This window comes from Pelagibacterium lentulum (assembly GCF_003992625.1).
Classification (GTDB): Bacteria; Pseudomonadota; Alphaproteobacteria; order Rhizobiales; family Devosiaceae; genus Pelagibacterium; species Pelagibacterium lentulum.
Genome location: NZ_RZMW01000043.1, coordinates 57,672 through 224,473 on the forward strand (window position 1 = coordinate 57,672; position 166,802 = coordinate 224,473).

Annotated in this window: 158 protein-coding genes, 2 other RNA genes and 4 pseudogenes; 44 read left to right on the forward strand and 120 right to left on the reverse strand. The window is 57.6% G+C overall.

The features are described from left to right. Positions 1-86 precede the first annotated feature (86 nt). The 8 genes from msrA to EO133_RS17240 all read right to left on the reverse strand — a co-directional run bounded on the left by msrA (position 87) and on the right by EO133_RS17240 (position 6,832). Entirely contained in the window at positions 87-713 is a 627-nt protein-coding gene (msrA, locus tag EO133_RS17205; RefSeq protein ID WP_244640706.1) for a peptide-methionine (S)-S-oxide reductase MsrA, read from the reverse strand. A 56-nt stretch (positions 714-769) separates the two neighbouring features. Further along, positions 770-1,228: a GNAT family N-acetyltransferase gene (locus tag EO133_RS17210; protein ID WP_127073894.1), complete on the reverse strand. Its 459-nt coding sequence runs from the start codon at positions 1,226-1,228 to the stop codon at positions 770-772. Beyond that, on the reverse strand, positions 1,225-2,793 hold the full coding sequence (locus EO133_RS17215) for a 2-isopropylmalate synthase (protein ID WP_127073895.1): 1,569 nt from the start codon (positions 2,791-2,793) through the stop codon (positions 1,225-1,227). The genes EO133_RS17210 and EO133_RS17215 overlap by 4 nt, the downstream gene beginning before the upstream one ends. Before the next feature lie 369 nt (positions 2,794-3,162). Beyond that, entirely contained in the window at positions 3,163-3,588 is a 426-nt protein-coding gene (locus EO133_RS17220) for a hypothetical protein (protein WP_127073896.1), read from the reverse strand. A gap of 33 nt (positions 3,589-3,621) precedes the next feature. Then, positions 3,622-4,551 (reverse strand): PhzF family phenazine biosynthesis protein, encoded by a 930-nt coding sequence (locus EO133_RS17225; protein ID WP_244640705.1) that lies wholly within the window; start codon positions 4,549-4,551, stop codon positions 3,622-3,624. Beyond that, the gene (locus EO133_RS17230) at positions 4,526-5,032 is read right to left on the reverse strand and encodes a heme-degrading domain-containing protein (protein WP_127073897.1); all 507 of its coding nucleotides are present in this window, start codon (positions 5,030-5,032) and stop codon (positions 4,526-4,528) included. Before EO133_RS17230 ends, EO133_RS17225 begins: the two co-directional genes overlap by 26 nt. 114 nt (positions 5,033-5,146) lie before the next feature. After that, positions 5,147-6,166: a ketol-acid reductoisomerase gene (ilvC, locus tag EO133_RS17235; RefSeq protein ID WP_127073898.1), complete on the reverse strand. Its 1,020-nt coding sequence runs from the start codon at positions 6,164-6,166 to the stop codon at positions 5,147-5,149. A gap of 36 nt (positions 6,167-6,202) precedes the next feature. Continuing rightward, complete coding sequence (locus tag EO133_RS17240; protein WP_127073899.1) at positions 6,203-6,832, reverse strand: TetR/AcrR family transcriptional regulator C-terminal domain-containing protein; 630 nt, start codon at positions 6,830-6,832, stop codon at positions 6,203-6,205. Between the two features lie 251 nt (positions 6,833-7,083). On the opposite strand from EO133_RS17240, the gene EO133_RS17245 reads away from it, so the two are divergent. Continuing rightward, a complete protein-coding gene (locus EO133_RS17245; RefSeq protein ID WP_127073900.1) occupies positions 7,084-7,488 on the forward strand; it encodes a hypothetical protein in 405 nt (134 codons plus the stop codon). A 67-nt stretch (positions 7,489-7,555) separates the two neighbouring features. On the opposite strand, the gene EO133_RS17250 is transcribed toward EO133_RS17245, so the two are convergent. From EO133_RS17250 to EO133_RS17290, 9 genes are all read right to left on the reverse strand, one after another. Beyond that, complete coding sequence (locus EO133_RS17250; RefSeq protein ID WP_127073901.1) at positions 7,556-8,077, reverse strand: hypothetical protein; 522 nt, start codon at positions 8,075-8,077, stop codon at positions 7,556-7,558. Positions 8,078-8,169: 92 nt separating this feature from the next. After that, positions 8,170-8,778, reverse strand: coding sequence for an NADPH-dependent FMN reductase (locus tag EO133_RS17255; protein WP_127073902.1), 609 nt, complete (start codon positions 8,776-8,778; stop codon positions 8,170-8,172). Positions 8,779-9,025: 247 nt separating this feature from the next. Next, on the reverse strand, positions 9,026-9,553 hold the full coding sequence (locus EO133_RS17260; protein WP_127073903.1) for a DUF3833 family protein: 528 nt from the start codon (positions 9,551-9,553) through the stop codon (positions 9,026-9,028). Between the two features lie 9 nt (positions 9,554-9,562). Beyond that, positions 9,563-9,946, reverse strand: a complete 384-nt coding sequence (locus EO133_RS17265) for a hypothetical protein (protein WP_127073904.1) — start codon at positions 9,944-9,946, stop codon at positions 9,563-9,565. 95 nt (positions 9,947-10,041) lie between these two features. After that, on the reverse strand, positions 10,042-10,785 hold the full coding sequence (locus tag EO133_RS17270) for a pyridoxine 5'-phosphate synthase (protein ID WP_127073905.1): 744 nt from the start codon (positions 10,783-10,785) through the stop codon (positions 10,042-10,044). A 100-nt stretch (positions 10,786-10,885) separates the two neighbouring features. Next, positions 10,886-11,773, reverse strand: a complete 888-nt coding sequence (locus EO133_RS17275) for a DMT family transporter (protein WP_127073906.1) — start codon at positions 11,771-11,773, stop codon at positions 10,886-10,888. A gap of 5 nt (positions 11,774-11,778) precedes the next feature. Beyond that, a complete protein-coding gene (gene ilvN / locus EO133_RS17280; RefSeq protein ID WP_127073907.1) occupies positions 11,779-12,333 on the reverse strand; it encodes an acetolactate synthase small subunit in 555 nt (184 codons plus the stop codon). A 23-nt stretch (positions 12,334-12,356) separates the two neighbouring features. Then, a complete protein-coding gene (locus EO133_RS17285; RefSeq protein ID WP_127073908.1) occupies positions 12,357-14,117 on the reverse strand; it encodes an acetolactate synthase 3 large subunit in 1,761 nt (586 codons plus the stop codon). 307 nt (positions 14,118-14,424) lie between these two features. Then, on the reverse strand, positions 14,425-14,694 hold the full coding sequence (locus EO133_RS17290; RefSeq protein ID WP_127073909.1) for a glycine zipper domain-containing protein: 270 nt from the start codon (positions 14,692-14,694) through the stop codon (positions 14,425-14,427). A 381-nt stretch (positions 14,695-15,075) separates the two neighbouring features. Here EO133_RS17290 and EO133_RS17295 point away from each other — a divergent pair, with 381 nt between their 5' ends. After that, positions 15,076-16,422 (forward strand): MATE family efflux transporter, encoded by a 1,347-nt coding sequence (locus EO133_RS17295; RefSeq protein ID WP_244640701.1) that lies wholly within the window; start codon positions 15,076-15,078, stop codon positions 16,420-16,422. Between the two features lie 6 nt (positions 16,423-16,428). Here the strand turns inward: EO133_RS17295 and pncB are convergent, their stop codons facing one another. Both pncB and pncA read right to left on the reverse strand, forming a co-directional pair. Then, entirely contained in the window at positions 16,429-17,739 is a 1,311-nt protein-coding gene (gene pncB, locus EO133_RS17300) for a nicotinate phosphoribosyltransferase (RefSeq protein WP_127073911.1), read from the reverse strand. Further along, positions 17,736-18,335, reverse strand: a complete 600-nt coding sequence (gene pncA, locus EO133_RS17305) for a bifunctional nicotinamidase/pyrazinamidase (protein ID WP_127073912.1) — start codon at positions 18,333-18,335, stop codon at positions 17,736-17,738. Before pncA ends, pncB begins: the two co-directional genes overlap by 4 nt. A gap of 141 nt (positions 18,336-18,476) precedes the next feature. Here pncA and EO133_RS17310 point away from each other — a divergent pair, with 141 nt between their 5' ends. Next, entirely contained in the window at positions 18,477-18,965 is a 489-nt protein-coding gene (locus EO133_RS17310) for a YbaK/EbsC family protein (protein WP_244640699.1), read from the forward strand. Positions 18,966-18,987: 22 nt separating this feature from the next. After that, the gene (locus tag EO133_RS17315; protein ID WP_127073913.1) at positions 18,988-19,932 is read left to right on the forward strand and encodes a calcium/sodium antiporter; all 945 of its coding nucleotides are present in this window, start codon (positions 18,988-18,990) and stop codon (positions 19,930-19,932) included. Positions 19,933-19,936: 4 nt separating this feature from the next. Here the strand turns inward: EO133_RS17315 and miaA are convergent, their stop codons facing one another. Then, complete coding sequence (miaA, locus tag EO133_RS17320) at positions 19,937-20,830, reverse strand: tRNA (adenosine(37)-N6)-dimethylallyltransferase MiaA (protein ID WP_127073914.1); 894 nt, start codon at positions 20,828-20,830, stop codon at positions 19,937-19,939. Positions 20,831-20,840: 10 nt separating this feature from the next. Between miaA and serB the strand changes: the two genes are divergently transcribed. From serB to EO133_RS17335, 3 genes are read left to right on the forward strand one after another with little or no spacing between them, the layout of a single operon-like run. After that, entirely contained in the window at positions 20,841-21,716 is an 876-nt protein-coding gene (serB, locus tag EO133_RS17325; protein WP_127073915.1) for a phosphoserine phosphatase SerB, read from the forward strand. Then, a complete protein-coding gene (locus EO133_RS17330) occupies positions 21,713-22,255 on the forward strand; it encodes a GNAT family N-acetyltransferase (protein WP_127073916.1) in 543 nt (180 codons plus the stop codon). Before serB ends, EO133_RS17330 begins: the two co-directional genes overlap by 4 nt. Positions 22,256-22,312: 57 nt before the next feature. Then, the gene (locus tag EO133_RS17335; protein WP_127073917.1) at positions 22,313-22,708 is read left to right on the forward strand and encodes a GFA family protein; all 396 of its coding nucleotides are present in this window, start codon (positions 22,313-22,315) and stop codon (positions 22,706-22,708) included. A 6-nt stretch (positions 22,709-22,714) separates the two neighbouring features. On the opposite strand, the gene EO133_RS17340 is transcribed toward EO133_RS17335, so the two are convergent. From EO133_RS17340 to EO133_RS17375, 8 genes are all read right to left on the reverse strand, one after another. Next, a complete protein-coding gene (locus EO133_RS17340) occupies positions 22,715-22,900 on the reverse strand; it encodes a DUF2065 domain-containing protein (protein WP_127073918.1) in 186 nt (61 codons plus the stop codon). Between the two features lie 74 nt (positions 22,901-22,974). Beyond that, positions 22,975-24,084, reverse strand: a complete 1,110-nt coding sequence (hflC, locus tag EO133_RS17345) for a protease modulator HflC (RefSeq protein ID WP_127073919.1) — start codon at positions 24,082-24,084, stop codon at positions 22,975-22,977. Then, positions 24,084-25,202, reverse strand: a complete 1,119-nt coding sequence (gene hflK / locus EO133_RS17350) for an FtsH protease activity modulator HflK (RefSeq protein WP_127073920.1) — start codon at positions 25,200-25,202, stop codon at positions 24,084-24,086. The genes hflC and hflK overlap by 1 nt, the downstream gene beginning before the upstream one ends. Before the next feature lie 158 nt (positions 25,203-25,360). Then, positions 25,361-26,137: a phosphodiester glycosidase family protein gene (locus EO133_RS17355; protein WP_127074037.1), complete on the reverse strand. Its 777-nt coding sequence runs from the start codon at positions 26,135-26,137 to the stop codon at positions 25,361-25,363. A 31-nt stretch (positions 26,138-26,168) separates the two neighbouring features. Further along, a complete protein-coding gene (locus EO133_RS17360) occupies positions 26,169-26,681 on the reverse strand; it encodes a dihydrofolate reductase (protein ID WP_127073921.1) in 513 nt (170 codons plus the stop codon). Further along, positions 26,678-27,157: a GNAT family N-acetyltransferase gene (locus tag EO133_RS17365; protein WP_127073922.1), complete on the reverse strand. Its 480-nt coding sequence runs from the start codon at positions 27,155-27,157 to the stop codon at positions 26,678-26,680. Before EO133_RS17365 ends, EO133_RS17360 begins: the two co-directional genes overlap by 4 nt. A 13-nt stretch (positions 27,158-27,170) precedes the next feature. Then, the gene (locus EO133_RS17370) at positions 27,171-27,521 is read right to left on the reverse strand and encodes a nucleoside triphosphate pyrophosphohydrolase family protein (RefSeq protein ID WP_244640698.1); all 351 of its coding nucleotides are present in this window, start codon (positions 27,519-27,521) and stop codon (positions 27,171-27,173) included. After that, the gene (locus EO133_RS17375; RefSeq protein ID WP_127073923.1) at positions 27,518-28,312 is read right to left on the reverse strand and encodes a thymidylate synthase; all 795 of its coding nucleotides are present in this window, start codon (positions 28,310-28,312) and stop codon (positions 27,518-27,520) included. The genes EO133_RS17370 and EO133_RS17375 overlap by 4 nt, the downstream gene beginning before the upstream one ends. A gap of 91 nt (positions 28,313-28,403) precedes the next feature. Here EO133_RS17375 and ssrA point away from each other — a divergent pair. The 3 genes from ssrA to EO133_RS17390 all read left to right on the forward strand — a co-directional run bounded on the left by ssrA (position 28,404) and on the right by EO133_RS17390 (position 29,630). After that, positions 28,404-28,761: a transfer-messenger RNA gene (gene ssrA, locus EO133_RS17380) on the forward strand. Between the two features lie 149 nt (positions 28,762-28,910). Then, on the forward strand, positions 28,911-29,414 hold the full coding sequence (locus tag EO133_RS17385; protein ID WP_127073924.1) for an SspB family protein: 504 nt from the start codon (positions 28,911-28,913) through the stop codon (positions 29,412-29,414). 9 nt (positions 29,415-29,423) lie between these two features. Next, positions 29,424-29,630 carry a ribbon-helix-helix domain-containing protein gene (locus EO133_RS17390; RefSeq protein WP_127073925.1) on the forward strand — a complete coding sequence of 69 codons (207 nt, stop codon included), beginning with the start codon at positions 29,424-29,426 and terminating at the stop codon, positions 29,628-29,630. A 2-nt stretch (positions 29,631-29,632) separates the two neighbouring features. Here the strand turns inward: EO133_RS17390 and EO133_RS17395 are convergent, their stop codons facing one another. Beyond that, the gene (locus tag EO133_RS17395) at positions 29,633-33,310 is read right to left on the reverse strand and encodes an AsmA family protein (RefSeq protein ID WP_280516105.1); all 3,678 of its coding nucleotides are present in this window, start codon (positions 33,308-33,310) and stop codon (positions 29,633-29,635) included. A 219-nt stretch (positions 33,311-33,529) separates the two neighbouring features. Here EO133_RS17395 and EO133_RS17400 point away from each other — a divergent pair, with 219 nt between their 5' ends. The 4 genes from EO133_RS17400 to EO133_RS17410 all read left to right on the forward strand — a co-directional run bounded on the left by EO133_RS17400 (position 33,530) and on the right by EO133_RS17410 (position 37,131). Beyond that, complete coding sequence (locus EO133_RS17400; RefSeq protein ID WP_127073927.1) at positions 33,530-35,857, forward strand: ATP-dependent helicase; 2,328 nt, start codon at positions 33,530-33,532, stop codon at positions 35,855-35,857. 111 nt (positions 35,858-35,968) lie between these two features. Further along, positions 35,969-36,193, forward strand: a complete 225-nt coding sequence (locus EO133_RS17405; protein ID WP_127073928.1) for a DUF3072 domain-containing protein — start codon at positions 35,969-35,971, stop codon at positions 36,191-36,193. Between the two features lie 78 nt (positions 36,194-36,271). After that, positions 36,272-36,439, forward strand: a complete 168-nt coding sequence (locus EO133_RS20340; protein WP_164735074.1) for a hypothetical protein — start codon at positions 36,272-36,274, stop codon at positions 36,437-36,439. Continuing rightward, complete coding sequence (locus EO133_RS17410) at positions 36,436-37,131, forward strand: HAD family hydrolase (protein WP_127073929.1); 696 nt, start codon at positions 36,436-36,438, stop codon at positions 37,129-37,131. Before EO133_RS20340 ends, EO133_RS17410 begins: the two co-directional genes overlap by 4 nt. Here the strand turns inward: EO133_RS17410 and EO133_RS17415 are convergent. Continuing rightward, the gene (locus EO133_RS17415; RefSeq protein WP_244640697.1) at positions 37,128-37,985 is read right to left on the reverse strand and encodes an AraC family transcriptional regulator; all 858 of its coding nucleotides are present in this window, start codon (positions 37,983-37,985) and stop codon (positions 37,128-37,130) included. The two genes, EO133_RS17410 and EO133_RS17415, sit on opposite strands and share 4 nt — an antisense overlap. 535 nt (positions 37,986-38,520) lie before the next feature. Here EO133_RS17415 and EO133_RS17420 point away from each other — a divergent pair. Further along, positions 38,521-39,390 carry a 50S ribosomal protein L11 methyltransferase gene (locus tag EO133_RS17420; protein ID WP_164735075.1) on the forward strand — a complete coding sequence of 290 codons (870 nt, stop codon included), beginning with the start codon at positions 38,521-38,523 and terminating at the stop codon, positions 39,388-39,390. Between the two features lie 79 nt (positions 39,391-39,469). Here EO133_RS17420 and EO133_RS20345 read toward each other — a convergent pair whose 3' ends face one another. After that, a complete protein-coding gene (locus EO133_RS20345; RefSeq protein WP_164735076.1) occupies positions 39,470-39,613 on the reverse strand; it encodes a hypothetical protein in 144 nt (47 codons plus the stop codon). Between the two features lie 156 nt (positions 39,614-39,769). On the opposite strand from EO133_RS20345, the gene EO133_RS17425 reads away from it, so the two are divergent. Then, the gene (locus tag EO133_RS17425) at positions 39,770-41,596 is read left to right on the forward strand and encodes an aminopeptidase P family protein (RefSeq protein ID WP_164735077.1); all 1,827 of its coding nucleotides are present in this window, start codon (positions 39,770-39,772) and stop codon (positions 41,594-41,596) included. A 40-nt stretch (positions 41,597-41,636) separates the two neighbouring features. Here EO133_RS17425 and EO133_RS17430 read toward each other — a convergent pair whose 3' ends face one another. From EO133_RS17430 to ftsZ, 6 genes are all read right to left on the reverse strand, one after another. Beyond that, positions 41,637-42,896: a hypothetical protein gene (locus EO133_RS17430; protein ID WP_127073932.1), complete on the reverse strand. Its 1,260-nt coding sequence runs from the start codon at positions 42,894-42,896 to the stop codon at positions 41,637-41,639. An 11-nt stretch (positions 42,897-42,907) separates the two neighbouring features. Further along, on the reverse strand, positions 42,908-45,016 hold the full coding sequence (gene ligA, locus EO133_RS17435) for an NAD-dependent DNA ligase LigA (RefSeq protein WP_127073933.1): 2,109 nt from the start codon (positions 45,014-45,016) through the stop codon (positions 42,908-42,910). Continuing rightward, the gene (gene recN / locus EO133_RS17440) at positions 45,013-46,686 is read right to left on the reverse strand and encodes a DNA repair protein RecN (protein WP_127073934.1); all 1,674 of its coding nucleotides are present in this window, start codon (positions 46,684-46,686) and stop codon (positions 45,013-45,015) included. Before recN ends, ligA begins: the two co-directional genes overlap by 4 nt. Positions 46,687-46,916: 230 nt before the next feature. Further along, the gene (locus EO133_RS17445; RefSeq protein WP_164735078.1) at positions 46,917-47,711 is read right to left on the reverse strand and encodes an outer membrane protein assembly factor BamD; all 795 of its coding nucleotides are present in this window, start codon (positions 47,709-47,711) and stop codon (positions 46,917-46,919) included. Between the two features lie 138 nt (positions 47,712-47,849). After that, the gene (lpxC, locus tag EO133_RS17450; RefSeq protein ID WP_127073936.1) at positions 47,850-48,806 is read right to left on the reverse strand and encodes a UDP-3-O-acyl-N-acetylglucosamine deacetylase; all 957 of its coding nucleotides are present in this window, start codon (positions 48,804-48,806) and stop codon (positions 47,850-47,852) included. A gap of 112 nt (positions 48,807-48,918) precedes the next feature. Beyond that, the gene (ftsZ, locus tag EO133_RS17455) at positions 48,919-50,619 is read right to left on the reverse strand and encodes a cell division protein FtsZ (RefSeq protein WP_127073937.1); all 1,701 of its coding nucleotides are present in this window, start codon (positions 50,617-50,619) and stop codon (positions 48,919-48,921) included. A 239-nt stretch (positions 50,620-50,858) separates the two neighbouring features. Here ftsZ and EO133_RS17460 point away from each other — a divergent pair, with 239 nt between their 5' ends. Further along, complete coding sequence (locus EO133_RS17460; protein ID WP_127073938.1) at positions 50,859-51,320, forward strand: VOC family protein; 462 nt, start codon at positions 50,859-50,861, stop codon at positions 51,318-51,320. Between the two features lie 150 nt (positions 51,321-51,470). Here the strand turns inward: EO133_RS17460 and EO133_RS17465 are convergent, their stop codons facing one another. Next, positions 51,471-52,859: an FAD-binding oxidoreductase gene (locus tag EO133_RS17465; protein ID WP_127073939.1), complete on the reverse strand. Its 1,389-nt coding sequence runs from the start codon at positions 52,857-52,859 to the stop codon at positions 51,471-51,473. 126 nt (positions 52,860-52,985) lie between these two features. On the opposite strand from EO133_RS17465, the gene EO133_RS17470 reads away from it, so the two are divergent. Beyond that, positions 52,986-54,062 carry a GlxA family transcriptional regulator gene (locus tag EO133_RS17470; RefSeq protein WP_164735079.1) on the forward strand — a complete coding sequence of 359 codons (1,077 nt, stop codon included), beginning with the start codon at positions 52,986-52,988 and terminating at the stop codon, positions 54,060-54,062. An 84-nt stretch (positions 54,063-54,146) separates the two neighbouring features. Here the strand turns inward: EO133_RS17470 and EO133_RS17475 are convergent, their stop codons facing one another. Beyond that, a complete protein-coding gene (locus EO133_RS17475; protein ID WP_127073941.1) occupies positions 54,147-54,992 on the reverse strand; it encodes an AraC family transcriptional regulator in 846 nt (281 codons plus the stop codon). A 78-nt stretch (positions 54,993-55,070) separates the two neighbouring features. On the opposite strand from EO133_RS17475, the gene EO133_RS17480 reads away from it, so the two are divergent. Next, positions 55,071-56,006 carry a phytanoyl-CoA dioxygenase family protein gene (locus EO133_RS17480; RefSeq protein ID WP_127073942.1) on the forward strand — a complete coding sequence of 312 codons (936 nt, stop codon included), beginning with the start codon at positions 55,071-55,073 and terminating at the stop codon, positions 56,004-56,006. A 15-nt stretch (positions 56,007-56,021) separates the two neighbouring features. On the opposite strand, the gene ftsA is transcribed toward EO133_RS17480, so the two are convergent. The 20 genes from ftsA to EO133_RS17580 form a co-directional block, all read right to left on the reverse strand. Beyond that, the gene (ftsA, locus tag EO133_RS17485) at positions 56,022-57,338 is read right to left on the reverse strand and encodes a cell division protein FtsA (RefSeq protein WP_127073943.1); all 1,317 of its coding nucleotides are present in this window, start codon (positions 57,336-57,338) and stop codon (positions 56,022-56,024) included. Further along, positions 57,338-58,309 carry a cell division protein FtsQ/DivIB gene (locus EO133_RS17490; RefSeq protein ID WP_127073944.1) on the reverse strand — a complete coding sequence of 324 codons (972 nt, stop codon included), beginning with the start codon at positions 58,307-58,309 and terminating at the stop codon, positions 57,338-57,340. Before EO133_RS17490 ends, ftsA begins: the two co-directional genes overlap by 1 nt. Then, positions 58,297-59,217 carry a D-alanine--D-alanine ligase gene (locus tag EO133_RS17495; protein WP_127073945.1) on the reverse strand — a complete coding sequence of 307 codons (921 nt, stop codon included), beginning with the start codon at positions 59,215-59,217 and terminating at the stop codon, positions 58,297-58,299. The genes EO133_RS17490 and EO133_RS17495 overlap by 13 nt, the downstream gene beginning before the upstream one ends. 153 nt (positions 59,218-59,370) lie before the next feature. Next, positions 59,371-60,348, reverse strand: a complete 978-nt coding sequence (murB, locus tag EO133_RS17500) for a UDP-N-acetylmuramate dehydrogenase (RefSeq protein ID WP_127073946.1) — start codon at positions 60,346-60,348, stop codon at positions 59,371-59,373. After that, the gene (murC, locus tag EO133_RS17505; protein ID WP_127073947.1) at positions 60,345-61,775 is read right to left on the reverse strand and encodes a UDP-N-acetylmuramate--L-alanine ligase; all 1,431 of its coding nucleotides are present in this window, start codon (positions 61,773-61,775) and stop codon (positions 60,345-60,347) included. The genes murB and murC overlap by 4 nt, the downstream gene beginning before the upstream one ends. Then, positions 61,772-62,866 carry an undecaprenyldiphospho-muramoylpentapeptide beta-N-acetylglucosaminyltransferase gene (gene murG, locus EO133_RS17510; protein WP_127073948.1) on the reverse strand — a complete coding sequence of 365 codons (1,095 nt, stop codon included), beginning with the start codon at positions 62,864-62,866 and terminating at the stop codon, positions 61,772-61,774. Before murG ends, murC begins: the two co-directional genes overlap by 4 nt. Further along, positions 62,863-64,038, reverse strand: coding sequence for an FtsW/RodA/SpoVE family cell cycle protein (locus tag EO133_RS17515; protein ID WP_244640696.1), 1,176 nt, complete (start codon positions 64,036-64,038; stop codon positions 62,863-62,865). Before EO133_RS17515 ends, murG begins: the two co-directional genes overlap by 4 nt. A gap of 166 nt (positions 64,039-64,204) precedes the next feature. Then, on the reverse strand, positions 64,205-65,290 hold the full coding sequence (mraY, locus tag EO133_RS17520; RefSeq protein WP_127073949.1) for a phospho-N-acetylmuramoyl-pentapeptide-transferase: 1,086 nt from the start codon (positions 65,288-65,290) through the stop codon (positions 64,205-64,207). A gap of 20 nt (positions 65,291-65,310) precedes the next feature. Continuing rightward, entirely contained in the window at positions 65,311-66,702 is a 1,392-nt protein-coding gene (locus EO133_RS17525) for a UDP-N-acetylmuramoyl-tripeptide--D-alanyl-D-alanine ligase (RefSeq protein ID WP_127073950.1), read from the reverse strand. Positions 66,703-66,718: 16 nt separating this feature from the next. Continuing rightward, positions 66,719-68,155: a UDP-N-acetylmuramoyl-L-alanyl-D-glutamate--2,6-diaminopimelate ligase gene (locus tag EO133_RS17530; RefSeq protein ID WP_127074041.1), complete on the reverse strand. Its 1,437-nt coding sequence runs from the start codon at positions 68,153-68,155 to the stop codon at positions 66,719-66,721. Positions 68,156-68,171: 16 nt separating this feature from the next. Further along, on the reverse strand, positions 68,172-69,881 hold the full coding sequence (locus EO133_RS17535) for a peptidoglycan D,D-transpeptidase FtsI family protein (RefSeq protein ID WP_244640693.1): 1,710 nt from the start codon (positions 69,879-69,881) through the stop codon (positions 68,172-68,174). Further along, positions 69,878-70,267 carry a cell division protein FtsL gene (ftsL, locus tag EO133_RS17540; protein WP_127073951.1) on the reverse strand — a complete coding sequence of 130 codons (390 nt, stop codon included), beginning with the start codon at positions 70,265-70,267 and terminating at the stop codon, positions 69,878-69,880. Before ftsL ends, EO133_RS17535 begins: the two co-directional genes overlap by 4 nt. After that, positions 70,264-71,295 (reverse strand): 16S rRNA (cytosine(1402)-N(4))-methyltransferase RsmH, encoded by a 1,032-nt coding sequence (gene rsmH / locus EO133_RS17545; protein ID WP_244640691.1) that lies wholly within the window; start codon positions 71,293-71,295, stop codon positions 70,264-70,266. Before rsmH ends, ftsL begins: the two co-directional genes overlap by 4 nt. 116 nt (positions 71,296-71,411) lie before the next feature. Further along, positions 71,412-71,793, reverse strand: an RNA gene (gene rnpB, locus EO133_RS17550) — RNase P RNA component class A. A 52-nt stretch (positions 71,794-71,845) separates the two neighbouring features. Beyond that, positions 71,846-72,571 carry a TerB family tellurite resistance protein gene (locus EO133_RS17555; protein WP_127073952.1) on the reverse strand — a complete coding sequence of 242 codons (726 nt, stop codon included), beginning with the start codon at positions 72,569-72,571 and terminating at the stop codon, positions 71,846-71,848. Between the two features lie 190 nt (positions 72,572-72,761). Continuing rightward, positions 72,762-73,538, reverse strand: a complete 777-nt coding sequence (locus EO133_RS17560) for a hypothetical protein (protein ID WP_127073953.1) — start codon at positions 73,536-73,538, stop codon at positions 72,762-72,764. Positions 73,539-73,639: 101 nt separating this feature from the next. Continuing rightward, entirely contained in the window at positions 73,640-74,539 is a 900-nt protein-coding gene (gene metF / locus EO133_RS17565; RefSeq protein ID WP_127073954.1) for a methylenetetrahydrofolate reductase [NAD(P)H], read from the reverse strand. Positions 74,540-74,559: 20 nt separating this feature from the next. Continuing rightward, positions 74,560-75,516 carry an ArsR/SmtB family transcription factor gene (locus EO133_RS17570; RefSeq protein WP_244640689.1) on the reverse strand — a complete coding sequence of 319 codons (957 nt, stop codon included), beginning with the start codon at positions 75,514-75,516 and terminating at the stop codon, positions 74,560-74,562. Positions 75,517-75,685: 169 nt separating this feature from the next. After that, on the reverse strand, positions 75,686-76,810 hold the full coding sequence (locus tag EO133_RS17575) for a DUF2336 domain-containing protein (protein WP_164735080.1): 1,125 nt from the start codon (positions 76,808-76,810) through the stop codon (positions 75,686-75,688). 179 nt (positions 76,811-76,989) lie between these two features. Further along, entirely contained in the window at positions 76,990-78,471 is a 1,482-nt protein-coding gene (locus tag EO133_RS17580) for a catalase (RefSeq protein ID WP_127073957.1), read from the reverse strand. Positions 78,472-78,605: 134 nt separating this feature from the next. Between EO133_RS17580 and EO133_RS17585 the strand changes: the two genes are divergently transcribed. Beyond that, a complete protein-coding gene (locus tag EO133_RS17585; RefSeq protein ID WP_127073958.1) occupies positions 78,606-79,523 on the forward strand; it encodes a hydrogen peroxide-inducible genes activator in 918 nt (305 codons plus the stop codon). A gap of 2 nt (positions 79,524-79,525) precedes the next feature. Here the strand turns inward: EO133_RS17585 and rarD are convergent, their stop codons facing one another. From rarD to ettA, 3 genes are all read right to left on the reverse strand, one after another. Next, positions 79,526-80,473 (reverse strand): EamA family transporter RarD, encoded by a 948-nt coding sequence (gene rarD, locus EO133_RS17590; protein WP_127073959.1) that lies wholly within the window; start codon positions 80,471-80,473, stop codon positions 79,526-79,528. Between the two features lie 84 nt (positions 80,474-80,557). Beyond that, complete coding sequence (locus tag EO133_RS17595) at positions 80,558-81,391, reverse strand: alpha/beta fold hydrolase (RefSeq protein ID WP_127073960.1); 834 nt, start codon at positions 81,389-81,391, stop codon at positions 80,558-80,560. A 90-nt stretch (positions 81,392-81,481) separates the two neighbouring features. Then, on the reverse strand, positions 81,482-83,137 hold the full coding sequence (gene ettA, locus EO133_RS17600; RefSeq protein ID WP_127073961.1) for an energy-dependent translational throttle protein EttA: 1,656 nt from the start codon (positions 83,135-83,137) through the stop codon (positions 81,482-81,484). 113 nt (positions 83,138-83,250) lie between these two features. Here ettA and EO133_RS17605 point away from each other — a divergent pair, with 113 nt between their 5' ends. Then, positions 83,251-84,159 (forward strand): TolB family protein, encoded by a 909-nt coding sequence (locus tag EO133_RS17605; protein ID WP_127074044.1) that lies wholly within the window; start codon positions 83,251-83,253, stop codon positions 84,157-84,159. 13 nt (positions 84,160-84,172) lie between these two features. Here EO133_RS17605 and EO133_RS17610 read toward each other — a convergent pair whose 3' ends face one another. From EO133_RS17610 to EO133_RS17625, 4 genes are all read right to left on the reverse strand, one after another. Beyond that, positions 84,173-84,916 (reverse strand): ABC transporter permease, encoded by a 744-nt coding sequence (locus EO133_RS17610; protein ID WP_371870917.1) that lies wholly within the window; start codon positions 84,914-84,916, stop codon positions 84,173-84,175. 74 nt (positions 84,917-84,990) lie between these two features. After that, positions 84,991-85,782, reverse strand: coding sequence for an ABC transporter ATP-binding protein (locus EO133_RS17615; protein WP_244640688.1), 792 nt, complete (start codon positions 85,780-85,782; stop codon positions 84,991-84,993). A gap of 67 nt (positions 85,783-85,849) precedes the next feature. Then, positions 85,850-86,878 carry an ABC transporter substrate-binding protein gene (locus EO133_RS17620; protein WP_127073963.1) on the reverse strand — a complete coding sequence of 343 codons (1,029 nt, stop codon included), beginning with the start codon at positions 86,876-86,878 and terminating at the stop codon, positions 85,850-85,852. Positions 86,879-87,038: 160 nt separating this feature from the next. Beyond that, positions 87,039-87,503, reverse strand: coding sequence for an Lrp/AsnC family transcriptional regulator (locus tag EO133_RS17625; protein ID WP_127073964.1), 465 nt, complete (start codon positions 87,501-87,503; stop codon positions 87,039-87,041). A gap of 127 nt (positions 87,504-87,630) precedes the next feature. On the opposite strand from EO133_RS17625, the gene ald reads away from it, so the two are divergent. Next, a complete protein-coding gene (gene ald / locus EO133_RS17630) occupies positions 87,631-88,746 on the forward strand; it encodes an alanine dehydrogenase (RefSeq protein WP_127073965.1) in 1,116 nt (371 codons plus the stop codon). Positions 88,747-88,926: 180 nt separating this feature from the next. Here ald and EO133_RS20590 read toward each other — a convergent pair whose 3' ends face one another. From EO133_RS20590 to EO133_RS17680, 10 genes are all read right to left on the reverse strand, one after another. Beyond that, a complete protein-coding gene (locus tag EO133_RS20590; protein ID WP_244640685.1) occupies positions 88,927-89,763 on the reverse strand; it encodes a hypothetical protein in 837 nt (278 codons plus the stop codon). 475 nt (positions 89,764-90,238) lie between these two features. Continuing rightward, on the reverse strand, positions 90,239-92,254 hold the full coding sequence (gene glgX / locus EO133_RS17640) for a glycogen debranching protein GlgX (RefSeq protein ID WP_127073967.1): 2,016 nt from the start codon (positions 92,252-92,254) through the stop codon (positions 90,239-90,241). An 11-nt stretch (positions 92,255-92,265) separates the two neighbouring features. Beyond that, positions 92,266-93,897 (reverse strand): alpha-D-glucose phosphate-specific phosphoglucomutase, encoded by a 1,632-nt coding sequence (locus EO133_RS17645; RefSeq protein WP_127073968.1) that lies wholly within the window; start codon positions 93,895-93,897, stop codon positions 92,266-92,268. Beyond that, a complete protein-coding gene (glgA, locus tag EO133_RS17650; RefSeq protein ID WP_127073969.1) occupies positions 93,894-95,333 on the reverse strand; it encodes a glycogen synthase GlgA in 1,440 nt (479 codons plus the stop codon). Before glgA ends, EO133_RS17645 begins: the two co-directional genes overlap by 4 nt. After that, entirely contained in the window at positions 95,333-96,604 is a 1,272-nt protein-coding gene (gene glgC / locus EO133_RS17655; protein ID WP_127073970.1) for a glucose-1-phosphate adenylyltransferase, read from the reverse strand. The genes glgA and glgC overlap by 1 nt, the downstream gene beginning before the upstream one ends. A 78-nt stretch (positions 96,605-96,682) precedes the next feature. After that, the gene (gene glgB, locus EO133_RS17660; RefSeq protein ID WP_127073971.1) at positions 96,683-98,884 is read right to left on the reverse strand and encodes a 1,4-alpha-glucan branching protein GlgB; all 2,202 of its coding nucleotides are present in this window, start codon (positions 98,882-98,884) and stop codon (positions 96,683-96,685) included. A gap of 83 nt (positions 98,885-98,967) precedes the next feature. Next, positions 98,968-101,430, reverse strand: a complete 2,463-nt coding sequence (locus tag EO133_RS17665) for a glycogen/starch/alpha-glucan phosphorylase (RefSeq protein ID WP_164735081.1) — start codon at positions 101,428-101,430, stop codon at positions 98,968-98,970. 381 nt (positions 101,431-101,811) lie between these two features. Next, on the reverse strand, positions 101,812-102,828 hold the full coding sequence (locus tag EO133_RS17670; RefSeq protein WP_164735082.1) for a PAS domain-containing sensor histidine kinase: 1,017 nt from the start codon (positions 102,826-102,828) through the stop codon (positions 101,812-101,814). Positions 102,829-102,915: 87 nt separating this feature from the next. Continuing rightward, positions 102,916-103,086: a DUF1328 domain-containing protein gene (locus tag EO133_RS17675; protein WP_127073974.1), complete on the reverse strand. Its 171-nt coding sequence runs from the start codon at positions 103,084-103,086 to the stop codon at positions 102,916-102,918. 76 nt (positions 103,087-103,162) lie between these two features. Beyond that, a complete protein-coding gene (locus EO133_RS17680) occupies positions 103,163-103,960 on the reverse strand; it encodes a response regulator (protein ID WP_127073975.1) in 798 nt (265 codons plus the stop codon). Positions 103,961-104,124: 164 nt separating this feature from the next. Between EO133_RS17680 and EO133_RS17685 the strand changes: the two genes are divergently transcribed. From EO133_RS17685 to EO133_RS17700, 4 genes are all read left to right on the forward strand, one after another. Continuing rightward, a complete protein-coding gene (locus tag EO133_RS17685) occupies positions 104,125-104,325 on the forward strand; it encodes a NepR family anti-sigma factor (RefSeq protein ID WP_127073976.1) in 201 nt (66 codons plus the stop codon). A gap of 13 nt (positions 104,326-104,338) precedes the next feature. Then, positions 104,339-104,893 (forward strand): sigma-70 family RNA polymerase sigma factor, encoded by a 555-nt coding sequence (locus EO133_RS17690; protein ID WP_127073977.1) that lies wholly within the window; start codon positions 104,339-104,341, stop codon positions 104,891-104,893. 119 nt (positions 104,894-105,012) lie between these two features. After that, positions 105,013-105,357 (forward strand): ElaB/YgaM/YqjD family protein, encoded by a 345-nt coding sequence (locus EO133_RS17695; RefSeq protein WP_127073978.1) that lies wholly within the window; start codon positions 105,013-105,015, stop codon positions 105,355-105,357. A gap of 4 nt (positions 105,358-105,361) precedes the next feature. Further along, the gene (locus EO133_RS17700; RefSeq protein ID WP_127073979.1) at positions 105,362-105,784 is read left to right on the forward strand and encodes a hypothetical protein; all 423 of its coding nucleotides are present in this window, start codon (positions 105,362-105,364) and stop codon (positions 105,782-105,784) included. A gap of 88 nt (positions 105,785-105,872) precedes the next feature. Here EO133_RS17700 and EO133_RS17705 read toward each other — a convergent pair whose 3' ends face one another. Continuing rightward, positions 105,873-106,097: a hypothetical protein gene (locus EO133_RS17705; RefSeq protein WP_127073980.1), complete on the reverse strand. Its 225-nt coding sequence runs from the start codon at positions 106,095-106,097 to the stop codon at positions 105,873-105,875. Positions 106,098-106,404: 307 nt separating this feature from the next. Next, complete coding sequence (locus EO133_RS17710; protein ID WP_127073981.1) at positions 106,405-107,403, reverse strand: PRC-barrel domain-containing protein; 999 nt, start codon at positions 107,401-107,403, stop codon at positions 106,405-106,407. A gap of 598 nt (positions 107,404-108,001) precedes the next feature. Between EO133_RS17710 and EO133_RS17715 the strand changes: the two genes are divergently transcribed. Continuing rightward, on the forward strand, positions 108,002-108,466 hold the full coding sequence (locus tag EO133_RS17715) for a DUF805 domain-containing protein (RefSeq protein ID WP_127073982.1): 465 nt from the start codon (positions 108,002-108,004) through the stop codon (positions 108,464-108,466). A 32-nt stretch (positions 108,467-108,498) separates the two neighbouring features. On the opposite strand, the gene EO133_RS17720 is transcribed toward EO133_RS17715, so the two are convergent. The 18 genes from EO133_RS17720 to EO133_RS17805 form a co-directional block, all read right to left on the reverse strand. Beyond that, positions 108,499-109,677 carry a BaiN/RdsA family NAD(P)/FAD-dependent oxidoreductase gene (locus tag EO133_RS17720; protein ID WP_127073983.1) on the reverse strand — a complete coding sequence of 393 codons (1,179 nt, stop codon included), beginning with the start codon at positions 109,675-109,677 and terminating at the stop codon, positions 108,499-108,501. Positions 109,678-109,747: 70 nt separating this feature from the next. Beyond that, positions 109,748-110,401 (reverse strand): L,D-transpeptidase, encoded by a 654-nt coding sequence (locus EO133_RS17725; RefSeq protein WP_127073984.1) that lies wholly within the window; start codon positions 110,399-110,401, stop codon positions 109,748-109,750. Positions 110,402-110,628: 227 nt separating this feature from the next. Then, on the reverse strand, positions 110,629-111,111 hold the full coding sequence (locus tag EO133_RS17730) for a RidA family protein (RefSeq protein WP_127073985.1): 483 nt from the start codon (positions 111,109-111,111) through the stop codon (positions 110,629-110,631). An 84-nt stretch (positions 111,112-111,195) separates the two neighbouring features. Then, positions 111,196-111,609, reverse strand: a complete 414-nt coding sequence (locus EO133_RS17735; RefSeq protein ID WP_127073986.1) for a c-type cytochrome — start codon at positions 111,607-111,609, stop codon at positions 111,196-111,198. A gap of 11 nt (positions 111,610-111,620) precedes the next feature. Then, entirely contained in the window at positions 111,621-113,207 is a 1,587-nt protein-coding gene (locus EO133_RS17740; protein ID WP_206513545.1) for a flavin monoamine oxidase family protein, read from the reverse strand. 159 nt (positions 113,208-113,366) lie between these two features. After that, positions 113,367-115,175, reverse strand: coding sequence for an ABC-F family ATP-binding cassette domain-containing protein (locus EO133_RS17745; protein WP_127073987.1), 1,809 nt, complete (start codon positions 115,173-115,175; stop codon positions 113,367-113,369). 59 nt (positions 115,176-115,234) lie between these two features. Continuing rightward, complete coding sequence (locus EO133_RS17750; RefSeq protein WP_127073988.1) at positions 115,235-115,993, reverse strand: endonuclease/exonuclease/phosphatase family protein; 759 nt, start codon at positions 115,991-115,993, stop codon at positions 115,235-115,237. A 275-nt stretch (positions 115,994-116,268) separates the two neighbouring features. Further along, positions 116,269-117,291: an ABC transporter substrate-binding protein gene (locus EO133_RS17755; RefSeq protein ID WP_127073989.1), complete on the reverse strand. Its 1,023-nt coding sequence runs from the start codon at positions 117,289-117,291 to the stop codon at positions 116,269-116,271. A 254-nt stretch (positions 117,292-117,545) separates the two neighbouring features. Continuing rightward, positions 117,546-118,478, reverse strand: coding sequence for a Gfo/Idh/MocA family protein (locus EO133_RS17760; protein ID WP_127073990.1), 933 nt, complete (start codon positions 118,476-118,478; stop codon positions 117,546-117,548). Then, entirely contained in the window at positions 118,478-120,220 is a 1,743-nt protein-coding gene (araD, locus tag EO133_RS17765) for an L-arabinonate dehydratase (protein WP_127073991.1), read from the reverse strand. The genes EO133_RS17760 and araD overlap by 1 nt, the downstream gene beginning before the upstream one ends. A gap of 13 nt (positions 120,221-120,233) precedes the next feature. Further along, positions 120,234-121,235 (reverse strand): AraD1 family protein, encoded by a 1,002-nt coding sequence (araD1, locus tag EO133_RS17770; protein ID WP_127073992.1) that lies wholly within the window; start codon positions 121,233-121,235, stop codon positions 120,234-120,236. A gap of 77 nt (positions 121,236-121,312) precedes the next feature. Continuing rightward, a complete protein-coding gene (gene mmsB, locus EO133_RS17775) occupies positions 121,313-122,512 on the reverse strand; it encodes a multiple monosaccharide ABC transporter permease (RefSeq protein ID WP_127073993.1) in 1,200 nt (399 codons plus the stop codon). Next, a complete protein-coding gene (gene mmsA / locus EO133_RS17780; RefSeq protein ID WP_127073994.1) occupies positions 122,509-124,044 on the reverse strand; it encodes a multiple monosaccharide ABC transporter ATP-binding protein in 1,536 nt (511 codons plus the stop codon). Before mmsA ends, mmsB begins: the two co-directional genes overlap by 4 nt. Positions 124,045-124,143: 99 nt before the next feature. Beyond that, positions 124,144-125,211: a multiple monosaccharide ABC transporter substrate-binding protein gene (gene chvE, locus EO133_RS17785; RefSeq protein WP_127073995.1), complete on the reverse strand. Its 1,068-nt coding sequence runs from the start codon at positions 125,209-125,211 to the stop codon at positions 124,144-124,146. A gap of 186 nt (positions 125,212-125,397) precedes the next feature. Continuing rightward, on the reverse strand, positions 125,398-126,168 hold the full coding sequence (locus EO133_RS17790; protein WP_127073996.1) for a FadR/GntR family transcriptional regulator: 771 nt from the start codon (positions 126,166-126,168) through the stop codon (positions 125,398-125,400). A gap of 195 nt (positions 126,169-126,363) precedes the next feature. After that, complete coding sequence (locus EO133_RS17795) at positions 126,364-126,762, reverse strand: DUF2147 domain-containing protein (protein ID WP_164735083.1); 399 nt, start codon at positions 126,760-126,762, stop codon at positions 126,364-126,366. A gap of 129 nt (positions 126,763-126,891) precedes the next feature. Beyond that, on the reverse strand, positions 126,892-128,406 hold the full coding sequence (locus EO133_RS17800) for an aldehyde dehydrogenase (NADP(+)) (protein WP_127073998.1): 1,515 nt from the start codon (positions 128,404-128,406) through the stop codon (positions 126,892-126,894). Position 128,407: 1 nt separating this feature from the next. Further along, positions 128,408-129,208, reverse strand: a complete 801-nt coding sequence (locus tag EO133_RS17805; protein ID WP_127073999.1) for an NAD-dependent epimerase/dehydratase family protein — start codon at positions 129,206-129,208, stop codon at positions 128,408-128,410. A 219-nt stretch (positions 129,209-129,427) separates the two neighbouring features. Here EO133_RS17805 and EO133_RS17810 point away from each other — a divergent pair, with 219 nt between their 5' ends. From EO133_RS17810 to EO133_RS17825, 4 genes are all read left to right on the forward strand, one after another. Next, positions 129,428-130,168 (forward strand): FadR/GntR family transcriptional regulator, encoded by a 741-nt coding sequence (locus tag EO133_RS17810; RefSeq protein WP_127074000.1) that lies wholly within the window; start codon positions 129,428-129,430, stop codon positions 130,166-130,168. 86 nt (positions 130,169-130,254) lie between these two features. Then, positions 130,255-131,163 carry a 5-dehydro-4-deoxyglucarate dehydratase gene (kdgD, locus tag EO133_RS17815; protein WP_127074001.1) on the forward strand — a complete coding sequence of 303 codons (909 nt, stop codon included), beginning with the start codon at positions 130,255-130,257 and terminating at the stop codon, positions 131,161-131,163. Continuing rightward, positions 131,160-132,293, forward strand: coding sequence for a mandelate racemase/muconate lactonizing enzyme family protein (locus tag EO133_RS17820; protein WP_127074002.1), 1,134 nt, complete (start codon positions 131,160-131,162; stop codon positions 132,291-132,293). The genes kdgD and EO133_RS17820 overlap by 4 nt, the downstream gene beginning before the upstream one ends. 2 nt (positions 132,294-132,295) lie before the next feature. Then, positions 132,296-133,153 carry an amidohydrolase family protein gene (locus tag EO133_RS17825; RefSeq protein ID WP_127074003.1) on the forward strand — a complete coding sequence of 286 codons (858 nt, stop codon included), beginning with the start codon at positions 132,296-132,298 and terminating at the stop codon, positions 133,151-133,153. Between the two features lie 165 nt (positions 133,154-133,318). Here EO133_RS17825 and EO133_RS17830 read toward each other — a convergent pair whose 3' ends face one another. The 6 genes from EO133_RS17830 to EO133_RS17855 form a co-directional block, all read right to left on the reverse strand. Then, complete coding sequence (locus tag EO133_RS17830; protein WP_127074004.1) at positions 133,319-133,654, reverse strand: cupin domain-containing protein; 336 nt, start codon at positions 133,652-133,654, stop codon at positions 133,319-133,321. A 21-nt stretch (positions 133,655-133,675) separates the two neighbouring features. Next, complete coding sequence (gene kduD / locus EO133_RS17835; RefSeq protein ID WP_127074005.1) at positions 133,676-134,449, reverse strand: 2-dehydro-3-deoxy-D-gluconate 5-dehydrogenase KduD; 774 nt, start codon at positions 134,447-134,449, stop codon at positions 133,676-133,678. Continuing rightward, entirely contained in the window at positions 134,449-135,288 is an 840-nt protein-coding gene (gene kduI, locus EO133_RS17840) for a 5-dehydro-4-deoxy-D-glucuronate isomerase (protein ID WP_127074006.1), read from the reverse strand. The genes kduD and kduI overlap by 1 nt, the downstream gene beginning before the upstream one ends. 106 nt (positions 135,289-135,394) lie before the next feature. After that, positions 135,395-136,675 carry a TRAP transporter large permease gene (locus EO133_RS17845; RefSeq protein ID WP_127074007.1) on the reverse strand — a complete coding sequence of 427 codons (1,281 nt, stop codon included), beginning with the start codon at positions 136,673-136,675 and terminating at the stop codon, positions 135,395-135,397. Positions 136,676-136,680: 5 nt separating this feature from the next. Further along, positions 136,681-137,223 carry a TRAP transporter small permease gene (locus EO133_RS17850; protein WP_127074008.1) on the reverse strand — a complete coding sequence of 181 codons (543 nt, stop codon included), beginning with the start codon at positions 137,221-137,223 and terminating at the stop codon, positions 136,681-136,683. A gap of 158 nt (positions 137,224-137,381) precedes the next feature. Further along, complete coding sequence (locus EO133_RS17855) at positions 137,382-138,359, reverse strand: TRAP transporter substrate-binding protein (RefSeq protein ID WP_206513546.1); 978 nt, start codon at positions 138,357-138,359, stop codon at positions 137,382-137,384. Between the two features lie 169 nt (positions 138,360-138,528). On the opposite strand from EO133_RS17855, the gene EO133_RS17860 reads away from it, so the two are divergent. From EO133_RS17860 to EO133_RS17875, 4 genes are all read left to right on the forward strand, one after another. Next, complete coding sequence (locus EO133_RS17860) at positions 138,529-139,215, forward strand: GntR family transcriptional regulator (protein WP_127074009.1); 687 nt, start codon at positions 138,529-138,531, stop codon at positions 139,213-139,215. A 482-nt stretch (positions 139,216-139,697) separates the two neighbouring features. Continuing rightward, positions 139,698-141,128 (forward strand): mannose-1-phosphate guanylyltransferase/mannose-6-phosphate isomerase, encoded by a 1,431-nt coding sequence (locus EO133_RS17865; RefSeq protein WP_127074048.1) that lies wholly within the window; start codon positions 139,698-139,700, stop codon positions 141,126-141,128. Between the two features lie 53 nt (positions 141,129-141,181). Then, positions 141,182-142,099, forward strand: coding sequence for a glycoside hydrolase family 16 protein (locus EO133_RS17870; RefSeq protein ID WP_164735084.1), 918 nt, complete (start codon positions 141,182-141,184; stop codon positions 142,097-142,099). Positions 142,100-142,292: 193 nt separating this feature from the next. After that, positions 142,293-145,064: a BamA/TamA family outer membrane protein gene (locus tag EO133_RS17875; protein ID WP_127074011.1), complete on the forward strand. Its 2,772-nt coding sequence runs from the start codon at positions 142,293-142,295 to the stop codon at positions 145,062-145,064. Positions 145,065-145,192: 128 nt separating this feature from the next. Here the strand turns inward: EO133_RS17875 and EO133_RS17880 are convergent, their stop codons facing one another. Next, complete coding sequence (locus EO133_RS17880) at positions 145,193-145,531, reverse strand: hypothetical protein (RefSeq protein ID WP_127074012.1); 339 nt, start codon at positions 145,529-145,531, stop codon at positions 145,193-145,195. A gap of 449 nt (positions 145,532-145,980) precedes the next feature. Here EO133_RS17880 and EO133_RS17885 point away from each other — a divergent pair, with 449 nt between their 5' ends. Genes EO133_RS17885 through EO133_RS17895 form a run of 3 tightly spaced genes read left to right on the forward strand, consistent with a single transcriptional unit; the run spans position 145,981 to position 151,502 of the window. Further along, positions 145,981-146,784 carry a glycosyltransferase family 2 protein gene (locus EO133_RS17885; protein WP_127074013.1) on the forward strand — a complete coding sequence of 268 codons (804 nt, stop codon included), beginning with the start codon at positions 145,981-145,983 and terminating at the stop codon, positions 146,782-146,784. Between the two features lie 34 nt (positions 146,785-146,818). After that, positions 146,819-148,996, forward strand: coding sequence for a glycosyltransferase family 2 protein (locus EO133_RS20355; protein WP_164735085.1), 2,178 nt, complete (start codon positions 146,819-146,821; stop codon positions 148,994-148,996). A 10-nt stretch (positions 148,997-149,006) separates the two neighbouring features. Continuing rightward, on the forward strand, positions 149,007-151,502 hold the full coding sequence (locus EO133_RS17895; RefSeq protein WP_164735086.1) for a polysaccharide deacetylase family protein: 2,496 nt from the start codon (positions 149,007-149,009) through the stop codon (positions 151,500-151,502). 18 nt (positions 151,503-151,520) lie between these two features. On the opposite strand, the gene EO133_RS17900 is transcribed toward EO133_RS17895, so the two are convergent. From EO133_RS17900 to EO133_RS17935, 8 genes are all read right to left on the reverse strand, one after another. Next, positions 151,521-151,931: a CBS domain-containing protein gene (locus tag EO133_RS17900; protein ID WP_127074015.1), complete on the reverse strand. Its 411-nt coding sequence runs from the start codon at positions 151,929-151,931 to the stop codon at positions 151,521-151,523. A 173-nt stretch (positions 151,932-152,104) separates the two neighbouring features. Further along, on the reverse strand, positions 152,105-153,064 hold the full coding sequence (locus tag EO133_RS17905) for an FAD:protein FMN transferase (protein WP_127074016.1): 960 nt from the start codon (positions 153,062-153,064) through the stop codon (positions 152,105-152,107). Between the two features lie 2 nt (positions 153,065-153,066). Continuing rightward, on the reverse strand, positions 153,067-154,284 hold the full coding sequence (gene nqrF, locus EO133_RS17910) for an NADH:ubiquinone reductase (Na(+)-transporting) subunit F (protein ID WP_127074017.1): 1,218 nt from the start codon (positions 154,282-154,284) through the stop codon (positions 153,067-153,069). Then, positions 154,281-154,880 carry an NADH:ubiquinone reductase (Na(+)-transporting) subunit E gene (gene nqrE / locus EO133_RS17915; protein WP_127074018.1) on the reverse strand — a complete coding sequence of 200 codons (600 nt, stop codon included), beginning with the start codon at positions 154,878-154,880 and terminating at the stop codon, positions 154,281-154,283. Before nqrE ends, nqrF begins: the two co-directional genes overlap by 4 nt. Continuing rightward, complete coding sequence (locus EO133_RS17920) at positions 154,877-155,533, reverse strand: NADH:ubiquinone reductase (Na(+)-transporting) subunit D (RefSeq protein ID WP_127074019.1); 657 nt, start codon at positions 155,531-155,533, stop codon at positions 154,877-154,879. The genes nqrE and EO133_RS17920 overlap by 4 nt, the downstream gene beginning before the upstream one ends. 2 nt (positions 155,534-155,535) lie before the next feature. Next, positions 155,536-156,342, reverse strand: a complete 807-nt coding sequence (gene nqrC / locus EO133_RS17925; RefSeq protein WP_127074020.1) for an NADH:ubiquinone reductase (Na(+)-transporting) subunit C — start codon at positions 156,340-156,342, stop codon at positions 155,536-155,538. Further along, a complete protein-coding gene (locus EO133_RS17930; RefSeq protein WP_127074021.1) occupies positions 156,335-157,117 on the reverse strand; it encodes an RnfABCDGE type electron transport complex subunit D in 783 nt (260 codons plus the stop codon). The genes nqrC and EO133_RS17930 overlap by 8 nt, the downstream gene beginning before the upstream one ends. Further along, positions 157,117-158,364 carry a hypothetical protein gene (locus EO133_RS17935; protein ID WP_127074022.1) on the reverse strand — a complete coding sequence of 416 codons (1,248 nt, stop codon included), beginning with the start codon at positions 158,362-158,364 and terminating at the stop codon, positions 157,117-157,119. Before EO133_RS17935 ends, EO133_RS17930 begins: the two co-directional genes overlap by 1 nt. A gap of 119 nt (positions 158,365-158,483) precedes the next feature. Here EO133_RS17935 and EO133_RS17940 point away from each other — a divergent pair, with 119 nt between their 5' ends. After that, a complete protein-coding gene (locus tag EO133_RS17940; RefSeq protein ID WP_127074023.1) occupies positions 158,484-159,542 on the forward strand; it encodes a cytochrome c3 family protein in 1,059 nt (352 codons plus the stop codon). A 142-nt stretch (positions 159,543-159,684) separates the two neighbouring features. Here the strand turns inward: EO133_RS17940 and EO133_RS17945 are convergent, their stop codons facing one another. Beyond that, positions 159,685-160,428, reverse strand: coding sequence for an IclR family transcriptional regulator (locus EO133_RS17945; RefSeq protein WP_127074024.1), 744 nt, complete (start codon positions 160,426-160,428; stop codon positions 159,685-159,687). Between EO133_RS17945 and EO133_RS17950 the strand changes: the two genes are divergently transcribed. Then, positions 160,427-160,912 (forward strand): thiamine pyrophosphate-dependent enzyme, encoded by a 486-nt coding sequence (locus EO133_RS17950; RefSeq protein ID WP_308788784.1) that lies wholly within the window; start codon positions 160,427-160,429, stop codon positions 160,910-160,912. The two genes, EO133_RS17945 and EO133_RS17950, sit on opposite strands and share 2 nt — an antisense overlap. Positions 160,913-161,044: 132 nt before the next feature. On the opposite strand, the pseudogene EO133_RS20870 reads toward EO133_RS17950, so the two are convergent. Beyond that, a pseudogene (locus tag EO133_RS20870) lies at positions 161,045-161,542 on the reverse strand (bifunctional DNA primase/polymerase); the annotation flags it as partial. Between the two features lie 103 nt (positions 161,543-161,645). Here EO133_RS20870 and EO133_RS20875 point away from each other — a divergent pair. Beyond that, positions 161,646-161,853: pseudogene (locus tag EO133_RS20875) on the forward strand (type II toxin-antitoxin system HicA family toxin). 27 nt (positions 161,854-161,880) lie between these two features. Continuing rightward, the gene (locus tag EO133_RS17965) at positions 161,881-162,285 is read left to right on the forward strand and encodes a type II toxin-antitoxin system HicB family antitoxin (RefSeq protein ID WP_164735087.1); all 405 of its coding nucleotides are present in this window, start codon (positions 161,881-161,883) and stop codon (positions 162,283-162,285) included. On the opposite strand, the gene EO133_RS20595 is transcribed toward EO133_RS17965, so the two are convergent. Continuing rightward, a complete protein-coding gene (locus tag EO133_RS20595) occupies positions 162,282-162,740 on the reverse strand; it encodes a DNA cytosine methyltransferase (RefSeq protein WP_345842688.1) in 459 nt (152 codons plus the stop codon). The genes EO133_RS17965 and EO133_RS20595 overlap by 4 nt on opposite strands. Before the next feature lie 232 nt (positions 162,741-162,972). On the opposite strand from EO133_RS20595, the gene EO133_RS20600 reads away from it, so the two are divergent. Then, on the forward strand, positions 162,973-163,302 hold the full coding sequence (locus tag EO133_RS20600) for a hypothetical protein (protein WP_244640681.1): 330 nt from the start codon (positions 162,973-162,975) through the stop codon (positions 163,300-163,302). 33 nt (positions 163,303-163,335) lie between these two features. After that, a pseudogene (locus tag EO133_RS20610) lies at positions 163,336-164,187 on the forward strand (tyrosine-type recombinase/integrase); the annotation flags it as partial. A gap of 2 nt (positions 164,188-164,189) precedes the next feature. Here EO133_RS20610 and EO133_RS17980 read toward each other — a convergent pair. The 6 genes and pseudogenes from EO133_RS17980 to EO133_RS20615 form a co-directional block, all read right to left on the reverse strand. Then, the gene (locus EO133_RS17980; RefSeq protein WP_127074028.1) at positions 164,190-164,519 is read right to left on the reverse strand and encodes a DUF1515 family protein; all 330 of its coding nucleotides are present in this window, start codon (positions 164,517-164,519) and stop codon (positions 164,190-164,192) included. A gap of 77 nt (positions 164,520-164,596) precedes the next feature. After that, positions 164,597-164,920: a hypothetical protein gene (locus tag EO133_RS17985; RefSeq protein WP_127074029.1), complete on the reverse strand. Its 324-nt coding sequence runs from the start codon at positions 164,918-164,920 to the stop codon at positions 164,597-164,599. Between the two features lie 27 nt (positions 164,921-164,947). Further along, complete coding sequence (locus EO133_RS17990) at positions 164,948-165,697, reverse strand: glycoside hydrolase family 108 protein (protein WP_164735088.1); 750 nt, start codon at positions 165,695-165,697, stop codon at positions 164,948-164,950. A 22-nt stretch (positions 165,698-165,719) separates the two neighbouring features. Beyond that, positions 165,720-166,013: a hypothetical protein gene (locus EO133_RS17995; protein WP_127074031.1), complete on the reverse strand. Its 294-nt coding sequence runs from the start codon at positions 166,011-166,013 to the stop codon at positions 165,720-165,722. Continuing rightward, positions 166,000-166,326, reverse strand: a complete 327-nt coding sequence (locus EO133_RS18000) for a hypothetical protein (RefSeq protein WP_127071338.1) — start codon at positions 166,324-166,326, stop codon at positions 166,000-166,002. Before EO133_RS18000 ends, EO133_RS17995 begins: the two co-directional genes overlap by 14 nt. Next, positions 166,326-166,802 (reverse strand): annotated as a pseudogene (locus EO133_RS20615) (hypothetical protein); the annotation flags it as partial. The gene EO133_RS18000 and the pseudogene EO133_RS20615, both read right to left, overlap by 1 nt.

Sequence of the window (166,802 nt, forward strand, 5' to 3'; positions counted from 1 at the left end):
CGGCGCGCCGGAGCGCCCCGCTGCAAGTTGCGCCTCTCTAACAAACGCAATCGGTGCTGTCTAGCGTCAATTGGGGCAAAATGCGCTCAAACGTCAGGAAAGGGGTTTTGGCTGGTGCCCAGGAATGCCTTCTCGCCCCATAGCCTGCGGATCACGTCATCACGACCGCAACCAATGCGGTAACGCTCGTAATGGGCAGGGTTCGTAAGATAGAAATCCTGATGTTCGTCGCCAGCTGCATAGAATGTCGCCTCAGGCTTGATTTCAGTCACAATGGTATAGCCGCTTTCCTCAGCGATTGCCGCCTTGCTGGCTTCGGCAAGCCGCATCTGCTCGTCATCGAGCGCAAAAATGGCCGGTTTGTACATCGGTCCCTTGTCGCAGAACTGGCCTGTTGGATCGGTCGGGTCGGTCGTGTGCCAATACACCGTCAAAAGCTGATCGTAGGACACCACATCGGGGTCATAGGTAACCTCGACCACCTCGTAATGGCCGGTATCCCCGCCATAGGCGACCTCGTTATAGGTCGGGTTTTCCGTATGCCCTCCGGCAAATCCCGAGACGGCCTCGATAACGCCTTCAACCTTCTCGAAATTGGCCTCGACGCTCCAGAAGCAACCTCCGGCGAAAAGTGCGGTCCCGCCAAGCGCGGGCGTGACAACCATGGCCGCACAAGCCGACAGCATGAGTGTAATCATTCGATGGGGCGTCATTGCAATCTCCCTCGTGAGCCGGACCAGCCTGCGCCTCACCCCGGTCACGCGGCAAATCAAAGGACCGTGAGGCTTTTCCGCATCTGTACGCAATCGGCTGCAATGCCGATCAGTTCGGCAAGGCTCCAATCATAGCGCTCCCACCCTAGCGCCCGGTAATAGCCGAGCGCCTCGGGGGCCGCATTGACATAAAGGGTCTGTATGCCGCGAGAGCGGGCAAGCTCTTCTACCCTGTCACCAAGGGCGCGGCCATGCCCCTGCCCTTGCATGGACACGACGATTGCGACCAGCCTTATGGCGCCGGTGCCGTCGCCGAAATCATCCAGCCGGGCGGTGCCGATCGGTTCGCCATCGCGTGTGAGCAGTAACGGCAGATTGCCCGCCGCCCTGTCATCGGGATGATTGGCATCGTAAACCACATCGGCATGGCGCCCTTCAAAAAGAACACTATGCCGAATGTCATGCAGAGCCTCCCATTGCCGGGAGGTCTCTACAAGAATAAGGGTGTATGTCACCCCGCCATCGCGCCTTGGGCTGGCGCACCACGTTCGATCAGCAGCCGGTTATAGGCATTGAGATAGGCACGGGCGGAAGCCACCAGCGTATCGGGTTCGGACGCATTGCCCGACGCGATACGCCCGCTCATTTCAAGGCGCACATGAGCATTGGCCTGCGCGTCGGTGCCGCCTGTTACGCCATCGACGGCGTAGAGCACCAGATGCGGATCGGCTTCCACCGCCTTCTTGATGGCGTTGAAAATGGCATCGACCGAGCCGGTGCCGTCATAGCTGACATCGACCTTCTCGCCATCCACCGACAGCACCATTTCGCAGCGGTGAACGCCGCCGGTCTTGGTGGTCACGCTCATGTCTACGAGCTTGATGCGGTCCCCGCTTGAACCCATTTCATCGTCGACCAGGGCGATGATGTCATCGTCGTAAACGTGCTTCTTGCGGTCGGCCAAATCCTTGAAACGCTGGAACGTCTCCTGGAACTGGTTATCGGCCAGTTCGTAGCCCAGATCCTTGAGCTTTTCCTTGAAGGCGTGGCGACCCGAATGCTTGCCCATGACCAGCGAGGTGGATTTGATGCCGACGCTTTCGGGGGTCATGATTTCGTAGGTGGAAGCATTTTTCAGCATACCATCCTGATGGATACCGCTCTCATGCGCGAACGCGTTCTTGCCCACGATCGCCTTGTTATACTGCACCGGAAAATTGGCTGCCGCCGAAACCACCTTTGATGCGCGCGACAGGTGCGTGGTTTCGATATTGGTGTGATAAGGCAAGGCATCGGCGCGGGTGCGCAAGGCCATCACTACTTCCTCGAGCGCCGCATTGCCTGCACGCTCACCCAACCCGTTGATCGTACATTCGACCTGCCGCGCACCGGCACGCACACCGGCCAATGAATTAGCAACCGCCATCCCCAGATCGTTATGGCAATGGGTCGAGAAAATCGCTTGATCCGAATTGGGGACCATTTCGATCAGACCCTTGATCAGCGCATAATAGTCTTCCGGCGTCGAATAGCCGACCGTATCGGGAATATTGATGGTCGTTGCCCCGGCCTTGATTGCAGCTTCGGTGCAGCGGGCAAGGAATTCGATAGGCGTGCGGGTTGCGTCCATGCCCGACCATTCCACATCGTCAATGAGGTTACGGGCCTGCGTCACGGTTTTGGTGACGATTTCGAGCACTTCATCCTCGGTCTTTTTCATCTGGTGCGCCAGATGGATCGGCGAGGTCGAGACGAAGGTATGGATACGGCCACGTTTTGCAAAGCGCACCGCTTCCCCTGCCCGGTCGATATCGGCAGGAATGGCGCGGGCAAGCCCGGCTATAACGGCGTTTTTGGCGCGTTTGGCAATCGTTGCGACGGCCTCGAAGTCGCCATTTGAAGCGATGGGAAACCCAGCTTCGATAATATCGACGCCCATCGTATCGAGGATTTCGGCCACCTGGAGCTTTTCTTCCAGCGTCATGGTCGCGCCGGGGCTTTGCTCGCCGTCACGCAGGGTTGTATCGAAAATATACACGCGGTCTGTGTTGGACGGCGCGGCTTCGCTCGGACTGCTCATTTCAGGTCTATTCCCTTATTCTTCGGCCACCCGGCTGCAAATCCTGCGTAAGCACGGGAAACAAGGCCGCACAAATTATCTGTTCGGCATATGGCAAAATCCCCTGACGACCCGCTCGCTATTGCGACCTGCCGGTGGTCAGGGGCTGATAAGGAGAAGTAGGAGGGCAGCGGGCAGCAGCAGCGCCGAGCCGATAACAAGGCGCGCGCGCAAAACATCCTGCTTGCGTGCAGCAATTGCGACAGCTCTGTTCGGTGCATTACGGCGCATCGATACGGCCTGAACCCTTGTCATATTCTTCGATGCGCACAATGAGGCAAACAAACGTCCTGCGCAACCCTCTAATGGACCATAAGGGCGCGGAATACGTCAGTTAAAGGCCATAACTGCTGAAAAAACCACGACAATGCCGGAAACACCGGCAATTGTTGATAGCATTTTCCCGCGCTCCCTTGCGCCCGCCTGCCCGGCCTTGATGCGCCGGTAATTGGCCGAAGCCATGCCAACAGCCGCACTGAGAACGATAACGCCGGCGATTTTGATCCAAAACCACACGTCCAGCGCGCCAAAACCGCCATAGCGAAGCCAGATCAGCAACAACCCTGTGATCCAGAGCAGACCCAGACCGATGTGTGAATTGCGCCGCAATATCTCGCCCATCTGCGAAAGACCGGCTTCAGGCGCAGGGGCTTTGGCACTAAGCCTGCCCACATTGGCAAGCGCGATACCCGACCCCATGCCGAGCACAAGACCGATAAAATGAATGAACAGCAAAATTTTGAACAGCAAGTCCATGTCAAAGCCCCCCAACCTGCAGCCGAGACTATATCACTCGTCGAAATCCAGCACACCTTGCGCCAGCACCACGGCTGCACCGCCAATCCCGGCGCGCTGCAGCTTGCCCTCCGACATATGCAATTGCAACTCGATGACGCTCGGGCGTCCCATTTCAAGGCCCTGACGCAGCCGGATCGAGTGATTGCCTTCCGCATATTCTGGCTGTTCGGCCAAAAGCCCGATCAGCGCTGCCGCCGCCGATCCAGTCGCGGGGTCTTCGCCAATTCCGGCACCGACTCCAAACATCCGGGCAGCGTAGTCATTTCCCCGTTCACCCGACGTTTTGGTAAAGACATATACCGCAGGATGATCGCCGGTATAGACGCTAGTCCAGCCGCGACGCTCAAGACTTATCGATTCAAGCACCCGTGCGTCTCGTACCGGGATCAGATAGAAAGGCAGACCTGCCGAATAGCGGCCCGCCTTGAGATCGCCGCAGCCAATATCGCTTTCCGTCAGACCCAGCGTCCGGGCGACAGCGTCCAGATCGGGCGCTTCGTCAATTCGCTGCGGCAATTGCGGCAGGCTAAACCGCGCATATCCGGTGCGCTTGTTTTCCCGCTCCATTACCGACGTTACAAGCCCGATACCAAGTTCGAGCCGGATGGCCGAAAGCCTGTTCTCCAGCCCCAAAAGCACGCTGGCGCCCACGGTCGGATGGCCTGCGAAAGGCAATTCCCGGCGCGGCGTAAAGATGCGCAAGGACGCGGTATGGCGCTCGCTTTTCGGTGTGCGCACAAACACCGTTTCCGACAGGTTGAACTCTCCGGCAATGGCCTGCATGCGCGCATCGGAAAGTTCATCGGCCTTGAGAACGACCGCCAGCGGATTGCCTGCCAACCGGTCGCGGGTAAACACATCAAGAATGTAATAGGTTAGTTTCATTGCATTGCCCTTACGCCGAACCACCGTCATAAGCATATGATTCTGCATTTATGCCAAGGTGTTGGCATATGCCGCGCACAACCAGCATGTGATCGAGATGTTCGGGCACGCCTGAAACCGTGATCGCGCCGACAACGCCGACATTCTTGATGCGGATGGGAAAACCACCGCCCGCCAATACATAGTCAGCTGCCGACAGGCCGCTATCGGCGGGAAAGGCGCGATTTTGCGGCGTCGCTTTGCGCTCGAGCACCATTCGGTAGCTGCTTTTCCCAAAGCGTTTGACCACGTTGATCTTGCGCCGCACCCAATCGGGATTGTCCGCGCTGGTGCCGGGCAGTGCCATATAGAAAAGCTGCCGATCCCAGAAGCGAATATCGCAAACGATACCAAGATGTTCGGCGCGGGCAAGCTCGCGGATCGTTGAGCCGATCTCGAATGCGATCTCCTCATCGAAACGCTCGAAAACCAGATCGTTTTCATGGGCGATGACGCTGGCCAGATGATGCTGGGACATGTGCGGCCTCCCTCTTCCTTTTTTCTTATCCGATTTGCCTGGCACAGAAACAAAAAAACTGCGCACCGGAACGTCCGATGCGCAGCCCATTATTTTCCAAAATGGAGCAGCGGATCAGTTGCGCTCTTTGTCGACCAGTGCGCCAGCCTTGATCCACGGCATCATGTCACGCAGCTTGGTGCCGACTTCTTCAATCTGGTGCGCATCGTTGTTGCGGCGGATCGCTTTGAATCGCGCGGCTCCCGAACGGTGTTCCTGCATCCACTCGGACGTGAAGCGGCCCGACTGGATGTCATTCAGTACGCGCTTCATTTCAGCCTTGGTTTCCGAGGTGATGATGCGCGGGCCGGTGACATATTCGCCCCACTCGGCAGTGTTGGAAATCGAGTAGTTCATGTTGGCGATGCCGCCCTGATAGATAAGGTCGACGATCAGCTTCACCTCATGCAGACACTCGAAATAGGCCATTTCCGGCGCGTAGCCGGCTTCGACCAGCGTTTCAAAACCAGCACGGATGAGTTCGACAAGACCACCGCAGAGAACGGCCTGTTCGCCGAACAGGTCGGTTTCGCATTCCTCCTTGAAGGTGGTTTCGATGATGCCCGACCGGCCGCCCCCGACGCCCGAAGCGTAGGAAAGGCCAAGGTCGTGTGCATTACCCGAAGCGTCGTGATGAACAGCGATCAGGCATGGCACGCCGCCTCCCTTCTCGAATTCGCCGCGCACGGTGTGGCCGGGGCCTTTCGGCGCGACCATCAGGACGTCAACGGTGTCCTTGGGTTCGATCAGGCCAAAATGCACGTTCAAACCGTGCGCGAAAGCCAGCGCAGCGCCGTCACGGATATTGGGCGCGATATCGTCGCGGTAAATGTCGGCCTGCAACTCGTCAGGTGTCGCCATCATCATGAAATCGGCCCAAGCGGCTGCTTCGGCAACGCTCATGACCTTGAGTCCGTCGGCTTCGACCTTCTTCGCCGTCGCAGAACCCGGACGCAGGCCGACCGCAATTTCGGTCGCGCCGGAATCTTTCAGGTTCAGCGCATGCGCGCGGCCCTGGCTGCCATAGCCGATAATGGCTACTTTCTTGGACTTGATAAGATTGATGTCGGCATCCCGATCATAATAAACGCGCATTGGTTTCTCCCATTTCTCGCATTTCGTTGAAGTCGATTACGCCCCGTAGAGCGCGAAAAACTGTTCCCGCGCCCGGCGGGCATCGGCGGCGATTGTCTGCTCGTCAAGCTCCATCCGATCGCCGAGCAAAAGCCGGATCTGAACGTCTCGAACCACAAGGCCGAAAAAGGTGCGGAAAGCGGTTTCGCAATCCTCAAACGACAAGAGACCGGCGTCACGGCCGGCCTGAAGCACTGGCTTCAGGCGCCGCCCCATCGCATAGCGCCCGTTCTCAAGCACGATGGCTCCGAGATTGCGCTTCTCCTGCCCCGCATGGCTGACCGCCAACCGATTGAGCGCCACGGAAATATCGCCAGCCAGAACGCTCAAAAGGTCGCGACCGAATTTTTCCAGCGCGATGGCGAGGGATTTGGCCGTCAGCGTTTCCCGATCCACCGGAACCATGCGCACCTTTGCAGCCTGCCATTGAACCGTTGCTGTCAAAAGCCCGTCGCGGTCGCCAAACCACTTGTACAGTGTTTCTTTCGAGCAGCTTGCCCGGCGCGCAACTCCGGTCATGGTCAGCCCATCACCGCCGTCCACGAGCAGCCCCAGGGCGGCATCGAGCACGGCGCGCTGGCGCTCGGTCAGATTGTCTTCACCAATGGTAAGGGTAGGCGGTGTCACGCTGTATAAGCTCTAATTCGTTGAAATGATCTGCGCCCGCTAACACATAATCACCGCGGCTGCACGATGGGATCGGCAATCTCATGCGTAAAACCGGGCGCCATGTCGCTTTTGACGCTGCATATCCAGCCGTACCGTACGGTACGGTTCGGTAAATTGCAAGGTCGAAATCAGGCTTTGCAGAATGGGGCTGAATCAGCGAGAATCACGCCAACACAGATCTATTCTGCATCAGTCAGGGAATTGCCGCGATGCACAAGCCACTTCTCGCCACCGCAATTATTTTTGCGCTTGCCGTCCCTGCCCTTGCGCAGGAAGCCGACGGCATAACCTCCGCGCCCATGGTCGGCGCTTCGCTCACCGAAAAAATATGGATGCGCAGCGACAATCCCGGCCTGCCTGGTTCAATGGTGCTGTTTCTGAGCGAGGGCACCATGCTGATGGATTCCTGCTGGGAAACCTACCGCATCAACACATGGCAGATGATTGATGAGGACAATATCACATGGGACGAGGATGGAATGGCGATCGCGGCCGAAATCGTCGAACTCAACGAAGCCGAGTTGATTCTCTCGCTGCACCTTGGAGAAGAAACCGTCGAGCAGCATTTTGAAGCCGCTCCGGTTCCCTATATCTGTCCCGACCTGCCACGCTAGAGTGCTTACCGAATAAGTGGAAACCACTTATTCGGTTCGGAAGCGCGACAACACAAAGACTCTAAGATCAGGTCGAGAAATCGCAGTAATATTGCGGGATGCCGCGATAGGTCCCGAAGTCGGTGGTAATGCCGACAATATTGTCCGGGTCTGCATCGAGCGCGGTGGAAGAGGCCAGGGCCAGCGGCACAAAAGTTGCTTCCAGCGCTGGTTGGTCTGGCTGGAAGTAAACGCTGACAATGCTGATCCCGCTATCGATACCCATGATGAAGGCGATGTGGCTGACCTCGAAATCCTTCCACATGCCTTTGATCGGTATGCGAACCTCGCGATATTCGTCTTCAATCTGAATTTCCAGATCATTGAAATAGGGCCGATATTCTTCCGGCAGCGGGATGGGCTCGCCTTGGGCGATGCTGGCCCATATCCGATCAAGATCGGGATCGATGTGGCACTGCTCGGTCAACCCGTCTAGCAGCATGGACAAATCGAGATGGGTTGGCGGCTCATCGCCCAACCCCACGAACCCCAAGACTGCAACGACGCTGCCCATGACGACATCGCCAGCCTTATCCACCCATTCAAACATCGGTTTCTTGCCTCGAAAAAATAAGGGCCACCTTCCGGCAGCCCTTATTACGCGATTTTTTCGTGACTAAATAGAGGTTGTAAGACTACGGATTACTCAGCAGCAATGGCTTCAATCTTGCCTTCACGAGCAGCCTTGGTGGCATTGGTCCACCAGACGAGCTGATCGAGCATATCCTTGGCGCTGCCGCCGATTGCGCCTTCGATATCGGTCATCGGACCGTTGGCGCCCATCGGATGCACCTTCATGAATTCAGCACCGGCAATATGAACGGCAGAACGGGTGGAAGCAATCTGCAATTCGACGTTGATGGTCCGCAGGTGCTCAATGGCACGCGCTGCGCCCATTGAACCGTAACCGACAAAACCTGCAGCCTTCTGGGTCCATTCTACATAGGCCTGATCGATCGCATTCTTCAGCGCGCCGGTGATCGAGCGGTTATATTCAGCAACAACGAAAATATAGCCGTCAAATTCGGCAACCTTTTTCTGCCATGCAACGGCCTTGGGGTCCTGCGTCGGCACCCAGGCGTTGGAGGCCACCTCGTTGAAGAAAGGCAAATCGAAATCGCGCAGGTCGAGCAATTCGACGTCCATATCGTCGCGAGCTTTGGCCTGTTCCAGAATCCACTGCGCGGGCTTGTCAGCAAAGCGGCTGTCGCGCGTGGACGAGATGATGATACCGATTTTTGGCTTGGACATGAGCAGTTCCTCATTCATTGGTTACGTAAAGTGCGTAACGCCCAATATGTAACTTTTGGTCCATCGCACAAGTAGGCACATTGGTGTCACCGGGTTACATTCATCTGCCCATCGGATGGCCGACCACAAACCAACGCCCCTCCAACATACTGATAAACTTTAGACTTTTTTCTACCACAGGCACTAGAGGAAATTTGAAACGATTGTTCGTCCAAAGCAAACAATCTGGACGCTCGCACCGAACCTGCTATTGACGTTCGATGACAAGGCGGACGTTACCGACTGGCAGACCGAACATGCGGACCAGCGCTTCATTGATGATCGCGCCATCGGCGCGCCGATAAAGAATGTCCGAAAAAGACAATCGCGTTACCTCGCCATTGGCCTCTATATCGGCGGTATAATCGAGGGTAATGCCATTTTCGGTTTCACGCACATCGGCCTCTCCGACGACATCCTCGCGCATGCCGCTCCAGCGCCCCGGAGCGGTTCGGGTGAAGCGCCAGGTAAGCTGCTGGACCTCGCCGTCATCCCAATAAAAGTCCTCGACCACCGTCAGGGTATCGCTGCTCAACGTGCCATTGAGATCGACGTCAAATCCACGCCTGTACCCGGTAATGGGCACGACAAACTCGCCCCGTCCGCGCGATTGCCCCGCAAAGGCTTCATCCAGAGTCAGCGAAGTATCGGCGGATAGCGGTACCCGAGGCACACGAGCACAACCGCCCAACGCAAGTGCTGCCAATCCCCCAGCCAAAAGTGTCCGTCTGAGCATATCGTCCCCCTACCCTTCGATCCGCGCTGTACCGGTTTCGCCATTATTGCGAATCCATTGCACCTGATCAGGCCCGATCCATGTGAGGTTGAAGCACATCGGTTCGCCGTCGTACCAAGTCTCGAATTGCTGGCAGAGCCGGTCGGCATCGATCCACCAGCGTCCGCGGTCGCGCGGTTGCATGAACCGGCCCAGCCCCAGCGCCTGGCCATCACCGTTCACTTCGCCATTGGCGAGATAATTGAGTGGGAATTCACCGCCGAAAGGCGCAGCGAGATAGATGCGTTTTCCAATAATCTCGCGCTCTATATCGCTGGCGGACAAAGGTTCGGACTGCGCGGGCGAAGCGGCACAAAGGGCCAAAGCCACACCGGTCGCAAGTGCAATTCGCATGACAACCCTCCAAAATCGTTTGGAGTAGTTACGAGCCAACCCGTGAACGGATCACCCCTTTTAGGGGTTCACGCGATCACATCTGCCTCGATGTGCTAGACCTCCAGCACGGCCCGATACTTCCTCACCGCTTTGGCAAAGCCATAAAGCAACGCATCGGCGGTGATCCCATGCCCGATCGAAACTTCATCGACGCCGGGAACATGGGCCTGGAAATCGGGCAGATTGGCCAGCGTCAGATCGTGCCCGGCATTAAGTCCCATCCCGGCGGCCTTGGCGGCGCGTGCTGTCTCGGCAAGGATGGCAAGCTGGGCCCTGCCCGCTTCCGGATCATCGTAGCAGGAACCGTAAGGGCCGGTGTAAAGCTCAACGCGGTCTGCACCGGTCGCCTTGGCCGCTTCTATGCCAGCCATCCCGGCATCGGGATCGCAAAACAGCGAAATTCGACGCCCCGGCACCTTCAAACGCTGGACAACCGAGGTCAGGAAATTGCCTTTCCCGGCAAAATCCCAACCATGATCGGAAGTTGCCTGCGCCGGGTCGTCTGGGACAAGCGTGACCTGATGAGGATTAACCGCCTCGATCAGATCGAGAAACTCATCGCTGGGATAGCCCTCGATATTGAACTCGGCCTGCGGATATTCAGCATCGAGCAACGCCTTGATCTCAGGCACATCCGAGCGCCTAATATGCCGCTCGTCAGGGCGCGGATGCACCGTCACCCCCACCGCACCGGCATCGAGCACGATCCGGGCGATACCCACCACGCTCGGCCAAGGCAGATCGCGGCGATTGCGCAATTGCGCAACGGCATTGAGGTTGACGGAGAGCTTTGTCATGGGATGGTCCGGAACTTAATAGTCTTTATGAGGCTCTCTCTAGCGCGAAACAGCGCACACAAGAACCCTTCTTTATGCGTATGGGCCGCCGACACCGGCCTTAAGTTGTCGGCGGCAATGTCGTGCGCTTGCGCGAGTGCATGACGAGAATCACCCCGCTAATCGTCACCAGGACGATACCGGCCATGGCAATCGCGTTGGGCAATTCACCGAAAAGCACAAAGCCAAGCAGCATGGCCCAAAGAATCGAGCTGTAAAGAAAGGGCGCAACCACCCCAACCGGTGCAACCCGGAAAGTGAGAAAGATAAAGAGTTGCCCAAACATAAGGAAAAACGCCGAGCCGGTCAGAAGCCAGATATGTTCGGGACGCGGCATCACCCATTCATCAAATAGAAGCGTTGCAATACCGGACGCCAGCATCACCATGATGACCGCGCCATAGGCGACAATCGGACCGGGCATTTCAGCAGGCACCTTGCGGGCGGCAAGATCGCGCGCCGCCATGCCGCCAGCCGCTGCCAAACCCAAAAGCGCCCAGGGCGAAATCGCATCCATTGTGGGCTGCGCGACGAGCAAGGCACCGATGAACCCGACAACGATCAGCCCAATCCGCATCAGCCCCAGCTTTTCGCCGAAAAGAAAGGCTGCACCGATCAGGAGGATCATGGGCGAAAGCTGACCGATTGCCGTTATGTCGGCAATGGGCATTCGTGCCAGCGCGTTGATGAAACAAAAGACGGTGATGATCTCGAAAAGATTCCGCAGCAGCGCCCACTTGTTGCCGATCATCGAAAACTTCGATGCCGTGCGCGTAAAAAAGACGAGCGGCAGACACCATAGCGCCGCCGCCACGCCACGCATGAAAAGCACCTGAAAAACCGGCAACTCAGCGGTCGCAAACTTCATCAGGGAGTCATTTGTGACAAAACATGCTGTCGCGGCAACCATGAGAATGATGCCGCGAACATTCGCCGAAAGCGCTGGCAATTTGGTTACATGCCTTCCGAACCGCGGGTAATCGCGGCAAGACCGGTGCGAACCACTTCGACAAGCCCCAGCGGGGCCATGAGCGAAATGAACTGCTCCACCTTGGAGGATTTGCCCGTCACCTCGAACACGAAACTTTCGGTCGACGCATCGATCACCTGCGCGCGGAAGGCGTCAGCAAGACGCAGCGCTTCCACACGATGCTCACCGACACCGGCGACCTTGACCAGCGCCAACTCGCGCTCGATGGCATTGCCTTCCGCTGTCAGGTCGTGAACCTTGTGAACCGGCACCAGCCGCTCAAGTTGCAGCTTGATCTGCGCCAGAATCTTTGGCGTCGCGACCGTTACAACGGTAATCCGTGAGCGGTGCTTGTCGTGCTCGGTTTCCGATACCGTGAGCGAGTCGATATTGAACCCGCGCGCCGAAAACAGCCCGACCACGCGCGCGAGGACGCCCGGCTCGTTATCGACAAGCACCGTCAGGGTATGGCGTTCGGGTTCCTGAGTCTGCTGGGTCAGAAAATAGGCCGAACCGGTCGGCAGCAAATTTGCGTTCATGTTCATTGTCCTCAAGCGCTCCCTTAAACGAGAACCTTCCCTCTTTCATCGATGATCGAACCGATATCGGCCGTATCGGGCAGGATCATTTCATTATGCGGCTTGCCCGACGGGATCATCGGCAAGCAATTTTCTTCCTTGGAAACAAGGCAATCGAACAGCACCGGCTTTTTGATATTGATCATCTCGTCGATGGCATCGTCGAGTTTTGCCGGATCGTCGCAGCGAATACCATGACCGCCATAGGCCTCGGCGAGCTTTACGAAATCGGGTAGCGCATCGGAGTAGGAATGGGAATAGCGCCCGCCATGCAGCAATTCCTGCCACTGGCGCACCATACCCATATATTCGTTATTGAGGATGAAAATCTTGACCGGCAGATCATATTGCAGCGCCGTCGACATTTCCTGCATGGTCATCTGAACCGAGGCTTCCCCGGCAATATCGATAACCAGCGCATCGGGATGGGCGACCTGAACGCCGATTGCGGCAGGTAAGCCATACCCCATTGTGCCAAGCCCCCCCGAGGTCATCCAGCGGTTCGGCTCATCGAAGTGGAAATGCTGGGCAGCCCACATCTGGTGTTGACCAACTTCGGTCGTGATATAGACGTCGCGATCCTTGCTGGCCTCATAAAGCCGCTGAATTGCGTGCTGCGGTTTGATGATCTTGTCGGAATTGGTGAAGGCCAGCGAATTGACCCCACGCCACTTCTCGATCGCCTTCCACCATGGCGCAATCGCTTCGGTGCGCGGCTGGTTGGTTTTGGCCCGCCAGATGCGGATTATTTCTTCCATGACCAGATTGACGTCGCCGACGATTGGAACGTCGACGAGAATGTTCTTGTTGATCGAGGACGCGTCGATATCGACATGGATCTTGCGGCTGCCCGGTGAGAACGCATCGATCCGGCCAGTGATCCGGTCGTCAAACCGTGCGCCAAGGCAGATGATGAGGTCGGCATCGTGCATAGCCATATTGGCCTCATAGGTGCCGTGCATACCCAGCATACCCAGCCACTGTTTGCTTGAGGCCGGATAAGCACCCAGCCCCATCAATGTGGATGTAACAGGAAAGCCCGTGAGATCGGCAAGATCGCGTAGCGTGCGGCTGGCTTCATAGCCCGAATTGATAACCCCGCCGCCGGTGTAAAAGACAGGACGCTCCGCCTTAAGCATCATATCGACCGCAATGCGGATGGCCTCGAGATCGCCTTCCATCTGTGGCTTGTAGGTCGGATGACTCATCTTGGCCTGCGGCTTGAGATAACTGCCGAGTGCGAACTGAACGTCCTTTGGAATATCGATCACGACCGGGCCAGGACGGCCCGAGGTCGCGATATAGAAGGCTTCATGCAGGACGCGCGGCAGGTCTTCGATCGATTTGACGAGATAATTGTGCTTGGTGCAGTTGCGGGTGATACCGACCGTATCGCATTCCTGAAACGCATCCGATCCGATCAGCGGTGTGGGCACCTGGCCCGTGATGCAGACCAGTGGGATCGAGTCGAGCAGTGCGTCGGTCAGCCCCGTGACGGCATTTGTGGCACCGGGGCCGGAGGTGACGAGAACGACGCCGCATTTGCCGGTCGAGCGCGCATAGCCTTCCGCCATGTGGGTTGCACCCTGCTCATGGCGCACCAGGATATGCTGGAGCTTGTCCTGCTGAAAAATCGCGTCATAGATCGGTAGCACAGCCCCGCCGGGATACCCGAAAATATGTTCAACGCCCTGATCGATCAGGGCCTGGACAACCATTTCAGCGCCGGTCATTTGTTCGGCCATCTCAAGCCACTCCCTTTTCTTCTCGTCTTGCCCGGCATCACCGGGAACCAGATAATAAAAAAGGCCCCGTTTGGGACCTGTTTAGCGCACCGCAATTCGCACGAGGGTTCATGCCCTCATGTTGCGATGCGCCAGCCTACCACAAGAATTAGAGTCGTCCGCATGAGCGGTTTGCTCCCAAGTAAAAATTCCGCGCTATTGGTAGTCAGCCCATGCCATGGGGTCAACCCTAAAAATCACCGGCCAGAATCAAAAAAGGCCCGCACCTTACGGTACGAGCCCTTTTTCTAAAGACTATGCCTGCCGATTAGCCAGCCGGGCAGTTGTCGATATAAAGGCGTCCGTCCGGAGCACGGAAATAGCAACGTTCGGGTTCGCCGGCCACTTGACCAACGACCGCACCAGCTACGCCGCCAACAGCAGCGCCGATTGCAGCACCCTGAATTGTGCCAGTGGTAACCCCGCCAATCACAGCACCGGCACCAGCACCCACGGCAGCGGTCTGCTGCGTCCGCGTACATGCCGTTCCTGCCATAAGCGCGGTAAGAGCTATACCAATAACCAACATTTTCTTCATAATTAAAGCCTCCTTGAGCACACTGGCCAAACCTCACCTGCTCTTTAACGTGGAAAGCCGCCCTTCGTTCCACTGACAGGCCATAAAAAGCGAAACCGGCACATGCCAAGTTTCAGTCTTTTGAGGTTCACCTTCACTAGTTAACGCAAAAATATCAGTTCTTACAAGGACTTTCCTTTCCCAGAGAACTGAGCATGCATCACTGTAACGCCCATTGCGGCCCAAATATGGACTGACAAATCAGTTGCATCGGTGTAGGGACACTGCTCGGTCTGCAATTTCACCTTCGCGGGCCATTCAATGTCCTGTGGGAAGGCTTGAACAATGTCATCGGCTATAGAGGCACGCCCGGCACGCAGTTGGGCGGGAGAATTCCGTGCCATGTTTATTCTGGCGTGGCCGCTCGTCGTCGCGCAATTGGCGCAGAACGCCCTGTTCACTACCGACGTCATCATGATGGGCTGGCTCGGCCCGGAATTCCTGGCCGGCGGCACGCTGGCAACGGCATTTTTCTCGCCATTCCTGCTGCTTGGTGGCGGCATTGTCGGCGCGGTCGCTCCGCTTGCAGCCCAAGCCCTTGGCGGCAAGAAGATCAAGAACGTCCGCCGGGTTATCCGGCAAGGTTTTTGGGCTTGCCTGATCGTTTCGGCGCTTCTCATCCCGTTGATCTGGCAGATCGGCCCGATCTATCGGATGCTCGGCCAGGACCCTGTGCTGATCTCCCACGCCGAAACCTATATGCACATTGCCGTCTTTGTGCTCTTGCCTGGTCTGGGCCTGTTTGCGATCCGCGCATTTCTGTCTGCACTGGGCTCGACCCAGGTCATTCTCTACGTCACTCTAGGGGGTGTAGTCATCAATGCCCTGTTCAACTACGCACTGATGTTCGGCAATTTTGGCTTCCCGCGCCTTGAGTTGCGCGGAGCTGCAATCACCACCGTCATCGCCAATATTGCCATGTTCCTGGCGCTGATGATCTTCACCCTGCGCCACCGCCGCTACAAGCGCTTCCACATCCTCCTGCGCCTCTGGAAGCCCGATTGGCAACGGCTGCGGGATATCTTCAGGATCGGCACACCGATTGGCCTGACCATCATGGCAGAAGTCGGCCTGTTCTCGGTTGCAACGGTGTTCATCGGATGGCTGGGTACGGATGCAGTTGCCGCTCATGCGGTTGCGCTGCAATGCGCTTCGCTTGCCTTTATGGTACCGCTCGGCATCGGCATGGCCTCGACCGTTCGGGTGGGCCTTGCCTTTGGATCGGGCGATAACGATGGCGTAACCAAGGCTGGCTGGATGTCGATATATGTGGGCACCGGGTTCATGGCCATCACTGCTTTGGCCTTCATCACCATGCCCGGAATTTTCGTACGCCTGTTCCTCGATCCGACTGACCCGGCCAATGCGGCAGCATTGGCTTTGGCCGCGGTCTATCTGGGCATGGCTGGCCTGTTCCAACTGGTTGATGGAGCGCAGGTGGTTGCGGCCAGCGCATTGCGCGGACTTTCCGACACCAAAATCCCGATGTTCGTTGCCATCTTCAGCTATTGGGTGATCGGGATGCCGGTGGCCTATATCGCAGGCTTTGTCTTCGATCTCGAGGGCATCGGCGTTTGGCTCGGCCTTGCTGCGGGGCTTGCCGTTGCCGCAGTCGTACTGACAGCCCGCTTCGCCATGCGGGAAAAACTGGGCTTGCTGAATCGCTCACACCTGATCGGCGCGCAATAGCACCCATCACACAAGCACAGGCTGTTCGGCCATATCCTCATTGCCGAACAGTCGCATGTAGCGCGCAATCTCATCGGGTTCACCAACGGCCTTTGCCGGGTTATCCGACAGTTTCACCGCCGGACGCCCATTGGCGCTTGAAACCTTGATGACCATGGAGACCGGCTTGAGTTGCGGTGTATAGGCGGGCGCCACGCCTGCAAAATCATTGGTGAGATTTGTGCCCCAGCCAAAAGCCATGCGCACGCGGCCATCGAAATGGTGGTATGCAGCTTCGATAGAACCGACATCGAGCCCGTCCGAAAAAATCAGCAATTTCTCGCGCGGATCGCGCCCATGCTCTTTCCACCATGAAATGATCTTTTCCCCGCCTTCGATGGGCGGCGCGCTATCGGGCCTGAACCCGGTCCAGTCTGCCACCCAATCTGGCGCGTCGCGCAGAAACCGCGCCGTGCCGAATGCGTCGGGCAAAACGATCCGCAGATTGCCATCGTAATAGCGCTGCCAGTCCTCCAGCACCTTGTATGGTGCCTCCTTAAGCGCTGCATCATCCTTGGCGAGTGCTGCAGCTACCATCGGCAATTCATGCGCGTTGGTGCCCAGAGCTTCCAGATCGGTATCCATCGCAAGCAGCACATTGGAGGTGCCCGTCAACGCCTCGCCCAGCCCTTCCTTGAGCGCCTCCACACTCCAGCGTTGCCAGAGAAAGCTGTGCCGCCGCCGCGTTCCGAAATCGGAAATCTTCAGGTCGGGCAGTTTTTTCAGTCGCTCCACCTTTTCCCAGGTCTTGGCTTTCGCGCGCGCATAGAGCACATCGAGCGTAAAGCGTCCCATGCCATCCATTGCGGCGCGAGAACGCAATTCATTGAGTATTGCGAGTGCAGGAATTTCCCACATCGTTGTTTCGACCCAGCGCCCGTGGAAATGCAGCTCGAACTGCCCGTCATGCGCCGAAAGCTCATAATCGGGCAATTGGAAATCTTCCAGCCAGGCCAGAAACTCGGGCGCAAATATCTGCTTGGTGCCATAAAAGCTGTTGCCCGCCAGCCAGATCATTTCCTTTTTTGAAAATCGCAACGTCCGCGCATGGTCGAGTTGTTCACGCAAGCTCCCAATATCGATCTCTTCGGCCAGCCGGACGCTTGTGGTGCGGTTGGTCAGCGAGAAGGTTGCGTCCACATCGCGATAAAGCCCCCAAATCATCTGGAGCATAAGCAGCTTGTAAAAGTCGGTATCCAGCAGCGACCTTATGATCGGATCGAGCTTGAAGGCGTGGTTAAAGACGCGCCGTGCAATATCGGTTTTGGACGTGCTCAATTGATCTCAACCCCAGCGTCGCGCATTTTGCCCATCATCGTTTCCATCGACCCCGCCAGATCGATACCCCGGCACGCCTTGAGCAGAACCGACGCTGAAAAGCCCTGCTTGACTGCATCGAGCGCCGAATAAGCGACGCAGAAATCGGTGGCCAGCCCCACAAGTGTCAGGTCGGTCAGCCCGCGTTCGCGCAGATAGCCTGTCAGCCCGGTAGGCGTCTGGTGATCGTTCTCAAAAAAGGCCGAGTAGGAATCGATGCCAGGCCGAAAGCCCTTGCGGATGATCAGTTCGGCCCGGCTGGTTTCAAGATCGGGATGAAAGGCCGCGCCATCGGAGCCGATGACGCAGTGGTCGGGCCATAACCGTTGCGGGCCATAAGGCATATCGGTGTCGTCGAACGGCGCTTTGCCGGGATGCGAGGACGCAAAGCTGGAATGGCCAGCCGGATGCCAGTCCTGGGTTAAAACGACGTGCGGAAATTCGCCCATGAGCGCGTTAATGACAGGCACGACCGCATCGCCGTCATCGACCGCAAGCGCGCCGCCGGGGCAAAAATCGTTTTGCACATCGATGACAATCAGCACCTTGTTGCTCATTGCGGCCTCCATGGGTCCATTCTCGTACGTCCCTAACCGGGACATCTGCTCTCACTCCAGTGGCCGCACAATCGGCGCTATTTCCCCCGCCCGTCAACTCCCCACTTGACCTAAAATTTAATGCGTGGAACCTCAGGGCTCATGAACACGCCAATCATCGAACTTCGTCAATCCGAACAGCGCGTTGCCGCTGCCCTTGCCGAACACGGCCTGCCCGGCAGCGTCATCGTGCTCGATCAACTCGCGACCACCGCGCAGATGGCAGCCGATGCGCTGGGTATTGAGGTGGGGCGCATTGTAAAATCGCTGGTCTTTGCAGGGGCAGAAACGACAACGCCTTACATGCTTTTGGTTTCGGGCGCTAACCGCGTCCATGAAAGGCGCGTAAGCCGGTTGATCGGCGAAAAGCTCGTCCGTTCCGATGCCGATTTCGTGCGCGATATAACCGGCTTTGCCATCGGTGGCGTATCGCCGCTTGGCCATCTCAAGCAAATGTCGCTATGGATCGATGAGGATCTGTTTGCGTTTCAAACCGTTTGGGCAGCAGCGGGTAATGCCCGCTCGGTTTTTGAAATCAAGCCTCAGGACCTTGCAAGGGCAACCGGCGCCAAGCGCATAAATGTCACCTGACACCTAACGGAGTTCCCTTCCCATGGTCTATGTCACGCTGCTGATCGGCTTTGTTCTGCTCATTGCTGGCGGTGAAGGCTTTGTGCGCGGGGCGGTTTCGATTGCCCGCAAGTTCGGCATGTCCCCTCTTCTGATCGGCCTGACGCTGATGAGCATCGGCACCTCGCTGCCCGAACTCGTGACCTCGGTTCAGGCAGCGCTGGATGGCGCGCCGGGCATTGCCGTTGGCAATGTGGTCGGCTCCAATATCGCAAACATCCTACTGATCCTTGGCATCACAGCGCTTATCTTCCCGGTAATGGTCGATAAGGGTGTGCTCTATCGCGATGGCGGCGTATTGGTGCTCGCGTCACTGGCCTGCCTTGGCGTTGTGGCCATCGGCGCGCTGAGCCGCACAGCAGGCTTCATCTTCATTGTGCTTCTGGTCGCCTATATCTCACGCACTTACGCCATCGAAAAACGTAACACAGCCGCACTCAGGGCCAGTGAAAGCGTACGCGCCAAAGCCAGGCAAGAAAATCTCTGGCTTGCTATCGTGCTGACGCTTGGCGGCATGGCGCTCATCATTGCCGGCGCCCGACTGCTTGTTTCCAGCGCGGTTGAACTGGCGACCGCCTTTGGTGTCTCTGAAACGATCATCGGCCTGACAGTGGTTGCCATCGGCACGTCACTGCCCGAACTTGTAACGTCCGGCCTCGCAGCCATCAAACGCCATACCGACATGGCGCTGGGCAATATCATCGGCTCTAACATTTTCAACATCTTCGCCATTATGGGCGCAACCGCGCTGGTGCAGCCGATCCCGGTCCCAAATGAAATCATCGGCTTCGATATCTGGGTCATGCTGGCGGCAACGGGCCTGCTGCTGGTGTTCGCCTACACGGGCCGAACCATCGTCCGCTGGGAAGGCGGCGTGTTCCTTGCCGGCTATATTGCCTATCTTGGCTGGCTGGTGCTCACGCTCTGACGCGTCACGCAAACGGATCGATAAACTGCCAATCGCTCATGCGGTTGCGGAACCATGTCGATTGCCGCTTGGCATATTGCCGCGTCGCGATTACCGATTTTTCTACCGCCTCCGCGCGCGAAATATCGCCCGCCAGCATGGCCGAGATTTCACTGACACCTATGGCCTTCATCGCTGGCAGGGATGGGTCGAGCTTGCGCGCCAGAAGTACCTCGACCTCCTCGACTGCCCCCTGCTCCATCATCGCCTCAAACCGCTCCGCAATGCGTCGCCGCAGCAATCCACGCTCCGGCATCAGCACAATTTTTTCGAGCCAGTAATCTTCCAATAACCCCGGCGATTTATCTCCCTGATATGCGCTCAGGGGCTTGCCGGTTGCCGACAGCACCGAAAGTGCCCGCACCACCCTCTGCGGATCAGCCACCTTTAGCCGCGCTGCAGTTTCCGGGTCTTTTTCGACCAGCAACGCCATGCGTTCATCGGCATCGAGCCCTTGAATCATTTCCTCAGCAGCTTGAATCTCTGCATGAGGAATGGGTGGAATTAATGCGAATCCTTTTATGAGCGCATCAAAGTAAAGCCCTGTTCCGCCAACGAAAATCAGCTCCTGATTCTTTTCGTGAGCCTGTTGAATCATTTTGCGCACATCGAAAAGCCACGCCCCGGTCGAATATCGCACCACCGGATCGACATGCCCAAACAGATGATGAGGCGCCGCGGCCAATTCCTCCGCCGATGGCCGCGCCGTAAGCCGGTTGAGCACATCATAGACCTGCATGGAATCGGTATTGACGATCAAGGCATCGCGTCGGCCGGCAAGCGTAATCGCCTTGGCTGTCTTGCCGCTGGCGGTCGGACCCGCTATCAAAACCGCACGCTTGCCACTCACACTGGTCATGGAATTTCCGATGTCCGTACTTTGCCTTATCGCCAATCCGAATGAACCGGTTCTCTCGCGCACGCTGGTCGAAGCGATACACAGGGAAACACATGGCGAAATCAACTGGCTTGCGCAAGGCATAGCCTGCGAGATCATTGCCCCCAAGGCCGCTGACCCGGTTTCGATTGCCCGCGAAATCGTCGCGCCACTGCCTATCGATGCAGCACTCGTGCCGGTCGCAAATCGGCGCAAGCAGCTTCTCCTCGCCGACATGGATTCCACCATGATCGAGCAGGAATGTATCGATGAATTGGCCGCTGCCCTCGACATCAAGCCGCAGGTTGCCGAAATCACCGAACGCGCCATGCGTGGTGAACTCGATTTCGAACAGGCACTCGATACCCGCGTCGCCCTGCTCAAGGGCCTCGAACGCAAGATCATCGAGGAAGTCCGTCGCGAACGCATCACGCTGATGCCCGGCGGACGCGCATTGATCCAGACCATGAAGGCCTATGGCGCCTATACCGCGCTTGTTTCGGGCGGCTTCACGCTCTTTGCAGATTACTTTGCCAAGCGGATCGGTTTTGACGAAGCAACCGCCAATGTGCTGGAATTTGACGCCGAAAACCGCCTCACGGGCACGGTCGCAAAGCCGATCGTCGACAAGGACGTAAAACGCGCCCGCCTCGAAACCCTGGCCGCTGAGCGCAACATCAAGCCTGCGCTGACCATGGCGGTTGGCGATGGCGCCAACGATCTCGACATGCTGTCGGCGGCGGCGCTCGGCGTTGCCCTCCACGCCAAGCCCAAGGTCGCGGAGATGGCAGATGTGCGCATCGATCACGGCGATCTCACGGCTCTGCTCTATCTGCAAGGCTATGCCGAGGACGATTTCGTACGATGAGGCTGGAGACCGAGCGCCTGATCCTGAGGCCCTGGACCGATGCCGACCGCGCGCCCTATTGCGCCATTTGCGCCGACCCCGAGGTGCGGCGCTATTACCCCTCCGTTCTCACCGCGGACGAAACCGAAGCCATGATCGATAGGATGATCGCCGGACTCGACCGCGACGGCTTCGGCTTTCTCGTAGCCGAGCGCAAGTCGGATGGCGCCATGCTAGGTGACATCGGCCTTTCGCCAGTTCCCATGCCATTGCGCGGCAGTCCGAAAATCGAGATCGGTTGGCTATTGGGCCGTGCATTTTGGGGCCAGGGCTATGCGCCCGAAGCGGCCCGCGCATGCCTTGCCCATGCCTGGGACGTCCTGGATGCCGACGAAGTGGTTGCCTTTACCTCCATTCCGAACGGCCCCTCCCGGCGCGTGATGGAAAAGATAGGCATGACGCGCGACCTGCAGGGCGATTTCGAGCACCCTGAGATTGCCGAGGGGCACCCGCTGCGGTCGCACATCCTTTACCGCATCGCAAATCCCTTGCGCTCCTGACACAGCCTGTCAGCACGTTCAGCCAACCTGTCTCCACTGCAAATCAGGAGATGAGTCATGCCGATCAAAGGAAGCTGCCATTGCGGTGCAACGCAATTTGAAATCGACTTCACGCCCGAGAGCGCCACACGTTGCAATTGCACCTTCTGTACCAAGCGCGGTGCGCTCTGGATCTATGGTGAGCCCGACAAGTTCCGCCTTCTGACGCCAATGGATGCCAACACGCGCTATTCACCCACTTGGGAAGAAAACAAACACTATTTCTGCGCCACCTGCGGCTGCACGACCTTTTCGGACAACCCCGATTATTCGCTCTTTATGACCGATCCCGAAAACGCCGAAGCCAATTTCGATCCCTCAAAACGCCGAATTTCGGTCAATCTCTGGCTGCTTGACGACTTCGACATCCAATCGGTGCCCATCGAACATATCGATGGCCGCAACGGCTGGTAGTGCGGCTCACATACGCACAAGCATCAGTAGTCCCAGCCCGATACAGGCGATAACCAACGCACCTACCCGCAACTGCTGTGACGGCATTTCGAGCAGTTGTGCCACCATGCGCTTCATCTGTTCGGGAAATGCGGCATAGAGCACGCCCTCAATCACAACAGCCAGAGCCAGTGCCGCTAACAGATCGCTCATATCTCAATCCCAAATCGTTCCAACGAAAAAGGGCGCGCAAGCTGCGCGCCCTCGATCACTTGGCCCCACCCGGCTTATTGAGCCGGTGCAGGCTCGGCGTCTTCTTCGACCTCAGTGCCCAGATTTTCGTCCTCGAGCAGTTGCTCAAGATCAATATCGTCAAGCGCGTCAAGATCGATCGAACCGTCTTCCGGCGAGAACAGCAGGCTGTCCGTCGAGAGCAGATCTTCAAACTGCGAACGATCGACCGGCTCCTCGGATGGGCCTTCAATCCCGATATCGATCGGCGCTGCGGTCGGTTCCGGGAACTCCGGCAATTCGCCACCCGAACCGAAGAAGCGGAAGAACGCCGAGTCAGGCGAGAGCAGCATCGTGGTGTTTCCATCCAGCAATGCGTTCCGGTACGCTTCCATCGAGCGATAGAAGTCGAAGAAGGCTTCGTCTTGCGAATAGGCCTGCGCAAACAGACGGTTCCGCTCAGCGTCACCCTCACCTCGGATGATTTCCGAGTCGCGGTTGGCAGCTGAAACGATTTCGACGGCCTGACGATCGGCAATAGCGCGCAGGATCTGCGCCTGTTCCTGACCACGAGCACGAAGGAATGCCGCTTCCGCAAGACGTTCGGCAATCATGCGCTCATAGGTTTGAGCGGAGACTTCCGGCGTCAGATCGGTCACCAGAATACGCACGTCGACGACGTCGATCCCCAGTTCCACCATATCGGCAGCCACGAGATCGCGGGCCTCACGCATCATTTCCGCACGCTGTTCGGACAGCGCCGCATCGAATTCCCGCAGACCGTAAACACCACGCAGAGCCGATTCAAACCGGGTAGCAATGCGCTGTTCGGCAAGCTGAAGGCTGCCGAGCACCGATTGACGGAACCGGATTGGATCTTCAATGCGATAGGTAATGAACGCATCCACGACATAGAACTGACCGCCCGAAACCTGCAGTCGAATCCGCTCAAGGTCATAGCGGAGCAACCGCTTGTCGATGAACTGGACCTGTTCGACGAAATCGGTCGGAATCTTGAAGTAAAGACCCGGCTCGCGGATTTCGCGCGTGATTTCACCGAAACGCGTGACGATTGCCTGTTCACGCTCGTTGACCACGAAAAGCGAGGACAACAGAACATATGCGGCAATAACGAGGACGATAATTGCAATAACGAGTCTATTCATTATTGGTTACCTCCCTGCACGCCGGTGGCGGGCTGGCTTGAACCGGTGCCTCGCAGTTCAGGCAGCGGCAGATAGGGCAGAACGCCCGATCCGGTCGTGCCACCTTCAACCAGAAGTTTGTTGGACCCGGCAAAGACCTCTTCCATGGTTTCAAGGAAGATGCGCTGACGCGTGACTTCCGGCGCGTTGCGATATTCGTTGTAAACGGCAACAAAGCGGGCTGCCTGACCCTGTGCTTCGTTGACCACACGGTCGCGATACGCTGCTGCTTCTTCACGGATCGAAGCGGCTTGGCCGCGCGCACTACCCAGAAGGGTATTGGCATACTGCCGGGCTTCTTCCTGGAAGCGGTCTTCGTCCTGCAGCGCGCGCTGCACTTCATCGAACGCATCGGCCACTTCAGCCGGCGGTGCAACGTTTTCGATCGAGATGTTGGAAATCGTCACGCCGACTTCATAGCTTTCGAGAATCTGCTGCGTGATCTGCTGAACCTCAAGTGCAATACCGGCACGGTCGTCGCGGAACACCGCTTGGGCGGTACGACGGCCAACCACTTCGCGCATCGCACTTTCCGCAGCCTGACGCACCATTTGATCCGGATCGCGAACCATAAACAGGTATTCGCGAGGATTTGTGATACGCCACAGGATCGAAAAGCTCATATTGACGATGTTCTGATCGCCCGAAAGCATCAGCCCGTCATTGCTCTGCTGCCCTGCGAGCGAACCCACACGAGTCTGGTTTTCCGTGGTCGACGCACGCTCTACGCGCTCAATCGGCCAGAAATGGAAGTGCAGGCCTGGCAAAGAGAATTCGTCCTTGGGCTGGCCAAACAGCAACTCAACGCCAATTTCCTGAGGAGCGATCTGATAGATCGACTGAGAACCCCAGAACACCAGAAGCGCAGCGACACCGCCCAGAATGGCCCAACGGCCACCGGGAAGTCCACCGCCGAATTGTTGACGGCCGCGGGCAAGAATATCCTCTAGGTTCGGCGTGTTGTTGCCGCCCCCACCGGGTCGGCGCGGTCCACCGCCGCCGCCGCCACCGCCGGGCGATTGCCCCCAGGGGCCTCCGCTTCGGCCACGACGGCCTTTGTTATTGTCTTCCCACGGCATCTCGTCCCTTTCGGTTTGTCGTGAAATTATTTGTGCTTGTGCGGGTTATATAGGGAACCGCGCATTTTGGATCAATGAAAACCGGACGCGGCATTGCCGCCATTCCCCACTATCAACACGCTTGTGATCGCGTGTCCCCCATCAACACTCGTAACACGTTACTCTGCAATACCAAAGATCGCCCCAAACCCGCCATGCCAGGAGCGATCATTGCGACCAATGAAAGGATGATAGATCCCGACCCCGCGCCCACCATCGAGGAACAGGGCGTTGGGGCATTCCAGATGGTCGCGAAACAGGCGTGCGAAGTCATGGAAATTGACACCCCCCTCACTCAATGCGAAGCGGACACGGCCATCGGCGCATACGCCAACCCCACTTCTGCGCGTTCTGTCCGATGATCCTTCGATAAAGGCCGGATGCAGCGTGTTCTCGATAACCAGCATCGGACCGGACTGCGTGGCGAATCGCACTTCACTATCAAGGTCGGCAAACGCTTCGGTCGAGACGACGCCGGCGCCCGTCTCATCGATATAAAAGACGCCGTTTGGCTGCTTATAGAAATTGGGCACCTGCGCGGGCGGGCCATCCAGGGTTCTTGTATTGAGCGGACGCAATTGCCGGCCATGCTCGATATGAAGGCCGACCGGCGTAAAATCGGTCATGTACATGCCAGCATTGATCGCAAAGACGAGTTGCCGCCCCTCTCGGGCAAGCGCGTTGGCCAACTCGGAAAAATGCCGAAACGGCTCATTGTTCCCGCCGCGCCAGAATAACTGAAGGTCGTCGGTTCCCGGCTCTACCGTGCAGACGATAAAATCGGATCGTTCAAAATTTTCACGCTCGCATTCCCGAGCGCTGGCCGACTGTATCGGTAACAGCGCCACCATGAGCGCCAGCACCATCCCCGCCATGCCTGTCTTGATCCTGATCATCGCCATTCAACTCTGCTTCCGCCCGGCAAAACTATCGCCGCTCGTAAATCGCGATCTGATAGTCTGCCTCATCCTTTTCGCTTCGCGGCACGTCGGGCCGCTCGACTACCACCCATTGGCCAGGATCGATCTCGGGGAAATAGCTATCTCCCTCTGCCTCCGCTTCCACATGGGTAATGTAAAGTCGCTCGGCGCTATCGATCGCCTGCCGGTAAATATCTCCACCGCCATTGATAAAAATTTCATCCTTGCCATCGCGCATCGCGACAGCCTTTGCCCGGTCGATGGCCGCATCGAGTGAAGCGAAGACCTCGACGCCTTCGGGCTTATAGTCGGCATTGCGGGTGACAACGATATTGGTGCGCCCCGGCAATGGCCGCCCGATACTTTCAAACGTTTTGCGCCCCATCACAAGCGGTTTGCCCATCGTCGTGGCCTTGTAAAAGGCAAAATCGGACGGCAGGCGCCACACCAGCTTGCCGCCGGCTCCTATGGCACCGTTCCGCCCCACAGCCGCGATCATGGCAATACGCACCGTGCTCATTGGCTTGCCAGCTTCTCCAGTTCCGGCCCGCTCACGCGGCATGTCGTCCATTCATCGTGCAACACTGCGCCCTGCGCCTTGTAAAAGTCGATTGCAGTCTCGTTCCAGTTCAGCACCCACCAGCTCAGGCGCCCCAGCCCCTCTGCCTTGCACCGCTTTGCAAGATTGACCAGCAAGGCCTTGCCAATACCATTACCGCGCGCATCGGGATCGACAAACAGGTCCTCAAGCCAGATACCGTGGCGTCCCTGAAAGGTTGAATAGGTGTAATACCAGAGCGCAAAGCCCACTGGCTCGCCTTCCTGTTCCGCGATTTCGCAAAAAACCCGAGCCTCCGGACCGAAAAGATCCCGGTCAATGTCTGCTTCAGTCGCCGTTACCTCATCGTTGAGCCGCTCGAACTCGGCAAGGCGGATAATAAATTCAAGTATAAGAGCCGCATCCCCTTTTTGGGCGCGTCGTATCGTTAAAGTCATAAAACCTCGAACACTATTCTGTTTTGAGATATCTGAACCATTTCCGGTTCAGCGCCTCGACAAGATCGATGTCATGCTCATGCGCATAAAGCAAAAGTAGGGCGAAAACATCGGCAGCCTCATCGGCCCGCGCTTCTTCAAGCATTTGTGAATCCTCGCCGTTGCGGCGCCCGCGCCCCGTGACCTTCAAATGCGCTGCGATCAGCTCGCCGGTTTCCTCCGACAGCTTGAGCGCGGACCAATCCTTGTCGCGATCGATTTCGCACCGCTTGGCATAGGTATCGGAAACCAGCCCCACAGCCCGGCTCAAATCGCCAATGGCCTGCCGCGACGTATCGAGATCGGGCTTTTGTTGCACCGTCACACCGAAACCTCCGCCTTGATATGGGGATGGGGGTCGTAATCGACGATTTCAAAATCCTCGAACTCGAAATCAAAGATCGACTGGCGCTTGTTCTTGATCACCAGTTTTGGCAACGGGCGCGGCTCGCGGGTCAGTTGCAATCGGGCTTGCTCGAAATGGTTGGCATAGATATGCGCATCACCAAAAGAATGGATGAAGTCGCCAACCTCGAGGCCCGTTACTTCGGCCATCATATGCGTGAGCAGCGCGTAAGATGCGATATTGAACGGCACGCCAAGGAAAATATCGGCAGAGCGCTGGTAAAGCTGGCATGAGAGCTTGCCCTCGGCCACATAGAACTGGAACAGGCAATGGCAGGGCGGCAGCGCCATATTGTCCACCTCCGCCGGGTTCCAGGCCGAAACGATATGCCGCCGGGAATCCGGCCTCGTGCTGATCTGCTCGACAAGGTTTGCGATCTGGTCGATATGCTCACCCTTGGGTGCGGGCCAGTTGCGCCACTGGCTGCCATAGACCGGCCCCAGATCGCCATTCTCATCTGCCCATTCGTCCCAGATCTTGACCCCGCGCTCCTGCAACCAGCGCACATTTGTTTCCCCGCGCAGGAACCATAAAAGCTCGTAAATTATCGAGCGCAAATGCAGCTTCTTGGTTGTGACCAGCGGAAACCCCTGTGCAAGGTCGAAACGCATCTGGTAGCCAAAGACCGAACGCGTTCCAGTGCCGGTCCTGTCGGCCTTGTCGACACCGGTTTCCATAACGTGAGCCATGAGATCGAGATATTGCTTCATGGGCGTCAAACTAACGTGATTCTGGCCGCTATTCCTGCCCTAAATTCTCCCTTTACCCACGATGCACCCCATTGGGAAAACCGCAAGCAAACCCCTTCCAATCCCAATCGCCAACCCTTATATTGGTCGTGCTGGCAACAGCTATGGCGATAAATTGCCATCGTAATAAACCCATCGGACCCGGGGGCAGTACCCGGCGCCTCCACCATTACCCTTTGATTGAAAGGGCTTTTATGGGGGCGAAACAGGATCGACGAGGGCGTAAAGGGTGTGTTTTCGCTCGGCATGGTACCACCGTTATCGGACTAAAACTTATAGTTGCAAATGACAACAATAAGGCTCCGGTCGCTGTCGCTGCGTAAGCAGTGTTAGCACTGGGAATTTAAGCCCTTCGCTCCTAGCCGGGTGAAGGCGGGGTCCGCAGGCACCTGGCAACAGAAGCCTGCATTTCTTCCTTCGCGCTTGAATTTTTGCCTGATATTAGGCTGATATGACGTTTAGAGATTCGCTCGGGCGCTGAGCTGCCTGCTATTTTTCCCATGCTCGCGTCAGGGCAGCAGTTCAGTCTCAATCATAGAGCAAAGGAAGCGCACAGATTATGGCCGAAGATCACATCCGTTACGACATTCTGGCTCAGGAGGCCCTGCGCGGCGTCGTTCGGAAGGTGTTGTCCGAGGTCGCAAAAACCGGCCTGCCCGGCGAACATCATTTCTTCATTTCCTTTGTGACCCATGCCCCAGGCGTTCGGCTCAGCCAGCGTCTTTTGGCCCAGTACGACAAGGAAATGACGATCGTTCTGCAAAACCAGTATTGGGATCTCAAAGTCACCGACACCGCATTTGAGGTCGGGCTGTCCTTTGACGGTCAGAACGAAACGCTTCATATCCCGTTCTCGGCTGTAAAGGGCTTCTTCGACCCCTCCGTCCAGTTCGGCCTGCAATTTGACGTCGGGGAAACCGATGCAAGCAAGCCCAAGCTCGTCAAAACCGACGACGATCATACGGACGACGCGACACAGGACAATGGCGATACCGACGGCCCCGATGACGAACCAGGTGGCGAAAAGGTCGTGAGTCTGGATTCTTTCCGCAAGAAACCCTGATTTTCGCAGGTGGAGAAGCGTTCGCTCACCATTGCCGGCCACCGCACCTCAATCGCGCTTGAGCCGGAATTCTGGGCAGCGCTTTACACCGTGGCCGCGGCACGTGATCTGCCCGTCAGCCAGCTGATCGCTGAAATCGACCAATCCCGGCAGACCGGAAACCTTTCCTCCGCCATAAGGGTTGCCGTGCTCCAGCACTTCAGGGGCGAGCAATAGGCCTATAGATTTTCAGCCGGCTCGCTGGGCGGCAGCATGAATATTGATGACCCCGGAGTGCCCGGCGGCAAAATCAGCGGCGGCACGAGCGGCACGACAGGGGCTGGCGCAGCCTGGGTGTCTGGTTCGGCTGCATCTTGTGCCTGGCTACTGGCATCCTGCAATTGCTGTTCCAGCTCCTCGATGAACCGCAACCGCTCTTCCATTTCCAACCGCTCGGCTTCCTCGCGCTGCTGGCGCAGCAATTCTTCGGTCTGGCGCCGCGCTTCCTCTTCCATCATACGCGCTTGTTCTTCCGCCGCAGCGCGCTGGCGTGCCTCCTGTTCCGCCCGGAGCCGTTCAAGTTCTTCGAGTTCAAGTTCGTAGGCCCGCATCTGAATGGCATCGACCATCTGCGTAAGATCGAGTTCGCGTTCAGGCGCATCGAGCGGTCCGGTCACATTGACACCAATCCTGCCCGTGGTTTCGGTAATCAGTCCGTTGCCGCCATGATTTTGGGTTGATGCCAGCGTCCATCCGCCATTGATCATCAATTGCGCAATGTCGATCTGCCCGCTCCCCAGCAGCCGCGCGTTGCGCCCATCCATGGCAATATTGGATACACGCAGGTTGCCACCGGCAATCACGAAAAGCCCACCCGCTTCTTCGGCCAGAAACGGCCCAGAATCGAGTGCTGTCAAAACCAGCATTTCCAGCGTTTCCGGATCGAGTTCCACAAGGTTGTCTATGCTCGCAGCCGAAGCGAAAACCGCTGGCGAAAACCGTTCCGCCCGCACTTGTGAAATGGTGAAGCTACCATCGCCGGTCAAGGCGTCGGCCATGGCGGCGAAACTATCGCCATTGGCCTGAAACTGACCGCCGGCGTTCAAGATCCCGCTGACAATATTCGCAGTATCGGATGGCAGCAGTGCCTCAAGATCCACCCCTTCGATGGCAAAGCGGCCTGTAAGGCTCTTGTCGGCAAGTTGCGATGCGCAGCACAGCCCTGCTTCCAGCGTCAAGGTGCCAGTGCCCAACTGCGCCTGCAAACTTCTGATCCGCACATCTTCATGGTCCCAGGCAAAGTCGAACTGCGTATCGCGCAACACTTCCACCTCGCCATTAAACACGACAGGGGTTTGAATTGCGATACGCCCGCGCGTCCTGCGCTGGGATGCTCCGATGTCGAATGGGCCGTCGGGCCACACATCTGTCTCCAGTTGCAACATCGAAGCCGGCCCGCCCAGCATTGCGCCCAGCGTCTGCACATCCATGGCATCGAAAGCAAGCGCGCCGCCCACCGTCGCGCTTCGAGTCTGCGCCGCATAGGAAAGTTCGCCCGTCACCTGCCGGTCGCCGGCAAAAGCCGCGATATTGGAAAGCGTTACGCTTTGATTGCCAACAAAGCCGACATCCGCCTGCCCTTCAAGACCGGGAAAATAAACCCCGGTGGCCCCGGACATGTCCATCAACGCCACGGAATCGAGCAACAGGAAAGAGGTCTGCCCCTGCCCCTGAATGGCGGCGAGATCGGCAAGGTTGAGCGAACCGGAAAAGTCGATCCGCTCGCCACCGCCTTCCACAGTCACTTCCGCTTCCATGCGTGAAGACGGGTTGCCATAGGCATAGAGATTGAGGATAGCACCATCCTCGCCCGCGATGATCGGTGCCATACCAAACTGCTCAAGCAGATCGACACCGCTATCGGCAACAGCTTCCAAAGCGAGCGTCGCGTGCCCATTGCCAAAAGCAAATGCGCCCCCGGCGATATCTGCGGTCAGCCATAGATCGACCTGCCCGGCACGTCCTTCAAACGATACAGTCTGGCCGCCATCCTGACGCGGCGCATCCAGATCGAGCTTCATTTCAACCGGCAGGTTTATCTGGGCGAGCTGCCGCAGGCGATTTTCCGGCCCGGCTGGCCCGAACATAAGGTCGAGCAGCGCCGCATTACGCCGCACATGGACCGTACCGCTGCCCGAAAGAACAGGCGCATTCAGCGTGCCTGAAACAAGCGCCGATCCTTCAAATGCAGCGCCCCCGAAATCCTGCACGGCAAGGCCATCCACCCTCAGCCCATCCGCATCCCAACTGGAAACCAGCGACAGGTCGCGAAATCGCTGACCGGCAAAACTGCCCGCCGCGGCAACAAGATCGAGCCGCCCCTCGGGAAAGCTCGCGCCAAACCGCCCGCCCCCGTCCAGAACCGGCAAGAACGCCAACAAGGCCTGGCTCTGCCGCGTCGTCATTTCCGATAGCCGTGCGCTGACATCGGCGCCGCTGCGCTCGCCGAACCGGATATGCAAACTGCCCGAATGGTTTGTGCCATCGAGCGTGAATATGGCATCGCTTATGCGCAAATGTTCGTTGGAAAGCTGCAACCGGCCTTCAAGCCCGCCTGCCATCCCGAATAGCGGATTGCCTTCCGATGCCCGCCGCCACAAGGCTGACAGCGCATCCAGGCGCTCCGCCGATGCCGATATCTGCCCATCGAATGCAGGCCATCCCGCTGCGCGGCCAAGCTGGCCGGAGAGGTTTATTATCGTATCGCCCGCCATGCGGCCGGAAAGCCGGTCGACATTCCACATAGCGCCGTCGCTTTGCGCATCCAGACGCACTTCGCGCAGGCTGACATTGCGCAACCCCAATTCGGAGATTTCCATACTGATACGCCCTGGCATCGCCGGCATCATCGGCTCGGGCATTTCCCGGAGCAGCTTGAGCAGCGCGAAAGGCTGCCCCTCGCCATCGTCCTCGATCACGCGCGGCAAAAGCGGTACGACCCCGCCCGATACCGATGCCTCGAAGCTGGGCGTTGCCCCTAGCGAGATTGAAGCCGAACCGGTCAGCCGTGTCGCAACCTGATCTTCATCGGGCATAAGCGTGAAGTCGCTAAGCAGCACCCTTTCGCCATCGGCCTGCATCGGGCTTGTCAGCACAAGATCGCCAGCGTCGGCGTCCACCAGATGCCTCTGGCTTTGCCGATAGGTCAGCGCACCATCAAAATCCGGCGCCGCTCCTGTACGCAACAAGCCTTCGATTGTCACCGAGTAAGTGCCGCTTTCAGGCCGCAGTCCTGCGGTGATCTGCATCGCGCCTTCCGGGTTCATTGCCGAAGTGCCGATGCGGGCGCTGTAACGCCCGCCCTCGTAAAGCCCCTGCGCCTGCACGGTGAACGGACCGCGCAATGCGTTCATGCGCATGTCACCGTCTATCTCTACCGCCGACCAGCTATTCCCGCTGCGCTGATCGGTGACTGCAAAGACGCCTTCGGAAAAGCGGGCATGGGCAATCGAAACATTGCTGGCAATAGCGTTTTCGGCCAAGGCAATCGGGGTTTCGAGTTGCCCTTGCTCGTTAATGGTCAGGTTCAGTTCCGGCCCGGTCAGTGCCAGGTCCGTGACCATATAGCGGTCACGCAGGAAGTCCATCAGCGAGAAATTCGCCTGCACATGTTGTGCCCGACCCAGCGGATTGTCCGGCGGCCCCAGCCGTATGTCGGCGATGCGCAATTGCGGTTGCGGCAACAACGTAAAGCCCATATCGCCGGCGATCGACACCTCGATCCCCAGCGCCTCGCTCGCCAAGGCCTCCATGCGGGGTTTATAGGCATCCCAATTCATGAAATGCGGAACAATAAATGCCGCACCCATCAGCAAGATCGCCAAAAGGCCTATGGCAATGTAAATCCGGTTGGCCAACCCACGCCGACTTTCGTTTTTCTAACGCATACTCGAAACGTGACGGACAATAGCACGCAATGCGATTCCGTCACCTGCTCTCTGGCACAGACTTTGTACGCCATTATGGCAGTGCGCAAGCACGCATAATCCCCGGCGTGCATATACTTTTGCGCCATATCCCCCTATATACTGCGCGTGAGAACAAAATAAGATTCGCCAAGGATATATTACCGCGCAATGTCAGCCGTTCCGCCGCATCGCCCGTCCGGCCCCATTACATCCCAGTTCGGCGCCCGCGCGCCTGCCTATCTTGATGGGCTGAATGCCGAGCAACGCGAAGCGGTCGAGAGCACCGAAGGCCCCTTGCTCGTCCTTGCAGGCGCTGGCACCGGCAAGACGCGCGTTCTGACCACCCGCATCGGTCACATTCTTGCGACCCGCCGCGCACGCGGCAGCCAGATCCTCGCCGTCACCTTCACCAACAAGGCCGCCCGCGAGATGAAGGAGCGCATTGCCAAGGTTGTCGGCGCCACCGTCGAGGGCATGCCGTGGCTGGGCACCTTCCACTCCATCGGCGCGCGTATCCTGCGCCGCCATGCGGAACTGGTCGGTTTGCGCCCCGATTTCACCATTCTCGATACCGACGACCAGATCCGGCTCATCAAGCAGCTTCTGTCCGCCGAAAATATCGACGAAAAGCGCTGGCCCGCCCGCCAGTTCGCCTCCATGATGGATGGCTGGAAAAACCGTGGCCAATTGCCAAAGGACGTTTCCGAAGCCGATGCCGGCTGGTTCGCCAATGGCAAGGGCAAGAAACTCTATACCGATTATCAGGCCCGGCTCAAAACCCTCAACGCCGCCGATTTCGGCGATCTGCTGCTCGAAGGCATCCGCCTGTTCAAGGAAAACCCGGAAATCCTCGCCCAGTATCACGACCGCTTCCGCTATATGCTGGTGGACGAATATCAGGATTCCAACACCGCCCAGTATCTCTGGCTGCGCCTTCTGGCCCAGTCGCGCGATGGCAAATCCCAATCCAACATCTGCGTTGTGGGCGATGACGACCAGTCTATTTATGGCTGGCGCGGCGCCGAGGTCGACAACATCCTGCGCTTTGAAAAAGACTTCCCCGGCGCCAAGGTCATCAAGCTCGAACGCAATTACCGCTCGACCTCCAACATCCTGTCCGCCGCCTCCCACCTGATTGCCCATAACGAGTCCCGGCTCGGCAAGACCTTGCAAACCGATGTGGGCGAACAAGGCGACAAACTGGCTGTAACCTCGGTCTGGGATTCGGAAGAAGAAGCCCGCCAGGTCGGCGAGGAAATCGAGCAGTTCCAGCGCCAGGGCGATTATCTCAACGACATGGCGATCCTCGTGCGCGCCTCGTTCCAGATGCGTGAGTTTGAAGAGCGCTTCATCACGCTTGGCCTCAATTATCGCGTTATCGGCGGCCCGCGCTTTTACGAGCGCCGCGAAATCCGCGATGCGCTGGCCTATCTGCGCATCATCGCCAATCCCGTTGACGATCTGGCGCTCGAGCGCATCATCAACGTGCCCAAACGCGGGCTGGGCGATGCCACGCTGCAGATCGTCCACGACACCGCCCGCGCCGCCAATATCCCGCTGGTCGCCGCCATCCGCGATCTGGTCGAGACCGAGGAGCTAAAGCCCAAGCAGCGCTCGACCTTCCGCGAATTTCTGCGCCAGATCGACGACTGGGCTGACCGGATGCGCACTATCCCGCATTTCGAGTTGGCCGAGCAGGTGCTCGATGAATCCGGCTATACCGCCATGTGGCAGAACGACAAGAGCGCCGATGCGCCGGGCCGGCTGGAAAATTTAAAGGAACTCATCCGCTCGATGGAAGAGTTTGAAAATCTCGGTGGCTTTCTCGAACACATCGCGCTGGTCATGGACCGAGATTCAGGCGACGCATCCGATGACGCCGTGTCGATCATGACGCTGCATTCGGCCAAGGGGCTGGAATTCGATACCGTCTTTCTCCCCGGCTGGGAGGAAGGGCTTTTCCCCCACCAGCGTGCGCTCGATGAATCCGGGCTTGCCGGACTGGAGGAAGAACGCCGCCTCGCCTATGTCGGCATCACCCGCGCCCGCAAACGCTGCCGCATTTCACTGGCTCAGAACCGCCGTATCCACGGCCTCTGGCAATCGGCCATCCCCTCGCGCTTTCTCGACGAATTGCCCACAGAGGTTGTCGAAGTCACCGATACCGGCTCGTCCTATGGCGGCTATACCTATGGCGGGCGTCAGACCACCCGGTTCGATGCCCGTGATCCATTCGACAGCGTTTATGAGACCCCCGGCTGGCAACGCGCCCAGCGCCAGCAGCAAAGCCGCAAAAGCCCCGGCCCGCTGACAATCGACGGTGATCTCGTCGCCCGCTCGTCCGGCCCATCCGCCGCCTATGATGTCGGCGAACGGGTCTTGCACCTCAAATTCGGCTACGGCACGGTCACCGCCACCGAAGGCAACAAACTCTCCATCGATTTTGAAAAAGCCGGGCCGAAAAAGGTGCTGGATAGTTTTGTAAAGCGGGGGTGAGCCTTCGTCAGCATGGTCAAAACCTTCCGCTGCGAACAGTCTTTTTAACATCCCGGAACTACTCGCCACCCCTCCCCGTTTCTCTGATCCAAGAACGAGGAGACGTCGAAAATGTCCGCCATTCATTCCGATATCGCGACCGCCAATCCTGATGCCTTTCGTGTCAACGACCACGAAGATGAGCTTTCAGGTGGCGGGCCGATGACGAGCGCCCAAAAGGCTGAACTGCTCTGCCTGTCCCAGCGCGCCGAGGAGCCCGACGCCTATGATGAAAACATCACGCATCTGGAGGCGGAAAACCGCATCAAGCTATTGAAGCGCAAGCTGGATGGGTGAGGTGCCTCCCCCACCTTGACGCAGGCGCACAAAAATCACACCTTCGCCCCGACGACACGGTAGCGAAGGTTTTCATTGATGGCAGAAAAGAACGGCAAGAAGCCCGAATATGGCAGCGACGCGCATAACAAGGCGATGGGCCGCGCCGCCTTCAAGTTCGCTGCCTTTCTCGCCGCCGTCATCGCGCTGTTTTATGCCGTGCAATGGCTGACCTACACCGGCCTTTCCGTCTTTTCCGGCCAATGACCCGCCTTACGACCATCGGGTTCGATGCCGACGACACGCTTTGGGAAAACGAGCATTTCTTCCGGCTCACCCAGGGTCATTTTACCGAGCTTTTGTCCGGCTATGCGGAACCCGAACACCTGGCAGCGCGCTTGCTCGAAGCGGAAAAGCGCAACCTTGCTCATTATGGCTTCGGCATAAAGGGCTTTACCCTGTCGATGATCGAAACTGCCATTGAAGTCACCGATGGCAAGGTGCCGGGCGAAGTGATCGGCCGCATCGTCAATGCCGGCCGAGAAATGCTTTCACACCCGATAGAGACCCTGCCTCACGTCCACGATACGCTCGAAGCGCTGACCGGCAATCATACCCTCGTTCTCATCACCAAAGGCGATCTTTTCGATCAGGAGCGCAAACTGGCCCAATCCGGCCTTGGCGAATTTTTCAACGCCGTCGAAATCGTCTCGGACAAGTCCGCTGCCACCTATGCCCGTGCCTTCTCCGCCCATGGCGATGGGCCGGATCGGGCCATGATGGTGGGTAATTCGCTACGTTCGGATGTGATCCCGGCCATTGAGGCTGGCGGATGGGGCATACATGTGCCCCATCAACTGACATGGGAATATGAGCACGCCGACGAACCCAAAGATACGCCACGCTATCGCAAGATCGCCGATCTGAGCCAGTTGCTGCCGCTGGTTGACGCCCTTTAAGCCTTGATCGGGATCAGGATGTCGAATCCACCACGACCGGTTACAGGGTGGAAGCGCTCGTCATAGCGTTCCAGCACGGCCTCCAACCCGTTTACAGTAACATCGCTATTGGGAATATGGTCGCTCCAGATCGCCTTCATGGTTGCCTGTATTTGCGACACATGTTCGCGATGGGTGAAAACCAGATAAGTCTGTTCCGGCAGCTTGAGAACATCGAGTTCGTCAGGCAAACCGCCGGTGTCCGGCGCGATCACCGCACACATATAGCGAAAACTGCTATCCTCCTCATTGAAATCCGTACAGACGCCGAACCAGATGTTTTCGGTCTCGCCCAGCGTGCCCTCATAGGCCTGGAAATCGGTCCATTGTGAGGGTATCCCGCTATTGTTGTCATAGCGATGGACGCGCCCCAGCCCCACAAGGGTCAATGGCCCGAGTTTTTCGCGCCGGGGCGGTTCGAGTGAAACGCGGGTTTGTGCTGCAGTATTCATTCTGATTGGCTCCACAAGCAGTGATGACATTATGTATTGCCCATCCCGCAAGCCTTCGGGCGTTACCCCGAACCGCTCGCGAAACGCGCGTGTGAAAGCCTCGTGGGAACCGTAGCCGACTTCAAGCGCCACATCGAGAATCGAGGGCGCGCCAACAGCCAGCAACCGCGCTGCCTCGGTCAACCTGCGTCCGCGCACATAATCCATGACCGAATATCCGGTTGCCGCGACAAAGCCGCGGCACATATGGAAACGCGAAACGCCACAGGCATCTGCAATGTCTTCAAGCTCAATCGTCTTGCGGAAATTGCTCTCGATGAACCAGAGCATCTTGTCGACAAACCCCAAAGGCCACTCCCTCATTCGCCTTCACGGCCAGACTATTCATGGAGCGCGTCGCTCCTGCTTGATCGGCCTTGCGGACTTGGCGTGTTTACTGGCCATGATCTTTTTCCGATTTCAATCTGCCATCTGGGTCAAACACTTTCCAAAGACCAACTTTCTTGCCCTTGGCATACCCCCCCTAATCCCAAACCTGCCCGTTTTCATGCCAGCGGGGCCATCGGCCATCCTGCGCATTGTCGATGAAAGCGCCTTCCTGCGACTTGTTGCCATTGGCGCGAAACCTCATCCACTGTCTCCCAGGGTGACGACCTAGGGGCTTTCTTTTGGGCGCTTGATGATTTTGGAACTGCCCCATGGAAAGCCTACGGCGAGGAGCCCGCGCGACGTTTCGCGCCCCCCGCCGGAGGGCCAGCGCAGCGCATAGGCGCAGAACTAGCGCCGTCATGTGCGATCGGTGCGGCCCGTGAGGCAAAACAACGAGGCCAAGCTATATCGTTGACTTGGGCCGCACCGCGCTTCACAACGCCACCGAACACAGCCAGACGGAATGCTTATGCCACAGGACCAGATTTCGACCCCACTCACAAAGGATCAGGCCTATGCGCTTGTCGACGCCGTGATGGAGCGAGACGATCTCGCCCTTACCGCGTCGGCCCATGAAGATGCCGGAACAGGAGAGTGGGTATTTGAGGCGACCTGCGACTCTCCGCCCGACATGCAAGCGTTTCAGGCGCTCGCACAAGAGATTCTTGGCGGTCAGGTAGGCTTTTCCGTCAATCCGCTCGACGATGAGACCGATTGGGTGTCCCGGTCACTGGAAGGGCTAAGGCCTGTTCAGGCTGGTGGCTTTTACATCTATGGCAGCCACGAGACTGTTGCGCCGCCCTTGGGCGTAACCCCGATCCGCATTGATGCGGCGCAGGCTTTCGGGACCGGGCATCATGAAACCACAACCGGCTGCCTTGAGGCGATCCAGCGCGTTCTCAAGCGCAAAAAGCCCGTTCGACCGATCGATGTGGGCACCGGCACCGGAATTCTAGCCATCGCCGTTGCCAAGCGCCGCCGCGTACCGGTTGTTGCTTCGGACATCGATCCGCTTGCCGTCGATATTACCCGCGACAACGCTCGGGAAAATGGCGTGGGGCATCTCATCATTCCAGTCGACGCCGCAGGGCTCGATCACCGGACGATCCAGGGCAATGCCCCCTATGACATGATTATCGCCAACATTCTGGCAGCGCCGTTGGTCTCGCTCGCGCCCGGCATTGGCAAAATTGCTGAACCGGGCTGCGCGATCATTCTGTCCGGTCTTTTAAACAAGCAGGCTCCGCGTATCGTAACGGCGTATCGCATGCAGGGCATGATTTTGCGCGACCGGCTCGAGCGCGGCGACTGGAGCACCTTGATCCTGGAAAAACGATAGCAAAAAGCCCCGGCGGCTGGCGGGCCGCTGGGGCTTTGGTTCAATTTCTCAGTCAAGGCCGGATGGCCTTGGCCGGAAATTATTCAGCATTCCCCTTACGGGATGTGCCGAAATCGCAGCCATATACGCGGCTGTAACGGTCGATCTGGCGGGCAGCTTCGCGGCTGCGGGCTTCGACCATTGCGTCGAGGGCCTTGCGGAAGAAGCTTTTGTCTTCAGCCATGTTCATCTCTCCATCATTGCAACGCGAAAAAGCGTTACTTCAAATTCGATGATCCATAGATACTCCGGTTTGCCTCTGCTAGTTAGAGGGGTAGGAGCAAACCAGCCATGCCGCCCATGCATGAGTGGTTAATTTATTCAAGCCTGACAGGTCATTATGCCTCACGCCTTTCCAGACACCGTCTTTCAATCCTTTGAAGAACCAGCCGACCCGGCCACCGTGCCGCCACGCGTCGCAGCACTGCGCACCGACCTCGGCAAAGCCGGGCTTGATGGCTTTCTGGTTCCGCGTGCCGATGTGCATCAGGGCGAATACGTGCCGGACTGCGATGCACGGCTAGCCTTCATAAGCGGGTTCACGGGCTCGGCCGGGCTTGCGGTCATCGGCAGCGACACGGCGGCGCTCTGCGTGGATAGCCGCTATACATTGCAGGCACCGGCCCAAACCGATACCGCGATCTTTGAAATTGTCGATACGACGACGACTCAGCCCGGCGACTGGATCGCGCAGAACTTTGCCAAAGGAGCTGTAATCGGCTTCGATCCCTGGCTCCATACCCCCGGCATGATCGAGGCACTGGAAAAGACCTCGGCCAAAGCTGGCATCACATTGAAGCCGGTCACAAACCTTGTCGATGCCATCTGGCTGGATCGCCCTGCGCCACCCGATGGCCCCATCGAAGTGCTCGGCGCCAATCGTACTGGCCGGTCGACGGCCGACAAATTGGCCGATCTGCGAGAGACATTGGCAAAGGAAAATGCCGATGCCGTCGTATTCACGCTACCGGAATCGATATGCTGGCTCTTCAATATCCGTGGCCAGGATGTGCCGCATAATCCCTTCGTTCTTGGCTTTGCCATCGTCAGGCGGGAAGGTATCCCAAAGCTTTTCGTTTCCGCCGACAAGCTGAGGGCTGAACATCGGCAGGCGCTCTCTGGCCATGCCGAGCTTTGCGATAAGGCAAATTTTGAGGTCGAGTTGGCGGCGCTGGCCGGAGAAGGCGGCACAGTCTGGTTCGATCCGGCGACGGCGCCCTTGCAGGTCAAAACCTTGCTTTCTGAAGGCGGTGCAACGCTAATGGAGGCCCGCGACCCCGTTCTCCTGCCTAAAGCCAAGAAGAACACAGTTGAACTTGAAGGCATGCGCGAAGCCCAGCGTCGCGATGCCATCGCCATGGCAAAGTTTCTCGCCTGGTTTGATCGTGTGGCTCCGACCGGCACTCTCACAGAAATCGATATTGTAAAGCAGCTTGAAGCCTTCCGTCGGCAGGATCCCAATCTGGTTGAGATCAGTTTCGAGACGATTTCCGGTTCGGGTCCGAACGGCGCGATTGTCCACTACAGGGTTTCCAACAAGACCAATCGCACCTTGCAGCCCGGCGAGTTGATGCTTGTCGATAGCGGCGGGCAATATCTCTCGGGCACCACTGACATTACCCGCACAATGGCGACCGGATCGGTAACGCCAGAGCAACAGGACCACTTCACGCGTGTCCTCAAGGGCATGATCGCGATTTCCCGCGCCCGTTTCCCGCGCGGCACGACGGGCGCGCAACTCGATATCCTCGCCCGGCAATATCTGTGGCAGGTTGGTCTTACCTATAACCACGGCACCGGCCATGGCGTCGGCGCCTACCTCTCGGTGCATGAAGGCCCTGCTGGCATCGCCCCGCGCTACACAGTAGCGTTGGAAGAAGGCATGGTGCTTTCCAACGAGCCGGGTTTTTATCGCGAGGGTGAATACGGCATCCGGCTCGAGAATCTCATTGCCATCCGGCAAAGTGAGGTTGGCGACGGTAAGTATCTCGAATTCGAGACGCTTACGCTTACCCCGATTGATCGCCGACTCATTGCAATCGAACTACTCGATAAAGACGAACGCGAATGGCTGAACGCCTATCACGCAAGCGTTTATGAAACCATTGCAACGGCTCTCAATGAAGACGACCGCCAATGGCTCAAGGCTGCGACGGCACCGCTTTGAGATCGGGGAGCGCTGACCTGGCAAAAGCGCCAGGTCGGCCTCAATTGAACCAGAGCGCATAACCCCAGATTGCATCGCCAAAGACTTCAAGCCCGGCCTCGAAATCCCTGGCGCTGGCAATCTTGCCCTCGCGCAAGAAGGGAAGCGCGCCATAACCGGTCAAGATCAGGACGATATCGGTCCGCTCCGCCGATTGAAGATATTGCACGAGATCGAAGCCGAGCCCGGCAAAGCGCCAATGAGGTATCAGCAACTCGCCTGCAAAAATCTTCTCGGCGCTGTCGAGCGTCGCAAGCCAAGCCTGCACCATCTCCTTGCTAACTTCCATCTCGGGATAAACAGGCGTCTGATGCGGACCGGGCATGAATTCAAGATGGTCGTCAGTTTCACCCAGAATTGCCGCCCAGTTCGCCCGCGAAAGTTCCACGATCTCTAAAAGCCGCGTCTGGACATTGGCCAGCCGCTCCGGCTCGATGACCGGCCAGTTGATTGTGTGAATGGCGGCGATTGCATCGGCGATCAAAAGGTCAGTGTCGCGATCCATAAAGAACGTGCGCCCTGAAAGATGCTGTTCCATTGGCAAACCGGCGCCGGGGAAAAACCGGTGCATGAAACTGCCGAAAAAATCCTCGAAGTCATGGGCAAGAAGAAAATCGGCCTGCAAGGCCAGCACCTGACTGTAACCGGCCAGCCAGATTGCATCGGCGGCATCGAAGGCAAAGCGCGCCTCGGGAACGTCGATAAGTTCGGCATCGGAAATATCGAGCCTGGCGCCCATGCCGCCAAGCTGGCCCAATATCGCGCCAATCGCTTCGTGTTCACCGCCAACACCATCCCCATCAAGATCGATGCGTATCTGCAAAAGATCAATCTCAACAGCAAACTCATTCGATTGCGACGCAGTGAGCAAAAGCGCCTTGGCTTCGTCCATCGCAACTGCAAAATCTGCCAGATAGGAACGCATGGCCTGATATGACAGAGGCTTGACCGCTTCATCCGGTGCGGCAATGCGCCCAGCGGCTCCAAGCAACGGACTTACGAAAATCCCCTGCTCGGGAGAAAACCCGTGGGCGTTAAAGGCTTGAGCAAGTTGCTCGATCCCGACAAAAAACCGAAACAGTGAAACGCCAAAGGCCGCTTCCGGATCATCGGCGGCAAGGGCACTCATGGCCTCGTATCCGGCCGCACTGGTGCCATTATAAAGATGCTCCCGAATTGTCCCGGCAGTATCTGCCCGCGCGGCACCAATGGCAGCAACAGCCAGCAAAATGGCCAACGAAAAACTACGCAAAAACTTCATTGCCGCGTCCTTTATTGGCCAACCAGCGTGAACCAGTCATCCTCTGAGATGACTTCGACACCCAGTGTCTCAGCCTGTTTAAGCTTGCTCCCCGCGCCCGGCCCCGCAACCACGAGGTCGGTCTTTGCAGATACCGATCCCGAAACCTTGGCGCCAAACCGCTCGGCCATGGCCTTGGCTTCCGAACGGGTCATCCGTTCGAGACTGCCCGTAAAAACGACTGTCTTGCCCGAAACCGGACTTTGACCGCTGGCGACAACTTCATAAGGGACGGGCCGCACATGCCCCATGAGATCGGCAAGCGCCCGCACATTGCGTTCATTGCCAAAAAATCGGGTCAGGGACTGAATGACAGTCTCACCGATACCGTCGACCGCCATGAGCAACTCTCGTGCCTCATGATTATCTTGCGCGAGGGCGAGGCCATTGTCGCGAAACGCCTCTGCTGTGCCGAACGTCCTGGCCAGCAGCGCGCCTGTCGTCTCGCCAACATGCCGAATGCCAAGCGCAAAAATAAAACGGTCAAGCTCTGGGGTGCGGCGCGCATCAATCGCGGCGAAAAGCTTTTTGGCTGAAGTATCACCCCAGCCTTCCTGATCCTTCAACTTCTTGAGGCTGCGGGCATCGCGCGCTTCGAGGGTAAAAATGTCGGCAGGCTGCATGATCCTGCCATCAGCAAAAAACGCCGCAATCTGTTTATCCCCCAAGCCGTCGATATCGAGCGCGTTACGCGAAACAAAGTGCTTGAGACGCTCGACAGCTTGTGCCGGGCAGATCAACTCGCCCGTGCATCTACGCACCGCATCAATTTTGCCGGTCTTTGGATTGACCTCACGCACCGCATCCGAACCGCAGGCCGGACATTTGGTTGGAAACTCAAATTTCGTACGCGCGCGATGCGCTTCGTCATCGACCACGGCAACGATTTGCGGAATGACATCGCCAGCGCGCTGGACCGTAACAGTGTCACCGACCCGGACATCCTTGCGAATGATCTCGTCTTCGTTGTGCAGCGTTGCGTTCTCGACAACGACCCCGCCAACCGTAACCGGCCGCAGGCGGGCAACCGGGGTGAGCGCGCCTGTGCGCCCCACCTGAATATCGATAGCTTCAAGGATGGTGGTTGCCTGTTCGGCCGGGAATTTATGTGCGATAGCCCAACGCGGCGCACGGGCAACAAAGCCCCAACGCTGCTGCAGATCGAGCCGGTCCACCTTGTAAACCACACCGTCAATATCGTAGCCGAGCGTGGCGCGCTGGGCTTCGATCTTACGGTAATGCTCTATCATTGCCTCAACGCTTGTGGTCCTCATCATCAGGGGATTGATGACAAAACCCCAATCGCCAAGCCGTCGTACGGCCTCAAACTGGGTGTCGGCAATCTGCTCGCTGACCTCGCCCCAACCATAGGCGAAAAATTTGAGATTGCGCTGGGCGGTAATGGACGGGTCCAACTGGCGCAACGAGCCAGCAGCGGTGTTGCGCGGATTGACATAGACCTGTCCGCCCGACGCGGCAGAGCGCTCGTTGAGCGCAGCAAAATCGGCATGGGTCATATAAACCTCGCCGCGGACCTCTAGAACTTCGGGCCAGCCGGTCCCCTGCAACTTCTTGGGAATGTCGGCGATGGTCTTGAGATTTTCGGTGATGTCCTCACCCTCAGAGCCATCCCCGCGTGTCGCGCCGCGGACAAAAACGCCATTTTCATACCGCAGCGAAGCCGAAAGCCCATCGATTTTGGGCTCGGCCGTAAAGGCGAGTTCGAGCCCCTTATCGCGTTCAAAAAACCGCTGACCGCGCGCGAAAAAATCGGCGACATCTTCATCGGAAAAGGCATTGCCGAGACTGAGCATGGGCACGGCGTGCCGGACCTTGGCAAAGCCTTCGGCCGGTGCAGCCCCAACGCGCTCCGAAAGCGAATCGGGCCGCCGCAAGGTCGGAAAGGCCTCTTCGATTTCCATATAGCGCCGCTTTGCCGCGTCATAGTCGGCATCGCTCATTTCGGGGTTGTCGGCCTGGAAATAGGCCTTGTCCGCCCCTTCAAGCAGCTTGTGCAGACGATCGAGTTCCGCCTTTGCGCTTTGCTCGGTCAAATCCCCGACATCGATATCGGCACTCATGCCCCAACCTCACTCATAAGCCGCCGGGCAGCAGCGCGTGCTTCGTCGGTAATTGTGGCGCCTGCCAGCATGCGCGCAAGTTCTTCGCCGCGCGCGTCCGCATCGAGCGGTTTGACATGGGTGCGCATGAAGGCGCCTTCCGAGATCGCCTGTTTTTCGATGAGCATGTGCATTCCAGACCGCGCGGCAACCTGCGGTGCGTGCGTGACAGTGAGCACCTGCACCGATTGCGCAAGCCGCGCCAGACGCTTGCCAATGGCATCGGCGACCGCGCCGCCAACGCCTGTATCGATTTCATCGAAAATCAGCACTGGAACCGAGCCCTTATCGGCCAGAACCACTTTGAGCGCCAAAAGGAAACGCGAAAGCTCACCGCCCGATGCAACCTTCATCATCGGACCGGCTGCCGTGCCCGGATTTGTCTGGACATGGAAAGCAATTTGATCGAAGCCGGATGCAGCGACGCGATCCTCATCGATTTGCTGATCGACGATAAAGCGGGCAGCGCCCAATTTCAGATCGGGCAACTCCTTGCCCACAGCATCGCTCAAGGCCTTGGCCGCCTTGGCGCGCGCACCACTTAGGGCCTGCGCCGCCTTGCGATAGGCTACATCGGCGTCCTTGAGGTCTGCTTCCAGCTTTATCAATGTCTCGGCGCCGCTTTCGAGCGCCTCAATATCGGCGCGATAACGTGCCAGCACCTCGGGCAACGCATCGCAGTCGACCTGATGCTTGCGTGCCGCGGCGCGGAGCGCGAAAAGCCGCTCCTCGACCTGCTCAAGCTCGCGCGGGTCGAACGCCATCTCACGGCGAATATGATCCAGTGCCTCATTGGCGCTATCGAGCGCGACCAAGGCCGCATCGAGCGCTTCTGCCATGGGCGCAAATAGTGCGGCCTCGGCGTCGCTCTTGCGGGTCAGCCGACGCAAAAGCATCGCAAGCGTTGGTCCGGGAGCCTGTGTGCCATTGAGAATTTCGTCAGCGTCGGAGACTTCTCCGGCAGCCTTTTCCAGCCCCATGAGCCATTGGCGCCGCTCAGAAAGCGCTTCTTCCTCGGCAGGCTGGGGATCGAGGGCGGATAGTTCCTCAACGATGTGGCGCGCATAGTCTTCTTCACGCGCCGCGCGCTCAACCAGAGCCTTTTGTTCATCGACCGCGCGCTGGGCCGCAACAAGGGCCTGATAGGCCCCAGCGGTTGCTGCCAGCTTTTCGGGATAGCCGCCGAACGCATCGAGCAGTGCCCGATGGGTTGCTGCATCGACAAGCGCGCGATCGTCATGCTGGCCATGAATTTCCACCAACAGGGCCCCGACCGATTTCAACAGGCCTGCGGAAACCGGCTGATCATTTATGAAAGCGCGCGTGCGTCCATCGGGATATTGCACCCGGCGCAGGATAATTTCGGCGTCGTCCGCCACCTCGCTCTCGCGAAGCAGAATGCGCGCGGGATGATCGTCGGGTAGATGGAGAACGGCAACAACCTGTCCGCTTTCTGTGCCCTGGCGCACGAGCGCGGCATCACCACGACCGCCGAGCGCCAGCGTCAGCGCGTCGAGAAGGATCGATTTACCGGCGCCCGTTTCCCCGGTCAAAACCGTCAGCCCGGTTTCAAATGCAAGATCAAGCTGATCGATCAGAACAATATTGCGTACCGACAAGGTCGTCAGCATTGCTCTCGTCACTCCTCAAGAAATGGCAAACCTACACACCGACCTAACCGCATTGCGCATCACACCGCAAACTGGCACGAAGCTCCTCAACAGGCTTTGCACAATAAAAGACAATGAGAATAAAACAAGAACATTTTTGCCCCGCAATAGCGGGCAATATCCAGGCCAAAAAAGAATACCCCCGGTGCAATGACCGGGGGTAACTTGAATTTGGGTCGCTAAGTTGGGTGTCAGGCGCGGCCCGATAGCCAGTTCCCGGCCATCATCTGCGGCGCAAGCCCTTGGCGTTGCAGCAGATCAAATCCGCGCTGATACCATTCGCTGCTCGGATAGTTGTGGCCAAGAACGGCGGCCGCGGTTTGCGCTTCACCGGCAAGGCCAAGCCGGAGATAGGCTTCCACGAGGCGATAGAGCGCTTCTTCCACATGGCTGGACTGATCATGCTCTTCGACCACAACACGGAAGCGGTTAATCGCTGCGGCATGTTGGTTGTTGCCAAGATAGTATCGACCTACCGACATTTCCTTGCCCGCAAGCTGGTCACGCGCAACCAGAAGCATCGGCCCCACTTCCCGCGCATAGCGCGAGTTCGGATGCGCCGACTGCAGCAACTCGAACGTATCGATAGTATCTTCGGCGTGGGTCTGGTCGCGGGTTGTGTCGGTGATCTGCTGGTAATATGCGCTGCCCTTGAGGAACAGAACATAGGGCGCCTCGGAGGACTGGGGATAGAGCGCTAGAAAGCGATCCGCTGCCAGAACGGTTTCGCGCCATTTCCGTGTCCGGAAGTTGGCGAAGGTGATCATGACCTTGGCGCGCTCGTTATATTCGGAATAGGGATGCTGGCGTTCCAGCTTCTCCAGATCGCTTATGGCCGACTGGTAGCGGTTTGCCTCCATATTACCGACCGCGCTCGAATACAGCTCCTCGGCCGGAACAATCGGTTCTTCAGGCGTGCTGGAGCCGAACATGCCGAATGGCGAGCAAGCTGCAATCAGAGTAATCAATAAAACCGCAGCGCTCATGCGCACTGCCGCTCCCATTGAACGCATATTAGCAATTGGTGTCACAACCGGCTCCGTATTTTCGGCATCATGGGAAGTCATCCCCCTGCCACCCGCTAATGGGCAATTTCATCAAAACTGTGACGGGTTATGGCCCATTCACCCAATGGAACGCAAGTATGGTGTCATTTCCAGCGACGCGGGCAAGTCCGAAAGCCCCTCCAGTTCCATGGGCAAACCGTCCGCATCGAGGATCTCATAATTCTGCTCGGCGGCAAAAAGCGACTGCAGAACAAGGGCATTGAGCGAATGCCCGCCCTTGTACGACCGAAACCGCCCGTAAATCGGCAGACCGGCAAGCGAAAGATCTCCAATGGCATCGAGCAGTTTATGGCGAACGAATTCATCGTCAAACCGCAAACCGCCGCTATTGAGGATTCGGTCATCATCGACGGCAACCGAATTTTCAAGGCTTGAGCCAAGCGCGTAGCCGGCCTGCCGCAGAACTTTTGCCTGCTTGTAAAAACCGAAGGTCCGTGCGGCGGCAACGTCCTGCTCGAACCGGCGCGGCGACCAATCGAGAATCATGCGCTGACGTCCGATCAACTGATTGTCGAAATCGATCTCGACATCGAATGCGCGACCGTTATACGGTTCGAGACTTGCAAAGGCATCATTCTCGCGAACAGTGACCGTCCGCAGGATACGAATAAACTTTTTGCGCGGCCCCTGCACCGAAATCCCGCTATCGAGGATTGCCGAAACGAACGGCATCGCACTGCCATCCATGATGGGGCATTCTTCGCCGTCAACGGTGATCAGCGCGTTATCGATACCCAGGCCGCTCAGCGCTGCCATCACGTGCTCGACTGTCGACACATGAACCGAATTGCCCAGATCGATGACCGTACACAGCGCTGTCCTGCTGACCTTATCGAAGGCCACGCGAACCGAATCGGTAGAACTGCCATCGGCATTGAGACGGCAGAGCTGATAGCCGCTGTCAGCCGCCGCAGGTGAAATGATCAGCCGGGATGGCTTGCCATTGTGAACACCGATGCCAGCAAACTCAACGGGACGGTTCAACGTACTCTGACGTACGGAATAATTCTTCATTGTTACTCCCGGGCACAATGTTACACCGCCCTTTTTGCCTTCGTAACGAAAAAAGGTCTGGCGGGAAACCCGCGCCAGACCTGATTTGTCTCAATTTTTCTGCTGTTGCTAATTAGCCATGCTTGCGCAGGAACGCTGGAATTTCCAGCTGCTCCTTGGCAGGAGCCTTTGCGGGCGCACGGCCATGTGCGTCAAACTGTCCCGTCGCGCCTTCATTCTGCGGGCGTTGCGGAGCAGGACGCGGCGTGGCGGCCTCGATAGCGCTGCGCGCAGCCATGTCGTCAAACTCGGGCTGACGACGATCGGCTTCATGCTCCTGAACACCATCACCGCCAAGGTTGAGGCCGACATTGGAGGCCAGACGGCGGAACAACGCGCGCGCGTTGCGCGGTTCTTCAGCGCGGGGCTGCTCCATCTGCTGGCGCGCAACCTGGGGCATTTCGTCGGCGCGCGGAATGCGGCGCTGCACCTGCGGACGCTCCGCACCGGACGGCACATAGGGCTTTGGCATCGCTGCCTCGACCGGCGCACGGGGCGCATCGTCAACCGGCTGACGCACTGGAGCAGAAGGAATATAGGGCTCTATGGTCACGCCATCGTCCTGCGACTGCGGACGCGCCTGCGCCTGCTCGACACTTTCCTTGTGGCGGATTGCCTGGGCAACGGCGGCTTCAAACTGTTCGTCCGACATCTGCGCGGCAACTGGTGCCGGCTGTGGCGCAGCGGGCTTTTGCTGTGGAGCGGGAGCCGGAGCTACCTGAGCGGCAGGGGCTGCATCGGCAGGACGCTTGGCCTGAAGCGCGGCACGATTTGCATTCGGCTTTACCGGATCAAGCGCCTGAACCATCAGCGCGTCAGTGCCGGTGGCAACGACCGACACGCGAATCTTACCCTGCAGGCTATCATCGAACGTCGCACCAAGAATGATGTTTGCGTCGGAATCGACCTCTTCGCGGATACGCGAAGCCGCTTCATCGACCTCATAAAGCGTCATGTCCTTGCCGCCGGTGATCGAGATCAGAAGACCACGCGCACCCTGCATGGAAACATCATCGAGCAGCGGGTTGGCGATGGCAGCCTCTGCAGCGTGACGCGCACGATCTTCGCCCTCGGCTTCGCCGGTACCCATCATCGCCTTGCCCATACCGCGCATGACAGCGCGCACGTCAGCAAAGTCGAGATTGATAAGACCTTCCTTGACCATCAGATCGGTGATGCAGGCAACGCCCGAGAACAGCACCTCGTCAGCCATTGCGAACGCATCTGCAAAGGTGGTCTTTTCGTTGGCGACGCGGAAAAGGTTCTGGTTGGGAATTACGATCAGCGTATCGACATGACGATGCAGCTCATCGATACCCTCATTCGCCAGCATCATGCGGCGATTGCCCTCGAACTGGAACGGCTTGGTCACGACACCAACCGTCAGAATACCCTGCTCGCGTGCAGCGCGAGCGACGACCGGCGCAGCACCGGTACCGGTACCACCACCCATCCCCGCGGTGATAAACACCATATGCGAACCGGAAAGGTGATCGTTAAGTTCGTCAAAACTTTCCTCGGCCGCAGCGCGCCCGACTTCGGGGTGCGAACCTGCGCCAAGACCTTCGGTTACACCGACACCGAGCTGAATCACACGCTGCGCGCGCGAAAGCGCGAGCGCCTGGGCATCGGTATTGGCGACCACAAACTCAACGCCCTCAAGGCCCGAGTTAATCATGTTGTTGACGGCGTTGCCGCCCGCACCACCGACGCCAAAGACGGTGATTCGCGGCTTAAGCTCTTGAATTCCGGGAATCTGTAGGTTGATAGTCATCTCTGGCCCCATAGTGGCTGTGTACCCAAGATGTAGCTCTCAATTCGTTAACCAGACCCTAACAAATTGATCATTTTCGTTAACCATCGTGCAAAATGCGATGCCGGAGTGTGCCTGAGTCACGCATTCTTAACAATCACCCCTCCTCGCCTCGCCCGCCGGGCACCGTTGACACACGCGTCTAACTTATATAACTAATTAGATATACAATAGCTGGGGAATTTTGGAGGAGCTCATCCATGACAACGATCACACCTTTTCTCTGGTTCGATAACCAGTTGGAGGAAGCGATGGCCCTCTATTCCGCCACATTTCCCGACTCGAAAATCACCCATATTCAGCGCCAGACCCCGGATGGTCCCGCCTTTACTGCGACCTTCGAGTTGGCAGGCCAAAAGTTCATGGGCCTCAATGGCGGGCCGCACGATGCGTTCAATGATTCGATTTCGCTGTTCGTCTCCTGCAAAGACCAGGCAGAGGTCGACCACTACTGGACTGCGCTTACAGCCGACGGCGGCAAGGAAGTGCAATGCGGCTGGCTCAAGGATAAGTTCGGCATCTCCTGGCAGATCGTCCCCGACGCTTTGTTCAAGACCATATCCGGCCCTGATTCTGAGGGCGCGAAGCGCGCGACCGAGGCCATGATGGGCATGAAAAAGCTGATCGTCGCCGATCTTGAGGCAGCCTATCGCGGCGACTAGGTGCATTGTTTTGCCTCACGCGGGTTTTTCTTGTCGTACGGCGCGGCGCCATCAGGGCGCGGGCTCCTCGGCTTCGCCCGCGGACGATAACAGCAGAGGATGGGACAGGACCTGAGGTGCAGGCCCAAATGTGAGCCAGCACTAGTCCCCTCACCCGGTCCAATCGGGATCGATATTGTGGTTATGCCGAAACACGTTATCGGGATCAAATTGCCTTTTGACCTTGACTAGGCGGCTGTAATTTTCCTCCCCCCAACCCGCGATCACTCTGTCCGCGCCTTCGTCGCCACCGATAAAGTTGAGATAAACATCGCCGCTGGCCCAAGGTTTCATGACCTGACGCACGCCGCGCGCCCAAGCGATACCCCGCGCGTCGTCCGCAGGACTTTCCCAAAGGCCGAAGGGATGAACCGCCCATGGTGCATGCCGCCAGGGAATGGGGAACTCCGCTGGCCCTCTCGCTATCGCTCCACCTTGCGGAAACACGGGGTGCTGGGTTGCCGATGGCACAATCATCGATTCCGCCGCCTTGCAGAATGCCGCCACAGCCGCATCGGGAAGACTGCTGAGATACTCCACCGACCAGTAATTGCGCAAGCCGGGAGGGTCGTCGAGCATGCACTGCAACTCGGCATAGGGTACCGCAACGACCATCTCGCCCAGATGGCCCAGACTGAGCATCGGCGCGAGGGCCTTGCGCCCCACGTCTTCCTCGCCAGGGCAAATCAGCAGTATGGCGCAGCACAGCCTTCCCTTGAGCACGTCAGGAACAAATTCCTCGTCGGGACCTGTCATATACAACACCGCTCCTCCGACATCGTCGGGCGCGGCCTCCATAAAGTCGCGATAGGTCCGCACCACCTCCTCGCCACGCTCATGGGGCCAGAACAGCAGGGCCGCCGTAACGGTGGAAAGATCGTGCAGGCGGACGGTGAACGCGGTCGCAACCCCGAAGTTGCCGCCGCCACCGTGCAACGCCCAGAACAACTCGGAATTTTCGGTCTCGCTCGCCCGGACCACCTCGCCGGACGCCGTAACGATTTCAGCAGAAACCAGATTGTCGCACGCCAGCCCGAACTTGCGCGCCATCCAGCCATCGCCACCGCCAAGCAGGTATCCGCCAACGCCCGTCGTCGAAACGCGTCCCCCGCACGCAGCAAGCCCAAATGGTTCGGTTGCCCGGTCGAGATTCCCCATCGTCGCCCCGCCCGCTATAGTCGCCGTGCGCGCGTCAGGGTCGACGGTTACGGTGTTCATGTGGCGCAAATCTATAACAAGGCCGCCATCGACAAGCGCGCGCCCGGCCACACCGTGACCGCCACCGCGAACGGTTATGTCCATGCCCCTCTCCTGCCCGAAAGCAAGTGCGCTCCGAACATCGGCTACGCTGCGGCATTGGGCAAACAGAGCGGGCTTTCTGTCAATCATGCCGTTGAAGAGTTGGCGCGCATCGTCATAGCCGCTGTCGGGAGGCGCAATCACGTCCCCTGTAAAGCGCTCCTGGAAATGGTGTACCGCACGTTCCATCGCTGCAGACATATGAACCTCCCGAACTGCGCGGCCCGCACATGCGGACCCTACAGCCATGCTACTCTTGAGCCTTGCTCCACCAAGTGGCAGAATGGGCAGGAAACGGCCAAATACGTCATCCCGGAAGGAACGCGTATGAGCCTTCACCCCGATAAACGGCCCCGCGTGCATGTCTTGGCGTCAGCCGAAACGTCTGCACTGGTCCTCTATGGGCTGCTGGACGTCCTCGGCTCCGTCGGCGCGATTTATTCGGAAGTGACGACCGGAAACCCCGGTGAACCACTGTTTTCGGTCAAGGTTGCTGCTGAGAACCGAGACCCTTTTCGCTGCTTTGGGCATGTGATTGTGGAGCCGGACGAAGCATTGGCCGACATCGAGAGCACCGATATCGCCATTGTCTGCGATATGTACCAGCCAATCGACAGGCCGCCCTTTGGTCTCTACCGCGCCGAAACAGCATGGCTTCGACGGATGTACGAGGGTGGCGCGCTCGTGGCTTCGGTGTGTTCGGGATCGCTGATCCTCGCCGAAGCGGGACTTCTCGATGGTATGGAGACCGCAGGGCACTGGTGCTATGCACAAACCTTCCGCGATTACTATCCCAAGGTCGTCATGCGGGAGGATTTGGCCCTATGCTGCGCGGGGCCAGACGAGCGGATCATTACGACGGGCGCCGTCAGCGCATGGCAAGATCTGGCGCTCTACCTCATCGCGCGGTTCTGTGGGCACGAGCACGCGGTGCAGACGGCCAATATCTATCTGTTTTCGGAGCATGCCGAGGGACAATTGCCCTATGTCGTGAGTACGCCGCGTATCCAGTCGACCGATGCGGCGGTCCGGGATGCCCAGATATGGATTGCCGACAATTATGCCACCCACAACCCTGTCGGAAAGCTGGCGCACAAGATCGGGCTGTCTCAGCGCAATTTCACCCGGCGCTTTCGGGCGGCGACTGGCATTACCCCTCTCGAATATGTGCAACTGATCCGCGTCGAGGAGGCCAAGCAGCTTCTGGAAACCGGCAGGCTATCGATCGAAGACGCAGGGTACGCCGTCGGCTATGACGATCCTACATCGTTTGGCCGCCTGTTCAAACGGCGAACGGGGCTGACACCTGCAGCATACCGGCGCAAATTCGCAACGCTAACGGCAATCAATATTCCGGCTCAAACGAAACCCGATTTCAGCCAGCTTTCCACACGGACAAGATAGCCATTCGCGCCTGTAAACTCACGCACGGCAGCGGGCTGACTGTGCCTGCCTCGCCCTCCGACATCGCCTTAGCCAACATGGTTTTCAGACACGCTGGTTGCGACGACGAAACTCCGAGGGAGAACAACCTTCACGCTTTGCAAAGAGACGCGAAAAGTAGAAGTGATCGCTAAAACCAACACCAGCGGCAACGGCCTGGATACTTTCATCAGTCATGGCCAGCAGATATTTGGCGCGATCAAGCCGCAGCCTGATATGCAGCGCCTTGGGCGAAACGCCGTGGATTTCGTGGCACCGTCGCCGCAATGTCACGGTCGCAACGTCGAACTCATTGGCTAGCATATCCAACGGCACATCCTCATTGACGCGCGTCCTGAGCGCCCGCAAAGCACGATCCGCCGATCTTTCACTTTCAGCTACAGGTGATTTGCGCGCGTTGACCGCACGGAGAATGAGCAAATGCAGAGCTGCAGCAGCCATTGCGCCGCTCGAGGGCTCATCTTTGAGCAGATGAGTGTGCACCATGCCAAACAGATGCGCCAATTCCGGGTCGTCGGCAGAGGGAATATGCGGCTCCGTCCGCTCAATTAGTCCATGTTGTTCAAGCCAATTGGCCAAAGTACCCTCAAATAACACCCAGCGCTCGTCCCACTGCGTGTCACGGTCAGGGCCATAAGCGTGTTCATCACCGGGAAACAGAAAAAACACAGCAGGCGCCGCGATCACATGCCGACCCGACGCTGCCGTCTCCAGCCAGCCCTGCCCCCTCTCGATCCAGACAAGGGCATAGTTCTCAAGTGTTCGCCCGGAAATATCCGAACTTATCCTTTGCCGACCAAATCCAGTTACAGCCAGCGGCTGTGATCGTTCGTTGCCAATCGCGGTGCGATAGAACGCTATTGCTGCTGTACCCATGATCGAAATATCCATGTGTTAGATTCATCCATTCCATAGAGCAATGGTTCAAGGCAAGATGACGCTCACGAACCGCTTTTCTGGATGATCGAAATGTCAAAATCAGCTTACATGCACGAACCCGAGTCATCAGAAGCCTTTACCCCGCTTCAAGCTGGAGGACGCGTTCTTGATTGCGCGCCCACGCGCATGGGAGCGTTGGTTCCCACGCTCCCCAAACAGCCGCTGGGCGATCTTATTGAGCAGTACAAGGATCAAGGCTATCTTTGGCTCAAAGGCTTTTTTGACCCCGAAATGGTCCTTGCCTTTCGTGGCCGGGTCCTGTCGCATCTCGGCTCGGCAGGTTTGATCGCCGCCGGCACGGACCCACGCATCGGAATATGCAGCCCGCAGGTTGGTGGCAAGGCCGATATCGACCGCCGACTGATGGAAATCGTACGATCCGCCGCCTTTGAATCCTTTTGCACCCAGCCTGAACTGGTGGCATTCATGGATGCCTTTCTTGGCGGCCTGTCTTACATCCACAAACGCAAGATCATGCGCTACACAAGGCCCGGCAGCAGCACGTTCACGCCTGCCCACTACGATCTTGTGTACCTCAGAGGCGGCACCCACAGAATCGTAACCGCATGGATACCCATTGGAGATATTCCGCGCCGGATGGGTGGTCTCGTTTATCTTGAAGGTTCCCACGCTATCGGGGTCAAGATGGAGCAAGAGTTTGCCGAGCGGGCAGCAGAACTGAGCCCGCAAGAGCGCATAAATGCATTCAACAAGCACATGACCGAAGGCGGATGGGTTTCAAAAGACCTGCCGGATATGGCGCAGCGCTTCGACTCACGCTGGCTGGTTGCTGACTTCGAGGCGGGCGATCTTATGCTGCACAGCCCTTACATGATCCACGCATCCACCGATAATCAGGACGTTGAGAACCGCATCCGCCTCTCAACCGATCTACGATACCAGGACGTGCAATCCGAAATCGACGCAAGATGGAGCAACCACTGGAGCCTGGACGACATGCTATAGGGCGTCCGACCGGGATTATACGAAACCCGATTTCAACCAGCTTCCGACGCGAGCGAGATAACCGTCGGTCCCCGTGAGCTTGCGCACGGCACGCGGCTGGACATATTCGGTGCCGCAGACCTGCGGATAAACGAGCATTCCGGCAACGGTGGCAAAGGCGGCTCCCTTGGCGCGATCTGGCAAGCCGGAAATCCCCAGCGGGCGTCCATTGCGAACATTGCGTGCGAGCATGCGGCGCGCCAGTTCCGGCAGGCCGGTGAGATCGGACGCGCCGCCTGTCAGAACGAAACGGCGGCCACTGACATCCATCATACCGGTCGCCTGCATCCGGTCGCGGATGGCTTCGAGAATTTCCTCGACACGCGGACGCACAATACGGGTCAGGGTCTCGCGCGAGATGGAATTGGGCGCCTCATGGGACGGCGCGCCTATGGGCATGATCGTGATGATGTCGCTCTCATCGCCCTGCCCCTGCAGCGCAGAGCCATAAAGGGTCTTGAGGCGCTCGGCATCGTCAATGCTGACCGAAAGTTGCCGCGCGATGTCGAGCGTTATGTGGTGCCCGCCAATGGCGAGAGCGTCCGCATAGACCAGTTGTCCATCGTTGAACACCGAAACGGTGGTGGTCGCCCCGCCCATATCGATGCAGGCGACGCCAAGCTCTGCTTCGTCATCGACAAGCGTTGCCAGCCCGCTGGCATAGGGCGTTGCCATAAGTGCCTCGACTTCGAGATGGCACTTGTTGAGCACAAGCTCGACATTGCGCATGGAAAGCGTTTCGGCGCTGATAACGGCGACATCCACGCCCAGCGTTTCCCCGACCATGCCGCGCGGCTCGCGCACGCCCTTCTGACCATCGAGCGAAAAACCGATGGGCAGGGCATGAATGATCGAACGCTCATCGCGGATGCTGCGGTCATTGACCGCGATCAGCACGCGCGAAATGTCGGCAGGTTCGACCTCATGGCCATCGAGCGACACGCTGGCGGAAAAGGTTTCTGACCCCAACCGCCCCGCCGTGACATTAACGATGACCGACTGCACGGTGATCCCTGCGGCCCGCTCGGCCATGCCAACAACTGAACGTATGGCTTGTTCGGCCTTGTCCAGATCGGTGACGACCCCGCTCTTGACCCCGGCGGAAGGTCCATAGCCGAACCCGATGATTTGCGCGGTATGGGTGCGCGCCCGCAACGAACGCCCTTCCGGGCGCGGCACAAGGCGTGCAATGACGCAACAGATCTTGGTCGATCCGATATCGAGGACGGTCACAAGTGAAGCGCGGCCAGGCTGAACGGGCTTGAGCCGGGCTGTCATTGCGGAGGTCATCATCAGCTTTCATCCCGCTGGGTGGGCCGGACGGCCAGATATTGAGGCACGCGCATGTCGATCAGATCGAGATCGCGGTCCAGCAACTGGTGATCGCGGTGAAGGGTATTGAGCCGCTCCAGCGCGGAAACAACACCATTTTCAGGCAATTGCACGCGCAGACCGGTATAAAAAATCATGTCCCAGCGCCGATCTCCGATCCGGCTCAGGGCGGCCAGGTCATCGGCCAGCGCCGGAAAGCGCTCCATGAGATTAATCATGGCGATCGCATCATCGCCAGCACCCTCTCCGATTACCAGCATCAGATCGCCATTCTCGAAACTTGCCGGAGCAATGGGGCGCCCGGCGGCATCGATCAACATCGTTGCCCCGTCGATGCGCCAGCGCGCAACCGGCACCTTTTCCTGGATCGTAACCACGATTGAATCGGGGTAGATCTTGCGGATGGTTGCCGTTTCCACCGAGGGAATTTCCTCGATGCGTAGCCGCGCCGCCTCGGCGTCGAAGGCAAGGGTGGTGGAAAAATCGTCGAGCGCAAGTGCATAGATTACATCGGCTTCACGGGTCAGCGCCTGCCCTGTGATCTCGATCTGCGCGACACCAAAGCCCGCTTCTGCCGCACCGCCGCTGACAATATCGGCAGTAATCAGCGCCACAGTGCGGATATCCTCGCGTATCACATAGCAACCGACGCCAACAGCGAGCAGAAGCGCAACCAGCATTGCCCGCAGCGTCACGACGCGGTGGAGCACCCAGAAATGCCCGAACCCGACAAGAACACCGCGACGCCTGCGGGTCGTCACCGGCAGGTTGGCACGCTTGGCCAGTTGCCTGCGCTCGCTTTTGACCGGCGCAAGCGGAGGAACAGGTTTTATCGCAGGTCGAATGGTGCGCAGGGACGGTTTATCGGCAAACAGAGGCGGTTCCGCAACCGGCGCAGCGTCAGCGACAAACTCACGCCTTATCTGTTGCAACTCGCATCCTCCACGATCCAGCTTACAAGTTCTTCGAACGAATGGCCTGCATGTGCCGCGAGCTCAGGGACGAGCGATGTTTTCGTCATGCCCGGCTGGGTGTTGATTTCCAGACAGACAAGTTCACCATCGTCGCCGCCGCGCGGGTCGTATCGGAAGTCGCTTCGCGTTACGCCACGGCAGCCCAAAGCAGCATGCGCATTGAGCGACATTTTCTGAACTTTTTCGTAAATTTTCGGTGAAACTTGCGCAGGAAGAATGTGATTGGAGCCGCCAGTAACGTATTTCGCCTCATAGTTGTAAAAGGCAAGGTCGGTCACGACCTCGATAACGCCCAGCGCGACATCGCCCATAACCGCGCATGTCAGCTCGCGTCCGGGCACAAAACGCTCGACCATAAGGTCCTCATCGCCATCCCAATCGCTGCGCAGGATTTCTTGCGGCGGATGCTCCTGCCCCTGCTTGACGATGAAGACATTGACGCTGGAACCATCATTATACGGCTTGACCACATAAGGCGGTTCCATGACATGGCTGCGCGCGATCTCGGCGCGCGAAGCAATGACATGATCGGTGACAGGCACCCCAGCCGCCTTGAACATCACCTTGGCCTGATGCTTGTCCATCGCCACCGAGGAAGCGAGAACGCCCGAATGGGTATAGGCAATGCCCAGAATCTCCAACATCCCCTGAATGGTGCCGTCTTCCCCGAACCGGCCATGCAGCGCATTGAAAACCACATCGGGGTTCAAAGCCGTCAGGCGCTGGGCAATATCGCGACCCACATCGATTTCAGTGACGCTGTAACCCGCGTTGCGCAGGGCTTGCGCGCATTCGGCACCGGAATTGAGCGAAACCTCCCGTTCATGGGACCACCCACCCTTGAGCACTGCAACGTGTTTGGTCATGAAACCAGCCTTTCCAATTCGTGCCTGCCAAGGCGGTAGTAAGTCAGTTGTTTCGAGCAAGTCTGCTTTTCATTGAATCGCAGAATTGCTCTCACTCCTAGTTTTGTCGCGTGTCCGAACCGGAAAACCGTTTCCACTTTTCCTGGACACGCTCTAGTGCGCGCCCGCAAAGACATCGCCATCTAGAAACTGGCGGACTTCCTTGCCGGGCTCAAAATGTCCGATACGGCGGATTTCCCAGCTCAAGTCGATGCCATGCTTTTCGCGCACCTTGTTGCGCACCGTTTCGCCCAGCAACTCGATGTCATGCGCGGTTGCAGCATCGAGATTGATCAGGAAGTTGGTGTGCATCTCTGACACTTGCGCATCGCCGATCCGAAGGCCCCGGCACCCGGCCTCATCGATAAGTTTCCAGGCCGAATGGCCGTCCGGGTTCTTGAAGGTGGAACCGCCCGTACGGGTATTTGTGGGCTGGGTGCTTTCGCGTCGGTCGGTAATATCGCGCATTTTGGTCAATATTTCATCGCGGTCGCCGGGTAGCCCTTCAAAGGTTGCCGACGTGAAAATCACGCCTTTCGGCCCGTTCGATTTGCGGTAGCGATAGTCCATATCCGCGTTGGAGAGTTCGATTACGTCTCCCTCCCGCGTTACGCCGCGCAGACAAACCACACGCTGATGGGTCTCGGTGCCGTAACACCCGGCATTCATGTAGAGAGCGCCGCCAATGGCACCGGGAATACCCCGATAAAATTCCATTCCGTCGATCCCGGCATTGGCCGCAGCGGTCGCCAGCTTTACGTCTGGCAGCCCTGCCCCCACCGAAATACGGTTGTCAGTGAGCACCTCGACCTGCCCGAAAGCCTTTGCGGGCAGCTTGATGACGACGCCATCGACTCCACCGTCCCGGATGAGAAGATTAGAGCCAAGTCCGATGGTCAGCACCCGGATACCGGCAGGCAGGTTCTTGAGAAAATGAACCAGGTCCGCCTCATCGGCAGGCTCGAAATAAAGCTGCGCCGGTCCGCCGACTCGAAACCAGCTCACCTTGGCCAGCGGATGATTTGCAATGAGTTTGCCGCGCACATCGCCGATCCAATCGGCAAATTGCGGCAAGAGATCGGGAAAAATCATTGCGCCGCCTTACGTGCCCCAAGCGCCTTTTCCAACTCGGCGGGCATGGCGTTGGCCCATTGGGTGATATTGCCAGCGCCCAGATAGACCACATAGTCGCCCGCTGCGGCACGTTCGAGAAGGATAGGCGCGACATCCTCGGGTCCACCGATCACACGGGCATCGCGATGACCGCGCGCGCGTATCCGATCGACCAATTCCTGGCTGCTGACACCTTCGATTGGTGCTTCACCCGCCGCATAAACGGGGGCGACAAGCACGGTATCGGCGTCATTGAAACAGGCCGCAAAGTCATCAAAAAGGTCATTGAGCCGGGAATAACGATGGGGCTGAACCACCGCGATCACGTCGCGTCTGGCCGATTGACGCGCGGCCCGCAGCACAGAACTGATCTCGACAGGGTGATGACCGTAATCGTCGATGATCGAAATGCCCTCGACCTGCCCGGTGAGCGTGAAGCGGCGCTTTACCCCGCCAAACCCCTTCAAACCTGAACGGATGTCTTCGGCGCTGACCTTGAGCTGGTCGGCAACAGCAATCGCCGCTGTGGCGTTGAGTGCATTGTGCAGGCCCGGCATCGGCAATTCGAGATTGTCGATTATCCGCTCGGCGCCGGTCACACGGTCGCGCACGATGACGGAAAAGCGCGTGGTTCCGTGCTGCGCATCAATATCGGAAATTCGCACATCGGCCTGCGGGTTTTGCCCATAGGTGATGACGCGGCGGTCCTCGATTTCACCAACCAATGCCTGCACCGCCGGATGATCCAGGCACATGACCGCAAAGCCATAAAAGGGTACGTTTTCGATAAAATGCCTGAAGGCCTTCCGAACGCCATCAAAATCCTTGTAGTGATCGAGATGCTCGGCATCGATATTGGTGACAACGGCCACATCGGCCGGCAGCTTGACGAAAGTGCCATCGCTCTCGTCTGCCTCGACCACCATCCAGTCGCCCTGCCCCAATCGCGCATTGGTGCCGTAGGCATTGATAATACCGCCATTGATGACGGTGGGATCGAGATTACCTGCATCGAGCAGGGCCGCGACCATCGATGTCGTTGTGGTCTTGCCGTGGGTGCCACCAATCGCAATAGCGTTCTTGAACCGCATGATTTCGGCAAGCATTTCAGCGCGGCGTACAACCGGCAAACCGCGGGCGCGCGCTTCCTTGAGTTCAGGATTGTCCTTCTTGATCGCAGAGGAAATGACAACCACCGCCGCGTCCCCGATATTGTCGGCGCTCTGACCTATCTTGACCGCAATACCCATTTCCTCGAGCCGCTGCACATTGGCATTTGCAGCCATGTCCGAACCGCGCACGGTATAACCTTGCGTGTGCAGCACCTCGGCGATGCCACTCATGCCGATGCCGCCAATGCCGACAAAATGCACCGGGCCGATCTCGCGTGGCATTTTTGTATTCATCTGGTTTCCTTGGCAGTCTGTTCCACAAGATCGGCAAGCCGTTCAACGGCATCGGCGCGGCCAATTGTTTTTGCCATCTGCGCAGCCGAAACGAGTCGATCAGGAGAATTCAAAAGATCGTGAAGCTGGGTGGCAAGAGATTGCGGTGAAAGCGTGGCCTGATCGGCCAGCCACCCACCACCGGCCTGCTCAACGATTTGGGCATTTGCGCGCTGATCCTGATCGAGCGAGCCCGGCAAGGGCACCAGGATCGATGGCCGCCCAATGACTGTCAGTTCCGCGACCGTGGAAGCCCCCGCGCGCCCGATCACCAGATGGCTCTGCGCAATGCGCTCAGGCAGATCGTCGAAAAACGCTGCAAGTTCGACATTGATCCGCGCGGCACGATAGCTCTCGGCCACCCGGTCGAGATCTTCGGGGCGGCATTGCTGGGTAACGACAAGCCTTCTGCGCACGGCGTCATCGAGCGCGGCAAGCGCCGATGGCACCAGGTCGGAAAATACCTTCGCGCCCTGGCTGCCGCCAAAAATCAGAAGACGGACCGGATGGTCGGCACTCAAGGGAGGATAAGCCGTGCCGGCGGCCTCGCGAACACGGTCGCGCACCGGATTGCCCGTCAACTCGCGCCTGAGCTTGAACGTGTCGGCGTAGCGGGTCGGCACGAAGCTCATTGCCAGCGTGTCGGCAAAGCGCGCCAGCGCCCGGTTGGCCCGTCCCAATACGGCATTCTGCTCATGCAAGACACCCGGAATGCCCATAAGCGAAGCTGCAAGAAAAGGCGGAAAGCACGGATAACCACCGAACCCGACAACCGCATCGGGCTTGATTTCACGCAGCACCTTCCAGGCCTGGAAGGTCCCGCCAACAATGGTGAAACCGGCCTTGATGAACTTGATCGGATTGCGGATCGAAGGTGTAGCCGCGGGGATGACATGCACCTCTCGCGCCGGAAACGCGTCACCGAACTGGGTGGTACGCTGATCGGTTGCCAGATGAACGATGTGGCTGCGCCGGCGCAACTCCTGCGCCAGCGCGAGCGCCGGAAACAGGTGACCGCCGGTTCCACCGGCCATTAATACAAATGTGCTCATGCGCTCTCTTTGCGCAATGCACTGCGGATCGGCAAGCCCGTGGCAAAGGTTTCTTCAGGCTTTTTGCGTGTCAGCGCCAGAAGCAGTCCCATGCCCAGCGCAATCGCAGCCATCGAGGTGCCGCCATACGATACGAATGGCAGCGTCATGCCCTTGGGCGGAATAAGGTTCAGGTTCACGGTCAGGTTGATTGCCGACTGCACGCCGAACTGCACCGCCAATGCACTGGCAGCAAGACGATTGAAAAGGCTCTGCTGATTTTGTGCCAGAAAAAGTGCGCGCAGGACGATAAACGCAATGAGGCCAACAAGCATCAGGCAGAACAAGATGCCGAACTCGCTGGCACCGGCGGCAAAAACAAAGTCCGCGTGCGCATCGGGCAGATAGCGTTTCGCAATCCCTTCACCGGGCCCCTTGCCGAACCAGCCGCCCTCGAGCAGCGATTCAAGCGCGCGCTCGGCCTGATAGTTGTCGCCCGTGTCCGGGTTGATGAAGGCGTCGATGCGCCGGGCAACGTGCGGGAAAAACATATAGGCCATGCCAATAAGAACAACGGCTGCACCACCGAGCGAAGCAATCAGCCACCATGAAATGCCCGAGAGAAACAGCAGCGCGCCATAGGTGATGGCAACCAGCGCGGTCTGGCCGACGTCGGGTTGCAAAAGCAGCGGCACAACAATCACAACCAACAGGCCAAGTGTCAGCGTATGGGAGGGCACATCCTTGCGCTTCATCTTCTCGGACAACAGCCATGCAGCAATAATCGCAAAGGCCGGTTTTACAAATTCGGTCGGCTGAACCGATTGGCCCAAAAAGGAAATCCAGCGTCGCGCTCCTTTGATTTCAACGCCGTAACGAAGCGTGAGAAACAACAGGACAATACCACCCACAAGGGTCAGCAGCGCAATGATGCGTGACCAGCGCGCATTGACGAACGAGGCCAGAACCATGACAGCCAGTGCGGGCAGGCAGAACATCGCATGCCGTTGCGTGAAGTGCCACGGCCCCAGCCCGATACGCTCCGCCACAGGTGGACTGGCCGCAAAGCTGAGCAACACCCCAAAGGCCATCAGCGCGACCAGCGCAAACATCAACTCGCGGTCGACCGTCCACCACCATTCAGCGATCGGGGTTTTTCTCTCACGGGAGAACCATGCGTTGATTGCGGCCAAGGGGATACTCCAGACACAATTGGCTTATGCTCCGGCCAAGACCACAAGGCCGCGATATGGGCGGGCCGCGCTCCCAGCGTCGTCGCAAAATGCAAAATTAGCGCCAAAGTGGTTACGAATTCGCAACCATATCGCTCTCAGCGGCAAATTTTTCCGTAGGGCTGTGTCAGCGCAGCTTGAGCGAACTGAGCCCGATAAGCGCCAGCACCATCGCAATGATCCAGAAACGGATCACGATCTGGCTTTCAGTCCACCCCAAATGCTCGAAATGGTGGTGAATAGGCGCCATGCGGAACACCCGCTTTCCCGTAAGGCGGTAGGAGGCGACCTGCACGATCACCGACACGGCTTCAAGAACGAACAACCCGCCAATGATGGCCATGACGATTTCGTGCTTGGTAGCAACCGCGATGGCGCCAAGCGCGCCGCCAAGCGCAAGCGAGCCGGTATCGCCCATGATGATCTGAGCCGGCGGCGCGTTGAACCACAAAAAGCCCAGGCCCGCGCCAATCAGCGCACCGCAGATGATCGAGAGTTCGCCGGTTCCCGGTACGAAATTGAGGAAGAGATAGTCCGAATAGACCTGATTGCCGACGAGGTAAGCGATCAGCCCGAAAGCTGCGGCAGCAATCATCACCGGCACGATGGCCAGCCCATCCAGCCCGTCGGTAAGATTTACCGAATTGCCTGCGCCAACGATGACGAAAGCACCAAAGACAAAGAAGAACAGGCCAAGATCGAGCGCCAGCCCCTTCACGAACGGGAACAGCAGCGAGGTCGCATACGGGTCGCCGGTCTGGCTGGCAATCATGATGCAGGCGACAACGGCGATCACCGCCTCGATCAGGAGACGCTGCTTGCCGCCAAAGCCCTTGTGGCTCTGATGCTTGACCTTGAGATAGTCGTCGTAAAATCCGACGAGTCCGAACCCGGCCGTCACCAGAAGCACTGCCCAGACATAGATATTGGAAAGGTCGGCCCAAAGCAGGATCGCAACGATCGCACCGGAAAGGATCATCAACCCGCCCATGGTGGGTTTACCCTTTTTGGTGATCAGGTGACTTGCAGGCCCGTCCTCACGAATCGGCTGACCCTTGCCCTGCCTTACACGCAGCGCATTGACCATACCGGGCCCGAAGAGGAACACGAAGAACAGCGCTGTGATTATAGCGCCGCCGGTTCTGAACGAAAGATAGCGAAAGACGTTGAGAACGGGATAGACGTCACCAAACTGCTGCAAGAAATAGAGCATGAAATTTTCAACTTCGTCCTTCAGGCACCAAAATGCGTACGAATGCGAGCAACCAATGTCCCGAGCCGGACGCCATTCGATCCTTTGAGCATAACCGAGTCGCCAAAGGCAAGCGCATCGACAATACGATCGGCACCGGCATCGGTCGATGCGAAGCGCTCAATCTGCAGGTGCGGCGGCAAACGTTCGGCGAGCGCCTTCATATTCTCGCCCACCAAAAAAACAAGGTCTGGCGCCACATCAATCACATCTTGCGCCAGTTCGGCATGAAACTGTTGTGATGCTGCACCAAGTTCGCGCATCTCCCCCAGAACGAGCACGCGGCGCTTCGCATCCGTCGAAATCGCTGCAAAAACCTCAAGTGCCGCCCGCATGGAAACAGGGTTGGCGTTGTAACTCTCATCGAGCAGGATCAGCGATTGCTCGCCGGTTCCCAGCCGATATGTTGCGCCACGCCCTTCCGGCGCTTCCTGCTTGGCAAGCGCATAAGCAGCCGCCTCGGGCGCAATACCGAAACCCTGTGCAACCAGAATGGCAGCCGCGCCATTGGCAATCACATGGCGCCCGGTCACAGACAGGTTGATGTTTACGTCCAACCCCTCACTCGCAAGATTTGCGTGCGCGCCGGTGGCATTGCTGACAAATCCGGTGATCCGGGCATCTGCCCGCTCGGCAAAGCCGTACGTCCGCACCTTTATGCCAGCGGTCTGCGCATGGACGATAAGCCGCTCGATCTGATCGTGGTCGCAATTGACGATCGCAAGACCGCCTGGTTGCAGCCCGGCAAATATCTCGGCCTTGGCATCGGCAATCCCATCGATGGAGTCGAAGAACTCGATATGGGCAGGGGCAATGGTGGTGATGACCGCACAATGCGGCCGCACGAGCTTGGACAAGGGCTCTATCTCGCCTGCCGCACTCATGCCGAGTTCAAAAACGCCAAACTCGGTGTCAGCCGGCATACGCGCCAGCATCAACGGCACGCCCCAGTGATTGTTAAAGCTGCGGATGGAAGCGTGCGTCCGCCCGGCACTGGAGAGCACCGTGCGGATGGCTTCCTTGGTTGAGGTCTTGCCGACACTGCCCGTCACCGCAACGATCTGCGCGTTGGAGCGTTGCCGGGCAAATCGGGCAAGCCGGTTCAATCCTTCAAGCGCGTCGGACACAACGATCAGAGGCAGCCCCGAGAGCGTTGCTGCTTGCGCCTCGCTGACAAGCGCTGCGACCGCACCTGCCTCTACCGCCTTGGCGACGAAATCATGGCCGTCGAAATTGTCGCCCTTGATGGCAACGAAAAGGGCACCGGGCGATATGTCCCGCGAGTCTATGGAGATTGAGCCGACCGACTGCGCCGCAATGTTTTCGGCCCGACCGCTGGTCGCCGCGATGACTTCAGCGATCGAATAAAGCATTGCTACTGAAATCCCGTCAGTTTCCTAGAGCTTCGCGTACAACTTCGTGATCCGAGAAATGGTGCTTGGTCTTGCCGATAATCTGATAGTCCTCATGCCCCTTACCAGCAACGAGCACGGTATCGTCCGGCTCCATGATGGCAATTGCATGGTGAATGGCTTCGGCCCGGTCGCCGATCTCGGTGGCGCCTTTGGCAGCGGCCATGACCTGTGCCCGGATTGAGGCTGCATCCTCGGTGCGAGGGTTGTCGTCGGTGACGATCGCCACATCGGCAAGCTCGGAAGCGATAGCGCCCATTTGCGGGCGTTTGCCCGCATCGCGGTCCCCGCCGCAGCCAAAGACAACGATCAGCTTGCCCTTGGTAGAGGGGCGCAAGGTTTCCAATGCAACCCGCAACGCTTCGGGCTTGTGCGAGTAATCGACGAAAACCGCACCATCGCCTTTTTTGCCCGCAAGCTCCAGCCGCCCCTTGGCGCCCTTGAGATGTTCGAGTGCCGCAATGGCCACGGCATTTTCAACGCCGGTTGCCATGGCCAGCCCGGCAGCGACCACGGCATTATCGACCTGGAAACGGCCGACAAGCGGCAAATGGAAATCCAGCGGCTCGCCCACAAGTTTGCCTTTGACCCGCTGGCCGAAACCTTCGACTTCGACACTTTCCACATCGATATGGGCACCACCCGCACCAACGGTGAAAACCGTCGCCCCACGATCGAGCGCAGCAAACATGAAGGCCATGCCTTCCTCGTTTTCCGCATCGATGACCGCTGTTGCGCTGTCGTCTATCAACTCGCGGAACAGGCGCAGCTTGGCATCGCGATAGGCGTCCATATCCGCGTGGTAGTCGAGATGATCCCGACTGAGATTGGTGAACGCCACCGCCTCGAACTTCACCCCGTCGAGGCGGCGCTGATCGATGCCATGACTGGACGCCTCCATTGCAACATAATCGACCCCGTCCGATTTGAGCTGCGCCAGCGTCTTATGCAGGGACAGCGCATCGGGGGTCGTCAACTCGCCCGGAATGTGTTCATCGCCGACCATAAGGCCGAGCGTGCCAAGGCTTGCGCCCTTCAGGCCCGCATAGTCCCAGATCTGGCGCAGGAATGTAACAACCGAAGTCTTGCCATTGGTGCCGGTGACGGCCACGCAATGGGTGGGCTGCGGGCCGCAGGCTTTTGCAGCAGCGCGGGCATAAGCCATGCGAACGTCATCGACCAGGATGACCGGCGCGTCCAGATCAAGCTCCGGCTTTATATCCGTAACAACGGCAACGGCACCGCGCGCAACGGCGTCCTTTGCAAAGGCGTTTCCATGCGCGCGCGTTCCTGGAAGCGCAAAAAACACATCCCCTTCTCCAACCAATCGGCTGTCGGCGCAAAGGCCAGACGCCGAAACATCCGGGCTCACCTTGGCCATGCCATCAAGTAAAGTGGCAACAGAAAAAGGCATGGTCATTCAAATGTCCTTATTGGCGCAATTCAATTGGAATAAGTTGGGCGTCGATCTCTGGGTCGTTATTTGGCTGGATGCCTAGCATAGGAGCGGCGCGCGCAACAATACGCCCCGACACTTCACCGGCATTCCAACCGGCGGTCCGGCCTGACTGCGCATTCTCCGCCTTGGGTTCATCGACGAGAATGAACATGGCATAGCGTGGCGCATCGAGCGGGAATGCCGAAGCAAAGAATGCCGTCACATTCTGGGTCGAATAGCGTCCATCCACGACCTTTTCGGCCGTACCGGTCTTGCCGCCCCAACGATAGCCATTGGCAATGCGATTGCCACGACTCCCCGAACCTTCAAGGGCGTTGAGCCGCATCAGATAGCGGATCTGATCGCTGGTGCGCTGAGAAACCACCTGCGATGCACCGACCATTGCCTCTTCCCGCGAACGCTCGAACAGCGTCGGGTCCATCAGATAGCCCCCATTGACCAAGGCTGCGGTCGCGGTGAGCATCTGCATTGGGGTGACACTCAGTCCATGGCCAAAGGAGATGGTCGCGGCTGCGACTTCCGAAAGGTTGTTCGGAATTGTTGAAGTGGTCACTTCCGGCAATTCGATCGACGGTCCACCTTCAAATCCCATGCGCGTGATGAAAGCCCGGAAATTATCCTTGCCCATCGCCTGCATCATTTTGATGGTGCCGATATTGGACGAGTATTTATAGACTTCCGCAACGCTCAGGATGCGGTATTTCCCGTGAAAGTCGCTGATGGAGTAGCGCCCGAACCGCGCGTTGAAGCGCGCATCGACGGAATCGGTGAGCCGCAATGCCCCGCTATCCAGAACAGCCGCAAATGTCATGGTCTTGAAGGTCGAGCCAGGCTCGAACTTCGCCGCAGTCAAGCGGTTAAAGCGCCCTTCCTCAAGCATCGTTGCAGGCACATTGGGATCGAAATCGGGCAGCGATGCCATCGCAACGATTTCACCGGTATGGACGTCCATAATTGCGCCTGCTGCCGCAACTGCCTGATACCGTTCCATAGCGTCCAAAAGTTCGTCATGCAGCACATGCTGGACGCGCAGATCCAGCGCCAGATTGACCGGCGTCAGGGCGTTACCGCGCGCAAGGCCAAGCGATTGCAGCAGCGCAACATTGTCATCATCGAGATGCTTTTCGACGCCCGCGATGCCAACATTGTCGATATTGACCGCGCCCATAACATGGGCCGCAACGGTGCCACCGGGATAGAACCGCTTGCTTTCCGTTACGAAATCCAGCCCTGGTATGCCCAGCCGCATGATACGCTCTTCCTGAGCTGGAGTAAGCTCGCGCGCCACCCAGACAAACCCGCGATCACCCGAAAGCCGTTGGCGCAACCAGGAACGGTTCAGATGCGGTAGTACCGTCAGAAGCGCATCGGTCGCTTCATCCACATCGAGAATACGTCGCGGTTCGGCAAACAGTGAAGGCACGCGGATATCGACGGCCATTTCAATGCCGTTGCGATCCAGAATTGCCGGACGCGAGGCCATGATTGCATCGCGCGTCTGCCCTTCGATAGTCGTATCGAGTTCGATATTGCCCAACCAGACAAGCCGCCCAGCCATGATGGCGAAAACAACGAATACAAAGAACATCGCCCAGCGAATGCGCGCGCTTGTAAGGTTGCCCCGGCTCTTGCGGGCGCCATCAAGCGAAATCGTGACATCGTTGCTGGCTATCGCACTCACAACAACCCCTCCAGCAGGGCGCCGATCGGATCCTCGCCCTCTTCAATCGATTGGAACAAGGCGTCCAGCGCGTCGGTATCGAGACGCATCTGCGGACGCATGGGAATAGCATCGATCGAACCGAACTGGCTGGCTTTGGCCATCTGCAGGTTCAGTTCTTCGCTATGACGTTTGATGATCGGCTGAATCTGCGTTGGTTGATTGAGATAGGCCCAGTCGGCACGCAAGATCGAGAGATCGGCCTGCTGCTTTGCGATTGCATTTTCGATGGAGCGGATTTCGGCTGCGGTCAGTTCGGCCATATGCTTTTGCGCATAAACGCCAACAAGGGCAAACATGGACACGACCGCGAGAAGCACGTTGATCTTGTGGAGCAGACTGTTCATGCCGCACCTCGCCTGAAGCCGGGCACACCAAGCCCTTCACGGGAAACTTCACGCGCAGGCGCCAGGGTCCGGATACCTGAACGCAACGTAGCCGAACGCGCCCGCGGATTGCGCGCCAGTTCGGCACTGCCCGCCTTGACCGGCTTGCGCACCGGCGCCCAGCACGACTCCACCGCCTCAACCTGCGGCAAGTGCCGCGACTGAGGCGCTGAGGTTTTACTGATATCGAAAAAGCGTTTGACGATGCGATCTTCGAGCGAATGGAAAGTCACGACCGCCAACCGCCCGCCTTCGGTCAGAAGGCGTTCGGCGGCGAAAAGGCCGCCGACAAGCTCGTCGAACTCGCGATTGACCGCAATCCGGAGCGCCTGAAAGGTTTTGGTCGCCGGATGAGTGGCGCCGGGCTTTCGCCCGATGGTCTTTTCGATAAGCCGCGCCAGCGCCAGCGTATCGGTGATCGGGGTATCGGCGCGCGCGGCGACAATGGCCCTGGCGATGCGCCGGGACGCGCGTTCCTCGCCATAAGCGAAAATCAGATTGGCGAGTTCGGCTTCATCCAGTTCGTTGACGAGATCAGCGGCGCTGGTCCCTTCCCGGCCCATGCGCATATCGAGCGGCCCCGCGCGCATAAAGGAAAAGCCGCGCTCACCCTGGTCCAGTTGCATGGAACTGACCCCGATATCGAGCACCACGCCAGCAACCGGCTTGTCGGCTACAAGGCTGTCGAGTTCGGCAAAACGGCCTGCAATGAAGGTGAACCTGTCTCCGAATTCAGAAGCGAGCTTTTCGGCAAAGGGAAGAACGGTCGGGTCGCGGTCGATCCCGATGACAATCGCGCCGCGATCGAGCATGGCACGTGAATAGCCACCGGCGCCGAATGTGCCATCGACAATGCAGGCGCCATCGAGCGGCCCAAGCGCTTCAAGCACCTCCGGCAGCAATACAGATTCATGGGAATTATCAGGGCCTGAACCGGCCACGTTATTATTGCCCATAGGGTCTGTGACTCGCGCCTCGCGCTCCTTCATTCGACCTCTGAAAAAGGCCACGCATAAAGAACTTTACGTGGATCAAATCCACTTTGACGCAGATTGCATGGCAGGCTTTAAGAATTTGTTTCCCAAACCCGGTTTTGTGGAAAAGCGTCACCAGTTGACCTGTAAGCCGGGTTCTGTAGGGCCTGCCCTTCCGGGCAAACGTGGCGGCCATTCATCTAGAAGAACTGTTGCCAGTCCTTTCGTGCAACCAACCCGGATGACAAGCAGCGAAAACGCCGCCGGAGCCGGAGCCCCCATCATCCCTATTCGGTTTTGCTCCCGGTGGGGTTTACCGTGCCGTCCCTGTTGCCAGGTCCGCGGTGCGCTCTTACCGCACCCTTTCACCCTTACCATGTCATAACATGGCGGTTTGCTTTCTGTGGCACTTTCCCTGGGGTCGCCCCCGCCGGGCGTTACCCGGCACCGTGTTTTCGTGGAGCCCGGACTTTCCTCTCCGCGTAAACGCGCAGCGGCCGCCCGGTCAACTGGTGACGACGCTGATGTATGGTGGCTGGCGCCATCCCGTCAAGCCTGTTGGCGCCTACTCGGCCAACAGCACCTGACGCTGCCCCCGCACGGCCTGGATTTCCTGATAGGCGGTGTTGATGGCAGCCATCTTGGCTGTCGCCAGACCCATCAGTTCGGTCGGCACGCCCTTGGCAATCATCCTGTCAGGGTGATGCTCGGCAACAAGCTGGCGATAGGTCCGCTTGAGTTCGTCATCGCTGGCCCCAGGCACAAGTCCCAACACCGCATAAGGATCGCGCTGCCCGCTCGGCATAAGCACGTGCTGGCTGGCAATCTGCTCGAACCGGACTTCATCGAACCCGAATATGTCGCTTATCGCTTTCAGATACGCAATCTCGTCCTCATGCACGAGGCCATCTGCCGTCGCAATCTCAAACAGGGCGTCCAGCACATGTTCAAGCGTCGCCGGGCTATCGATGAACAGCTTGCGAACCTTGCGCGCATAGGCATCGAAACCCGCGACATCCTGCTGTGCCAGTGCAAAAAATTGATCAACGTGTCTGTCCTCGCCCTCGGCAATATCGACGAGCCTGTGAAATGTCTTGATTTCACGAATGCTGACGACGCCATCGGCGACTGCCATCTTGGCTGAAAGCGCAATAATGGACATGGTGAAGGCCGCATCGCGCCCACCGGGCATCCAGTTGTCTGGATCGAAAATATTGGCGATCCCGCCAGCCAACCCGGTTCCTTCGGAAAAAGAACCCAGAAAGGCGGCGATACGCTGCCAGATAGACATCTCGCGTTTCCGAATAATCAAGGCCTTAAGACGACACGCCAAGGCCCGAAAGAACCGATCAAGCTGAAGCGCAAACGGAGGGCACCTGCCCAAGTCTGAGCAGGAGCAACACGACGATGACATGATTCTGCTCCCTCGATCTGCGGCTTTCCCTGCTGACTCCTACTGGATTGCGGGGAATTTTAATGGCCTACCAACGATAATCGTAATCATCATAGACGAAGCCATAGCGATTGCCTACCGGCGCTGATGGTATAGGTGCTACCCGCCCGGCGGGACCCACCTGATCGGCATGAACCCAGATGACCTGCCCGTTATTACCCACAATCGCAACCAGTTCACCGCCTCCGCCTGCCGGACGAACCGGCTCCCCTGGCATCGGCGCCAGCGCTTCTCGCTCCTCGCGGGACATGAACCCGTTACTGCTGACCGAAATGCCACTTGCCGGGCGCGCAGCACTGGCAGTCACTGCATTTTGATCGATAGCCTGCTCCTGCCGGGGCAAGGTTAACCCTTCCGGGCGCGGGATCGGGCGCGGCGGCTCCACAACGGCCACTGTCTGCTCAGCTTCGGTCGACGAGACGGTTGCAGAGGACGTAGTATTTTCCGTCGCACGGGCAACCGCAGGTTCGTCAGAACCGAGCGGCCGGCCATTGACCGTCACAATCGGGCCGGTCCTGACCGCTTCGCGCGGCTCTTCAGGCACAACCGGGAAGCCCGCACTATCGACAACGCGATTTGGGGCTGTGGCGGTACGCTCGGCTTCTTCTACCACTTCTTCGGCAATTACCACTTCTTCGGCAATGTCCTCGTCGGCAACAATGCTCTCGGTTTCGACAACATCGATACTATGCGCCTCATCGCTTCCGATGCGCGAGATGGCATCGCGCTGAAACCAGCCGCTACCAAAAGCTACGATCAAGGCGAGGATCATCGCGCCCGACACAGAGGGTTTGTTCAACATCATCAACCGTCCTGTTTGCCCCGCATGACACACAAATGTACCCACGATCATGGCAGCAGTTTGGTGAACGCGCGATGAACCATTCCTTACCGACCAGTTAACGCCTATGGGCGGATGCCCAAAAGCCGGGCCAGAGCCAGTACCAGATTGGAACGGTTCAGCGTGTAGAAATGGAACTCCGTTACCCCTGAATCGAGTAACTCGGTAGCCTGTTCAGCGGCAACTGCCGCCGCAACAAGTGCGTGCGTTTCGGGATCGTCCTCAAGCCCATCGAAGCGCTCGGCCAGCCAGCGAGGAATCGATGCACCGCACCGGCCTGCAAAACCCGCGATCTGTTTGAAGCTGTGAATCGGTTGGATGCCGGGAACGATAGGCGCCTCGATGCCCGCCTTGCGGGCCCGCTCGACAAAGCGCCAATAATCGCCGTTCTCAAAGAACATCTGCGTGATCGCGCGGTTGGCGCCGGCGTCGATCTTGCGCTTGAGATTGTCGATTTCTGCGTCCCAATCGACGCTTTGCGGATGCTTTTCCGGATAAGCGGCAACCGAAATATCGAAATCACCGATCTTACGGATGCCCGCCACCAGATCGGCAGCGTTCTTGTAGCCGTCGGGATGCGGGGTAAAGGGCTGACCAACCCCTTCGGGCGGATCGCCACGCAAGGCAACGATCCGATTGACGCCAGCTTCTGCATATCCACGCACCACCTCATCGACTTCATCGCGCGTCGCACCGACGCAGGTAAGATGCGCCGCAGCGGGAACGCCGGACTCGGCGGTGATCCGCGATACCATGCGCAAGGTACGCTCGCGCGTTGAACCGCCTGCCCCGTAAGTAACCGAAACAAAACGCGGTTTGAGCGGCGCGAGTTTATTGAGGCTCTCCCAGAACCGCGCTTCCATCATATCCGTTTTTGGCGGAAAGAACTCGAAGCTAACCTCAAGATCAGGGCGGTTGACTTCCGGTTGGCGGCTGAGGCGCGTGGCGCCATTATTCGGGGTCACGGGTTAGAAATCCTTATCGATTATTGCGTTCGGCCAACGGGCGACAACTGCCAGAGACAAACCGTCAGCCCTTCGCTGTCCTGGGGTGGAAATTTGTCGACTTTTACGACTTTGAGCCCCGCTGCCTGCGCCCAGCTTTCCATCTGGTCATCTGAAAGCCCAAGGCGTCTATGCGCTTGCTCTTCGCGCAAAAACTCGAATTTGTGCGGCGCGAAATCTACGATCACAAGAGTGCCATTGCGCTTGATGCAGGCGCCGATGGCGCCAAGGGCCGCCCCAGGGTCATCGAAATAATGCAGCACCTGATGCACGACCACCGCATCGGCAAAGTCCGAGTAATCCTCAAGCTCGGCAATATCGCCCAACCGCACCTGAGCGTGAGCGATCCCGGCAGCATCGAGCTTGGCGCGGGCAATCGAAAGCATCTCACGGCTGGAGTCGATGCCCATGCCCTGCCGATAGTGATCGGCAAGCAATTCCAGCATACGACCTGTGCCCGTTCCGATGTCGAGCAGGGTTTCGACATCGCTTCCTTCAAAGCACTGTAAAATGCCCTGTTCCACTGCCGCTTCCGGCGCATGTAGTGAGCGCAACCGATCCCAGCTTTCCGCAATCTTGCCAAAATAGGCTGCAGCCTTTTCCCTTTGCGCCATGCGCAGCCTGGTGAGCTTGGAACGATCGCGCGCGACATCCTGCGTCGAACCGTCAAGCTCGTCCTTGAGCCAGCCTGCAAGCGATCCGGCGACGCCGTTTTCGGTGAGACGGTAATAGGCCCAGGCGCCCTCGGCATGGCGCGTTACAAGTCCGGCATCGGCCAGAAGTTTGAGATGCCGCGATATCCGCGGCTGGCTTTGCCCGAGGATTTCGGTAAAATCCTTGACACTGAGTTCGCCTTCGGCCAGCAAGGCCAAAAGACGCAACCGTGTCTCTTCACCGGCAGCCTTGAGTAGCGCAACGATTGTATCAGCGTTTGCCAAATCCCGCCCCTGGCAGCACGACACCAAATTAAATGACATAAAGATATGTTTATATCTTTTTCGTCAAGTGCGCAGGCTGGCTTTTTTACGCTGTAGCAGGGTTTTCAAAAAGCAAACGGACCGGTCAGGCGACCGATCCGTCTTGTCTCCTTGTGTCGTTTAGCTGCCCTCAGGCAACGGCCTCTTCGACTGCATGACCTCTGCGACGAAAGGAATGGGAGCGCCAAAGCTCGAAGATGCCAGAGGCCTCTTCCTCGCTCAGCGCTTCGTAGCGGGACCGTACATTGGCGATATCGAGCGTGCTTGGCATATCGCGCCACGGCAGCACACCGACAATCGATTCAAAAAGATCGGGAGCAAGATCGATGGCTCTGGCTGCTACCGTTACGGCCACATAATCCTGCATGGCCAGCCATTTGACAAAAATTTCAGGCCGCACTTCAAGCAGCATCGTAAGTCCTGCCGCAGTGTGGTGCCCATATCCAAATCGGGTGAACCGATGCAGAGCCTTGAGATCGAACTGGCGACGATCCGAAAGGGCCTTGACCTGATTCCAGGCCAGCTTCCACTCCTGGGCCGAAAAACCAGCACGATTCTTGATGCGATTGTAAACGACCGCCTGAACCCGATTGACCGTATTGGCATCGCCGATGTGCTCGATAAGGCCGAGCGTTTCAAGAGCCTTGACCCCGATCGCGCTGACCCGGCCACGCATTTCCGACCAGTCGATATGTTCCCGGCCACGCAAGTCCTCGGCCAGGGAAGCGTTCTCGGTCGCAAGCACGGCAATCTTTTCAATCGCGCGATTGCTGATATCGGCGCCCATATTGCGCAAAAGGCGCGTGATCGAGGGTTCCTGCCCGTAGGTTACGATGGCATCGCCCACACGATCCGCCAATCGCTTGCGGCCCGCGATAGCAACGCGATGCGCTTCGGACTGCTGTTCGACGATTTCGATTAAGTCGTCGTCGGACAGCACGTTGGAGAACTCGAGCAGCGGCGCGGCAACTTCTATGACGTCATGGGCCAGCTTGACGATGGCCGAGCCCGGTGCCCGCTCAAGCGGCGCAAGCAGCTTGGCAACATGAGCGCGCGCTTCAATCTCGACAATATCGGCCAATTGGCACAGCACTTCATCGTACTGAGCAACCTGCTCGTCGTCGCAGCGATCCGAAACATAGGAGAACAGTTGAGCAAGGTTGCGGATCAGGTGATCGCGTTCCTGCGCATCCGCTTCACCGTTAAGCACCCTGAAATTGGCAAATGCCTTAATATTTTCAGCGGCTTCGTTCATCATTGCTCTCCCGGGCCAAACGCCATTCCTGCGCAACTTCGCAGAAGGGTCTAGATATCGTTTGAAGGACTTCCCGGGCCTTTAATTAAAATGCGACCTATCGGCATGCTTGTGGAAAAAAGCAAACCCGGCGCCGCAAAACGCCGGGTTCAAATTTCTTATGCCAAATGGCTAGATTGTTATTCCGCGGCCGAAACCGACGCAGGTTTTTGCTGCTTTCCCGTGGCAATCGCTGCGCGAACGCCAGCGCCATATTCAGCATGAACCTGGTCGAACAGCTTGCACTGGCGCTCGATGATTTCGGCCGGCACGCCATCCATTGCAGCGGCAATATTAGCGAACAGGCGTTTTTTCTGCCCCTCGTCGAAGAGATTAAACAGCGCGCGCGGCTGCCCGAAATCGTCATTGCCATCGCGGTGATTGTAGCGATCGACATCGCCCGAGACCTTGAGCGGCGGTTCCTGAACAGATTTGTCTTCAACCGGACCGTCAAAACTGTTGGGTTCGTAATAAGCATCGGGATTGCCCGTCTTGATGCCGCCGTAAAAGTTCATTTGCCCATCGCGGTGATAGTGATGAACCGGGCACCTGGGCGCGTTGACCGGCAAAGTCTCGTAATGCGTGCCCAGACGATAGCGATGCGCATCGGCATAAGAAAACACGCGCGCCTGCAGCATTTTGTCGGGCGAGTGCCCGATGCCAGGAACGATGTTGGAGGGCGAAAACGCGACCTGCTCGATTTCCGAGAAATAGTTTTCAGGATTGCGGTTAAGCTCAAGCACGCCAATCTCGATCGGCGGATAGTCCCCATGCGGCCACACCTTGGTAAGATCGAACGGGTTGTAGCTTGTCTTTTCGGCATCGGCTTCCGGCATGATCTGGACCTGAACTGTCCATTTGGGATAATCGCCGCGCTCAATCGCGCCAAAAAGCTCTTCCTGATAGCTTTCGCGCGTCTGCCCAATCACCTTTTCCGCTTCCGCGTTGGTGTAGAACTTGTGGCCCTGCTGGGTCTTGAAGTGGAACTTCACCCAGAACCGCTCGCCATTGTCGTTCCAGAACGAATAGGTGTGCGAGCCATAGCCATTCATGAACATTGGAGCGACCGGCAGACCGCGATCGCTCATCAGGATTGTGACCTGATGCAGGCTTTCGGGTGAAAGAGACCAGAAATCCCACATGGCGGTCGCCGAGCGCAGATTGGTCTTGGGGTGCCGCTTCTGGGTATGGATGAAATCGGGAAATTTCAGCGGATCGCGCACGAAAAAGACCGGCGTGTTGTTGCCGACAAGATCCCAATTGCCTTCCTCAGTATAGAACTTGATCGCAAAGCCGCGCACGTCACGTTCCGCATCCGCGGCGCCCAACTCACCCGCAACGGTTGAAAAACGCAAAATCAGCGGGGTCTCCGCGCCCGGCCGCAGTGCCTTTGCACGGGTATAGCTTGTGATGTCGCCGGTGATCTTGAGCGTACCGAATGCTCCCCATCCCTTTGCGTGGACGACACGCTCAGGGATACGCTCGCGATTCTGATGGGCCAGCTTTTCGACAAGCTGGTAATCCTGCATCAAGACAGGACCACGCGGCCCGGCAGTAATCGAATTCTGATTGTCGGGAACAGCCGCGCCGGCGCTCGTGGTCATGGTCGGTTTGTCGGACATGAGGCCTCGTCTTTATAAGCATTCTAAACTTTGGCCCTACCCCTAACGCGAGCCATATCAAGTTGCAAATTGATAAATCTGACGCAGACGATTAGCTTGACTAATAGAGGAAACTCATCCTATACGATAGACTTATGCACATATTGACGCTGCGCCAACTTCACTACGCACAGATCATTGCCGAAGAGGAACATTTCGGGCGAGCAGCAGCGCGTTGCCATGTGACCCAGCCCGCACTTTCACAGCAGATCAAGCTGCTCGAAGAACGCTGCAATGCAACCATTTTCGACCGTCTAGGCAAAACGGTTCGCCTGACCCCATTTGGCCGCGATTTTCTGGCCCATGCCAACCGCGTCCTCAGTGCCGCAAGTGAACTGGAGGCCTTTACCGATATGGCGGCCGGCCACCCTGCCCGCCCGTTGCGGTTTGGATTGATCCCGACAGTCGCGCCTTATCTCCTGCCAAACATATTGCCCGCTCTAGGCGCTCAGCTCCCCAACATTCATTTCTCCATCAGCGAAGGCAAGACCGAGAGACTGGTGACGGGCCTGGTCGACGGCAATCTCGATCTTGCACTTGTGGCAACCCAGCCCACCCAGTCCAATCTCGAAATCTTGACGCTTTTCGCCGATCCATTTGTGTTGGCAACCCAGCGTGACGCCGATATTTCCGAGCCGGTGCGGCTCGACAAACTGCCGCGCGATCAGTTTCTCCTGCTCGAAGAGGGCCATTGCCTGCGCGACCAGATGGTGGATGCCTGTGCGCTCAAGCCCGAACAGCAGGGCCGAACCTTTGCCGCCACATCGCTGACAACGATTCTGGAACTTGTCGCCAACGGCTATGGAGTCACGCTGCTGCCAGCGATCAGCCTCAAGCGCGAGGAAAGCAACCCTCGCATTTCCATTCACACACTGGGCGCGCCCGGCGCATCTCGATTGCTAAAGCTCGTTTGGCGGACAGGTTCGCCCTATGCCGAGTTATTCCGCTCCATCGGCGCGGTGGTAAAGGAAGTCGGTGAGGCCAGTCTTTGCACAGCTATTGACGCGACCTGATTTCAGGCGGCAACAGAGCGGCCACGCGCACGGAACGATCCATAAGAAAAAATCGCCAGCGATACCCAGATCAGCGCAAAGCTGAGAAGGCGCAGCGGCGAAAGCTCCTCACCAAACAGCAGCACCGCCGACAGAAACTGCAGCGATGGCGCGATATATTGGAACATGCCGATTGTAGAAAGCCGCAATTGCCGCGCTGCAAAGGCGAACATGACCAGCGGAATAGCCGTAAGCGGGCCAGTCAGAACCAGATAAAGCGTGGTCATCGGATCGCTGTAAAAAGTCGGCTGCGGCCCCAGCAGCAAGTAGATGAGAAAGGCGAGGCTAAAGGGAACGAGAATTGCCGTCTCAATCGCCAGGCCCGGCAGCGAGCCGACATTCACCGTCTTGCGCACAAAGCCATAAAAGCCGAAGCTGAAGGCTAGAACGAGGGAAATCCACGGCACGGTCCCCAGCCCAAAAGTCTGGATGCCGATGGCAACCAGGGCAACTGCTATAGCTATGGCCTGGGTGCGCGACAGCCGCTCTGACAAGAACGCCATGCCGATGGCAACGCTCACGAGCGGATTGATGAAATAGCCGAAACTGGCCTCGAGCACCCGCTCATTGTTCACTGCCCAGATGAAGGTGAGCCAATTGATTGCAATCAGAACCGCAGAGACGCCCATCAGGGCGAGTATCCGCCAATCCTTCAATGCGACGACAATCTCGGCAAAGCGCTTACGCAGAAACAAAATTGCAGCCACGAAAATCAGCGAGAACACAATCCTGTTTGCAACGACGCCCACCGCATCGACATCCTCAAGCAGCTTGAAGAACAGCGGCAGCAGACCCCAGAATGTATAGGTGAACAGCGCCGCCATGACGCCCAGGCGTACATCGCCGCCCGGCCCTGTAGCACGGGGAGATTGCACGCCTTTGGCGGCAGGTGCGCCTTCAATCGATGTCATGGGATTGGCCTTCAGAGTCCTCTTGAATACAGACTCTATCGTCTCGTCACGATAAGGACCAGCAACAGTTTTTGATCGGTTCGATCAGTTCTCGTTAGGCTCGGCACCGGTGAGCGTGTTGAGAAATTCCAGCAACAAGGGATTGAACAGATCCGGTCGTTCGAGACTGGGCAGATGCGCCGTACCCTCGATCACCACCGCAAACGCATTTTCCATGTCTTCGGACAAATCGTCATGCCGGTTGATGACATGAGGGAAATCTAGGTCGCCAGAGACAAGCAGGGTCGGCGTGTCGATCCCGGCAATATCGTCAACTGCGGATTCGGGCATCTCCTCGCGCGTCAGGCGTGGTTTGCGCAGCAGATTACCGTTCATTGTCTTGAACAATTCACGCACGGGCCCGGAAACCCGCCCGCTTTGCGATAGCGGCCCATCGAGCCACGCGTGAGCTTCCACCGCGTTGATCGCATCGAAATCGCCGCTCTCGCTCACAGCCTCCATGGCGTGAACGATCCGCATAACCTCGGTGGGAAAGACCGGACGCCGCGCCCCGGAAATCGACGTGCCGATCAGGACCAGTCCTGCAACCCGCTCGGGATTTGCAAGCGTGAAGTCTATCGCCAACGCGCCACCACGCGAGGAGGCAACGATTACGGCTGCATGAATTCCCAATGCCTCAAGCACTGCCTCGAAATCCTCGAGATGGGAAAAGCTCTCATCGGGCGCCTGTGTGCCCCCGAAGCCGCGCCGGTCGTAGGCTATCGCCCAGAACCCCGCTTCTGCCACGACCTCCATCTGGCTTTCCCACATGCGGCTGTCGCAAACCCCGGCATGAAGAAAGACGACAGGAATCCCCTCCCCGGCTTCGATACCGGAAAAAATCACATCGTCGATTTCGAGGGTGAAAGGTTCAATCATCAATCATCGCCCAAGTAATCGAAATTGAGAAAAGGCCGGGCTGGCAACACCCGGCCTTCATGACTGCGAAATGCAGAACAACAGTATAGCCTACCGCGTCAGCGGCTTGTAGGTCACACGCTTGGGATTAACGGCGTCGGGGCCAAGGCGCCGTATCTTGTCTGCCTCGTAATCCTGGAAGTTGCCCTCGAACCATTCCACATGGCTGTCGCCTTCAAACGACAGCATGTGCGTGGCGAGCCGGTCGAGGAACATGCGGTCGTGCGAGATGATTACGGCGCAGCCGGCGAACTCTTCGAGCGCCTCTTCAAGAGCCGCAAGGGTTTCGGTGTCGAGATCGTTGGTCGGCTCGTCGAGCAGCAACACGTTGGCGCCAGACTTGAGCATCTTGGCAAGATGCACGCGATTGCGCTGGCCACCCGAGAGGGTTCCGACAGGCTGCTGCTGATCGCCGCCCTTGAAGTTGAATGAGGATGTATAGGCGCGCGAATTCACCTCGCGCTTGCCCAGCTTGATGATGTCGTTTCCGCCCGAAATTTCTTCCCAAACGGACTTTTTCGGATCGAGCGTATCGCGGCTCTGATCGACATAGCCCAGATGCACGGTTTCCCCGATGGTGATTGAGCCACTATCGGGCTGTTCCTGCCCGGTGAGCATCTTGAACAGGGTCGATTTACCCGCGCCGTTCGGCCCGATCACCCCAACAATGCCGCCCGGCGGCAGCTTGAAGGAGAGATCGTCAATCAGCAAACGATTGCCATAGCCCTTGCGCAGGTTCTCAATGTCGATGACGTTCTGGCCAAGCCGCTCGCCTGCCGGGATAATAATCTGGGCAGTGCTGGACTGGGTACGCGCCTCGTTGATCTTGACCAACTCATCATAGGCACGAATACGCGCTTTGGACTTGGTTTGGCGCGCCTGCGGCGATTGGCCAAGCCATTCCTTTTCACGCTCGAGCACTTTCGCCCGCGCCGCATCTTCGCTCTTTTCCTGCCTCATCCGCTTGGCCTTGGCGTCCAGATAAGCGGTGTAATTGCCCTCATAGGGGATGCCCCGGCCACGATCGAGTTCGAGAATCCAGCCTGTTACATTATCGAGGAAGTAGCGGTCGTGGGTGATGATCAGCACGGCACCGGGAAATTCGCGCAGGTGCTTTTCCAGCCACGCCGTGGTTTCGGCATCCAGATGGTTGGTCGGTTCGTCAAGCAGCAGCAAATCGGGAGCCGACAGCAGAAGCTGGCAAAGCGCCACCCGGCGCTTCTCACCGCCAGAAAGGCTGTCGACGCTCGCTTCCGGCGGCGGACAGCGCAAGGCTTCCATCGCCATTTCAACCTTGGAATCGAGATCCCATAGGTTGTCCGCATCGATCTGGTCCTGAAGCTGTGCCGCTTCATCGGCCGTTTCGTCGGAATAGTTCATCATCAATTCGTTGTAGCGGTCGAGGATAGCCTGCTTTTCCTTGACCCCGATCATCACATTCCCGCGCACATCCAGGGCGGGATCGAGCTGAGGCTCCTGCGGCAGATAGCCGACCTTGGCGCCCTCGGCTGCCCAGGCTTCGCCGGTAAACTCGGTATCGATCCCAGCCATGATCTTGAGCAGTGTGGATTTACCCGCGCCGTTCGGCCCCAGAACGCCGATCTTGGCATCGGGATAAAAGCTCAGATGGATGTTATCGAGAACCTTCTTGCCGCCCGAATAGGCTTTGGACATGCCGTTCATGTGATAGATAAATTGACGCGCCATAAAGCGAGAGCCTCTTGTGATACTGGTCTTTTGGAATCTTGGTGCCGTATTTAGGGCAAGGGGCGAGTTGGTGCAATGCCTCACCGCATCAACCAATGACGAGACAAATTTCAATGTATCAAACGGTTTCCGGCCATTTCAAACCTTTCGACCGCGATCTTTTGCCCGGACAAGCGGCCGAACTGCGCATTATCGCCATCGACGGAACACGGGAGCGCCTGGTGCTCAAAGCCGATCAGGTGATCGAGGCGCCAAACTGGACGCCTGATGGCAATTGGCTAATCTTCAATGCCGGAGGACAACTCTGGCGTATTCCGGTCGACGCAAGCGCTGGCCCGACATTGATCGATACGGGTGGGATTGATCGGCTCAACAACGACCACGTTCTGTCCCCGGACGGGCAGACCATTTACGCAAGCAATGGCGATGGCCATCTTTATGCCATTCCAGTTTCAGGCGGAACACCCCGCAAGATCAGCAACGACCACGACACACCCTTCCATTATTACCTGCATGGCATTTCGCCCGACGGCAAAACGCTTGCCTATGTGGCAGTCGAAGGAAGCGGCGATGAAAAACGCATCAACATATTCACCATCCCCGCCAAGGGTGGGGCTGATACGCGGCTGAGCGACATCGACAAGCCCAATGACGGACCCGAATATACTCCTGACGGGCAATGGATTTTTTTCAATTCCGAACGCAACGCGGAGCATCCCGGTCATGCTCAGATTTTTCGGATGCGGACAGATGGCTCAGGTGTGGAACAACTAACCGATGACGAGCGGGTGAACTGGTTCCCCCATGTCTCGCCGGACGGTCAGTGGGTGGTCTATCTCAGCTACCCGCCTCAAACGCTCGGCCACCCGGCCAATAAGGAGATAATCCTGCGCCGCATGAGAACCGACGGCAGCCAGCAGGCCGACGTCGCTGCCTTTTTCGGCGGTCAGGGCACCATAAATGTCAATTCATGGGCACCCGACAGCCGGCATTTTGCTTATGTGACCTACCCCTTGGCGTGATAGGCGCGCCGCTTCAGCCCGCCATGGTCTGACTGCGATGCGCCCAACCGGTTGTGCGCTTCTCAATCCAGGCCATCAGCGCGTACATCGCGATGCCTTCAACCGCAAGCATGATCAACCCGGCCCAGACGAGCGGCACGTTGAACTGGCTTTGCGCTGCGCTCATCATATAGCCAAGCCCGGAATTGGCGGCGACGGTTTCCGAAATAACCGAACCGACAAACGCAAGCGTAATCGCAATCTTGAGCGAGCCGAAGAAATAGGGCATCGAACGTGGAATGCCCACCTTGAGCATGATGTCCATCTTCTTGGCGCCGAGCGCGCGCAGAACGTCTTCGGTCTCAGGCTCGATGGTTGCCAGACCCGTCGCAACATTCACAACAATGGGAAAGAACGCGATGAGAAAGGCGGTGAGGATTGCCGGAACCGTACCGATGCCAAACCAGATCACAAGGATCGGAACGACGGCAACTTTGGGAATGGCGTTGAACCCGACCATGAGCGGATAAAGCCCGGCATAGATCATCCGCGACCACCCGATGAGCAACCCGAGCGCCAAGCCGCCGACCACCGCCATCAAGAACCCAACCGATGTGGTGTAAAGCGTCTGGATCGAGTGGCGCTGGATGGCGCCCCAATATTGGATAATCGCTTCAAAAATCCGGCTGGGCGCCGGCATGATCGTGTGAGAGACGCCCGAAAGCCGGACCCCGAGTTCCCAGATCAGGAACAGCCCGATTGTATAAATCCACGGCATCAGCGGTAGCCAGTCAAATTTCTTGGCTGGCGTTACTGGCAAGGCCGTGGGTGCAGGCGTTGTATTGGAAGCGCTCATGCCACTGCCCTCGCGTCGGCGATTTCGCCGCGCAATCCCTGCACGACATCGTTGAACTCGGCTTCATACATGACGGAAAGGTCGCGCGGACGCGCAAAGCCGATTTTGTGAACCTTGAGGATCTTGCCCGGCCGGGCACTCATCACATGCACATTGTCGGCCAGAAACACCGCTTCACGCAGATCATGCGTCACAAGAACAATCGTGACGTCCTGACTCGCGTGCAGATCGCGAATGACCTGCCAGAGTTCCTCGCGGGTAAAAGCATCGAGCGCTCCGAAAGGCTCATCGAGCATCAACAATTCCGGCTCGTGAATAAGCGCACGGCAGAGATTGGCGCGCTGCTGCATCCCGCCTGACAACTGCCAGGGGTACTTTGAGCCGAAGCCCTTAAGGCCAACCGTTTCGAGAAGGTGTTCGGCTTTCTCGACATACTCTTTCTTGTGCTTACGCAGCCGACGCCGATGCCTTTCAACGATCTCGAGCGGCAAAAGCACATTGTCGAGCGTTGTGCGCCAAGGCAGCATTGTGGGGTTTTGAAAGGCCATGCCGACAATCGAAACCGGCTTGGTCACATGGATTCCCGCAACGGTTACAAGACCTTGCTGTGGAATATGCAACCCCGTCACAAGCTTCATCAGCGTGGATTTCCCGCACCCTGATGGCCCAACCACAGCAGCGAACTCCCCGCGCTCGACCACCATGTTGAGACCGGAAACAGCCAGCGTGCCGTCGGCACCGCCATAGCGCATATCCACATTGTCGATCGTCACCAGACTGGCGCCCATGACATACCCCTTTCCCCCGAAAAATACCGGGCGCGCAACCGCGCCCGGCCCATTCCTTATGCTCGCCTTACGGCAGCATGCGCTCTTCCATTGGCGGCAGGTAGCTTGCGTCAAAGACATCTGCCGCCGAAATATCGCTCTGAATACCGATTGACAGCTTGAGCTGTTCGATCGCGGAATTAAGCCGGTCCATATCGACACCGCCCATGCCGTTTTCCTGCACATAAGCCGTGTTGATATTCATCTCGTTGGCCATCTGCAAACGCTCGAGTTCAATATTGACATCGAGAATTTCGTTGGCAGCGACGACAGCCTCTGCCCCTTGCCGTGGATCGGCAACCGCATCGGCAAACCCCTTGGCCAACGCGCGTAGCATACCTTTGACAACTTCGGGATTGGCTTCGGCGAAATCGGTATTGACCATGATCGCATTGCCATAGAGATCGAGCCCATGATCGGCCATCAGGATCGGAACGATGTCTTCATCTTCAATACCCTGAGCCTTGAGATTCAGGATCACCGAGAAAGCAAAGCCAAAAACCGCGTCGACATCGCCTTGCGCGAGCATGGGCTCACGCACGGGAAAACCGATGGATTCAATGGTGATGTCGGAAGTGTCGATTCCCGATGCCTCGACAAATGCAGGCCACTGCGCAAAGGCACCATCGGGCGGTGGTGCGCCAAGCGTCTTGCCCTCCAGCGATGCCGGATCTTCGGTGACTCCAAGCGAGCGCCGCCCCACCACCGCAAAGGTCGGGGTCTCATAGATCATCATGATCGCCTTGATCGGCTGATCGGGATCTTCATCAAGAAACTTGATAAGCGAGTTGATGTCGCCAAAGCCCATGTCATAGGTGCCGGTAGCGACACGCGGAATGACTTCGACCGAGCCGGCGCCGACGTCAAATGTTACATCCAGCCCTTCGTCGGCGAAATGGCCATTGGCTTGCGCCAGCATGAAGCCAGCGGCCGGACCTTCGATCCGCCAGTCCAGCGTAAATCTAACAGGCGTGTTTTGCCCAAGTGCCGGCGCAACTAGACCCGCTGAGGTGATCAGCGCGCCCGCCGCCAGCGCAAATATTCTGCGATTGAACATGATTTGTGCTTCCCTTGTTTCCCTTGCCAATGGATAGAAGCGCCCATTTTTTTGACTGGCAAGTAAAAAATTCTATTTTGTGAGCACGAAAACAACTTTGATTACCAGTTAAGCACGGCGCCTATGGTGGTCGCTGAATTTGTATGCAACTGGCTTCCCGTCAAACAGGCAGTCCCGCGTAAGGCTTAACCTCGCGGATGCTCATATTGGAATGAACGCGCGCGATTCCCGGTAGCCTGGCCACGAGTTCGCGATGCAATTGGGCAAACGCTTCCGCATCCCGGCACACAACCCGCAAGATATAGTCGGACTGACCCGCCATCAGATGGCATTCGAGAATCTCGGGGATTGCCCGAACTGCGTTCTCGAATGCTTCGAGCACCGGCTCGCTCTGACTGACCAGCGAAACCTCGATAAAAAACTGCATGGCAAAGCCAAGCTGACGACGATCCAGCGTTGCGCCGTATCCAGCTATCAGGCCGCGATCTTCCAGCGATTTCAGTCGGCGATGGCAAGCTGATGCACTCAAACCCACAACATTGCCCAGTTCTGCCATGCTGCGCGCCGAATTGTCCTGCACAGCACGCAATATCTTGCGATCAAGTTCGGAAAGTTGAATTTTCATCAAAACTCTGCCGGAATTTTGCGAATAGCATTGCAATAATAGCGAGTTGAGGTGGAATTTTGCAACCTTTATGCGCGCATTCCGCCCTATTCTGTCCCGACTGACGAAAAAGCAGAGGGGAACAACAATGCGCATCGGCGTACCGAGAGAAATCAAAAACCATGAATATCGGGTCGGCCTGACCCCAGAAAGCGTTGCCGAACTGGCAGGCGCAGGCCACGAAATCCTGGTGGAAACCCAGGCCGGCGCCGGGATCGGCGCGAGCGATGACGAGTATGGTGCGGCAGGCGCAAAAATCGCCCCGGACGCAAAGACGGTTTTCTCGTCCTCGGAAATGATCGTCAAAGTCAAAGAGCCGCAAGCCGAAGAACGTGCAATGCTCCGCGAGGATCAGTTGCTCTTTACCTACCTCCATCTCGCCCCTGACCCCGAGCAAACCGCCGACCTCATAAAGTCAGGCGCGGTCTGCATCGCCTATGAAACCGTGACCGACACAGCAGGCGGACTGCCCCTGCTCAAGCCCATGAGCCAGGTCGCCGGTCGCATGTCGATACAGGCCGGCGCGACAGCACTTGAAAAGGCCCACGGAGGACGCGGTATGCTGCTCGGCGGCGTGCCGGGCGTAAGCCCCGCCAAAGTGACAATCATCGGCGGCGGCGTTGTTGGCTTCAATGCCGCGCAAATGGCTGTCGGAATGCATGCCGATGTAACGATCCTGGACAAGAGCTCGGTCGCGCTTGAGCGTCTTTCCAACCATTTCGAGGCCTCCGCAAAGGTCGTTTTTGCCAGCAAGGCGGCAGTTGCCGAAACGGTGGCGCAATCGGACCTGGTTATCGGCGCCGTTCTTGTCCCCGGCGCCGCCGCGCCGAAAATTGTAACGCGCGGCATGCTCAAAACTATGCAGCAAGGGGCAGTTCTGGTCGATGTCGCGATCGATCAGGGCGGTTGCTTTGAAACCTCCAAGCCAACGACACATGCCGACCCGACATACATTGTCGACGATATCGTGCATTATTGCGTGGCCAACATGCCGGGTGCCGTTGCGCGTACCTCAACCTATGCGCTCAATAACGTCACTCTGCCCTTTGCTCTGGCACTGGCCAACAAAGGGTGGAAGCAGGCGCTCAAGGACGACACGCACCTGCGCAACGGACTCAATATCGCGCATGGACTAGTCACATGCGCGCCGGTGGCCGAAGTGTTGGGGTATGATTTTGTGCCTGGGGAATCCGTTCTGGCCTGAGGTGGAAGAAAAATGGGAACGCGAGGGTTTCGCGTTCCCTGTGGAGGAGCATGGGGCAAACTTGGAGCGGAACGAGCCTTTGCGAGGCGTTGATCTCGCTCCAAGCTCTTGTTTGGTCGTGAGACCGAACCGGAGACACAGCAACTTTTCGCTGCATGATCCTCCGGTCCTAATCGCGCTCTAGCGCACGTAGATCTTCAGCGTACCGCCATCAACGCCAGCGGCGAGAATGTCGCTGGCACTGCGCCGATTTTGCTGAAGCATTGCCAAAACCAGCGGATTGCTGCTGGCCGCGCCGTGGATCGCGCTGATCCCATTGAATTGAGCAAGATTCATAGCCTGATCACGAATGGGACCGCATAGGCCGATAAGCTGGATGTCGACCGGGCCGTTCCAGCCTGCGACCGTACCGACCGCCGTACGCATTTGAGCGATGAGATTGAGCAACGGGGCGGCATTCTGTCCCTGACATTGACCGGGCATTGTGGTCAGCGTCTGCACAGAACCCACGATCGCACCGGGTCCGCCTGGCCCACCGGGTCCGCCTGGCCCACCGGGACCGCCTGGTCCACCGGGACCGCCCGGCCCACCGGGTCCGCCTGGTCCACCGGGACCAGCAGGATCGCAGCTCCCGCCGATCTGAACGCATGCATCGAGCAGTCCGCCGCTGCCGCCCACATTTGCGGTAGCGCTCACGAGACCGCCTCCGCTACCGCTGGTAAGTAAGTCAGCGTCCACGCCGACCAACGATCCGTTTCCGGCACTCACATTGGCATTGGCAAGAGATCCGCCTGACGAGTTGGAGCCGATATTGGCGTCGAGCACATTGCCTCCTCCGCCGCCGAGTCCGAGATTGACCGTACCGCTGCTGCCCGCGCTACCGCTGCCAATGGTAACTAACGCACCGCTGTCCTTGTCGCCAATAATACCCAGCAGACTGTTCTGAGCCATTATCGGCGTTGTTAGCGCACTTACTCCCAAAAGCGCGCCTGCAATAAGTCCTAGTGTTCGATTCATTGAAGCCTCCGTTATGCAATTGCGACCAACCGCTTGGCCGCCTCAAAAAGGCACTAATGAAGCCATACCGCGCCATTTTGACGCATTCAAACTCGAGCACTAGCCGCTCGCCCTTCCGCGCCCCCGGCGGATCTGGCCGCATAAGTCATAACTTATCATTATTTCTCTTTAATAACAATTATATAGCTTGAGCTCTTCACCTCAACTCACTGCGTAGTCAAACTTTAATGATTCCAATCACCTAGCGGCATTCTTTGACAAAATGCCGCAGGACGATCTATTGACAACTTTACTAGATTGTGAATCGAAATTGAAATTTTGAAGCGTTCTTGCAATAGGCAAGTAACCGCATGGCCGGTGCTAAATGGGCGATATCAAAGCGAAATACGGGCATTGACGATATTGCGGTCGCGCAAGACAGCAGGGGGCAGCGGCCCGGCGCGCGTGATTGCTCACCCAACCGACGATTTGGGATTTACTCGGCTTTTGCAGCCAGAATGACCACACTGCGCGAGGGAAGCGTCAAGTGACCGGATTTTATCCCGATGCTGGTATCGGCCGCCGACACAAGCTTCACCTCGAAAGTCAGCCCGGATTCTGCCGGCAGGCTGACTTCGACAGGTTCGTGCTTGCGATTGAACCAGACCAGCATGATTTCTCCCGCCTCGTGTAGAAACATGCCAAGCGTTGACCCATCGGGTTCATTCCAGTCGCGGCTGCTCATCTCCAACCCGTCCGGGCGTAGCCACATGACGTCTTTAAGACCGCCGGTGCGATCGCCGGTCAGAAAATCATCGGATCGCAAAGCCGGATGGGCCCGCCGAAAAGCGCTTAAAGAAGCCACGTAATCGACGAGGGCGCCATCGGCATTTTCCCAATCGAGCCAGGTGATCTCGTTGTCCTGCGCATAGGCATTGTTATTGCCGCCCTGCGTACGACCGAACTCATCGCCTGCGGTCAGCATGGGTGTGCCATGGGACACAAACAGCGTCGCCAGAAGCGCCCGAATGTCCCTGTCGCGGGCAGCAAGAATTGCCGGATCGTCGGTTGGGCCTTCAACGCCATTGTTCCATGAGTAATTGGTTGAGTGCCCATCGCGATTGTCTTCGCCATTGGCTTGGTTATGCTTGTCCTCGTACGATACAAGATCGGCTAGGGTGAACCCGTCATGGGCGGCAAGGAAGTTGACGCTGGCCGAAGGCTTACGCCCGTCATGGTTGAACTGGTCGGCTGAACCCGCTAACCGCGTTGCCAGACCATTGAGCGTAGAGGCCTCTCCTTTCCAAAAGCGCCTGACTTTATCGCGATAACGGTCGTTCCATTCCATGAAAGGTTCACCGAACCGCCCCACATGATAGCCTCCCGGTCCCGGATCCCAAGGTTCTGCAATCAGCAGGCAATCCTTGAGGATCTTATCGGTGCGGATGCGCTCGAGCAGCTTCGCATCGGGCGAAAAGCCATTCATCGAACGGCCCAGGATGGTTGCCAGATCAAAGCGGAACCCTGCAATGCCATATTCAGTCACCCAGTACTTCAGGCTATCAACCACCAGATCCTGCACCGCCGGATGATCGCATTGCAGCGTGTTACCCGTGCCCGCATCGTTGACCATATGCATCTGGCCATCGACTTCCACATGCCGGTAATAGGTGCGGGCATCCAAGCCTTTCATAGAGAGGACCGGCCCATCTGAATCGCCTTCTCCGGTGTGATTGTAAACCACATCGAGCACGACGCGGATGCCGGCCTCCCGGTAAAGCTCAGTCAGCGCGCGCAATTCCTGCGGCCCCCGCGGCATGACGCGCGGATCGGGCGCAAAATACGTGACCGGATTATAGCCCCAGACATTGGTAAGGCCCAACGAGGGCAGGTGCCCATCATCGATCCAGCCAGCCACCGGCATCAGCTCCACCACATCAACACCGATATGCTTGAGGTGGTCGAGCACACGGTGGGTGGTAAGCGCCGCCACCGTGCCGCGTAGCGGCCCCTGCACCGACGGATGCCGCATCGAGAACGGGCGGACATTCAACTCATAGATGAGGTTCGGTCGCTCGGTCGTAAGCTTGGGCTTGTCGGTGTTATAGGGCCCTTGCACGAAAGCCTTGGGCATGACCGGCGCGGTATCAACGCTTTCCGGTCTGGGCAATCGCAGCCTGGGACTGCGTACGAACGTCCTGTCGATCCGGCGGGCATATGGATCGACCAGCAGCTTGTTGGGATCGAAATAATAGCCCTGCGCACGATCATAAGGTCCATCGGCGCGCAAGCCGTATCGGGCACCGGACGTTAAGCCATCGACATGGACCGTCCAGACATGGCCGTCGCCTTTGCTCATCTCGATCTTGCCGGTTTCCACGTCCTGTTCGTCGAACAGGCAGACCCAGATCTTTTCGGCCGTCTCGCTATAGACGCCAAACTGCACGCCAGTATCAGTAACCACCGCGCCCAGTTGCACTGACGGTTTTACGGCCTTCTTGCGTGGCGACATGAAACGATCCGCTATGTAATAACTGTAGGCCCATCCCGGCCGGTACGAGCCTTGATTCCGGCAACAGCATCCGCTAACCCGACAAGATCGGCAAGCGCATCCTGGGTATCCCTGTCATGCACGCCGCTCGCAGGTTCATAACGCTCAAGATAGACACGGATAGTCGCTCCGACTGTTCCAGTACCGGACAGTCGGAAAACTATGCGCGATCCATCGGCGAACCCAATACGAACGCCCTGCCCCTCGGTTTGAGAGCCATCGACCGGATCGAGATAGGCAAAATCGTCAGCCAGAACCACCTCACGCCCCAAAAGTCCGCTGGTGAGCAGTTCGGGAAGTTTCGCGCGCAGGTCCGCCATCAGTTCGTTGGCTGCACCGCTGTCGACTTCTTCATAGTCATGGCGGGAATAGTAGTTGCGGCCATAGGTGGCCCAATGCTCCGTAACGATCTCATCGACCGATTGCTTGCGCGCAGCAAGGATGTTGAGCCAGAGCAAGACTGCCCACACCCCATCCTTCTCACGCACATGATTTGAGCCTGTGCCTGCGCTCTCCTCGCCACAGATCGTCACGCGTCCTGCGTCGAGCAAATTGCCGAAGAATTTCCAGCCCGTCGGCGTTTCAAACATCTCAATGCCGAGCTTTTCGGCAACCCGATCGGCCGCAGCACTTGTCGGCATGGAGCGTGCGATTCCGGCAATGCCACTACTGTAGGCTGGCGCCAGATGCGCATTGGCCGCCAGAAGCGCAAGCGAATCCGATGGTGTCACGAAGCGGTTGCGTCCGATGATGAGATTACGGTCTCCGTCGCCATCCGACGCCGCCGCGAAATCGGGCGCATCGGCTCTCATCATCAGATCATACATATCCTTGCAGTAAACAAGGTTGGGATCAGGATGCCCCTCTCCGAAATCGGGCAGCGGAACAGCGTTCAGCACCGTGCCTTCTGCTGCGCCGAGCCGATTTTCCAGAATTGCCTTGGCGTAGGGGCCAGTCACCGCGTGCATGGCATCGAACTGCATGGAAAAGCCCGACGCGAACATCTCCGCAATCGCATCGAAATCGAAGAGCTCTTCCATCAGCGCTGCATAATCGGCAACCGGGTCGATAATTTCGACCTCCATGCCGGCCACAGATTGCGTACCGAGCGCCGAAAGATCGATATCGGGCGCCTCAACGATCCTGTATGCGTCGATCACCTTCGAGCGCGCATAGACCGCATCGGTGATCTTTTCAGACGCGGGACCGCCATTGGAAGCATTGTACTTGATGCCGAAATCGCCATCGGGGCCACCTGGATTATGGCTTGCCGACAGAACAATGCCGCCCAGCGCCTTGCGTTTCCGTATGACGTTGGATGCGGCAGGTGTCGAAAATATGCCGCCCTGCCCGACGATCATCTTGCCCACGCCGTTGGCCGCAGCCATGCGGATGGCAATCTGGATAACCGTGTCGTTGAAGTAACGCCCGTCTCCCCCGATCACCAGCGTTTGCCCGGCAAGATCAGGCAGGCTGTCAAACAGCGACTGGATGAAGTTCTCGACATAGTTGGGCTGCTGGAAATGGGTAACGCGCTTGCGCAGCCCGGAAGTGCCCGGCTTCTGGTCATCGAATGGGGTGGTGGAGATGGTTTTTGTCGTCATTGATCCGCTGCAAGGTTTTGATAGAGCATGGCGTATTTCCCGGCACTATTGTTCCAACTGACGTCGGTTTTCATGCCTTTACGCTGCATGCGCGACCAGGTTTCCGGTTCGGCATAAAGATTGATGGCGCGCAGAATGGCTTCGCCAAGAGTTTGGGAATCGACCGGCGAAAACTGGATGCCCGTGGCAACTCCTGCTTCTATTGCCGCCTCATTCGCGTCAATAACCGTATCGGCCAGACCGCCGACGCGGCTGACAAGCGGCACGGCACCATAACGCAACCCATAGAGCTGGGTCAGCCCGCAAGGCTCGAAACGCGAGGGCACCAGCATGATGTCGGAGCCGCCCTGCATAAGATGCGACAAGTCCTCGTCATAGCCCTGAACGAAGCCGACGCGCCCCGGATGACGAACCGCAGCATCGGCCATGGCAGCTTCCAGATGTGCTTCGCCTGACCCAAGAACAGCCAACTGACCACCCAACGACACGAGCCAGTCGATATTGGCCGCGATCAGATCAATCCCCTTTTGCCATGTCAGACGGCTAACAAGACCAAAGAGCGGACCTTCGCTATGATCGAGATTGAAGCGGGATGTGAGAGCGAGTTTATTGACCGAGCGCTTCTTGGTATTGGCAGCGGCATAATTGGCGGCCAGCGCGGGGTCCGTCTGCGGGTTCCAGGCCACCGGATCGATACCGTTCAATATGCCATGCAGATCATATCCGCGTTGGTTGAGCAGTCCCTCAAGGCCCATGCCATATTCTGGGGTGCGGATTTCCCGTGCATAGGTCGGCGAGACGGTGGTTATGGCATGTGCGCACTGCAACCCGCCTTTCAGAAACCCCACCCCACCATAATATTCCACACCGTGCATCGTGAAGGCGGCGTCGGGCAACCGCAGATGCGGAAAAATGTCTGCGCCAAACTGCCCCTGAAAGGCAATATTGTGGATCGTGACGACCACTCTTGTCTGCTGGTCCCCACCAAAAGCGACATAGGCTGCCACCATTGCTGCTTGCCAATCGTGTGCATGAATGATCCGGGGACGATAGCCTTCCACCATACCCTTGGCGAGTTCGGCGGCAACCCAGCTCAGGGCGGCAAAACGCTGCCAATTGTCGGTCCAGTCCTTGCCGAAATCGTCGACATAAATGCCGCCCGGCCGATCGAACAGATGCTCTGCATCGAGTACGATAAGATCGAGACCGCCCACGCGTGCCGCGACGAGTTTTGCCGAGCCGCCGAAAAGATCGCCGATCTCGGCAACGACCCGCCCCCGCTTTAGGGCATTGGTGACCGCAGGATAGCCTGGCACGAGCGTGCGCACGGAAATATCGTGCGCCGCCAGCGCCAAAGGAAGCGCCCCGGCCACATCGGCAAGGCCGCCGGTCTTGACCAGTGGAAAAATCTCCGAGGTTACAGAAAGCACGTCCATCATTGGCTTGCGAGATATCGGTTGATCATTGGTTGGGTAATGAGCGTCACGCCGCTTTCGGTGCGCCGGAACCATTTGGTGTCAAATTCGGGATCCTCGCCAACAACCAGCCCTTCAGGAATATCGACGCGCGCATCCACGACTACTTTATTGAGCCGCGCCCCGCGCGCAATGTTGCAGCGCGGCAAGACCACCGCCTCGTTGAGCTCGGAATAGGAATTGACCTTGACCCCGGTGAACAGCAGCGTACGACGCAACTGCGCGCCCGAAACAATACAGTCCCCCGAAACCAGTGAGGAAATCGCATGACCGCGCCGCCCTTCAAGGTCATGCACAAACTTGGCTGGCGGCGTGATCTCGGCATGGGTCCAGATCGGCCATTCACGATCATAAAGATCGAGCTGCGGCGTGATATCGGTCAAATCCACATTGGCTTCCCAATAGGCATCGATCGTGCCGACATCCTTCCAGTACGAAACCTGCTCGTGCTCGGATCGTACGCAGGATCGGGGAAAACGGTGCGCCCATGCCGAGCCGTTTTTGACGATATAGGGGATAATATCCTTGCCAAAGTCGCGGGAGGAGCCCGCAGTCGCAGCGTCCCGGCGCAACTGGTCCATCAGGAACTTGGTCTCGAAAACATAAATGCCCATCGAGGCCAGCGATATGCCCGGCTTGTCGGGGATCGAGGGCGGGTCTTTGGGCTTCTCCACGAAATCGATGATCCGGTCGCGCCCATCCACATGCATGACGCCGAAAGCTGAAGCCTCCTTGGTCGGCACCTCGAGGCAGCCCACGGTTACATCCGCCCCCGTATCCACATGCTGGCGCAGCATGATTTCATAGTCCATCTTGTAAACGTGGTCGCCAGCCAGAACGACGATATATTTGGCGTTGTAATCCTCGATAATATCGATGTTCTGATACACCGCATCGGCCGTGCCCGCATACCAGAGATCCTCGGCAACACGCTGGCTGGCGGGAAGAATGTCGAAGCTTTCGTTACGCTCGGTACGCAGGAAGTTCCACCCGCGCTGCAAATGGCGGATGAGGCTATGCGCCTGATATTGTGTAGCGACTGAAATACGCCGAATGCCGGAATTGATCGCATTGGATAACGCGAAATCGATGATGCGGGACTTCCCCCCGAAATAGACAGCAGGCTTGGCGCGCCGGTCCGTCAGTTCCATGAGCCGCGTTCCTCGTCCGCCAGCCAGAACATAAGCCATTGCGTCACGCGCCAGCGGCGCCGGGTTACTCTTTTGCACCATTTTCCTCTCCTTTGTTACGCGCCCTCAGGGCTTCCCGTCCCTGTTTTTAGGCTTATTATTGTTTGAAAGGCCGACCCCTCAGCCCGGATCAAATTGCAGGATCAATGTCGAAAGCGGCGGCAGCACAATTTCAGCCGTCGCCGGATAGCCATACTCATTTCCTTCTGTCGCGTTGATGACGCCTTGATTGCCTATGTTTGATCCCGAATACCAGCCAGCGTCGGTGTTGATGCGCTCGATCCACCGCCCGGCCGCAGGCATCGGCATTCGGTAGGGCGTACGTGGTACTGGCGTGAAGTTGGAGATCACCACAACCGGCGGGCTGTCCGGAGCATGTCGTGCCCAGGCGATAATCGAGTTGGCATGGTCATTTGCAATGATCCACTCAAACCCCTCCGGTTCACAATCGCGAGCATGCAGCGCCGGCAACTCGCGATAAACGGCGTTGAGATCCGAAACCAGGCGCCGCACGCCTTCATGGGCTGGGGCATCGAGCAGCCACCAGTCGAGCGCGGTAGCCTCATTCCATTCCTCGCGCTGGGCGAACTCCTGCCCCATGAACAACAGTTTCTTGCCGGGATAGCCCCACATGAAGGCATAATAGGCACGCAGATTCGCAAATTTCTGCCAGTCATCGCCCGCCATTTTGGTGAGCAGAGACCCCTTGCCATGCACCACTTCATCATGGCTCAAAGGCAGTATGAAGTTTTCCGAGAACGCATAAAGCAGACCGAATGTCAGGTCGTTATGATGGAACCGGCGATGGACCGGATCACGCTGCATATAGCGCAGCGTATCGTTCATAAAGCCCATGTTCCATTTGAACCCGAAGCCCAACCCCTTGGCATAGGTTGGTGCCGTTACCCCACCCCAGCTTGTCGACTCCTCGGCCACGGTAAAGGTTCCGGCCTCTTGCCCATAGGTTTCCGCGTTGACGCGCTGGAGAAAGGCGATTGCCTCGATATTCTCGTTGCCGCCATGCTGGTTAGGCACCCATTCGCCTTGCTTGCGGGAATAATCGAGATAGAGCATCGACGCGACCGCATCGACGCGAAGACCGTCGAGATGGAATTTTTCCAGCCAGTAAAGCGCGTTGTTGGTGAGATAGCTGGAGACTTCCTTGCGCCCGAAATTGTAGATCGCGGTGTTCCAGTCCGGGTGATACCCCTGTCGCGGGTCCTCATGCTCATAAAGCGCTGTGCCGTCGAACCGGGCCAACCCATGTTCGTCGGTTGGGAAATGGGCTGGCACCCAATCGAGCAACACACCCAGTCCGGCATTGTGAGCAGCATCGACGAACCGCGCAAACCCGGCCGGATCGCCAAAGCGGGCCGTCGGGGCATAAAGCCCGGTCGGCTGATAGCCCCAGCTTGGATCGAACGGATGCTCGGTGATCGGCAACAATTCGATATGGGTGAAGCCCAAATCAGCAACATAAGGGATCAGTTGTTCGGCAAGTTGGTCGTAAGAAAGAAAAGTACCATCCGGCCGGCGGCGCCAGGACCCAAGATGCACTTCATAGATTGACATGGCCTCACGCCGATAGTCGCGTTGCTTGCGCTCAGTGCAATAGGCCCCGTCAGTCCAGTCGAACGGGGCTGGATCGGCCACTACCGAAGCCGTTTTGGGCCGTAATTCAGACTGCTGGGCAAAGGGGTCCGCCTTGAGCGGCAGGCGAGTTCCGTCTTTGCCTATGATCTCATACTTGTATTGCGCGCCGGGCCGCACATTGGGAACAAATATTTCCCATATGCCTGTTTCCATGCGCTTGCGCATGACGTGACGGCGCCCGTCCCAATCGTTGAAACTGCCGACGACACTAACCCGCCGGGCATTGGGCGCCCAGACCGCAAAATGGGTCCCCTCCACCCCTTCAAACGTCATAAAGTGTGCGCCCAGTTTATCGGAAAGGCGCAGGTGCGAGCCTTCCCCGATATAGTAATCGTCCATTGGCCCGAGCACGGGACCGAAGGCATAGGGATCGATTACGTCCCACTCGCCGCCCTCATTGCTGGCGCGATAGCGGATCGGCTGGCGATCACTGACCGAGATTTGTCCCTCGAAAAAACCGGCATCGTGGCGCTGTTCAAGCACTCCAAGCGATTTTCCGGACAGATCGAACGCTTCAAGCGTTTGTGCTCCGGGCACAAAAGCGCGCGCCGCCCAGGCCCTGTCGATCTGATGCAAACCCAGCACGGAGAAGGGGTTATCATGCTGCCCTGCCACGACCTGGCTTATATCCGTCCCGCTTACCTGCCACCCGGATTGCGTTTTTGCCAATGTTCTACTCTCCCCCCTGGCCGAAGCCAGCTCTCATAATTTGATACTATACGCCCATCCGACCCGATGGCCGCTTGCAGGCATTAAAGCGCCTTCCAAATCTCCTCCGCATATTGGCGGATGGTGCGATCCGACGAGAACCAGGCAACACGGGCCGTGTTATGGATAACCTTGGTGTTCCAGACCTTGCGATCGGCCCAATAGTTATCGACCTGCCGTTGTGCTGCGTAGTAAGCATCGAAATCTCGGGCCACCATGAACCAGTCATGCTCGTACAACCCGTCCATAAGCGAACGATAACGCTCCCTGTCGTCAGGCGAGAACACACCGCCCGCAATTGCCTCGATGACCTGATTGAGCGTCACGGAGCGCTCGATCACATCCCGAGGCGAACGGTTCTGGGCGCGCAATTCGTTGACCTCGTCCGCCGTCAGACCGAAGATCGCAATATTGTCCGGCCCAACCCTTTCGCGAATTTCGACATTGGCGCCATCAAGCGTACCGATGGTCAAGGCGCCATTGAGGGCAAATTTCATATTGCCTGTGCCCGACGCCTCCATCCCTGCAGTCGAAATCTGTTCGGACAAATCGGCAGCGGGAATGATCTTTTCAGCCAGCGACACGTTGTAATTGGGCAGGAACACGATCTTGAGCAAACCACGGACCGCCGGATCGGTATTGACGACCCTGGCAACGTCATTGATGAGCTTGATGATAAGCTTTGCGTTCCAATAGCTCGGCGCGGCCTTGCCCGAGAAAATCTTCACGCGAGGCTGCCAGCTTTTTTCCGGATGCGCGCGGATCAGATTGTACTGCGCCACCGCTTCCATGATGTTGAGCAATTGCCTCTTATATTCATGGATACGCTTGATCTGCACATCAAACATTGCGTGAGGATCAACAACCACGCCCAACCGCTCGCGTATGACATGAGCAAGAGCTTCCTTGTTGGCCAATTTCACCGCCGCGAATTGCTCCTGAAAGCCCACGTCCTCGGCATGGGCATCGAGCTTGATCAATTGCTCGACATCATCCTGGAAACCGCCACCGATGCGATCCCCGATCAGCTTGGTCAGGCCAGGGTTGCACTGCAGCAGCCAGCGGCGAGGTGTGACGCCATTGGTCTTGTTGTTGATCCGCTCGGGATACATCTTATGCAACTCGGCAAAGACCGTCTTTTTCATCAACTCGGTATGAAGCGCCGAAACTCCATTGACCGAATGCGCGCCGACAAAGGCGAGCTGTCCCATGCGCAACCGTCGGCCTCCAGCCTCATCGATCAGCGAAATCGACGCAATCTGGCCGTTGTCGAGGCCCTTTTCGCGCGCTTCTTCCAAAACCATGGCGTTGATCGCGTAAACGATCTGCATCTGACGCGGCAGCATGCGTTCGACCAGCGCCACCGGCCATGTCTCCAGTGCCTCGGGCAAAAGCGTGTGGTTGGTATAGGCGAACGTGCCCTTGGTCAGTTTCCAGGCCTCGTTCCACTCCAGTCCCTGCACATCCATCAAAATGCGCATCATCTCAGCAATCGAGATCGCCGGATGGGTGTCGTTGAGCTGGATTGCAACCTTGTCCGGCAACGAACCGAGATCGCCATATTGCTGCAAGTGCCGCCGCACGATGTCCTGCAGGGACGCTGAAGAAAAGAAGAACTCCTGCCGCAGGCGCAATTCCTGCCCGGCAGGACTATCGTCGGCCGGGTAGAGCACCCGCGTTATTGCTTCGGCCTTTGCGCTCTCTTCAAGCGCCCCGATATGGTCGCCCGAATTGAACCGGTCGAGCAGGATCGGATCGATCGGCTGCGCGCTCCAGAGGCGAAGCGTATTTACCCGCGCGCCGCGCCAACCGACAATCGGTGTGTCAAATGCCACCGCCAACACATGTTCGCTTGGATGCCAGACCTGCCGAACGGTTCCGTCCGCTTGCTCCACCGGCTCCACATGCCCGCCAAAGCCGATTTCATAGGCGCTTTCGCGACGTTCAAATTCCCACGGATTGCCATGAGCAAGCCAGTCTTCGGGCAACTCGACCTGCCAGCCTTCGCTCATTTCCTGCCGGAAAAGGCCATGGACATAGCGAATGCCGTAGCCATAGGCCGGCACCTTGATCGACGACATCGATTCAAGAAAGCATGCAGCAAGGCGCCCCAGGCCGCCATTGCCCAGCGCCGCATCGGGTTCGCGCTCGATCAATTCCTCAATATCGACGTTGAAGGATTTCAGTGCCTCACACACAGAGTCCATCAAGCCCATATTGGAAATGGCGTCACGCAGAAGCCGACCAATCAAAAATTCCAGGCTGAGATAATAGACGCGCTTTTTGGAATTGCGCCAGGTGTCGCGTGTGGATTCCATCCACTGGTCAATTATGCGATCTCGCACAGCCAGCGTGGTCGCTGTCAGCCAGTCTGTCCGGCGGGCAACTATGGGATCTTTGCCGACCGCATAGGTCAGCTTTTCTAAAATCTCGCTCTTGAGACTTTCAGCATCGTTTGCGCGGGGCTGAGGTTTGGGAGCATCGTAAACGATCGGCTTTTGCGGCATTTCGCAACCCATATGTCATCATCATCAGGCTCCTCCCCTCAGAGTACGAACAGTCTTGCACGAGAACAAAATCGTTTCCAGCAAGATTTATTGCAGGACGACTATGCGAATTTTATCGCCTTGCCGGAACCGACGACCCAGTTGGCGCATTTACCGAATGTGAATGGGCGCCCCCCTACGCCCTTCACGCCCAAGCCCTAACCCTATGGAGGATCGCATTCCGCGCATCCTCCATTTTTTTATTCTTTGTGCGGAACGATAAGGCCCGTCAGTCGTTAGTGGCGCAAGCTGCGGCGTTTCCCCCAAGCGCCAAAGCCTTGCGGGAGACCGGTTTGTGCAAGGCAAGCCGGTCTCTCTATTTTGCGCGGCCTCCCGAAAAGCTCAGCTTATATGCCGCCCATGGATCCGCAAACGATAGGTCAGCGTATCGGAAGAGATTTCGATCTTGCCATCGCCCTCAACGGCAAGCGGCACAACCGTTTCCAAAAACTTGCGGGACAATTCGTCAAATATATTGCCGTCGGCCGCATTGCTCCTGGTCAAATCTGCCTTTCCAGTTTCATACCAGTCGATGACTAGAGCTGCATCGCCTTCTTCATCGGGCAACAGACGTGCGACGATATCGACGCGTGCATCCGCGGAAACAAAGCGTCCCTCACGAACACCATTTGCCAGCAGTTCGTGAATGGCCAGCCCCACATAGAGAGCTGCAGTCGGTGAAATGACAGCATCTACGCCGCTTTGGAAAACCGGCAAGGGCTTTTCACCATTGAACAAGGCAGCCTGGCGCGCGACGAGATCGGAAAACAATGCTCCCTGCCAATCCCGATCGGTAACGAGATCCTGCGCGCGCGCAATGGATTGCAATCGACCGGAAAAAGCCGAGACAAAGCCCGTCAACGAACTGGAATTACGTGCGGTTTGCGTTGCAAGGCTCAAGACGATGGCCAGTAGATTCTTGGATCTGTGACTGACCTCGCGCAGCAGATTCTTGATCTGCAATTCGCGCCGCTTTTGCTCGGTTGTTTCAACGAGCGCTGTAAAAACCCCCTGCACTGCGCCAGATCGGTCATGGTCTGGATCCATCCAGATATCGAACCATCGCAGGTCATCGCCGATCTTGATCGGCATTTCGAGCTTTTGCGCTTCCCCGCCATCGAGAATTTTGCGCTTGGCGGCAAGCAGTCTCTCGGCAGGCAATTGTGGCAAATACCCGATATCGGTGAAACCGATCACCCGAGCACTCTCAATGCCGTGGGGCAGGTTTTCTGCCCAACGGCAAATCAGATCGTCCGATTGATAAAAAAGCGACGCCCCGGCCCGGTCCAGCGTACGCATTATAAATGCAAATCGGTGAGAGCGATCGAAATCGTTCTCACCGATTACATCCCGATGCATGTCCTGTCCTTTAGCGAGGTCTCTGTCTCTAATATTCACAATCCCCACATCGGGCCCCATCCGACACCACTTCAATACCCGCCTGACTTACCGGGGTGAACGACGAGTCCATCCAACTATAAGGCTAATGACCATCGCCACCAGAAACACAAAAAACAGGATCTGAGCAATAGACGTGGCAGCGCCCGCGATCCCACCAAAACCTAAAACAGCAGCAATGAGCGCAATTACCAGAAAAGTTAATGCCCAACTAAGCATAACTATCTCCATATCTTCTATTTTTTACATAAGTAAAACGCGCTCAACTAACTGCAGTTCCCTTCAAAAAATTAACTTATGCCGCTTGCTCGATCTGCTCCGAAAAGAACAGAACCTGGCTGACAAGCGCCTTGACCATATCCGGCTGGAACGGCTTGGTAACAAGAAACGCCGGCTCCGGACGCTCGCCGGTCAGCAAACGCTCCGGGAATGCTGTAATGAAAATCACCGGCACACTTACCTTCTGCAGGATATCGTTGACTGCATCGATGCCTGAGCTGCCATCGGCCAACTGGATATCGGCCAGAACGAGCCCTGGACGCCTTTCATTGAAAAGCTTGAGCGCCTCGGAATGGGTTCGGGCGACCCCGGTTACTGTGTGCCCCAAAGACTCGACCATTTGCTCTATATCCATCGCGATCAAAGGTTCATCCTCAATGATCATGATGTCGGTTGCGACCTGTTGAGCCATGTCTCGGGAGGCCTGATCGATCAGCTCGGCAAATTCGCCTTCGCTTACGCCCAGGATCGTGGCACCCTCGGCATGAGAAAAACGCTCAACCGCCATTAGCAAAAATGCCTGACGGGGAAGTGGCGCGATAGCCTTGAGACTCTTTCGAGCCTGCGCCTCCCACGGATCGACCGTTTCGGGCAGGGAATGCAAATTGATGTCCACCGAGCGCCACATTCTGGAAAAAACGCTATACAAGGCAACTTTGGGATCCAAGTGCTCTGGAAAAATTGACCGATCTGCGACCAGCGCCTCAAGCATGGCCGCGACATATGCGTCACCACTGGCTTGGCTTCCGGTCAACGAGCGCGAAAAGCGCCGCAAATATGGAAGATGTGGTGCAACGACTTCGGCAAGATTCATTGAAAAAAGCTCCCTCGCGATACTCCCCCGTGCCGCAGGTTACGGACGGACTGCAATGGTAGCAATAACGCGCGCGCAAAAAGGAAAGTTCCCAACCTATGGAACTTTTTTTGCATATGCTCGTTTGCAGAACAAATATTTGAAATTTGAATAGGTGAAAAACAGTGAACCAAACCAAGCACAGCAGGCTTCCGGAAGCCGAAGGAGACGATAACGGCCCCGAAAATGCGGGCTTAAGCTCGGATTCTCAAGCCTTTATCGGGCTGAAGCTCCGTGAGCTTTATGACGATGTAGTTGCCGAACCGATCCCGGAACGCTTCATGCAACTGCTCAATCAACTCGGCGACAACAAGAAACCAGAATAAGGGGCGCCAAGAGATGTCAGACTACGATTTCCGATCAGAACTGCTCTCTGTGATCCCAAACCTGCGCGCATTTGCCATGTCGCTTGTCGGCGCGGCAGACAAGGCCGATGATCTTGTGCAGGAAACCTTGGTGCGTGCCTGGGACAAGCGCTCCACTTTTACGCCCGGCACCAACCTGAAGGGTTGGCTCTTCACAATTCTGCGCAATGAGTTTTATTCTCAGATGCGCAAACGCAAGCGCGAGGTTGCCGACCCCGAGGGCGCGATGGCCGAGCGGCTTTCGACCCATCCCGAGCAGGTGGGCAAGCTCGATATGGAAGACTTCAAGGCGGCGGTGAATCTTCTGCCTGACGACCAGCGGGAAGCCCTTATCCTTGTAGGCGCTTCGGGCTTTTCTTATGAGGAAGCCGCAGCGATATGCGAATGTGCTGTCGGAACGATCAAGAGCCGTGTCAGCCGAGCCCGTGTGCAACTGACAAAAACCCTTTCGCTCGAGGGCGACGGCGAATTTGGTCCGGATGCCGTTTCTGTCGGCGTGATGAATTTGACCTCACCTTCAGCAGCATAGACCACAAGCTATTATAATATAAAGCATTTTTACGTTGAGGTTTCAGAAGAAATTCTGGAACCTCAACTCGCTTTGCGCGTTGGCTTCTCAGTATTCATGCAATTGAAGGGAGTCCTATTATGGCACGTGGCGAAACAGCAGCGCGCAGCCGCTCAGGCAATGGCAACAACCAAGATCCTGCAAAAGAACTCGATGCAGAGATTGCGGCACTGCGCGAAGACGTTGCCGCAATTACTGCGACACTGGCCGATCTTGCTAAACATCGCGGCCAGGAAGCCAAGGCCGAGATAAAAAAGGTACGAAACAGTGCCATCGCCAAGGGCGAAGAGGCCGTCGACATGGTCAGCGAGAACGTTCAAGCGGCGGAAAATGAATTCAAAACCATGATCCGCGACAAGCCGATCCAGTCGGTGCTGATTGCCGCAGGTGCCGGATATATTTTGTCCAAAATCCTGAGGGTGTAGGACGATGGCTCTGCCGGTGCCCTTTGCGGCGCTGGCCAACCAGGCCGGGCAAACTGCCCGGTCTGTTGGTTTTACCGTCGCAATTTACGTGGTCCTTGCGCTTGTCGGATTGACGGGCTTGGGCTTTCTTTTGGCCGCGGCCTTCATGGCGGTCGCAGCCGCAACCAATCCACTTGTTGCCGCCCTCATCCTCGGCGGTGCGCTTTTAACAGTTTCAGCAATCGCATTTGCCATTATGGTTCAACGTGCCAAGGTCCGCAAACTTGAGCAGAAACAAAGCGCGGCAAATGCCGCCCTGGTCGCTTCAAGCATTTCACTCGCGAGCACGGGCCTCAAGCTCGCCTCCCGAGTGAAAAACCCCATGTTCTGGCCGGCTGTCGCGACTATTGCGGCCGGTTGGTATCTCACCCGCAATTCCAAGGAATAAAGCCAGCACCTGATCTCAGATGTGACGAAGGCCGGTCAGCAGTGACCGGCCTTTTCTGTTTCCTCCATATAAACCAACGCCGACACTCCTATCGTTCGTTGGCAAGCGAATTGAGCTTCATCAGCTTGGAAAGCTCCAGGTCAACATCGCGAATGACCGCCTTATGCTTGGGAGCGGCATGATGGTACTTGTAGCTTCTCAAAAGCTCGATCTTTCGCGCGTTGGATAGTGTGGAATCCTGCGCGATGTCCTTGGGGCTACGCCGCACACCGCCCGCCTGGAAGTAAGTAGAGATATTCTTGTCTGTGGCCATCTTCGTCTCCTCCTCGTCACTGAACAACGCAGATATCGATAAGCCTGTTCCCCGCAATCTTTTTTGATATCTGTCAAAAGGCGGCCAGTTGCTTCATTTGCATTTTTCCCGTGCCGCCGTTTGGCCCTGCAGTGAGCATGCCATGATGCGATGACAATCCTGCAACCCCTCGACCTGAAGCATACGAAGGACCCGGGGTGTAATAATGGCAATGCCGATCTGCGGCGAAGCCTGTGGTAAAGGCTGTGGATAACGAAAAGGGCCGCCCGAAAAGGCGGCCCTTGCAATTGCGAAACGTCAGCCCAGATTACTGAGCGATAATCGAGCCATCGGCAGGCGAAGCAAGATAGGCATCTTCGTCATACTCGGGAGCTGCTTCAAGCTCCGCTTCCGTCAGGCTGGTGCGTAGAACCAGGTTGCCGGTGTCATCACGCAGGAAGTTCAACTCTGCAAATGAAACCGCAACAGGCTTGGCGCCAATACCCAGAAAGCCGCCAAAATCGATGATCACAGCCTCGACTTCTCCACTTTCGGAAAGAATGACATCACCGATCGAACCGATATTCTCATCGCCAGCACCGTAAACGGTGGTGCCCAACAGTTCATCCGCTGTTATTTCGGTTGTGGGCACTTCCGTATAGGTTTCCCAACCGATGGCATCGCCTGCAGGGGCCATTGCCGGATCAGCGGGCTCCATAGCCGGATCAGCGGGCTCCATTGCCGGGTCAGCAGGGGCCATTGCCGGGTCAGCAGGGGCCATTGCCGGGTCAGCAGCAGGAACTTCGGGATCGCCAGCAATGTCGTCGACGAACCATTCGCCCTCGCGTTCGCTTGCGAGCCATTCGGCCCGTTCGAAATCCGCAGCATTTTCGAGCTCTTCACGCGTCTTGCTGGTCACAAGGCGTTGATCGCCGTTGTTGTCGACCACAAGTTCAAGATCGGCCCACCCGATCGCTACGTTTTTCTGACCGATGCCGAGAAAGCCGCCAACGCCAACCACGACAGCGGCTACGCCGCCATCCTGGGCAAGAATGAAGTCGTTGACTTCGCCGATGGTTTCCGCATCGTCGGCGGTAGAATTATGGATGTCCATGCCCAGCAATTCCGTGGCCAGCCAGCCGTCAGCATTGATGCCCGCTTCAGCGGCGGTAACAAGCGGATCGGCCGGAGCTTCGGGAGCCATATCGGTTGCAGGGGCTTCCATAGCCGGGTCCATCGGAGCCGGGTCCATTGGCGCTTCCTGAGCGTAGGCACCGCCTACCATAACCAGAGAAAGCGCAGTAGAGGCAAGTAGCGTGCGAAACATAGTTTTTCTCCTTATTTCGCTAATTTATTGTCTGAATGGCTGTCGAAATTGTCTGTCCAAGCAGTCAGCAGCCACCTGCTCCATCAACGTCGCTTCCCCCCGGCAGTTCCGCAAAACACAAACTAAAACTTAAATTTCAAATATTTGGACCAAATTTGGAACCGCACCTACCGCCGACCGTTTTATATAATTGGGCCAAATAAAATGCAGGCCGAAGCAAGGCAGAATCGCCATATGACGGGCACAATTCGGCCCTCGCATGAGCATAATGAATAGCTAATCTTCCTGAGTCGGCTTGGATACATTGCCTCGAGGTTCCAATACATGCGTCATTGGTTGTCGCGTTCACGTTCCACCGCTTCCGCCCCCATCAGAGGACAGGACAAGCGCAGTTTCATCATCGGCTGGCTGTCCATACTTGCCGTTGGCGCAGCAATGTTCGCAATCATTACCCTGCCCCTTTCGCACTCAAAGTACGAACTACAAGTGGCGGGACAACCGATCGAAACGACCGCCACGCATTCGCAGACATAAAGAATCTTGCTAATGTCCCTATTTGCGGGTGCCGGTAAGCGCACCCTGACACTTGGGGGAAGCAATGGAACTTTTTACGACATTTGATGGGCGGTTGAACCGCCAGCGCTTCTGGCTTGGCGTGCTGGTGCTGATTGTCGCCTCGCTGGTGCTGGGCATCGTACTGTCGCTGCTGCTAGGCGGTATGGGCGAAGCAGGCCTCTCGCTCGCATCGCTATTGCTATATCTGCTTATGCTGTATCCGGGCCTCGCCATAGCCATCAAGCGGCTCCACGATCGCAACAAGTCCGCAATGCCTTGGGCAATTATCTTTTTTGGACCGGGCCTGTTGCTTCAAATCATGCAGGTGCTGGGCATAGGCTTTTATCCAGTGCAATTTGAGAGCGAAACGCTAATCGTGCCCGATATGCTGGGTATGATCGTCACGCTCGCATCGGCAGTCGTTGGAATCTGGGCGCTTATTGAATTGGGCTTTCTTAAAGGCACCAAAGGCCCGAACGCCTTTGGCCCTGACCCTTTAGAACAATAAGAAGCTGCAAAGAGCATAGGATGGGGCGGAGCCTAAGCGCTCTGCCCCGCACACCAGCCTGAAGCCCAGGCCCATTGAAAATTATAGCCGCCGAGCCACCCCGTGACGTCGACGGCCTCGCCGATGAAATAGAGCCCAGGCACCGTTTTCACGGACATGTCCTTTGCACTCAGCGCATCGGTATCGATACCGCCGAGCGTCACCTCCGCCGTGCGATAACCCTCCGAGCCCACAGGCTTGACTTGCCAATCCTGGAGCGCAACCGCCAGCCGTGCAATCTGCTTTTTGGAAAGATCCGCAAGGTTTCCAGTGGTTGCCGTTTCTTCGACGATCTTTTGCGCAAGGCGGCGCGGCAGCGCCGTGGCCAAGGCGTTGAGCACTGAAGTCCGGCCATTGGCCGCCCGTTGTTCGGCAAACCACTGCGCTATATCCGTCTCAGGCATCATATTGATGCCGATGGCATCACCCTCACGCCAATAGGAGGAAATCTGCAGGATCGCAGGCCCCGACAGACCGCGATGCGTAAACAACATGGCCTCGTCGAAATGCATCTTGCCGTGCCGGATACGTGCATCGAGAGAGACGCCGGAAAGCGGCTTTATGGTTTCGAGTAGTCCAGTCTCGAATGTCAGCGGTACAAGCGCGGGCCGCGTTTCAGTGATCGGGACGCCAAACTGCTCGGCCACCTTATAGGCAAATCCTGTGGCCCCCATCTTGGGGATCGACTTACCCCCCGAAGCGACAACGAGCGAGGTGCAGGAAACCCGACCGTTATCGGTTTCAAGCGCGAACCCGTCATCCGCACGCTCGATCTTGTGAACGCTCGTGTTGAGCAGCAACTCGGCGCCAGCAACCCTCATCTCGGCAACGAGCATATCGATAACCTGCTGCGCCGAACCGTCACAGAACAACTGACCAAGCGTCTTTTCATGCCACGCAATGCCATAGCGCTCGACAAGCGCGAGAAAGTCCCGCGGCCCGTAGCGCTTGAGCGCCGAAATCGCAAATCGGGGATTTTGCGACAGGAAGCGGTTCGGCGCGGTATGAACATTGGTGAAGTTGCAGCGCCCTCCGCCTGAAATGCGGATTTTTTTGCCCGGCGCTTCGGCATGATCGAGCACCAGAACGGAGCGCCCACGCTGCCCGGCGATGGCGGCACACATCATGCCTGCGGCGCCTGCGCCAATAATAACAACGTCAAAATGGCGCATGGTATGGCCCTATAGAAAAAGACCCTGCCTTATAAAGACAGGGTCCTGAAAATTCAAAGCATGACGCAGTTTACGCAACGATAATCGGAGAGCCTTGGGAAACCCGGCCATAAAGATCGATCACATCCTGATGCAGCAAACGCACGCAACCGGAAGAGACCGCGTCGCCAATCGTCCAGGCCTCACCGGACCCGTGAACGCGATAAATCGTATCGCGGCCATTCTCGAAGATATAAAGCGCGCGGGCGCCGAGCGGATTGTCGAGGCCGCCGGGCTGGCCGTTGCGCCATTCCTCCAAATGCGGTTCACGCGCAATCATTTCGGCAGGCGGTGTCCAGGTTGGCCACTCACGCTTGTATTGAATATAGCCCCGGCCCGACCATGAAAAGCCTGCGCGTCCGATGCCAACGCCGTAACGGATGGCCTGACGGTTCTCCCGGACGAGATAAAGATAGCGCGAGGCGGTATCTACAACCAATGTGCCGGGCCGTTCGCCTGTCGGATCATCGACTACCCGCCGATAATATTCGGGTTTGAGATGGCGCAAGTCGACTGCGGGGACCGGGTGCCTTTCATTGGGCAGCGGACCATACATGTTCACATAGAACGGATCGAACTGCGGCTGCGCCGGAACTGGGGTCGGCTCCATATTGGTTGTCGCGCACCCGGCCAGCGCCAGAGCGGAGAGGCTTGCTGCCCCGGTTAGAAACTCCCGTCGGATCATTTTACGCCGTATTATCCTTGGTAATGAGTGTCAGTCGCCCCGATATGAAGTATTTAACCAAAATTGGTTACGATTGCTTAAATGTGCGTCCAGTTCCCCGGCAGCGGCGAGTCCGAGAAAAAAAATGAAATGAGCCGGGAGAAAGCAATGGCTTTCCCCCGGCGGTAAACTTGGTCAAAGCTTGAAACTCAGGTCATCGGGCTCCAAGCCAACCAGCAATGGCAACATCATGGCCGAACGGCAACCACCTCAATTTCCACGAGCCAGCCGGCATTTGCCAGCCCGGCCACTTCAAACACCGAGCGAGTAGGCAGGTTGGGTTGCTCTTCGGTGCCAAAGAACTCGACATAGCCCTCCATAAAGCCGGCAAAATCCATCGTGCCGCTTTCATCGGCCACCAGATAGACCTGCATTTTTACGACGTCGCCCATGGTGAGATCGAGATCTTCGAGCGTTGCTCCAATTCGATCGAGAACGGAAATCGTCTGCTCGCGCGTGTTGCCATAGGCCGCCAGAGTGCCCGGCTCGGCATCCTGATTGATGACACCGGGCACGGCGCCACTGAGATAGACGAGGGTCGCGTCTGCCGGGATTTCAACAGCCCGCAAAATAGGGAAGGTCGAACCCGGATTATGGTGACGGATAACCTCCGCGTTGGCCGCCCCAATGCTGGCGAGCGACAGCGCCGCCCCCACAACAAGTGTCTTCATTCTTAATACCTTTCTTCGGTTGGATTAAATCCGCAGCCGCGACGCCAGTCGCGGCTGAAAATCACACTCCTCCCAAAGTCAATTTTATCGGGTGATTTCGACCATCTCCGCTGTCACCGGATCCGGATAGTCATTGCCGAAGCTGGTGCGGATATACTCGATCACAGCGGCGATTTGCTCATCGCTGAGAATGCCGCCAAGCGGCGGCATGGCCGCCTGTCCGTGGATCGTGAGGTAGATCGCATATTCGGGGAATTCGAGATTGGGATTCTCCGCAAGTGCGGGATAAGCGCCAGCCCCTACGGCGCCTTCGCCGTTAGACATGTGACATGCCGCACAAACTGCCCCATAAATGCCTGCCCCGGTTTGCTGGGTCAGAACCGAGCTGCTTGCAAAGAACTCATCGTATTCGACAATCTCGCGTTCGGCACTTTCCTGTGTCACGGCGAATGGCGTGATAGCGGCGACAGCGGCAGCGGCAATCAGAAAACGTTTCATAGCGCGTCTCCTCAATTATTGGTTGCAACGTCATGGAGACGTGTAATCGCATCGAGAGAGGACAATATCGCCCCTTCCATCCAGGCTGGCAGGTAACTCAGGTGCTCCCCTGCCATTACCACCCGTCTGTCCATTGCGACGGCATCCTGATACTGGGCCTCCTTGTCCTGCCACAACCCATAGCAGCCAAGCACCCACGGCACCCGATGCCAGGCAACCGAAACCCCGGTTTTGAATTCCTCATTATATTGGGGGTGGATTTGTGCTCCGTATTCCAAAGCCTTTGCAACCCGCTCCTCATGCGGCAGCGAACTGAACTGATAGGACGTCGCCCCCCAGCTATACGCGCCGAGCAAGACACCGGGCTTTTTCTGGAAATAGTCGTTGGAAGGATAAGAGATCATCGAGATCGGCAGATCGGTATAGGTGATCCCGCCAAAGATGTGCTCGTCTTCTTCCCAGAAGCGTCGGTTGAATTCGAGCCCAACCTTGACGGAACTCGCATAGTGCATCGTGGAGATGACACTTGAGAGCGACGAGCTGAAATTGTGCTCGATCTGGCCCAGGATCGAGAACGGAATGGTGCAGACGCAATAATCGGCGGTTGCCGTGCCCGAAGCGCCACCATTTTCCCCATCCTCGAAAGTGACGGTGACGCCATCGTCATCCTGCAGGATGGAGGTTACTTTCTTGTTGTAGCGTATCAACCCGTTCAGATTTTCTTCCATCGCCCGGGCAATCATGTCCATCCCGCCGCGTGGCTGGAACATGGGCATGGAGGTATTAAGCGATTCCGCCGAGGCCAGGGAACGCCAGAGGCCCGACTCAAGAACCGTGGACAAGTCCATGGGGTCATTGGGGATCGGAGCGCCATCGACACCGCCGCCCGGATAGCGCTCATAACCACGCCGCGCGCTTGCCGAACCCGACGCGACATATTCATTGTCCGAATTCAGCGCGCCGAAGCTTCGCAGGGAGGTCAGCAAACGTTCCTTGTCCTCGTCGGTCATCACCTCATCAAGCGCACCCTGGTCTGTCACTTTGGACAGCAATTCAGCGATATGCCCCCGGTAATCGGTGTTGATCTCACGATAGCGGATCGGACGGCCATCGAAGGCCGAGGCCGAATGCAAATAGGCATTGTTGTTGATCTGGATGAACGGCTCAAGTTCCACCGCAAGCCGCGCGCAATAATCGAGCACCCCATAGTGGTTGTAGGGAATGCGCCAAGGGCCGGGGTTGAAATAGTTGCCCTCTGCAAAATCGATCTGCTGTACGGCGCCGCCCAACTCTTCGTAGGTGTCGCCGCTGCGCAACGTCCAGCAGCGGCCACCGGCCTTCTCGCGATATTCGAGAACCTCGACCTCGTACCCAACGTCACGCAATTCCATTGCAGCGACCATACCGGCAAGACCGGCTCCCAGAATCAGGACCTTGGTGCCCTCGGGAGCCTGGCCGAGTTGAATAGGACCGTTATAGGATGATGCTTTGGCGACTCCCATCATTGCCATCGCCTGGTACATCAGCGCTGCCCCGCCAACAGCCCCAACCATAGAGAGAAACTCTCTGCGAGTGGGTTGCGCTTGCTCCTGGTCCATTATTTCCTCCAATGAACGATATGTATGCAAGCTTGAATAATGCCTTCTACAGAGGCGAAATCAAGTGGCCGAAAGAAATTTATTCTAACTTGTGAGCAGTAATGAGATTAAGAAAACTAGCTAGGGCCATATTAAAGCACATCAATTCCTCCGAATAGCCTAGCCTTCAAGCTCCTCGCGTAACATTTCAAGCTCCAGCCATTGATCCTCGCAGCGCATCAGTTCGTCCTGCGCTTCTACGAAATCCGCAGTCGCTTGCTCGAACGCCTTGGGGTCGCGGTTATAAAAACTCGGATCGTCCAGCCTTTCCTGAAGTTTGGCCATCTTTGCCCGTAGCCCGTCCATGGTCTTGGGCAGGGTGTCGAGCGCATGTTTTTCCTTAAAGCTCAGCTTGCGCTTGGGCTGCACTGACGGGCTGACAGGTTTCTGCCTGGACTTCGGTTCGCCCTTCGGCTTTTCAACCCGGCGTGCGACAACCCCTTCGCCGCGCTGGGCAACCATATCGCTATAGCCGCCTGCATACTCGTTCCAGGTGCCATCACCTTCCGCCACGATGATCGAGGTCGCGACCTTATCGAGAAAATCGCGATCGTGACTGACGACGATCACAGTGCCCTGATAATCGGCAACCATTTCCTGCAATAGATCGAGCGTCTCAAGGTCGAGGTCGTTTGTCGGCTCATCGAGCACCAGCACATTGGAGGGCAGAGACAGCGCGCGGGCTAATGTCACCCGGTTGCGCTCACCCCCAGACAGCTTGCCAACCGCCGTCCGGGCCTGTTCGGGCGTAAACAGGAACTCCTTCATATAGCCAATGACGTGCTTGCTCTCGCCGTTGATCGTAAGCGTGTCCGACCCGCCCCCGGTCAGAACATCCTTAAGCGTCATGTCAGGATCAAGCGAAGCACGCTTCTGGTCGAGAACTGCCAGTTCGAGACGCGTTCCAAGCCGCACCGTACCGCTATCGGGTTCAAGCGCGCCGGTCAGCATGCGGATCAAAGTCGTCTTGCCCGCACCGTTGGGACCGACGATACCAAGGCGCGCGCCCCGCATAATTCGGGTCGAGAAGGCGTCGACGATCTTGCGGCCGTCGTAGGTCTTGGAAATTGCCTCGGCTTCAACGACCATGGCGCCGGAACTTTTGCCCTCGGCGACAGTCATCTTCACATTGCCCTGCGGCCCGCGATACTCACGCACCTGCTGGCGCAGATTGCTCAAGAGGTCCATGCGACGCACGTTACGCTTGCGGCGGGCGGTGACGCCATAGCGCACCCAGTGTTCCTCGGCCACGATTTTGCGTGCCAGCTTGTGTTGTTCTTTTTCTTCCTGCTCTAGAAAATCGTCCCGCCAGGCTTCAAACCCTGCAAAACCATGATCGATGCGGCGCGTCTCGCCCCTGTCGATCCAGATGGTTGCGCGCGTCAGGTCCGCAAGAAAGCGCCGGTCGTGGCTGATCAAAACAAGTGCCGAACGCAATGACTTCAACTCGGTTTCGAGCCACTCGATAACGGGAAGATCCAGATGGTTGGTCGGTTCGTCCAGAAGCAGAATGTCGGGCTCTGGCGCCAGAACCCTCGCAAGCGCCGCACGGCGCGCCTCCCCACCGGAAAGCGCCTTGGGATTCTCGTCGCCGCGAAGTCCGAGTTGCTCAAGCAGATACTGCGCCCGGTAAGGATTGTCTGCCCCTTCCAGCCCGTCCTCGACATAGGCAAGCGTCGTATCAAAGCCCGAAAGATCGGGCTCTTGAGGAAGGTAGCGCACAGTTGCACCGGGCTGAAGGAAGCGCTCCCCACCATCGGGCTCGACAAGACCTGCAGCAATCTTCAGCAGGGTCGATTTTCCCGATCCGTTCCGGCCAACCAATGCAATCTTGTCGCCCGGCGCCACGGCCAGATCGGCACTGTCGAGCAATTGGGTGCTGCCAAGCACAAGACGGATCGATTGCAGGGCGAGAAGCGGTGCGGCCATAAATATCTTTCAGGATATGCGGTATCAATATCAGCCGGACAGATGGCGGCAATCACGGACTATTGCAAGCCCTCAACCGCTTCCGGTGTCATTTGGGCAGCCTGCCGTTCAGGTCGGCCTTCCGGTCGCACGGAAATCTTCGCCCAGATTGGAAGATGGTCCGACCCTCTTTTAGCCAGATCGGAACGATGCACCCCACAGTCATGCACTTCTATGTCGGTCGTCGTAATGATTCTGTCGAAAGCAAGAACCGGACGCGACGAATGAAAGCTCGGCCCAGGCGCGATGATGTTGTGGTCTTTTGCGAAATGCGCAAGGCAGCCGCCTTCGGTCGTCCATTGGTTGAGATCGCCCATCATCACAGTAGGCAAGGCTTCATCGAGCACATCCAACTGGTTGAGAACCGACTTGGCCTGCCGGCGGCGCCAGAGATCGACAAGCCCCAGATGCAGGCCAATAACCCGGACTTTTAGTTCGCCGACCTTGAGATCCGCGAGGACGGCCCCGCGAGGCTCAAGGGCAGGCAGCGTGAGAGTGGACTGATTGAGAACCTCAATGCCGCGTCGCACCAATATCGTGTTGCCATGCCAGCCAAGGCTTTGCTTTCTGACACCGAACCGGATGGCCGCGTAGTCGGTTGTGTCTTCTATCAGGTCGGGGCTGAGCGAGGTGGTGCGGCTTCCAAAGCGCCTGTCGACCTCCTGCAAGGCAACAATGTCGGCGTCGATTTCTCTCAAAATGTCGAGAATGCGTTTGGGGTCGCGGCGCCAGTCCGTGCCGACACTTTTGCGAATATTGTATGAGGCAACACTTATCATGGCACCAAATGTGTCAGATCATGATGACAGGTCAATGTGCCTTCGATCAAACCTGCTGGAACGAAGGCAAAATAGTATCTGCTGTGTCACCAGCGCCCCACATTGCCAGGTTCCCCTTCATGTTCGGAAACCGTCCCATACCAAACAGCGGCGCCGCCGGACATACAGGCGACGCCGCCACGGTTAGTCCAGGCACTTGCTGCATCGGGGGGACGCTGCCTTTGACTGGCGTCAGAGGCATACCGTTGCAACGTCTAAACAAGCCCAGACCACCGTTACCGTGAGATCGTGCGGTTCCACATATCGACCCAATCGGATCGGTTTGCCTCAATGACCGTTGGATCGAACCGCAGCAAACCTGACGCGGCGCCTGCGCCGTAAGCGACGTCGGCGGCAACCGCGTCAGGCAGTTCCACTGTCATATTGGTGGGCGAATAGCGCAACTCGTGAGCAAAACACTCCTGCGCCTCCTTTGAAATCGACATATCGATGAACTGAAGCGCCAGGTCTTTGTTATCACGACCTACCACGAGGCTTGCCGTAATGAAGCTGGCTGGCGCACCCTCGGCAGCCTGCGCGAAATTCGCGGGCAACCCGCTGCTACGCAATGTGAAAGCATAATCGGACGCATAGGGCGCAAGCCAGGCATCGCCCTCCGCAAAGGCCCGCTGCAACTCCGGCGACGTCGAGACCACCACGGCCCCTCCATCGAGCAACTCAGCAACCGCGTCGAGCCCAGGCTCGATATTGCCCAGATCACCACCATTGATCTGGTTGATCATAAGAAAACCAAGCATCCCATAGGCATTGGAAATATCTGTCAGAACCAGATGACGACCATAAATGGGATCGAGCACATCGACCCAGCTCTGAGGTGCCTGCGGTGTTTTCTCGACATTATAGACCAGGCCAATAGCTGCAATCGAATAGGCCGGCCCTTCCCCACCTTCAAGATTGGATCTTGCGATGTCATAAAGATCGCCTGCGTTGACCAGGCTTGCCTCGTCGATCGGCAGCAGCAGCCCTTCCTGCGCCGCAACAATTTCCTGCCCACCGGAAAAATGCACAACATCGAACTCCGGCGCATCCCGCTGCGCGCGAAGGCGCGCCAAGGCATCGGCGGAATAGGCTGTCACGATTTCGACAGTTGAGCCCGTCGCGTCTTCAAATGGCGCAATTACGCATTTCCGATGCGCATCTTCATAAGCCCCGCCGAACGAGTTGATCGTCAGGCTTTGGCCAAATACCGTACTCACCATTAGCGCCGATGCACTGGCGAGTACCAGTGCGCTATACATTGTCACGGCAATTCCTTTTGTCCAGCCATGCGAAATGCTGCGGCTAGGCCCACCGCCAAAACTTCGGAAAATCTGCTCTAAATTGCACCAAACCAAGCAGTCAACAGCCATTCATCCAACGGCTATTGTAAAGCAAAAGTGTCCCGCTACGTAGCGCTCATTTCAAGTGGAAACGGCACAACGACAAAATGTTACCAATAGATGCTGTTCCATAACGGAAAAGGTCGCGCCGCCGCCATGCAGAAGCGCTTCTATCAGTCGTAAAACGCTTCAACGATCGTACGACGGCCCAGCATCATCGCGTCGGCGACATGACGAAGCGGGGACGCATCGACAAGCGACGTACCGCTTTCCAGAAGTTCGGCAAAATGCGCATAAATTCCTGCGTATTCGCGATCCGGTTCAGCAATTTTCTCGACGCCGTCGATCGCCATTCTGCTGCCACCCATCGATAGCGCGATTTCCCCCTCACGGGTTGAAACCACAATGTCCCAGGTCTGTGGTCCGGTCTGGCGCCAATCAAAATCGGCTTTGACCGGCGTACCACGGGCATCGGTGAAATCCACCTGCGCTGCAATAGGCGTCTGGCAATTCTCCGGGAATTCCAGATTTGCCCGCGTTACATGAATTGGGTCTGGAAGGATCGCGGTGAGGATTGAAAGCCCGTTGATCGCAGGATCGAAAACGCCAAGGCCGCCCGGCTCCCATATCCATGCCTGCCCCGGATGCCATCGGCGAACATCTTCGCGCCAGACGATCTCCACCTTCTCGATGGTCTTGTCCTTTAACCAGGCTTTGGCTGGCTCAACCGCCGCCGCATAACGCGAATGCCAGGTGGCAAAGAGCACCACGCCCTTTTTCTCGGCCAATGCAATCAGCGTATCGATTTCCGCGAGTGTGGACCCAGGCGGCTTTTCCAGCAGCACGTGCTTGCCCGCATTAATAGCCGCTGCCGCCATATCGAAACGCACCTGCGGAGGCGTACACAGGGCGACGCAGCCAATATCCGGACGGTTGGCGAACAACGCTTCGAGCGTATCGAAATTGTCGACGCCCTCAGCGGTCGCATTGCGGCTCACTGCCGCCGCAAAATCAAATGCCGGTTCGCCTGCGATCGAAGGTACATGCTGGTCACGGGCGATTTTTCCGAAGCCAACAATCGCGATTTTGTGCTTAGTGTCGTTCATCAGTGCGAATCCTTTGGCACGGCCTTGCCTCGGGAACCTTTCAGAAAATCGAAATCGGCGCCAGTATCGGCGCCCTGAACGTGATCGAGAAACAGCCGCGCGTAACCGCTTTGCGGCTGGCCTGCCAAGGGCTTCCATTCAGCCAGACGCGCTGCGATTTCGGCATCCGAAACGTCCAGGTGCAGTCGCCGGTTGGCGACATCGACCTCGATCATGTCGCCATTGCGCACAATAGCCAGAGGGCCGCCCACCGCCGCTTCCGGCGAAGTATGCAGGATCACTGTGCCGTAAGCCGTGCCGGACATACGCGCATCTGAAATACGGATCATGTCCTTGATCCCCTTGCGAAGCACCTTGGGCGGCAAGCCCATATTGCCCACCTCGGCCATACCGGGATACCCCTTGGGGCCGCAGTTCTTCATCACCATGATGCAGGTCTCGTCAATGTCGAGCTTCTCGTCATTGATCTTGGCCTTGTAGTCGTCGATATCCTCAAACACGACCGCACGGCCGCGATGCTGCATCAGGTGAGGGCTAGCCGCCGATGGCTTGAGCACGGCGCCATTGGGCGCCAGATTGCCTTTGAGCACAGCTATGCCGCCATTTGGCGTCAGGGCGTTTTCGACAGGCCGAATGACCTCCTCGTTCCAGTTGCGGACATTGGAGACTTCTTCGGCCATCGTCTTGCCCGAAACGGTCAAGGCATCGCCATGCAGCTTGCCCCCGTCGAGCAGTGACTTGAGCACCACCGGCAGACCACCGGCATAGAAAAACTCTTCCATCAGGAACCGGCCCGAGGGCATCAGGTCAACGATGGTCGGAATTTCACGCCCCAGCTTGTCCCAATCATCGAGCGTCAGATCGATGCCGATACGTCCGGCAATCGCGAGCAAGTGGATCACTGCATTTGTCGAGCCACCGATTGCGCCATTGGTGCGGATCGCATTTTCAAACGCCTGGCGGGTCAGAATGTCGGAGGGCTTAAGGTCATCCTTGACCATCTCGACGATCCGGCGCCCGGTAAGTTGCGCCATAACGCGGCGGCGGCTGTCGACTGCGGGGATGGCTGCATTGCCCGAAAGCGCCATGCCGAGCGCCTCGGCCATCGAGGCCATTGTCGAGGCCGTACCCATTGTATTGCACGAACCGGGTGAGCGAGACATCGCCTGCTCGGCTTCCAGAAAGTCCTCGCGGGACATTTCGCCCGCCTTGATCGCTTCGCTCATCTGCCAAAGCGCAGTGCCGGACCCGACCCTTTCGCCACGGAACCAACCATTGAGCATGGGGCCACCGGTAACAACAATCGCAGGGATGTCGACGCTAGACGCCCCCATCAGCAATGCCGGGGTGGTCTTGTCACAGCCCACCATCAGCACGACGCCATCGAGCGGATTGGCGCGCAGCGCCTCTTCCACATCCATCGCTGCAAGGTTGCGATACATCATCGCCGACGGTCGCAGCGAACTTTCGCCCGTAGAGAAAACCGGGAACTCCACAGGCAGGCCACCAGCCTCGTAAATCCCGTTCTTCACCCTCTGCGCAAGATCGCGCAGATGCGCGTTGCAGGGGGTAAGCTCAGACCAGGTGTTGCAGATGCCGATGACCGGCCGGCCGTCGAACAGGTCCGCGGGCAGCCCCTGATTTTTCATCCAAGAGCGGTGATAGATATGATCGCGCGAGGTTCCGCCATACCATTCGTGCGAGCGCAAGGGCCGCGGCCATTCAGCCTTTTTGAAGGTCATCTAGAGTGTCCTTTTACAGTACGGCCACTTTGACAAGGGTATCCTTGTCAGTGGCGGTATCGATGGCAACGCGGTTGCGCAGCGGCAGGCCGAACTGGGGCGCCTCGATCTCGAACACATCGCCGTCTTCAGTGCTGACGCCATCGGCAAACGAGAGCGTCGCTGTGCCGAACATATGTACATGCACATCGCCCGGTTGGCGGAAAATCTCGTACTTGAAATGATGGTGCTCGAGATTATCGATTGTATGGGACATATTGGCTTCGCCCGAAAGGAAAGGTTTTTCCCAGATGGTCTTGCCATTGCGAAGAATACGCGATGTGCCTTCGATATGCTTGGGTAAATCCCCGATCAGAATTTCCGGCCCGATTGAAGCGTGGCGCAACTTGGAATGGGCGAGAAAAAGGTAATTCTGCCGTTCAGTGACATGATCGGAAAACTCATTGGCGATTGCAAAACCGATACGCACCGGTTGCCCATTCTGGTCGATCACATAAATACCTGCGACTTCAGGCTCCTCGCCTGCATCGAGCGCAAAACACGGCGACGGCAAGTCACCACCCGGCGCAACCAGCACATGGCCATTGCCCTTATAGAACCATTCCGGCTGAACCCCGCATTTGCCATCCCGCGATTTGCCGCCTTCAACGCCCATGCGGAACATCTTCATAGAGTCGGTAAGCTTTTCTTCCTGCGCCTTATCCTGCTGGTGCATCTTGTCGCGCGTGGCCGCCGAACCGAGATGAGTCAGCCCGGTGCCAGTCAAATGGACATGCGTCGGATTGCGATGGGAGATAGGCGCAAGTACGCGCCCTTTTCCATAAGCCGATTGAAGATCCACCGTGTCGCCAAGCCCCTGCGCCTCGATCTGATCCAGCAGACTGCGGCCCGTACCAAGAGCGGCCAGTGCCAAATCATAGATCGAAGCAATGCCGCTAACGATCCGCGCCTCACTGCCAGCGCGTGCAACGACACATTGGCGACCACTGGAATCGAGAACCTGGGAAATGAACACGTTGGGAACTCCTCACGCACAGAGGGATGTAAAACGATACGACGGCACCTCGTACGAAGTGCCGCCGCGATGGCCGGTCAAGCCGCTTTGTTCTTGTTGTAAACGTCGAAGATCACGGCAGCGAGCAACACCAGCCCCTTGATCATCTGTTGCCAGTCGATACCGATCCCCATGATCGACATGCCGTTATTCATCACCCCCATGATGAACGCACCGACCACGGCACCAACGACAGTGCCCACACCACCGGCCATGGATGCGCCGCCGATAAAGACCGCAGCGATAACATCCAGCTCAAACGTCTCACCCGCCTTGGGCGTCGCCATGTTGAGGCGTGCAGCAAAGACCAGCCCGGCAAGCGCCGCCAGCATGCCCATATTGGCAAACACAAGGAACGTCAGTCGCTCTGCATTGATGCCCGACAGTTTGGCCGCCTTCTGGTTGCCGCCCACTGCATAGATACGCCGTCCGATGGTCGTTTGCTTGGCAATGAAACTGTAGCCCGCTATCAAAATTGCCATAACGATAAAGACGTTAGGCAGACCACGGGCCGTCGCCAGCAGATAGGTGAGATAAACGATAGCAGCGGCAACAAGGATGTTGCGCCCGACAAAGAAGAAAAAAGGCTCTTCCGGAACACCATGCTTCTGTTCCTTCTGACGCGCGCGAATGCTCAGGAACACCAGGAGTGTGGCAACCGCGACGCCCAGCAATAGCGAGGTGATATGCAGACTCTCCCCGGCAAAGAAGTCGGGAATGAAGCCTGACGAGATCGCCCTGAATTCATTGGGAAACGGACCGACCGACTGCCCCTTGAGCAGCACCATCATCGAGCCCTTGAACACCAGCATGCCAGCCAGCGTAACGATGAAGGACGGAATTTTCCAATACGCGATCCAATAGCCTTGGATGGCGCCAATGGCAGCTCCGACAATAAGGCAGATGATCGCAGCAGGGATGTAATGTATGCCGAAATTGACCATCAGGACGGCCGAAAGCGCGCCGACAAAGCCCATGACAGAGCCGACCGAAAGATCGATATGCCCGCACACGATCACCATCAACATGCCAACGGCCATAATGACGATATAGGAGTTCTGCAGGACGAGATTGGTCAGATTGACCGGGCGCAAAAGAATGCCCTCGGTCGAGAACTGGAAAAAGACCATGATCGCGATAAGCGCGAAAAGGATGCCGTATTCGCGCATATGCGTGCGCAGAAACTGCAAGGCTGGCGGACGTTCTGTTTCAGCCTTTTGTGCTGGAATGTCGGTCATGCTGCCTTGCCTCCCTTTTTTAGGATCATGCTCATGATTTTTTCCTGTGATGCTTCGGCGACTGGCATCTCGCCAATAAACGCGCCTTCATTCATGACGTAGATCCGGTCCGAAATACCCAAAAGCTCCGGCATTTCCGAAGAAATGACCACAATGGCTTTTCCGGCGGCGGCCAGATCGTTGATGATGGAATAGATTTCGTATTTTGCGCCGACATCGATGCCGCGCGTCGGTTCATCCAGAATCAGAACTTCCGGCCCGGCATAAAGCCATTTGGACAGCACGACCTTCTGCTGGTTTCCGCCAGAGAGATTTACCGTCTTCTGAGCGATCCCCGAGCTTTTGATCGACATGCGGCTACGATATTGCTCCGCAACGCTCCGCTCCTGATGGTTGTCCACAACGATGCCGTTGGCGATACCCTTGAGGTTGGCAAGCGGCACGTTTCCGCGGATGGATTGGTCAAGCACCAACCCATAAGTCTTGCGATCCTCGGTGGCATAACAAATGCCCGCTTTGATCGCCTTGTGAACGCTTGAAACGTCCACCGACTTGCCGCGCAACCGGACTTCGCCGCTGATCTTGTCACCATAGGATTTACCGAAAAGGCTCATTGCCAGTTCGGTGCGCCCAGCCCCCATCAGCCCGGCAATTCCGACGACTTCGCCTGCGCGAACGTGAAAGTTGACATTCTTGACGATCTGCCGATCCGAATGAATCGGATGAAAGGCCGACCAGTTACGCACTTCAAAAAGCGGCTCGCCGATATTTGGCTGGCGCGGCGGGAAGCGGTCCGATAGCGAGCGCCCAACCATGTCACGCACGATGTCGTCTTCACTGATTTCCTGCTTTTGGCAGTCCAGCGTCGAAACCGTGGCGCCGTCACGCAGAACCGTAATACGGTCTGCAACCTGCGAAATTTCGTTAAGCTTGTGCGAAATCAGGATCGAGGAAACGCCCTTGCCCTTGAGGTCCACGAGAAGGTCGAGCAGCGCTTGGCTGTCTTTCTCGTTCAGGCTCGATGTCGGCTCGTCCAGGATCAGCAGCTTGACCTCTTTGGAAAGCGCCTTGGCGATTTCGACGAGTTGCTGCTTGCCCAGCCCAAGATGGGTAACACGTGTCCTCGGACTTTCCTTGAGCGACACACGCTTGAGCAATTCTTCAGTGCGCCGGTATGTCTCCGACCAGTCGATGATGCCGCGCCCGGCACGCTCATTGCCTAGAAAAATGTTTTCGGCAATGCTCAACAACGGCACCAGGGCGAGTTCCTGATGGATGATGATGATCCCATCCCGCTCGCTGTCAGCAATGTTGCCGAAGCGCTTTTCTTCACCTTCAAAGAAAATCTGCCCTTCATACTCCCCATGCGGATAAACGCCGCTGAGAACTTTCATCAGGGTAGATTTCCCGGCACCGTTTTCACCAACCAGAGCGTGAATTTCGCCTTGCTCGACAGTCAGATTGACATTGTCGAGCGCGTTCACGCCGGGGAAGGTTTTCGTGATGCCCTTCATTTCTAGAATGGCGGTCATTATGCACCGTCAGATAGTGGCTTTGCAGGGTTTGGCCGATAACGCGGATGGCACCGGAAAGCCGGTGCCATCACTGTTTCGGATACGCGAAGACGCGAATTAGTCGACGATCTGGTCCGCAGTGTAGTAGCCGGACCCTACCAGAACTTGTTCCCAATTATCTGCTGTAACCAGCACGGGGTAAAGCAGATAGGAAGGCACGACCTTGACACCATTATCATAGGTTTCGGTGTCATTGATTTCCGGCTCACCGCCGCCCAGAAGCGCAGCAACCATACCTACGGTCACGCGTGCCAGTTCGCGGGTATCCTTGAAGATGGTCGAGTACTGGTCGCCAGCAACAATCGCTTTCACCGACGGCACTTCTGCGTCCTGACCCGAGACGATGGGCATTGGCATGTCGTCGCTGCCATAACCGACCCCGCGCAGGGACGAGATGATGCCGATTGACAGCCCGTCATAGGGCGACAGCACCGCATCCACACGGTCTTCGGTGTAGTGCGCGCTCAAAAGGTTATCCATGCGCGCCTGCGCAACCGAGCCGTCCCAACGCAGGGTACCAACAGTGTCCATGCCAGTCTGGCCCGAACGAATGACAAAGGTGCCATCGTCGATAAGGGGCTGCAACACGCTCATCGCGCCGTCATAGAAGAAATAGGCGTTGTTGTCGTCAGGCGAACCGCCGAAGACTTCGAGGTTAAACGGACCTTCGTTATTGGCCAGATCAAGCCCGTCGATCAACGACTGGCCCTGCTGAACGCCAACCTGAAAGTTATCGAACGTCGCATAGTAGTCGACATGCTCCGAGCCGCGGATCAGGCGATCATAGGCAATGACCTTGATACCGTTTGCTGCGGCATCTTCGAGCGCACTGGTTAGCGTAGTACCGTCGATCGAAGCAATCACCAGAGCATCGACGCCTCGCACGATCATGTTTTCGATCTGCGCAAGCTGGTTCGGTATATCGTCTTCCGCATACTGAAGATCGGTGCGATAACCAGCAGCTTCAAACTGCTCGACCATTGACTGGCCATCGGAAATCCAGCGCGCCGATGACTGGGTTGGCATGGAAATGCCGACAAAACCTGCGTCCTGCGAAACGGCAGGCACGGCCGTCAGGGCCGTCGAAACGACCAGGGCGCCTGCGCCCAGAAGAATGGCTTTCATATAATCTCTCCCTAAAATAATTGTCGCGTTTTTTTCGCGAAGCTCACCCACGCCGGAGACTGCTCCTCCCGGCGCCCGAAGCACATTTGCATATAGTATTATTTATTGTAAAGCGGCAATTGGAAAGCAAGGTCCGATTTTATCGGACCACTTGTGGCGACGCCGCCAACTCGGGCGAAATCAGCTCTATTCGTTGGGCTTGAGCGCCTCATAGGCTCGGTCGACGCCGCTCTGGATCGCCTGCCGCATGGCGACACGCGCGACATCCGCCTCCTGCTCAATGATCGCCTCAGCGATATTGCGGTGCAGCCGCACCGCACGGTCGAACGCCGCGCCCCCCTCTACCGGCGAACTGATGGTGAAGGAGGCTGTCAGGGCCACTTCGACCACGGCACTGAGCGATACCATGAACGGGTTGCCCGACGCGGCGGCAACGACACGATGAAACTCCAGGTCGTTCCGGGCGAATTCCTGAGCCGTCTGCCCATCCTCGGCCATCTTGTCGGCCCAGTAAACCAGAGCATCGGCCTGCTCGGGCGTTCTGCGTCGCGCAGCAAGCGCCGCAGCCTCAGGTTCAACGGCCATGCGCACTTCGGCAAGACTGGTCAGAAGATCCAATGTGACACCGGCTTCGAGATACCAGGAGAGCACATCGCTATCGAACATGTTCCACTGCGCCCGCGGCAGAACGCGCGTACCGACTCGCGCCTTTGCTTCAATCAGACCCTTTGCCGACAGGGTTTTGAGAGCCTCACGCAGCACCGTGCGCGATACGCCAAACTGCTGAATAAGTTCAGCATCGCCAGGCAATATCTGATTCTCCGCATAGGTACCGCCGACAATTGCCGTACCCAAAGACCAGATCACATGCGAATGGAAATTGGGGGGCTTGCGCCGGGTTTTCGTGGCCGAAAGCGGCGCAACCTGTCCATCGCTCCCTTGTGCCACACCGCTCATAACCAACCTCACCAATCCAAATCACCCGTCCCATCGGAACGGAAGAGCCAAATCGCCCTCAATAATTCGTATAGTATGATTAATTCGCATTAGCAATGCGAAACAAGAATCAGGCGTAGCGGGGGGCAGTTGGGCGCCGGCGAGATTAGCCTTGCGGTTCGCCCGCTGCAACACGGAACAATCGAAATAGCAACGTCAGGAAATGCGATGCAGCCGGTAGGATCTACAGACAATCAGCAAAGTGCAGCCCACCAATTCGATTGTATTGGCATCGATCTGCTCAATTGTGCCGTTGGCACTATGACCAAATAGCTCAAGCGTGCCTTCCCACTCGTTTTCATCGACTGGCACGGCGTGATCGACGATCATCGTATTGAGGTAGGGCCGGTTGTCTTCGTTGTCGGCACCGTCGCCGAGCCACACTAAAGTCCCGCAGAGATGATCGTTATCCTCGCCGCAAAGCTCGACTTCGTAACGGGAGTCTTCGCTGTCCACTTCCCATAAGCCTTCAGGCGAAGGCAAATCCTGCGCAACCGATGCAAAAGGCGTCGCAGCGAGTGAAACGACGAGAATAAGTTTTATCCATTGCAGCAACGGACCGCCTCCATTCCGAACATTCTGGAAAAATATGATGCAGCCGGATAATCGGTCAAAGAGACGAAAAAGAGGCGGCGTGGCTCATCAGCCCGCCGCCTCTTCAACTGGGTTGCCTATGCGGCCTGACTATTGCAGATCGGTTGGCAAAAGCGCATCCGGTAAAGCTTGGTAGCAGACAGGGCGCAGGAAGCGCCGGATGGAGAGCGTTCCAACCGAGGTCGCGCCGAAATTGGTTGATGCAGGGTAAGGTCCACCATGAACCATTGAATCGGCAACTTCAACGCCCGTCGGGAACCCGTTGGCAAGCACACGTCCAGCCTTACGCTCAAGGATCGGCATGAGCGATTTACCAAGCTCGGCATCGCCTTGGTCGAGATGCAGTGTGCAGGTTAACTGCCCCTGCAGGCTCTTGGCAACTTTGCGCATCTCATCGGCGCTCTTGACCGTGACCACTAGGCCGAGCGGACCGAACACTTCTTCGCCAAGCTCGTGATTGGCCAGCCAGTTTTCACCAGTGGTTTCGTAAAGATTTGGCGTTGCATTGCGCAAATCGCAGGTCGAGGTCAGCAGTTCCTGGACCCCTGCCGTTGCTGCAACCCGGTCACGTCCCGAGCGGAACGCTTCGGCAATGCCATCGGTAAGCATTGTCTGCGGACCGACTTCCGAAAGTGCAGCCTTTGCAGCGCTAACGAAAGCATCGGCATCGCTGCCTTCAATAACCACGGCAATACCTGGATTGGTGCAGAACTGACCCGCACCCATGGTGAGCGAACCGGCCCAGCCCTTGCCGATCTCGGCGCCGCGCGCCTTGACCGCTTCAGGCAGAATGAACATCGGATTGACCGAACCCAGTTCGCCAAAGAACGGAATAGGTTCTGGCCTCGCAGCACAAAGATTGAAAAGCGCGCGGCCGCCGCCAAGCGAGCCGGTAAACCCGACCGCCTTGATATTGGGATGCTGAACCAAAGCCGAACCGACCTCGCGGTTGCCGCCCTGAATCAGCGAGAAAACCCCAGGATGCAATCCAAGTTTCTCGCGCGCAGCATGGATAGCTTCGGCGACAATTTCACCTGTACCGGGATGGGCGGAATGCCCCTTGACCACCACCGGACACCCCGCAGCAAGCGCGGCGGCCGTGTCGCCACCGGCGGTCGAAAAGGCCAGCGGGAAATTGGACGCACCGAACACGGCAACCGGGCCAATCGGGCGCTGGACCATTTTCAGATCCGGGCGTGGCAGCGGCTGCCGGTCAGGCAGTGCCTTGTCATGGCGACGATCGAGATAATCGCCCTTGAGAATATGTTCGGCAAACAGGCGCAACTGGCCGGTTGTGCGCCCGCGCTCACCGTTCAACCGGGCCTCGGGCAGACCGGTTTCTTCAGTGCCGATCTGCGTGATCGCCTCTGCACGCGCTTCAATTTCATCGGCAATTGTATTGAGGAATTTTGCGCGCTCTTCCCGGCCGGAATAGCCATAAGACCAGAATGCGTCTTCTGCCGCTTCGCAAGCAGCGTTCACATTCTCGACCGTGCCGACCGCAAACGCGTGGGCTGAGCCACTCGCGGGGGCCGACTGGAAAGTCGCATCCCCGGCAACCCATTCTCCTGCAATCAAATGTTTGCCGTGGGGGGTAAAACTCATCTCAGTCCTCCTTGACTATAGGATCTTGCGTATTGTTTCCGCCCTGCCACTTGGCCAGCGGATGTTCCGGATCGGGCCACTTGCCCTGCGCCTTCAAGGTGGCCTCCCACCTATCGGCGCTGTCGCGCGGCTTCCAGCCTATATAGGTCGCGGTTTCGTTGGTCCACCATGCCCTGCTATTATCTGACACACCCCAGATCACCGGGCAGCCCAACCGCGGCACGTCGAACACCCGTTCCACGAGCGCAACAAAATCATCATAGCTGAGCCATGTGGCAAGCATGCGATAGTCGGTAGGTTCTTCAAAGCACGAGCCGATTCGAACCATCGCCGTCTCTTGCCCGAACTTGTCGAAATAGAACCGTGCCAAGGCTTCGCCAAAGCACTTGGAAACCGCATACAGGCCGTCAGGCCGGTAAGGCGAATTGAGATCGACATGCTCGTCTTGCGGGTAAAAGCCCGTCACATGATTGGAACTTCCAAAGAAAATTCGCGGCATGCCATGAGCCCGCGCCGCTTCATAAAGATTACGCATGCCCAAGATGTTGGCATCCAGAATCTCGGAAAATTTGCGCTCCGTCGAAATGCCTCCCAGATGCACGATGCCATCGCACCCCTCGACCAGTTTCATCACCCCATCCGCATCGGCAAGATTGCACTGCACGAATTCTGCCTGTGAGGGGGGTGTGTAAGGCAGCGGCATAACATCGGAAAGACGAATGTGCTCTGCCAGATGCCCCAATCTGGCCGAAGCCACGCGCCCAAGCCCACCCGAGGCTCCGGTGATAAGAAGTCGTTTCAAGGCTTTCCCCTGCGTTGCAATGAGTGTCGTGCGAGACAGTTCGCTTGGCCGGGCAACGCCCGAAAATTTGCGCGGCAGTTTACTCATAGCACAAGTTCAGTCAATCTGTCTTATGACCGGCGCGAAAACTCCGCGTTCACTTGACTTGTCGCACGCGCAAGTGTCTGATTCGAGCACTTGTATGATAGAGAATCGAAAATAGGCAATTCTCGAGGCAAAATGGAAACCGAACATATAGAAAATAACGGCACCGGCCGCAGCGGCACATTGGTTGTCCAGGTTTCCGAAACCCTGCGGAACGCCATCCGCGCCGGGGATTTTAAGCCAGGCGACAAATTGCCCAGCGAAGCAAGACTGACGGAAACACATGGCGTCAGCAGAACTGTCGTGCGTGAGGCTATTGCGGCACTGCGGGCAGATGGACTTGTAGAGCCCCGGCGCGGTGCCGGCGTGTTCGTTCTTGAACCTGTAGCCCCTCCCGCCCTGCCCTTTCAGAATGTCGATCACGCGCGCATCTCATCACTGATTGAAATGCTTGAGTTGCGTGGTGCTGTGGAAGTGGAAGCTGCCGGGCTTGCCGCAATGCGCCGCTCGCCGGCCCAGGAAGAAGAAATTATCGATTGCCACAACGCGGTCAAAGCCTGCATTGACGCGCAAAAGCCAACCAGCGCTGCCGATTTCGCTCTGCACACGGCCATCGCACAAGCCACAAACAATCCCCGCTTTGCCGAGTTCATGAAACTAATGGGCGAAAATGCTATCCCTCGGGCGGCCCTGAAAACCTCAACCGCCGACCGCCCCAGCCCCACTTACCTCAACCAGATTCACGAGGAACACGCCCGCATCGTTGCGGCGATTTCCGACGGCGATGCCGATGCAGCCCGTGACGCCATGCGCGAGCACCTTCAGGGTAGCCAACGTCGCTATCGGGCCCTCCTGCAAAAAGGCACCACAACCTAAAGCTATCATACAAGTGATTGACACAAGTCATTCATCTTTGTATGTCGGAAGAAACTATAGGCTTCTGGCACAAGGATTAATCACTTATGGATCCGCAAGCTCTAAAGCACGCCCTTGGGGCTGGCTTGCTCTCTTTCCCTGTCACTCATTTCGATGCAGCAGGCAAATTCAAGCCTGATTCTTACGCAGCCCACGTCGAATGGCTCTCCAATTTCGAGGCAACCACATTGTTTGCCGCCGGCGGCACGGGCGAGTTCTTCTCCCTTGCTCCAGAAGAAGTGCCAGAAATCGTCAGAGTTGCAAAAGAAGCGGCAGGCGGGAAAACAGCTATTGTTTCAGGCTGCGGCTATGGCACCGAGATCGCAGTATCCATCGCCCGTTCGGTCGAAAAGGCCGGCGCCGACGGTATTCTCCTGCTGCCCCATTACCTGATCGATGCACCGCAAGAAGGGCTCTATCACCATGTCAAAGCCGTGTGCGATGCGACCGGCATGGGCGTCATGGTCTATAATCGCGACAATTCCATTCTCCAACCCGATACGCTCAAGCGCCTTTGCGATACCTGCCCCAATCTCGTCGGTTTCAAGGACGGTTCGGGCGATATCGGCCTTGTCCGCCAGATCACCGCAACCATGGGCGACCGACTGACCTATCTGGGCGGCATGCCAACCGCCGAGTTGTTCGCCGAGGCCTATCTCGGCGCCGGTTTCACCACCTATTCCTCGGCTGTCTTCAACTTCGTTCCCGGCCTTGCTGTTGAGTTCTATAAGGCTCTGCGCGGCGGCGATCGCGCCCGGTGCGAACAGATTCTCAAGGACTTCTTTTACCCCTTCATGGCGATCCGCAATCGTCGCAAAGGCTATGCGGTTGCCGCCATCAAGGCAGGTGTACGCCTGCAAGGCTTTGACGCCGGACCAGTCCGTGCGCCACTATCGGATTTGACATCCGAGGAGGAGGCCATGATGGCAAAGCTGATCGCGCCGTATAAAAGATGAAGATAGCCGACATTCGCACCCACCTGCTCGAGCACAAGCTCGACACCGCCTTTGAAAGTGCCTCGATGCGCTTCGACAAGCGCGTGCATGTGCTTGTCGAGATCATCTGCGATGACGGCACCACAGGCTGGGGCGAATGCCTCGGCCCGGCCGTTCCAAATGCCGCGATTGTCCAGACCTATCGCCAATGGCTGATCGGAAAAGACCCGCTCGAAACTGAAAAGCACTGGGCCGTTCTCTATAATGCCTTGCGCGATCAGGGGCAGCGCGGGCTGACGATTACGGCGCTGTCGGGCATAGACATCGCCCTTTGGGACATCAAGGGCAAGCATTTCGGCGTTCCCGTTTCCACCCTTTTGGGCGGTCGGTTCCGCGACAGCGTAAAAGCCTATGCGACAGGTTCGTTCAAGCGCGATGGCGTGGATCGCGTCGAGGATAACGCCGCGGATGTCGCCCGCTACCGTGAGGAGGGTTTTCACGCCACGAAAATCAAGGTCGGCTTTGGCCTTGAAGAAGATCTGCGCGTCATCAAGGCCGTTCGCGACGCCGCTGGCGGCGATATGCGCGTGATGATCGATGGCAATCACGGCTATGATGTGATCGAAGCCATTGAGGTGGGCAAACGCGCCGCCGATTACGGTATCGACTGGTTCGAGGAGCCGGTGGTACCCGAGCAACTCGATGCCTACCGCGCCGTGCGCGCAGGCCAGCCGCTGCCCGTCGCAGGTGGAGAAACCTGGCACACCCGCTGGGGTATGCGCGAACCGCTCGAAACCCGCTGTGTCGACATCATCCAGCCCGATATTTGCGGCTGTGGCGGCTTTACCGAGATCAAACGTATTGCCGATCTCGCCACTCTCCATGGCGTGCGCCTCGTGCCCCATGTCTGGGGAACAGCGGTGCAGATCGCGGCATCGCTACAATTCATGGCGTCGATGGTGCCCAATCCGGTGCGGAACAACCCCATCGAGCCTATTCTCGAATTTGATCGCACCGATAACCCGTTCCGGCAGGCCGTTGTAACAAAACCGCTTGAACATCAGGACGGCATCGTCGCCATCCCCAACGGCCCCGGCCTCGGGATCGAAATCAACCGCGATGCTCTCAAGGACTTCGCGCCAAAGGCCTGATTATGCTCGAACGCAAATATTCCGGTATCAAGCCGAACACCCATATGCCCAAGGGCACGATCGATACGCAGATGCACATGTATCTGCCGGGCTTCCCGGCCCTGCCCGGTGGGCCGGGCCTACCGCCCGATCCGCTGCCAACGCCAGCCGATTACCGCAGGACAATGGATTGGCTGGGCATTGATCGTGTGGTCATTACCCAAGGCAATGCGCATCAATTCGACAATTCTTGCCTTCTCGCCTGCATGAAGGAAATGACCGACTGCGCACGCGGCGTTGCTGTAGTCACTGGCGAGACGGGCGATGATGAAATGCTGCGCCTGTCCGACGCTGGCATTGTCGGTGCCCGGATCATGGACCTGCCCGGCGGCGCCATCGGACTTGATGGCCTTGAGGGGATCGACGCGCGCGCAAATGCTTATGACTGGTGCATCGCCGTCCAGTTCGACGGTTCGCACATCCTCGACCACGAGCCGCGCCTTTCAGCGCTCAAAAGCGACTGGATACTCGATCACCACGGCAAATTCTTCGCTGGCGTAACACCCGACAGCCCGCAGATCGATGCCGTCAAGCGGCTGATCGACAAGGACAATTGCTGGTTCAAATTTGCCGGCTGCTATGAATCATCACTGACCGGCGGTCCCCATTACGACGACATCGCCGCCGTCGCGCGTGAAATCGCTACCTATGCGCCAGAGCGTATCATCTGGGGCACCAACTGGCCGCACAACAATGCCAGGCGTACCGAAGATTACCCCGATGATGCCGATCTTATCGACACGGTTCTGGGTTGGCTACCGAACGACAATGCGCGCAAGCTGGCACTCGTTGACAACCCGGAAAAGCTCTTCAAGTTCTGAACAGCCGAGCGTGTCTAGCAAAAACATGCCCTTGGACATGATCCGAGAGTGGAAACGGTTTTTCGGTTCGGACACGCCACACAAAAAGAGTTAGAGCAATTCTGCAATTCAATGAAAAACAGACTTGCTCAAAAAAGGCCGGACACTAGTGCCCGGCCTTTTCATTTATACAAACTCATCGCGCATTGGTGTGAAGACGTCAATCAGCCGCGCTGGCGTGAGCGCGCGGACGCCGTGAACCAGATTGGGCGCTACGATGAAACTCCCGCCCTGCTGCAGCGTCTGGGTAACACCGTCGATTGTGACCTCGAACGTCCCCTCGGCCACATAGCTTGATTGAATATGAGGATGGGAGTGAGCGGCGCCCACGGCACCGTCCTCAAACACAACCTCAACCATCATCATTTCCTTGCGATAGACCATGATCCGGCGGGTAACACCCGGCTCCGGGCTTGTCCACTCACCGTCATCGGCAGTCATGAAAGCAGCATCAAGAGGCATTGTTTATCGTCCCGTTTGTGTTTATCGCGCCAGCCAGCCGCCATCGACCGGCACCACAGCGCCATGCATGTAGTCGGACGCCCGCGCCAGTAGAAACACCGCTGCATCGCCAATGTCGGAGGGTTCACCCCAACGCCCCGCCGGAATCCGTCCCAAAATCGCAGCATTGCGTTCAGGATCGTTGCGCAGTGCTTCGGTATTGTTGGTCTCGATATAGCCCGGCGCGATTGCGTTGACATTGATACCTCGTTGCGCCCATTCGCAGGCCAAAAGCCGCGTCAGGCCCAAAATACCGCTCTTGGAGGCCGTGTAGGACGCGACCCGAATGCCACCCTGAAAGCTCAGCATCGAGGCGATGTTGACGATCTTGCCCTTGGGCTCCGGCAGCGCGACGACCCTGCGCGCATAGGCTTGGGAGATGAAAAACGCGGTTTTGAGGTTGATATCCATCACCGCGTCCCAATCGTCCTCGGTGAAGTCCAGCGCATCATTGCGCCGGATGATCCCCGCATTGTTGACCACTCCGGCAATCGGGCCGTGCTTATCCCAGACCGCATCGATCATGGATGCAGCCGCCTTGTGATCGGAGAGATTGAGTAGGCTTTCGGCAAAGCTCTGCTCCGATCCCGCGATCTGGGCAAAAAGCGTTGCCGTCTCGTCCATCGAAGAGCGACCGACACCGATGACATTGCCACCGGCGCGACCGATGGCCAGCGCGATTCCCTGTCCGATGCCGGTATTGGCACCCGTCACGATGATCGTTTTGCCCTTGAGCGAAAAGGCCGACAAATCCATCAGAGCAGATCCCCAGGCTGGACCATCTCGACATCGGTGTAATCGACATTGTCCCCGGCCATCGCCCAGATGAAGGTGTAATTGGCCGTGCCGGCGCCGGAATGGATCGACCAGGCTGGTGAAAGGATCGCCTGCTCATTGGCCACAACCAGATGCCGGGTTTCCTTGGGTTCACCCATCAGGTGAATGACCCGCTGATCCTCGGCCAGATTAAAGTAAAGATAGGCTTCCATACGCCGGTCATGCACATGCGCCGGCATGGTGTTCCAGATCGATCCCGGCGCCAGCATGGTCATGCCCACAACGAGTTGGCAGGTCTCCACACTATGGGTGAACTGGAAAATCGAGCGCTCGTTGCAAGTTTCCGACGCCCCCAGGTCCAGCCGCTTGGCATCGTCGATGCGAATATGCTTTGTGGGATAGCTTTGATGCGCCGGAGCACTCAGGATATAGAACTTGGCAGGCTTGGCAGCATCGGCCGAAGCAAAACTGACGCTTTTGGTGCCCATGCCGATATAGATCATATCGCGAGGCCCGAGTTCGTAATCGGTGCCATCGGCCGAAACTGTCCCTGCCCCGCCGATATTGACGGCGATCAACTCGCGCCGGTCGAGGAAATTCTCGGTGCCATTGGGCTTGATGTTTTCCAGCGGCAGGCTCGTATCGACCGGTAATGCTCCACCAACGATCATGCGGTCGTAATGGGTATAGGTCAGCGATACCACGTCGGCTTCAAACAGATCCTCGATCAGAAAATGCTCGCGTAGCCCTTCGGTATCGAAAGACGCACCGGTTTGCGGATCGATAGCAAAACGGATCGTATAACGCGTCCGGCTCATGTGAGACTCCTTCTTCCATACAAGTTCAAACTTGTCATACATCTATTGCGGGTGAAATGTAAAGGGCGCTGCAAGGCTCGCCCTTGACCTGAATCACGTGGAGTGGCTATCGGAACAATGACGGCAGCCAGAGAGAGATCTGCGGTATGTAAGTCACCAGCAGCAGCACGCCGACCGATGCCCCATAAAATGGCCAGATGGTCTTGATAGCGGTCCATATGGGTATCTTGCCCACCGCGCAGCCAACAAACAGCACGGCGCCGACCGGAGGCGTACAGAGCCCAATTCCAAGGTTCAGGATCATGATCACCCCGAAATGCACCGGATCGATGCCATAGGCCACGGCAACTGGCAGAAATATCGGCGTTGTGATGATGATGAGCGGCGACATGTCCATGAAGCTGCCCAGAAACAGCAGCAGCACATTGATCAGCAGCAGCACAATGATCGGGTTGTCCGAAATCGTCTGCATGAAGGCCACCAGCGACGCCGGAACGCGGGTATAGGCCAAAAGCCAGCCAAACGTCGCTGCGCAGCCAATCACCATAAGGACCATGGCCGTAGTGCGGACCGCCCCCAGCGTCGCATCGACAAAGTCGCGCCAGCCCATCGAGCGGTAAATGATGAGCGTCACCAAAAGCGCATAGACGATTGCAATGCACGAACTTTCGGTCGCCGTGAAAACGCCCGACCGCACGCCTCCAAAGATGATGCCGATCAGCAACAACCCCGGAATGGCTGAAACAAGAAGTTGCAGCACGGTATGGAACCCCGCAAACTTCTCGGTGGGATAGCCCCGTTTTGCGGCCACAAAGTATGCCACCGTCATCAGCGTAAGCGCCAGCAATGCACCGGGAATGATACCGGCGGTGAAAAGATCGGCGATGGATATGCGTCCGCCCGCCGAGATCGAATAGATGATCATGTTGTGCGAGGGAGGGATCATCAGCGCAATGACCGATGAGGTCACGGTGATATTGACGGCATAATCAACGCCATATCCGCGCTTTTTCATCTGCGGCACCATAAGGCCGCCGATAGCCGATGCGTCTGCGACGGCTGAGCCTGAAATCCCGCCAAACATGGTGGACGCCGCAATATTGACCTGCCCCAACCCGCCGCGCAAATGCCCGACCAGCGAGCCGGCAAAGGCAACGAGCCGTGCGGCAATGCCGCCGCGCACCATCAGATCACCCGCGTAAATGAAGAACGGGATGGCCATCAGCGAATAGACGGAAACCCCGGAGTTGAGGCGCTGAAACACTACGACCGGCGGCAGCCCCATGAAGAGAATGGTGACAAACGAGGCTACGCCGAGACAAAAGGCGATTGGCGTGCCGATCAGCAGCAGCGTAACGAAAGTACCAAAGAGAATAATGAGTTCCATCGCAGCTATGCCTTGGTTTCTTGCTGCTCGGCAGCATCGGGATCACTGAAATCGTCATCGGGGTTTTGACCCGACAGCCTCAAGGCAAGCCGTTCGATGCAGAACAGGCAAACAAGCGCACCGCCAGTGATGATGGGAAAGAACGACAGACCGCCCGGCACCCCAAGAGTCGGAATTGCAGCAGACCAGGCGCCTTGCGAGAGTTGGATGCCGTAAATCACCATCCCCGCGCCGAAGCCGAAAACCACGACATCGGAAATCGTACGCAAAATCAGCTTGCCTCTGTAGGGCACGAAATAGAGCAGCACGTCAAAGCCGAGGTGATACCGATCGCGCACCCCTACAGCCGCGCCGAGGAAGATGAACCAGGCCATCAACATCACGGCAAGTGCCTCGGTATAACGGGGCGTTGTGCCCAGCACATATCGCCCATAGACTTGCCAGGCCACCGCCGCCGTCATCATGACCAGCCCGACCCCGGCAATCCAAAGCGCCAGCGTCGCCAATAGGGTCAGCGTGGCGCTATAGCCGCGCAACAGCTTCTGCATGTGCCCCTCCCCGTCTTACGATGCCTGTTGGCGCCAGAAATTGGCAAGAGATGGCACCGGTTGCACAATCAAAATTGGCGCGAAAGAGCACTTTGCTCCACCCGCGCCAAGCTCAAGAAAATTGACGCCGGAGACCCGGCGCCAACGAAATCAGCGGCCTATTGGACAGCCTGAATGCGGGCGACAAGATCCTGCAATTCGGGGGTATCGACATAGCGCTCGTAAACCGGGCCCATCGCATCGATGAAGGGTTGCTTTTCCACTTCGATGATTTCCGAACCGGCCGCGCGGACCACTTCCATTGCTTCTGCTTCGGCGGCATCCCAAAGTTCGCGCTGATGAGCAACGCTGTCCTTGGCGGCTTGGCGGATCAACTCCTGATCTTCAGCCGAAAGGCCATCCCAGGTTGACTTCGCGATCACCAGCACTTCTGGAACAATAAGATGCTCGTCCATCGTATAGTAACGGGCCACTTCAGCGTGAGCCGAAGATTCATAGCTTGGCGGATTGTTTTCCGCACCATCGATAACCCCGGTCTGGATTGCCGAATAAACTTCACCATAAGGCATCGGCACAGCGTCAGCACCAAGGGCATTGACCATGTCAACAAAGAGATCCGACTGCATAACGCGGAATTTCAGCCCGGCCATGTCTTCGACGGAAGCCACCGGAACGCGCGAATTATAGAACGAACGCGCGCCAGCATCATAGTAGGCAAGACCGATCAGGCCGTGCGGCTCGAAGGCTTCCAGAATTTCATCGCCAATTTCCCCATCCATCACTGTGCGCATATGCTCTACTGAGCGGAAGATATAGGGCAGTGACGGCACCTTGGTTTCGGGCACAAGGTTGTTGAATGGCCCAAGCGAGACGCGGTTCATATCAATAACGCCAAACCGGGTCTGCTCGATCGTATCGGCCTCTTCGCCGAGTTGAGCGGAGTGATAGACTTCAATTGAAATACGGCCATCCGAGCGCTCCATGAGCAATTCGCCCATGTACTTGACAGCCTCAACCGTTGGATAACCGTCCGGATGCGTGTCCGATGAGCGCAGAACGATCTCCTGACCGATTGCTGCCGCCGACAAGCTAATGAGAACTGCGGCAGAGACACCCAGTTTCAGCATTGCATTCATAACTTCCTCCCAAATCTTTGGCGCCATTTTCTTGGCAAAGGCGCCAATGGCAAAACTCCCATTGCGAAATATCGCAAGGATCGACTTTTCAGTTTCCTTTAGCGTATAACGCCCCTAAACTGGTATGGAAGATTGTCGAACGTGTCAACTGACTGATTGAAAATTTTGTATGATAACTTATGCGCAAACCATATCGCCGTCCGAAGAAACCAATGCCGAGCGCATCGTTGCCGTTCTGCGCGACGAAATCGTGCGCCTCGTCCTCAAACCCGGCGACCCCGTTTCGGAATCGGAAATGGCGGTGCGGTTTGGCGTGTCGCGCCAACCGGTACGCGAGGCCCTGATCCGGCTAGCGGAAGCCGGGCTGGTTTCCGTTCAAGCCCGCAAAGCAACCCGTGTCGTAAGAATTTCCGAGAAGAGCGTACTGAATGCCAAATTCATCCGCGAAGCGCTTGAAGTGGAAATCATGCGACGGGCAGCCGGGTTAGCGCAACCGCATTGGCGCGACGTGCTCGAGCCCTTGCTCGAGCAACAGGCTGTCGCCGTCCTCGCAAAAGACCTCAGAACCTTCCATGCGCTCGATGACGCGTTCCACCGCAAGATCGCAGAGCTATGCGAGGTCGAGTTTGTGTGGGATCTGATCGATGCTCAGAAAGCGCAACTGGACCGCGTGCGCTACATGACACTCGATGCCGCAATCGACATCAACCTGATCGAGCATCGGGAAATTGCTCAAGCCATCTACGATAGGGACGCTGGCGCGGCAGAAACGGCCCTGCGAAACCATGTTGGCAAGATCACCAGTCACCTTGCTCTCGGGCGACAGCGCCTACCCGACTACTTCGCGCCGAAGTAGCCGAAGCCATTTGATAAAATATCCAGAATTAAGATCAAGCATACAAAAAATTGCACCCAGAGCGACTTTTCTCCGAGATGACAAAGATTGTACGATACTGTTTTTCAAACGGACAATAATTTGTCGAAGACACGATACAGAGTCAATATCGGAAATTTGGCAATTGCTTTGAAGTAACGAAAGTTTGTCGCCTTGGTGTTAAAATTAAATTAGCTTATAAGGGTCGTTACGGATTGGTTTTTTGACCTCCAAACTGGAAAAGCACCAGATAAAACGAGGAAAAAAGCAGCGGCGCCAACCGGATAGAAGAATATTCAAGACAATTGCTTCTATTGGGGACGTCATATGCGTGTTGCAGAATGCAGCTACCGGAATAGGCACCGCGACCCGGTACGAGACTTTACTTACCTTTACTCGTCGCCTGATCGCCTAGTCATGGTCACCACTCCGCAACTTGGCTTGGGAGCGGCACCATGAATATGATGAGCCGCCATGAAAAGATCGTGCCCCTTATCCTTGCAGGGGGCGCTGGCACCCGGTTATGGCCCATGTCGCGATCATCGCGACCGAAACAGTTTCTTACCCTGATCGGCGAGCATTCACTCTTTCAACAGGCTTTGCTGCGGGTTTCCGACCCGGTGCGATATGAGCCACCAATCATCGTTACCAACAACGAATATCGTTTTCTTGTGGCCGACCAGGCGCAGGAAATCGGCGTTGCTCCCGGCGCCATCGTCCTCGAGCCGGTTGCGCGAAACACGGCACCAGCCATAATCGCGGGAACGCTCGCTGCACAACATCGATCCCCCTCCGCCTGCCTCTACGTACTCGCTTCCGACCACGCAATAATAGCCGATCGGGCCTATCACTGCGCAATTGAGACCGCGCACCACGCAGCCCACGATGGCAAGCTGGTCACCTTCGGGATAACGCCAACCGGCCCGGCGACCGGCTTCGGCTACATTGAGGCGGGCAAAGAGATTTCGCCCGGCGTCCTGTCCGTTGCGCGTTTTGTCGAAAAGCCGGATGTCGGGACAGCCAACGCGATGATCGCGGCGGGCGGTCATTACTGGAACTCGGGAATGTTCATGTTTCGCCCGGCTGTAATGCTCGACGAGGCACAACGGCTGACCCCGGCAATCGTTTCATCCGTCGAGGCCGCGATTGCCCATGCCCGGCGCGATCTCGATTTCCTACGGCTCGACCAAGACCACTTCGCCGGCGCTGAAGCCATTTCCATCGACTATGCGATCTTTGAAAAGTCCGATGCTGTCGCTGTGGTACCCGCACCAATCAAATGGTCCGATCTGGGGTCCTGGGATGCAGTCTGGCAAGCATCAGAACGCGACGGGCAGAACAATGCGCTACGCGGATCTGGCTTGCTTAACCAGACAAGCAACGCTCTGGTTGTTAGCGAGAACCAGCATGTTGTGGTCGATGGACTCGATGATGTTGCGGTGCTGGCAAGCGAGGACGCCATATATGTGGGCAGACTTTCAAGCGCCCAGAATGTCGGCGAGATCGTAAAGGTGCTGAAGGCCGAACCGAAAACACTGGCGCTCGCGGAATGCCATCGCACCATGTATCGCCCTTGGGGGGGATATTCGTCAGTGCTCAACGGCGAGCGATTTCAGGTCAAACGGCTGTTTGTCAAGCCTGGCAAGCGCCTTAGCCTGCAAAAGCATCATCACAGGGCCGAGCACTGGGTCGTGGTCCGCGGCACAGCGGAAGTGCAGGTCGACGAGGACATCCGCATTTTGCGCGAGAATGAAAGCATCTACATCCCCCAGGGCGCCGTGCATCGGCTGGCCAATCCCGGCAAGATATTGCTTGAACTGATCGAGGTGCAAACAGGCTCGTATCTCGGTGAAGACGACATAATCCGCCTCGATGACGAGTTTGGACGGACATGAGTATTGTCCGCAACTCCGTATGGTTGGCGAAAATGCGCTCGCTGATGCGAGACATGACTTCTCGGTATAGCTATTGGTTCTGGGGTATCGGTTTCCTCGTGCTGTCTGGCGCGACAAGTTCTTGTGTTCCACTCAGATCCGTCAGCCCCATTGCAACCGTTACGGAGGAAGCCCAAGTTGCACCGAACGCAGTTCCGACCGCCGCGCCATCTGCAGGCCCCATAAGCGGGGGCAGCGGCTGGCGACGGGTGTTCACCGATGAGTTCACTTCGGGCGTTCTTGACCGTTCCAAATGGACCCGATGTTATTGGTGGGACAACGGTGGCTGCACAAATCTGGGCAATCCCAATCTCAACTGGTATCTGCCTGGCAATATTTCGTTTCGCAACGGCGCTCTGGTGCTGACGGCACGCGAGCAACAGGTTCGCGGCATTAACGGTCGTCTGTTTCCCTACACTTCCGGCATGGTCACGACGGGGCGCGATTACGCCGAACGTCATCGCTCCGACAGGTTCTCCTTTACATATGGCTATGTGGAAATCCGGGCACGTATTCCGTCGGGCCGAGGTTTGTGGCCTGCATTGTGGCTAATGCCATCGACGCATCGGGATTTGCCGGAAATCGACATCATGGAAGTTATCGGACATCGGCCAAACGTGCTCGAAATGCATTTTCACTATCGCGCCGATGCCGGCCAGAAGCGAACCGCAAACCGGCGCGTTACCGTTTCCGACCTGTCGCGAAATTGGCATGTGTATGGGCTGGAGTGGTCGCCCAACGCAATCATCTGGTATCTGGACGGCGTGGAGCAGTGGCGCTTCACCAATGCCAGTGCCATCCCGCGCGAGCCCATGTATCTCATAATGAACCTGGCGGTTGGAGGCGCCTGGCCCGGATCGCCAAACAGCAGCACGCAATTTCCTGCGGAGTTCCTGATCGACTATGTCAGGATCTGGCAAAGGGCACAGTGATGTCGAGGCTGGGTATCCATCGCGATAATGGCGCAAGAACCCGGTCACAGTCGCTATCCGGCCGACCTGCCGAAACAGACGCCCGCACTGCACCCCACGCCCGCACTTCTGACAAGCATCGACTGGCCGCCATATCGAACGAGCAGTACGAGGCGTTCCGATGACATATGCTTCGGGTAGAAATGGCGACCAAATGGTATCGAAAAGCCCCCAAGTGGTAAGGCCTGCCGGTACCATCGCCAACCTCGCCGACCAGATGTTGCCTTGGAGTTGTCTGGCCGCAGCGATAGCATTCTGGCTGGCGAGCCTTCCCCTCATCGACACGCAAGACCTCGGCCAGCTCGGCTTGCTCACGGCCATGCCCTGGACCATGGCGCCGGCCTTTGCACTTGTTGCAATCGGCTTTGTCCTGACGCTGCGCGCAAAGGTCAAAACAGGCCTCGCCCCCTATGTGATGATTATCATGTTCGTGGTCCTGCTCCATGGCACAGCCGCGATCGTCTACGACAATCTGCGATACTCCTGGGCGTGGAAACATCTCGGGGTCATAGACTTTATCCAGCGCACTGGCACAATCGATCAATACTCGCGTTATCTAGCCGCTTATCACAACTGGCCAGGATTCTTTCTGATCTTTGCCAACATTGGAAAAATATTCGAGATCGACCCGCTGGAAATGTCGCAGATCGCGCGCTTTTTTCCGCTCGGCCTCAACCTGCTTTATGCAAGCATACTGCCCTATATTTTCCGACGCCTCTCAACCGACCGGCGCTTGGTATGGACAGCCACTGCGCTGTTCATTGTCGGCAACTGGGTTGGCCAGGACTATTTCTCGCCGCAGGGAACCGTCTTTTTTCTGCTGCTGATCGTACTGGCACTCTGCCTGGGCCCTCTGGCTTCAATCCCCCCTCGCCCACCCGCGAATGCTCACCCGCTGCGGTTCGTGTTCTGGCGCCTGCAACTCTGGTCGACACGCCGTACTCCGGTTCTGCCCCAACGCCTACCAACTGCGCATCAGGTTACGGCCGTGGTGACGGTCCTGGTGCTTATCCTCGCCATTACCGCAAGCCATCAACTGACCCCCATCCTGATGATAGCGATGTTCGCAGGGCTATTTGCAATCGGCCGACTGTCAATCGGTTTCCTTTTGTTTGCCATTGCCGCCGAAATGCTTTGGCTGTTTTTCATCGCCGATCCTTTCATGGGGCAGGTTTTACCGGCGATGATCGGCGAGTTCGGCACAATTGGCGACGCAACCTTCGGCGCTGTTGTTGACTGGAGGCAAGTGAGCGATGGGCAACGCCTTGTGTCGCTGGCCAGCAGATCGGTGGTTGTCGTTATCGTTTTAGCGGCGATGGCGGGTTGCTTGTTGAGATTGCGGCACGGCTATCGAGACGGCATTGCCGCGGTACTAGCATTGGCCCCGGTGCCGCTTGCGATCTCCACGTCATATGGCGGCGAGATCCTGTTTCGTGTTTATTTCTTCATGCTGCCCTTTCTTGCCTTTTTTGCCGCTGGCCTGCTTTTCCCCCATCCCAAAAGCCGGTTCACCGCATTCAAGGCAACGGCACTTGCGCTTTTTCTGTCGACGCTGTGCGGCGCATTCATCCTCGCCAACAATGGCAAGGATGCTCAATACGCATTCACCGATGGCGAGGTCGCCGCAGCGAAATGGATCTATGCCGACCCCGTACCCGATACGCTTCTGATTGAAGCGGCCACCAACTACCCGATGCAGTTCCAGAACTACGAAAACTTTATATATGTGCCCCTGTCCGAAGAGCTTCGCACCAGTCTCAACGAGGTGCTGACAGATCCCGCACGCCTGTTGGCCAGTTGGCTACGTACACATGACGGTCCTGCCGCCTATGCGATTTTCACCCGCAGCCACGCCGCCTTCTACGAGGCGATGAGTCTTCTGCCAGGCTCGAGTCTGCCCGAGGTCGTCGATAAGTTGATGGCCTCGCCGGACCTCAAGGTGGCTTTTGCCGCGCAAGATGCCATCGTCTTTGAGGCAGTGCCCGTGCCCGGCCCGGCAATGTCACCTGACGATATCGTCCGGCAGCGATACCAGCTCGAGCAACTTATGGCGTTCGGAGGCTTTGGCTCGTCCGGCTTGCCGATCTCTCGAGATCATCTTGCCGAGCGCGAGCAGGAGCGCCTTATCGACGCACTCAGAGATGCCGGCTACCATGAGGCTGTCGTTACCTTGGCACCGGCCTCAGGGTCGGGCGAGACCGCAGCAACTTATGAGATCGAAGTTGATGCCGGTCCCATATACACCATCGGCACTGTACGGCTGCATGGCATCGACACAGCGTCTTCTGGTGAACTGCCGCAGGTGCTGACCGATCTCGTCATGCGTGCGCCTGGCGAACCGGCAACGCGCATGAACTTTGACTCGCTCATGAACGTCACAACATGGCTGCTTGGCCAGTCGGGATATCCCTTCGCCCAGGTGCGGCTTGGCACTCTTGATCTTCATGCGGAGACCAGACTGGTCACCATGGAGATCGTCATAGAGACCGGGACACGCGCGACAATTGGAACCACTTCGGTTGAAGGCGTGTGGGAACGCATCGATCCGGCCATTCTTGGCGATGTGCCACTGCCGACAGACGAGCCCTATTCCCCCGATCGCATTTCCATTCTTTACGAAGCGCTCTCGGCACTACCCACGGTTGCTCAGGTTTGGATCGAACTTGTTCCTGTTACCGATAGCGTGATCAATGTTGCTGTCGGCATCGATCCCGCACCAAGGTTCGTTCCGTCGGGCCGGGACATCGTCGGCCTTGTGCTGCTTGCCATTCTGCTGATCATTATCGGCACACGGGAAGGGCTGACGGCTACAGAACCACGACTATACCGAACGGCTATCGGCAATTACACAATCGCCACCGTCGTGCTGGGCAGCATCGCGGCAACCTATGTGCTCATCCGCCTGCTGGAAATAATGGCGATATAGAAATCGCGTGATTGCGCGCTTTGACGCGCCCAAATCCCTGGCTCAAAGTCGTTGCTTTGTCGCGTGTCCGAACCGGAAAACCGTTCCCCCCGGATCGCGTCCGAGGGAGTGCTTTTGCTGGACGCGCTCTAACGGCCCTGTACGTGCCGAGCCAGCTTTTCTCGAACCATCTCGGCAAAGGTCTTGTTGTCGGGCTTTGTATCGATCAAGGCCACAACCATTTCTTCCGACGAGGTATCGCGCGTTCCGGAAATTCGGAGAACAAGCGTATCGATATCAGCCTTGAGTTGGGCCAGTTCCGCAACCAATTGAGCTTCTCGCGGATCGTCGTCGCGCTTTGCGTCCGAGCCGTCGGCGTCTCGCTCGCGAGCGGCCTGTAATTCTTTGAGCTCGCGTTCTGCCTTATCCCATGCAGTAACAAGACTTTGCCACTCGGCAAAGATTTCAGGATCAAATTTGTCTGTCACGATTAAACCACTATTCCACCAAGACCGGCGAGAGTACACGTTGCTAATTATTCACAAATGCGACTTTAGCGAGATGCCCCGCAAATGTCACCCTGACACACAAACGATTGAGCTATGGAACAAGGTTGCAACGGCCATTTTCCATTACGAAACAGGTGCTTGAAAAATGGGCGCGGGCGAATAAATGTCGCCGCATCTTAGTAGAAGAAAATAATATTCAAATTGTAAGGCCGAATCAAAAATAAGCTTTACTTAAAGCATCCATCTATATTAACATATTTTTAACCGGATGTTATTTGAGGGACGTCAAACTACTCCGGAAACTTCCTGGTATCGGGCTGGCCACAGCCCATGGTTGTGTTTGGCGGCGCTATGGGTCGCCAATGTAGGCGTTTTTATCCGATTTTCGGTTCAGCATCGCGCTAGGCGGGGCGCCAACGGGGGGTACAATGAAATTTGACTCCAATATCTTCGTGCGTCGCAACTCCAATCAAACCACCAATCCCCGCAGTCATCGTGCACAAAATGGACGATCTCCGTCAATATCCGTAGTAATACCAGCAATGAATGAGGCAAAGAATCTGCCCCATGTATTGCCCTATATCCCGACATGGGTTGATGAGATCATTCTGGTGGATGGAAACTCCAAGGACGATACCGTCGCCATTGCCCGAAAGCTGGTGCCCGATATTGTTGTCGTAGGTCAGGACCGGCCCGGAAAGGGGGCGGCGCTTATGTCAGGCTTTCGCGCAGCAAAAGGTGACATCATCATCATGCTGGATGCTGACGGTTCGACAGACCCGAGAGAAATTCCGGCCTTTGTGGGCGCTCTGCTCTCCGGGGCGGACTTTGTAAAGGGTTCGCGCTTTCTGCAGGGAGGCGGCACTCTCGACATGGAATGGTATCGCAGGCTTGGCAACTGGGGCTTTGTAAAGCTCGTATCCTTGCGGTTCGGGGGCAATTTCACCGACCTTTGCTATGGCTACGCAGCATTCTGGCGCGACGTCCTCGACCGCATGTCGCTTGATGACGATGTCGGCTTTGAAATCGAAACCAGCATGAATGTGCAGGCTCTGCTGACCGATCTGAAAATCACCGAAGTCGCCAGCACCGAGATGCGCCGCATCCATGGCAAGAGCAATTTGAGAACCATCCCCGACGGTTGGCGCGTTCTGTCAAAGATCGTGCAATTGAGTTTTCAGAAACCTCAAAGGGAACCGCAAGCCCGGATAGCCAGAACACAACAGCACTGAACAAGTAGCCGGCCCCGGCATTGAGGTTTCCGAGATGGACAGAGTTTCTGTTATCATCTGCACGCATGCGACTGACCGGCTTCCGCTGACACGCAAAGCGGTTGCCTCCGTTGTAAAGCAGACGTTCCCGGCCCACGAACTGATCGTCGTCGTGGATCATAATCCCGATCTGCTCAAGCAAATAAAGGCGGAGAAATCGTCAGCCCGTGTCGTTGCAAACACATGCGAAACCGGTCTTTCCGGAGCGCGCAACTCTGGCGTTCGGGCGTCCTCGGGCGACATTATTGCCTTTATCGATGACGATGCCCTGGCCTCACCCAATTGGCTTGAAACGCTTGTCCACCATTACAAGGACCGGCATGTCTTGGCTGTCGGGGGACATATAGAACCGATCTGGCCCGCCGGACGCCCGTTATGGTGGCCCGAGGAGTTCGACTGGGTTATCGGATGCAGCTACCGTGGCCAACCGGACGCTGTTGCCCCTGTGCGAAACCTGATCGGCTGCAACATGTCTTTCCGCCGTGCCGTCTTTGATATCTGCGGCGGTTTTTCAACCGAGCTTGGCCGTGTCGGGTCCGATGCTGCAGGTTGCGAAGAAACCGAATTCTGCATCCGGGCGCAAACGGCATTTCCCCTTGGCCATATACTTTACGATCCGGCTGTTCGCGTAAGCCACAGCATCGAACCTGAACGCACCAAATGGTCCTATTTTGCCAAACGCTGCCGGTCCGAAGGACGGTCCAAGGCAGCGCTATCGGCAAAGACAGGAACTGGGCGCGGATTGAAGTCCGAAAGGGATTATGTCCGCCGCACCCTTCCAACAGGCGTACTCAAAGGCTTCTTCGGCGGGCCGGGCGCTTTGCGTAAGTCTGGCGCAATTATCGCGGGGTTCGGCATGACGGCCGGGGCCTTTCTGGGCGCACGATTGAGGCGCACGAAGGCTCCGGCCACACATGCCGCACCCGTATTTGCGCCGTTCAAAATCACCGAGTTCGACGTATCCGGGCCTCTCGGAGATCTGGCGGGCGTCGATCCGGAAACCGGGAAGGTTTATGGCGCTGCGTTCTGCTTGGTCCGCAATCATGGAACCCCGGTCGGCATCGCTACGCTGCCGGTATGCGGGACGACCATTCCGGAAAAAGAGCTGTCCCCCCTGTTGGCAAAAGCCTGCACGGTGCCGCGCCAGACCGTTCAGGCAAGTGTTATCAAGCAGTTGCCGAGCGCACGGGTCGTTATCGCTACGCGGGACCGGCCGGAGATGCTTGCCAATTGCCTCGATACGCTGCTGGCCCAATCCTATCCCGAATTTGAAATTCATGTGGTCGATAGCGCACCCGCTACAAGCGCAACGCGCGAATTGATTGCCCAGAAATATGCCGATACCGACATTCGCTATCGTCACGAACCGCTGCCTGGTCTGGCCTTGGCGCATAATCGCGGCATTGCTGGCGCACGGACTGACCTGCTGGCGTTTACCGATGACGATGTGCTTATCGATCGCAATTGGCTGCATGTGATTGGCACTGCCTTTGGTCGCGACAGGCGCATCGGGTGCGTGACCGGACTGATCCTGCCTGCTGAATTGGAAACGCGTGCCCAATACTGGATCGAGGCTCACGGCGGCTTCGGGAAGGGTTTTGCGCCCCGACTGTTCGACTTGGGCGCCCATCGCCCCCAGAGCCCACTTTTCCCATATGCGGCAGGAGCATTCGGCTCCGGGGCCAATATGGCATTTTCGCGCGCTGCCCTTGACGCGATCGGTGGTTTCGATCCCGCGCTTGGCGCAGGAACGATTGCGCGCGGCGGTGATGATCTGGCCGCCTTTACCGCAGTCATCCTTGCCCGCTTCCAGCTAGCCTATGAACCCGGAGCCATCATCTGGCATCATCACCGGCGCAATGAAGAAGGTATCGCAGGCCAGGCTCACGGCTACGGTGTGGGGCTAGGCGCCTATCTGACGAAAACGCTTCTCGATCACCCGCAAGCGGCGCTGGCATATGCCATGGGCTTCCCTGCAGCGCTTCTCCATATTCTTGGACCGGGTTCCAGCAAGAATGTACGCCTGCCAACCGACTATCCGGCATCGCTCAAATGGGCGGAACGCAGGGGAATGCTTGCAGGTTTTTCAGCCTATTTCAGAAGCCGCAGACAGGTTGCTCGAAGCGCTGAACGCGCTTATGCGCGGACATCGGTTTCCGGGCATCAGGTATAAGGGTCCAGCCATGCCCATCCCGATCCTGATGTATCACAGCATCGGTGAGGATTGCGCCCCGGCCTATAGGCGCTGGATGGTCACGCCCGCCCGTTTCGAGGCGCAGCTCAAAGCCGTCATGTCCTATGGCTACCGCTTTGTGACCATGAGCGAATTGATGAAGATCAGGTCCGATACGTTCCGTGTAAGCGAACCTATAGCTGCCATCACCTTTGATGACGGACTGGCCGACTTTGCCAGTGGCGCCGTGCCGGTGCTTGAGCGCCTTGGCATCCCGGCCACCCTGTTCGTCGCCACAGGTTATATTGGGGAGACGGCACGCTGGCTTGCCGACCTCGATGAAGGTAATCGGCCAATGCTCAGCAAAGCCGACTTGCGGGCATTGGCCGGTTCGGGGATTGAGTGTGGGGGACATACCCACACTCATCCCCAACTCGATCTGCTCGACGAGTCCGCTGTTGCCTACGAAGTGACGACCAGCCGCAACCTGCTCTCCGACTGGCTCGGTCAGGCACCCATCTCTTTCGCCTATCCTCATGGTTATTCTACCCAGCGCGTCCGCGACATCGTTGCACGCGCCGGATTTCTCTCCGCCTGCCGTGTAGCCCATGCCTTGAGTGCGCTGGATGAAGACCCCTATGCCCTTTCGCGTATCATCGCGACCGAGGACATTGATGAAGCGCGCCTTGAGCGTATACTGGACGGCGATGACATCCGCACGGCGCCGCCGTTAGACAGCGTGCCGATCCGTGCATGGCGCCTTTTCAGGTGGGTGCAAAGCGGTGCATGGCGCCCGGCCGCGCTGCTTTTCGGCGCCGCCCTCATGTTTGCCGGCCACTCAACCGACGGCGCCGCGCAGAGCCGCTCAAGCCTTTCGCAGATCTCGCCGTATTCGGTGTTCTCCACAAGCCCGAGCACACGCCCGCCGGTGGTGGAAACCGCGGGCGCCGCCCTGATCGAATTGGCCGATCTATATCGCGATGGCGGCATCGGACATACGGATGCGGTCATCGCGCGCGACTATTACAGCACTTTGACCCACGAGGCCGACGATCAGACAATCGCTGTTGTGCTGCCGCCTCTGCATTTCGCACAGGCGGCGCCGGTCGAACTCAATCCCGCCGGTGCGCAAGGCATCTATCTGGATGCTGCGGCGGCGGGCGAAACGCTCGCTCTCGTCCGGCTTGGAGATTTGCTGAGCCAGGATGACATCGTCGAACGCGACTATACGCGAGCCTTTTTCTATTACGCGCGTGCCGCATTGCTCGGCGACCCGACCGGGGAACTGCGCATGGCGGAAATGCAAATCCTTGGCCAGGGAACATCGCGCAACATCGAGGAGGGCATGGCAACGCTTGAGCGATTGATGGCTGCAGGAGAAAGCGCCGCCATGATCAGTCTCGCCCAGTTCAAACTCGATCCCTCCATCACCGAGCCGGATCCGCTGGGGGCGGTCGCCGCTTACATGGCAGCAGGTGAAGCCGGACGGGTCGATGCCTGGGAGCGGCTTGGCACGCTCTACAGATATGGCGGTCCGATCCAACCTGATCCTACGGCGGCCTACGAAGCCTTTTCGCGTGCAGCTGAGTTGGGAAGCGTAACAGGCAGTATTGCGGTTGCCGAAGCGCTTGTGCTTGGCCAGGGCGTCGCTCGTGACACTGCAACTGGCATCCAGATGCTGGAAGATCTGGCCGCAGCAGGAGACATCGATGCAACACTGAGCCTTGCCGACCTCTTGGCTTCCGGCGCAGAGGGCGTAATGCCGCGCGATCTTGAAAGCGCTGCGGCCTACTATCGGCAGGCGGCAACCGAGGGCAGCAACACGGCAAATCGGCGCCTTGGTGTTCTCATGATGGAAGGCGCGCTGGACGGCAATACGCGGGAAGAAGGATTGGCGCTCCTTGAAGACGCTGCCCAGGCGGATCCGGCACAAGGCTATTATGAAATCGGTGATCTACTCACGCGAGGCGATCAAGACGAGTGGGACTTGCCCGGCGCAATTTCAGCTTTCGAGCAATCGGCACAAGCCGGAAACGCCTATGCAATGCTGAGACTGGGATACCTTTATCGTGACCCGGAAGCAGGAACACCCGATCTCGAAGCGTCGCTAGAAAGCTTCAAGAGCGCTGCCGATAACGGCTTGGACGTTGCAGACCAGGAGGTCGGTATCATGTTGGCCTACGGGCAAGGCACGCCTGCAGATGTGGCAGGCGGGCTGGCGCGAATCCGCGCGCTGGCGGAGACAGGCGATATCGGCGCCTGGATGACGCTTGGCGACATGCTGTCCGATCCTGAACTGATGCCGCCCGATGCGCCCGGCGTGATCGAAGCCTTCGAGCAGGCGGCAGCCCTGGGCCATATCGATGCGCTCATCAGGCTCGGCGACATTCACCGCGACGGTATTTTGGTCGCTGCGGATGGTGCAGCAGCCCAGAGCTACTATGAACGCGCCGCCGAAAAACTTCTCGAGGCACTCGACGATCCGGCGGAGATAATGGCGGAGTAGATTGAGGGCACCGACACCCTAGCTACCGGGGATGCTGGGCACATCGAGAAATGCCTTGAGCAGATCGGAGCGGCTCAGCACACCCACCATTTGGCCCTCTCTAGTCACCGGAAACAAACGATAGGGACGCGCGATGAATCTTTCGGCAGCCGAAACGATGTCGAGCGCAATATCGAGCGTCTCGGGGTCTTTGGTCATATAGCGTTCGACGGCGCCGCCCCATTGGCCGTAATAGGCCGCATTGAGCGCGGCCTTGAAGCAGTCCTTTTTTGTGAGAATACCGACCAGCTCGTCGCCTGCATCGACCACCGGCGCGCCTGCTATTCCACGATCCGCGAGAAACCGGGCAGCTTGACCGATTTCGGTTTCTGGCGTGAGCGTGGCAATGTCGCTCACCATGAATTTCTCGACGGTCAAAAACCGGATCATTTCAATCCTCCTCCCGCCTTCCTGTCGCAGGCCCCGCATTCAATGCCCTTGAGACAGTTCAACCCACCACACGAGCCCTTTATTGGCGCCCGGCCCGCCATCACGCCAAGCGCGAGCCCACCGAAGGCAAGGAGGAATATCGCGAGTGTCAGAACGATCTGCATGGCAAATCCTCAGGTCAAAAGAAAATCGGCGAAATTGCCGCTCGTCAGCGCACGAACCTTGTTGCCGTCACGAACGAGAACAAGTGCATCGATATCGAACAATTCTGCCGTCTCGATGGCCTTCTCGAAAGGCATCGCCATCAGAGCCGTTGCCCAACCGTCTGCCGATGCGGCATCGTGATCGAGAACGGTGACAGAAAACGTCGCGCCACTGACGGGACGTTGGGTCAGCGGATTGATGATGTGGCTTATCTCTTGCCCAGGCAATCCGTAGCTTTGCGCCGCAATGCCGGACGTTGCAATCGCCCGCCCATCGAGACGGACACCAAGGGCGAGTTGTCCATCTGGCCCCTCGACACCCGCCTGCCAATCGCGGCCGGAAGGATGAACGCCGCGCGCCATCAGTTCGCCGCCCAGATCGAGCAGGAAATCTGTCAGGCCTTGACGCTCCAGATTTGCCGCCATAGCCGCAAGGGCATAACCCTTGGCAACGCCGCACAGGTCGAGCGACAGTCCGGGATCGTTCTTGCGCACACGATTGTCGCCAGATCCGATTTGCGCATAGTTGCCCCAGGCATCTGCCTCGATCGGACCGAAACCGTACCGGGCGACGACAGGACCGATCGTCGGATCGAATGTGCCGCCCGACCGGTGCGCGATCTGGAGTGCGTGCCCGAGGACCGCATTGAACGCGGACGATACAGGCAGCCAATCTCGCGTGTCGGCGCGATTGATTGCAGTGAGTTCACTGTCCTCCCGGTAGGGGGAAAACACCCTGTCGACCGTCTCGATTATGGCGGTGATCTGGGGCCGGGAAACTGTGCTCGCAATAGCATTCGGCACTGTCAGGCGCCAATAGGTACCAAAAGCCGGGCCGCCGAGCGTTTCAATTCCTGTTGCGGCCAGTCCCGGCCCCGGCATCAACACCGAGGCACCTGAGATAGCGAGAAAATGACGGCGCGTAAGCATGGCTATATCCCGAAATCGTCATTGAAGATGGATGATGGCTCGACGCCATTATCGTCGAGCATGGCATAAACAGCAGAGATCATGAGCGGCGGGCCGCAAAGGTAGAATTCGCAATCGTAAGGCGCTTCGTGGGCCTTCAGATATGCGTCGACGATCCCATGGATGAACCCGGTTGGTCCGCCCCAATCGTCATCTGGCTGTGGCTCTGACAGGGCCAGCGTCCATGAAAAATTCTCATTCTCCCTGGCCAGAGCATCAAATTCCTCGCGGTAGAAAATGTCCTGCCCGCTGCGCGCGCCATACCAGAAGCTGATCTTGCGTTTTGTTTCGCTGGCGAGCTGTTCATGGATCATCGCCCGCAACGGCGCCATACCGACCCCGCCGCCGATAAAGACCATCTCGCGATCGGTCTCCTGAACATGAAAGTCCCCGAAGGGCCCTGAGACATCGACTGCATCCCCGGCCTTGAGGCTGAAGAGATAAGAGGAAACAATGCCGGGCGGAATGTCGCTTGCTCCCACCGGCGGAAGGGCCAGCCGAATATTGAGCACAATCGTTCCCTTGTCTTGCGGGCGGCTGGCCACCGAATAGGCTCTATGGGTCGGTTCGGGATTACGCAACCGCATGTTGGCAATTCCCATTTCGGCCCATGCAGTTTTAAAGTCCGCCTCCTCGACTTCGAGGCTTTTGAGATCGAGATCGAAGGTCGGAACCTCGACCTGAACGTAAGAACCGGCCTTGAACACAAAATCTATGCCTTCGGGCACGCTCAGAACGATTTCACGAATAAGCGGTGCGACCTGCGTGCTCGACAGCACAGTCGAGGTCCAGCTTTCCGCCGACAGGATGTCGTCTGGCACTTCGACAGAAAGCGCGCCGCGCACGACAAGCTGACACGAGAGCCTATGCCCCTCCCGAATATCGGCGCGGCTTAGCACCGCGGTTTCTGTGGGCAACGGATCGCCGCCGCCTTCGCGAACCTTCAACTTGCACTGGCCGCAGGTGCCCGCGCCGGCACATGCCGAAGGGACCGCGATCCCGCTATCGTTGAGCAAGGACAATAGCTTGCCCCCCGTCGTGCCAGCCACTTCCGTATTGCCGTTGACCGTGATCAGCACAGGGCGAGCGGGCGACAGGATGGCGCGGGCCGTAATCACGATCAGCGAGAGCGCCAGAACGAGAACGACAATAAGACCGGTAGCCAGCGCAATCTGGGTCATGCCCCCACCCCGGCAAAGGCTGTAAAGCCCATCGAAAGCAGTCCGGTAATGATGAAAGCCATACCTAGACCCCGCAATCCCTGGGGAATGTCGGCATAATTGAGACGTTCACGAATTGCGGCCAGCCCCATAATCGCAAGTGCCCAGCCGACCCCGCTGCCGAACCCGAACACCACGCTTTCGTTGAAGTCATATCCCCGCTCGACCATGAACAGCGAGCCACCGAGAATGGCGCAGTTGACAGTGATTAGCGGCAGATAGATGCCAAGCGCGCGATAGAGCGCGGGAACGAAGCGATCGAGTACCATTTCAAGAATCTGCACCATCGCCGCAATCACACCGATAAAGGCGATGAGATTGAGAAAGGTCAGATCGATCGCGCCAAGTCCAAGCGCAGCCCAGGTATCGGGTTTGAGCAAATAGGCAAAAATCAGGAAGTTGAGCGGAACGGTGATCGTTTGAACAACGATCAACGCGATCCCGAGCCCGACCGCTGTTTCAAGCCGTTTTGAAACAGCAAGAAACGTGCAGACGCCCAGGAAAAAACTCAAAACCAGATTCTCGGCGAAAACCGAACGGATGAAGAGATCGATCATCGCGCAGCCCCTTCCTTTTCGGTTGCTATCTCGAACTCTGCCAACTCGACTTGTGCAGGACGAACGGCACGGATAATCCAGATAAGCAGACCGAGAATGAAAAAGGCGCTCGGAGCCAGAAGCATCAGATGAAGCGGGACAAACCAGCCACCGTCATGGACGGTGACAAACACGGTATGGCCATAAAGCGTACCGGCCCCGAAAAGCTCGCGCAAAAACCCGACAATAAGCAGGATCAGCGAATACCCCAACCCGTTGCCCAGCGCATCGAGCGCCGAGGAACCGGGCGGGTTGTGCATTGCGAACGCCTCGGCACGACCGAGCACGAGGCAATTGGTGACGATCAGCCCCACGAAAATGGAAAGCCGCTGGCTCATTTCAAAGACATAGGCCTGGATGATCTGATCGGTGACAATCACGAGCGAGGCAATGATCGTGATCTGAACGATAAGGCGGATCGAGTTGGGGATATGCCGCCGAATAAGGGAAATTACCACGCTTCCGGCAAGCAGAACGGCAGTGAGCGCAACCGACATTATAGTTGCGGTTGCAAGCGAGGTAGTTACCGCCAGCGCCGAGCAGATGCCCAGAATTTGCAGCGTCACGGGATTGTTGTCGATGATTGGCCCATAGAGCGTGCGCATCGCCTTCATGGCTACAACCTTCCTGCGCGCAGATTGCCAAGCACCGGCGCAAACCCGTCCGGGCCAAGCCAGAAGCGCACCGCATCGGACACCCCGCGGCCGGTCCGTGTGGCGCCGGTAATGCCATCGACCTCGAAACTGTTGGTTGCGCGGCCCCGCACCACTTCAAGCCGGATATTGCCCTCTGCATCTGCCAGTTGCCGTCCAGGCCAAAGCGCCTGCCATGCGGCCTCCTCGATCCGCGCACCGAGTCCCGGTGTCTCCCCTTGCGCGGTTATCGAAAGCGCGGCGACGGTGTTGAGATCGCCCTCCAGAGCCAGATTGGCGCGGATGGTCGACTGATAACCAGAACCTGAAATGGGTAAGATAACAAGCCTCAGCTCTCCATCCTCGCGCAACACATGAATTGAGACGAGGTCGGGCCGCCGCCCGATCCCTGCTATGTCCTGCTCTGCGGTCAGAACCGTGGTGTTGGCGGGATCGGTGCGTACGGCATCGGCATCAAAGCTGTCGGGATCGATGTCCTGGGCGACAAGCCCTGTTCTCAGGTCGACGACCATCGTTTCCAGGCTGTCACCACCCGAGGCTTCGATCAATGCGGCCATTTCGGGCATCGAAGCCAGCATGGCCTCCATGCGCGCTTCCATCTCGGCGACGCGATTGGCTTGTTGAATCGGACCGAGATAGACAGCGGCGCTGGACACCGCAAGCGCGCAAACCGCCGACACGATGAACGCGACAGCAATCGTCTTGGTCCGACTTTCATTGGGCAGCGCCAGCAGTCCGCGCCATAGCGATAGAGGATTTAGATCAACCATTGCGCGATCTCCTGAAACGGCTCGCCACCGAGATTGCAGCGGCATCGACAAGTGGCGCGAAAAGCGAAGCGACGAGCGTCGCAAAGACGACAGCCTGCGGGCCATCAAATCCGGTATCGGTCCAGCCGAAAAGGGCCAGCAGCCCCCCAGCGAGCAAGCCATAAACCCAGCGTCCGGGGCGTGTCGCCGAGGACGTGACAGGATCGCAGACCAGGAAAACCAGCCCGAACACCATGCTGCCTTGCGCGGCGATTATCGTCGGGTCCTGCCCCAGTGCAAACGAAGCAAGCGCGACGCCAAGGATAGCCGAAACGACAATCTGCCAGGAAACGATGCCTGTCGCGACCAAGAGCAGCGCGCCGGGTATGACCGAAAGCGCCAGCAAATGCCCCCCGCCGGCCACCAGTGTCTGGGGGAAGGCAAAATAGAGAAAGGCCAGAGACGCGACAGCGGCGTTGATGATATTGCGGCCCCAGCCACCGAAAATCTGCTCACCGATCACAGCGCCGAAACTGACGGCCAGTATGATCTGCCACGGCGAAAAGTCGCCCGGCGCAAGCACGCCGATCGAAATGGCCGTAACCAATGCGATGGGAGAAACGGGCTGCGCTCGCGCCCACAAGAATATCAATTGCCATACGATTGCGACGCCGAGCGCCAAAAGCATATGCCAGAGCGCGACCGGCCCGAATGTGCCAATAGCGGCGCAGGCAGCGGGAAACGCCGCCGCAGCAATAAGCCACGATATGGTTTCGCGATGCCAGACGCCGCCCATCACGCCCGCTCCTCGAAACTATCGAGCACTGCCCGCAAATGCTTGCCGAAATCGGTCTGACCGCCAGTCACATATCGAGCCAAAGCCAGATCGTCTTCGGCGAGATGGAAACAACCGAAACGTTGCGCGGCTTCCGCGTCGCCAATCGAAAGCGCGCGCAGCAATGGCACAACCGGAGCGTCAGTTCCAAGCGCGTTTTCAAGCGCCTGGGTTGGGATGAATGGCGCTGGCATTTGCGCCTTGTCGAGCGCTTCAATAAGCCAATGGCGAGACGGACGCGGCTTGCGCTCTATGACCGTCGCCTGAAGATGATACCGGGCAAGGAAGCGCCCCTCTGTTCCTGAAAGCACCGAACCCGAAACGATGGCTTTCGGTCCCGGTGCAAGATCGGGCCGCGTCAGAGCATGAAGGTCCGCTCCAAGCGGGACGCGAACCAGGCGGGGCCTTCTCATACCTGGGCCTGCAATGGCTACGATGCGGAAAGGGTCGATCGTTCCCGTTTCGAGCAGATGACCGATGGCGATGACATCCTGATAGCCGATATGCCAGACCGGCTCGCTCTCGCTGGGCCGATGAAGCCTGGCGATATGCGTGCCAACCAGTCCCGCCGGATGCAGCCCTGCGAAGCGAACCGTTTTCAGCCGCCCGGTCTCTTGCACGAGCGGCGCCACATCGGGCTGGCAAAGATAGACAGGGCCACCAACCAGTTGTGTCATTGCCTCCACGCCCCGCCGAAAGTCGTCCCGCCGCGCCTCAATGATGGGAAGGGGATCGGGAGCGTGCGGGGCTGTATCGATTGCCGTTATGAATATGGCCGATGGGGTAACATCAGGATCGGCGATGCGCTCGAATGGGCGTGATCGCAGAGCAGGCCATTGCCCGGCAGCGAGCAAGAGTGCGCGCATACCGTCCCGTGTTCTGATGCTGGAGCTATCGAACTTCGCGATATTGGCCGAGCCGTCAGTCGCGATTATAATTTCGGAAAGCCGCCGACGGGGCCCGATCTCAATGCGCTCGACGGTGCCCGATACCGGAGACACAAACACGATATCGGGCCGCGTGCGGTCGCGAAAAAGCGGTGCGCCGGCTGCAACAAGCGCACCCGCTTCAACCAGAACTTCAGCACGAACGGGGCCAAGGTCCTGCCCGCGCGATCCTACTTTCGCAACATTTGCATGGTGATCAATTGATTGCTCCGGTTCCCCCGCAAGCCGAATTGACAGCCCGCGCCGCACGACAATTCGCATAACACCTCACTCGCTCAACTACCTTTTCATAGCGGAAGCCAGTCAGAAGGCATTTGACCTCGATCAAGTGAAGCCCACGCGAAGGTGTTATTTTGAACCAAGGCAAATCGAGGGAAGAGATGGCAAAGCGCAACTGGAAAGTCGGGTTCTTGGTAGCCATTCTGATCGGTCTGGCAGGACCGGCCATGGCGCAGCAGTCCAGCCCGCAGGTCTCCATCGTGCAGAAATGGCTCGGATCGGGACACGCCAATCCAGAGTCGCCATCCTTTACCCATTGGAGTGGGCAGGACGCCATTCCCGCCAATTGCGCCATGTGCCATTCAGGCGAAGGGTTCCGTGATTTTTGGGGGGTCGACGGCAGCACCGTGGGGGTCATCGATCATCCGATTGTGCCCGGCGGCGTCGTGGATTGCGAGACCTGTCATAACGATGTCATGGCAACGCCACAGCCCGTAACCTTCCCGTCCGGCATCACGATCAATGCAGAAGGAACCGTCGCCACCTGCATGACCTGCCATCAGGGCCGTCAATCCGGCCCGGCAGTTGCTGCCGCGACCGCGGGAATGGTAGCCGATGCGGTTAATGCAGACTTGCGCTTCATCAATCCGCACTACGCCCCCGCTGCGGCCATGCAAATGGGCAGCGCTGGCGGCGGCGGGTATCAGTACCCTGGCTTGAGCTACATGACCCGGTTCACCCATGTGCGGTCGATAACGCAGTGTATCGACTGCCACGATCCACACAGCCTTGAGATTGAAGTGCAGAGTTGCGTGCGCTGTCACGGCACCGAGGACTTGCGCGCCATTCGCACCTCAATGGGTGATTATGACGGAGACGGGCACACCGATTCAGGCATTTATGCCGATATCTCCAGCTTGAGCAAAACGCTGCGTGAAGCCATCGGCACCTATTCGGTCAACATTGTCCAGACCGAAATCGCCTATGTTGATCGCTTCCCCTACTTCGTCCATGCCGAGAACACGGAAGACGCGGGGACGGTCTATACAAGCTGGACCCCACGGCTGCTGCGCGCCGCTTACAACTACAAATTCGTCACCAGCGATCCGGGTGCATATGCGCACAACCCCCATTATGCGATCCAGCTTTTGCATGACAGCATAGCAGACCTCGGCGGCGCGATGGGCCACCATTACCCAATCGGAGAACGCCCGCACTAAAGCGTGTCTGGCAAAAGCATCTCGTTGGACCCGAATGCGGGGGGACGGTTTTGCGGTTCGGACACGCGACAAGACAAGGACTTGGAGCCGCGGAGTTGATTCAATCAAATCCTGAACGGCTCGAAACCTGCTGGTGTCGTGCTCATGCTCCGTAGAGCAGGTCTTGGGCCGACGACGCGGCCGATTTGAGATACTCGAGCGCAGCGTCCAACCGATTCCGATCTATGCGGGACGTCGGCCCGAACATCGATATGCCCGCGACCATTTTTCCATCTCGCGTGACCACCGGGACGGCAATCGCGGTAATCCCCTCTTCGCGTTCACCCAGATTATAGGCATGACCCTGATCGGCGATGGTCGCGATTTCTGCTTCCAGAGCCGCCCGGCTGGCGACTGTGTTCAGGGTCCAGGCCCGCAACTCGGTGCGCTTGAGATAATCTGTCCGCTCGCGTTCCGGCAGATAGGCAAGCCATAACTTTCCATGCGCGGTGCAATAGGCTTCGAGCCTGTCCCCGACCCTGATATCGACTGAAAGCGACCGATTGGGCATGGCACGGGCGATGCAAACAGCCATGCCCTCCTGGTAGATCGTTGCCATCGAAGCCTCTTCGGTCTGGCGCGTCAGTGCATCGAGCAGCGGTTGCAGGTGCCGCCCAAGATCGTCCTGGGCCTGTGCCCTTACGCCCAGGTCGACCAGCATGTAGCCCAGCCGATACCGGCCGCGACGTTCCTCGACCAGCGCGCCCTCTGCAGCGAGGGTCCTCAGAAAACGATGCGCGGTGATCGCGTTCATGCCGAGTTCGCGAGCGACATCGGCTGCCCCGATCGTTTTTCGCTGCTCACCGAGCATTGCCAGAATGGCAAAAGCCTTTGAAGAGGGCACCATGAGCGCGACTTATGTTGCCCTGCGGGTCTCACAGGCTCTTGAGGGGCGCGACGCAGTGCTCTTGTCAGAACGCGGCTGCCCCATGCCGCCAATGACCCTCACGCATCACCGCGCCTGGTATCAGGAACCTCATGCGGGCGGGCTGGGCTGGTCGTTCCCCGCTGCGCTGGGAATGCAGCTTGCCGAACCGGATCGATTGGTGGTCGCCACCATGGGAGACGGTTCGTATATGTTTGCCAATCCTGTCGCCTGCCACCAGATCGCCGAAGCCCTGGACCTGCCGCTACTCGTTCTGGTGATGAACAATGCCGAATGGGCCGCGGTACGCCATTCGGTCACCGACATCTATCCGGACGGCTATGCGGCGAAAACCAATGCGATGCCGCTGACCGGCCTCTCGCCCATTCCCGATTTCACCAAGATTGCCCAGGCCAGCCGGGCCTTTGCCCGTCGCGTGGACAACCCATGCGTCAAGCCGTTGTAGTGCAATGTCGTTCACTTCGCGCCATGCCGTGTCTGCGTCGCCCATAACGGGATCGCTAAGGATGGGCGCCACGAAACCGAATGGCTCCAGTGCGGCGGAAATCTTGTCCGCGATGTCGTCGGGCAGTTCTGGCAGGTCATCGACTTCGTACATGTCGAGGCTGTCATCGAGCCATTGGTATGGACGCAGAGTGTCAGGGTGGACTGTTGGCGGAATTACGGTCTGCTTGCCGTAGGACAGAAGATCGACGATCCGCTCACCGGCAAGAGTAAAGCTGCGCGCTGCGACGTCGGACGAGCCGCGGTAAAACGCTGAAAACCCCTTGCTGCCGAGCTTCTTGACTGGACTGTCAGGCAGGATCGCGGCGAGTGCAGCGCACAAATCCGCGTCGTCTGTGTCGATGTCGACGACCATGAGTTGCCGATCGAGAACGAGACACACGCCAGCTTCTGGCCACGTCTCCCACGCGCTGATTTCAAAGTCGGTTGGCAGGCGATCGCCATAGGCCTGCCACCCGCGCCTGGCGTGCCAGCGCTTTGACGCATAGTCCGCCGGGGATTTTACTTCCCGGCATGACTGGCACAGCGCTAAAGCCGAGCGACACCAGGCGGCCAACTGTCGTGTATGCACTGGAAACGGGCTTGAGCATTAAAAAACTCACAAAACGGGTGATACACACCTTTACACAACGCATCTTTGTGTGTATAAGTGTGTATAAATTGATGAGGATGAAATGAACCAGAAGCGCTCACCGATGACACCCCGCGAAGTCGTAAAAATGCTTCGTGCCGATGGTTGGGAAGTGAAGCGCAAAACCGGGCGATCATGTCCAGTATGCACATCCCACGAAGCCGGGTCGCGTCACTGTGGATATGGGAGTTCGTCAGTTTCCGACTGGAACGCTTCGTTCGATATTCAGGCAAGCAGGGTGGGACTGGTAATCCCGACCAACTCGAAAAGGTATGGAAATGGCTAAGCATTATGTTTTGGCACTCCTTCACAAGGAGGATGGCGCTTATGGGATTAGCTTTCCGGACTATCCCGGCGTGATTTCCGGTGGCACGACGTTCAACGACGCGGTCAACCGAGGCGCAAACACTCTGGTTTTCCACCTGCAGTCTCTGGCGGAAGATGGTTTGGAAATACAATTGCCTCGCGATGCACCAGAGGACGCAATCGCAGAAATGACCGAAGAGGAGTTTGCGAATGCAATGCCTGCACTTATCGAAATAGACTTCCCCGGTAAGTCCGTGCGCGTCAATGTTTCCATTGAAGAGGGACTGCTCGGACAAATCGATAACGCTGCACGTATGACCGGAGAGAGCCGGTCGGCATTCCTGGCTAGGGCCGCGCGTGAGCGGTTGCGTGCTTAGTGTGATGCGGCGTCTTTCTGTTCTGTAGCCACCACGGCAGGCATAAACCGCGCGATGCGACACCTCAGCCATGTGAATTTCGGCACGGCCCAAGAGTTGCCAAGGGCTTTATAGCGGGGTCCGTCTGGGCACTGGTCGGCTGGTTTGCCGCGCCACGGGATTTGGGTGTAGTTGTCGGGGAACCCTTGAAGTCGTTCGCACTCAACGGGGGTTAGGCGACGGACGGCGGAGTGTATAAGGGCGGAATGCCCATCCGAATTTGTCCCGAGTGTCGGGGCGCATTCCTTGGCTAAGCCTATCCCGCCAGCCTTGGCTCCCATCTTGTGGTTGAAGGCCAGAACATGCGGCTTGTCACCGCCGCCTTGGCTTGCGCGCAGGGCGGTAGCCACCTCACCGCCTAGTTCGGCTGTAGCGCCGCCCTCACGGCCGCGAATGGTGACTGTGACTGCAGGCATAACACCCGCATTGGCGTGGCTGTTTGTGTGTCCACCGGCACGCAGTGTCGGACTAAGCTCTTCCTGCGCGTCCGCGCCGTAGTCCTTGGCCGAAAAACATATTGCAACTACCGGGTCTTGCCCTCGCGTGTCTCCGGTTCGCTCAACCCCTCGGCCACTTGCGACAAGGCTCGGTGTAATATCGGCGGCAAAACCTTTCCCCGCTTCTCGGCTCTGCTGGCGCACTCGCGAGATGCAGCGAAGGAAATATGACGGCGGAGTATCCGGCACTCCTCAAGAACCCACCAAGAAATACCCCCTGCGCCACATCGCGCGTTTCGTCCTGATCGGTCTGTACACTGGGACGCGAGCCGCAGCTTTGGCGTCAGCATCGCCACAACGCGGTGAGGGTAAGTCCTACATCGACCTTGAGCGCGGCATCTATTACCGGCTTGCGGGCGGTCGTAGGGCGTCGAGCAAGCGGCAACCACCAGTGCCACTGCCGCCAGGCTTACTTACGCACCTTCGCCGGTGGGCTCAGTCCGACGAGGACGGGAATATCCCCGAGCACTTCGTCATGTGAAACGGCAAGCCTGTCAAGTCCGTAAAGGTTGGCTTCGCAAGGGCGTGCAAACTCGCCGGTCTTGGTCCCGATGTAACGCCCCACACCCTACGACACACCTGCGCAACATGGCTCATGCAAGCCGGTACGCCGATATGGGAGGCTTCGGGCTATCTCGGAATGTCGCCAGAACTTGTGGAAAAGACATACGGCCACCATCACCCAGACCACCTGAAAGCCGCGACAAGCGCATTTAGCAAGCATCGTCAAGGCCGTATTGTTGTGGGGGAAAGTGTGGGGAAACCCTCTGAATCCCCCGCGATTCAGCTGGAAACGCCCGGTTTTCTTGGTGGGCCCGGAGGGAGACGCACAGGAAAGCAAAGTCAGTTGGTTAACTTGGCGCACCTTGCGACAGCTTCCCATTTTGTTCCGGGTTGGCTTGGCGAACCTATGATAGATCAGTATGGATTTGTTGATGCTAAAGTGAGCGGACGCCTCGATCATCATAGGACCGGAAGAATGCCACTCAAATCTTGGTCAGATCACGAAGACAGCGCATTCCTAAAAGAGTTTCAGGCCGCATTCGATAAGGTCAAGTTCCACCCCGAGGATAGCCCCACTGGTTGGTCAGATATGCTCAAGCTGCGCAGGCTTTGCGAAAAGGCGCTCACAGAACTCAGGGCAGCCGAAAGAGCGCAACAGGCCACAGATACCCCCGGCACCCGCTTACGGGCGCAGGCGGACATGATACGGGACCTGCTGACCATAATTGACGTGGCTATGCCAAAAGACCTTCAACAGCAAGACATCAGGGTATGGCGAGCGAGAGAGTTCCTAGCCTCGCTTGAGCCGGATTATCGGCCATCGCCAATGCCGAGTATATTCCAGAGCAAGGATGATGATTGAGGCTACCCGCCTATTTGAGCCAGCTTTCCGATCACCCATTGCAGGGCCTGAACGACAAGCCCGCCGATTATAAGCCAGACCAGCCCGAGCAGCATCAGCATTCCGACGCCGCGCTGCTTGATGCGGCCGAATTCCTCAACAAGCGGGCTCATTTTCTGGACCGTACCTTCGACGGTCTTCATGCGCCCATCAAGGTCGTGGGTATTCCGCTCCACGGCCTCGATGCGTTCATATTGCCGAGCACGGCTGGCGTCTGATTTTTCGCCTTGCTGTTTTACGGTTTCTATAAGGGCATCAAGTTTGCCCTCGACGCGACCCAGATCACGGTTCATATCGTCCACCACGTTGGCCCCTATAGTCTAAAATGCCCATGATTGCGCCCCGGATGCACCGAGGCGCGTGATTGTGACTACTCGCCCAATGCTGGCTTTGTGCTCAGTCGGCCATAGAGCGCCCAGATGATCCCGCCAAACTCCATCGCAGCGGCAAAGCCGTTGACGATCAGAACGGTTTCATCGCCGCCAATGGGCAGATCCAGAATACGAGCCGCAGAACCAATTGCCGTAATCAGCAAACCTTGGATGACGCGAGAGCGATACCAGGGCTCCTGGTTGGTCTGGTTGACCAGAACGGGGTTTGCATCTTGCGCGATGCGCTCGGCTGTTTGCCGATCAGTGTGTTTTTCGGCAATGCGAAGCACTTGCTCCGCCAGCGGGATAAGCCGGTAGGGCATTGGGTATCCTTTCGATGTGGTGTTTTTTTAGGCGGCGTCAGCCGCTTTCTTGAGCGCCTTGGCGCGTTGGCGATTGATGACCGCGCGAATGACCAGCAAAACCACAACAACGGCGATAAGGCCTAGTACGAGGCCAATAGGCAGGCCAGAGACCTCATTGGCCTGATCGACCACGCCAGCGCCACCAGTGCCTACCGCTGCACCGCCCTGCCCATTTGCCTTGTTCTGCGCGTCCTTGGCGTCTTTTTGCAGCTCGGTTTTCGTGGAGACCCAAGAAAGAGCCGTCGCCTCCACGCTGGCAATGCGACGCGACCAGCCCTTGCCGAATGTGTTCCAAATTGCCAGAGACTGAACGAATGACAGGCGGCGCGCGCAAAGGCGCTTGATAAAGTCTCGGGATGGGATGCGGCCAATGGCTGCGAGAGTGACAGGGCCAATCTGGCCGTCTTGCGATACACCGGCGACGGCCTGGCTATACCGGGCCGAACGCGAGACGCCTGAGTTTACGCCAAAGTCAAACACTGCGAGATCATCGCCAACGCGCAGATCATCACCACGAATCGGTCGCCAGTAGCGCGCCTCATAGATTTGTGATGCCTCTGCCTTGGAGAGATTGCGGACATCGGCCTTCGAGATTGGCTGCTTGCGCCACGCTTGCAGCACGGCGAAGGTAATGCCCATATTGGTTGCGCCTCCCGGATCGCGGGGATGATCCACGTAGCCGCCCTCAAACGGCCATAGGTGTTCGAGGCAGCGCTGTAGGTTGCCTTTGGCCATCATGGGCCTCCTTATGTTGAGATTATTCCGGTCGGGCTAAGAGAGCGTCCGCCCGTTCATCATCAAACGCCTGCGTTAGCTCCCAATGCAGCACGGCAAATAGCGGATCGTCAGAGACGAAATACTCGACCGCGTGATACATCAGGCGCAGCTTTGCGAGTTCTGATGCGTTGAGTTCGTGCTCGAACTGCGCGGCTTCTTTCGGGGTCATGCGCTCGATGAAGTGTGATTTGTAAAGGCGGTAGGGTTTGGCGGCTATTTGATATTCGCGCATCTCTAGCGTGATAATTTGCTTACCGCGTTCAGGCGTCCACATCGGCGGGTTCCTCTTGTTCGTCGGACGGCACCGCAATCGGGCCATCTTCGGTGACGGTTATCGGTTCCGGAAAGGCCACAGCCTGGGAAGGGCTCGGGCCGTGTGGAAGCCGCACCGTTAGCCGTACCTCGCCGTCAATTTTCTCGACCGGTCCGACGATCCAGTCACAAGGCACTGTACCCGCCTCGATCACGTCGCCGTCTTCCATCGGGCTGAAGTTGAACAACTCTCCGTTGATGCGAAGCCTGTTCGGTGCGGTGCGCTCAAGGGTAAGCGTGTCGTCGCGGCGCTGCGGGGAAAAGGAAATATGCATTAGAACCACCTTCCGATTGCAAAAGCGGACACAGATATTCCTGCTACGCTCGTGGTAGCGCTAAACATATTAATAGCTGCTGAAGTGGAGCCAAAACCATTAACAACTGTCCATCTATTGGACGCCGAAGATGTGTGCGCAGCCGACACAGAAACTACACCTGAAGCGAAGGCGGCAGGAAAAGTCCAAGTTAATGTACTTGCTGCTCTAAATACACTACCTACCGCTGTATCCGTTACTAATGAACCAACATCCGCATTCCAGCAAATCTGCGTCCCGTCGGCGTAGCGCACATACTGTCCGTTGGCATTGCTTCCACGCTCAATGATTGCCCCGGTCGGCACGCCGCCGGACTGTGTGACAGTACCAAGAATGTTTCCGCGCCTGAATGCTCTATCGGGTGTTTCATTAGGACCGAGCGCACCCAAACCCGTTCGGGCCGCTTCTGCATCGGCATCGTTGGTGATCCGGGTTTG

Excerpts from the sequence above, each read along its gene's own strand:
- EO133_RS17760 (WP_127073990.1), bottom strand. The coding sequence starts at position 118,478 with ATGAACGACACTAAGCACAAAATCGCGATTGTTGGCTTCGGAAAAATC.
- chvE (WP_127073995.1), bottom strand. The coding sequence starts at position 125,211 with ATGAAAGCCATTCTTCTGGGCGCAGGCGCCCTGGTCGTTTCGACGGCC.
- kdgD (WP_127074001.1), top strand. The coding sequence starts at position 130,255 with ATGGATCCGCAAGCTCTAAAGCACGCCCTTGGGGCTGGCTTGCTCTCT.
- lpxC (WP_127073936.1), bottom strand. The coding sequence starts at position 48,806 with ATGAAGAATTATTCCGTACGTCAGAGTACGTTGAACCGTCCCGTTGAG.
- mraY (WP_127073949.1), bottom strand. The coding sequence starts at position 65,290 with ATGCTCTATTTCTTGCAGCAGTTTGGTGACGTCTATCCCGTTCTCAAC.
- EO133_RS17950 (WP_308788784.1), top strand. The coding sequence starts at position 160,427 with ATGAGCGCGACTTATGTTGCCCTGCGGGTCTCACAGGCTCTTGAGGGG.
- EO133_RS17980 (WP_127074028.1), bottom strand. The coding sequence starts at position 164,519 with ATGAACCGTGATCTGGGTCGCGTCGAGGGCAAACTTGATGCCCTTATA.
- EO133_RS17680 (WP_127073975.1), bottom strand. The coding sequence starts at position 103,960 with ATGAATCTTGCCGAAGTCGTTGCACCACATCTTCCATATTTGCGGCGC.
- EO133_RS17755 (WP_127073989.1), bottom strand. The coding sequence starts at position 117,291 with ATGTATAGCGCACTGGTACTCGCCAGTGCATCGGCGCTAATGGTGAGT.
- EO133_RS17715 (WP_127073982.1), top strand. The coding sequence starts at position 108,002 with ATGGAACTTTTTACGACATTTGATGGGCGGTTGAACCGCCAGCGCTTC.
- EO133_RS17260 (WP_127073903.1), bottom strand. The coding sequence starts at position 9,553 with ATGCTCAGACGGACACTTTTGGCTGGGGGATTGGCAGCACTTGCGTTG.
- EO133_RS17985 (WP_127074029.1), bottom strand. The coding sequence starts at position 164,920 with ATGCCCTACCGGCTTATCCCGCTGGCGGAGCAAGTGCTTCGCATTGCC.
- EO133_RS17690 (WP_127073977.1), top strand. The coding sequence starts at position 104,339 with ATGTCAGACTACGATTTCCGATCAGAACTGCTCTCTGTGATCCCAAAC.
- EO133_RS17355 (WP_127074037.1), bottom strand. The coding sequence starts at position 26,137 with ATGATCAGGATCAAGACAGGCATGGCGGGGATGGTGCTGGCGCTCATG.
- EO133_RS20600 (WP_244640681.1), top strand. The coding sequence starts at position 162,973 with ATGCAGCGAAGGAAATATGACGGCGGAGTATCCGGCACTCCTCAAGAA.
- EO133_RS17360 (WP_127073921.1), bottom strand. The coding sequence starts at position 26,681 with ATGAGCACGGTGCGTATTGCCATGATCGCGGCTGTGGGGCGGAACGGT.
- EO133_RS17400 (WP_127073927.1), top strand. The coding sequence starts at position 33,530 with ATGTCAGCCGTTCCGCCGCATCGCCCGTCCGGCCCCATTACATCCCAG.
- ilvN (WP_127073907.1), bottom strand. The coding sequence starts at position 12,333 with ATGAACGCAAATTTGCTGCCGACCGGTTCGGCCTATTTTCTGACCCAG.
- EO133_RS17290 (WP_127073909.1), bottom strand. The coding sequence starts at position 14,694 with ATGAAGAAAATGTTGGTTATTGGTATAGCTCTTACCGCGCTTATGGCA.
- EO133_RS17475 (WP_127073941.1), bottom strand. The coding sequence starts at position 54,992 with ATGGATATTTCGATCATGGGTACAGCAGCAATAGCGTTCTATCGCACC.
- EO133_RS17855 (WP_206513546.1), bottom strand. The coding sequence starts at position 138,359 with ATGAATGCAATGCTGAAACTGGGTGTCTCTGCCGCAGTTCTCATTAGC.
- EO133_RS17310 (WP_244640699.1), top strand. The coding sequence starts at position 18,477 with ATGAACACGCCAATCATCGAACTTCGTCAATCCGAACAGCGCGTTGCC.
- EO133_RS18000 (WP_127071338.1), bottom strand. The coding sequence starts at position 166,326 with ATGCATATTTCCTTTTCCCCGCAGCGCCGCGACGACACGCTTACCCTT.
- EO133_RS17265 (WP_127073904.1), bottom strand. The coding sequence starts at position 9,946 with ATGCGAATTGCACTTGCGACCGGTGTGGCTTTGGCCCTTTGTGCCGCT.
- hflC (WP_127073919.1), bottom strand. The coding sequence starts at position 24,084 with ATGAATAGACTCGTTATTGCAATTATCGTCCTCGTTATTGCCGCATAT.
- msrA (WP_244640706.1), bottom strand. The coding sequence starts at position 713 with ATGACGCCCCATCGAATGATTACACTCATGCTGTCGGCTTGTGCGGCC.
- glgC (WP_127073970.1), bottom strand. The coding sequence starts at position 96,604 with ATGGTGCAAAAGAGTAACCCGGCGCCGCTGGCGCGTGACGCAATGGCT.
- EO133_RS17255 (WP_127073902.1), bottom strand. The coding sequence starts at position 8,778 with ATGTCCAAGCCAAAAATCGGTATCATCATCTCGTCCACGCGCGACAGC.
- EO133_RS17430 (WP_127073932.1), bottom strand. The coding sequence starts at position 42,896 with ATGAAGTTTTTGCGTAGTTTTTCGTTGGCCATTTTGCTGGCTGTTGCT.
- EO133_RS20595 (WP_345842688.1), bottom strand. The coding sequence starts at position 162,740 with ATGCCTGCAGTCACAGTCACCATTCGCGGCCGTGAGGGCGGCGCTACA.
- murG (WP_127073948.1), bottom strand. The coding sequence starts at position 62,866 with ATGAGCACATTTGTATTAATGGCCGGTGGAACCGGCGGTCACCTGTTT.
- EO133_RS20355 (WP_164735085.1), top strand. The coding sequence starts at position 146,819 with ATGGACAGAGTTTCTGTTATCATCTGCACGCATGCGACTGACCGGCTT.
- miaA (WP_127073914.1), bottom strand. The coding sequence starts at position 20,830 with ATGACCAGTGTGAGTGGCAAGCGTGCGGTTTTGATAGCGGGTCCGACC.
- EO133_RS17605 (WP_127074044.1), top strand. The coding sequence starts at position 83,251 with ATGTATCAAACGGTTTCCGGCCATTTCAAACCTTTCGACCGCGATCTT.
- EO133_RS20340 (WP_164735074.1), top strand. The coding sequence starts at position 36,272 with ATGGCAGAAAAGAACGGCAAGAAGCCCGAATATGGCAGCGACGCGCAT.
- kduD (WP_127074005.1), bottom strand. The coding sequence starts at position 134,449 with ATGGATTTGTCGGCCTTTTCGCTCAAGGGCAAAACGATCATCGTGACG.
- EO133_RS17555 (WP_127073952.1), bottom strand. The coding sequence starts at position 72,571 with ATGTCTATCTGGCAGCGTATCGCCGCCTTTCTGGGTTCTTTTTCCGAA.
- EO133_RS17620 (WP_127073963.1), bottom strand. The coding sequence starts at position 86,878 with ATGTTCAATCGCAGAATATTTGCGCTGGCGGCGGGCGCGCTGATCACC.
- EO133_RS17330 (WP_127073916.1), top strand. The coding sequence starts at position 21,713 with ATGAGGCTGGAGACCGAGCGCCTGATCCTGAGGCCCTGGACCGATGCC.
- EO133_RS17580 (WP_127073957.1), bottom strand. The coding sequence starts at position 78,471 with ATGTCCGACAAACCGACCATGACCACGAGCGCCGGCGCGGCTGTTCCC.
- EO133_RS17865 (WP_127074048.1), top strand. The coding sequence starts at position 139,698 with ATGAGCCGCCATGAAAAGATCGTGCCCCTTATCCTTGCAGGGGGCGCT.
- glgA (WP_127073969.1), bottom strand. The coding sequence starts at position 95,333 with ATGGACGTGCTTTCTGTAACCTCGGAGATTTTTCCACTGGTCAAGACC.
- EO133_RS17735 (WP_127073986.1), bottom strand. The coding sequence starts at position 111,609 with ATGAAACGTTTTCTGATTGCCGCTGCCGCTGTCGCCGCTATCACGCCA.
- EO133_RS17905 (WP_127074016.1), bottom strand. The coding sequence starts at position 153,064 with ATGCTTACGCGCCGTCATTTTCTCGCTATCTCAGGTGCCTCGGTGTTG.
- EO133_RS17220 (WP_127073896.1), bottom strand. The coding sequence starts at position 3,588 with ATGGACTTGCTGTTCAAAATTTTGCTGTTCATTCATTTTATCGGTCTT.
- EO133_RS17665 (WP_164735081.1), bottom strand. The coding sequence starts at position 101,430 with ATGCCGCAAAAGCCGATCGTTTACGATGCTCCCAAACCTCAGCCCCGC.
- EO133_RS17935 (WP_127074022.1), bottom strand. The coding sequence starts at position 158,364 with ATGCGAATTGTCGTGCGGCGCGGGCTGTCAATTCGGCTTGCGGGGGAA.
- EO133_RS17465 (WP_127073939.1), bottom strand. The coding sequence starts at position 52,859 with ATGTCTGCAGCGATGGAACGTGCGGTACACCATTTCCAGGAGCGCTTT.
- EO133_RS17900 (WP_127074015.1), bottom strand. The coding sequence starts at position 151,931 with ATGATCCGGTTTTTGACCGTCGAGAAATTCATGGTGAGCGACATTGCC.
- glgX (WP_127073967.1), bottom strand. The coding sequence starts at position 92,254 with ATGTCGCCACGCAAGAAGGCCGTAAAACCGTCAGTGCAACTGGGCGCG.
- EO133_RS17560 (WP_127073953.1), bottom strand. The coding sequence starts at position 73,538 with ATGATGTTGAACAAACCCTCTGTGTCGGGCGCGATGATCCTCGCCTTG.
- EO133_RS17705 (WP_127073980.1), bottom strand. The coding sequence starts at position 106,097 with ATGGCCACAGACAAGAATATCTCTACTTACTTCCAGGCGGGCGGTGTG.
- EO133_RS17410 (WP_127073929.1), top strand. The coding sequence starts at position 36,436 with ATGACCCGCCTTACGACCATCGGGTTCGATGCCGACGACACGCTTTGG.
- EO133_RS17365 (WP_127073922.1), bottom strand. The coding sequence starts at position 27,157 with ATGACTTTAACGATACGACGCGCCCAAAAAGGGGATGCGGCTCTTATA.
- EO133_RS17870 (WP_164735084.1), top strand. The coding sequence starts at position 141,182 with ATGACTTCTCGGTATAGCTATTGGTTCTGGGGTATCGGTTTCCTCGTG.
- EO133_RS17375 (WP_127073923.1), bottom strand. The coding sequence starts at position 28,312 with ATGAAGCAATATCTCGATCTCATGGCTCACGTTATGGAAACCGGTGTC.
- EO133_RS17710 (WP_127073981.1), bottom strand. The coding sequence starts at position 107,403 with ATGTTTCGCACGCTACTTGCCTCTACTGCGCTTTCTCTGGTTATGGTA.
- EO133_RS17225 (WP_244640705.1), bottom strand. The coding sequence starts at position 4,551 with ATGCTTATGACGGTGGTTCGGCGTAAGGGCAATGCAATGAAACTAACC.
- EO133_RS17920 (WP_127074019.1), bottom strand. The coding sequence starts at position 155,533 with ATGAAGGCGATGCGCACGCTCTATGGGCCAATCATCGACAACAATCCC.
- EO133_RS17675 (WP_127073974.1), bottom strand. The coding sequence starts at position 103,086 with ATGCTTAGTTGGGCATTAACTTTTCTGGTAATTGCGCTCATTGCTGCT.
- rarD (WP_127073959.1), bottom strand. The coding sequence starts at position 80,473 with ATGACATCGATTGAAGGCGCACCTGCCGCCAAAGGCGTGCAATCTCCC.
- ald (WP_127073965.1), top strand. The coding sequence starts at position 87,631 with ATGCGCATCGGCGTACCGAGAGAAATCAAAAACCATGAATATCGGGTC.
- EO133_RS17695 (WP_127073978.1), top strand. The coding sequence starts at position 105,013 with ATGGCACGTGGCGAAACAGCAGCGCGCAGCCGCTCAGGCAATGGCAAC.
- EO133_RS17415 (WP_244640697.1), bottom strand. The coding sequence starts at position 37,985 with ATGAGGGAGTGGCCTTTGGGGTTTGTCGACAAGATGCTCTGGTTCATC.
- EO133_RS17800 (WP_127073998.1), bottom strand. The coding sequence starts at position 128,406 with ATGAGTTTTACCCCCCACGGCAAACATTTGATTGCAGGAGAATGGGTT.
- ftsZ (WP_127073937.1), bottom strand. The coding sequence starts at position 50,619 with ATGACTATCAACCTACAGATTCCCGGAATTCAAGAGCTTAAGCCGCGA.
- EO133_RS17825 (WP_127074003.1), top strand. The coding sequence starts at position 132,296 with ATGCTCGAACGCAAATATTCCGGTATCAAGCCGAACACCCATATGCCC.
- EO133_RS17875 (WP_127074011.1), top strand. The coding sequence starts at position 142,293 with ATGGTATCGAAAAGCCCCCAAGTGGTAAGGCCTGCCGGTACCATCGCC.
- EO133_RS17285 (WP_127073908.1), bottom strand. The coding sequence starts at position 14,117 with ATGGCCGAACAAATGACCGGCGCTGAAATGGTTGTCCAGGCCCTGATC.
- murC (WP_127073947.1), bottom strand. The coding sequence starts at position 61,775 with ATGAATACAAAAATGCCACGCGAGATCGGCCCGGTGCATTTTGTCGGC.
- EO133_RS17790 (WP_127073996.1), bottom strand. The coding sequence starts at position 126,168 with ATGAGCGGTGTGGCACAAGGGAGCGATGGACAGGTTGCGCCGCTTTCG.
- EO133_RS17730 (WP_127073985.1), bottom strand. The coding sequence starts at position 111,111 with ATGAAGACACTTGTTGTGGGGGCGGCGCTGTCGCTCGCCAGCATTGGG.
- EO133_RS17895 (WP_164735086.1), top strand. The coding sequence starts at position 149,007 with ATGCCCATCCCGATCCTGATGTATCACAGCATCGGTGAGGATTGCGCC.
- EO133_RS17860 (WP_127074009.1), top strand. The coding sequence starts at position 138,529 with ATGATAACTTATGCGCAAACCATATCGCCGTCCGAAGAAACCAATGCC.
- EO133_RS17420 (WP_164735075.1), top strand. The coding sequence starts at position 38,521 with ATGCCACAGGACCAGATTTCGACCCCACTCACAAAGGATCAGGCCTAT.
- EO133_RS17830 (WP_127074004.1), bottom strand. The coding sequence starts at position 133,654 with ATGCCTCTTGATGCTGCTTTCATGACTGCCGATGACGGTGAGTGGACA.
- EO133_RS17645 (WP_127073968.1), bottom strand. The coding sequence starts at position 93,897 with ATGACGACAAAAACCATCTCCACCACCCCATTCGATGACCAGAAGCCG.
- mmsB (WP_127073993.1), bottom strand. The coding sequence starts at position 122,512 with ATGACCGACATTCCAGCACAAAAGGCTGAAACAGAACGTCCGCCAGCC.
- ftsA (WP_127073943.1), bottom strand. The coding sequence starts at position 57,338 with ATGATGACCTCCGCAATGACAGCCCGGCTCAAGCCCGTTCAGCCTGGC.
- EO133_RS17270 (WP_127073905.1), bottom strand. The coding sequence starts at position 10,785 with ATGACAAAGCTCTCCGTCAACCTCAATGCCGTTGCGCAATTGCGCAAT.
- EO133_RS17425 (WP_164735077.1), top strand. The coding sequence starts at position 39,770 with ATGCCTCACGCCTTTCCAGACACCGTCTTTCAATCCTTTGAAGAACCA.
- EO133_RS17480 (WP_127073942.1), top strand. The coding sequence starts at position 55,071 with ATGTCAAAATCAGCTTACATGCACGAACCCGAGTCATCAGAAGCCTTT.
- EO133_RS17585 (WP_127073958.1), top strand. The coding sequence starts at position 78,606 with ATGCACATATTGACGCTGCGCCAACTTCACTACGCACAGATCATTGCC.
- EO133_RS17990 (WP_164735088.1), bottom strand. The coding sequence starts at position 165,697 with ATGGCCAAAGGCAACCTACAGCGCTGCCTCGAACACCTATGGCCGTTT.
- EO133_RS17720 (WP_127073983.1), bottom strand. The coding sequence starts at position 109,677 with ATGCGCCATTTTGACGTTGTTATTATTGGCGCAGGCGCCGCAGGCATG.
- EO133_RS17740 (WP_206513545.1), bottom strand. The coding sequence starts at position 113,207 with ATGGACCAGGAGCAAGCGCAACCCACTCGCAGAGAGTTTCTCTCTATG.
- EO133_RS17845 (WP_127074007.1), bottom strand. The coding sequence starts at position 136,675 with ATGGAACTCATTATTCTCTTTGGTACTTTCGTTACGCTGCTGCTGATC.
- EO133_RS20590 (WP_244640685.1), bottom strand. The coding sequence starts at position 89,763 with ATGAATCGAACACTAGGACTTATTGCAGGCGCGCTTTTGGGAGTAAGT.
- EO133_RS17250 (WP_127073901.1), bottom strand. The coding sequence starts at position 8,077 with ATGTTTGAATGGGTGGATAAGGCTGGCGATGTCGTCATGGGCAGCGTC.
- EO133_RS17625 (WP_127073964.1), bottom strand. The coding sequence starts at position 87,503 with ATGAAAATTCAACTTTCCGAACTTGATCGCAAGATATTGCGTGCTGTG.
- ilvC (WP_127073898.1), bottom strand. The coding sequence starts at position 6,166 with ATGCGCGTTTATTATGATCGGGATGCCGACATCAATCTTATCAAGTCC.
- EO133_RS17335 (WP_127073917.1), top strand. The coding sequence starts at position 22,313 with ATGCCGATCAAAGGAAGCTGCCATTGCGGTGCAACGCAATTTGAAATC.
- ligA (WP_127073933.1), bottom strand. The coding sequence starts at position 45,016 with ATGAGTGCCGATATCGATGTCGGGGATTTGACCGAGCAAAGCGCAAAG.
- EO133_RS17595 (WP_127073960.1), bottom strand. The coding sequence starts at position 81,391 with ATGATTGAACCTTTCACCCTCGAAATCGACGATGTGATTTTTTCCGGT.
- hflK (WP_127073920.1), bottom strand. The coding sequence starts at position 25,202 with ATGCCGTGGGAAGACAATAACAAAGGCCGTCGTGGCCGAAGCGGAGGC.
- nqrF (WP_127074017.1), bottom strand. The coding sequence starts at position 154,284 with ATGACCCAGATTGCGCTGGCTACCGGTCTTATTGTCGTTCTCGTTCTG.
- EO133_RS17945 (WP_127074024.1), bottom strand. The coding sequence starts at position 160,428 with ATGGTGCCCTCTTCAAAGGCTTTTGCCATTCTGGCAATGCTCGGTGAG.
- EO133_RS17575 (WP_164735080.1), bottom strand. The coding sequence starts at position 76,810 with ATGAACGAAGCCGCTGAAAATATTAAGGCATTTGCCAATTTCAGGGTG.
- EO133_RS17230 (WP_127073897.1), bottom strand. The coding sequence starts at position 5,032 with ATGTCCCAGCATCATCTGGCCAGCGTCATCGCCCATGAAAACGATCTG.
- EO133_RS17850 (WP_127074008.1), bottom strand. The coding sequence starts at position 137,223 with ATGCAGAAGCTGTTGCGCGGCTATAGCGCCACGCTGACCCTATTGGCG.
- EO133_RS17215 (WP_127073895.1), bottom strand. The coding sequence starts at position 2,793 with ATGAGCAGTCCGAGCGAAGCCGCGCCGTCCAACACAGACCGCGTGTAT.
- EO133_RS17245 (WP_127073900.1), top strand. The coding sequence starts at position 7,084 with ATGCACAAGCCACTTCTCGCCACCGCAATTATTTTTGCGCTTGCCGTC.
- ettA (WP_127073961.1), bottom strand. The coding sequence starts at position 83,137 with ATGGCGCGTCAATTTATCTATCACATGAACGGCATGTCCAAAGCCTAT.
- EO133_RS17470 (WP_164735079.1), top strand. The coding sequence starts at position 52,986 with ATGAGCCTTCACCCCGATAAACGGCCCCGCGTGCATGTCTTGGCGTCA.
- EO133_RS17965 (WP_164735087.1), top strand. The coding sequence starts at position 161,881 with ATGGCTAAGCATTATGTTTTGGCACTCCTTCACAAGGAGGATGGCGCT.
- ftsL (WP_127073951.1), bottom strand. The coding sequence starts at position 70,267 with ATGAACAGTCTGCTCCACAAGATCAACGTGCTTCTCGCGGTCGTGTCC.
- araD (WP_127073991.1), bottom strand. The coding sequence starts at position 120,220 with ATGACCTTCAAAAAGGCTGAATGGCCGCGGCCCTTGCGCTCGCACGAA.
- EO133_RS17315 (WP_127073913.1), top strand. The coding sequence starts at position 18,988 with ATGGTCTATGTCACGCTGCTGATCGGCTTTGTTCTGCTCATTGCTGGC.
- EO133_RS17615 (WP_244640688.1), bottom strand. The coding sequence starts at position 85,782 with ATGGGCGCCAGTCTGGTGACGATCGACAATGTGGATATGCGCTATGGC.
- EO133_RS17610 (WP_371870917.1), bottom strand. The coding sequence starts at position 84,916 with ATGCCGTGGATTTATACAATCGGGCTGTTCCTGATCTGGGAACTCGGG.
- EO133_RS17460 (WP_127073938.1), top strand. The coding sequence starts at position 50,859 with ATGACAACGATCACACCTTTTCTCTGGTTCGATAACCAGTTGGAGGAA.
- EO133_RS17340 (WP_127073918.1), bottom strand. The coding sequence starts at position 22,900 with ATGAGCGATCTGTTAGCGGCACTGGCTCTGGCTGTTGTGATTGAGGGC.
- mmsA (WP_127073994.1), bottom strand. The coding sequence starts at position 124,044 with ATGACCGCCATTCTAGAAATGAAGGGCATCACGAAAACCTTCCCCGGC.
- nqrE (WP_127074018.1), bottom strand. The coding sequence starts at position 154,880 with ATGATCGATCTCTTCATCCGTTCGGTTTTCGCCGAGAATCTGGTTTTG.
- EO133_RS20345 (WP_164735076.1), bottom strand. The coding sequence starts at position 39,613 with ATGGCTGAAGACAAAAGCTTCTTCCGCAAGGCCCTCGACGCAATGGTC.
- EO133_RS17820 (WP_127074002.1), top strand. The coding sequence starts at position 131,160 with ATGAAGATAGCCGACATTCGCACCCACCTGCTCGAGCACAAGCTCGAC.
- EO133_RS17530 (WP_127074041.1), bottom strand. The coding sequence starts at position 68,155 with ATGCCTTTTTCTGTTGCCACTTTACTTGATGGCATGGCCAAGGTGAGC.
- EO133_RS17525 (WP_127073950.1), bottom strand. The coding sequence starts at position 66,702 with ATGCTTTATTCGATCGCTGAAGTCATCGCGGCGACCAGCGGTCGGGCC.
- EO133_RS17810 (WP_127074000.1), top strand. The coding sequence starts at position 129,428 with ATGGAAACCGAACATATAGAAAATAACGGCACCGGCCGCAGCGGCACA.
- EO133_RS17385 (WP_127073924.1), top strand. The coding sequence starts at position 28,911 with ATGGCCGAAGATCACATCCGTTACGACATTCTGGCTCAGGAGGCCCTG.
- EO133_RS17745 (WP_127073987.1), bottom strand. The coding sequence starts at position 115,175 with ATGGCCGCACCGCTTCTCGCCCTGCAATCGATCCGTCTTGTGCTTGGC.
- EO133_RS17940 (WP_127074023.1), top strand. The coding sequence starts at position 158,484 with ATGGCAAAGCGCAACTGGAAAGTCGGGTTCTTGGTAGCCATTCTGATC.
- EO133_RS17885 (WP_127074013.1), top strand. The coding sequence starts at position 145,981 with ATGAAATTTGACTCCAATATCTTCGTGCGTCGCAACTCCAATCAAACC.
- EO133_RS17700 (WP_127073979.1), top strand. The coding sequence starts at position 105,362 with ATGGCTCTGCCGGTGCCCTTTGCGGCGCTGGCCAACCAGGCCGGGCAA.
- serB (WP_127073915.1), top strand. The coding sequence starts at position 20,841 with ATGTCCGTACTTTGCCTTATCGCCAATCCGAATGAACCGGTTCTCTCG.
- pncA (WP_127073912.1), bottom strand. The coding sequence starts at position 18,335 with ATGAGCAACAAGGTGCTGATTGTCATCGATGTGCAAAACGATTTTTGC.
- recN (WP_127073934.1), bottom strand. The coding sequence starts at position 46,686 with ATGCTGACGACCTTGTCGGTACGCAATATTGTTCTGATCGATCAGCTT.
- EO133_RS17405 (WP_127073928.1), top strand. The coding sequence starts at position 35,969 with ATGTCCGCCATTCATTCCGATATCGCGACCGCCAATCCTGATGCCTTT.
- nqrC (WP_127074020.1), bottom strand. The coding sequence starts at position 156,342 with ATGGTTGATCTAAATCCTCTATCGCTATGGCGCGGACTGCTGGCGCTG.
- kduI (WP_127074006.1), bottom strand. The coding sequence starts at position 135,288 with ATGAGCCGGACGCGTTATACGATCCGTTTTGCTATCGATCCGCAAACC.
- EO133_RS17445 (WP_164735078.1), bottom strand. The coding sequence starts at position 47,711 with ATGAGCGCTGCGGTTTTATTGATTACTCTGATTGCAGCTTGCTCGCCA.
- EO133_RS17750 (WP_127073988.1), bottom strand. The coding sequence starts at position 115,993 with ATGATAAGTGTTGCCTCATACAATATTCGCAAAAGTGTCGGCACGGAC.
- EO133_RS17670 (WP_164735082.1), bottom strand. The coding sequence starts at position 102,828 with ATGCATCGGGATGTAATCGGTGAGAACGATTTCGATCGCTCTCACCGA.
- EO133_RS17930 (WP_127074021.1), bottom strand. The coding sequence starts at position 157,117 with ATGGGCGGCGTCTGGCATCGCGAAACCATATCGTGGCTTATTGCTGCG.
- rsmH (WP_244640691.1), bottom strand. The coding sequence starts at position 71,295 with ATGAAGGAGCGCGAGGCGCGAGTCACAGACCCTATGGGCAATAATAAC.
- EO133_RS17495 (WP_127073945.1), bottom strand. The coding sequence starts at position 59,217 with ATGACCAAACACGTTGCAGTGCTCAAGGGTGGGTGGTCCCATGAACGG.
- EO133_RS17725 (WP_127073984.1), bottom strand. The coding sequence starts at position 110,401 with ATGATCCGACGGGAGTTTCTAACCGGGGCAGCAAGCCTCTCCGCTCTG.
- EO133_RS17295 (WP_244640701.1), top strand. The coding sequence starts at position 15,076 with ATGTTTATTCTGGCGTGGCCGCTCGTCGTCGCGCAATTGGCGCAGAAC.
- EO133_RS17995 (WP_127074031.1), bottom strand. The coding sequence starts at position 166,013 with ATGTGGACGCCTGAACGCGGTAAGCAAATTATCACGCTAGAGATGCGC.
- murB (WP_127073946.1), bottom strand. The coding sequence starts at position 60,348 with ATGATTTTTCCCGATCTCTTGCCGCAATTTGCCGATTGGATCGGCGAT.